Raw genomic sequence first — 230,686 nt, forward strand, 5'->3', positions numbered from 1 at the left:
CAACCGGTGCTCGATGCCAATGACGGCACCATAGTGGGCGTGGAAGCCTTGCTGCGCTGGGCGCACGCCGAGCGCGGCCTGTTACTGCCGGAAGACTTTTTGGAAGCGGCCGAGGCCACCGGCTGCCTGAAGGTATTGGGTGGCTGGGTGTTTCGTGAATCCGCCAAGCAATTTTTACGCTGGCGCAATCAGGGCGTTAAGTTAAGCACTATCAACATCAATATTTCGGTCAGCCAATTCCAGTCGCCTTTACTGGTGGCACAGGCCAAAGAAATTCTCACCGAAACCGGCATAGACCCTGCCAATGTCGTTTTGGAAATTACCGAAGCGGCACTCACCACCGACAACTTTCAGCAGCAACTCACCCAGCTGCGAGCACTCGGCTTGAAACTCGCGCTCGACGATTTCGGCGCAGGCCCCTCAAGCCTGCTAAGCCTGCACACCTTGCCCTTCAGCCAGATCAAACTAAACCGCGCCTTTACCCAGGGGCTGCCAGCGGAAAAGCCACGCAAGCAACTGCAAGGGCTTGCCACCTATTTGCACACGCTGGGTTTTGAAGTGGTACTGACGGGGGTTGAAACACCGGTGCAGCTGGAGGTTGCGCAGCGTATCGACTGCCAGTGTGTGCAGGGCTATTTACTGCGCGAGCCCGCAAGCGCTGCCGATTTAAACTTGAGGCCACCCCATGAACACTAGCTGGCCAACAATCCTGCCAACCAACAACCTACGATGGCCGCAGGCGCTGGTGTTTACCATGGGCTGCCTGATATTGCTGTGGGCAATGGCTGCGAGTGCAGAAGACGTTAGAAAAAATTTGTTGTTTACCATCGACAGTTTTTACGCCCAACCTATTTATGAGCAGCACCCCGCACGCGACCGGATGCGCGTGGCGCTGGCCAACCTTGGCTACACCTACAGCCTGCGCTACATCAAGGGCCCACGCACACTCACCGTGGCCAACAATGGCGAGGCCGATGGCGAGTTTGCCCGCAACCGCGACTATACCGATGAGTTTCCCAATCTGGTTTTTGTGCCGGCGCCTGTAAATGCGGTGCACACCCTGGTGGTAACCCGCGCCGAACTCACCGATGCCAGCCGCGCCTGGCGAGATCTCATGCCGCGCAACCGGGTGGTTATTCCAGGCTCGCGCGTTGGGCGCACTGTGCCCGAACAGTTTGCGGCACTGCCCACAATAACCGCAGATAATTACGAGCAAGCGCTAAAGCTTGTGGCATCGGGCCGGGCCGACATGGTGATTATTCCCGCCAACTTTGACTTTCTCCCCAGCCATCACGGCGGCAGCCAGGCACAACTGGTTGCGCTGCAACCGCAGTTGGAAGAAGAGGCGGCCTACATGCACTTGCATAAGCGCCACCAACATCTGGTTGCGCCTTTAGCCTCTGAGTTGGAAAAGTTAAAATATCAAACCCACTTCCCCGATTAGGCACCCCCACCCATGACACGGCTGCACCGCAATTTGCTGTTCACCCTCGCGTGCCTTGCGGCCATTGCGGCCATTGCGGCCACGGCCACCTACTTGCTGGCACCAAGCGCGCCTGATCCCCAGCCCGCAGCAAGCGCCTCAGCCAATGCTTTGCAGGCAGAGGGAGTGTTTGCAGCAAAAGCGCGTCCGGTGATCACCTTAAGTGCAACGAATTATTTGGGTAAACAAACCTACACCAATCACCCCATTACCCAACGCGTGGCAAACGCGCTTGATACACTTGGCTACGATATTCAAATAATGCACAACCCCGGCCTTAGAAGCTTGGCCATGGCAAATAGTGGCGTGGTGGATGGCGAGCTGATTCGCATCCGCGCAGTGGGTACTGAGTACCCCAACCTATTAGTGGTACCCGTGCCTCTGGTGGTGGCCGGTGTGGGCCTGTATACCCACAAACGGCACCCGCAGGTATCAAAGCGCAGCTGGCACAATTTCAACGCAGAGCGTTTTGCTGCAGTCAAGGGCATGATGCTGCTGGAAAAGTTGCCACCCCAATTTGCCCACACGCCGGTGATCTATGCCCAGGGGTACCAGCAAGCGGTACACCAGGTGATTGCCGGGCGCGCCGATTTAACCCTGCTGCCCACAAGTTATGTAGACAGGTTACTTGATAAGAGCGAGGCCGCAGAACTGGTGCTGTTGCAACCACCACTACCCCCGGCGGAAGGGTTTCTACACCTGCACAAGCGCCATGAGGGGCTGATTCAACCCCTGACGCGCTTGCTACAGGAACAATCTATGCAACAAAACACGAGTAGCATTGCACGCTCCCACGCGCGCTGAGTCAAGGAGATGACATGAGCCGCACCAATAAGCACTTTAGGAAAATTTTGCACTGGGGCCTGTGGTGGTTGCTTGCAACCGCCGCCTCAAGCCATGCTAATGAACAGGCGACCCAGCTTAAAACGCTCACCTTAAGCACCGTGCAGGTGCACGAAAATCAGGATTTAAATCAACACGCCGGCATCGGGCTATTGCGCCAGGCGCTGGCCAATCTGGGCTACAGCTTGCGCATTGTATCGGCGCCCTCCGAGCGCAGCCTGCGCTTGGCGAGCGCCGGGCAGGTGGATGGTGAGCTGCTGCGCATTCGCGACATGACCTTCGAATACCCGCAATTGCGTCTGGTGAACGAGGCAATTGTAACCAGCAAGGTTTTCCTGGTAACCCGAAAACAGTCAGCACCCGCAAACCGGCGCTGGAGGCAACTGGATGCCCAGCAACTAATCACGGTGCAAGATGTATATGTGAGTGAGTTGATGCCCTCAAAATTCAGGCAGTTGCCACTGCTTAATGCCCCCAACTACCGCACGGCCTTAAAAATGCTAAGCGCACACAGAGGCGACGCCCTGCTAATACCCGAGCTCTATCTTCCCTTGGTAGAAGCCATACCAGAAATTGGCTGGCGAGAAAATTTTGTACTACTAAGGCCTGCGGTTTTTGAGCTGTCAGGTTTCGTGCATCTGCATTTTCGCCACCACCAGCTGGTGCTGCCACTGGCGGAGGAAATCAAGCGCCTTAAAGCGCAAGCGCATTAAAAACTAAAGCGCCCGCCGAGCTTAAGGGTTTACATCGCCATCAGGCTTTTCACTGGCAGCCTTTTGAATATTGCTGGCAAGGTGGCTGGCCTGCTCATCACTCACACTACGCTTGGCCACCTTGGCCGCCGCCTGCGCTGCCACTTGTACATGCCGCAAATAACGCCGGCAATGGGTACACATAAACAGGTGAACTTTATAATTGGCACGGGCCCAGCCGGAGAGCTCCCCTTCTATGTAATCGCTTGAGCGCGCAACAATGTCTTTGCACTTTAGCATTGGCCGGTTTCCTGATAATGATCCACCACCGAGAGCAAGCTCACCCGCGCCCGGTGCAACAACACCCGCGCATTAGAGTTGCTGATTTCCAGCATGTTACAGATGTGATCGAGCGATTGTTGCTCCACATCGCGCAGCAAAAAAACCGCCCGCTGGGCATCGGGCAGTTGTGCCAGGTTTTTCTCAAGGCATTGCTTGAGCTGCGCCTCCTCTAAAATGCGATCGGGCGACTCCATGTGCCAGTTGGCCGGGCCCGCCGCCCAGTGGCCATCGCTTTTAAATCGCTCTTCAGACAAATAATTGCCCAGCACCCGCTCGGCGTCGTTCAAAGTGATCTCGCGGTTTTCCTTGCGCAACTTGCCTTTGGCTGCATTACTTACGATTGTGTACATCCAGGTTTTCAGCGTCGAGCGGCCCTCAAACTTGGGCAGTGCTCGGAATATAGACACCCAGGCCTCTTGCACAACTTCCTCTGCCTGCGCTGGCCGCACAATGGCGCGCGCCACCACCAGCAATTGCTCGTGATACTGTTGCACTAACTGCGTGAATGCCCGGTGATCCTGCGCCCGCAATACTGCAAGATCTGGCTCTTCGGTGTGCTTGATGGTCATAGAATGTCCCGTTACCCAGGCGTTGCCTGGCCCATTAAAACACAGGCCTCTCGCCCTGTAACACCGGGCGCGCACCTGCCTCTAAAGACCAAGTTACACGGTTATTGAACGCAAAAAGTTCACTTTTTATAAACTTAATATTGCGGAGCACCCTTTGATCAGCACCCTAGCCAATACTTACGCCCGCCTGGGCAAACTTCTCACCCCCATTGATGGCCTGCCGGCATTGCTGCTGCGGCTGTACCTGGTGCCCGTATTCTGGATGGCGGGCACCAACAAACTGAACAACTTCGAAGCCACCGTGGCCTGGATGGGCAACCCCGACTGGGGCCTGGGGCTACCGTTACCCTGGCTCATGGCAGCCCTGGCCACTGGTGCAGAAGTGCTGGGCGCAATACTGTTACTGCTGGGGTTGGGTACGCGGCTCATCAGCCTGCCGCTGGCCATTACTATGGCGGTAGCGGCACTCACCGTGCACTGGCAAAACGGCTGGCAAGCCATTGCCGATGCAGCTGCGCCCTTTGCCAATGAGGCAGTGCTTGCCGCGCCGGAAAAGCTTGAGCGCGCTCGCGCCATTTTGCAGGAACACGGCCATTACGAGTGGCTCACCAGCAGCGGCAATTTTGTAATTTTAAATAACGGCATTGAATTTGCGGCCACCTACTTTGTGATGTGTCTGGCACTCATGGCTTTGGGCGGTGGCCGCTACGTGAGTGTGGATTACTTCATTGCCAGAAAGCTACGCCCCTAGCCCGTTTACACATTGTGTAGCCCGGCGCGGTAGCGCGCAGGGCTTACACCCATTACCTTTTTAAACAGGCGCGAAAAATAGTAGGCATCTTCATAGCCCAAATTCAGCGCCACCTGCTTGATGGATTGGCGGCTGGTATCTAACAGGTAGCAGGCCTGCTGCATTTTTAATTCAATAAAATAATGAATGGGCGATTGCCCTGTTTGCGCCTTGAACACCTTGGCAAAGTGGTATTTCGAAAGCGCGGCATCCGCGGCCAAGGCATCCAGATCTATATGGTCGTGAATGTGAGCCATCATCACGCCTTTGATGCGGGCAATATCCAACCGCCCGGCCGACTCTGCCGCCCGCCCCAACATCTGCGCAATATGGCTTAATAAAAATTGCAGCTGGTGGCAGGCATGCACCGCGGCGTCCCAATTGGAGCCCTGCTCGCGCAAACTGAACTGCGCATCAAACAACGCCAACAACCGGGCGTTGAGCCCCAGGCGTTTAACCGGTGCCGCGCTGGCGGCCAGCCACTCACTCATGGCCTGGGCCAAAGCGCCGGCAAAGTGCACCCAGTACACAGTCCACGGCCGCTGATGATCCGAGCAATAATGGTGCGCCCGGCCTGCCGGGATGATCACTACATCGCCTGCCGCAATGGCGTAGCGGGCCTCGCCCAAGGTGAGGGTGCCGGCACCCGCCGTGCAATACAGCAGCAGGTGATCATCGTGCAGCTCACGCTGCATTTGGTGGCCCCGCGCCACCGGATAAAACCCCAGCGCGCGCGGGTAGAGCTGGCAGGTTAAGGGCTCTGCGGCCAGCCTCTCCAATAGTGCTTTTGGTAATAAAAACCGCTTTCCGTCAGGGGGTAAGGGCCAATCGGAAGGTTGAGACAAACATAACCCCTTGTTTTTAAATGGTTTTACTTGGCATCACACCCAAGTATGACCAAGCATTCAATCCCAAGATAGTCCATCAAGCTGCCAATATCGTCAATCCCTGCGCTGCGTGGGCTATGTTTTGATGGTGCATTACCCAGTGCAGTGGCAAACCCTGCCATTACCCACACCCGCCCAATGAAAGGCCGCGACTATGAGCAAGCATTTTTCCAACGGACTGCCCAAGCGCATTCCTCTGTTCCTCGAAGGTGAGTGGACCAATAGCGAAACCAGCCAGTGGATTCCGGTCACCAACCCCGCAACCCAGGAAGTGATTACCGAGGCCCCCTGCGCCACCGAAGCCGAAGTAGAGCGCGCCGTTGCCAGCGCCAAGCAAGCCTTTGAAAGCTGGAAAGATGTTGCCGTACCCGTGCGTGCGCGCATCATGCTGCAATACCAGCACCTGCTGAAAGAGCACCACGATGAAATTGCCACCATCCTCGCGCAGGAAACGGGCAAAACCTTCGACGATGCCAAGGGCGACGTATGGCGCGGCATTGAAGTGGTAGAACACGCCTGCAACATTGCCACCCTGATGATGGGCGAAACCGTTGAAAACGTGGCGCGCACCATCGACTGCTACTCCTACACCCAGCCGCTCGGCGTGTGCATGGGCATTACGCCCTTTAACTTCCCGGCCATGATTCCCCTGTGGATGTTCCCGCTCGCCATTGCCGCGGGCAACACGTTCATTTTGAAACCCTCAGAGCAAGACCCGCTCACACCCACGCGTTTGGTGGAATTGTTTGAGCAAGCCGGTGCACCAAAAGGTGTGCTGCAGGTCATTCACGGTGGCAAAGAGCAGGTGAACCAACTGCTGAACCACCCAGAGGTTAAAGCGGTAAGTTTTGTGGGCTCGGTACCCGTAGGCGAGCATGTGTACCGCACCGCCACCCAAAATCTAAAACGCGCCCAGTGCTTTGCCGGTGCCAAAAACCACATGGTAGTAATGCCCGATGCCAACAAGCAGCAGGTGATTAACAACCTGGTTGGCGCAGGTTTTGGCGCTGCCGGCCAGCGCTGTATGGCCATTTCTGTGGCGGTGATGGTGGGCGAATCCAAAGAGTGGGTTGACGATCTAAAAGCCGCCGCCAGCGGCATTCGCCCGGGCGCCTGGGACGACAAAAACGCCGCCTACGGCCCGCAAATTTCCCCGCAAGCGCGCGACCGTGTGTTGGCCTTTATTGAAAAGGGCAAGCAAGAAGGCGCCAATTGCATTTTGGATGGCAGCAATTGTGTGGTTGACGGTTTCCCCGATGGCAACTGGGTAGGCCCCACCATCTTTACCGATGTCACGCCCGATATGGAAATTTACAAAAGCGAAATTTTCGGCCCGGTGTTGTGCATCATGACCGTAGACACACTGGAAGAAGCCATCGCGCTGATCAACAACTGCCCCTTTGGCAACGGCACGTCTATTTTTACTGCCAGCGGCGCCTGCGCACGCAAATACCAGCACGAAATTTTAGTGGGCCAGGTGGGCATTAACGTACCGGTACCCGTGCCACTGCCTTTCTTCAGCTTTACCGGCTGGCGCGGTTCCTTCTTCGGCGATCAGCACGCCTACGGCAAGCAGGCAGTGCGCTTTTACACCGAAACAAAAACGGTCACCGCCCGCTGGTTTGATGAAGACATTCCCGGCGGCCCGAACATGACCATTAATTTGAAGTAAGACGAGTCTGGGCCAGCGAGCGCCACCCAAGCATCCCAGGGGACGCGTAAATACGTCCCTGTAGCGCAGCGCCTTCCCTCCGTCGAAGCCCCTGAGCTGCTTGGCTGGCACTCTTGCAGATATCGCAGAAGAACGGGCCATGAATGCTTTCTTGTTTCACAACTTAATTGCAACGTGCCCAACGTGAAGGCAAAGCTGTAAGGCCTTCTGGGCACTCGCTAGCGACCGCGGCGTGTAGCTACAAGGACGTATTTACGCGGCCCAGAAGGCTTCACAGCTTTGCCGAAACTGACGATGGCACTGTGCTTTGAAAAAGAATTGGCGTAACCAGACTTTAACAACACGCTAAAGATAAACAGATTGGTAACAACCAACCAAAAAAAGACGAGAGCGCAATGAACTTTGATCTAACCGAAGAACAACTCGCCTTTCAACAGGCCGCGCGGGATTTCGCCAATGGCGAAATGAAACCCCATGCCGCGGAGTGGGATGAGCAACAAATCTTTCCCGTTGAGCTGTTTCAAAAAGCCGGGCCTATGGGATTCATGGGAATTTATTCACCGGAAGATTGCGGCGGCATGAATTTATCCCGTGCAGACACCATGGTCATTGTGGAAGATCTCGCGCGCGCCTGCCCCAGCACCGCGGCATTTATAACTATTCACAACATGGCCACCTGGATGCTGTGCAACTGGGGCAATGATGCACTCAAAGCCGAGTGGGCAGAGCGTTTAACCGCCGGCGAAAAACTCGCCTCTTACTGCCTTACCGAAGCCGGCGCCGGCAGCGATGCCGCAAGCCTCAGAACCCGTGCCGAGCGCGATGGCGATCACTATGTGATTAACGGTAGCAAAGCGTTTATTTCAGGCGCGGGCAGTACCGATATTTTAATCGCCATGGTGCGCACCGGAACCCAGGAAGACGGCGCCAAGGGTGTGAGCTGCCTGGCCATTCCCGCACATTTACCGGGCATCAGCTACGGCAAGAAAGAAGTAAAAATGGGTTGGAACAGCCAGCCCACGCGCACCATCACCTTTGAAGACGTACGCGTGCCGGTGGCCAATCGCCTGGGCGCCGAAGGTGAGGGTTTTGCCATCGCCATGAAAGGCCTGGATGGCGGGCGCATTAACATTGCCACCTGCTCGCTGGGTGCAGCCCAAGAGGCCATTACCGTGGCGCAAAATTATTTGCACGAGCGCAAGCAATTCGGCAAACCGCTGGCGGCCTTTCAGGCACTGCAGTTTAAACTGGCAGACATGGCAACACGGCTGGTAGCTGCGCGCAACATGGTGGCACTGGCGGCGTTTAAGCTCGATCAAAACCACCCGGATAAATCCACCTACTGCGCCATGGCCAAGCAATTTGCCACCGACCACTGCTTTGATGTGGTAAACGATGCGCTGCAAATGCACGGCGGCTATGGTTACATACGCGAATACCCGCTGGAGCGCTTTCTGCGCGACTGCCGCGTTCACCAGATTCTGGAAGGCACCAACGAAATCATGCGCGTTATTGTTGCGCGCAAAATGCTAGCCGAACACGCAACGGAGACAATTCGATGAGCACAAGCGAGCTGTTAAAATTCGAAACCCGCGGCCACACCGCCATCATCACCATGAACAACCCACCGGCCAACACCTGGACGCCGGAAAGCCTGAACTACCTGAAAGACATTATTGGCCAATTAAATGCCGACAAAAATAATTATGCTTTGATTCTGGCAAGCGAAAGCGAGAAGTTTTTTTCCGCCGGGGCCGATTTAAACCGCTTTAATCACGATGATAAAGATAAGGCCTTCAGTTTTTGCGCAGCCTTCGGCGAAGCCTTTGAAGCGCTCACCCATTACCGGGGCGTATCTATTGCTGCCATCACAGGCTTTGCCATGGGCGGCGGTTTAGAGGCAGCGCTGTGCTGCGATATCCGCATCTGTGAAACCCAATCGCAAATGGCACTGCCAGAGGCCACCGTGGGCCTGCTGCCCTGTGGCATTGGCACCCAACACCTGCCGTGGCTTGTGGGCGAAGGCTGGGCCAAGCGCATGATCTTGCTAGGCGAACGCATTAAAGCGCCCAAGGCCGAACAGATTGGCCTGGTGCAGGAAGTGGTAGAAACCGGCAAGGCGCTGGAAACGGCCCTGGCCCTGGCAGACAAAGTTGCCGGCCAGTCGCCCACCTCCGTTGCGCGCTGCAAGCAGTTGATCATGGGCGCGCGCACCACGCCAATGAATCACATGATGGCATTAGAGCGTGAACAGTTTGTAAAGCTGTGGGACACCCAAGATCAAAAAGAAGGCGTGGCCGCCTTTTTGGAAAAGCGTAAACCCGAGTGGAAAAACGCCTAGGGCGAGGAGCAGCTGTGAGCGATCAACCCGTAATTTTTGAATACCTGCCTACCGCCTGCGGCAAGCGCATTGGCGTGGCGCGGCTGAATGCTGAAAAATCCCTAAACGCCCTTAACCTTGCCATGATTGATGCGCTGCATGCGCAATTGAAGGCGTGGGAACACGACGGCACCGTGGTTGCCGTGTGGCTTGAGGGCGCGGGCGAGAAAGCCTTTTGCGCCGGTGGCGATGTGGTGGCCCTGCACGCGGGCTCTGCCGCTTACGGAGAGGCCCTGCCCGATAACAGCGCGCAAACATTTTTCGAGCGCGAGTATCGGCTGGATCACTACCTGCACGTTTATACCAAGCCCTTGATTGTGTGGGGCAGCGGCATTGTGATGGGTGGTGGCATGGGCCTGCTGTGCGGCGCACCTGTGCGGCTGGTCACTGAAACCACGCGCATGGCCATGCCGGAAATTACCATCGGCTTATTTCCCGATGTGGGCGGCAGCTATTTCCTAAGCCGCACGCCGGGCCAGGCCGGGCTCTTTTTGGGGCTCACCGGCGCCCAGTTTAACGCAACCGATGCCCTCTACCTGGGCTTTGCCGACGGCTTTGTACCACAGGGCGAAAAATTCGCACTGTTAAACCATTTAAGCGCAGCAAAAAGCTGGGCCAAAGACGATGTGTTCCAACACCTGCTGAGCTTTTGCAACCAATTCAGCGAACAAAAGCCCAAAGCTCAGGTGGAACCGCATCAAGCCCACATAGATACCGTGTGCAAAGGGGACAAGCTGCTCTCCATCATCGAAGCCATTACCGGCTACCAGGGCGAGGATGAATGGCTTACGCGGGCCGCAAAAACACTCGCCCGCGGCTGCCCGGTAACGCCCTTTCTGGTGCAGCAACAATTGCAACGCGCAGCCGGCTTGAGTTTGGCCGAGGTGTTTCGCATGGAATTAATCATGGCGGTAAACAGTGCGCGCTTAGGCCATTTTAAAGAGGGCGTGCGCGCATTGCTGATTGATAAAGACCGCAAGCCCCAGTGGGTGCCAGCCACCTTCGCCGAGGTAGAGGCAGATCACATCAAGGCCTTTTTTGAGGCGCCCTTTGCGCCCGATCAACCCCACCCACTGGCCGACCTCTAGCAGTTTTACGGAGCAAACTATGAGCACAAAAATAACGGATGTCGCATTCATTGGCCTGGGTAACATGGGCGGCGGCATGGCTGCCAACCTCGCCCAAAAAGGCTTTCGCGTGCGCGCCTTCGATTTAATGCAAGCCCATCTGGATAAAGCCCAAGCCGATGGCTGCCGGGTATTTACCAGCGCCACTGAGGCCGTGCGCGAATGCGATGCGGTGGTCTCTATGCTGCCCAATGGCGCCATTGTTGAAAGCGTGTACATCGATCAAGACGCCCTGTTTGATGTTATGCCCAAAGGCACGCTGGTGATTGATTGCTCAACCGTTGCACCGGAAAACTCGCGCCGCATGGCGAAAGTGGGCACTGAAAAGGGCATGCGCGTAATTGACGCGCCTGTCTCCGGTGGCGTGGCGGCGGCGGCCGCGGGCACACTGGCATTCATGTGCGGCGGCACAGAGGCAGATGTTGAAGCCGCGCGCCCGGTACTGGCGGCCATGGGTGCCAACATCTTTCGCGCAGGTGATCACGGCGCAGGCCAGGTAGCCAAAGTGTGCAACAACATGCTGCTGGCGATTCACATGGCCGGCACTGCCGAGGCGCTGCAACTGGGTGTAAACAACGGGCTAGACCCGAAAGTGCTGAGCGAGATCATGCTCAAAAGTTCTGGCTGCAACTGGAGCCTTGAGAAGTACAACCCCTACCCGGGCGTGCAGGAAAATTCAGCCGCCAGCCGCGGCTACACGGGCGGCTTTATGGTGGACTTAATGCTGAAAGACTTGGGGCTTGCCATGCAATCGGCCCAGGCCAGCCAGTCTTCCGTGCCCATGGGGGCGGCTGCGCGCAATTTGTTCAGCCTGCACAAGGGCGGTGGCGAGCAAAATAACGGCGGGCTGGATTTTTCTTCAATCCAGCAGCTGTATCAGCGCTAAGCCAGCAGCCGCTTCATGATCACATCGCAACGGGCATAGTCGGCGTGGCGACACCCTTGCTGGCGCACAAAATTGTATTTTTCATACAGTGCCAGTGCGGTGGTTAACTTCGAGCTGGTTAGCAGGTCAATGTGGGCTGCGCCCTGGCGTGTGGCAAGGCCAATGGCAGCCTCCATTAGCCGGTGGCTCAGGCCTTGGCCCTGTGCCTTTGGCGCCACCGCCATTTTGGCCAGTTCAAAACTCTGGGCACCGTTTTTCAGCAGTGCACAACAGCCTTGCACGTTTCCTTCAACAGCCAGCGTTAAAATAAAGCCCCCCTGCTCTACTATTACTGCCGGGCGATCTAGCACCTTGGCATCTGAGGGCTCCACCTCAAAATAGGCTTCAATCCAGGCGCGATTCAATGCCGCAAAGGCGGGAAAGTCTGCAGATTCATTTACTCGAATATCCAACGCGCGCACCTGCCCCTCCAATATAACCAAAAGCTAAATTTATACGCATATTTTGCGCAATAGGCTATAAAAACTCACAACGGGCAGCTGCGCGCCCATGGCCTATACTCAAGGGAAATCACAAATGACTGACTCATGACGGCAACGCCAGCATCATCACACAGCTTGACGGACGCCCAGCGGATCGAACAGCTGGAGGCTCGCCTGTGCGAGTTGGAATCTGCCAGCCGCACGCAGCAGGCGCTGCTGGACATTGCAGACCTCGCCTTCAAGGCAGGCAGCCTGCAACACCTGTTTGCCAGTAGCCACGCCATCATCCATCAGTTCATGTATGCCCGCAATTTCTACATTGCCCTGGAGCACAAAGACCGCAACACCATCAGCTTTCCCTACTATGTAGACACCCAAGACCCATCCACCAGCGATGACATTGGCGAAATCCCCATAGAAGAAATGAATAGCAGCCTCACGGCCTATCTCATGCGCAAAGATGCCACGGTATTTCTGCAAACCGAGGCCGAATTCGAACAGCTGCTAACAAAAGAGGGCTTGGCCTTGGTGGGCACCAAGCCCAAGTGCCTGATTGGCGTGCCCATCCGGCGCACCGGCGGCCAGCAGGGCGCAATAGTCGTGCAAAGCTATAAAGAAGACGCACTGTTTTCCCTGGCCGACCGCGACATGCTGTCATTTCTTGCAGAGCACATCGCCACCGCCTTTGATCGTTTTGAACAGCGCGAGCTACTGGAATTTGAAGTCAGCGAACGCACGCGCAGCCTGCAACAAAAAAACCTGGAGCTTGAACAAACCCTGCGCGAGCGCGAGGCAGATAAACGCCTGCAATCGGCGCTCTACAAGGTAGCCCAACTGGCACACGGCGAAGACGATGTAAAAAGTATTTTCCCCAAGCTGCACGCCATACTGCGCAAGCTCTTTTACGCCAAAAACTTCTACGTCGCACTCTTGAATGAACAGGGCGATGGCCTGGAGTTCCCCTACTTCTCAGACACCATCGATATCAGCACCGGGCCCCGCAAACTGGGCCATGGGGTTACGGAATTTATTCTGCACGCAGAAACTCCGCGGTTGATTCAAAAGGGTGAACTGCAACAACTGATTGCCTTAGGTGAACTAGACCCGGAAGGCACCCAGGCAGAAAGCTGGATAGGGGCCCCCATATTGGTAGGTGGCCAGGCCTTCGGCGTGATTGCAGCGCAAAGTTATGAGGCCGACATTGTATTTAACGAACGCGATCTTGAGTTGTTGAGCTTCGTGGCCGATCAACTGGCGGAAATGCTTAAACGGCAGCAAGATTCAGACGCCCTGCTGCTGGCCAACATCACCCTTGAAGCCCGGGTAGAGCAGCGTACCTGGGAGCTTTCACAAACAAACACCAGGCTCGAAAGCGAAATAGAAGAACGAAAACGTGCAGAAGAGCTGCAAAAAACCCTGTTCACCATTGATGAGCTAACCCACCGCATTGATGACCTCAGCGACTTCTATGCCGAGGTACACCGCTTGGTGGGCAACTTCATCCATGCAGATCACTTTTTCATTGCCGAATACGACAACGCCAATGGCAAGCTCTACTTCCCTTATTACGTAGACGAAACCCAAGAGCTTAAGGATTTTACCGAGTCTAGCGAATCAGACCCGGTACCCCACATGCCCTTTGAGTTGATACGCCAAACCATGACCGCCTATGTGATACGCACAGGCATGCCGCTGCTGGCAGACGACGCCACACGCAGACGCTTGGAAGATGCAGGGGAAATTGGCCGGGTAGGCATAGACCCGGTTGATTGGATGGGTGTGCCGCTGCGCAAAGACAACCAGGTAGCTGGCGTAATTGTGGTACAAACTTACGATGAGGCCCATCGCTTTGGGTGGATGGAATTTGAGCTGTTGCAGTTTGTGGCGTCTCACATCAGCACGGCATTACATCGTAAGGCCTACCGCGAAGAACTTGAAAACCGTGTAGAGCAGCGCACCCTGGAGCTTGAGAAAACCAATCAAAAGCTCTACCAGGAAATCTCTGTACGCGAGCGCGCAGAAAATTTGCAAACAGCCCTTTTTCGCATTGCAGACCTTACCAACACAGCCCAAGACATGCCCACATTTTACGGGCAAATCCATCAGGCCATTGGCAAACTGATGTATGCAAAATATTTTTTTATTGCCCTGCTCGATCCCGATCAGGACGAAACACTGACCTTCCCTTACTACATTGATATCGAAACCCAACAGCCCGCACCCAGGCCCATGGGCAATCACTTAACCGAGCACGTCATTAGAACGGGTAAATCCCTCTTACTGACCCCTGAAAACAGCAAAGACATTCAAACCGCCATTAAGATACAAGGTAAAGTACCGGTATCCTGGCTGGGCGTACCCTTGATTCTAGAGCAGGAAACTCTGGGCGCCTTGGTTGTGCAAACCTACGACACAGCCTTCGTACTCAGCATTAACGAAGAAGAAATTCTAACCTATGTGTCGCACCACGTAGCCACCGCACTAGATCGCAAGCGCGCCCGCGCCCAACTTGAGCACCGCGTAGAGCAGCGCACCCTGGAGTTGCGCGAAGCCAACCTGTCACTGGAGCGGCAAATTGATAAGCGCCGCCAAATCGAAAAGCAACTGGAGCACGATGCCTTTCACGATGCCCTCACCCAGCTACCCAATCGTATGCTGTTTATGGACAGGCTTAACCAGTTGATCGCCAAGGGCGGGCGCGAGACAAGCTTTCGCTATGCGGTGCTGTTTTTGGATTTAGACAGATTTAAAGTGATTAACGACAGCCTGGGTCACCTGGCGGGGGACAAATTATTACAAAAGGTATCGCAGCGTCTGTGCAAATTGGTGCGCCCACAAGATACGGTGGCGCGCCTAGGAGGCGATGAGTTTTGTGTACTGCTCGACGACATACAAGGCCTTACCATGGCCGAACAGGTTGCCAAACGCATTTGTGATGATTTAACCCGGCCTTTTATCATCATGGATAACGAGGTATTTACCTCCACCAGCATCGGCATTGCCTACAGCGGGCTGAAGTATCACGCCGCCGACGACATGCTACGTGATGCCGATGCCGCCATGTACCAGGCCAAGATGCTTGGCAAGCGTCAGTATTCCGTATTTGATAAAAGTATGCACGCCAAGGCCATGAATACACTCAAGCTCGAAACCGAGCTGCGCAATGCCATACGCGCTGGCGAAATAGACGTGCACTACCAGCCTATTATTCGCCTCTCTGACCGCAGCATTGATGGCTTTGAAGCGCTCGCACGCTGGCAACACCCAAACCAGGGCATGATACACCCCGGCGACTTTATACCGCTGGCAGAAGAAAGCGGGCTGATTACAGAGCTAGACATGGCCATGTGCAAGAAGGCCTGCCTGCAGGCGGCGCTTTGGCAACAAAATGGCAAGCGCTTCACCATTAGTGTAAACCTTTCAAGTAAACATTTCTCCCGCAACGACCTGGTGGAACGCATCGCCAACATTCTGGAAATATCTGCCCTAGACCCAAGCCTGTTGAAACTTGAAATCACAGAAAGCGCGCTGATGGAAAACGTAATCACCGCGCAAAAGCTGTTACGGGCACTAAAAGACTTAGGTGTTACCCTGGCTATGGATGACTTCGGCACAGGCTACTCGTCATTGAGCTACCTGCATCGTTTTCCGTTAGACGTACTGAAAGTTGACCGCTGCTTTGTTGATGAGATTGAGATCAAGAAAGAAAACCGCGCCATTGTCGGCACCATTGTCACACTGGCCAACACCCTGGGCATGACCTCTGTTGCCGAAGGCATAGAGACCCACGCCCAACTCGAAACTGTAGTCGCCCTGGGCTGTGATCTGGGCCAAGGTTATTTGTTTTCCAAACCTCTATCGCATCAAGATGCCGATCGCATGGTGCGCTCCGCGCTGCTAAAGCAGTAGCCCACCGGTTTTAATTGGCTGCAATTACATTGAGTGACAGCCGCCAGAGTAAAAAAGGGACTGCGTTCATGGATTGCCCGCTGCCACCTGAAATTACACCGAGCACAAAGCTTGCTGCCGCGTGCCGGTACATTGTTGAGCAGCGCACGGGGCGCATTGAGCTGGATTTCAAATCTGGCGATAGCTTGCACCTTGAGCCTTTGCATCTATTAAGCATTCTGGTATCGCACCCAAACCTCGCAGAGTGCACCTTAGGCCAGCTATATGCAGAAAATCTGCTAACACAATCTGCAGCCCAATTGCTTGCACAGGCATCCACCAGCAAGGTGTTTTACAGCTGCGACGCTACAGGCACACTGGTGACAGCAAGCAATCACTTTGCTGCACTATTTGGCAAAACACCCCAGCAGCTGATTGGCCAACATTTTTCAGCGATATTGCCCGCCACACAAATAGCACAGTTACAGCAATGGCATGCTCAAACCCTGACAGACAACACACCCAACCTACACAGTGTTGAGCTTGCAACTCAATCTGGCACCCACAGGGTAATACTCAGCTTGCTGCCGGTGGGCCTTCAAGGCCACGGCCATTTGCTGGGCGTCATACATGAAGTTCCCGAGGAGTTCCAAACCAGCGAACAAGATCGGCTGGCTGAGAATGAATTGGAAACCATATTTCAATCGCTGCCCGATCTATTTTTTCGCCTGGCAAGCGACGGCACCATACTGGACTACCGCTCACAAAACGAAACCGAGCTGTACGCGCCGCCGTCATACTTTTTAGGCAAGCGTATGCAAGATGTGTTGCCCGAAGAGGTAGGCGACTTTTTTATTAAACGTATGGCTGAGCAGCGCGCTACCGGCAAGCTTGTGTGTTATGAATACGACCTGCCGTTACCCAATGGTATTGCACGTTTTGAAGGCCGCCTGCGGGATTTGCCCGGCACCGATCAAATGATCGTGATTGTGCGCAATATCACCGAGCAGCATGAGCAACAGCAGGCGCGCAAGCGCGCAGAGCAGCAACTAAAGCTTGCGCTCGATGCCGCCAAGGAAGGCGTGTGGGACTGGAGCATTACCGAGCACTTATGGTCCGCCAATAGCCGGTTGTTTGACATGCTGGGCTACGATGCGGAAGTACCGCCACAGTCACCTGAGGTGTGGAACCAAAAAGTTCACCCAGACGATAGACAACGCCGTGCACTCGCGTATCAAGCGCTGCTGAAAGGTGAAACTGATCGGCTGGATGTGGATTTTCGTGCGCGAAATGCCGCGGGCGATTGGCAATGGATCCGCGCGCGCGGGCAGGTAGTGGAGCGCGATGCCACAGGCCGCGCATTGCGCGCGGTTGGCACCCACGAAGACATTACCGAGCGCAAGATTCTTGATGAGCGCTTAAAGCTTGCCGCCACCGTATTCGAAAATACCGCAGAAGGCGTGATCATTGCTACGCCGCGCGGCCATATTATTGAAGTGAACCAGGGCTTTATTGATGTAACCGGCTTTAGCCGCGAAGAGGTAATCGGCCGCCATGTAAGGCTGTTAAATTCAGGCCGGCAGGCACCAGCCTTTTACCGGACCATTTGGCGCGCCCTACTCAGTGAAGGGAGCTGGAGAGGTGAAGTATGGAACCGTCGCAAAGACGGCCAGATTATTCCCGAATGGCTCAACATTAATGCAGTTTATGACGACAACCGGCAAATCAGCCATTTTGTTGCAGTATTTTCAGATATCTCGGTACTTAAGCGCTCAGAAGAAAAGCTGGACCACATGGCCCATCACGATGCGCTCACGGGGCTACCAAACCGGCTTATGCTGCAAGCACGCTTAAGCCGCGCAATCATTCATGCTGGCCGCAATAAAAGTCATCTGGCGCTGCTATTTCTCGATGTAGACAGGTTTAAAAATATTAACGACAGCCTTGGCCACGTAGTGGGTGATGATTTACTAAAACAGGTCGCCAAGCGGTTAAAAAGCGCCGTGCGCGCAGAAGATACAGTGGCAAGGCTTGGCGGTGATGAATTTGTCGTCATGTTGGAGCAGCTAACTACTGCACAAGCAGCCGCCCATGTGGCCGATAAAATACTGCACGCCATCAGGCTGCCCTTCAACTTACAGGGCAAGGAATTCTTTACCACCACCAGTATAGGCATCAGTGCATTCCCTGAAGATGGACGCACACCTGCAGAGCTTTTACGCAATGCAGATACCGCCATGTACCAGGTTAAAAACAGGGGCCGAGACAGCTACAGCTTCTACACGCAGCAGCTTACCCAGCAGGCACAGCGCAAAGCGGAAATGGAATCTGAGTTACACCGCGCTATTCAACACAACGAGCTGACCCTGCAGTATCAGCCGCAGTTTGATTTACAGCATGAAACCTTGATCGGGCTGGAAGCGCTGGTGCGTTGGTCGCACCCGGTAAAAGGGATGATTGCACCGGACCTGTTTGTGCCCCTGGCAGAGGAATCCAGCTTGATTTCAAAGCTTGGCGAATGGGTAACGCTTGAGGCGTGCAGACAAATCAAGCAATGGCGCAACAATGGCTTTACCGTGCCCCGTGTTGCGGTGAATGTGTCTGGTGCAGAACTTGCCAGTGGCGGATTGCTCCAGAACTTCACCCACGCATTGCAAAGCTATGGATTGTGCGGTGACTGCCTGGAAGCCGAAATTACCGAAAACTTTATGATGCAGGATGTCGATAAAGCCGTGGAGGTGATGCACAGCTTGCGTGAACTGGCCATTACCATTGCGGTAGATGATTTCGGCACCGGCTATTCATCGCTGGCCTACCTGCAAAAACTGCCAATTCATCGCCTGAAAATTGATCGCGCTTTTGTGCGCGACATCCCCAATAACGCCAACGACATGGCCATCGCCCAATCGATCATTGCGCTTGGCGAAAGCTTGGGCCTTGAGATACTTGCAGAGGGCATTGAAACCCGCGAGCAACAGGCATTCCTGCGTGAAAAGGGCTGCCGCTCAGGCCAAGGCTATTTATTTTCCCGCCCGTTAGATCCAAAGGCTGTGGAGTATTGGCTCACCAAAGGCGACGATATATAGCGTGCAGGCAGCGCCTTGGGCGGCGCACAACCCCTCGCTAGATCAGTGCTTGGCCCACTGGTAGATTAATCCGCCATCAATGGGGTAGAGCTTTTTTTGCCAGCTGAAGCCCTGGGCTGTAAGCCAGCTTGCCAGCGCAGTGTGTGCCGATGCTTTTTCCGCGGGCACTGGCGTCTCGGGCAGAACAGCGCACAATGGCGCCTTGATAAAACTTTCATACAAAGGCGACTGCGGCAGCAGCTCTGCATGGCTATGGCTGACTGACAGCTCGCCAATGCCCGTTAAGCGCTCACCAATACCCGCCCAAAATTCGGGCTTACCGGGCACTGCAACATAGATGCCTTCCGGAAACAGTGCGCACGACTGCTCTACAAAGCGCAAGGCAGCATCAAGCAGGCTGGCCTGAACGGCTGCCTGCTCGGTTTCAACTGCTGTATCAATCACGCAAAGTGAGATGCAGCCCTGCCCCAGCAGCGATTGATCCAGGGTCAGTAGCTTTTGCGCATGGCACACAGAGAGGCTATCGGAGCGATGCAAAATGTGGCCAATGCTAAAGCTCAAGGCGCAGAACTGGTAGCCTGCCAGGCTTTGCAATTCAACAAAGCCCGCGAGCTTGCCTGCATGCTCGGCCACTAAAATGATGTTGCCCGCAGACTCACCTTCAGCGTATTGATGTGAAAGTATCGCCTCGGCAACCTGCTGCTCAGCCGCCCATTCGCGCAGCACATAGCGGCCTATTACCGGTGTGCCACTTACCATTAACTGTTTAATAGCCGCCAGGTCTTCTGCGGCAACCGGGCGCACGGCCAAAGGCTGGTTATTTTCGTGTTTCATGGCGCAGGCACCTCACCGACATATCGCAATGCTTGATGCTCTGTACCGAGCAGGTGGCGTTCGGCACTGGCCACGCACATAAAATTTTGTACAGCCAGCGGCGCAAACCAACCTGCGGGCAAGTTTTCATTGTTCGCAGCCGCCAGCACCTGGCTGTTGCGCAAACTGTAGAGGTAGTCGCGCCGGCAGGTAAAGCAGGGGCCGGCATCAAAGATGTCTACGTGGGGGCTCTGTACAAAGCCTTCTGTTTTGGCAACGGCAATCACATCGGCGTCTTCCGGTGCGGCCTTGCCAATCACACTGCGGGCATCGTCGTTAAGCAGTGCCTCATAAATGGGGTAAGGCGGCGCCAGCTCGCCGATAAAGGCTTTGCTTAAGGTGCCACAGTAGTGCTCGGCCTGGTCGTATTCCATATTGAAAAACGCGCGCCCAACGGCGTTCCAAAAAGGCGATTCGGCTTTATGGTTTGTCACGCCCACAAACTCAACAATTACCTCTTCGCAAAAACGCTCGGGAAAACTGGCCATGAATAGAATGCGCGCGCGCGATAGCAATTCGATATTGGCACGGTTGCGGTATTGGGCGTGAATAAAGAATGCACTCAGCACGGTTTTGTCTTGATTATCGGTAACCAGTAGCAACCGCGCTAGCCTGTTCGACTCGCCCGTGGTTTGTGAGTAGGCCAAATAGCGCTCGCGCCGAAAATTAAAATAGGGGTCGCGTACGCCGGATTTGGCCACCAAACCGCTGATCCCCACAAGCTCGCCGCTGGCCTCGTCGATTAGCGCAAACAGGTACTCTTCGTCGCCAGGTGTACTTACATTTTTGGCAAAAGATTGCTCGCTACGCGCCAATCGCTCGGCCAAGCGCCCGCTATCTTCCGGAAGCGAGGTCAGGCCCACGGGGCTGTCGAACGCCAGGCGCTCAACCGCTGCCAAATCGCTCTGTACACATGGCCGCACGAACATTATGGCCGCACCTCTTTGGCCAAGTGCACGGCACCGGGCAATATGGAAAATGTCGCACTGCCAATGGTGTACATATCTTTGGTACCGTCTAGATAGGCCCAGTAACCCTGGCTGCTTTTTTGCTCGCCAAACACATAGCGCAAGGTTTTTACACCGCTTGCGGTTTTAACGTGTGTCCAGCGCTCTACCCTATCGCTATCTGCGTTATCTAACAATTCAAACCCCAGCAGTTCATCCAAACGCTGATTACCTACCGCCATACCACCACCCACAACGACTGCACCGCCAAAGGCCTCATTGCCGCGCGTGGCGTGCTTGCCCGGTGCAGGCGTGAGCTTATTAGAAGTAAGTGTATAGCTGTCGCCACGGCTAAGCAGGCTCAGCTCCAAATCGCGAATGTCGCGCTGGCCTTGCACCCAATTGCAGCGGGCATCGGCGGCATTAAGCACAGTCACGTTGCCGCGCCCGATTGCAGTAAAGGTATTTGTTGAAAGATCCACCCAGGCGCCCGTGTCTTCATCGATACCCACGCCCAACACCTTGGGTACTTCACACATTGCCGCAGCCAGGCGGCCCAGGCGCGCCTTGCGATCGAAATGCTGATCTACCAACACCCCAGGCCAAAAGCCCAGGCCCTTTCGAATGTGCAGGGCACCTTGCTCTTGCGCCTCCATGCCCGGGTAGTCTTGGCTGGCAGGTGCAATTAACGCCGAAACGCTGTCGCCGGCGGCAATCATTTGTGCACTCATCATGGCGGCACCGGCACTGGTACCGCCCACCACACCACCGGCGGCCAACTGCGCCCTGATGTGTGCCAGCAGCGGCGTATCTTTGCCTTGTTCAGTTAACAGGGTTTGGGTAATGCGCGTTTGGTCACCACCTACAAACCAGTAGTGGCGCACGTTTTTTAACGAGGCCACAAGCTTTTGATTGTGCGCATTGCCGGCCCAGGCAGATTCATCAACCGCGGTTGAGGAGTCATCAACCACGGCCAAAGGCACCAGGTGAATGGCGCTTTCATCTACGCCGTAATGCAATAAATCGCGTTTAAATTGGTTGGCATAGTGCATTGGCCGGCCCGAGGCCACGGGCACAATGGCAATGGGCGCGCCTTTGGCATCGTCGATAAGTGCGCGATATACGGCTTCGTTGCTGCTGGTTAAGGCACCACCCACAACCAACAGTTTGCCGCCTGCGGCTGCTTGCACTGAAAGCCCAAAACCCAACAGGGCCACAAGCCATTTATTCATGTGTATCACTCCGGTTCATAAACTGGCTGCGCTCTTCGCGCGGGGTAAGATTGAATCGCTGGCGGTAGGCCGTACTGAAATGCGGGCCGGAAGAAAAACCACAGCGCCCGCTGATTTCCACAATGGACAAATTGCTTTCCAACAACAGGCGCTTGGCAGCATCCAGGCGCAGGTTCAGGTAGTAGCGCGAGGGAACTTCCTGCAGATATTTTTTGAATAAGCGCTCAAGCTGGCGGCGCGAAATGGATAGGTAATCGGCAATTTCGCTGGTGGCCAAGGGCTCTTCAATGTTGGCTTCCATCAACGCCACGCCTTCCAAGAGTTTTGGATCTTGCGCGCCAAGGTGGGTTTGCAATGGCACCTTTTGGCGATCATCGCCACTGCGTATGCGCTCACATTGCAATCGATCGGCCACTTCGCTTGCCAGGCCAACGCCCTGCACCTTGCGCAACCAATGCAACATCAGATGCACGCTGGCCAATTCACCAGCGCAGGTAACGCAGCGCTCGCTCCACTCAAACAGATGGCTGCTGAATTGCACCCGCGGGTAGCGGGCGCGCAGGCCATCGAGCATTTGCCATGGGGTCGCCGCGCGCTGGCCGTCGAGCAAACCGCTGTCAGCCAGAAGCGCCACACCACTGCCCAGTGCCAACAGGCGGCAATGGGCGGATTTCTCAACGAGCGCGGCGGATAAATCCCCGGCCAATAGCGATTGATGCGGCCATTGGTTATCGCCACATAAAATAATATGCGCACCCTGAAAAGCATCGAGTGCCGCCGGCTGATCGCTCAGTTGGTATTGAAACAAAGGCTGTTCGGCACTGCGGTTGGCCTCTTCCATCACTTGTGCCACCAGCGTGCTGCTAAGCCGTGAGGCCCGCGGCAGCTGGTAAACAAGTACGTGGATGGGCCGCTGTGTCATTCGGCAAACAGCCTGCGAAAGGTGAGCTCCTGCTCCCGCATTAACCACTTGCCATTGCTCATTACCGAGCGCACTGCGTGGGTTTCGGCATCCACAAGATTAAAGGTGGCGGCCATGCCCGCCTTCACCCGCCCCGCCTGGCCAAGGCCTAACACCCGCGCGGGGTTAAGGGTGGCCACCGCCAGTGCTTTTTCAGCGGGCAGGCGTGCAAACAGTGAACGCACTTCATCCCACAAGCTGCCAATGGCCGCCACTTCCAGCCCATCCAGCCGGCCTGCCGCATTAAAGTGCGGCAGCGAGCCCTGGGCGTCAGAGGAAAGAGTCATCTGCGCAAGGGGTGCACCCAGCTCAAGGGCGTACATTAGGGCATCGGCTGCGCGGCGCTCGCCCATGGCCAGAATTGCCTCGGTGGTGCTGGTGGTGAAATCCAGGTAGCCGCCGCGCTTGGCGTAGGCCACACCCTTTTCAATGAGCGCATCACTGCGGCCTATGTGGGTGGGGTAAAACTGGTTGATGGGGATGGCGGTGTTATCCACAACATCGTGCAGTAATTGCAGCGCGGTTTCGTCTTCACCCACGTGAATACTCACAACACCCGACTTGCCCGACAACATGCCGGCCACGCGGGCATCCGAGGCCAGCCGCGCCAATTCTTGCCAGCTGGGTTGCGAGCCGCGGTGATCGGCAATGGCCACTTCACCCACGCCCAGCACCGGATCTATCAGCATGATGTCTTGACGGAGATCACCGGTAAGGGTTTTCACCGGCAGCTGGTAGCTGCCGCTGTGCATATAGCAGTTCAGCCCTTGGGCACGCAGCGCCTGGGTTTTGCCGAACAATTCGCCGAGGCTGCGGCAGGTGGCATCGGTACCCAGTACCCCCACCAGTGTGGTTACCCCGGCGCGCACGGCATCTTCGGCGTTCAGCTCCGGTGTGCGGGTGGCATAGCCTCCTTCACCGCCACCACCGGTAATGTGTACGAGCGAGTCTACCAGGCCCGGAATTAGCCATTGGCCACCGGCATCTACGGTTTCCACGGGCAGGCCCGCGGGCGCCAGGTTCGGCTCCATGGCGAGAATCTGCGAACCGGCCACCAGCAGATCCAGCTGGCCGCAATCTTGTGGGGCAAATACCCGAGCATTTTTAATCAGCGTTAACATCAGTTTTCCTTTAGGCCGCGCTTGCGCTAATAGCCTGTCATGCTGGCCGCAATGACCAGCGTACTTGAAAGACAGAACATGACAACAAAATAGCGCCACACAAATTTTACCCACACCAGCCAATCCAGGCGGGCAGCACCCAGGCACCCCATGAGTGCCGCGGAGGTGGGAATCAATATATTGGTGAGGCCGTCGCCCAGCTGAAACGCCAGCACGGCGGTTTGGCGCGACACACCCACCAAATCAGACAGGGGCGCCATCAGCGGCATAGTGAGTGCAGCCTGGCCCGAGCCCGAAGTTACAAAAAAATTAAATACACTTTGAAACACATACATGCCCCAAGCCGCCAGCCAATCGGGCAGGTGCCCCACCACTTGGCTTGCGTTAAAAAGCACGGTGTTCAGTACACTGGGTTGATCTGGCGCGTCGCCACCCAACACCAGCACAATGCCCTTGGCCAAGGCCACAATCATGGCCGCCGGCAACAGCTGCGCGGCACCTTCACGGAAGGCGGCCACGGCGCTGTTGGGCGTCATGTTTGAAAGCTTCAACACACAGCCTATTACCGCCGCCACAAGCCCCAGGGTAAAGAACTGGGTGGCAATTTCCGGCAGGTAGTAATCGCGCTGGGTTACGCCATAAATCACCCATGCCACGCCCGCAAGCAGCGCGAGCAACACCAGCCCATGGCCCCGCTCGAAGCGTTCGGAAACCAGCTGAGCCGATTGATTGCGGAAGGCATCGTCTGAGCGGTGAGCCAGCGAGCGCGCCGGTTGCAACCGGATACGCCGGCCATACCAGGCCACCCAAATACAACCGAGCAAGGTAAACACACACCAGGTGCCAATACGCAGGCCCATGCCAGACATCAACGGCACGCCGGCAATGCCCTGGGCAATGGCCACCCCGAAAGGGTTCATCCAACTGGTGGCAAAGCCCACCTGGGTGGCCACATAAGTGACCAGCAGCGCGCAAATGCTGTCATAACCCATTCGCACCATGAGCGGTGCCAGCATCAGGGTAAAGGGAATAGCCTCTTCGCCCATGCCAAACACGGCGCCACCGGCAGAGAACAGCAAAAACAACACAGGCAGCAACCAATCGCTGCCGGCGGTTTGGCTGGCAATTACACGGCGTAGGCCCTGTTCAACTGCGCCGGTGGCAAAGATCACACCAAAGGCGCCGCCGGTGATGAGAATGAACGCAAACACACCGATGGCCGAGCCCCATTTATCGCCCGCCACCAAGCCTTCAAAGGGCAGGTTGAGCAGGCCCATGGCGCCGCCTTCGGCAAACACTGGCAAACCTTGGGCGTGGGCTGCTTGCACAAAGGTATCCGGGTCCAGGCCTGCATCACCGAGGGTGAACTGGCCGGCCGGCACCCACCAGGTAAGGCCGTAGGCCAGCAGTGCCACCAACCCTAGAATGATCCAGGTATCGGGCATGCGGGTTGGCTGGGTGCTTGGGTGCGTCATTAGCTGGGCATTCTCATGAAAAATTATTGTTGATCATCGTCAGTATAGGGGAGCCACCCCGAGCCATGGCGGCTCGGGGTGGGCCGGATTAAAAGACGTAGTTGTAACGCAAGGTTGCAAAACGTCCCATTACCGAGTGGTTGCTGTAATCCACGTTAGAGCTTGAGCCGAATACATCGGGCGCATCGGTATCAAGCAGGTTGCGCACGCTCAGCTGCAACATGGAATCGTTGGCAAACACGTAGCTCACACTGCCGTTGAGCAAGGTGCGCGACGGGATTTTCACCTCATCGGTTTTCTCAAGGCCGTACTTTTCCAACGTTTCGGTGCGCAGGTAACGCAGGTCATCGCTGTAGCTATGAACATAGTTAGCCGACAAACGGGCACGCCAGCCATCCTGGCGCCAGCTCACAGCAGCGGTACCTTTAAAGCGCGGGTAGCGGAATTCACCAGCCCATTGCTCAACACCACTGGAGGGCGACAGCTCTTCTTCAAAGTTGGCCAGGTAAGTGCCATCCAAGGTCAGGGTGATGCTGCCGAAATCGCCATCAAAGTACTGGGTAATGGCAACGTCTACACCGTCGGTTTTCTGGTAACCGGCATTGCTTAGCTGGAAGTGTGCATCCAGCAGTTCACCGGTGGCAGGGTCAAGCAACAAGCCGGGAGTGCCGGTTGCCAAATCTGCCAGATTATCGCTCAGCAGCACCTGGCCGTCGGTGTTACCCGCCAGGGTTTGGCGCAGGTAGTCTTCTTCATCAAGCTTCACCAAATCTTCGTACTGGATGTTCCAGTAATCGATATTGATTTCGGTATCGGCCGTAGGGCGTAACAAAACACCGGCAGACCAGCTTTCAGCGGTTTCAGGCTTAAGCTTGGCATTGGCCACGGTTTCAGTGTTCAGGCTTGGCGTCTTGTTTTGACCATCACACAAATCCCCTTGAGGCGTGTTAGAAAAATCCGGGTTTTCATCACAGTAGGCGGTGAAGCTTGTCAGCTGGGTACCCTGGCCTGCCTGCGCAAGGCTTGGCGCGCGGAAAGAAGTAGACCAGTTTGCGCGCAGAATGATTTCCTCCATGGGCTGGTAACGCAAGCCCACTTTGGGATTGGTGCTGGAGCCAAAATCATCGTAGTCGTCGTAGCGGGCGGCCAATTGCAGCTCGAAGTTTTCAGCAAGCGGCACAAAAAATTCACCGTAGGCTGCATACATTGAGCGATCGTAGGCTACATCGGTTGCAGAGAAACCCATCACCGGGTCATCGTTTTCGTTGGTGGCCATGGCAATCAGTGACGGCGTATCTTCGGCCGATTCCTCACGATATTCCACACCAAAGGCCGCACTTACATCACCGGCAGGCAGAGTGAACAATACACCCGAAGCCTTGGCATCCCAGCTCAAGAGTTCAGATTCACCCTCGCGCTTGGCGGTGGTGCGCAGGCCATCAATGCCCGCCATTTGTTCGGTTTGGCCGTCAAAGGGGTTGTACCACAAGGTGGTTTTGCCCATGCCTTCACAGCTGCTGTTGCCGGTGTAGGTGTAATCGCGGTTGGCGATATCCACTGCGTATTGATCTGCCAGGCTTCCATCGGTACACAGGTTGCCCAGCAATGCATTGGTTACCAGCTCACGTACGTAAAAACCGTCGGTGGCATTCTGCGTTGACTGGCTGTTGCCGTAGGCGAGCGCCGTCTCCCAGCTCCAATCGTTAATTTCACCACGCAGGCCCGTTACCAAACGGAAGCTTTGGGTATCCACTTCTACCGCGCGGGCATCGGGGAAGGAACCAAACGCCGTCATGAAATCATCGCCGGCTGATAAAATCACATCGGCCACGGTATCGGTTGGGAAAGAGCCAAAGCCGCCGCTGTCGGCTGAATCAATGATGTCTTGTGCAAGCTCTGGGTGGGTATCCCAACCCGGGTGAAATGCACTCACGGGCAAGCGGAAAGATTTGGGCGAAGACACACCGGCTGAGTGGTTGTCTTGCACCATGGCCTCGTTAAACCAGGTGAGGGTGTCGCTGATGTCATAATCGAATTTGGCCGTTACGCCCAGCGCTTCCAGCTCGCCTTCCATGCTGTAGTAGCCATTGCTGTTAAGTGCGCAGTAATCACCGTAAACACCTGTGGCCGGTGTTTCGCAGGCAGTTTCGATGACGTCGCCCGTGCTGCCGTAGTTGGTGTCCATCCAGTAGAAATCGTTAAACGACGGGTGAATGCCATCAAGGCTTGGGCGCTTAGACATCGCGGTTTCTTCGCGGTCACGCTCATAGGTGGCATTGCGCTTGTAGTAATCCACCACCACCAGTGTGTTGCTGCTATCTGTGGTGTGGCCCCACACGGCATTCAGGTTAAAGCGGCCGTCGTCTGTGTTGGCGGTTGAATCACCGTAGTTAACATCCACTTCAAAGCCGTCAAAATCATCGCGCAATATAAAGTTCACAACACCGGCCACTGCATCGGCACCGTAAAGCGCAGAGGCACCGCTAGGCAAAATTTCTACCCGCTCAATGGCGGCCAACGGAATGCTGTTTACATCTACAAAAGATTCGTTGCCCTTGGCAAAGGAGCTGACGCTTACGCGGCGACCATTAATCAACGTAAGCGTTGAGCTGGTACCCAGGCCGCGCAGGGATATACCTGCAGCACCCACCGGGCTTTGGCCAGACTGCGGGCCAGAACCTTCAGTGGTAAAGGTACCGGTGCCACCACCTGTGAGCGCCACCTCATCAAACAAATCGCTTACCGTGTTGGCGCCACTGGCGAGAATTTCGTCGCGATTAATCTGTACAGCCTGCACCGCGCCTTCAAGGTCCAAGCCTTTAATGTTGGTGCCAGTCACAATCACTTCCTCAACGGGGCGATTGGATTCAGTTTGCGCCAGTGCGGGTACGGCCAGTACAGCAGCACCGGTAAAACCGAGCGCGGCACGGATAGATAAGGACAAAAGTGATTTTGTAGCCATAGTAGTCTCGCTATTGTTAGATTTTTAGGTGTGACAGCCCTTGCCAGTGCTGAGGGCGCAGGAAAAAGTCGCCCGCGAAACGGGCGCAGAGGGAATGCTTACTCGTCGAACCACTCACTCAGGCAATAGCGCGCAACAAAGCGTGTGCGAGAGCTTGCCGAGTGCTCGGGCGGTTTCAGAAGAGAGACACGCATAGGATGACACCTGCGATAAACATGGCTTCTTTGTACGGTATATTCCGCGCCCCTGCAAACGCGTGCGAGCGCCATATACACAGGCTGAAAAGCTATAGAAAAAACTTTAAAAACAACCACCTAGCAAGCTTTTGGCAGGTAAATAACGCACTGATCCAGGTGCCGTTTTATACATCTTTGTCGCGATTGTGTACGCGCAATCTTCCACGTATGTACACGCACCACATACGTGCAGCCATGCGCCATCTGCGGTGACAAGTGCGTGCGCCAAACCCACACTGCGCACCATACCGGCACCACCCCAACACAGAGGCAGCCATGCACACCCAACCAGACATTTGCGCAGACCTTCCAGCTCACCCAACAGCCGCAATGATGCCGTCGGCAAATACGGCCGCCAGAACGCGCACGGAGCAAGATTCCCTTGGCAGCCGCACTCTGGAAGACACCCACTACTACGGCATCCAAACCCTGCGTGCGCTGGAAAACTTTTCTGATATCTCTCGCCCCCTGAGCGACTACCCGCAATTGATTGTGGCGCTGGCCGCCATCAAACGCGCCTGCGCTGAAGCCAACGGCACACTGGGGCTTTTGCCCGAGGCTAGCCAAGCTGCCATCGTGCAGGCGTGCAACGAACTCATGGCGGGCCACTGGCACCAGCACTTTCCCGTGAGCCTTGTACAAGGCGGTGCCGGCACCTCCACCAACATGAATGCCAACGAAGTCATTACCAATCGCGCATTGGAAATTTTGGGCAAACCCAAAGGCCGCTACGACCTGCTCAACCCGAACGATCAGGTGAACGCAGGCCAATCCACCAACGATGTCTACCCAAGCGCGCTGCGCATCGCGCTTTACCAAACCGCACAGCCTTTACTTGCCGCCTGCAGCCAGCTTGCAAAGGCATTTACTGCCCGTGCAGAGCTGTACAAAGACGTTGATAAAGTGGCGCGCACACAGCTGCAAGATGCCGTACCCATGGCCGCGGCCGATGAATTACGCGCGTTTGCCCAGAGCCTGCAACAGTGCATGCAGCGCATCGACAGCACGCGTACAGCCCTGCTTACCCTGAACCTGGGCGGCACAGCCGTGGGCTCATGCATCAACAGCAGCGCTGAATTTCGTGAGCTCAGCCTGAAAAACCTGTGTGCCATTACCCAACTGCCGCTTAGACGCGCGGCAGACTTGTATCAGGCCAGCTGGGATACCGGGGATCTGGTGGATTTTTCCAGCACACTCAAGCGCTTGGCCGTTAGCCTTTCGAAAATCGCGAGCGACCTGCGGCTGCTGAGCTCTGGCCCCCAGGCGGGCCTTGCCGAACTCTCGCTGCCCAAACAACAGCCCGGCTCTTCAATTATGCCCGGCAAGGTAAACCCGGTTATCCCCGAGCTGATCAACCAGATTGCTTTCGATGTGTGTGGGCGCGATGCCACCCTGTGCCAGGCCGCTGAGCATGGCCAGCTGCAACTGAATGCCTTTGAGCCAGTGATGGCTGAATGCCTGTTCACAAGCCTTGAACGGCTGCGTACCGGCTGTGAGCTACTGCGCACGAAATGTGTAGAGAATTTGCACGTCAATGGCACCCAGTGCACCACTAACCTGCACCGTTCGCACGCATTGGCCACCCGCTTTAACCAGGTGCTGGGCTACGTAACCACCAGCCGGCTTATCCTGCAGGCTGAGCAGGAAGGGGTGAACTTTATTGAGCTGGTGCGCCGCCAGGCACTGGTCACCGAACAAGACCTGCAGGCGATTATCAGCCGCCGCGATGGCACAAACGTGTAAGCAATGACGCTTTATTTTCAAAATTGCGTCGGCCCAATTGTAACTGGCCCCACCTCGGCCAATGATGAACGGGCAGATGCGTTCACCGGCGCACGCGCAGCACCCGCTATGCATGCACGGTAATCTGCCCAAATAAAACATAACAACGGGCTCGCACTATGAAAACACAACGCTCCCTCATTGCCAGTATTGCACTTGGCAGTGCCCTGTTCTCTTTCGGCGCACAGGCGTGCATCACCACAGAAGCAGAGAACAACAACTCAGACAGCAACGCCAACGGACCGGTTTGCAGTGATCAAGCAGTGCAGGGAGCAATTGGCAACAGGCGCGACGTAGACTGGTTCTACTTCGACGTAGATTCAGCCACCAACGTGAATGTAAGCCTGAGCCACAGTGGTGGCGACGATTTTGACTGGCTGGTGTACCCCGCCAGTGGCGGTGCCCTGGGTGCCGGCGAATCCAGCAACAACCCTGAAACAGGCACTGTTAGCGTGCCCAGTGGCGGGCGCTACTATGTAAAAGTGGTGCGCTATAAAGGCACCGGCAGCTACCAGCTTTCACTCACAGGCTTTGACGGTTCTGGCGGTGGCACCGGTGGCGGCGGCAGTGGCGATTGCGGCTACGGCGACAGGCCCAACAAACCCGGCCCGCTAAGCAGCTACCTTGTGGGCAACGGCGATGACCAGTGTGTATCGCTCAATCAGGGCGACGGCGGCTTACTGCTGATGGGCGGTGGCACCGATGTGGACGCAGCTTTCAGCAATCGGGTAACACCAAAAATTGGTGGCGGCGATATTGTGGTGCTGCGCACCAGCGGCACCGATGCCTACAACACCTACTTGCAGGGTTTAACTGGCGCAGACTCGGTAGAAACACTGATTGTTGATCGCCGCTCACTGGCCGACGACCCCTACGTAATTTGGGCGGTAGAGTCTGCGGAGTTTGTTTGGATTGCCGGTGGCGATCAATCAGACTACCTCAACCAATGGGCGGGCACAGGCCTGCGCGCAGCCATTGATCACGTGTACCAAAAAGGCGGCATCATTGGCGGCACCTCTGCCGGTAACGCTGTGCAATCTGAATTCATTTACGACCCAGACGGCATTTTGGGCGTCTATTCAGATGAAGCGGTAACGGATTTGTGCCACGAGTACATCAACATTTCCAGCGACTTTTTAACCACCCCAATCATGCAAAATGTGATTACAGACACCCACTTTGCCGAGCGCGATCGCATGGGCCGGTTAATGGTGTTCATGGCAAACCTCAGCACCAACACCACCGGTATTGGTGTAGATGAAGCCACCGCCATTTACTTCGGCGCAGATGGCCAAGGTGTAGTAGACGGTGCAGGCAATGTGTATGTGCTGCGTGAAAACAGCAGCACTCAGCGCACGCAAACGCAATGTGGGCAGGCGGTAATTTACGAAAGCCTCCAGCGTTACAAACTGCGCGCCGGCGATACCTTTAACCTGAACAACGGCACCAGCAACGTCAGCCCGAAAGCCATTGGCATTGATGGGCGCAACACCAACTTCTACATTAACCAGCCCTATAACTAGGTAGGGCGCTCTTCCTCCTAATCTGCATCTTTCCCAGATACAGACCTCTCGCGGGCCACACACCATGGCCCGCTTTTTTTATTTCAACAGCCATCGGATTTACCTGGCCGGCAGCTGCCTTCACGCTTAGTGGTTCGCCCCCGGCTTTTACAAGCAGCCAAACCCCAGGCGTTGCGATATCAGCCGCCAAGTGCTCCTTGCGCAAAACACTCCCGCGCAAAGTGCATCCCAATAAACTAGATGCCAGCTTGCCCATAGCGGACAAAGCTTTCGCGCAACCGCGACCTGCAGCGCACCTTGCCTCACAAGATTTCCCATAGTAAATTTCCGTTTCCTTTAGGAAACAACACTTGAATCATGCATTTTGCCTAAATATTCGTCATGAATGGGGTACAATGCGCGCCTTCAAAATTTCACCTCGTCAGGCTATAGCAGGGCTACCCCATGTTTGATAAATCACAAACCATTGCATCCTTCGACCCGGAACTCTGGAGCGCCATTCAACACGAAGAGCGCCGCCAGGAAGAACACATAGAGCTGATTGCCTCTGAAAACTACACAAGCCCCATGGTTATGGTGGCCCAGGGCACCAAGCTCACCAACAAATATGCCGAAGGCTACCCGGGCAAGCGCTACTACGGTGGTTGTGAATACGTGGATACCGCTGAAACCCTGGCCATCGAGCGCGCCAAAGAGCTGTTCGGTGCAGACTACGCCAACGTGCAGCCCCACTCAGGCTCCCAGGCCAATGGCGCGGTATACGCCGCACTGTGTGAGCCGGGCGATGCCGTGCTGGGCATGAGCCTGGCCCACGGCGGCCACCTGACCCACGGCGCCTCGGTAAGCTTTTCTGGCAAGGTGTACAACGCGGTTCAATACGGCATCAACACTGAAACCGGTCTGATCGACTACGACGAAGTTGAGCGCCTGGCCGTTGAGCACAAGCCCAAGATGATTGTGGCGGGCTTCTCTGCCTACTCGCAAATCATGGACTGGCAGCGTTTCCGCGACATCGCAGACAAAGTGGGTGCCTACCTGTTTGTAGACATGGCCCACGTGGCAGGCCTGGTGGCAGCGGGTGTATACCCCAACCCCGTGCAAATTGCCGATGTAACCACCACCACCACCCACAAAACCCTGCGCGGCCCCCGTGGCGGCCTGATTCTGGCGCGCAAAAACGAAGCCATTGAGAAAAAGCTCAACTCCGCGGTATTCCCCGGCGGCCAGGGCGGCCCCTTGATGCACGTGATTGCGGCAAAAGCGGTGAGCTTCAAAGAAGCCATGAGCGATGATTACAAAGCCTACCAGCAGCAGGTAGTGAAAAACGCCAAGGCAATGGCGGCCACCTTCATTGAGCGCGGCATCAAGATAGTTTCAGGCGGCACCGAAAACCACCTGATGCTGGTTGACCTGATTGGCAAGGAATACACCGGCAAAGACGCCGATGCAGCCCTGGGCGCAGCCAACATTACCGTGAACAAAAACGCCGTACCCAACGACCCACGCTCGCCCTTCGTAACCTCGGGCCTGCGCGTTGGCACGCCAGCCATTACTACCCGCGGCTTTAAAGAAGCCGAAACCATCGAGCTGACCCACTGGATGTGCGATGTACTTGAAGCGCTGGAAGCCGGCAACGCAGATTCTAAAATTGAAGAAGTGAAGGCCAAGGTGCTGGAAGTGTGCAAGCGCTTCCCGGTGTATGGCGCCTAAGGGTTAACAGCGTCCACAAAACCCCGCATAAGGCGGGGTTTTTTTACGCCTGCTTTCTATAAAAAAACTGCACCAGGTGGCACCGCCAGCCAGCGAGCTAAACCCTTCCCTTTACCAGCAAAACTCCCTCAGTTAACTACACTCTATAGCGTTGCCAAGGGCGCATAACCACGCCCCGATTGACAACACTGGGTCTACGCGAAACCAAAGTGCCAAACCCTGCGTGCCGAAAGGGGTTACGCATTCGTATGCATAGGGCTGCAACGCTATGAATACGTATGTAAAGCCTTGTGACTACGCAGCTTGCGTCATTAGCATGGATTTCTCATGACCATAATAACTAGGTAATCTGAGGGATACCCTATGAGCAGCCGTTACAACCCCAACCCACGCGCGCGTTTTGCACGCAATTTGCTCTCTGCCGCCGTCATCGCCGGATCGTCATCCGTTGCCTTGGCACAGGTGAGCACAGAAGAGCAGCAAGCCATCGACTCTCTGGAAGAAATCCAGGTGTATGGCATCCGAACTTCAATCCTTGACTCTGTAGGCGCCAAGCGCGACGCCGACACCATTGCCGACATTGTAGATGCCGGTGCACTGTCTTCACTGCCCGACCAGTCTATCGCTGACGCTCTGGGCCGCGTACCCGGTGTGACCACTGTACGCGATTCAGGCCAGTCATCTCAGCTGAACATCCGTGGCATGAACGGCGACTATCTTCAGACCACTCTAAACGGTCGCGAGCAAGCCACCACTTCAGCATTGACCGAAAGCAGCCGCTGGATGTCCTTCGACATGTACCCCGCTGAGCTGATTACCCAAGCCGCCGTATACAAATCACCTAAAGCATCACTGATTGAAGGTGGCGTTGCGGCAACGGTTGATATGAAGACAATCAACCCGCTGGATCAAGAAAAGGAACACAGCGTTAACCTTAATGCTCGCCTTGCCTATAACGATCTGGCCGATGAAACCGGTGCAGATGAGCTCGGCAATCGCTTCACCGCATCTTACAGTGGCAAGTTTGCAGACGACACCATAGGTGTTGCGGTAGGTTACTCACACTTGGAGCAGACCAATACCTTTATTCGCGCCGCTGCAACTGCTGATGGTCAACTGGGCTACAAGCCTACGCCTACAGATGCTGGTACATTGTTAATGCCTGAAGCGTTAACTTGGCAAACCGGTGAGGGAACCGACACCCGTGATACGTTTGTGGGTGTATTAGCCTTTCAACCAACCGACAACCTAACTATAAAGGCAGACTATTTCACCTCTGAGTTCGACCGTGAGGACATTCGTCACTCAGTGATTACCGCGTTGGCAGGTGGCTACGATGCTCAAGATGCGTTCTCTAACGTATCTGCGGCGAACCAATCCTTCGACTACTTAATCGACCAGCCCCATTTCGCACATGGCGATCCCGATGCTATCACCGCATCTGATGGCTGGATTGAAGCCCGTACTGAAGACCAGAGCACCAACGCGCAATCTACCGCTATGGGATTGAACCTCGTTTGGGATATCAACGAAAAGGCTACACTGAGCTTCGACTGGTCGTCCAGCACCGGTGACAAAACCCGTAAAGATCGTATCGCTAGCATGCACGCCTACGACAATTACAACGACGGCGACGCAACCTGGAGCGAACTGCCAAATCAAGGCTTCAGCGTCGCTGGCAACGGTGACGAGATTCCCACCATGGTACTGAACGGTGGCCTTGATCTGGCCAGCACCGATCAAATGCGCCTGAGCCGTTACGAAGAATACCCCCACGAATACACCGATGAGGTAGACAGCTATCGTCTAGATTTGAGATACGAACTGGACACGCCGTTCATTTCCTCCGTAGAGGTTGGTGCCCGCCAATCTGAGCGTACCTTCGTTTCTGACCGTGGCACATTCCAGTGGGGTTCACGCGATGGCCTGTTCAACAATGCCGATGGCTCATGGTGTGAAGGTAACTTTACCGAAGACCCAAGCAACCCAGGCAATGCCGCACCCGGCAAGACCTTCGTAGAATGCTCGCCTCAAGATATCAGCGATTTTGCCAGCGTCGGTTCGATCAAGGGCGCTCCAGACCATTTGGTACTGGACATAAATGGCCTAGCTGATAGCGTTTTTGGCCCCGGGAACTACAACGGTATCAAAACCTGGGGTGACGAGTGGACTTTCCTCGAGTCAAGTAACCTGACAGAGGAAACGACGGCTATTTACCTCATGGCTAACCTGGACTTCCAAGTGGGCTCCATTCCGGTTACCGGTAACATCGGTGTGCGTCAAGTAGAAACTGACGTTTCCTCGCGCGGTATCCAGAACGCCCGCGATGGCTCAGGTGAGCCTATCACCGACGGCCTGGGCGTTGTAAACAACAACTACGTCAACACCGTATCCAAAGCCTCTTACTCTGACACACTGCCGTCACTGAACTTGAACTTCCAGCTAACCGACAACGACTATGTTCGCTTTGCAGCGGCCAAAGTAATGGGCCGTCCGCCCGTGGGACAGATGAAAGGTGGTGCAGGTTCATGGCTGGGTCAGGACTGTAACGACAACTGGCCTGGCCAAGTCTCTGACATTGGCGGCTGTGGCGCTGGCGACACCGTAGAATACAACGTATGGACTAAAGGTACGCCAGCACTGGATCCCTTCCGTGCCGACCAGTTTGACCTGTCTTACGAGCACTACTTCGAAGATGGAGGCATGGTAACTGCAGCTGTATTCTACAAAGATATCAAATCCATTGTGGCCAAGACCTTTGTAGGTGGCGCAGCTGCTGGCCCATTGGCAGAGGCCAACGGCTACAGCCTGCCCGATGTGCCGGATGGCGAACAGTATGAATTCGCTTGGGCGGCTTTTGAATCCTATCTGCCCGCAGATGGAGGTTACATCCAAGGTGTCGAGCTGGCCATTACCAAAACCTTTTCATCACTGCCAGGAGTTTTCTCTGGTCTAGGTGCTACTGCAACCTATTCTTACAACGACAGTGAAATCGACATTGGTGGCACTGGCGGTAGCGGTGATTTCGTAAGTGGCTCTGACTCAATTCCAATTCCAGGATTGTCTGAGAACATTTGGAGCGTGACGGGATTCTGGGACATCGGTAACTTCAGCACCCACCTAAACGTTCGCTACCGGGATGAATACACGCTCAATCGTCCCGTGCCGGGCAATACAGCACCAGTAATCGCCCAGCCGTACACCACCGTTGATTGGCAAGGCTCTTATTCCTTTGATACAGGCATAGATCTGGTATTCCAGGTGAATAACCTCACCGACGAAGCCAACAAGCAAAGCTTTGGCGTGGATGGGCTGCTTGGTGAATACAACACTTACGGACGTCAGTTCTACATGGGCGTTAACTACCGGTACTAACACCGGTAGTTGTAGCCTGTTGCTGATTTAAACAGGCAAAATGGAAGCCGCTCTTAAACGACCGTTTATGAGCGGCTTTTTTATATCTATTGCGTTAATATGCAAATGACTTAAATTTTAATGATAAAAACACGAGCAATTGAATGAGCGATAATATCAAGAGAGTATTGATTTTAGGTGGCGGCACAGCAGGCTGGATGGCGGCCAATCTTATGGCCCATCACTGGAAAGACAAACCTATCGAGATCACGCTTGTTGAATCACCTGACATCGGCATTATCGGTGTCGGGGAAGGCACAACTCCGCCATTTAAAAATTTTCTTGATACCATTGGCCTCAGAGACGAAGACTGGATGGTAAAGTGCAACGCCACCTACAAAAATGGTATTCGCTTTAACGATTGGTCAGTTAAGCCGGGTTTTGAAACCTATTTCCATCCGTTTTATGCAAAAACAGACGATCACACAGTACCAGCATTTTTTCACAACAGCTTTTTAATCCGTAAGGGTGTAGATCTTGAGGGCCATCCGGATCATTTCTTTCTCCAGCCCGTATTAGCCAGAAAGAAACTAGCCCCTCTGCCAGTTGAAAACTTTCCGTTTGAAACCACCTACGGTTTCCACTTTGATTCTGGGCTATTTGGCAAATTTTTAGGCGAGTACGCTCAATCCAAAGGTGTGAAGTACATACAAGCCACAGTGGACGAAGTAATTCTTAATGACAAAGGCTTTGTCTCTCACCTTACTACCAAAGAAGCTGGCAATTTACATGCAGACCTCTTTGTTGACTCATCCGGATTTAACGGAAAAATAATCAAGAAAGCGCTCAATGAGCCTTTCATAGATTTCTCAAAAAGTCTCTTTAATGACTCGGCAGTTGTCATGCCAACACCTCAAGGTGATGACCCCAATTGCCAAACCACATCTACAGCAATGAAATATGGCTGGCGCTGGGACATCCCCCTGACAAATCGAATAGGCAATGGTTACGTTTACAGCGGCCGCTTCTGCGATAAAGACAAGGCCGAAACTGAGCTGCGCGAAGCGCTAGGCATGCTTGATTCCGATGTAGAAGCTCGTCACCTGAAATTCACGGTAGGCCGCGTTCAACGACACTGGGTTAAGAATTGCGTAGCCATCGGGTTGTCACAAGGCTTCGTTGAGCCATTAGAAGCAACGGCACTCGATATGGTCAACGAAACAATTTATCGCTTTATTCAAGCTTACAATGCTGGGGATTATACTGATGAAGGCCAGCGTTTGTTTAACGAACACATAAGCAAGCGTTTTGACGCCATTAAAGACTACATAGTGGCGCACTTTAGGATCGTTTCACGCAGAGATAGTGATTACTGGCAAGAAGTAGGCAACAATGAAAACATTTCTGACTCACTACGTGCCATTTTGATGTCTTGGATGCAGGGACAAAACATAACCCAACTTCTGGAAACACATAGCCTGGATGCTTATTTCCCTAACATTTCCTGGAATTGCTTATTAACAGGTAAAGGTATCTACCCGGACAAACACCAGCTAAGGCCAGGCAATGAGGAGGCGAATAAATACAACATCAATAAAATAGAAGAGTTTATTGATAAGTGCAGTATGAACTTTCCTCGTCACAAAGACAGATTAATGGAACTTCAATTGGCCGCAAAAGGCTAACCAGCATCGGCATTGTAATGGCAATGTGATCGTGCCATTACAATGCTAGTGAAAATACACAAGAAATTTAAAGTAAGGCTATCACAGTGTCTCGCACTATTACGATTCTGGGCGGCGGTACCGCTGGCTGGATGTCTGCCGCAGCAATGGCCAAACGTTGGGTGCCAAAGGGCTTTAGGATTCAGCTCATTGAATCTCCGGACATCGGCATCATAGGTGTGGGCGAAGGCTCAACACCACGCCTGAAGCATTTCTTTGATCAGCTGGGCATCTCTGAATCTGACTGGATGCCAAAATGCAATGCCACGTTTAAAAACGGTATAACCTTTAAGGGGTGGTCTACCAAGCCTGGGTGTGAAAGTTATTTTCACCCCTTTGCATCCTATGTAGACAACAAAACCCAACCGGCATTTTTCTACAATGCGTCGCTCCGCCGCCTGGGCGCGGCCGTCAACGGGCAACCAGACAACTATTACCTTACCAGTATACTTACCCAAAAAAATCTCGCCCCGCTTCCAAATATCAATTTCCCCTTCGAAGTAGAGTACGGCTACCACTTCGACTCTCATCTTTTAGGCGCATACCTTAGGGATTTTGCTGTTAATCTTGGAGCAAACCACATACAAGATGAAATCACCTCGGTCAATCTCTCCGCCAATGGCGATATATCGTCACTAACAGGAAAATCCGGCGCCTGCTACAGCGGCGACATTTTTATCGATTGCACCGGGTTTTCCGGCAAAATCATCCAGCAGGCATTAAATACAAAGTTCGTTAGCTATGCAGACAACTTGTTTAACGATGCTGCGGTAGTCTTTGCCACTCCGGCACAAGATCCCATAGGGTGTGAAACCCTATCGACGGCCCTATCTTCTGGCTGGGCCTGGCAGATTCCACTGCGTAACAGAACAGGAAACGGCTACGTCTATGCGTCGCCCTTCAGCTCAGCGGACCAAGCGGAAACCGAGCTACGCAAGCATTTGGGCCTGCTCGATGCCGATATAGAAGCGCGCCACCTCAAAATGAAAGTTGGCCGCCTGGAACAACACTGGAACAAAAACTGCCTGGCCGTTGGCTTATCCCAGGGTTTTATCGAACCGCTGGAAGCTACGGCACTCAATCTTGTATGCAACACCATAGAAGATTTTATCCACACATTCGAAAGCTCCGGCTTTCAGCGCGACCAACAAAGCGCGTTCAATCAGCGCGTCAACAGCGGCTATGAATCCATTCGCGATTATATTGTCGCGCACTATGTTCTTAACTCCAGGGCAGATTCCGATTATTGGATTGAAAACGGCAAGAACAAAAATCTTTCAGGCACCTTGAACCACATTCTCGACCTATGGTTTACAGGCAAAGACTTAGCCACTGAGCTTGAGAAGGGCGCCATTCGATCTTCCTATCGACCCGTTTCCTGGTATGCACTTTTTGGCGGCTACGGCATTTATCCAAACCTAAAGCCAATCGAACTTAACAATTACCTAAGCCAATACAGTGAAAAGACAATTGCAAAATTTTTAACTCATTGCGCGCTTAACTTCAGAGATCATAATTCTGTACTGGCGGAACAATAACGCTGGCCTGAAACTGAAATTGCCCAAGAATAATTTAGATGGATAAGTCATTTTTAGACATTAGTGATAACGCAAAGGTAACCCGGCTAAAAGTCGGGCAAGAGCAACAACCCTTTCTGCAAATAGATGCATTCATGCACGACGCAGGTATTTTGCGCCAGTTTGCCATAGATAAAAATGCGTTTTCTGTCGTCGATACATTTTACCCAGGCGTGCGCATGCCAATTCCAGGGCACTACGCCAAGGCCCTGGTGCATAACCTTAAAGATATATTAGAAGCTGACTTTGGTTGCACGCGAGACAGGATTAAATCCTGTTTTTCGTCTTACTCAATGGTAACCTTCAGCCCCGATCAATTAACGGTCGACCAGAGAATTCCGCATTTCGATACGCTTTCGACCAAGAGCATCGCTTTCGTCCACTACCTTTGCAACGGCGAAAACACCGGTACATCCCTCTACCGTCATAAGCAGACAGGCTATGAATATGTGGATCAAAGCCGCGTAGCCGAGTTAACGCAGATTTTGCGCAGCCAACTCGGCAATGCCCACGCAACACCCAAGGGATACATTACCAAGGGCACAGATATATTCGATCAGGTGCATACAGTGAACTCTGAATTCAACCGGATCATAGGCTACCGTGGATCCAGCCTGCACTCGGGCAATATTCCAGCTGATGCCAATTTCAGTAAGGATCCTGCCGCTGGCAGATTAACCATTACCACTCTGATCGAGTTTGACTGAGTGGTAATGGTTAACACAACAAGACTTACTGCCTTCTAGAGCCGAACAGCTTCCAATAAGAATTAGACGAAGGTTACATGCGATGAATACGTATGCAAGTGGTGTTACACCGGGCGCGGGTTTCATAGCATGAGGGTTCTGTCACGACCTATTCCATAACAAAGGATGACCACGCGCTAGAATGGCGCCACCCTTTCGCAGGGCGAATTAAATTTCCTGCGAGAGCCCTTGGCCAAGCCCGCAGCGCAATTACAGCCATGTGTAGCTATCAACGATTCCCCAGCCTTTTCAGGCGCGGCCTGGTACTGGCGCTGACGCTAGGCTTTTCGCAGTTTATCCACGCAACCATAGAGCGCGTCGAGCCGCCTTATTGGTGGTCGGGCATGGCACAACCCGAGCTGGAATTAATGGTGTATGGCAAGGCCATCGCCAGCTACCAGCCCAAGGCCACATTTACCTCGGCGTCCGCCGCTGATGGCAAGGCACTGCCGATCACCCACGTTACCCGCACCAACAATGAAGATTACCTGTTCATCACGCTGGATCTGGCGGGCATACAAACCCAAGGCACGGCACTGCTTACCTTTAACCACGCACAACAACCCGCGCTCACCTACAAATACGCCATAAAAAGCCGCAGCAACACCGGGGCGTCTCGCAAAGGGTTTGATGGCAGAGATTTCATTTACCTGATCACCCCAGACAGATTTGCCAACGGCGATCCAACAAACGACACGCTAGCTGCCTACGCCGACAAACCCGATCGCGCCGACCCCTATGGCCGACACGGCGGTGATTTGCAGGGCATCATTAATCAGCTCGACTATCTGCAATCGCTGGGTGTCACGCAGTTGTGGCTGAATCCGGTTACCGAAAATGCCATGCCCAAGAGTTCATACCACGGTTACGCGGCTACGGATCTCTATAAAATTGATCCGCGCTACGGCGATTTGGCGCGCTACCGCGAGCTCGCCGAGCAAGCGCGCGCAAGGGGCATGGGGTTGATTATCGATCTGGTACCCAACCACATAGGCCTGCAACATTGGTGGATGCACGATCTGCCCAGCGACGATTGGATTAACAACGGTGGGCAATTTGTAGCCACCAATCACATGCGCGAAAGCTTACAAGACCCCCATGCCGCTAGAGCGGATCAACGGGCATTCCAAGAGGGTTGGTTTGTGCCCAGCATGCCGGATCTCAATCAACGCAACCCGCAACTGGCCACCTATCTCACGCAAAATGCCATCTGGTGGATTGAAACGGCCGCTCTCAGTGGCATACGTGTTGATACCTGGTCTTACTCTGACAAGGCATTTCTTAAACGTTGGGTAGCAGACATTCTTCACGAATACCCGGGCCTCACACTCGTTGGCGAAGAGTGGAGTACCGACCCTGAGATAATCGCTTATTGGCAAGCGGGCAAATACAACAGCGATGGCTACCAGACACAGCTGCCCAGCCTGTTTGATTTTCCGCTGCAGCTAGACCTCATGGCGGCGCTGACTGAGCCCGAGAGCTGGAATACGGGGCTGGTTAAACTCTACCGCGTGCTGGCCCGCGATGGGCGCTATGCCAATGCCCAAGCGCTTACCATCTTTCTGGATAACCACGACATGAGCCGTGCGTACACACAGCTCGGCCACAACCCTGCGCTCACACGCATGGCGCTCACCCTGCTCGCCACCCTGCGCGGCATACCGCAGATGTTTTACGGCACAGAAATATTGATGGGCAACCCCGGAACCGATTCCCACGGTGTGATCCGCAGCGATTTCCCCGGTGGCTGGCCCGGCGACAACACCAACGGCTTTACCGGGCACCGGCTCTCCGATGATGCCAAGGCCACGCAGGACTATGTGCGGGATCTGTTTCAGTGGCGCAAGACTGCAACGGCCATACACACTGGCAAGCTGCGCCAATACGCACCCAAAAACGGCACCTATGCCTTTTTCAGGTACGACAACCGGTCTCGTTTCCTGATCGCACTCAATAAAAACCCAGCGCGCCACGCTCTCGATCTTACGCCAATGCAACCTGATCTGGCTGGCTTCACCCAAGCAAGGGACGTGCTCGCCGGCAAGGTCTACCCTTTGGATAAAGATCTGCCGCTCGCCGCCACCAGCGCTACGATATTCGAGCTACTACCATGAATGGAATTAACATTAGAAAACATTGCGCACTCAACAAGAGCCCCACTATGCATAAAGAAACAACGCCCCTCTCTCGACAGTGTGCCCGCAGTGTGCGGTATCGACTGCTATCGATGGCCAGCTTGTTGCCAGCCCTGCTGCTAAGCGCATTCAGCCATGCAGACTTTGGCGACTATCAAAGCCATACACTCTCGGAGCGATCTTTGGTTGTATCCACAGATGAAGGGCAGTTGGCAATTAGCCTACGCGCCCCCCAAGCCTTTGAGGTGCATTACCAACCACAGGGCGTCAAACAGCTACCCAGCTTCGCGCTTGGCGGTGAGAGCTTTGCCCAAAGCAAGCTGTCACTCAAAGAACATCCCGATCGCTTAGAGTTGGCCAGCGACGCGCTCACGGCCATCATTCAAAAACGCAACCTCACCATCAGCTACCTGTTTGAAGGCAAGCCCCTGCTAGCGGAAGAGGCTGGCTTATTCGTACAAGACAGCCTGCGCGGATTCCGCTTCGCCTTAAAAGAAAAAGAAAAGCTTTTGGGCGGCGGCCAGCGCGTAATGGGTATGGACAGGCGCGGGCAGCGCATGCCCCTGTACAACAAGGCGCACTACGGCTACGAAACCGAATCACAGCAGATGTACTACAGCCTGCCGGCGGTGTTTTCCAGTGAGAAATACATCCTGGTATTTGACAACAGCGCCAGCGGCTATCTGGACATAGGGGCCACAGAGGCCGACGTGTTGCAATTTGAAGCCGTAGGCGGGCGCACCAGCTACCTGGTAATTGCCGGCAACAGCTACCCCAAGCTCATTGAGAACTACACCCACGCCACCGGCCGCCAACCCTTGCCTCCGCGCTGGGCGTTCGGCAATTTTGCCTCGCGCTTTGGCTACCGCACCGAGCAGGAAGTACGCGACACCGTCGCAAGATTTAAGGCGCAAGATTTCCCGGTAGATGCACTGGTGCTGGATTTATACTGGTTTGGCAAAGACATCAAAGGCCACATGGGCAACCTCACGTGGGACCAACAGGCCTTCCCCACACCAGGCGCCATGATGCGGGATTTAAAAGCGCAAGGCGTGCGCACCGTGCTCATTACCGAACCCTTTATTCTCACAAGTTCCAAGCGCTGGAATGAAGCGGTAGCCGCCGATGTGCTGGCTAAAAACGCCGCAGGCAAACCGAAAACCTTTAACTTCTATTTTGGCAACACCGGGCTTATTGATGTATTTCACCAGCCTGCGCAGGCGTGGTTCTGGTCTATCTATCAGGAACTTATGCTGCAAGGTGTAGACGGCTGGTGGGGTGACCTGGGCGAGCCGGAAGTGCACCCAGACGACACCCTGCACCAGCTGGGTGAGCGCCTAGCCGCGGCCAACGAGGTACACAACGCCTACGGTCACCAATGGGCCAAAATGGTGTATGAAAACCAACGCCGCCGTTTCCCGGACACCCGGCCGCTGGTGATGATGCGCGCAGGTTTTGCAGGTAGCCAACGCTACGGATTCATCCCCTGGACAGGCGACGTTGCGCGCACCTGGGGCGGGCTGAAGCCGCAGGTAGAGCTCGCCCTGCAAATGTCGCTATTGGGCCTGGCCTATACCCATTCCGACCTGGGCGGTTTTGCCGGCGGAGAACAATTTGATCAGGAGCTCTATGTGCGCTGGCTGCAGTACGGCGTCTTCCAACCTGTGTACCGGCCGCACGCGCAAGACAATATTGCACCCGAGCCTGTGTTTCACGATGCCAAAACCCAGGACCTTGTGCGCCCGTTCATGAAACTGCGCTACCAGATGTTGCCCTACAACTACACCCTGGCCTATGAAAACAGCACCCGTGGCATGCCGTTGATGCGCCCGCTATTTTTTGAAGATGAAGCTAACCCCGCACTGATTGCCAATAGCACAAGCTACCTTTGGGGCGATGCGTTTTTGGTCACGCCCGTTACCGAACCCGGTGTAAAAGCGGTAAGCGTTGATTTGCCAAAAGGCGTGTGGATTGATTACTTCACGGGCCAAAGCTACCAAGGGAGCCAGACCATTAGCCAACCCACAAGCCTTGCCACCCTGCCGGTACTGGTGCGCGCCGGCAGTTTCATTCCCATGGTAGATGCGGTGAACACCACCCGCGATTACAGCAGCGAGCAGCTCACCCTCAACTACTACCACGATGCCAGCGTGGAACAAGCGCAAGGCAAAATGTACGAAGACGACGGCAAAAATCCGCGGGCCCTTGAAGCAGGCCAACATGAGCTGATGCACTTTACAGCGAACCGCGAAGGCTCTGGACTCAAGCTCGCGTTAACTCACAGCGGTCACTACCCGGGCCAACCCAACAAACGCCGCGTGGAAATTGTGGTGCACAACCTGGCGCACGCGCCCAAGCAGGTCACCCTTGGCGGCGCACCGGTGAAATTTCACTACGCACCCAAAACCCGACAATTGCATGTGGAAGTAGAGTGGGATCATCAACCCCTTACACTCCTGCTGCCCGCAGCCTATTAAAATAATATGGAATCTGTCATGAACTATTCAGCCCTAGCCAAAGGTCTTGCACTGTGTGCGCTGCTTGCCGGTTGCGAGCGCGCACCCGAGGCCACCACGCCCGCAAAAACCACAAGCGCCCCCAAAAGCGCAGCGGCTGCTTCCACTGCAAGTGATGCAAGTGGGCCGCAAAAAGCGGTGGTTTACCAGGTGTTCACCCGCCTGTACGGCAACACCCAAACAGCTAACGTGCCCTGGGGCACGGCAGAACAAAACGGCGTGGGTAAATTTAGCGATTTTACCGATACCGCACTGGCCGATATAAAATCCCTTGGCACCACCCACGTGTGGTACACGGGTGTGCCGCACCATGCCCTGGCACGCGACTACACGGCCTTCGGCATCAGCAATGATGACCCGGATGTTATTAAAGGCCGCGCGGGCTCACCTTATGCGGTAAAAGATTACTACAGCGTAAATCCCGATTTGGCCGAAGATCCGGCACAGCGCTTGGCTGAATTTGATGCACTTATTGCGCGCACTCACAGCCATGGCATGAAGGTGTTAATTGATATTGTGCCCAATCACGTGGCGCGCAATTATGAAAGCCTTGGCGCGCCGGCAGGCGTTGAAGATTTTGGCGCAAAAGACGACACCAGCAAAACCTACGCGCGCGACAATAATTTTTATTATGTGGTGGGCGAAGCCTTTCAGGTGCCCGAAGCCACCGATGGCTACCAACCCCTGGGCGGTGATGCCCACCCGTTAGTGGACGGTAAGTTTGCAGAAAACCCGGCCAAATGGACGGGTAATGGCTCGCGTGCGGCTCAACCTGACATCAACGACTGGTACGAAACCGTAAAGGTAAATTACGGCGTACGCCCCGATGGCAGCTACGACTTCCCACGCCTGCCGCCACAGTTGCGCGGCGCACATTGGCGCGAGCATGCAGCCTTTTGGGCCGATAAAGACGTGCCCGACAGCTGGCAAAAGTTTCACCACATCACCCAATTCTGGCTTGCCCGTGGCGTAGACGGCTTTCGCTACGACATGGCAGAAATGGTGCCCGTGGAGTTCTGGAGTTACCTCAACTCAGCCATTAAACAAACCAACCCACAGGCGTTCATTCTGGCCGAGGTGTACAACCCGGCGGAGTACCGCAACTACATTCAATTGGGGCTGATGGATTACCTCTACGACAAAGTAGAACTCTACGACACATTAAAAGCCATCATTCAGGGCCGTGAAACACCGGCGGCGATTGTGCCCATTCAGGAACGCATGCAAGACATAGAGCACCACATGCTGCACTTTTTGGAAAACCACGACGAGCAGCGCATTGCCAGCCCTGAGTTTGCCGGCAACCCAATCAAGGCGCTGCCTGCCATGGTGGTGTCTGCCACCTTGAGCAGCAGCCCCACCATGCTTTACTTCGGGCAGGATGTGGGTGAGCCGGGCGCGCAAGATGCAGGTTTCGGCAAGCCCTCACGCACCAGCATTTTCGACTACATAGGTGTGCCCCATCACCAGCGCTGGATGAACAACGGCGCCTTTGACGGCGGCCAATCCCTTGATGCCGAAAAAGCCCTGCGTGCTTATTATCAACGGCTGATGAATTTGAGCGTGAGCGAGCCGGCCTTTACCGGTAACTACCAGGAGCTGCACAGCGAAAACCTTGGCAAGCCAGATTACCCAGAACAGCTATTCAGTTTTGCCCGCTGGACACCGGCCCAGCGCGTGCTTGTGGTAAGCAATTTCTCCAGCAAGCCCCAGGCTGTTGAATTGCTGATTCCGGCAGATCTTACAGAGCAATGGGGCGAGTTGACTTACGCAAAAGATTTGCTCGAAGGCCACAACATCACACTCAAAGGCCATCACCTGGCGTTCAACTTGCCGGCCTACGGCTCAGCCATCATCGAACTGGGCGCCCAGAAATAGCAAAAAGGCGCAGCGCCATAGATAAAAACGCAAGGCTAATACAGGCAAAAAGTGATGCAACCAAACGTAAGATTCACACAGTTATTGCTTGAGCACTGGAAAACCGCGTTGTCCTTTGGCTTGGTATCAGGCGGGTTTTGCACGTTATCGCACAAGCAAATACCTGCGCTGTTAACCGGGTTCGCAGCGCTTTGGGTTTTCGCGCTGCCTCTTCAGGCCCGGCCTGCCAACACAGCAACAAACCTATCTGCAGAAACAGAGGTTAAAGCAACTCCTGTTTCAAGCACTGAGGTTTCGAAAGCAAAGGCATTGGCCGATGTACCAACGGGCCAGGTGATTGTCAGCCAACCCCTTGCGCTGCCCACGCTCGGCACACAGCGCACCTTGCGCATTTATCTACCGCCCGGCTATGGGCAGAGCACGCGCCGCTACCCGGTGCTCTACATGCACGATGGCCAAAACCTGTTTGATGCAGCCACAAGTTTTGCCGACGAATGGGGCGTAGATGAGACGCTGGATCAACTGGCGCAAGAAGGCCACCCGTTTATTGCTGTGGGTATCGACCATGGCAATGAGGCGCGCATTCATGAACTTAAACCCTTCGATCACCCGAAGTACGGCAAAGGTGACGGCAAGGCCTATTTGCACGACATCATCAATACCGTCATGCCCCACATCAACGCCCGTTATCGCACCCTTGCCGGGCCCGCGCACACTTGGATAGCAGGCAGCTCGCTGGGTGGTTTAATGAGCCACTACGCGGCGCTGCACCACTCAAACGTGTTCGGCGCAGCGGTGATTTTTTCACCCGCTTACTGGATTGCCGAACCGCTGTTTGAAGAAACCCGGGCACAATCTTTTGCCGCCGATCAGCGGCTCTATTTTTTAATGGGTGGGGCCGAGGGTGAAGAAATGGTGGCGCAGTTTCAGCGCATGCAAGTGATAGTTCAACCGCAAACAGCAACAAGCCGTTTTGTATTTGTGCCAGATGGCGAACACCGCGAACACTTTTGGCGAGCGCAATTGCCTGCCGCGCTAAGCTGGCTACTAACCACTGGCGAGCGCGCGGATTAAATTTGCCCCTTAACCTGCGCCCTGCAAATGCTTAACCGGGTATTTCAGGTTACTCGTTGAGGTGCATCACCCACAATACAGGCCAATAATTTTGCGTTATCAGGCCCGGTGCGGCTTGCATAAATCAGCTCGACGCGGCTATCCATGCAGTCATCTAGCTCTACTTCCGTTAAACAACCGTCGGCCACGTTGTAGCCAAACACACCCTCTTCAGTAATAAACACGCCCTTGGCGCGCTCTATGCCAACATCGCTTAACCAGCTGAACAAGCGCGTGCGATCAAAAATCACCTCAGGGCCAAACTGCCAGCCCGTACTTTGAAACCCCTCACCGGTATTTTCCCGCACGCGGTAACCGGTTGCGGGCAAGTCCACTGGCTTAACCTCCCGAGCCTTGGGAGCCTCAGGCGCCAGGCTCACGCCGGCTTGCACTGCACGAGTAACTTTGCAGGGGCCCGCCAAATCGGCCAGCAATAATCCGCCGTTACTGGCAAACTTTATGGGAACCTCCGGCCCACAGTGTTCGCGGATATAAGCTGCCAGTAGCGATTGATCGGCCTCTGTGTACAAATCGGTTTTGTGGCCCACAATTAAATCCGCCACCATCAACTGCTGATTAAAGGTGGCGTTATTGCGGTAGCGCTCGTCAGCCAATTTGCGCGCATCCACTAACGTAATGCAGCGCTGCACATCCAAAGTATCGCGATACACGGGATGACCCAGCACTTCCAATACTTCCTGCGGGTGGCCCAACCCCGTAGGTTCGATGATCACGCGGTGCGGTCGCGCCTTGCGCAGCAATTGGTTGAGCGCAATTTGCATGGGCAGGCCAGCGGCGCAACACATACAGCCGCCGGGCACCTCCTTGATAAACACACTGTCTTGAGATGAACCCTGAAGCAGGCTGCCATCCACACCCACCTCACCAAACTCATTTACCAAAACGGCCCAACGCTCGTGGGCGGGCTTGTTGGCCAGCAAATGTAAAATGGCGGTGGTTTTACCCACACCCAGAAATCCCGTCACTATGTTGGTGGGTACTTTTTGAATAATTTCGAAAGCTTGTGCCGTTTTCATCTGTAATACTTTTTTACGGGCGGCCCTTGCGGGCCAGAATTAGCGGATCTGCGTTCAGATTGCGCTGATACACGGCCAGCATCCGGCGCATACCAAAGGCTGCAGGTCATTACGCATCTTGTGTTGTTGGCGCGGGCAGAAAAAGACCAAACGATCACGCCACAGCGCAGCGGCTTGATTATATACCCGGCCTTTTGCCGACTGCGGCAAAGCACAAAGTGACTGGCAAGTCCGTACCATTAAAGCCCACGCAGCAGGTAAAACCAAGCCCATGATTTTATTAGATTTTTTCCATGCTTTTAAAAGGCACCGGCCGGTACAGCCAAGGCCTGTGTAAACAACCCTCAATGACTCGACAGTCACCATTTCCACTTCCAGTATCCATGTGAAAATAAATTTTGGTGAAGTCTCAAGGCCCGCGGTTCCCCTAGGCCCGCTTCACAGGGATGGTTCAATCAATACTCAAGGCAGAGCGGCAATTTTCGGGGGCAGGCCTTTCCACAACTATTTTCAGCTTATTTCTGTAAAAACATAAAAATTAAGAGAGCGTTGAAAATGAAATCAAACTACTTAACCCGGCCCACTACCGGGCGCTTTGCGTGTGCCTTGGCCCTGGGCCTGGCAACCTCTGTTACCGCCCTGGCGCAAGGGTTTAAGCACGTGGCCGTTACACCGGAAGATGCACCCGCCCAACAGCTGCAAGCCGCCGAGCACACCGGCGTTTTCAGCCACGCGGCCATGGTGCCCGTGCACGCTGGCAGCCACACCCCGAGCCAAACCCTGTGGCACGATGGCACAGAGGCCAGCCCCATTGCCTTTGTTGGGCCAGATACCGAGAACTGGCAACTGCAGGTAATAGATCCGGACGGCCAAACGGTGCTGGATGAAACCAAAGGCCATGCGCTGCAGGTGGAGCCCGTACAGTTTGGCCAGCAGGCCTTCCCCGGCAAGCGCTGGCAACTGGCGGCAGAAAAGCCCGGCCGCTGGCAGGTTAATTTGCAGCCGTCAGCAAACAGCAAGAATACCGGGCGCACCAAAGGTGAAGTGGTGGGCTACCTGATGGCCAAAGGCGACCCAGACTACAAACTTTACGCCTACCGCAGCACCCAGATGACAGTGCAAGGCGCGAAAGTAAACCTGGTGGCCTACTTGGTGGATGCCCGCAGCGAGCGGCTCGCCAACAGCCGCAATGTGGGCCAAGGCAACAGCCGGGCCCAATTGCTGCGCCGTGCCCCGCTGGCTGCAGCCATTGAGTCGGCACAGGTAAGCCTCACCACACCCGATAACCGCACAATTGAACTTACCCTTAACGATCAAGGTATCAACGGCGATGCAACCGCAGGCGATGGCCGCTACTCCGTTACCCTGCCCACCGATCAGCTGGGCGTATACACCCAAGCGCTTAGGGTGGAAGGCGTACGCCCCGATGGCCTGCGCTTTAACCGCGCAGCCAACGACCTCTACCCGGTAGTGGCCCAACAATACCGGCTGGCCCAAACGGGCGCGCAATTGCTGATAGACGGGCCTGATGTGCAACTACAACTGCCCATCAACATCGCAACCCAGCGCCCGCAAGCCACGGCCGAACAGGCGGTATTTGCCGCAGCCGAACTCTGGGGCACCAATGCCCGGGGCAAGCCGGAGCTTGCCACCTGGGTGGGTGGGCTGGCAGTGCCAGTAGCCACAGGCGAGGGCAACCACGCCACCCTTAGCCTGCACGCCGATGGCCGCTGGCTCAGCCGCAACAATTTAGGCGCGCCTTTCAGCCTGAGAGCGGTACGCCTGCAAGACAGCCAACACCATGTACCACTGGCACAGGTTGCTGAAATGGCGCTGGCCGCGCCGCGCGATCTGGGCCAGCAACTGGCGCGCGCACCTCTTGCCGCCAATGGGGGTATTGCGCCCGACATGCACGCCAAGCGCGTGGGCCATAGGCACCTGGGGCAAAGCGACACCCAAACAGAGCCCGAAACCCAAACCCAAACCCAAACCCAAACCCAAACCCAAACCGAAATCGAAGCCCAGAGAATGCAAAGCCACAACACCGCAGGCGAAAGCACGCAGGCAATCAGCCCCAGCGCCGCCGGCGGTGTGTTGATGCTGGTGCACGGCTATTGCTCCAGCAGCGCCTGGGACACCAACCACTTCAGCAACGCCGTGGAATTTAAAGACTACAAAGCCAACCGCAGCCACGACGACTTTGCCAAGCGCATCCGCGACTTTGGCGCCAGCTACCCCTCCTTCGGCGTAGTGGCCCACAGCCAAGGAGGCGCAGCCGCACTACATATGTACGCGCGTTACTGGAGCGGGCTGGATAACGCCAGCGGCGGGCGCCTGATTCAATCTGTGGGCACGCCTTACCAGGGCACGGCGCTGGCGGGCAATTTGGCGGTGCTGGGCGACATTTTTGGCGCCGGTTGCGGCAAAAATACCGACCTCACCTACAGCGGTGCGGCCAACTGGCTGGCCACCATCCCCAATTGGGCAAGGGCCGAGGTAGACTACTACACCACCTCCTTTAAAGACCGCTGGTGGGCCTACGACTACTGCCACCTGGCCACCGATTTGTTGCTGGACGACCCGGAAGACGGCACCACAGAGAAATGGGCAGGCCAGCTTGCTGGCGCGGTAAATAAAGGCCACAAAACCGGCTGGTGCCACACCTCGGGCATGCGCGACCCGGCGCAAACCCGCGACACCAGCCGCAACAGCAGCATGAGCTCGCGCGCCGCCCGCTAGCGGTGCTGGTGCAGCGCGATATGCCAAGCGACTCACTGCACCACTGTCTGTATAACCACAGTCAGTTTATATGGACAGAAACATGGAGTCCGGGGTGCAGTGGGTGACACGACGTAAATACCCTACCGGGCCTGCCTACGAGCAAAGCTCTAGGCGTATGACTGCACGCGAAGCATTGCTTCGCAAACGTTTGTCATACCCATGTAGTCTCGGCACCCGCCCTTCGGGGCCAGCCTACAAGCACAGCGTGTAGGCGTTTAAGTGCCCGCAAAGCTTTGCTTTGCCGGCGGGCACTTAAACCCCTGCGGGTGACGGTCACCCACTGCACCCCGGCCCCATGTCTTGCACTGGGTTAGCGCACGTCCACAACCGGTAATGCGCTAGCCAACACCTGTTGATCCTCACGCCTCAATCGATGAAACCTGACGACCAAGAGACGTGACAGCCACACTGCCTGCCTGCTAGGGTCAGCAGCTCATCATTCTTTTCGGGAACGCACACTCCATGGCATTTACCGCTTCTGAAAAAACGCCCCTGTGGTTTTGGCTTATTAGCACTCTGGCACTGGTGTGGAATATTGCGGGCCTGGCGGCATTTATTTTCCACTTGCTGCTCACACCCGACCTGCTGGCAGAGCTGCCACCGGAACATGCGCGCCTGTACACAGAAGCGCCCGAATGGCTGGATGTCGCCTTTGGCATTGCCGTGGTGGGCGGGGTGTTGGCCTCGGTGATGCTGCTGCTTAGAAATATTTTTGCGGTGGTTTTATTCAGCTTGTCTTTGCTGGGCGTGTTGGCCCAAAACAGCTACAGCTTTTTCATGAGCGACACCTTCGCCGTGCTCGGCCAGGATGCCATGATTATGCCGCTGGTTGTGGTTGCGCTTGCGGTACTGTTTTTCTGGTTTGCCTTAATTTGTAAACGCATGGGGCTCTTGCGCTGAGCGCCGGCCCCGCGTTTAAGATTTGCGATTTAAGGATCCGGGCTGAACACCGCCTCAATGGTGCATTCAAAAACCGCCGCCACTTTAAACGCCAGCGATAAACTCGGATCGTACTTTTGCTTTTCAATGGCGTTCACGGTTTGGCGCGAAACCGCCAAACACTCGGCCAATTGCGCCTGCGTCCAGCCGCGTTCGGCGCGCAGTTCCTTGAGGCGATTTTTCACTGGTGCCGCCTCTGGGCTGTAACCATCGCCGCCAATAACACCAACGCCATCAATACCAACAAGTGGTGAGGCCCTGCGGCAAAGCTTACTAACTGGGCGCCTTTTAGCAGCGAATAAGTAAAGCCTGCCACAAAGCCCACACCCAGGGTGATAGCCATAGCTTCCAGTGCGATTTTGCGCTCCAGCTCATCAACAGTGGCCAGGTGCTGCATATTGGCCACCACAACCCCCGCCCCTAACAGCAGGTTCACCACAATCACCGCCACCGTGAAGCCGGGCTGCTCCCAAAACACCTCCGGGCCAAAGGTTGCGAGCGCGAAGCTGGCCAGCCACAAGGCCGTCCAGCCTAGAAGATTCAAAATTTTGTTGCGCCGGCGCGCAGCCCAGCTGATTGCTTCATTGTTCATGAGTGCACTCCTGTGCATGTAAAGGAAGCTTTACATTAGGATCTACTCCGCATCATGTCAAGCACCCTTTACATTTTGGCCCAACTTTCGCCCACGCAATGAACATTCGGCAAATACCGGCAGGGGAATACAACATTTTCTGCGGTACTGCTTACGGAAACCGGTTTATAAATTAATTTTATTCGGTAATTATTGGCTTAAACCTAATCTTAATAACACCAACATCGCCACTGGTAAACTATATGAACAATTTGGAGTTGGATCGCACAGATATCGCAATCCTGCGCGCGCTGCAGAGCAATGGCCGCTTGAGCAATGTAGATCTGGCCGATCAGGTGCACCTATCGCCGCCGGCCACCCTCACCCGGGTGCGCAGGCTGGAGCAGGCGGGCTTCATTGAAGGCTATTGCGCGCTGTTAAGCCGCGAAAAGCTGGGCCACGACAACCTGGCACTCATAGAGATTGCCCTTGAATTGCACCAGCACGAACGCATTGCCGAGGTGCTATCGCAGCTAGTGCAAATGCCGGAGGTCATGGAGTGCTACCACGTTACCGGCGAGTACGACTACATGCTCAAGGTATCGGTGGCCAACACCCGCGCGCTCGACGGTTTTATTTCCAGCCGCCTGATTCCGCTGCCGGGCATTGCGCGCATCCACACCAGCATTGTGCTGAAAGAGCTGAAGGCCACCACCCAGATTCAGCTGCCAGACATAACTTAGGCGGGCGCCACAAGCGCTCGACCTTCACACCCAGAGAGCGTTACCAGCGCTCCGCATTGAACGAGAGACGCGCACCATGTGGAAATCTGAACACATTGAAACCAACACCATTCACGGCGGCAAAACCCGCCAGGGCGAGTTCGGCCCGCTGGCCACGCCCATCTACCAAACCTCCACCTTTGTGTTCGATTCCGTAGAGCAAGGCGCTGAGCGTTTTGCCGGTGAGGCCGCAGGCCACATTTACTCGCGCCTGGGCAACCCCACAGTGGATGAGCTGGAAGCGCGCATGGCGCTGTTGGAAAACACCGAAGCCGCAGCCGCCTTTGGCTCGGGCATGGGCGCGGTATCGGCAGCGGTGCTGGGTTTATTGAAACAAGGCGATCACCTGGTCACCTCGCACCGGTTATACGGCTGCACGTTTGCACTGTTCAACCACCAACTGCCCGCCTTTGGTATTGAGGTGAGCTTTGTAGACCTGGCTGATGCCCAAGCAGTAAAAGCCGCCATTCGCCCGAACACCAAAGTAATTTACGGCGAAACGCCCATCAACCCTTGTTTATCTGTGGCGAATCTTGACGACATTGCCGCCATTGCCAAGGCCCACAAGCTCGTGAGCATTATCGACAACACCTTTATGTCGCCTGTGCTGCAGCAACCGGCCAAGCACGGCATAGATATTGTGCTGCACTCGGCTACCAAATTTTTAAACGGCCACGGCGATGTAGTAGCCGGTATTTTATGCGGCCCGAAGGATTTGATTGACCAAATCAAGATGACCACCCGCAAAGACATGGGCGCGATCATCAGCCCGCACGATGCCTGGCTGATTATCCGGGGCCTGAAAACCTTGCACCTGCGCGTTGCCCGCCACAATGAAAACGCCCAAAAACTGGCAGAGTTTTTAAGCCAGCACCCGATGGTGGCCAAGGTAGACTACCCGGGCCTGCCCGGTCACCCGGGCTTTGCACTCCTAGGCAAACAAATGCACGGGGGTGGCGGTGTGCTGGCGTTTGAGCTGAAAGGCAACTTTGATCAGGCCGTTACATTTATGAACCAGCTGCAAATGTGCAAGCGCGCCGTCAGCCTGGGCGATGCCGAAACATTGATTCAACACCCGGCCTCCATGACCCACTCAACCTACGAGCCGGAAGAACTGGCAGCGGCGGGCATTCCACGCACATTGATTCGCCTGGCCGCAGGCCTTGAGCATCTAGACGACATAGTGGCGGATTTATCACAGGCGCTGCAGGCCGCCGCTGCGCACGAAAAAGCGGCTTAACAACACCTAACTGCCGCGCAACAACGGCGTTGAAAGCACTCAGGGAACCACAGTAATAAGGCACACCCTTAGCCTTATTACTGTGGTTCCCCAGGAGCACAGGTAAACCGGCACGCTTATTTATTCACACTGCAACAGCTATCAACGCCAAGTATGCTTAGTTGGTAATTAATAGCTGCGTTTTAATTACTTTGTAAATTGCAGGTTTAATGCAAGCCCCTGTAAAATTTACACAAGCTTTGCAAAGTTTCCCACACACCGAGTTAAAACCAGCCATTCACACAGCGGCCGTGATGGATTTTTCACACTGCCTGCGCTTTTCCAAAAATAAACTTTCGGCCCACAGGCCAGAGCAGCTGTGTCCTGCGCTATGTTTTCCTAAAATTTTGATAGCGGTTTTTCAGCCCTGAACAAAAATCTGGCACGGCTTTCGCAACTAACCCTGTAACACGTGATACAACGCTGCCCAGCAGCCAATGACATACCTCACGTGCATCAGCCGCTGGCACGCCAGCAATAGGTAAATTTTGACAAGGAGTTAATCATGGCTACTGCAAAAAATATGAACAGCATTTCAAGTCAGGAAAAATTGGCACAGGCTTATCATTTGGCCGGCGAAGCTGCCGCCGATGCTGTAGGTAACGTAAAAGAACAAGCCAAAGCCACGCTCGAAGCCAACAAAGAGCGCGCAACAGAAGTGGCAGACAAAGCCGAATCTGTCATTAAAGAGCGCCCGCTTCTGAGCGTAGGTTGTGCTTTTGTTGCTGGCTGGGCTATTTCAAAACTGCTGAAATAATCTGAAATTATCCTCGCCGGGAGCCTACAATGTCGCACACGGAAGATCATTCCCCGCACACAACTCCCAACCCCGCGGCCAATGGCCGCGCGGGCGAGGAACCCACGCTCGAAGAAACCCTTTCGCAAGGTTTGGCCGAGGCCCAACAGTGGCTCGCTAAGCTCGACGCGCTGGCATCACTGGGCGCGGCTTGGGCTATCAATTTACAGGCCATTGCCCGCTTGGAACTAGAGCGCAACGTGCAGGCGGTGCGTCAGGCACTCATTATTCAGCTGATGCTTATACCCTTTACTGTACTCATGCTGATTAGCCTGTCGGTCGCTGCCGGGTGGTTAACCTTTGAAGCCACACAATCCAGCGCACTGGGCTTTCTCGCGCTGATTGCCACCCAGGTGTTTACCCTGCTTTGTGGTTACTGGCGCCAACGCTATTTGCGTTCACAACTGGGCTTTGCCCAAACGCGCAAACAATTGCAGGAGGCAAAATCCGATGTCGTTTCGGCGTTTAAACAACCGCATTAAAGCACACGCTGCACAAACGCAGCTGCAGCGTCACGCTGCCTGCCAACTGATTAACGCAATGACCACGCCAAGCGATAAAGCAGTTAACACGCGGGCATTGTGCCTGGCGATGCTGGGCGCGCTGGCCACGGGGTTTACCGTTGAGCGCTTGCGCCACAATAGCAAAGTGCAAACCGCAGCCCACGCCCTGCTCACTTGGGCCGTGTTTTCTATGGGCCACGCCCTGCCTCACACCATTAACGTTGCAGCCAGCCGGTGGTTGATGCGCAGGTAACCCTGCGCGAGCTTTTGTCGTATACAGGGATCCGTTATGAACGCACCGCTACCCACCTTGCCACCCGGCCAAGAACTGATTGTGCAACCCGCCAGGCGCCCGCGCAAATGGCTGAAGCCTGTGCAGTTTTATTTGGCGCTGCTCGCCACACTTTATACGTTATATTTCGCCAAGGTAATCTTGCTGCCCATTGTGCTGGCAGCATTTATTGCGTTATTTAGCAGCCCGACGGTAGCAAGGCTTGAGCGTATAGGCGTGCCGCGCATGCTGGGCACAATGGGCGTACTAGTGACGATTGTTTCAGGCATTGCCGGCGCGGCACTGCTATTTACCGACCCCGCGCAGCAGTGGTGGCACAAGCTGCCGGAGGTGATGGAGAATCTTTCCAATGGCGTTATTGAAGCCACCCAAGCCAGCGCCGGCAGCGCCATGCAAGACATCAACAACGCACTCAACGATCAAGCCCAGCAAAGTGAATTCCGCCACACCACTATTTTGTCGCTGCTGCAATCCTTAGCCAGCGCCACTCCCACTGTGCTCACGCAAATATTGGTGACGCTTTTTCTGGCCTATTTTTTTATGGTGTATGGCCAGCAGTTGCTGCTCAATTGGGTGCAAATAAAAAACAGTTTTTCAGATAAGCGCCGTGCCGTTGAATTAATTCACGCTATGCAGGCAGATTTATCCACCTACATTTCAACCATCACGCTCATAAACATCGCGCTGGGTCTAACTGTGGGCTGTGTGTTTTACATGCTCGGTGTTGAAGATCCATTCCTGTGGGGCGCACTTGCCGGCGCACTTAACTTCGCGCCCTATCTAGGGCCCATGTTATCGGCTACGGCCTTTAGCCTGGTGGCTTACCTGCAGTTTCAATCGCTGCAGTTTGCGCTGCTGATTCCGGCGGTGTATTTGTGCATTAATTTACTGGAGAGCCAATTTGTTACGCCAACGCTACTGGGCCGTACACTGGATTTAAATCCGCTGGTGGTTTTTCTGTGGCTGGTGGTATGGGGCTGGCTATGGGGCGGCTTCGGTATGTTAGTGGGCGTGCCACTGCTTGTGTGCGTGAGTATTTATCTGGAACAAACCGGCGCCATAGGGCCCTGGTACCGGCTGCTCAAGCAAGCGCACTAGACACTGGCTTCGGCATCCAGTTGCTCGGCACCGGCATACTGGATATCGGCGCTGCGCACGCAATTGCGGCCGGCTCGCTTGGCACGATACAGGGCTACGTCGGCGCGCTTGAACAACTGCTCCGGCAACTCTGGCCGGTACTTTTCCAACCGCTCGCTGGTGAGCCCAATACTCACGGTAATGTGTGTGGCCTGGCCCCGGTAGCGCACTTCATGTTCGGCCACCCGCGCGCGAATGCGCTCGGCCACTTTTTGTGCGCCGGCTAAATCTGTGCCCGCTAAAATAATGCTGAACTCCTCCCCGCCGTAGCGCGCGCACACATCGGTTGCGCGCGGCAGAGATTCAGTCAACAGGCCACCTAATTGACGCAGGCATTCATCACCGAAGTCGTGACCGTATTGATCGTTTATTTCTTTGAAGTGGTCGCAGTCTACTACCAGTACGGCAAGCTGCACGTGATCGCGCGAGGATAAATGGCACAGCTCATTGAGCTTTTCATCGAAGTAACGGCGATTGCTTAGGGAGGTGAGTGCATCGGTGCGGCTTTGCTTTTCAAGGGTTAATTCGTTTTTGAGTGAGCGCCAGTATTCACGGTGTTGCTGGCGCGCGAGGTTCAGCATGTAAAAGACATAGGTTGCAATTAATGCAGCCTCGCCCCAGGAGTCGAGCGCCCACACACTCACAAAAAATGAAGGCAAAATAAAGGTGAGAATATAACTGTAAGATAAGGCCTTAACCGGCGAAAAACTGTTTGAGCCGCCCGCCACCATGCCGGCACTGGAAAAGGCCATTAAAAATAAAAATTCCGCCTGCCCCATGGTGAGCGAGTATGCAAACAGGCTGCCCCAGATAATACTGTGGGCCAGCACTCCTGCATAAAGCCCCAGCTGCCACCACCGGAAGTTGGCAACAATGGCGCGACCTAAGGCACGAGAATTAACCCAGCGCAGCGCACTGGTGGCCACCAACAGCGCCATCATGGCCCAGGAAAATACCGGACGTGTTGCCATGAGTTGGGTGCTATAGCTGATTACCAGCCACAACATCGGGTAAAGCATAATGCCCGGCCTTGCCCGCTTAACCACATCGCGCCACAGCCGCAAGCGCAGTTGCAGTGAATCGTCTAGCACTGAGGAAAGCGGTTGACTGGACGCCATGGGCTGCCTGATCACCTAGCGGTTATAGCCCACACAGGGCGTGTATGGATGGCTAGAGTTTAGCAGGCATTTGGCAATTGGCAGCGAGGCTGTTTATCGGCGCGCGAGTAAACCGCAGGCCGCATTACGCAGGTTTACATGGCCTCCAGCGCTTCGGCCAGATTCTTCACTGTCACGATTTCCATGCCGGCAATTCCGCCTTTGGGGGCATTGGCTTTGGGAACTATGGCGCGCTTGAAACCGTGCTTGGCGGCCTCGCGCAGGCGCTCCTGGCCTGAGGGCACAGGGCGGATCTCGCCGGAGAGCCCCACCTCGCCAAAGGCAATCAGATCTTGCGGTAAGGGGTTGTCTCTAAAGCTTGAAACAATGGCCAACAGCAGCGCCAAATCCACACTGGTTTCGCCCACCTTTACACCGCCCACCACATTCACGAAGACATCCTGATCGCCCACCATAATGCCCCCGTGGCGGTGCAATACCGCGAGCAACATGGCCAGGCGGTTTTGATCCAGGCCCACGGCCACCCGGCGCGGATTGCCCAGTGAGGAGCCATCCACCAGCGCCTGCACTTCAACCAGTAGCGGGCGCGTGCCCTCCCACACCACCATCACAATGGAGCCCGAGGCCACGTCTTCGGCGCGCTGTAAAAAAATGGCGGAAGGGTTGGTCACCTCGCGCAGGCCCTGTTCGGTCATGGCGAACACCCCCAGCTCGTTCACAGCCCCGAAGCGGTTTTTGTTGCCGCGCAGGGTGCGGTAACGTGAGTCGTGGCTGCCCTCTAATAAAATAGAGCAGTCAATCATGTGCTCCAGCACTTTGGGCCCGGCCAACGAGCCGTCTTTGGTCACGTGGCCCACCAGCAGCAGCACCGTGCCCGTTTGCTTGGCAAAGCGCGTAAGAAATGCCGCGCTTTCCCGCACCTGGGTAACCGAGCCCGGCGCCGATTGCACATCACTCATGTGCATAACCTGAATGGAATCCACCACCATCACCCTCGGGCGCATGGCCTCGGCTTGCGCGGCAATTTGTTCGATACTGGTTTCAGACAACATAGACAGCTTATCGGCCGGCAACTGCAAGCGGCGCGCACGCATGGCCACCTGTTGTAAGGATTCCTCACCGGTGACGTAGAGCGCCGGCATGGTTTCGGCGAGCTTGCACAGGGTTTGCAGCAACAAGGTAGACTTGCCCGCACCCGGGTGGCCACCAATTAACACCACAGAACCGGGCACCAGGCCGCCGCCGAGCACGCGGTCGAACTCTTCCATGCCGCTGCTAAAGCGGGGCAAATCGTCTAGGCTTATATCTGCAAGCTTTTGAACTTTGCCGGTGGTGGCACCGGCAAAGCCACTGAATTGTTCGGCACGTGCAGATGTGGCCGGCGCTAAGCGAATTTCAACAATGGTGTTCCATGCCTGGCACTCACTGCATTGGCCCTGCCACTTGCGATAATCCGCACCGCAGTCATTACACACAAACGCCATTTTTGCCTTGGCCACATCGCCTCCAGAAATCTATCACCCGTGTGCGCGCAGTGTACCCTAAAGCGTTTGTCTGCTGGGCGCGCGGCTCCCAGGCGCCCGTGCACACAGCGGCCCGGCAATCGGGCTTTACCCTGCTGGAGGTGGTGGCGGTTCTGGTGATTGTGGGCATTTTAGCGGCGCTGGCCGTGCCCAAGTTTGCCGATTTCAGCGAGGCCGCGCGCAACAGTAAATTGCAAAATATAGGCGCAAGCTTTAAAGCAGGCGCCGATCAAGTGCATGCCTATTGGTTGGCCAAGGGCTCCCCCGGCCCGCAACTCAACATGATTAAGCTACCGCCCTCGCAGGCCGGTGGCGATTTGAGCGTGAACGCCTTTGGCTGGCCCGCCGACACCCGCGGCGTGAGCCGGACCCTGAACTCCACCAACGATTGCATAGACGTGTGGCGCGCGGTGCTGGCACCGGGTGCACCGAGCGTGTCTAACGGCACCAGTACCGATTTCCGGGCCCAGTACCTCGGCGGCAATAGCTGCCGCTACATCTTCCAGCAGGCGCCCACCAAAAGCCTGGTTTTTAACTCCAACACCGGTGCGCTAGTGGTGAATCTTTAAGGGCTTAAATGGTAAAGTAGCGCCATGACCCACTCACTCATTCCCGAACGCCCCATCTGCATCAGCCCCTCGCTGGCCGCCACCTTGGGATTAGAAGAAGCCACGCTCTTGAGCCTGCTCAACGACGCCCTTAACTTCTACCCCACCCAGGCCAGCAACGGCTACCAATGGTGCCACCTGGACGGCGATCAGGTACGCAAGCTGATGCCCTTTTGGCGCGACCACGATATCGCCCGCATTGCCAAAAGCCTGCGCGATAAAGGCGTGTTGCTGATGTCTACGGCACCCTTTCACGAAAGCCAGAGCCTGCGCTTTGCCATCAACGAGCGCAGCCAACCCACAGAGCGTTCACAGGCTGTGCCCTACCAGAGCCAAAGCCCGCTGATGCGCAACAGCGCGCCCACACCCGGCGCGCACCCCATGGCGCCGAACTGGCAACCGGGCGAAGAGGTGTATGTGCAACTGGCGCAACACAATATTCCCCAGCAGTTCGCCCGCGCCCAGATTCCTGAATTTGTGACCTACTGGCGCGATCAGGGCCAGGCCGCCCACTCCTGGAATGCCAAGTTCATTCAGCAGGTGCTGCGCAAATGGCGCGAACAGGAAACCGAGTTCAGCCGCCGCGAACAGGAAATCCCCATGACCGGCGGCTGGCGCCCCTCGAGCGATGCCATGGATGTGTTAGTGCGCCATGCCGGCATCAACCAGTGCTTTGTGGAAGATGCCATCGCCGAATTTGTGCTTTACTGGCGCGAGCGGGGTGAGTCTTCACGTACCTGGAACAGCAAGTTTATCCAGCACGTACGCCGCCAGTGGGCACGCTACCAAACCACCTTGCAGTACGATACCGAACCGCGCCCGATGGCCGCCAACTGGACGCCCTCAACAGACGTGTATGAAGTCTTGGCGCTGGCCAACATCGACCTGCACTTTGCCAAGCAACAGCTGAAAGAATTTGTTATTTATTGGCGCGACACCCACCAGCTGCACAGCTCGTGGAACACCAAATTTTTGCAACACGTAAAATATCAGTGGGCCAAGCGCCTCAACGGTAGCCGCCCAGCGCAAGGTAACGCACATGCAAGACAGCAAAACACTGCTCAATCAGGCCGAACACGCGATCGCTCAGTCAGCGAACAGCTCACAGACAGAAGCTGGGCGCTCTGACCAAACCAGCAAGCCCGGTGCCGCTCACATAGACGCCATCAACCAGGTGTTTGAGCTGTTTCGCCTGAACTACCACAACCAGTACTTTGCCGCCTTTCCCGATCTGGAATCGCTGAACCTGGCCAAGCGCCTGTGGCTGGAATCGCTCGCCGGTTTTGAGCCAGAGGTGATCTTGCGCGGCGCCAAGCGCGTGATACAGCAATCGGACTACCTGCCCACCGTGCACAAGATGCTGGTTGCCTGCGAGGGTGACAATCGCGCCCACGGGCTGCCCGATGTGCACGCAGCCTACGTTGAGGCCTGCAACGCCCCCTCGCCCAAAGCAGACCAACACTGGAGCCACCCGGCGGTGTATTTGGCGGGCAAGGCCAGCGACTGGTATTTTTTGGCGAACAACCCCGAGCGCACCGCCTTGCCGGTATTCACCGAGCACTACAAAAACTACTGCGATCAGGTGCGCAAAGGCCTGAAACTGGCCCTGCCCGAACGCAAGGCGCTACCTGAAACCATCGAGCGGCCGCTCAGCAAAGATGAAAATCTGGCGCGCCTTGATGCCCTGAAAAAGCAAATCGGCCTCGATTGAGCTAAACACCTACAATTACCTTTTTACTTCCGGAGATTCACTATGGGTCCACTGGGCAGTGGCAATTGGCTTGCCGCGTGTTTTTTGGCGTACTCCCTCACCGTTGTGGCAGTTACCGGCTGGTTGATTGGTCACCCGCTGGAAGAGCGGCGCGAGTTCCTGCGCGAGCCCGGGCTTTCACTCACCGGCGAAGGCGACGAAGAGCGGTTGACCGCACAAACGGTGTTGGCCGCCATGCAGCTGGACCCAGAGGCCACCCGCTTTAAAGATTACGCCGATCAATACCTGAGCCGCCTGAGCCTGGTGGCCAAAGACGGCTCAACCACTGCCGAACTCACCAACAGCTACGACTACCAGACCCTGCCAGACTTCGATGCAATCAGCGATATCCCCACCCGCAAAAAGGCGTTTTTTGACTACCTGCGCCCGGCCATCGAGCGCCAGAACCAGCTGATTCGCGAGCGCCGGCTGCTACTTAAGGGCATTGAAATTCGCCTGGCCCAGGGCCAAACCCTCACCGCTGCCCAGCAGCGCTACATGGCCTTGGTACGCGAGCGCTACCGGGTAGCGGAAGACGTAGACGACAGCGAGGCGGTAGCCACGCTCATGCGCCGCATGGATACCATCCCCACCTCCATGGTGCTGGCCCAGGCTGCCATCGAGTCGGCCTGGGGCCGCTCGCGCTTTGCCCGCGAGGCGAACAACCTGTTCGGCCAGTGGTGTTTCAGCCAGGGTTGTGGCGTGGTGCCCAACGACAGGCCCGAGGGCGAAACCTATGAAGTGGCAAAGTTTGCCAATGTGGAAGAAGCCATTGCCGCCTACTTTCAGAACATCAACGCCTTTCATCGCTACAGCAGCATTCGCGAAATCCGCGAGCGCGCCCGCGCCAATAACCAGCCGCTCAAAGGCTACGATATGGTGGCAGGCCTTGAGGCCTATTCCAGCCGCGGCCAGGCCTACATAGATGAATTGCGCAATTTGATTCGCTACAACAAGCTGGAAGACGCGCCCAGCAGTTAGGGCCTCGAACTGCCGGTAGATCTCAGGCGTCCTGCCCTTTGCAGCATTCGTACTTCCTGTACATCTCGCTGCTCTCGAGCGTCTTGCCCTTTGCAGCATTCGTACTTCTTGTACATCTCGCGGCTCTCGGGCGTCCTGCCCTTTGCAGCATTCGTACTTCCTGTACATCTCGCTGCTCTCGGGCGTCCTGCCCTTTGCAGCATTCGTACTTCCTGTACATCTCGCTGCTCTCGGGCGTCCTGCCCTTTGCAGCATTCGTACTTCCTGTACATCTCGCTGCTCTCGGGCGTCCTGCCCTTTGCAGCATTCGTACTTCCTGTACATCAAAAAAAACCCGGCTTTGGCCGGGTTTTTTCAGAACTCACGCTAGGCTCAGCCGGGCGTTACATTCTCAGCCTGAGGACCTTTCTGGCCCTGAGTGATTTCGAAAGTCACAGATTGACCTTCTACCAGTGTCTTGCGGCCAGTACCGTTGATCGCACGGAAGTGTACAAACACGTCCGGACCAGATTCTTGCTGCAGAAAACCGTAACCTTTTTCGTCGTTAAACCACTTAACAACGCCATTGTGCAAATCAGACATTTAAGACCTCGTCTTACTAATAAACTTTGCCAGTTCCCTTGGCGATTTCCAAACTTATCCATCCAGCAGCGCAGAGCAAGGCAAAATGTCTTTCGGCTGAGCGGCAAAACGGTAAAGCACACACATTCTAGGTGGGTCTTGACGGGAGTACAAGCACGCTGTGCCCCCTAGGGCTCCGCGGGCCAGGCGCCGTTTGACAGGGGGCGCAAGAAGGCATGGGAATACCAGAAGTAGCGCCCGCGCTCACCGCTGGGCGCGGTGCAGTTGTAGCGGCTACGCCCGGCGGGCAGGGGCGTCTTGGCCTGAAACACCCGGGTGCCGGCCTTGGTGGTGCGGCTGTCGCTCACCCCCTGGCCACTCACATAGCAGTTCACCTGGCGGGCCTGGGCCTCGGTATCAAAACCCAGCAGCAACTGCGGGCGGCTTACCGCCTGCGGCAATACGCCATCTGCCAGTGGCTCGCCTTGCTCATCGAGCAGCGCAAGCTGGTTAACCGGCAGTGGCAGCGCCTTGAGCTTCTGGCTGAAGTCTTGTGTTTTTACATAGCGCCCGCCAAAGGGGAAGCGCGGCAGCACCGGTAAATCGCGCCGGGCAGCGGCGCCCGATTGCTGGCCAAAGGCAATCCAGCCGAGCCCGTTTATCGCCGCCACCAACGCCGCATCAAACTCGCCATAGGGAAACGCCAGCACCGGCCAGCTGCGCCCGAGTTCCGCCTTCAACCGCGCATCGGCTGTGCGCAGATCGTCCAGCACCTGGGCATGCCATTGTTCGGGCGCAACCTCCTTTGGGCGGCGCACCAGATGCCCGTGGGTATGGCTGTGGTTGGCGATGGCCACCCCGGCTTCATTCAAGGTGCGCAGCTGATCCCAACTCATCACATGGCGCTGGCTTTGATCTACCGCTTCGGTACTGGCAAACACCACATAGGGCCAGCCGTAGTTTTGCAAAATCGGGTGGGCGTCGGTAAGCACCGAAGTGTAGGCATCGTCGAAGGTAATCAGTGCGGTGCGATCGGGGAAGGGTTCACCACTGTCAATGATAGCCAGCAACTCGGGCAGGCCAATCACCTTAAAACCGCTGGCTTTCAAATGGGCCATGTGTTCGGCAAAGTTGGCCGGCGAAATACTGGTAGAGGCCGGGGTAGATTCGCTCACATGGTGATACTGCAACACCACCAGCGCCTGGGCACGCGCCGCCCAGCCAAGGCAAAACGCCAAACACAGCGCGATCAAGGGTGAACGGCAAAGGGCCTGCAGGCGTGCTTTGGCAGGGTGGGCCTGAATCATGGGTGCTCCTTGAATGACTTGCGGGCTTTGCACGCTGGGTAGCCTGTGCACTTTAGCCCTATAATTGAGCCACATTCTGCCGCCAGGGTACTGCTTGTGTCCAATGTTGCGCACCCCGCTAACAGCCTATCCAATGCCACGCTCACCCCGAGCGCCAAGCGCGTGGCCAAAACCATTCTAAACGGTTTTGATGCCTACTTTGCCGACTTCCAGAATATGACGCTCGGCGCCAAGGCCCGCTTTGAAACCGCCAATTGGGCAGCGGTACAAAACACGCACATTGCGCGCATTGAACTCTATAAACAAAAGGTGCTGCAGGTGTGCCAATTGGTGCAGGGCGTCACCAGCAAAAATGTGATGGATCTTGCCCTTTGGGCGCAGGCCAGGGCGGCCTACGCACTGTTGGTTACCGATCATCGCAACTATGAAATTGCCGAAACCTTTTTTAATTCTGTGTACTGTAATTTGTTTGAGCACCAGCAAATTCACGATCGCTACTTATTTGTAAAGCCCTCCAAAAAACCCGATTTCAAGCAATTGCGCGAGTACGCCATTTACTTCAGCTACAGCGCCGAGTTCGGGCTGGAAAATCTGGTGCACAAAATTTTCGACGATTTTGAATTCTCGGTGCCCTGGGAGGATCGCGCGCGCGATATACAGCGCCTGGTGGCGGCACTTAACGACGCCCTGCAACCCTTGAACGATTTGCCCTTGAGCGAGCTTAGGGTAGATGTGCTGGAATCAATTTTTTATCGCAACAAAGGTGCCTACCTGGTGGCGCGGGCCGTGTTGGGCGATCGCATTACACCTATTCTGATTCCCTTTCAAAACAACGAGCGCGGCGGCATCTATGCCGATACCGTGCTGCTTGAGCGCGACGATGCCAGCCGGGTGTTCAGCTTCACCCGCTCGTATTTCATGGTGGATGCACCTATTCCTTCGCGCTTTGTAAAGTTTTTAAGCTCGATCATGCCGCGCAAGGATGTATCTGAGCTTTATAACGCCATCGGTTTTAACAAGCACGGTAAAACAGAGTTCTACCGCCACGTCATTGACCACATGAAACACAGCGACGATAAATTTGTTATCGCGCCGGGCATTAAAGGCATGGTGATGAGTGTATTCACGCTGCCATCCTATGACGTGGTTTTTAAAATAATTAAAGATCGCTTCGACCCGCCCAAAAAAGTGACCGAGGCCATCGTTAAAGAAAAGTACAAACTGGTATCGCGCTCAGATCGCGCCGGGCGCATGGCCGACACCCAGGAGTACCGCAATTTCATTTTCTACCGCAACCGATTCAGCCAACAACTGCTGGACGAGCTGCAACGCGTGGCGCCCTCAAAGCTCATCATCACCGGCAAGCTCGTGATCATTAAGCACCTCTATACCGAGCGGCGCATGGTGCCACTGAACATCTACCTGGATACCGCAACCCAGGCGCAAATTGACGATGTTATGGACGAATACGGCAACGCCATTAAACAGCTGGCGTGCGCCAATATTTTTACAGGTGATATGCTGCTGAAAAACTTTGGCGTAACCCGCCATGGGCGCGTGGTGTTTTACGATTATGATGAAATTTGTTTAATCACCGAGTGTGTGTTTCGCAAAATTCCAGAGCCGCGCAATGAAATAGACGAGATGTCTGACAGACCCTGGTACACAGTGGGGGAATTCGATATTTTTCCGGAGGAGTTTCGGCTGTTTTTCAGTGGTAACCCCAGCGCTCGCCAGGCATTTGAGCAGCGCCATGCCGATTTGTACGACTACCGTTTCTGGCAAGCCATTCAGGATGAATTAAATGCCGGTAAAATTAACGACACCTTTCCCTACCGCCGCCATCAGCGCTTCCCGCGGCCGGAAACCGGTGACCAATAGCATTAGCTGTTGAACTTCAACCCGATGCCGCCTGGCTCTAAGCGCACTATCACCATGTCTACCACCGGTGCATCCACCAGCATGCCCTGCACCTGGCCACGCACTTCGGTACCCACTGGCGGCAAGCCCTCGGGGTTGGCAACAATAAAAATACCGCCATCGGAAATATCGCGGGTTTCGGCCACCACATCGCCGCAGCTATCGTGCGTAATCAGCACGCGACACCGCACAGGGATGCGGGGGTATCGGCGGTTGTCTGTGCTCATAATCAAGCTCCATTCCAGCCGCCGGATGGGCGGTCAGGGTTCCAGCAGTATGCGATCCAGCCTACTGCGATAGTAAGTAATGGAGAAGCGGTTGGTACCGTCTTTCACTACCTCCAATACCAGTTCCGATTCACCCACGCTGATGAGTTCACCGCGGACTTCCTTGCTGCCGGTAACCACTGTGACGGTAGCGCCTATGTGCTCGCGCGCTTCATCAAAGCTTAACTCAACCGGCCCGCGCTCCGCGCTCTCGGGTTTGCGTTGCACTTGCAGTTGCGGCACCGGGCGCTGTTTGGGCGTCACTTTGTTAAATATAGGCGAAACTGGCGTGCCCGCTAGTTCAAGCTCTAAGCGGTCTACTACCATCTCACCCAGGGTGGCCGGGTCTGGCATGTCTTCAAACTCCAAACCCAGCACCCAGCGCGCGCTCACGCGGGTGGGTTCTGTCAGGTAGGTTTGGTAGGCCGCGCGCGCCTGCTCGGTAAGGCTCAGGCCCTGGTAGTTGAGCCGCTCTTCCATAGCGTTGATGTGGCGGCTTACCACGTCTTCGGGTGCAAGGCTGTGGTGCTCTGCGCAGAAGTTGCGCCAGGCGGCCACACCGCGGATGTCGTTGTAACTCAGGCGCACCATATCGAGAGAGCCTGCACGGCGGAAGTTAGCGGAAACATTACCAAGCCGCACCCGCCCATTCATGGTGTAGGCGCCGGGCAACTCTACATTCATGTCTACGCTGAGTTCGCGGCTGGCGGGCTGGTAGTCGTAACTGAGGGTTATGTTGCTGTCTTGGTTTAAGCCCAGCATCCAGTCTGAGGGTTGACGGGCCGGGTCCATGCAGTCTACTTCGCGCTCCAGGGTTTCCACCAGATTGCCAAGGCTCGCTGTCACACCGGTTATGCGCACGCTCATACGCTCGGGCAGGCCGCCGCCCAAGCGGCGCTGTATCAGCTCGGGCAGTGATTGCATATCCACTTCAATTTGCTGGATAAACGCGCTGAAGCCTTCGTCGTTGGGGCTCCGCAGGCTGATGCGTTTTACCACTACCTTGCCATCAAAGCCCACATCCAGGCGGTCGTAATCTGCATACACCACCGACTGTGCATCGCTGATGGCGGCATCCACGCTGTTGCGCAACTCCCACTGGAGCAACCAGCGGCCACCTATCAGTAGCGCAACCACAACCAGCAGTAACTTAAACAGTGTTTTTCCCATGTGGAACCCCTTCGCATCCTTGTGGGCCGGGCGATTGCCCGGCTACCCATGAATTGGCACAGTCTACCTTATTCGCACGCTGGCCCTGCGCTGGCCAGTTAACACTCTTTAGCTTTGGGCGTTGAGGCTGCGCTATTTACGCACTACCGACACGCTATCGACCTTCTGGAAGCCACGCGGCAGCTTGTTACCACGCCGCCCACGCTCGCCACGGTAGTGCTCTAGATCACCCGCCTTCAGGGTCAGGTGGCGCTTGCCTGAGTAGACGGTCAGCTCGTCGCCTGCGCCCAGTACCGCCAGCGCCAGCAAAAACTCCTCGCGCGCTGCCAGGCGGGCCGAGGGGATATTCATGATCTTGTTGCCCTTGCCGCGCGCAAGCTCCGGCAGTTCCGAGAGCGGGAACACCAGCAGGCGGCCCTCGTTACTCACCGCCGCCAGCAGCGCATTGGCGGCCTCACCCACCGGGCAAGGGGCCATAATCCGCGCACCTTTGGGCAGGGTAACGAGCGCTTTACCGGCGCGGTTTTTAGAGGCCATATCGGCAAGCTTGCCCACAAAGCCGTAACCGGCATCAGAGGCCAGCAGCACCCGCTCGTCATCGGTACCCATGAGCGCGCCTTCAAAGGTGGCACCACTGGGCGGGTTCAGGCTGCCGGTGATGGGTTCGCCTTGGCCGCGCGCCGAGGGCAAGGTGTGGCTAGCCAGCGAATAGGAGCGGCCGGTGGAGTCGAGCAACAACACCGGCTGGTTGCTCTTGCCGCGCACCGCCAGTTTGAATTTATCGCCGGCTTTATAGTTGAGGGCAGCCGGGTCTATGTCGTGGCCTTTGGCGGCGCGAATCCAGCCTTTTTCAGAAATCACAACAGTAATCGGATCGGCAGACATCAGCTCGGTTTCGCTAAAGGCCTTGGCCTCTTCGCGCTGGACTATGGGCGAGCGGCGGGCGTCGCCGTGGGCTTCCATCACGGCCAGCAATTCTTTTTTCACAAGGCTTTTCAGGCGCGTGGCAGAGCCCAGGGTTTTTTCCAAATTGGCGCGCTCTTTTTCCAGCGCTTCCTGCTCTTGCAGGATTTTCATTTCTTCCAGGCGCGCGAGCTTGCGCAACTTGGTTTCCAGAATGTATTCCGCTTGCGCTTCATTAAGGTTAAAGCGCGCCATCAGCACGGGCTTGGGCTCGTCTTCGGTGCGGATGATGTGAATCACTTCATCCACATTCAAAAACACAATCATCAACGCAGCCAAGCGCTCCAGGCTCTCGTTGACCTTTTCCAAACGATGCTGCAAGCGCCGGCGGGTGGTCACCAGGCGGAAGCTCAACCACTCGCTCAACAAGGTGTTGAGCGGCTTCACGGCCGGCCGCCCGTCGATGCCAATCATGTTCATGTTGATGCGGTAGCTGCGCTCGAGATCGGTGGTGGCAAACAGATGCTGCATCATCTGTGCAAGATCCACCCGGTTTGAGCGCGGCACAATCACCAGGCGGGTGGGGTTTTCGTGATCTGATTCATCGCGCAAATCTGCCACCATGGGCAGCTTTTTGGCCACCATTTGCGCAGCAATTTGCTCCAGTAGCTTGGCGCCACTCACCTGATGGGGGAGCGCGGTTACCACCACATCGCCGTCTTCTTCTATCCACACAGCCCGCATGCGCAAACTGCCGCGCCCGGTTTCATACATTTTTACAATGTCTTCGCGCGGCGTGATAATTTCGGCTTCGGTGGGCATATCCGGGCCGTGAATAAATTCACACAGCTCGCGCACATTGGCCTGGGGGTTATCAATTAAATGTACGCACGCACTCACCACCTCGCGCAGGTTGTGCGGCGGGATGTCGGTGGCCATACCCACGGCAATGCCGGTGGTGCCATTGAGCAGCACGTTGGGCACCTGCGCAGGCAATACCGCCGGCTCCTCCAGGGTGCCATCGAAATTGGGCAGCCAATCTACCGTGCCCTGCCCCAGCTCAGAGAGCAGCACTTCGCTGAACTTGGTAAGCCTGGATTCCGTGTAACGCATGGCGGCGAAAGATTTCGGGTCATCGGGCGAGCCCCAGTTGCCCTGGCCATCCACCAGCGGGTAGCGGTAGGAGAAGGGCTGGGCCATGAGCACCATGGCCTCGTAGGCGGCCGAATCACCGTGCGGGTGGAATTTACCAATTACATCACCCACGGTGCGGGCAGATTTCTTGAATTTGGCGCTCGATTTCAGGCCCAGCTCGCTCATGGCATAGACAATGCGGCGCTGCACGGGCTTCAGGCCGTCACCCACGTGCGGTAGGGCGCGATCCAAAATGACGTACATGGAGTAATCCAGGTAGGCCTTTTCAGTGAATTCCTTAAGGGCTATGCGTTCATCCGCCGGCATGGCGGTGATCAGATCAGACATGCTACTTCCTGCTGTTCATTATTCAGCGTCGGGATTCCCGAGCGAGTGCAAGGCTTATACCAAAATCAGCCCCTCACCGCCACTGCCCAAAGCGGCAAAGCCCAGCTAGAATGGAAACCTGAAACAAAAAATAGGGACGGGAATGCACCATCAGAGTTCGGCACTATGGCTAGTGTGCGCCATGCTGTTTGCCACGCACGGACAAGCGCAGAGCACTGCTGAGCCCGACTGGTTTAACACCCAAAGCGTGGATGCCTGGCTTGAGGCACAACAAGCGCGCTGCGAGCTGCCGCCCCCGCCCTCGGCCCACACCATTGAAGAGTGGCCGAGCCTGTACGACTACACCCCGCGCCCGGCCCCCGATAACTACGATATCAATGCGCTTACCATCGACACCCGCTCGCGCGAGCCTGTGCGCCTGAAGGGCATTGAAAACTTCAAGCCCTACCAATCGCCCAAAACCTTTGTGGAAGACCCGGTAGAACATACACGCCTGGCGTTATCAGACCCAAATCTCTGGCCCACGTATGTGGTGCAAGAGCATGAAAAAAACTGGCTGGATAATACCCGCGAATATCTGCACGGCACGGCCCAAGAGCCGGTGGTGTGGTTTGATAACTTTTTTGCCGTTAAACGCGGGCCCAGTAAAGCCAGCCACGATTTGCGCTTAACGCCCAAACTCGATTGCAGCGACCTGCACAATTGCGAGTTTTCCTTTTCTGTGCGCAGCCGGGTGACCATGCCGCACACCGAAGAGCGCCTGAAATTGCTGCTCACCAACGAAGACCCGGACACCCTGTTCGACACCCTCGACCGCCGCTCGGTGACGCCCTCGCAATCCGATGAAGACAATCCGCTGTCGGCGGCACTCAGCTGGGCACTGCGCACCACCGAAAACTACAACATCTCTATTTCATCGGGCTTGCAACTGCGCCGCCCACTGCGGGTATTTGTGCAGGCCAACACCTCCGGGCGCCTGCAGCTTTCCGAGGCGCTGCTGCTCACTGCCGGCCAAAGCGTGTATTACCGCACCGATGAAGGCGCCGGTGCCCGCACCCAGATTGATCTGGACCACTCCATGAGCGAATCGCGCCAGGACCTTTTGCGCTGGCGCCAGCGCTATGATGTGGCCGAAGAATTTGACGGTGTAGATTGGAATACCAGCCTTGAATATTTGCACCAGGTAGACCGCGATCTGGCCTGGGGCGTGGGCATTGGCAGCGGCGGCAATATCCACAAAGCCGCCATTGCCGAGGGCCACCGCGCCTGGATGCGCTACCGCAAACGCTTTTACCGCGAGTGGCTTTTTTGGGAAGTGCAGCCTTACATCCGCTGGGAGCGCGAGTTCGATTTCGAAAACGACCCCGGCATTGAGCTCAGCATTGAAATTTATTTAGACGAAAAACCCTGATCACGGCGCCGGCCGATCGCTCCCCTGTACCTCGGCGTCGCGCGCCAGCACATAATCCAGCATGGGCAGCGAATGCCCCGGGCGCGTAACAAAGCGCACGTGGTCTGCACATAACTGGCGCGGCTCGCTCACACCGCAGGCATGCGCAATCATGCTGAGGCTCTCTGTCATTTGCCGCTGGTATTGCGCCACGCGCAGCGCTTTTTGCGCGGGCACCAAGCCGCGCTGCAGGCGTTTGTTGTGGGTGGTCACACCGGTGGGGCAGGTATTGAGGTTGCACTGCATAGCCTGAATACACCCCAGGGCAAACATAAACCCGCGCGCGCTGTTTACCGCATCGGCACCGGCGCACAAGGCCGTGGCCACGGCCGTTGGGGTAATGAGCTTGCCTGCGGCAATCACGCGAATGCGCGCTTTCAAACCGTGTTTACGCAACAGCGCCACTACCAATGGCAAACTTTCTTTGATGGGCAGGCCCGTGGTGTCCATCAGCGGTTGCGGCGCGGCACCGGAGCCGCCATCGCCGCTATCTAATGTGATGAAATCCGGCGCACTCTGGTGGCCGCGCTCGCTGATTAATAAAAATAATTCCGACAACCAGCGGGTATCGCCCAGCACGAATTTTATGCCCGTGGGCTTGCCCGTTGCCTCGCGCACGCGGGTAATTAAATCCAGCAAATCCCCTACCTGTTTTACCTCTGTGTGGCTATTGGGGCTAATGGATGCCTCACCCACGGGAATAGCGCGAGTGGCGGCAATTTCGGGGGTGACTTTTTCAGCCGGTAAAATGCCCCCCTTGCCGGGTTTTGCGCCCTGGCTCAGTTTGATTTCAAACATTTTTACTTCATCAAGGGCGCTTATGGCTTTTAGCTTTTCCACATCCAGCTCGCCCTTGTCATTGCGCACGCCATATTTGGCGGTGCCAATTTGAAACACCAGATCGCACTTGCCGCTCAAATGGTGTGACGACAAGCCGCCCTCGCCGGTATTCAGCCAACAACCGGCAAGCGCCGCCCCTTGCGAGAGCGCCTGCACCGCCGGCGCCGACAGGGCGCCAAAACTCATGGCGGAGATATTAAACAGCGAGCGGGTGCTATAGGGTTTGGGGCAATCGGGGCCGAAGGTGAGCAGCGCCGGAGGCTCGTGCGCTTCATTGGCAATGGGAATGAGGGCATTGAGAAAAATCGGCGTGCCGGGTTTATCAATATCGCGGGTGGAACCAAAGGCCACATTCAGGCTTTCGTTCTTGGCCGCGCGGTACACCCAGCTGCGATCGGCCCGGTTAAAGGGCAGCTCTTCGCGATCGAGTGCAAAAAAATACTGGCGGAAAAACACCCCCAGGTGCTCAAACCAATAGCGGAACCTGCCAATCACCGGGTAGTTGCGGCGAATGGCGTGCTGGGTTTGGGTGCGATCCACCACATAGGCCACCAGCAGCCAACTAAGCCCCAGCAGCAACACCACTGCCAGCAGATCGCCCAACAGTTCCAATGTCCATAAACCCCAGGCCATGCGCGCACTCCTTGTTTGGTGGAGCCGCCATTGTAAGCCATCGGCCGGCGCCATGGTCTATTCTTGAGTCACACTCACTGATTACACGGAATTTCCTCATGCAAGCGTCTGATCTCATGGTGCAGTGCCTGGTTGAAGAAGGCATCGAATACATTTTTGGTGTGCCCGGCGAAGAGAACGCCGACTTTATGATGTCGCTGGAAAAAACCGACGCCATTCGCTTTATTCTTACCCGTCACGAACAGGGCGCGGCCTTTATGGCGGAAATTTACGGCCGCCTGACGGGCAATCCGGCCGGTTGCCTGGGCACGCTGGGGCCGGGCGCCACCAACCTGATTACCGGCGTTGCCGATTCCAACATGGATCGCGCGCCTATGCTTGTGCTCACAGGCCAAGGGGCCTCTACGCGCCTGCACAAGGAATCGCACCAGGTGATGGATGTGGTGCACATGTTCAAACCGGTTACCAAGTGGGCCACCACCGTCTGGCACCCGGAGAATATTCCGGAGATTATGCGCAAGGCCGTGCGCGTGGCACGCACAGAAAAGCCCGGCGCGGTACACGTGGAGCTACCCGAAGACATTGCCAAGCTGCCCACCGACAAAAAGCCCCTGCCAGTGCGCAAATTTCGCCGCCCGGTACCCGACGATAAAGCCATAAACCGCATTTTCGAACGCATCAAGGCGGCCAAACGGCCCATAATCATCGCCGGTAACGGCTGCATTCGCAGGCGTGCGAGCAAACAGTTGCGACTATTTTGCGAGGCCACAGGCATTGGCGTGCTTTCAACCTTTATGGCCAAGGGCTGCGTAGATATGGATGCCCCCTACTGCCTGTACACCATAGGCCTTGGCACCAAAGACATTCCCGCCTGCGCAGTAGATGCCGCCGACCTTGTGATTTGCCTGGGCTATGACATGGTGGAATACCACCCCAAGCTCTGGAACAACGGCCGCACAAAACCTGTGATTCACATAGATTTTCTGCCCGCCGAAATTGATGAAAACTACCACCCTGAACTTGAGGCCGTGGGCGATTTGGCCCACGCCCTGTGGATGCTCAACGAGCGGGTAAAGGCCACCCCCGGCGAGCTGCAATTTGATTTAAGCCAGCAGCAGGCGGTGCGCCGCGACATGACCGAAGAGCTGGCCAAGCACAAAAACGACACCACAGAAGGCGTGATTCGCCCGCAAAAAGTGCTCTGGGATGTGCGCGAGGTGATGGGCGCACACGACATTCTGCTTTCTGATGTGGGGGCCCACAAAATGTGGATTGCCCGCCACTACCAATGCCACGAGCCCAACACCTGCCTGATACCCAACGGCTTTTGTTCCATGGGCTTTGCATTGCCCGGCGCCATAGCGGCAGCGCTGGTGCACCCCGATCGCAATATCCTCGCCATATGCGGCGATGCAGGTTTCATGATGAACGTGCAGGAAATGGAAACCGCGCGCCGGCTCAACCTCAATATCACCGTGATGGTGTGGGCCGATAACGCCTACGGGCTTATTGCCTGGAAGCAAGACAACGAGTTTGGCCGCCACACAGATCTGGATTTTGGCAACCCCGATTGGCTGAAATTGGCCGAATCCTTCGATTGGCGCGGCCACGTGGTGGAAAACGCCCAGGATGTGCAAACCACACTGGCGCAATGCTTTAGCGAACCAGGCCCGAGTCTGTTGGTCATCCCCATCGACTACCGGGAAAACAACCTGCTCACCAAACGTTTGGGCGAGCTTACCTGCTCTATTTAACGCCCACCTGCACCCCTGCCCGCCAAAGCTTGCGGGCAGTTTGGTTGCCTTGCCCCCACCTTCAAACCCACCCAGATGTGCTATTGCTCGCGAGATTTGTTTAAATGGTGGCCTCATCGTTAGGCACGCTGCCCCCATTAGGCCAATAACAGCCGCACAAGCGACGGCACTATAAAGGTCTGGTTGCGTACTTAATGCATTCACTCGCTGTTAACTCACGGAGCAAACATGCAATTAGGTGAATTTATTTCCCTAGGTCTTTATTTTGTTGTCATGATCGGCATTGGTATTTACGCCTATCGCAAAACGGCTAAGGATGTATCCGGCTATATGCTCGGCGGCCGCCAATTGGGGCCAGGTGTTACCGCGCTCTCTGCCGGCGCCTCAGACATGAGCGGCTGGATCTTGATGGGCCTGCCCGGCGCCATGTATGTTTCAGGTATTTCCAGTAGCTGGATTGCCATCGGCCTGGTAACCGGTGCCTGGCTTAACTACCTGGTGGTTGCACCGCGCCTGCGTGCCTATACCGAGATCGCCGAAGACGCCATCACCATTCCCGATTATTTTGAAAAGCGTTTTGCAGATCACTCGCGCACCCTGCGCATTATTTCATCGCTGGTGATCATTATTTTCTTCACCCTCTACACCTCCTCAGGTGTGGTTGCCGGTGGCAAGCTGTTTGAAACCTCCTTCGGGCTCAGCTACTACGCAGGCCTGTACATCACCGCAGGCGTGGTGGTGGCCTACACATTGTTCGGCGGTTTTCTTGCAGTTTCCATGACGGATTTCGTGCAGGGGTGCATCATGTTTGTGGCCTTGATACTGGTACCCGTAATCGCCTTCAGCCAGTTCGATGGCCTTACAGACTTAAACCAGCATGTTGCCGCGGTTGATCCAAACCTGTTTGGCTTTTTCACAGGCATCTCGGCGCTGGGCATTATTTCCAGCCTGGCCTGGGGCCTGGGTTACTTCGGCCAGCCGCACATTATTGTGCGCTTTATGGCCATCCGCTCACTGGCCGACATCAAAGCCGCCCGCCGCATTGGCATGAGCTGGATGATCGTTACCATTGTGGGCGCACTGGCCATCGGCTTTGTGGGCGTGGGCTTTGTGGCCAAAACCCAAGCCAACTTCACAGACCCTGAAACCATTTTCATATTCTTTGCCAAATTGCTGTTTCATCCGCTGATCAGCGGCTTTTTGCTGGCGGCCATTCTTGCCGCCATCATGAGTACCATTTCTTCACAGCTGCTGGTGTCTTCCAGCTCGCTCACCGAAGATTTCTACAAAGCGTTTTTACGCAAAGATGCCCCGCAAACAGAGCTGCTGGTAGTGGGCCGGGTATCTGTGGTGGTGGTGGCCGCGGTGGCCATTGGTTTGGCCTACGATCGCTCCTCCACTATTCTCACCCTGGTGAGTAACGCCTGGGCAGGCTTTGGTGCAGCCTTCGGGCCACTGGTTATCTTCAGCCTGTTTTGGAAACGCATGACCCGTGAAGGTGCCATCGCCGGCATGATCACCGGTGCCGCAACCGTGCTGATCTGGCTCTATGCGCCTATCACCATCGATGGCCAAAGCCTCAGCAGCCTGATGTATGAAATTGTACCGGGCTTTGTATTGGCCTCACTCGCACTGGTGGGTGTTAGCCTCTGCACCAAAGCGCCCAACGCTGAATTGCAGGCCATGTTCGAGCAAACCGAGGCGCGCGTAAAAGCGCTCTAGCGCAGCCGCCCCTCACAATGCCACAGCCGCCCTTAGCGGCTGTGGCATTTTTTTTGGGCAATAGCTGGCTTTGGTGCAACGCTGCATGCCCAATATCAGGCGCAGTTGCCACGCCAATGGGGCAGCGGGCATCTGAATTGGCTCAATAGCAAACGGATAGTTTGAATACAGCACTGGTGCCGCACTATTGTGCCCGCACATCACACTGGCGTGCACTGGCAGGTTTGTAAGGCCTGGGGTGGTGCCTAGCGAGACTGCAAACGCAGTTGGGTGAAGGGCAGCGGGCCGGATTCCTCTACGCGAATGGCGGGCATAAAGGTGCCCACATCCAGCTTGGCATTCAACTGGTAGGTGAGCTCGCTGGGCGAGCGGCTGGATAAATCGCTGATTAACGCCAACACATTCATCAAACTTGCCGACACTTCAACGGTTACCGGTGTTTCGGCATAGGCCGGTAACACCGGCACCTGGTTTGCCACGCCGGAAAAAATATCGTGCCCGGCAATGCCAATGCGATAACTCATACCCCGCACACTAATGTCGGTGGCGTTGGGGTTGGTTACTGCAAGCCCCACAGCAAAGCGGTGGTGAAAGCCGTCTGAGGTAATGGGCTGCACACTCACAAGCTTTACCTCCGGTGCCTCAAGCCCGGGCTGAATGCCCGCGCAACCGCTTAATACCACAACAAGAATCAGCCATTGCGCGAAGCCTTTCATACCCGAACCTCTCATGAGTTTTACGTGGATTAGCCGCCGTAAGTGTAACTGGACTGAATGCCCAGCGGTAAACCGATAGACCAATAGATCAACAGGAAGGCCGTCCAGCACACCATAAGGGTGAGAGCGTAGGGCAGCATCAGTGAAATCAACGTGCCTATGCCCGTGCCTTTTACATAACGTTGGGCGTACACCACCACCAGCGGGAAGTAAGGCATCAAGGGCGTAATGATGTTGGAGCTGGAATCACCAATGCGATAGGCCGCCTGGGTTAAATCCGGAGAAATACCAAGCTGCATTAGCATGGGCACCAGAATCGGGCCGATTAACGCCCACTTGGCAGAGGCCGAGCCCACAAACAAATTCACAAAGGCTGTGAGCATAATCATGCCCACAACTGTCACCGAGGCGGGCAGTGCCAGTTCGCGCAAAGTGTCGGCACCCTTCACCGCCAGCAACGCGCCAATGTTGGAGGTATTAAACGCACTGATAAACAGCGAGCAGAAAAATGCCATCACGATGTAGTAGCTCATGCCATCCATCGCCTTGCTCATGGCGTTGATCACATCGCGCGAATTGCTAAAGGAGCCAGCCATGTAGCCATACACAACGCCGGGTATCACAAACAATAAAAAAATCAGCGGCACAATAGAGTGCATCAAAGGCGCGGCGAAAGAGGCCAGCTCACCATTGGGCGCACGCAGCGCCGAAGACTCAGACCAAACTGCCGCCACCAGCAGTGCAACACCCACACCCATAGAGAACAGTGCCCAGCGCAGGGCCGATTTTTCTTTATCGGTCACTTCGGCAAATTTTGGAATATCTTCCGGATCGCCATCAACTTCCACCTTGGCAAGGCGCGGCTCGATGATTTTATCGTTCAGGTACCAACCAATAAGAATCACTAAAATGCTGGATGCGCTGGTGAAAAAATAGTTATTCAAGGGGTTGATCTGAATCGCCGGGTCAACAATTTGCGCGGCACTCTGGGTGAAACTTTGCAGCAAGGGGTCAATAGCCGAGGGCACGAAGTTAGCGGCAAAACCGCCCGATACACCGGCAAAGGCCGCGGAAATACCCGCCAGCGGGTGGCGGCCCATGGCGTAGTAAATTACGCCTGCCAGCGGAATCACCAACACGTAGCCTGCATCAGTTGCAGTGTGGCTCACAATGGCCACCAGAATCACGATGGGCGTGAGCAAATACTGGGGCGTGCGATCCAGTACACGCTTGATACCGGTATTGATAAAGCCCGAGTGTTCAGCCACACCCACACCCAGCATGGCCACCAGCACAACACCCAAGGGCGCAAAGCCTGTGAAGGTTTTCACCATATTGGCCAAAAAAGTGGCCAGGGAATCACCGGTTAACTGGTTGTTCACGACAATGGCCGCGCCGGTGCGCGGGTCTATTTCGCTGAAACTCATACTCGAAAGCAGCCAGCTTAACGTCCATACGATTAACAGCGAGAAGAAGAAAATCATGGCGGGATCAGGCAACTTGTTGCCCGTGCGCTCAATCCAGTCCAGTATTTTTTCTAGTTTGGTGTTGGTGCTACCCGAGGTTGTGTCCTGCACGGCATACTCCTAGGTTGTGATTATTTTAATGTTCATCTGATCGCGTGGGCCTGTGCAATTTGTCGCACAGCGCATGCAAGAAGCCTATGGCTTTGGTATCGGCCTTTGGCAACATCTCCAGCGCCCAGCGCGCCAGCTTGCTCTCTGGCCCATAGCGGTGAGCTTGCAACAAGGCTGAAACTTTCTCCCGCAATGCGCGATATTGTTGCGCATCAGACGGTGCTTCAGGCTGTTGCGCTCCTAGCGCCAGGCCCCGCAATTCGTAGGCATAGAGCATAACGGCCTGCGCCAGATTTAGCGACGGGTAAGGCGCCCCCAGGGCGATATTCGACACCAGATCACACTGGATAACATCGTCGTTAGACAGGCCCGAGGCCTCACAGCCAAATACCACTGCCACGCGGCCCAATGTACCCGCCTTATTAGCAAGCACAGGCGCCAGCTCATGGGCGGGCGTGAGGCTTCTGAAGGGGTGGCGGGCTTTGGCCGAGGTGCCGATGCTGAGATCTACATCGGCCAGTGCTGCCTGCAGGCTGTCATAATGCCTGGCACCTTCCAGCACATCGGTTGAGCCATGGGCCAAAATGCGTGCCTGCTTTTGGGCGTGGGCCTCGGTTGCGACCAAGCGCAACTGATGAAAGCCCATTGTCTTTAGCGCCCGGCAACTGGCGCCTACATTTTCGGGCACCGCCGGTGCCACCAGAACAAAAACAACGTCCATAGTATTCACTCTCTCAATGCCCGCTATTCTACTGCGATTAACAAGCCCTGGGGTATTTTGCGCACCTCTGGGCTCTGCTAGGCTGTGGGCACTCCTTGCTCGATGGAACCCAGCATGCGCAAAACAAAAATCATCTGCACCATTGGCCCGGCCACAGAAAGCTTTGACATGCTGGAGAAGCTCGCCCACGCCGGCATGAATGTGGCGCGGCTGAATATGTCCCACGGCGACCACACAAGCCATACCCGGGTGATAAAAGCCATCAAGCGCTTGAACAAGCAGCTCGCACACCCGGTGGCCATTTTGCTAGACACCCAAGGCCCCGAGATTCGCACCGGCGAGCGCGATAACGACCTCAACCTGCAAACCGGCGATGTTATTTCGGTAGTAGCCCGCGGCACCCAGGATGTTGAAGAGCACTCGCTGATGGTCAACTACGCAGATCTCATAGAAGACATGGATGTAGGCGACAAGCTCACCGTAGACAACGGCCTGATCAACCTGGAAATTCTGGAAAAGCACGAGCGCACGATGCGCTGCAAGGTTATAGACGGCGGCATTTTAAAGAGCAAGCGTCACGTGAACCTGCCCGGCATTCGCGTCAACCTGCCGGCCATTACTGAAAAAGACCGCCAGGATATCTTGTTTGGCATAGACATGGATGTAGATTACATCGCCCTGTCTTTTGTGCGCGAGGCGCGCGACATTACCGAGCTCAATACACTGCTGGGCGACAAGGCCGGCAAAATAAAAGTGGTGGCCAAAATTGAAAACCAGGAAGGCGTTGAGAACATCGATGCCATCATTCAAGCCGCCGATGGCATTATGGTGGCGCGGGGTGATCTTGGTTGCGAAGTGGATTTCTGGGAGCTGCCCAACATCCAGCGGCGCATTGTGCGAGCCTGCGCCCAACAGGGCAAGCGCGTAATTGTGGCAACCCACCTGCTTGAAAGCATGATCGAGAACCCCATGCCCACCCGCGCAGAAGTTACCGATGTGGCCAACGCCGTGTATGAAGAGGCCGACGCCATTATGCTCTCTGGCGAAACCACTGTGGGCAAATACCCCGTTAAATGTGTAGAGGCCATGAACAACATCGCGCTCACCATTGAAAAGCACCGGGGTTTGAATTTTACCGCCGAACTCGAAACCCGCGATCACAAACAAAACCTGGCTGCCAGCGCCGTACATCTGGCCGAATCGCTCAAGGCCTGTGCCATTATTGTGATTACCCGGCGTGGGCGCATGGCCAACTATGTCACCAACTGCCACCCGCAGCACTCGCCCATACACGCCTTTACCAACGATGGGCGCACGCGCCGGCAGCTGGCCATGAACCGCAATGTGTTTGCGCACAAGCTGTTGTTTTCCAAAGATCCTGAAAAAACTTTGTGTAAAGCATTCGAGCAACTGCTTGCCGCGGGTTTTGATCGGGCCGATCAGGTAGTGGTTATTTCAGACACCTTAGGCCACTATGACGCAGATTCCGGCCAAGGCATTGAGGCCATTCAGGTACGCAGCCTGGGCCAACCCCTTTGATGTAAAAAATTATTCAGTGCAGGTTATTTTAGGAGCATGTTATGAAGCTGTACGGATCCAACACCTCACCCTATGTCAGGCGCCTTCGCATTTGGCTGGCCGAGCGCGATTACGAATATATCAATATGAATATATTCGCAGGCGAAGACCGCAAGCTGCTTAAGGCAAAAAACCCCACCCTTAAGATTCCCATGATTGAGGACGACGGGCGGATTATTTTCGACTCCAACACTATTTATCGCTACCTGACTGAAAAATATGCCACGCCCGCACTTAACTGGGATCAGGAAAACCAGTTAACACTGGTAAACGCCGCCAGCGATTCATTAATTCAGCTACTACTGTGCGAACGTTCAAACCTGGATACCCACAGCGATGTGATGTTTTTCAAGCTGCAACGCGAGCGGCTGGCGGGGTTATTTGGCGAGCTGGACAAGCAGGTTGCCAAGGGCCAGTTTGATGAATGGAACTATGCCACCATTGGCCTCTATTGCTTGATAGATTGGGTAGAGTTCCGTGCGCTACACGAAATGCAAAGCTTTGGCGCGCTGCTGGAATTCCATAACCACCACGCAGCAACCCCCTTGGTGCAGGCAACCGACCCGCGCGATTAGCACTTTTTTGCAATAACGGGCCTTGGTTTTGCCTGGAATGGCTTGGCGCGGCTTGAATAAGCTTCATCTGCGCCTGTGCAGGCACAGGATGCACAGGCGCAGATATTGATCTTTGCCAACCGGCGCGCCAAAGGCCGGTGCGCAAAGGCTGTACGCTTGGTGTAACAGGCCATCGCCAAGGTTAACCCTGCAGATCACGGGTTTACAGCCGAGCGTGCACACCTTGTAGTACCGGCGCGCAGATAACGCAGTTGAACCCTGCGCGCCAAAGGTCTATCTTCACGGTTACAGCAGCCAGACCATGCCCATGTATACCCAATACTTTGGTTTAAACGATAGCCCCTTTTCTATCTCGCCGAATCCGCACTACTTGTTCATGAGCGACAAGCACCGCGAGGCGCTGGGGCACCTGCTTTACGGCGTGGGCGTAGGCGGCGGCTTTGTGCTGTTAACAGGCGAAGTGGGCACCGGAAAAACCACCATTTGCCGTTGCCTGTTAGAACAACTGCCCGAAAATACCGATGTCGCCTTTGTGCTTAATCCACTGCAGAACGCACGCGAGCTGCTGGAAAACATCAGCGAAGAGCTGGGCATTGAAATCACAGACGATCAACGCACCCTGCGCGGGCTTTCCAACGCGCTCTATCGGTTTTTACTGGCCAATCACGCCCGCGGGCGCAACACAGTGCTGCTGATTGATGAGGCACAAAATCTTGATACCAAAGTGCTTGAGCTTATTCGCCTGCTCACTAATCTGGAAACCAACACCAAAAAGCTTCTGCAAATTATTTTTATCGGCCAGCCTGAACTGCAGGCCATTCTGGAAAAGCCCGAGCTACGCCAACTGGCCCAGCGCATCACCGCGCGCTTTCATATAGAGCCGTTAAACGAGGCAGAAACCCAGGCCTATATTCGCCACCGGCTACAAGTGGCCGGCCTGCCCGCCAGCCAACAATTGTTCCCACCGGCCATTATGCGGCGCATACATCAGCGCTGTGGCGGCATACCGCGCCTGATCAATGTGTTGTGTGATCGCGTGCTCTTGGGCACTTATTCCGAAAACAAAACCCAGGTAGATAGGCACACCTTAACGCGCGCAGCACGCGAGGTACTGGGCACGGGCGCCACCAAACTCCCGCCGCGCTGGGCTTTGGGCACGGCGGCAGCCCTGGTGTTGGGCCTTGGCTTATATGCGCTCTGGCCCGCGCCGCCCGCCATTACTGCGCCAGTATCCACAGCCACACCAGAGGCCAATGCAAGCACCCCAATCTCAAATGCGCCCTTGGCCACTGCCCCCATCCAGCGGCGAGTAGAGCAGCCACCCCCAGACCCGCTTGATGCATTAATAGAGCAAAGCTTTTTACGCCGGGCAGGCGCCTTGAGCGCCCTGTTTACGCATTTACAATTGCCACAGTTAAGCGGGCCCGCGCCCTGCCGCGATACCCGGGGTACAGGCATGAACTGCGCAGCACTCACGCTCGACAACTGGAACGGCTTGCTGCGCTACAACAGGCCTGCGGTAATAGAGCTCAACAGCGGCGACGGGCGCATGCGCTATGTGGCGCTACTGGGCCTACAGGCAGGCAATGCACATTTACTGCACCGCAATGGCACCAGTGAAGTACCACTCCTTTCACTGAGCCCACTGTGGAGTGGCGACGTTATATTTGCCTGGTCTGGCCCGGAAGATTATCAAAAGCCCCTGGCTGAGGGTGACGAAGGCGAGGCAGTGCGCTGGGTAGCAGCGCGGTTTGCAGAATTGGATGCACAACCCAAAGCGCTTACCGATAACCGCTTTAATCGCGCCCTTACCCAGCGCGTCAAATTGTTTCAACAGGCCCAAGGGCTTGAGAGCGATGGCATTGTTGGCTTGAACACATTATTGAAATTGAGCGACGCACTGGCGCTGGACAACACGCTGGTAAAGGTGTTTGTTGAAAAATCAGAGCAAGCGCCATCAACGCCTGTGAGTGAACCCTGATGTCTTACATTTTAGATGCGTTGAATAAGTCGGAACAGGAGCGGCGTGAGCAACAACAGGTGCCCAGCCTGCACGCCATTCACCAACCCGAAAAACGCACCACCGCACGGCCACACACGCTTTGGTTATTATTGGGTGCCATTGCCTTGTGTGCAGCAATCCTAGCCGCTAGTTGGTGGCTGCTGGGCGAGCGGCCTGGTAAACCCGCCAAGCAGCCTGCAAGCCCACAAGTGACACAGGAAAATACACTAGCCGCAGCGATACAGGCCTCAATTACTCAGCCCGAGCAAGCACCTCAACCTTTACAGGCAACGTCAGAGCAAGAAGCTTTACCGGCAGCCTTGCAGTCAACACCGCCCCAAAACACGCGCCCACAGCGGCCAAAAACCGCGCCGGAACTACAGCCACAAGCCAACAGCGATGCAGTGGTATCGCTTTATACCAACCCGCAAGTAGAACCCAAAACATCACCCAAAGCAGAGCCTCGGACCGTTAACAATTTACCACCTGCTGTGGCAAGCCAGGCACAAGCCGCCTTGGCCGTGCAGCAAGTGCTGCCCATATCAGCGCTGCCCATTGCAACGCAGCAGCGCCTGCCAGAGATGTATTATTCGGCTCACATTTATTCCAACGAAGAAGGCAAAGGCTTTGCCATTATCAATGACCGCAGCCGCTACAAGGGTGACGTCATTGGCCCGGGCCTGTTTGTGCAGGAAGTGCGCGAGGAAGGCGTGGTACTTAATTTTGAGGGCCAGGCGTTTTTGTTAAACGCCCTTACCGATTGGCCCTAGGCCGGGTTAAGTGGCATCTTTTGGTGTATCAATAACACAGCAATTTCGCCCGCGATCTTTGGCCTTGTAAAGCGCCTGGTCTGCGCGCGCAAATAGCTGGCTGCCGGTTTCACCGGCGCGCACCTGGGCCAAGCCTGCCGAGAATGTAATAGACAATTGCTGGTCTTTGAATTTGAATTTTGTGCCCGCCACAGCGGTGCGAATGCGATCCATCTTTTTGAGCCCGTCTTCTGCGGTGGTTTCAGGAAATAACACCACAAATTCTTCGCCGCCATAGCGGGCCATAAAATCCACGTCGCGCAGTTGTTTTTGAATGGCGTTACTGACCACTTTCAGCACTCTGTCGCCCACTTGGTGGCTGTAGTCGTCATTAAATTTTTTGAAGTGATCTATGTCGCACACCACCATCGTTAAATCGCGCTGGTAGCGGCGAAAGCGTTCTATTTCGTGGTGCAGCCGCTGGTTGTAGGCATCGCGGTTAGGCAGGCCTGTAAGATTATCTGTACTGGCTTTTTTATGGGCCGCTTCAAGTTCCGCGTTGCGCGCCTCGGCATCTTTTTTAAGTGCCGCTATGGTGGCCTCCATATCTTTTATTTTAGCCAAGGGCCCATCTTCGGCTGCGCGCGCCTTTCTGTGCCGGCTAACCACGGCGGCCAGCGTTTGCACACGCGTTTCAATGGTACGTTTCAGTTCAGCCATATCAGACATAGATTGCAGCGCCTGGTCGAAGGCGCCCACTTCTGCATCCAGATCTATTAGCAACTGCTCTTCGCCTTCGGCAACCGCATTGGCCGCATCTACCGCGGCACCTGCCATGGTGATCATCTGGTTAATTTGCTCGAGCAGGTGTAACAGGTACTGCTGGTAATCTTGCTTGGCGTTCACAATCAGCGCCATCACCAGATCGCGAATGTCTTCGAGCGTAGGCACCAGCTCATACCAGTTAAGGCCGTTGTGAATCCGGTTTTTAGCAGCCTCCGCCTTTTCTGCAACGGCGTCTTCGGGTTCCAGTTGATTCAGCAGATCGCCCAGTACACGGGAGATACGGTCGCTAATTTTGCCAAAGGGCGGCTCGTGCAAGGGCGCGCCACTTGGGTGCTCAATAAGCTCGCCACTGAGCCCCATGGGCGTCGCCTCTTGATGCTCTGGCGCATCATCGGGCGAGGCCTTTGCGGGTGTTTCAGTTGGGAGTGCAGCGCTTGGCTCGGGCTGAACATCTTCAGCACTCGGCTCTGTTGGCTCTTGGGCGAGCTCTGCCTCGGCGATGGTTTCGTCGCGGGCCTCGGAAGCCTGAGCCTTTGGTGCTTCACCTTGCGCTTTGGGCGCGCCAAACAAGCGGGCCAGTAAACCCGGCTGGTCGCTGGCGGCCATACCTTCAGCGGGCTTGAGGTTGCTTAAAGCTTCAAGCACCGGCGCCCATTCGTTGGCGAACGATTGCGATCTAAATAACTTGGTTGCGAGTTTCAGATTTTTTTTGCTGGCGCCATCCAGGGCGAATTCAGACAAACTGTTTTGCAGGTCTGCTATGGCCTGTTGCTCGCGCTCGCGGGTGAGCTTGAGCTGGCGCTGGTAGTCTTCCAGGGTTTGTTCAAGCAGTGCCAACTGGCCAGGCTTACCCCAGCTACCGCGCTTGGCCTGCTGGTAAACGGGGTTTAAACCCTTGGAAAGCTGTTGATCTAGCAATGCGGCTGTACGGGCGAGTTTTTCGATGGCGCGCTGCAGGTCATCGCTGGCGCCCGCGGCACCACGCTCCTGTAATAGCTCTCGGTATTTTTCGCGCCAATAGGCTGCATCTTTAACGGGGGAGTTCACGGGCCTTCCTTCTCACTCGGGTTGCACTAAGCAGTGTAGACACCCGTGAGCAATAGTTGGCCATGAAAAAGGGGGCCTAAGCCCCCTTTAGATCACAAGTAGGTGTGTACTTACTTGGCGCGCTCAGCGCGAATCTTTTCAACCAGGAAGTCGGCCACTTCCAGCATGGCCTGCTGGCTGCCGGCGGCGCTGGCAGAGATGCGGTATTTGCCATCTACCACCAGCTCTGGGGTACCGGTAACGCGGTAGCTGCGCGCGCGGGCATCTGCCTGACGCACTTTGCCGGTTACACCAAAGGAGTTGAACACCTTGGCAAACTTGTCTGCGTCTACGCCATTGGCCACAAACAGCTCGGCAATTTCTGCCTCATTGGCCAGGCGCTGCTTGCGCACGTTCATGGCGTCGAAGATTGGATCGTGCAGGGTTTCCAACACGCCGAGCGCCTTGGCGGTGTAGAAAGCGCGTGCGTGCAGCTCCATGGTTTTGTTCCACATGGCGGGCGAGCGCACAAAGGCCACATCGTCGGCCTGCTTTTCTTTCCACGACTTTACCAGTGGCTCGAAGTGGAAGCAGTGGCCACAGCCGTACCAAAACACTTCGGTCACTTCTATTTTGTTGGGGTTGGCGGTGCGTACCGGGTTATCAAGCACTACGTAGTGTTTGCCCTCTTGGTATTTTGCAGGGCCCTGGCTATCTGCACAGGCCACCAAAGACACCATCAGGCCCAATACGGCCACAAGAATTCGCATAACATCACTCCCGTTAGTAAAGATTTGCCCGAATTATTCGGGTTTCATCGCGCGTGCGCAAGGCCACACCCGACAAACTGATTGCACCATAGGCCAAGCACGCTTAACCCAGGCTGAATCTCAATAAAAAAGGCGACCTGGGTCGCCTTTTAACTCGCTACACGCCGCACATGGCAGCGCCTTGCCTAGGGGTGCAGGCCGGCAATGTAGTTTGCCACTGCACTGATTTCTGCATCGCTCAGTTGAGCGGCGACATCGCGCATGATTTTGTTGTCGCCATCGTTGGTGCGGTTACCGGCGCGGAAGTCTTTCAGCTGCTTCTCGATATAGGCTGCATACTGGCCGCCCAGACGCGGGTAGCCGGCCGGCTCGTTACCGGTGCCGCCAGGTGAGTGGCAACCCATGCACGAGGGCACCTTGGTTTCCAGGTTGCCGGCGCGGTAGAGCTGCTCGCCCAGCGCCAGGCTGCTTACTTTGGCGCCGCTGTTAATCTGCACTTCGGCATCTTTATTAGAGCCTGAAAGCTGCATGGTGCCGGCATCGAAGAAGGCTGCCAAATCGGCAAGATCCTGTGCAGACATGTTATCCAGCTGGCCGGCCATCTCGGGGATAACGCGCTCACCCGCCTGGATGTCTTGCAGCTGCTTAAGCAGGTATTTTTCACCCAAGCCCGCAAGTTTTGGGAAGTTAGGTGCAGGGCTGTTGCCGTCGGCACCGTGGCAGGCTGCGCAGCCGGTAGCCAATGTTTCGCCGTTTTTGGCATCGCCCGCGAAGGCTAACTGAGACATGGCCACCAGGCCCAGCATCGTTACAACCTGCTTAATCAGCTTGTTCATGTGATTAATCCATTATTTGCTAGTAAGTTGAACACTGCGTTAGCCGCGCCGATACTCACGGGCTACAATCGCCGCCCCCAGAACAGCGGGCGGTCACTGGGCGGGCATTATATACTAACCGCCTGATAACACACCAATTTTACGGATTCCCATGGCAGATCAAATCAATTTTAACCTGGCGCGCTACCTGATGAGCGCCCCCTCTTTGGCCGAGTGCCCACCGGAATCCGGTGTAGAGGTCTGCTTTGCGGGCCGCTCGAACGCGGGTAAATCATCGGCTATTAACACGCTTACCAACAACGGCAAGCTGGCGCGCACCAGTAAAACACCGGGCCGCACGCAGATGATTAACTACTTCACCTTGGGCTCGCCCGAGTACCGGTTGGTGGATTTACCCGGCTACGGTTACGCCAAGGTGCCCCTTGCCATGAAGCGCGAGTGGGATAGAAACATGGCCCAGTACCTGCAGGAGCGCGAAACCCTGGCAGGCATGGTGCTGATGATGGATGTGCGCCACCCCTTTCAGGAGTTCGACACCACCATGATCAACTGGGCCGTGGAAGCCGAGATGCCGGTGCATATTCTGCTTACCAAGGCAGACAAGCTGAAAAAGGGCCCGGCCCAGGCCACCCTGCTGGACGTGCGCAAGCATCTGAAGGCCGCCAACGCCGATGATCTTGTGAGCGCGCAGCTGTTTTCTTCATTGAAGAAAACAGGCCTGCCTGAGCTGATTACCGTAGTAAACCGCTGGTTTAGCCAAGGGCCGCAGGAAGAAAGTTAAAGGGCGCTACAAGCGGTGTGTGTATTACCTTAAGAGCGCGGCTCTCTGGACGGGTACACACCAGGCCCAGGCTTTGGGCGCCCTGCGCGCCTGAATACTCATCGCAGCAATTCGCACCACGCCGAATCGATGCGTCGACCCGGCGCCCTCCATGGCTCCTTTCGGCACATTGTCGCGTTTAGGTGATACCTGCCATCCATGGCCGCTGCTCTCGGGCGTCCTGCGCGCCTGAATACTTATCGTAGTAATCCGCACCACGCCGAATCGATGCGTCGACCCGGCGCCCTCCATGGCTCCTTTCGGCACATTGTCGCGTTTACCGTGATACCGGCCATCCATGGCCGCTGCTCTCGGGCGTCCTGCCCTTCGCAGCATTTGTACTTCCATGTACGGCATAAAAAACCCCGGTGCTGTGGGCTACCGGGGTTGCAAGGCTGCACCTTTATTGGGGTTCGGGTGCAGCGATTGGCCAGGGCTTGGGGAACCCTGCCAACACTGTTTGGAGTGCAGCGCCCGCGAAAAGTTGCCAACTTTACGTTTATTTACGACCGAAGGATGCCTCGCGGCGGTGAACGGAAACAACGCGTGGTTCGGGTGTGGCTGAGCACGGAGAGAGGTGCCGGCTGGGCCCCGAGCGCCCTGCGGTTAGCCCTGGTGTCTGCAGGGGGTGCTACCAAGGCTAACTGAACACTGTAATCATTTGGTGAGAATCAGCTTCCCGGCTTTGGTTTGGCGCAGGAAATAATCTTGCCCGCCATGCTCGATCACAATTAAATTCTGCCCGCCCAATAATTCATCACTGCCAACCCGTGCTTTGGCATCTGCTGGCTGACGTACGACTACGGCGCGCACGCCACTTAAACTCGCGTTCATTTGTCACCTCGCTTGCTGATTTACTTCTCAATGAAGCACCCATTATTTATAAATGATAATGATTGTCAACTGCATTTGCGCTTTAAGCAGCTTTGCGTGTGAAGCGCGTTCAACGGCCTCATTTCAAGGATTTGCAAAGGCCCATAAAAAAACCCCGCCAAGTGGCGGGGTTGGGCTTAATTTAAGCAATGGAATCCAAGGGAGAGCAAAACATCACATGTTACTGATTGTTATGACTGGCGCATTTCCCAAAGGTTCAACATATTTTTCAATTAATGGGCTTCATCCCAATTATTGCCCACACCGGCCTCAACCAGGAGCGGTACTTTAAGCTCTGCAGCCTTCGCCATACGCTCGCACAGCGCGGTTTGCAGGCGCTCAACATCGCCACAGGCAACCTCCAGCACCAATTCATCGTGCACTTGCATGATGATGCGGGCATCTGGCGCATCGCTTGTGCCCAGCCAATGGTGCACATCAATCATCGCGCGCTTGATGATATCGGCCGCAGTGCCCTGCATAGGCGCGTTGATCGCCGTGCGCTCGGCGGCCTGTTGGCGCATTTTGTTGCGGTCGTTAATTTCAGGCAAATACAGGCGGCGGCCGAACAAGGTTTCCACATAGCCCTGCTCGTGTGCCAGGCGGCGGGTGTCGTCCATATAGCGGGCCACGCCCGGGTAGCGCTCGAAATAGGTATCAATGTATTGCTGGGCCTCGTTGCGGCCAATGTGCAGCTGCTTGGCCAGGCCAAAGGCCGACATGCCGTAAATCAGGCCGAAGTTAATGGCCTTGGCGCTGCGGCGCATATCCGCCGTTACGCCATCCAATTCAACGCCAAATACTTCCGCTGCCGTGGCCTTGTGCACATCCAGCCCTTGGCTGAAGGCATCCAGCAGGCCTTTATCTTCCGATAAGTGCGCCATGATGCGCAGCTCGATTTGGGAGTAGTCGGCGGCCATCAACTTATAGCCTTCAGGCGCTATAAATGCCTGGCGAATCCGCCGCCCTTCCTCTGTGCGAATAGGGATGTTTTGCAGGTTAGGGTCTGTGGAAGACAAGCGCCCGGTGGCGGTAACCGCCTGATGATAGGAGGTGTGAATGCGCCCGGTACGGGGGTTAATCATTTGCGGCAGCTTATCGGTGTAGGTGCTTTTAAGCTTTGAAAGGCCGCGGTACTCCATCAAAATTTTGGGCAGCGGGTAATCCAGCGCCAGCTCCTGGAGCACTTCTTCGGCCGTGGAAGGCGCGCCCTTGGGGGTTTTCTTCAATACCGGCAGCTCGAGCTTTTCAAACAAAATGGCGCCCAGCTGCTTGGGCGAGGCAAGGTTAAAGGGCTCACCGGCAATATCAAAGGCCTCGCGCTCAAGCTCCACCAGGCGCTTGCCCAGCTCCACGCTCTGCTCGCCCAGGCGCTTGGCGTCCACCAGGGCACCGGTGCGCTCTACAGCTGAAAGCACAGGCACCAAGGGCATCTCGATGGTTTCAAGCACGCGCTGCAAACTTGGGCTGGCGGCCACCTGTGGGGCCAACTGCTGGTGCAGGCGCAAGGTAATGTCGGCATCTTCGGCGGCGTAGGGCGCCGCCTGCTCCAGAGCGATCTGGTTAAAGGTGAGCTGCTTGGCGCCTTTGCCGGCGATTTCCTCGAACTTTACCGTGGTTTCATCCAGGTAGAAGTTGGCCAGGCTGTCCATATCGTGGCGGGTAGCGGTGGAATTCAACACGTAGGATTCAAGCATGGTGTCGAAGGCGATACCGCCCAGGGTAATGTCGTAATTGGCCAATACGCTGGCATCGTATTTGAGGTTTTGGCCCACCTTGGCGGGCTTATCTGCCTCAAGCAGCGGCTTGAGCTGGGCCAGCACCCAATCGCGTGCGAGCTGCGCGGGCGCCTCCATGTAGTCGTGCGCCACGGGCACATAGGCGGCCTTACCTGCCTCCACAGCAAAGGATACGCCCACAATTTCTGCCTGCATGTAATCCAGGCTTGTGGTTTCGGTATCGAATGCAATAAGCCGCGCGGCTTTTAACGCCTGCAGCCAACGGTTGAAATCGGCCTCGGTGAGCAGGGTTTCATACTCGCGCTCAGCGGCTGGGGCGGCCTCGGCCTCAATGGGTGCGGGCGTTGGGGAATCAGTGCCCGCCTCAGACAGCTCATTAACCCAGGTTTTGAACTCCAGCTCCTGAAACAGCGCCAGTAGCTTGGCTTGATCGGGTTCGCCATTGGCAAGCTCGCCCAGAGTTTGCGGCAGCTCAACATCCAGCTTGATGGTGGCCAGCTCGTATGAGAGGTAGGCCTGGTCTTTGTGGGTTTCAAGCTTCGCGGCCATGGTTTTGGCACCGCGAAAGCCCAGATCAGCCACTTTATCCAGCTGGCCATAAATGGCATCCAGCCCGCCGAGGCCCTGCAACAGGGCAAGGGCGGTTTTCTCGCCCACGCCCGGCACGCCGGGTATGTTATCTACCTTGTCGCCCATCAGGGCCAGGTAGTCGATGATAAGCGAAGGCGGCAAGCCGAACTTTTCTTCCACGCCGGCTGGGTCCATCACGGTGTTGGTCATGGTATTGACCAGCGTCACCTGGTCATTCACGAGCTGGGCCATGTCTTTATCGCCGGTAGACACCACCACCTGCAAGCCCGCCGCTTTGGCCTGGGCGCAGTAGGTGCCTATTACGTCGTCGGCCTCAACACCATCAATTACCAACAGCGGCAGGCCCATGGCCGCTACTATGTCGTGAATGGGTTGCACCTGCGGGCGCAGGTCGTCTGGCATGGGCGGGCGCTGGGCTTTGTAGTCGGCATAGATCTCATCGCGAAAGGTTTTACCCTTGGCATCAAACACCACCACGATTGGGCTTGCAGGGTAGTCCTTTTGCAGGCGCCGGATCATGTTGATCACGCCCTTCACAGCCCCGGTGGGGTTGCCCTTGCTGTTGGTGAGCGGTGGCAAGGCGTGAAACGCACGGTAGAGGTAGGAGGATCCGTCGACGAGGACAACCGGGGTAGACATAGCAAATCCGTTGTTAGCGCAAAGGCGCAAAGGATACACCAAATGCCAGGCTCGGGCCCGAACCGGTAACAGCCTCGTACCGCAGCGCAGGTGTTACCTGAGGTGTTACCCGCGCAACTTTGATCAAAAAACAACCACAACTGTAAAATTTAAAGAAAATCTGCAGGTTATCAGCGCTATTTAATGGGTTTTTGTCATATTTCTGAAAAAAACATAGCCTAATCTTTAAACAGTTGTTACCATGCGTAACAATTGAAACACAGCGAATTTTCGCACACAGACTTCCGTGTTATCGGCAGCCAAGGCCGGTAACACATCAACACCCTTAACGGAGGGCCACACAATGAAGAAGCTTGGTTTTCTGTTGTTAGCATTCACTGCAAACGCCGCCCTGGCTGCACCGCAAGCAAACGTTACCGCCGCTGTGGCAGTAGCCGGTGCAGACGCCAGCTGGACGGCCGATGCCGCTGAGAAAAATGCCCATACAACACAATTGAAAGAACTGAACAGCGTTACTGCCAACCTCAGCAACATCATCAACGCAGACCTAGACGAGAAAATCGCCAAGCGTCTGCGTGAACAGGCCGAGGCCAAGTAACCTGCTTGCCCGCTTGGGCACACCCCGCCGGAGGCTCCGGCAACAGCTAGTTTTAGGTAATGGCACAGGCTTGGATGCCTGCAGGTGTTACCGAAGTGAGTTTAGACATCGCTAATGTTGTTGGCCGAGGGGTTCTGCCCCCCGGCCTTTTTTTATGCCTGCGGTTTGATAACGGCAAGGCTTGGGCCCGCTGGGCCTGAGCCTGCCAAGCAACCGGCCAAGGTGCCCGCCAGTTCCGACAACAGTGAACCATAGCGCCATGTTGCCGGGCCAAGGGCTGCACCCATCGGGTCTGCCACCACAAAGGGTAGGCCCAGTTGGGCGGCCAATTGGTGACTTGCCTGGGTATCGTAAAAGGATTCTGTCACCAAGCATTGCACACCGCGGGCCTCGTGCTGTAAATCCATTAAATGGCGGGCACCGGGCTTTTGCTCGGGCGTGAGGGCCACAAAGGCGCGCTGGGTTAAACCAAAGCGGGCATTGAAATGCTCGTAGGCCGGGTGGTAGGCAATGAATGCGCGGCCCGCAAAAGGCGCAAGCCGCTCTTTTAGGCTTTGGGCAAGCTCGGCCAACTGTGCCAGCAAGGCATCGCGCCGGCCGGCAATGGCATCGGCCTGCTCCGGCGCCTGGGCCATGAGCTGTGCCGCCAGCCACCGTACAATCACCGCGCCGTTATCGGGGTTTAGCCACACATGGGGGTCGCGCTCGTGGCTGTGATGGCCTACCTCGGTTTGATGCAGCGGCTCGGGCCATTGCATGTCGGGTAAATCCATCAAGGGCTCGGCTGCTGGGTGCCCCTGTAAGGCTTTCACCAAAAAGGGCTCAAGTATGGGGCCTACCCACAGCACAACATCGGCTGACTGCAGCATGCGCAGGTGCGAGGCGCGCAGGGCAAAGTGGTGCGGCGAGCGGTTGGGCGGCAGCAATACCTCCAGCGAATCGCCCGGGCCCAAGAGCGGCTCGGCAAGCATGGCCAGCGGCTCAATGGATGCAACCACCCGCGCCGATTGGGCAGGCGCAGCCGCCGCGCCCAACAAGGCCACCAGCACAAGCGCCATCAGGCCGCGCGCCGTTAACCGGGCAGGCCTAGTTAACCGGGCAGAGGTAAAGATACAAACAGACAAAGGTGCCTCCAGCGGCAGGCTTTTGGGCTTAAGGGGTTTCGGGGCAGTGCCAGCAAGGCCGCACTGAAAACGTTATATGATAACATATCGGTTTTAGCCCATGTGCCCGCCTCCGCATGAATCACACTGCCCTGCCCTTTCGGCGCCATAACCACCAGCACTGCATCAGCGATGCCCTGGCCCACGCCCGTGCCTTGGCACGCGAGCGCGGCCTGCGGTTAACGGCCCAGCGCGAGCAGGTGCTGCGGCTGATCTGGCAAAACCACAAGCCTGTGGGCGCCTATCAACTCATGGAGCAGCTTGCCGAGCTCACCGGCAAGCGGGTTGCACCGCCCACCGTCTACCGGGCGCTGGAGTTTTTGCTGGAGCACCGGTTGATTCATCGCCTCAACAGCCTCAATGCCTTTATGGGTTGCGACTGCCCCGGCACCGGCCACGCAGGCCAGTTCATTATTTGCAGAGCCTGCGGGGTTGCCCTGGAGTTAAACGAGGCCAGCGTGCGGGCACCCATTCAGGCCCTGGCGCAATCGGTGGGCTTTCAAATTGAGCAGCAAACCCTGGAGCTATCGGGCCTGTGCCCCAATTGCCAGGCCCAAGCCCCGAACGAGGACACCCAGTGACCCGCCTTATTGAAGCCAAACAACTAAGCCTACATCTGGCCGGGCGCGAGATTTTGCAAAGCGTGAGCCTCACGCTCAAGGCCGGTGAAATCACCACCCTCATCGGCCCCAATGGCGCCGGCAAAACCAGCCTCGTGCGCCTGCTGCTGGGCTTGCAACAGCCGAGTGCCGGCGAGCTCTGGCGGCAGCCGGCACTGCGCATTGGCTATATGCCACAAAAACTGCACATAGACCCATCGCTGCCACTCACCGTGATGCGCTTTTTACAGCTTGGCGGTGCCAGCAAGGCTGCCCTGGCAGATGCACTGGCACTTACCGGTATCGGCCATTTGGCCCAAAGCCCTATTCAGGCACTTTCCGGTGGCGAAGTGCAGCGTGTGCTGCTTACCCGCGCACTGGCGCGCGAGCCGCAATTGCTGGTGCTGGATGAGCCGGTACAAGGGGTCGACATCAACGGCCAGGTAGCGCTGTATGAGCTGATCGATAAAATCCGCAGCCAGCGCGGTTGCGGGGTGCTGATGGTGTCGCACGATTTGCACCTGGTGATGGCCCACACAGATGAAGTGATCTGCCTGAACCAGCACGTGTGCTGCCACGGCCACCCGGAAAGCGTCACCAACGATCCCGCCTACCTGGCCCTGTTTGGCAAGAAGGCGGCCAAAAGCCTTGCGGTGTACACCCACCATCACGATCACAAACACACCCTGCACGGCGATGTGGTGTGCAATCACGACCACAGCCTGCCGCCAGCCGAGTGCCCGGCCCCGGATCACAAGGATGCCAACAATGCCTGATTTCATGTTGCACGCCTGGCTTGCGGGCGCAGCCGTGGCATTGGTGGCCGGGCCCTTGGGCAGCTTTGCCGTGTGGCGACGCATGGCCTACTTTGGCGACACCCTGGCCCACTCGGCGCTACTGGGTGTGGTGTTTGGCCTGCTGCTGGATGTGAACATCAACCTGGCCGTTAGCCTGGGCTGCCTGATTCTGGCCGCCCTGCTGGTATTGCTGCAGCAAACCCGGGTGCTGGCCACCGATACCCTGCTCGGCATTTTGTCGCACACCACTCTCGCGTTGGGGCTTGTGTGCATCAGCGTGTTTGGCGATACGCGGGTTGATTTAATGGCCTACCTGTTTGGCGATCTGCTCACGGCAAGCGCCACCGATGTAATCACCATTGCCGCAGTGGCCGCCCTGGTGCTTGGGCTGATTGGCTATTTCTGGCGGCCGCTCATTGCCATCACCGTGCATGAAGAACTGGCGCGGGTTGAGGGGGTTAAGGTGGAGGCAGTGCGCATGCTGCTGATGCTGGCCATGGCACTGGTCATTGCCATTGCCATGAAGGTGGTGGGCGTGCTGTTAATTACCGCCTTGCTGATTATCCCCGCCGCCGCCGCGCGCAGACTCAGCCAAACACCGGAAACCATGGCACTCACCGCCAGTGGCCTGGGGCTGATTGCGGTCACCCTGGGGTTAGTGAGCTCTTACTACTGGGACAGCCCGGCAGGCCCGAGCGTAGTGCTGGGGGCAAGCCTGCTGTTTGCGCTCACGCTGTTAAAGCGCCAGCGCTAACAACGCCGGGCATCAAACCCTAGAGCTTTAAACCCAGCGATTGCAGCAGCGTTTGCAGCGAGGGCGAATCCACGCCCACTTCCACATCTGCCGGCAGCCGCACCAGCTGCCACTCGGTGGTAAACGCCGCCCGCGCACCCGGAGCTATGGTTTGATAGGCGCCTTGGGCTTCCAGCTCCAGGTAGCCCCGATTGCCCACAAACACCTGCAATTCGGCCTCGCCAGGGGCCTGCTGGGCCTCGGCCAAATCATCAAAGCGCTTGATCCAGAGATCGCGCCCCTGCACCCACGCAAGCCAGCCGCGGCCATTGGCATTGAGCTTGCCCCGGCCCACGGGCTTGCGCGCATCCAGCCACACCAAATCGCCAAACTGCTCATAGGCAAGCTCGCCGTGGCTGAGCCACACCGGCGCCTGGGTGGCAAATACCACCAGGCCCGCCTGTGGCACCCGGGTAACCTCCCAGCCGGCGGCCTGCACCGGCGCCTTGCCGGGGTTTTCCAACCCATAGGCCAGCTGCAGGCGATCGCCCCCCAAGAGCGTGATCTGCTTGTGCAATTTAATGCCCGTTTGCGCATCCACCTGGCCCTGTAAACGCAGCTGGTTTGCGCTTTGTTCATAGCTGAAGGGCTGGGCGTCGAAGGCTTTGGGCGGTGGCCAATCCCAAGCCGCCTGCGGGCTCACCCACAAGGTGGAACCCCAATTGCCCTCGGTGCGGGCATCGGCCTGGGTGAGCAGTTCTCGCCCGTAAAAACGCAGCGAGGCAATGCGCCCGCCATCAATGGGCGACACTGTCACCACCAGGTTGCCGCCTGCCAAGGGTGCTAGGGGTTCGGCCGGCTCTTGGCCGCAGGCCACAAGGCCCGCGCCAAAGCCCAGCAACGCCATGAGCAATCGCCGCCGGCCTCGGGCCCGGGCTGGCCCGGCGGTATGCGGCCCTTGCCGCTGTAGAAGGATCATGGCGCCAAGGTACTGCCAGTGTGGCCAAATTGGGATTTGGGCTCGGGCACCGGTAACTCGGGCAGGTCGCTGGCAATCACCTTCAAGCCCTGCTGGTAGTAGCTGGTGCTCAGCTGGTGTTCGCCTAACGCGGCCATTAGGCGGGCAAGTTCTGCGTAGGTTTCCGGCGCGGCACTGAGCTTCAGGCTGGATTCAAAGTACTCCCGCGCCTTGCCCCACAATTGGTTGCGCAGCGACAGGCGCCCCAACGCCAACAGCAAGGTGGCGTTGCGCGGGCGCTCGCGCAGCCAGCCCTCAGCCACCAGCAGCTGCTTGCCCACATCTTCACCCTTCAAGCGGCCATACCAGTCGAGCAGGCGGTCGTCCCAGCTTTTGTGCAGGGCCTTGCGCAACAGCACTTCGGCATCGGCCTCGCCCACGTGCTGCACCAACAGGCGGGTATAGGCGATGAGCATATCGGCATCGCGCTGGGTGCGGGTATCAAAATGCTGCCACACCTTGTGCAGGGCGTTGGCCACGTCGCCGTTCGGCGGGTTTTCTACCGCCTGGGTGAGTTGGTAAATCTGGCAGCGCTGCTCCAGCTCTTTCAAGGTTTGCTCGGGCAATGGCTTGTGCTTTTTCAGCAGCGGCAAGAGCTTTTGCAATGAGGGCCAATCTTCCAGTGCCACGTAAGATTGGCGCAGAATATCGAGCACCACCGGGTGATTGGGCGTTTCTTCACGCACCCGCTCGAGAGCGGCCAGGCACTGCTCGTAGCGCTCGTCCATCAGCTCGATGCGGGCCTGGGCCAGGGCTGTGGCGAGTTTAAATTGCGGCCCCACCTGCTCGGCCTTGGCGAGCAACACCTGGGCTTCATCGCGATCACCCAGCTCGTAGGCGGCGCGCGCCGCCGCCAGGTAGTTGATCACAGGCACTATGGAGCGATCGGCCGACTTCAGCAATTTCTTGCGAGCAAGCTTCCAGTTGCCCTCCATGAAATCCACCAGGCCATCGGCCAGCTGGTTGCGGTTGCGCTCTTCGCTGCCGTGCATCACATAGTGGGTAACACCCAAAAAGCCGCGAATCACCGTAAACAGCGCGCGCAACACAATCCAGGCCATCAGGCCGAAAATCAGCAAGGCCAAAATGGCAAACCAGAGGCTGGTTTCCAGGCTGTAGCCATACACCGAAACCAGCAGGTAGCCGCTGTCTTTGGCCAGCTCGCTGATCAGCAAGCCACCGGCCAAGAGCGCAATGGCAACCAGTAATACCAGTCGCTTCACGGGCGTACCCCCAAGGTCAGTCGGTATTGGCTGATGAACTGGTCAAGGCTTTGCACAGTGCCCGACAAATCCGGCAGTTCACTGTTAACCGAGCGCGCGGCCAGTTCGTCGAGTTGCTCCATCATGTGGTTGCGCTCAAAACTCACAGGGAAGTACTCCTCCAGCCACTGGCGCGCCAGCGCCAGGTTGGCACCGTAGAGTTTGCCATCGGCGCGCAAGAGTGCCAGTTGCGCCACTTGCAGCTTGAGCTTCAGGTTTTCACGCACGCGGATTTCCTGGTCGGGCGAGAGCAGCGGCTCCACGGGCTTTTCCAGCCGCTTGACGCGCACATAGCTGGCCAGCTGGCGGGTAAAGTTGCGCCAGCCAATGGTGATTTCCGCCCACAGGCGATCGGGATTTTTGCGAATAACCGCAGGCTCCACTTCTTCATTGGCGAACTCGCGTGGCGGCTGGCCCAGCGCCAGCTCATCCACTTGCACCAATATGGCATCCAGCGCGAAGAACACACCGGTGTAGTCAACTGCCTGTAAGCGTTTGAGCTGCGCCAAATCTTTGGCCAGCTGGCCACGGGTGGCCATCAAGCCCGCCGGATTGCCAAGCTCGGTTTGCACCTGGGCGAGCAGTTGATCGGCCAGCTCGAACAGCCCCACGGCACTGGTGGCTGCGCGCTCAAGCTGCAACCGCTGGCTGGCCTGGCGCACCAGAAACTGGGCTTCGTTGAGTAAAAACTGGGTGCGGCTGGCGGCGGTCATTTGCGCCAACTGTTGGCTTTGGGCGGCCAGTTGCGCTTCCACGCGATCGGTAAAGTCGTGATACACCCGCTCCGAGGCAGACTGGGCGGCTTCAAACCGGCTCAGGCTTTGGGCCAGCTCTACGCTCAATTGCCGCTGTTCGGCGCGCCACTGCTCGGCCTGCGCGGTAAGCTTGGCCACTTCATCGGCCTGGGCGCCTGCCTGCAGCTGCATCTGGCCCCACAGCCAGTGGCCGCCGGCGGCGCTGGCAGCCAGCACCGCAAGGAGCGCCAGCCACAAGGGCCAAACGGTGGGTTTAGCCTGAGCCTTGGCCTGGGTAGGCGCGGGAATCGGGGTATTGGTTTCAGCCACAATAGTGCCTCGGTCTTGGGAGGGCGGGCTGTCACCCGCTCCGTTGGGTTTGTCGTTATTGTTCACAGCATCAATGCCCAGAGCTTACTCTTGTTCGCCTGCCAGTGCCTGCTGCAGCCGCGCGCACATGGCGCTGTCGGTGGCGTTTTCAGCCACCAGCAGGGTGTCAAACCCTAGCCCACGGGCAAGCTCTGCCACCCGCTCGCCCGGCACCAGCAGCGGCCATTGGCGCCAGGGTTGGCCGCCGCCTGCCGCTATTAAGGCCGCGTGTAAATGGTGCAGCGATTCGCCACTGTGCACACATAGCCACGCGGGGCCGGCACTCAAGGCCTTGGCCACCTGGCTGTTCAGCCCGGCCGGCGCCTGACGCTGGTACAGCTCACAGTAGTCTACCCGTGCGCCGCGCGCGCGCAAGGTATCGCCCAGGTAGGTACGCCCGCCCAGGCCTCTGAAAATAAGGATCTGTTGATCGGCCACGGCCTGCAACTCGGGCAGTGCCAACAGCGCTTCGCTGTTCATGGCGCGGGTTATGGTCAACTCGCTCACCACCGGCAGGCCCGCGTCGTGAAGCGCTTGGGCGGTGGCCTGGCCCACGGCCAAAAACTGGCTGTGCAACGGCAGTTGTGGCCAGTATTCATCCAACCAGGCGGCGCCGTAACGCACGGCATTCTGGCTTACAAAAATGGCCCATTGGTAGCGGTCGAAATCGAGAATGCGGTTGCGCACGGCCTGCTGTTGATCAGCCGTGGCCAGCGGGGCAATCTCCAGCGCCGGCACCAACTGCACCTGAAAGCCCAGGGCGGCGAAGGCGGCGCCAGTGGCTGCGGCCTGATCTGCCGGGCGGGTAAGCCACAGCCGTGGGCTCATGATTGCGCGTAGACTTCCGCCAGAATTTTATCGGCGCCCTGGGCGAGCAACTGCTCGGCAATACGCACCCCCAGCTGCTCAGCCTCAGCTGCCTGCGCCCGGCCCTCGGCACGCAGCACTTGCTTGCCGTCCACGCTGGCCACCAGGCCCCGCAGCCACAACTGGCCTTCCTGATGCACGGCAAAGGCACCAATGGGCACCTGACAGCCCCCTTCAAGGTGGCGATTCATGGCGCGCTCGGCCATTACCTGCTGGGCTGAAAGCTCGTGGTGCAGGGGCGCGATCAGCGCCCGAATGGCCGCATCGTCGGTGCGGCACTCAATGCCCACTGCGCCCTGGCCGCCGGCGGGCAGGGAGTCGTCGGTTAGCAGGTATTCCTTGATGCGGGCTTTTTCACCCAGCCGGATCAAGCCTGCTGCAGCCAGAATAATGCCGTGGTATTCGCCGGCATCCAGCTTGGCCAGGCGAGTGTTCACATTGCCGCGCAAAAAGCGGATGTCCAGATCGGGCCGGCGCGCCAACAGCTGGGCCTGGCGGCGCAGGCTGGAGGTGCCCACAATGCTGCCGGCCGGCAGTTCGGCGAGCGAGTTAAAGTGGTTGGCTACAAACGCGTCGCGCGGGTCTTCGCGCTGGCAAATTACCGCCAGGCCCAAACCCTCCGGGAATTCCATGGGCACGTCTTTCATGGAGTGCACGGCGATGTCGGCCCGGCCTTCCAACATGGCGGTTTCGAGCTCTTTCACAAACAGGCCCTTGCCGCCCACCTTGGCGAGCGGCACGTCCAGAATTTTGTCGCCCTTGCTCACCATGGGCACAAGCTCCACCGCGAGCTCCGGGTGTGCCGCTTCCAGCCGTGCCTTTACGTCATTGGCTTGCCAAAGGGCCAAGGCGGAGGTGCGGGTGGCGATACGCAGTGTGGCGGTCATGGGGTTTCCTTAATGCAGCTAAACGTGGCGAACAAATCAAACGCGCGTTCAAAAGGCGGCCATGATAACACCTCTACAGCTTGGCCAGCAGGTCCTTCAACTGGGGCACATGGCGCCGGCTCACCACGGGTTTGATGTCTAGGTCGGCAAGCCGCAGGCGAAAGTGGCCGTCGCCGGTGCGCTCCATGGCCAGAATATGCTCCAGCGATACCAGCGAGTTGCGGTGCACGCGAATAAAGCGGCCCTGAAACTCGCTCTCGAGATCTTTCAGGGTGTCGTCTATCAGGGTTTCACCGCCCACATGGTGCACGGTGACATACTTTTGATCGGCCAGAAAAAAGCGCACCTCCGACAGGGGTATCAGCTCGACACCGCGGCGGGTTTTGGCACTGATGTGCTGGCGCCCGGCGGGCGCCGCCTGCATGTCGCGCAGGGCATCGAGCTGCAGGCGGTTGAGTTTGGCGGCTTTATCGAGCGCGGCTTTTAGGTCTTCACGCTGCACGGGTTTCAATAAATAGCCCACCGCTTCAGTGCCAAAGGCATCGAGGGCGTATTGATCGTAGGCGGTGCAAAAAATAATGGCCGGCGCGTGATCGAGCTGGGCAATGTGCTTGGCGGTGGCAATGCCATCCTCACCCGGCATGCGCACATCCAGCAGCACTACTGCCGGGTCGTGGGCTTCAATGGCCGCCAGCGCGGCCTCGCCATCGGCGGCCTCGGCCACCACTTCAACGCCCTCTAGCTGCTCCGCCAAACGCCGCAAGCGCGCGCGCGCCAGGGGTTCGTCATCGACAATTAACAAATCCATGGCCGTCTCCTATTGTTCCGTAATGGGGTAGCTGATGCGCACGCAAAAATGCTTGTCTTGCACGCCCACCTCGCAGCGCGCGGCGTGGCCAAAATGCGCCGCCAGGCGATCCCGAATATTGGCCAAGGCAATGCCGTTGCCAGGTGTGGGCGTAGACTGCCCCAGCGGGTTGCGCACCAGCAGGTGCAGGTGATTATTCTCGGCTGCAAGCGCAATCTCAAGCAACCCGCCCTCGCGACGTGCGCCAATACCGTGGTAGAGGGCATTTTCCAGCAGCGGCTGCAGTAGCAGGCTGGGCATCAGCGGCTGGCCCGGCAGCGGCTCGATGCGCCAATCCACCTGCAGGCGATCGCCCAGGCGCGCAGCCTCCATGGCCAGGTAGCGCCGGGCCAATGCCACTTCCTGTTCAACGGGCACCAGCGTCGCCTCTGAGAGGCTCGCGCGAAACAGTGCGCTCAAGTCTTCCACCATGCGCTCGGCGCGCTCGGCGTCTATGGCAATAAGGCTGGCAATGCTATTCATGGCGTTGAATAAAAAGTGTGGCCGTATGCGCGATTGCAGCGCCTGAATACGCGCCTCCAGTTGCGCGCGTTCGCCGCGCTGCAATTGCTGCTGCAGGTAAAAGTATTGCAGGCCAATGCCGGCAAAAATTGCCGCCACAATTAAATCTGCCCCCAGCGCCGACCAATCCAGCGGCTGCGGGCTCCACCAGTAACCCAGAAAAAACCACTGGCCCAGCAGCGTGAATAAAAAGGTGAGCGTGAGTATCAACACATAGCTCAGTAGCACCGCCGCCCACAAAGGCCAGCGGGCCAGCAGCGGGCGCAGCCGGCAAATACAGGCGGCACTGGCCAGGGTGATCCACTGCACCATGAGCGAGGTGAGCGCAAGGTCCACCCAGTTAAAGCCATCCAGCCCCCCGTTGTTAAGCACCAACACCAGCGCCAGCAATTCGGCAATCATCACCAGCCGCAACAGCGCAGGGCCGGTACAGAGGTTGGGTAGGGAATCTTGCTTAGCCGTTGTGGCTTGGGTCACTGCCTGCTCCTTTTGCTTATTATTCGCACTAAGGCGTGAATTGCCGCCAACGGTTGCGCAACAACTATTGCGCAAAGCACGGCGCTTTTGCTGCTGCGCGCACAGCCTGTCACATCAAGGGCCGCCAAAACTTCCGTTTATTGCGCAGCACACCGGTTGCGTGATCGCACTGCTGCGGCCAACTCGCTATAATGCCCGCCATTTTCACAGACTAACCCCGCACAATCTATTCAACAGGCACACTCATGAGTCAAGACAGCAGCATAAAACCCTGGGGCGGACGCTTCAGTGAAGCCACCGACGCCTTCGTAGAGCGCTTTACGGCCTCGGTTAACTTTGACCAACGCCTGTACCACCACGACATCAATGGCTCCATTGCCCACGCCACCATGCTGGCCGAGGTGGGTGTGCTGACCGATGCCGAGCGCGACCAGATCATCGAGGGCCTGGAGGCCATTCGCGCGGAAATCAAAGCGGGCGAATTCGGCTGGTCGGTGCGCCTTGAAGATGTGCACATGAACATTGAAGCCGCGCTCACCGAGCGCATTGGCATCACCGGCAAGAAACTTCATACGGGCCGCTCGCGCAACGATCAAGTGGCCACCGACATCCGCCTGTATTTGCGCGACGAAATCGACGCCATTGCCCGGGAACTCACCCGCCTGCAACAGGGCCTGGTGGGCTTGGCTGCGCGCCACGCCGATACCATCATGCCCGGTTTTACCCACCTGCAAACAGCGCAGCCGGTGACCTTTGGCCACCATTTGATGGCTTGGAACGAAATGCTCCAGCGCGACTACAGCCGCCTGATGGATTGCCGCAAGCGCGTAAATCAATCGCCCCTAGGCGCCGCCGCCCTTGCCGGTACCACCTACCCCATCAACCGCGCACGTACCGCCGAGTTGCTGGGCTTTGAAGCCCCCACGGAAAACTCGCTGGATTCCGTATCCGACCGGGATTTCGCCATTGAATTCTGCGCCTTCAGCGCCCTGCTGATGACGCACCTGTCGCGCGCCAGTGAAGAGCTGGTGCTGTGGACCAGCGCGCAGTTCAACTTCATCAACCTGCCCGATCGCTTTTGCACCGGCAGCTCCATCATGCCGCAAAAGAAAAACCCCGATGTGCCAGAACTTGTGCGCGGTAAAACCGGGCGCGTGAACGGCCACCTGATTTCACTGCTCACGCTTATGAAATCCCAGCCGCTGGCCTACAACAAAGACAACCAGGAAGACAAAGAACCCCTGTTCGACGCCATCGACACCGTAAAGGATTGCCTGCGCGCCTTCGCCGACATGGTGCCCGCCATAGAACCGCGCAAGGCCGAAATGCTGGAAGCCGCCAAGCGCGGGTTTTCCACCGCAACCGATCTTGCCGACTATCTTGTGCGCAAGGGCGTGGCCTTCCGCGACGCCCACGAAATTGTGGGTAAGAGCGTGGCCTACGGCATTGAGCAGGGCAAGGATCTTTCTGAAATGAGCCTGGAAGAGCTGAACCAATTCAGCGATACCATCGGGCAAGATGTGTTCGATGTACTCACCCTCGAGGGCTCGGTGGCCGCGCGCGATCACATTGGCGGCACGGCACCGGCCCAAGTGCGCGCCGCCTGCGAGCGCGCTGGCAAGCTGCTCGCCCAGCGCGGCTAAGTAGGCAGATCCGGGGGCAAGCCTGCGCCCCCCTGCCTATACTTGAGCTGCATTTGCTGCAGCGTGCCGCCATGACAGCCGACAAATCCACTGCCGACCTGCTTGCCACCATCGAGCTCCTGAAGGCTGAAAACCGGGAGCTTGCGGCAGCGCTTGAGCAAAAAAACGCAGCCCTCTCGGGCCTGCGCAATCATGAAAAATTCTTCGAGCACTGGGCCGCGCGCCTTGCACGGCCCGAGGCCAGCGACGAAATTCACCAAGCCATGGCGGCACTGAACCTGCAGCTGGATATCGATTTTCAAACCCTGTTTGACTATCACCCAGGCGAAAAAAGCTTCAGCTACGCCCAGGGCTTTCCCCCCAGAGACCCAACCAACACCGATGCCGGTGCCCCCGGCCTGCGCTACCCCTGGATTTTTCAAAAGGCGCGGCAAAAGCAAACCGTGGTGATTTACCACCGCGATGAACTGCCTCCCGAAGCACGTGAAGACCAAGACACCCTCAAGCGCCACGACATCGAAGCCTTGGTAGTGGTGCCCCATTTCAATGCCCGCGGGCTGATTGGCATTGGCACCTACGGGCTCAGTAAAGCCCGCTACCGGTGGGGGGCTGCACAAATCAAGTTGATGGAAGATTTCACCAAAATCGCCTTCAGCCACTTGGCGCAGCAAACACTGTTAAATTCGCAACTGGTGCACGCCGATGTACTGCAATCGGTGTTGGATTCCGCCCAGGTGGGCTACACAGTGTGGGAGCGCCAAACCGGGCAGATGACCTTCTCTGCCAATTGCGCCGACATGCTGGGCTACCCGCGCGGCACCCAAATAGATGCCTTTGCCCATATACACCCCGAAGATCAAGGCCTGGTAACCCAAAAGGTGAACCACTCAATCCGCACCGGCGAGCCCCACAGCGTGAGCTACCGGGTGCTGGACGCCAAGCAGCAGGTGCACTGGTACCACCAGCGCTCAAGCATCATCCGCACCAATGAGCAGGGCCGGGTAGAACGGCTGGTAAGCTGTTTTGTGAACATCGATGAAGAGCAGAACGCCAAAACCGAGCGTCGGCGCATCCGGCAAATGGAATCGCAATTAGCGCGCCTGGTGGTAGACGTACACGGCGATGCCCACACCCTGAAAGAGAGCTTTAACAACGCCGTGCAATCACTGTGCGAGCTGCTGCAGGCCGAACGTGGCTTCGTGTGTTACCGCCACCCGGATACCAACGCCCTCTACCTGCGCTACCAATGGCACCAAGAGGGTGTTGCCAGCGCCGAGCCGGTGCTCGTCCAGCACCGCCAGCACCCCTTGGCCTACCTCACCGGCGACACCCTGCTGGCCGTTGATCGCGTGGGCGAGGCGCACCGCTCAACCATTCCCGCAGAGGACCGGGCGCAATCGGTGATGATTGTACCGCTGCACGCCATTCGGCAATTCAACGCCTTTTTAGTGATAGAACGCGTTGCCGAGGCCAAGCGCTGGAGCGCCAGCGACAAGCGCTTTGCCACTACCGTGGCCGATGCCATAGGCAGCCGCTATGTGCGCAACAAACTCACCGAGCGCCTGCTGCGCAGCGAACAGCGCTTTCGCGACGCCATGGAAACCACCGAAGACGGCATTTGGGAGTGGGATTTAGACACAGACGAGGTGTACATAAGCCCTGGTCTGTACCGCATGGCAGGCTATGAGCCCGGCGAGCTGCCGAGCACCGGCGCCACCCTGCGCGCCATGGTGCACCCCAGCGATCACGGGCGCATGGCCGCCGAATTCGCCAAACTCAAAGACAACCGCATCCCCTTTGAAGAAGGCCAGCTGCGCTGGCTGCACAAAACAGGTAAAACCCTCTGGGTGTATGGCCGCGCGCGCTGTGTAGAGCGCAGCGCCGAGGGCAAAATAAAACGCATTCTGGCGGTGATCAGCAACCACACCCGCATCGTGAAACAACAAGAAGCGCTCGAAGCTGCGCGCCAGCAAGCCGATGATGCCAACGTGGCCAAAACCGAATTTCTGGCGCGGATGAGCCACGAAATCCGCACCCCTATGAACGCCATCATCGGCATGGCGCACCTGGCCCGGGATACCGAGCTTGATGAAACCCAGCGCAACTACATAGAGCACATAGATCAAGCCTCCAATTCGCTGTTACACATCATCAACGAAGTGCTGGATTTCTCGAAAATCGAAGCCGGCAAACTGAGCCTTGAGAAAACCCCGTTCAGATTTGAAACCCTGTTCGACCAGCAAGACAAACTCCTGAGCCTGCGCGCGGCGGAAAAGGGCATTGAGTTGCTGTTCCAGCCAGACCCGGCCATTCCCGATCTGGTGCTGGGCGATGCCCTGCGGCTGGGCCAGATTCTCACCAACCTCACCAGCAACGCCATCAAGTTTACCCAGCGCGGGCACGTGCTGGTGAGAGCGGCTCTGGCAGACCAGAGTGAAGACCGGCTAACCATAACCCTTGCGGTATCAGACACCGGCATCGGCATCAGCCCCGAACAACAGTCGCAGCTGTTTAACCCCTTTACCCAGGCCGACGGATCCACCACCCGGCGCTTTGGCGGCACGGGCCTTGGGTTATCTATTTCACAGCGGCTGGCCAAGCTCATGGGCGGGCACATTGAAATCACAAGCACGCCGGGTGTGGGTAGCTGTTTTACACTCACCGTCAACCTCGATCGCTGCCAGCAGGCGCAGCCTGATTCAACCCCGCTTGGCGAGCTGTGCACGCTGGTGGTAGACGACAACGCCACCGCCCGCGAAGTGATCAGCGCCACCGCCCGCGCGCTCAAGCTAGACACCCATTGCCTGGCCTCGGGCCAAGAAGCTGTGGCGGCCATCGAAAGCGGGCACACCCGCTACGACCTGGTGCTGATGGATTACGACATGCCCGGCATGGACGGCCTGCAAGCCAGCGCCGCCATTCGCGCACGCGCCGGCGCCAAACTGCCACTGATCATCATGGTAAGCGCCAGCCACAAAGACGAGGTGCTCACGCCAGCAACCGAACAGCTGATAGATGGCTACATCTGCAAGCCTGTTACCCAGTCGCGCCTGCAGCACGTCATTAAAAACATCCTAAAGCCTAACCCGGCCAAGCAAGCGCAAAGTGCGGCCACCGATAGCTGGCCCGAGCTGCACGGCTTGCTGGTATTGCTGGTGGAAGACAACCCGGTTAACCAGAAGGTGGCCCAGGGCCTGCTCAAGCGCCAGCAGGTGCATTGCGACATCGCCAATAACGGCCAGGAAGCCATAGATACCTTGCTGGCCAAGGGCCCCGATCACTACGCAATGGTGCTCATGGATGTGGAAATGCCCTTGGTAGACGGCTACCAGGCCACCCGCTTTATTCGCGCGCGCGCAGAATTCGCCGCCCTGCCCATTGTCGCCATGACCGCCCACGCCATGAAGTCTGACCAAGACAAGTGCCTGCAAGCCGGTATGGATGCCTTTGTACACAAGCCCATCAAGCCCCAAAAGCTCTACCAGGCCCTGGCCGACATGCTCGCCAAACCTGCCGCCAAGCCCACCAATAGTGGTCTAAACTGAACAGTCTGACAGGCCGCTAACCGGTTCAAGAGCATGCACCTGGGCACGCCCTTAAACCCAGGCAAGGTTCACCCAAAGCAACATGGGCGTTGAATTTTAGGTGAACGCGCAGAGCGTAAAATTTAAGGCGAAACAGGTACTGCATGGAAAAGCCACCCAAGCCGCAAGACCCACTCGCGCGCGCCGAGGCCCGCATTGCGGAGCTAGAGGCCAGGCTCGCCGCGCGCCGCGCACCCCCCAACCCCCGCCTTGGCGATCTCGCCGAAGCAGAGGCCTGGCTGCGCCAGGCGGTCACTGAAATATTCAACCACGACGAACCCGAAGCCCTTGAACAATCGCTCGCCAAGCTCGGCGAATTTCTGCATCTCGACGACTGCCTGCTAGCGCGGGTTCAAGGGCAGCAACTGCACTGGCAGCTCATCTGGCAGCGCCACCCCTCAGCGCAAGACACGCGCGTATTCGCCCACTTCAATTTACAGCACATGCCCAACGCCTATAGCCAAATGCGCCAGGGCAAAATCGGCATAGACCACAACCTCAGCGCCACCGGCTACTCCACACTTGAATCGAAAACCATGGCCGAGCAGCTGGATATTCAGGCCTACCTGATGGTGCCTGTATTGCAGCACGGCGAACTGCACAGCTTTCTGGCCCTTACCCAACGCCACCACCCACGCCACTGGAGCGACACAGACATACACGTAGCCGAAACCTTTGGCGCGGTGCTCAGCATGGCGCTCAGCCGACAGCAATCGCTGCACGCCCTAAGCGTGAGCCAGCAGCGCTTTGAAGATGCCATGGCCGCCACGCGCGATGGCATCTGGGAGTGGGATCTCACCACCCATGAAATGTATTTCAGCGATGGCTTCTACCGCATGCTGGGCTACCAGCCGGGCGAGCTCGCTAACCACCGCGATCAGGTAACCCGCCTGCTGCACCCGGATGAACGCCCCTGGTTTGAACACTTCGAACAGGCGGTGCGAAAAACCCGCCACAACCGCGAGCCCTTGCGCGCGCGCGAAGTGCGCTTCTTACACAGAGATGGCCACACCATCTGGTGTTTTGTGCGCGCCAAATTCACCCACTTCGATGAGCAGCAGCAACCCACGCGTCTGGTGGGTGTAAACGCCGACATATCCAAATTCAAAGTGGTGCAAGAAGAACTCACCATTGCCAAAACCCTGGCCGATTCAGCCAGCCAGTCCAAGAGCGAATTTCTTACGCGCATGAGCCATGAAATTCGCACACCGCTCAACGCCATCATTGGCATGGGCCACCTGCTAAAAGATACCGCTCTGTCGCGCGAGCAAAGCGAATTTCTAACCAATATCGATATCGCCGCCAGCGGCCTGCTGAGCCTGATTAACGAAATACTGGATTTTTCAAAAATCGAAACGGGCACCATTGTGTTGGAGCAAAATCATTTCGATTTATACCAGTGCATGAACAAAATTTCGCAGCAATTTTCAGCCAAGGCGGAGCAAAAAGGCCTGGAGTTATTTTTCCACATCGCACCCGAGACGCCGCAATTTTTAAAAGGCGATGCGCTGCGCCTGCAACAAGCGCTCGGCAACTTGATAGACAACGCCATAAAATTTAGCCCGCAAGGTGAGATTTACGTTAACGTAAGCCCCCTTACCCAATGCCCGGAATTTGTTGAATTACAATTTACCGTTAAAGATTCAGGCATCGGCATGAGCAGAGAGCAGCTCGGCGAGCTGTTCACGCCGTTCATGCAAATAGACGGCTCCAGCCGCCGCCGCTTTGGCGGCTCGGGCCTGGGCCTTACGGTAAGCAAGCATTTAATCGAATTAATGCACGGCCAATTAAATGTAAAGAGCACACCCCAAAAAGGTAGCAGCCTGCAGTTTAACGCACGCTTCGGGCCCAGCCAGATTGGTGCCGCTCCGCTGCGCGACCGGGGCAAGCAGTTGCGGGCGCTGCGCACGCTGGTGGTAGACGACAACAAAGCCGCGCGCCAAATCCTCACCAATCTAGCCCTGCATCTGGATTTAAAGGTGTCCGTTGCCAGCAGCGCGCAAGAGGCCTACAACATTCTAAAAGAGGCAGACAGCATAACCGACGGCTACTTCGAACTGGTGCTGATGGATTACAAAATGCCAGAGGAAGACGGGCTAACAGCCACCCATAAAATAAAGAACCAATGCGGCCTTACCCATATTCCGGCGATTATTCTTGTATCGTCCTTTCAGCGCGATGAAGTGCTGCAAGAGCGAAAATGCGAAATAGAAAACTTCATTACCAAACCCGTAAGCCAGTCCCACCTGTTTGACGCCATTGCCGAAGTATTCGGCGAGCAGGCCTTCCGCACGGAAACCAACCCGATTGCCGATGAGCAATTAAAAGAAGCGCTAGACGGCACGCACCTGCTATTAGCAGAAGACAACATCGTTAATCAAAAGGTGGCCATTGGCATACTGAAAAAAATGAACGTAAAGGTAACGGTGGCAAATAATGGCCAGGAAGCCATAGATCTGCTTTACCAACACCCCTCACACACATTCGCCTGTATTTTGATGGACATGGAAATGCCCGAGGTAGACGGCTACGATGCCACCCGCCGCATCCGCGCAGGCCACCACTGCCACGACATCCCCATTGTTGCACTCACCGCCCACGCCATGCGCGGCGACCGCAAACGCTGCCTGGATGCGGGCATGAATGCCTATCTCACCAAACCCATCAAACCGGCGCTGCTGTATCGCACCCTGGCCGGAGTGATCGCACCCGATTTGCAGCAGACGCAATAAATGCTCAATGCGCGCTGAAAAGCTCACCAGCAAACCGCTGCCGCTGGCCGTCGATCGCGACACCATCGCTCAAATACGCGCGCGCTTTTTGGCGTTAAACAGCCACAGATTAAGCCTTGCCAAACAGCAGCTCGGCGAGCGCCAGCAACAAGCACTGGATGCACTGCCACTGTTACTGCACTACAACCACCCGCGCCTGCCCGGGTATCTCTCGAAAATCAGCCCTGCAGGCTTTGCCAACTTCACCCCTACCGCAGGCCAACAGCAACTGTTGCGCCAAATGGCCCGCGGCTTCCGCTCGCAAGCCAACCCCAACCGCAAGATGCCACTGCTGGCTCTCTACGTGATGGGCAGCGTGGGCACTGTGGCCCAAAGCAGCAAAAGCGATATGGATTTCTGGCTTTGTTACAGCGAAGAGCTGACTGGCGAGGCTGTGGAGTTGTTGCAAAAAAAATGCAACGCCATTGCAAGCTGGGCCAAGGGCCTGGGGCTTGAGTGGCACTTTTTTCTCATGCAACCGGACGCCTTTTACGCGGGCGAGCACAGCCGGTTGTCGAGCGAATCCAGCGGCAGTGTGCAGCACTTTTTACTATTGGATGAATTTTACCGCTCGGCCATTTTACTGGTGGGCAGGTTGCCGTTGTGGTGGTTTATTGGCGACACCAAACGCACGGCCTACGAGGCAACCAAGGCAATTATTACCGAGAAAGGATTTTTACGGCCCAGCGAATGGCTGGACTTCGGGCCGGTGGGCGACGTGCCGGCGGCCGAGTTTGTATCAGCCGCTGTGTGGCAGTTGTATAAATCCATTCACTCGCCCTATAAATCGCTACTGAAACTCTTGATGCTGGAAGTGTACCTCAGCCGCTACCCGCAGGTGCTCACCCTGGCCGACAAAATGAAACTGTTGGTGTATGCAGGCATCACCAGCGCGGCCACGCTCGACCCCTACCTGTTACTGCTGGAAGAACTCTCCGATTATTTCAGTCACCGCCGCGAATATGAGCGGCTGGAGCTGATGCGCCAGTGCTTTTACTTTAAAGTGGGCGCAAGTTTCAGTTTGCTTATGGCAAACCAGGCATCAGCCGAAAAAGCCAACCAGCCGTTACTGGAAGCACTGCAATCCTGGCAGTGGGCGGCCTACGATTTTGATCACCTAGACCGCGCAGACAACTGGAACGCACAACAGGTGATGGCCGAACGCAAGCGCTTGGTGAACGAGCTTACGGCAAGCTACCGACAGCTGCTAACCCAGGCGCGCTCAACCCAGCAGGCGCTCGATCTCAACACCCAGGAAATCTCCATACTCGGGCGCAAACTGCACGCAGCCTTTGAGCGCAGCGCCGGAAAAATAGAATTCATCAACCCGGGCATCAGCAAGAATATCCGCGCCGACTTTTTACTGTTTGAGTTCAACCAGGGCCTGTGGTCGCTATTTTTAACCAACAGTTCATGGGAAAAAAGCCGCACCCCCATTGCCAGTAACCGGTTTGTTTCAGCCATCATTTGTTGGTGTTTGGTTAACCGGATTATCGGGCGGGGCACAAGGGTAAGCTTTACACCCACCGGCCACTACCAAGAGGCAGACTACAAACGCCTGGTGACTGTGCTCGAGCGGCTAGACTACGCAAACTGTTTAAGCCCCGATCACAACGACTTCACCCGCCCGCCCACACCGCGCCTGGTATGCATGCTGGTGAATGATCCCGCACAGGCAGCAACAACCAGCAGCGCACACTACGCACTGTTTAGCGTTAACAGTTGGGGCGAAGTGCGGCTGCAGCACTTTGGGGCAAACCTTAAACAAGCCTTGGCGCTTTTTACCCAGCCACTGCCAGAAAATTGCACCGTCAAGGTTGAAGACTTACACGGCCAAACGCCACGGGTATTGCTGCAGCAATTACACCGCTTGATTGAAGCCATTCAGTACGCGCAAACGCACCAGCCGCCGCAACGTCTGCTGGCCCACTTCCAGAGCCAATGGATTTTGGTTCAACAGCAAGCCCAGTGGGCGCTTTCAACATTCGAGAATATTGAGAGCGGCTGGCCAAGCTTGGCGCTGCCGCTGGCCTGCCGGCATCAGTTGCACTGCATGGCACTTGGGCCTGGTGCGCCCTATGAAGAAGTACTCTCGCTCATAGGCAGCACCGGCATGCGGCCTGCCATTAGGGTTTTTTACCGGCTGCATCAGGAAGTGGCGGAAATTTTTCTGATCGACGAGCGCGCAAGCCTCGTGCGCTTTGAGCAGCCATTTTTTTCAGAAGACAGGCTCTTGCGGCCGCTGCACAGGTTCATTCGCGCGAGCCTGCAGCGCAACCCGCAGGTGTGTGACGATTCGCTGTTTGGTATTTTCCCGGTGAATTTTTTCGAGATGCGCCGGCGCCAAAGTGGCCAGTTGTACGCAGAGCAGCGCTTGATCACCAGCGATATGGCCCGCGTGGCCATGCTCAGCCTGCAATTTGCCGTGCTTGAAATGGATTTTGATACACCGGTGAACAGCTGGGCTATGAGCGCCTCACTCAACGGCGAGCCCATTCACGGGCCAGATACCGAGCCCTTGCTCACCACCGTGGCCCGCGCCTTGATGGCCAAGCGGCAATCGGGCCAACGCTACCCCTGCTACCTGACCGATCTCGATTTATCGGCCACCGCAAATACCCTTATGCAATTTAACGGGCTGCAAACCAGCCATTATTTTCGGGTTAAAATTCGCCTGGAGCAGGCCCTGCATGATGCATTGCTTGCGCTATAAACCTTGCGCGCAAGCAGGCGCTACCCGTTATTGAGAGGATGGGTATCCTAACGGTATACTTGCGCCCCACTTTTGAAGGTCTCACCATGAACAAGGCTGTTTTTACGCTGTTAACTGCCCTGCTGCTTGCCAGCTGCGGCCAAACCGGGCCACTGGTATTGCCAGAAGCTGCGCCCGCCGATGAACAGCCCGCCAACGAGCAACCAGGTCAATAATCCATGTCGTACTTTCCCCGCGTAGCCGGCCAGCTGCACGCAGAAGCTGTGCCGCTTGCAGACATCGCACGCCAGTTTGGCACCCCCACTTACGTCTACAGCCGCGCGGCAATTACCGAGGCCTATAGCGCCTATGCCAGCGCCTTGGGTGATCACCCGGGCATGGTGTGCTTTGCGGTAAAGGCCAACTCCAACCTGGGCGTGCTGGGTTTACTGGCAGATTTGGGCGCGGGCTTCGACATAGTGTCTGAAGGGGAGCTGGAGCGGGTGTTACTGGCCGGCGGCAAGCCCGAGCGCATTGTGTTTTCCGGCGTGGGTAAAACCGCCAGCGCCCTGCGCAAGGCATTGGAAGTGGGCGTGCACTGCTTTAACGTGGAATCGGAGGCCGAGCTTGAGCTGTTAAGCCAGGTTGCCGATCAAATGGGCACCACCGCGCACATCTCCCTGCGGGTGAACCCGGATGTAGACGCCCAAACCCACCCCTATATTTCTACCGGCCTGAAAGAAAACAAATTCGGCATTGCCATTGAGCGGGCACCCGCCGTGTATGCGCGCGCCGCCAGCCTGCCGGGCATCACCATAGTTGGGGTAGATTGCCACATCGGCTCGCAGCTCACCCAGTTGCCGCCCTTTCTGGATGCACTTGACCGGCTGCTGCTATTGATAGATGAGCTGGCAGCCCAAGGCATTAAATTACACCACCTCGATATCGGTGGCGGCCTGGGCGTTACCTACAAAGATGAAACCCCGCCCCCGGTGGCAGACCTGGTGCACGCAGTAAAAGAAAAGCTCGGCACGCGCGCGCTGGCGCTCGTGATGGAACCGGGCCGCTCCATTTGCGCCAACGCCGGCGTGCTGTTGAGCGAAGTCCTGTTTTTAAAGCCCACTGAGCACAAAAACTTTGCGGTAATAGATGCCGCCATGAACGACAACATTCGCCCCGCCCTCTACCAGGCCTGGCAAGACGTGCAGCCCATTAGCCTGCGCGAAGAAGCCCCCAAAACCTGGGATCTGGTGGGCCCGGTGTGCGAAACCGGCGACTTTCTTGCCAAAGACCGCGCACTGGCACTTGCAGCCGGCGACCTGATCGCAGTAATGTCCACAGGTGCCTATGGCTTTACCATGAGTTCCAATTACAACAGCCGCCCCCGTGCCGCCGAGATTATTGTTGACGGTGATCGCGCCCACCTGGTGCGCGCACGCGAGAGCCTGGCTGACCTGACCCTTGGTGAAAGCCTGTTACCCACTTGATAGTACGCGCACAAGGCTGCGCGTTTAGGACCCTAGATGCGCCTGCGTTTCAGTAAAATGCACGGCATTGGCAACGACTTCGTCATGATCGATGCCATCAGCCAAAAAGTCAGACTCAATGCCGATAAGGTTCGCAAGATTTCCGATCGCCGCTTTGGCGTGGGTTGCGATCAGGTATTGATTGTTGAAGAGCCCACCAACCCGGACGTAGACTTCCGCTACCGCATTTACAATGCCGATGGCAGCGAAGTAGAAAACTGTGGCAACGGCGCGCGCTGCTTTGCCAACTTTGTGCGCGAGCGCAAGCTCACCGGCAAAAGCATAATCAAAGTGCAAACCGCCAGCGGTATTTTGGAATTGCGCGTTACCCAGGGCGACCAGGTGCAGGTAGACATGGGCGAGCCCGTGCTGGCACCCCAAGAGATTCCCTTTAACGCCCCAAGCCAAGCCACCCACTACCCACTTGTGGTAGACGGCCAAACCTATGACATAGGTGCCGTTAGCATGGGCAACCCGCACGCGGTATTAACAGTACCCAGCACAAACGATGCCCCGGTGGCGAGCCTGGGTCCGAAAATCGAACACCACCCCAACTTCCCCAACCGCGTGAACGTGGGCTTTATGCAAGTGTGCTCGCGCACGGAAATTAATTTGCGCGTGCACGAACGCGGCGCCGGCGAAACGCTCGCCTGCGGCACCGGCGCTTGCGCGGCAGTAGTAGCGGGCCGCTTGCGCGACCTGTTAGACTCGAGGGTAACTGTGAACCTGCCGGGCGGCTCGCTGGTTGTTGAGTGGGCAGGCAATGGCCATCCGGTACTGATGACAGGCCCCACCGCTCACGTCTTTCACGGGCAGGTAAAAATATAATTAGCAAGGATTGTTATTGTGGCTGAGCACACCGTCACCGACGCAGAAGTCGCCGCCTATCTCGCCGAGCACCCGGATTTTTTTGAACAGCACCCGGATTTGCTGGCCGACATGCAGCTACCGCACGACAGCGGCAACGCCATCTCGTTGGTAGAGCGCCAAGTGGCCGTGCTGCGCGAACGCAACATGGACATGCGCCACCGCCTGAGCAAACTGCTCGACAACGCCCGCGATAACGACAAACTGTTTGATAAAACCAAGCGCCTGGTACTGGCCGTGCTTGAAGGCCGCAAGGCCGAAGACACCGTAAACACGCTCTATTACAGCTTCGAAAAAGACTTCCAGATTCACTTCACCCGGCTGGTGCTGTTTCGCCCAATCCCCGGCAAACTGGGCCAGGCGCGCTGTGTAACCCTCACCGATGCCAAAACGCCGCTGGCCAAGTTTCTGAAGTCACAAAAGGCCATGTGCGGCCAGCTGGGCAACGAAGAAAAGGCCTACATTTTTGGCGAGCAGGCCCCGCTTGTGGGCTCGGCGGCGGTGGTTCCACTCATTCACGGCACCTGCTTCGGGCTGCTGGCTGTGGGCAATCGCGACGCCAACTACTACCGCTCCAGTATGGGCACCCTGTTTTTGGGCTACATTGCCGAAATTTTAAACCGCACCCTGCCCTACCAGCTGGAGCGCTGATCGGCCGTGGCCGAGCTGCCCTTTAGCGCCGAGATCGCGCGCTTTTTGGCGTACCTCAAAGGCGAGCGAAACCTTTCGCCACACACCTTGGCCGCCTACGGGCGCGACCTGGCCAAGCTGCAGCACTGGTGTGCAGGCCAGCAGCTCACGCTGCCCCAGCTTAACGTGCACCACCTGCGCCAGGCCCTGGCCCAGCAACACAGGGCGGGCCTTGCGGGCAAGAGCCTCAGGCGCTGGTTATCGGCACTTAGAAGCTTCTTCGATTACGGCGTGCGCAAAGGCTGGCTTGCCAATAATCCGGCCGCAGGCCTTTCCGCCCCCAAGGTTGAAAAACGCCTGCCCCACACCCTGGATGTAGACGAAGTGGGCCAGCTGCTAAGCTTCCCGGACGACACCGAATACAGCCCGCGCGACCGTGCGCTACTGGAACTTACCTACTCCTCGGGCCTGCGCTTGGCAGAACTTGCAGGCCTCAATCTGGCAGACCTGGATTTGGCCGATGCCTCGGTGCGGGTAACGGGCAAGGGCGAGAAAACCCGTGTGCTACCTGTGGGGCGCATGGCCCTGCGAGCGCTGAAACAATGGCTACAAGTACGCGCCGATTTCGCCAAACCCCAAGAACCGGCGCTGTTTGTCAGCCGGCAGGGCACCCGCATCAGCCACCGCCGCATCCAGCAGTTGTTTGCCCACTACAGCACCTACATGGGGCTCGATAAACCCCTGCACCCGCACATGCTGCGCCACTCCTTTGCCAGCCATATGCTTGAATCTTCCAGCGATTTACGGGCCGTGCAGGAGCTTCTGGGGCACGCCAATATCAGCACCACGCAAATTTATACCCACCTGGATTTCCAGCACCTGGCCAAGGTGTACGACCAGGCCCACCCGCGCGCCCAGCAAAAACACAGCAACGCCAAAGACCGCACAGAAAATGCGGATATAGACCCTAGCCAGTCTTAAGTAGGGCGTGTTAGGCTCAGGCCCTACCTGTGCTACCACCTGCGTTCGGCCCCAGGCCCCGCCTCAATAACAACAATCGCACGGGTAGCACATAGGTGTACCGTGACGCACGCAATAAAACTGATCAGCTTCGATTTAGACAACACCCTGTGGGATGTTGAACCCGTCATCCACGCAGCCGAAGCCGCCATGCAGGCCTGGCTGGAAAACTTCTGCCCCAAGCTTGTGGCCCGCTTTAGCCCCGAGCAATTGCGCCAGGCGCGAATGGACTACTGGGCACACCACCCCGAATTCAGACACCTTATTACCCGCGTGCGCCGCGACTGCCTGCGCATGAAGCTCATCGAAGCTGGCTACTGCTTGAATCAGGCCATTGAGCTGGCCGACATGGCCATGGAAGTGTTTATGGATGCGCGCCACCAGGTGAACTACTTTGATCACGCCCTGAGCACGCTGGATCAACTGGCCCCGCACTATACGCTTGCGGCCATCACCAACGGCAATGCCAACACCAAGCGCCTGGGCCTGCACCAATTCAGCTACCACTTAAGCGCCGAAGACGTAGGCACCGCCAAACCCAGCCCCGAGCCCTTTGAATTGGCCATGGCCATGGCCTCGGTTAGCGCAGAAGAAATGCTGCACATTGGCGATTGCCCGAACGACGACATAGCCGCAGCCGCAAGCCTTGGCATCAAAACCATCTGGTTTAACCCCAAGCGCAAAGCCTGGCCCCATACCCACCTGGCGCCCAACGCCATTGTGCACACGCTGAAAGATCTCGCAGGCGCCATTAGCGGGCTCAACGGCGGCTCGCTGCAGGCGCAATCGGCCTAATCATGAGCAGCGCCGGCATCAGCAAAACCCAGTCGAGCTTTTACCGGCGCCTGTACGTGGCGCATTTGATCAGCCAGGGCGTAAATACCGTGCCCGCCATCATCACCCACACCGGCATGCCAAGGCGCACCGCCCAAGACACCATCAACGCGCTGCATGAGCTGGATATCCACTGCCAGTTTGAAGGCCCCAATAAAACCGGCCACTACCGCGTACACAACTGGGGGCCCATAGATGCAAACTGGCTGGCCGCCAACGCCCGCCGCCTGGCCACAAGCCTCGGCTACCCGAACAATTAAGCCCGGCTTCACGCCACCTGGTTTTAACAGGCACAAAAAAGCCCGCGCTTAGCGGGCTTTTTTTCATGCGCTCGCTTACTGCGAGTTGGCTACCATGTGATCTACCGCAGCCTTGATCTCATCATCAGAGCAATCCATACACAGACCCTTGGCCGGCATGCCGTTAATGCCGTTGATGGCATTGGCGTACAGGGTATCAATGCCTTTGCCTATGCGTGGCGCCCACTGGCCGGCATCACCCATTTTTGGCGCACCTGCAGCACCGGTAGCGTGACAGGTTACACACTTGGTGTCGTACACCTGCACACCGGTGCGCGGGCCAGCTGCCACTGCAGCAACGGGTGCTGCTGCACAGTCATCGCCTGCAAGGCAGGTCTTGCCCGCAGGCGCAATGCGATCTGCAATTTCCTGGCTACGATCAGCCAAGGTCACCATGGATACACTCAACCCCAAACCGGCAGCCGCTAGCAGACAGAATACCTTCTTCAACTGGCTCACTGAAAATCCCCTTGTAGTCCAATAGCCAAACCTGGCCGAAAGGCCGCATTATAGCCACAAAGCCTGCCCGGCGGAAACCACAACCCCATAGACGAACGCCAGCCAGATGCGTATCATGCGCCCACTTAACGCCCGCCCGAAACGCCTAGCGCGTAAGGTATAGAGCGAAAGCCGTGAGCGACCCTGTGCGACACAGTATCGCACTAAAAAGTTTAAGCACCCGTAGCTCAGCCGGGCTGCGATCAGCCGGGTGTAGCCGGAACCAGCGAAGCACTGCTTCGCCCGGCGAAACGGCTGGCAGCTATGCTGACAGACCGGCCCCAACACCTGAGTGCTGGGGAGCGCGTAGCGGTCTATCCGTTTAGCTGAGCAGTACAGAATTACAATGTGTGAAATTGTTCCAGGTTCACACCGAAAAAGTTTAAGCACCCGTAGCTCAGCTGGGTGTAGCCGGAATCAGCGAAGCACTGCTTCGCCCGGCGAAACGGCTGGCAGCTATGCTGACAGACCGGCCCCAACACCTGAGTGTTGGGGAGCGCGTAGCGGTCTATCCGTTTAGCTGAGCAGTACAGAATTACAATGTGTGAAATTGTTCCAGGTTCACACCGAAAAAGTTTAAGCACCCGTAGCTCAGCTGGATAGAGCGCTGCCCTCCGGAGGCAGAGGTCTGGGGTTCGAATCCCTTCGGGTGCGCCAATTAAAAAGCCCACACGCCAAAAGCGTGTGGGCTTTTTAATTGGTAATGCCAAAGGCATTTGTTCGAACCCCGGGTTCGACAAATCGTCAGGAACGATTTGGACCGCAACCGCGCCGCGAAGCGGTCAGGGGCAGGACGCCCCTGAGTCAATCCCTTCTGCAATTACGCCCACACCCATTTACCTCAATTAGCATGTGGGCTTTTTAATTGGTAATGCCAAAGGCATTTGTTCGAACCCCGGGTTCGACAAATCGTCAGGAACGATTTGGACCGCAACCGCGCCGCGATGCGGTCAGGGGCAGGACGCCCCTGAGTCAATCCCTTCTGCAATTACGCACCCACGCACTTATCCAAAAAAGTATCCAACCAAGACCCGCAGCCAATAACCTGAACATTTCGGGGGCGCATAAATACATCCCTGTAGCTTGTCGCCGACGTCCTGTCGGCAACACCCCGAAACATCCAGCTTATTGCCTGCTAAGTGCCATACCCAAGCACTTGGCGACAGATATATTTTCGAGCAATGAACTAACTACCCCTCAGGCTTAACAACCCACTCAGGTTCTTCAAATTCACCTATTAACTTTACCGACACAAAGTCTGCGGCAGATTGAATGATGGTTTTCACTTCCGGATTGTTGTCGGCCTCCATGGCATCGCGATCGGTTTTGCTTTGCCAGTGGGCGATGGCGATGAGTTTATTGGGCTCGCCAATTTTCCGGTGCAGTTCTGTGCCCATGGCACCCGGGTAGGTTTGAATCAGCTGGCTTGCACGCACCCAGGCCTGGGCGTAGTCTTCCGGGGTGTGAGTGGGCGCCACGGTTACTTCAAAAATAAATTTCATAATAACTTCCCCTGGATCGTGCGCGGGCCGGCGCTAAACGCCGCGTTCAAGCGCAGGCACACCGTCAGCCGCTGTATTTTTACGTGCAACTAATGAGACTAGCACAAAGCTCAGCAGCATCAGCAAGTACCAGGAGGAGAGCTTGGCCAGGGGCACCATGCGCCAGGAATCTGATTGATTGGGGTATAGCCAGATGTTGGTGAAGGTGGCGATATTTTCTGCGAACCAAATAAAGAGCGCCACCAAAAACCAGCCCAGCAGCAGTGGCATATGGCGGTGCTCATGAATCACTTTGAAATAAATACGGGTGTGGAGAAATAGCCCGCAGGTTGCACCTAAAAGCAACCAACGCATGTCCCAGATAAAATGGTGGGTAAAAAAATTAAGGTAAATGCCCGCCACCAAAATCACCGTAAGGTTGCGCTTCGGGTAGCGGGTGTATTGAAAATCGAAAATTCGCCATACGCGGGCAATGTAACTGCCCACGGCGCTGTACATAAACCCGGTAAACAAGGGCACATTGCCAATGCCGAACACATAGGCTTCAGGGTATTGCCAGGAGCCGATGGCATCTGAGGTTTTAAACAGCTCCATTACTGTTGCCAGCAAGTGAAACACCACAATCACCAGTGCTTCGCGCGCGGTTTCCAGCTTAAAGGCCAGCAGGAAAATCTGAAAGGCAATGGCTGCAAGGAAAATAAAATCGTAGCGGTGCAGGCTTTCGATGGGGTACCAGTAGTGCGTAACAATCATCACCAACAATAAAAAGCCGCCAAACACACAGGCATAGGCTTGTTTCAGGCCAAACCACCAAAGCTCTTTTACGGCTGCCGCCAACTGCTGTGAGGTAAGTTTGGCCACGCGCATTCCTTAGTTGCCGAATAATCGATCGGAGCAAAAGCCCCGGGCACTAATGCCTAAATTACAGCGGCTCGCGATTAACTTCCGACACCTGTTCATTGAGCGTCCAGAGGTCATACAAATAGCCCAATAAAAACAGGCCGCCGGTGAAGAACCAAATGATGCCGGTAATCCACTTGCCCATGTAAAAGCGATGCACGCCAAAAAATCCTAAAAAGGTGAGAAATATCCAGCTGAGCGTGTAGCTTGTGTGGCCTTCGGGGTAGCGGTTATCTGCCTCGGCATCCATGGCGGGTATGAGAAATAAATCGATAATCCAGCCGATGAAAAACAGGCCCAGGGTAAAAAAGTACAGGGTGCCGGTAATGGGTTTGCCGTAGTAAAAACGGTGGGCGCCCATAAAGCCGAATATCCACAGAATATAACCCATAACCTTACTGTGGGAATCTGATGCGATTGGCTGCATTGCGTATCCTTGGTTGCGTTGAAAAAGCCCACGCTAGCAGCCGAAACAGGCGCTCACAAGTGTGCTTTCGGTCAATCTACTTTTTCCTTCGCCCAACGACGATCTTGTGGCGTTGCTTCAAGCCCTGCATCTTCATCGTTTTCCCGGGGGTTGAGCACCAGACGCGTGTAGATGGGAAAGTGATCAGAACCTATGTGGCGCAGCCGCTGTATGTCGCCCAGCGCAAACTCGTGGCTGTGAAAAATATGATCGAGCGGCCAGCGCAAAAAGGGGATTTTGGCATTGTATGTATTGAACATGCCGCGCCCTACCCTTGGGTCTAGCAGGCCGCTGATTTTGCGAAACAACCGCGTAGTGGCAGACCAGGCCACATCATTTAGATCGCCTGTTACGATTACCGGTATGTCGCTGTGCTGCACAATTCTGGCAATGCGCACAAGTTCTGCATCGCGCTCGGTAGATTCGGCGTTTTCTGTGGGGCTGGGCGGCGCCGGGTGCAAAAAGTGCAGCTTCACAGCCTGGCCCTGCAAATTTACGCTGGCCTCCATTGAAGGTACACCCGGCTCAACGCGAAAGTGGATTTCCGGGTTTTCCAACGCGAGGCGTGAATACACGTGCATGCCGTACAGATTATCCAGCGGGCAGGTAATGCAGTGGGGGTAATCGGCTTGCAAAACATTCAGCTGCGTTTGCCACCAGCTGTCTGTTTCCAGGGTCACCAGAATATCGGGCTTGAGCCGCCGCACTTCGGCCAGTAATTTTTCCGCATTGCGATTGGTCATGAGTACGTTAGACGTCATGAGGCTTAGGGCCGGCCCCTCACGGGTTGCGCGCGCAACCTCTGCGGGAAATAACGGCGTGTAGGGCAACACCCACCACCACTGGATTACCACAGCCACCAAACCACAGCCAAGGGCTACGCCATCCAGCCAGGAATTTACGCCCACCCAAAGGCCCTGCACCAAGACAAACACCGAGGCGATAAGCGCCACCTGAAAACGCGGGAAATCCCAACCGCGCACCAGCCAGTGCTCGAAATGCCACAGGGGAAGCAGGCTTGCCAATAAAATTGCAACACCCAACCAGGGCATCAGGTCAGTCCACATTTAGCGGGCTCCGGTGTTGTTATAAAAATCACTTGCACGACAATCGCAACGCTCACACTAAGATTTCACCCGCAATCGATTATTCACATCGCGCGCAGCAAGAATTTGCGCGCGTTCATCGGCAGGTGATGCATTAAACGCTTTAGCCGCACGATCATAAAGCAGCACATTTACAGAGGCAGCCAAATTCATAGAGCCACGGGTGGGCATGTACACAACGGCATCTGCGCTATCTACCAGCTGCTGGCGCAGGCTGCCGTCTTCCGGGCCAAAAACATAGAGCGCACACTCCGGGTGTTCAAAGGCGGGCAATGGCGTTGCGCCCTCTACAAGCTCTACACACACCTTGGCCATGCCAGCGGGCAAGGGGGCGCTGTAAGTTTCTACCTGCAGTAAGGGAATCTGGTGGTTCGCACCTTGGGTGTCGGTATGAAAGCGCGCGGCGCGGGCAAAGCGCTCGCCGGTATAACACACACCCTGGGCGCCGTAGCAGCCGGCCGCGCGCAGCACCGCTCCCACATTGGCAGGGCTCTTGGGGTTAGTTAAGCCGATAGCAACGCGCATACCCGCCAGCAACTCGGCCAGCGGCTCTTGCCCATTGCCAAGTGAGGCGAGCGACGGCGCTGCAGATTGCGGCAGTGGTGGGGTTTTACCGGGTTTATCGCTCACACTGTGGCCTTGTTGAGATGATTAGGTAAAGGGCTATGCCATAGGGGCGATTGTACCGGCCAGAGCACCCAAGGCCCAGCACGGCTCAACTTTGCGGTTTGCCCACCATATTGGCGGGATTTACCCATTCATCAAATTGCCGGGCGCTCACATAGCCAAGGGCCTGGGCTGCAGCCTTCAGGCTTGTGCCCTCGGCATGGGCTTTGTTGGCAATTTCGGCAGCTTTGTAATAGCCAATGTGCACATTCAACGCAGTCACCAGCATCAACGATTGCGACAAGTGCTGTTCAATGCGCGCCTCATCGGCCTCTATGCCCTGCACACAATGGGCATCAAAACTGCGACAGGCATCGGCCAGGAGTTGCACGCTTTCCAACACCGCCGCAGCAATCACGGGCTTGTACACGTTTAACTGAAACTGCCCGTGGCTGCCCGCAATGGATACTGTCACATCATTGCCCATCACCTGGGCGGCCACCATGGTTACGGCTTCCGCCTGGGTGGGATTCACCTTGCCCGGCATGATAGATGAGCCAGGCTCATTGGCCGGCAACTTGATCTCACCAATGCCACAGCGCGGGCCACTGGCAAGCAGCCTTATGTCGTTGGCAATTTTCATCAGCGCCACCGCCAGCCGTTTACAGCTACTGCTGAGCGCTACCATCGCATCGTGGGCGGCCAGTGCTTCAAATTTGTTAATGGCACTCACAAAGGGCAGGCCCGTTTGCGCGGCAATGCGCGCGGCCACCTGCTCGGCAAAACCCGCGGGCGCATTGAGGCCGGTACCCACCGCGGTACCGCCAAGGGCCAGCGCACTCACGCCCTTTAAGGCCTGGGCAATATCTGCCTTGGCCGATTGCAATTGCGCCACATAGGCGCTGAATTCCTGGCCGAGGGTGAGCGGTGTGGCGTCCATCAAGTGGGTGCGGCCAATTTTAACAGTGCCATCAAAGGCCTTTGCTTTGGCGTCAAATGATTTAACCAGGCCACTGATTGCCGGCAACAGCTGTTGCTGCACTTCTGTATAGGCGGCTATATGCATGGCCGTGGGGAAGGTATCGTTACTGCTTTGGCTTTTGTTGACATCATCATTGGGCGACAGAAATTTCTCGGCATCGTCCAGCTGGCCGCCATGCAGAATCTGCGCGCGATTGGCAATCACTTCATTCACGTTCATATTGGTTTGTGTGCCGCTGCCGGTTTGCCAGATGACCAGCGGAAATTCATCGTCGTGCGTGCCCGCCAGAATTTCATCGCACACCCGCCCTATGAGGGCGGCCTTTTCCTGGGGCAGGCCGGCAAGCACCGCGTTTACCGCCGCGGCTGCTTTTTTAATATGCGCATAGGCATAAATAATGGGCATTGGCATAGAGGCAGGCCGCCCAATGGCGAAGTTATGGCGGCTGCGCTCGGTTTGTGCGCCCCAGTAGCGCTGCTTGGGCACAGCCACCTGGCCCTGGGTATCGTGTTCATAGCGCACGGGCTCATCGCCTGCGGGTTCCTCACAATGTGACATTGCTGTGACTCCTGTGTGAACTGATACAATAGTGCCCGCACTCACCAAGGGTAAGCCCCATGGAACCGCTTCTCAGGCCTCGCATTGGCATCTTCGCCGATGTGCAAAACATCTACTACTGCACGCGCGACCGCTACCAGCGGCAGTTCAACTACCGGGCACTGTGGCAACAGCTTAGCGAGCAAGGCGAAATTTGTCAGGCCTTTGCCTATGCCATACACCGCGGCGATGCAGGCCAGCTTAAATTCCAAACAGCGCTTAGAAGCCTGGGGTTTACGGTTAAATTAAAGCCTTTCATTCAACGCAGCGACGGCTCGGCCAAAGGCGACTGGGATGTGGGCATCACCATTGATGTGCTGGAGTACGCGCCCCGGCTGGATAAAATTGTACTGCTCTCGGGCGATGGCGACTTCGACCTGCTGCTGGCGCGCGTGGGCGAGCGCTTCGGCGTGCGCACCGAGGTATACGGCGTGCCGGGGCTCACAGCCCAGAGTTTGATAGACGTAGCAAGCCATTATCACCCTATTGAGGCATCGTTGCTGCGCTAGTTGGGGCGCACGTTCAAAATTGGTTATTATGGCGCTTGTCGCCAAATTTTAGCCGCTGTACCCAGCGCCACCGCGTTGCTGTATCAGGCAGTTGAGGCCTGGCCCAGCCCGAGGACGGCCCTCAAAAGACACGGAGTCACACGTGATTATTCTGCCCACTGAAAAGCGCTTCGATGCGCGCCACACCCCCACAGTGCTCATTGGCATTGTGCTGCTTAATATTTTGGTGTTTTTCTTCTACCAAGGCGACGACAACAACAAAATCTACAGCGCGCTTAGCACCTACGAAGAACAGAATTTTCTGGAAATTGAATGGCCGCTTATTCAAGACTACCTTAAAGCACAAAACGAGCTGGATGCGCTCGATGATTTACTTGATCTACACGATGATAAGCAAACACAGGATTTAATGGTGCACATCCTATTGCGCACCGATTTCTATCAGCATGTGTTTCGCAACCCCTACCAACTCATCGGCTTTCAAAATGCCGATCGCTGGCTGGAGCATCGCGGCAAGATAAACCGCCTGATAGAAAATCTCAGCTTTAACGCCTACGGCCTGAAACCCGCCGAGCTTTCATTCACCACCCTCATCAGCCACCAGTTTTTGCACGGCGATGTGATGCATTTGCTGGGCAATTTATTTTTCCTGGTATTTTGCGGCTTTGCCGTAGAGGCCGCCATTGGCCACCTGCGCTTTTTGGGCTTTTATTTACTATCCGGTGTTGCCGGTGGCCTGGCCCACGCTGCTGTAGATTTTTCAAGCACCACCACCCTGGTGGGCGCCTCTGGCGCAATCTCGGGTGTCATGGCCATGTACCTGGCGATTTTCCGGCTGAAGAAAATCGAGTTCTTCTATTGGTTTTTTGTGGTGGTGGGCTACATGCGCGCACCGGCGCTGGTTATTCTGCCCATTTACATTGGCAAGGAAATTGTAAGCTTTTATACAGACGGCGGCTCCAACGTGGCGTTTATGGCGCACGCGGGCGGTTTTGTAGCCGGCAGTTTGTTGATGCTGGGCAACTACTTCATCAGCCCGAAAACCATTGATAAAGCCTACGTGGAAGAAGATCAAAGCATAGATCCGTTTCAACAAGCCCTGGCCGATATCTACACCCACATAGAGCAATTTCGCTTTGCTGCTGCCATTAAAGCGGTGGACGCCGCCATTGAACGATTTGGCGCGAACTTGCGGCTTGCCCAATTGCGCGTGCAACTTACCCAACTGGATTCCGAACAAGCGCAGCGTCAATCGCAAGCGCTCTTGCTGGGGCTGGTGCCCGAATCACAACGGCAATTACAGCAACAAAGTGAACTGGTAAAAGCCCAGCCACAAGCACTGGCTCTGCTCGATGCCGAGCTGCGCTACCAGCTCACCGTGCGGCTTACCGCACTGCACGATTTAGGCGCCGCCGAAGTGGTGTTTGCGAGCCTCCAGCAAGATGCCAAACCGCACGAATCCCTGGGCGTGCTCGCCAAGAAACTTGCACTGGCATTTAAGGCACTGCATAAACCCACCAAGGCCAAGCGCTATGAAGCGCTAGCGCAGGAATGGGCGGGAATTTAACCATGAAGGATTATTGCCAATATCACCCGTTGAGCGCGGCCACCTTTCACTGCGATCACTGCGCACATTTTTTGTGTGATCACTGTGTAGATCACAGCAAAATGCCGGAGCGCTGCATTCACTGCGGCGGCAAGCTTGAAAGCCTGGGCGCAAGCAACAGCGCCGAGCCATTCTGGCGGCGCTTGCAACAGGCATTTCGCTACCCGCTGGCAAGCCAATCACTTACGCTGATTGTCGTCGTATCGCTGCTTACCTCGGCGCTCTCTGTGCTGCCCTTTGCCATTGCTATTTATTTAATCGCAACCGGCGCGATGATGCGCTACAGCTTTGCCTGCCTGGAAAACACCGCGCAAGGCAAGCTCACAGCGCCAGATATCACCCACGCCTATGAAGGCGGGGTGGTATTGCTATTTCAATTGCTGGCAATAGTCGTAGTGATGACAGCCGTAGTGATTGGCATAGAAATGGCCATCAGCGAGGGCCTGGCCAAGCTTGTGGGTGTGCTGTTTGTGCTGGGTTTCCCCGCCGTTATTATTTTATTTGCCATCAACCAGAGCTGGCTTGAGGCCATTAACCCCGCCAGTATCTTGCGTTTGATTCTGGCCATTGGCCTACCCTACGGGGTGCTCCTGGGGCTAATTTTAGTAATGACCGCATCGGTAAGCGTGCTGCATGAAATCATTGGCACCGTGGATTTTCTGGCGGCGTTTTTACAATCGGCGGTGTCGAATTTTTACACCGTGGTGGTGTTTCACATCATGGGTTATATGATTTTCCAGTATCAGGCCGAGCTGGGTTTTACTGCCCGCGCCGAAGATGGCGAAGCCCTTGAACGCTCTGAAATGGAGCTGCACAACGCCCGCATAGACATCGCCCTGAAAGAGGCACAATACAACAAAGTGGTGGATTTATTTGCAGAGGCAAACAGCAAGTTCCCAGACCAGGCAAGCTACTACCTGCGCTGCTTTGACTACCTCTGCAATGTTAATCTGCCTGAACGGCTAAGCCGCTTTGCCCCGCACTTTTTTGATTTTTTGTTTAAGTCCGAGCGCAAAGAGCAGGTGTACCCCAGCTACAAACGTTTGCTGCGCGCCCTGCCAGGCTACCAGCCAGAGGCGCCCAGGCTACGCCACCTGCTGGCCGAGCAGTGCTACAGCAATGGCGACGCGCGCTCTACACTCAAGCTACTCAATGGCCTGCACAAGCAAGCGCCCGACTACCCGCGCCTGGTGGCTGCCTACGAGCTGATGTGTGAAGCCCTGGCAGACATGCCCAACATGGGCAAGCAGCTCGCGCAGTGCCAGCAACTGGTGGCCAATATTAAACGCCGCGCAGAACAGAAGGCAGAGGCCCGGGCTGCAGAAGTTGCCGCACGTACCGAGGCCGCCAAAGCCGAGCTTGCCAAAACCGTAACCCGAAGGGGCGGCGCACCCAAAGGCGCTAAGTTGATCAAGCCCAAACGCGAAGCCGATGCAGAACAATTAAATGATGAACACTTAACCCATGAGCAGCGGGTGCTCGGCAGCCGCCCCACGCGTATTCCCAGCGGCGTAAAACCGGGGGCGAAAAAAGCCGAGCCTGATTCAACGCAGGCCGCTGAGGCAGAATCAAAACCCTCAACCGATGACAACGACCTCCCGCCCATAGATTTCAAACTTTAGGCGGCAGGCGTTAATCCGGATCCTGTAATTGCTGTACAACCTGCGCGATGATCAACAAGCCCACAGGCAGCAGAAACAAAAATACCGCATCGCCCATCCACACCAACGGGTGGGCAAGTGCTGCAAATACAAGGTAGGTGGTGTAGGCCACATAGCCCAATAAAAACAGGCAACCTTCAAAGCGATCTACCCGGGCGCCGGTAAAGAAAATAGGCAAGCACATGAGCGCCACCAAACACATCACCGGCACATCTACCGCCACAAGGCTCGCGGGTGCGGTAAGACCAACAGGCGCCAGCAGGCTCGATAAACCCAACACGCCCAGCAAGTTAAAAATATTACTACCCACCACATTGCCCACGGCCATATCGCGCTGGCCTTTTATAGCCGCAGCAATAGAGGCCACCACTTCCGGCAGCGAAGTGCCGGCGGCAACCAGGGTGAGGCCAATAACCAAGTCGCTTACACCCAAATAGGTGGCAAAGGCCACTACCGCCTCTAACAACCAGCGCGAACCCAGCACCAGCATGGCAAGGCCAAACAACACGCTTACTGCACTGCGCCAGGCAGGTGCGTGGGCTTGTAACTCCAGGGGTAGGGCCAGGTTTTCATCCTGGCGCGAGCTTTGGTAAAACACATAACCCAGGTAGCCAAGCAGGCCTGCAAACAAGAGTGCGCCATCGGCGTGGGAAAACCGGCCATCGCGGGCAAGCCACCACACCAAAAGGCTTGCGCCAATCATTACCGGTACATCCCGCCGAATCAATTGATGCCCCACCACCAAGGGCACAATGAGCGCCGTTAAACCCAGGATAAACAGCACGTTAAAAATGTTGCTACCCACAACATTGCCAAGGCCCACGGAATCCTGCCCGGCAATGGCCGCTTCAATGCTTACTGCAAACTCCGGCGCACTGGTGCCAAAGGCCACCACCGTAAGGCCGATTACCAACGGCGAAACACCCCAGCGGTTTGCCAGCTGTGCGGCGCCGTTAATAAGCCAGTTGGCACCTGCCACCAGCAACGCAAGGCCTGTAACAAACATCAATACACTGAACATAGGCACCAACCTAAGGGGAGTAGATGTGCGCAATATGAGGCTTTCATTGCCAATAAAACAGGGGTGCCCTGATAAATATTTCGCCCACAAAAAAGCCGGCGATTGCCGGCTTTAATTAACTGTTAACACTGCAGTTACGGGCAGCGGTAAATGCCAAAGGTCATTGAGCCATCACTCTTTAATTCCGACTCGCGCACCAGGCGATTCCCGCCCATGTTGAAGGCGGAATCTTTGGCCAACGCTGCCAGCTCGTCCATTACCTTTTCATCTTTGCGTACAAAAATGCCTACCTTGCTAACGCCCTTGGAGGTGGTTTCACCCAGGCGATCACAATGTTGTACGTCGCTTAACGGCTCTACAGAAATATGAGCCGCCTCTGGCTTGGGTTCTACCCAGGTACAGGCCGCGGCCAAGGCTGACAAACCAACGAGGGGAAGAATTCGCATAGCGCACTCCTTGACTGAGAAAAATTAACTGCGCCCACTTTACCGAAGCGCGCGCAATGCGCAAGGGGCAGTGCGCGCAATTACGAAAAACAGGCAAAAAAAAAGCGCCCTCTCTGGGGCGCTGTTTTCTTGCGCGGATTTAGTCGAACTCAATCCAGGTGGTTTTAAGCTCGGTGTAATCATCAAAGGCGTGCATGGATTTGTCGCGCCCGTTACCCGATTGCTTAAAGCCGCCAAAGGGCACTGTCATGTCGCCACCGAAGTAGTTATTGATGCCCATAGTACCCACGCGCACGGCTTTAGCTACGCGGTGTGCCACGTTGATATCGCGGCTCCATACCGCACCGGCCAGGCCGAAAATGGAATCGTTGGCAATTTCAATGGCCTCTGCTTCTGTATCAAAGGGGATAACGGTCATCACCGGGCCGAAAATTTCCTCCTGGGCAATGCGCATTTTGTTGTTGGCACCGGTGAAAATGGTGGGCTGGTGATAATAACCGCCTTCGGTAACCTCAACACGCTTGCCGCCAAAGGCCAGGGTTGCACCCTCGTCACAGCCAATTTGCACGTATTCGGCCACAGTGTTGTATTGCGCCTCATCCACCATGGGGCCCATGCTGGTTGACGGGTCTAGCGGGTTGCCGGGCGCCCAGCCTTTGGCGTGTTCTATTACCTTGGCCACAAACGCATCGTGAATACTGCGCTCAACCAGCAAGCGCGTGCCCGCCGTGCAGGTTTGGCCGCCGTTATAAAACACGGCAGTTGCGGCCATAGCCGCGGCCTTGTCCAAATTGGCATCGGCAAACACGATGTTCGGGCTCTTGCCACCCAATTCCAGAAATGTGCGTTTGAGATTTGATTGGCCCGCATACTCCATGAGCATTTTGCCCACGGGTGTGGAGCCTGTGAATGTAAGCCCTTCTACATCCATATGCTTGGCCAGGTGGCTGCCCAGGCTACCGCCAGGCCCCGGCAATACCTGCAGCACGCCATCGGGCAGCCCCGCTTCTTTGGCCAGGCCCGCAACCCTTAATGCGGTAAGCGGGGTATTGGAGGCAGGCTTTAACACCACGGAGTTTCCGGTGGCAATGGCCGGCGCAATTTTCCAGGCGGTGGTAGAAAAGGGGAAGTTCCAAGGCACAATGGCCGCCACTACACCCAGCGGCAAGCGTGTAACAAGCGCCAGGGTATCGTGGGGCGTGGGTGCCACTTGATCATAAAATTTATCAATGGCCTCGCCACTCCAGCGCAAGGTGCGCGCCGCTGCCGGCACGTCCACATTCAGGGTATCGCTAATGGGCTTACCCACATCCAGCGATTCCAACAGCGCAAGCTCTTCTTTATTTGCCTCAATCAACTCAGCCCAGCGCACCAGCACTGCTTTGCGCTCAGAGGGCGCCTTGTTTGCCCAGGTGCCGGCTTCAAACACGGCTTTGGCCGAGGCAATGGCGCGATCGGCATCTTCCGGGCCACAGCTGGCAACCTGCGCCAAGGTTTCACCGGTGGCAGGGTTGATGGTTGGGCGGGTATTGCCCGATGCCGCATCAACATAAGCGCCATCAATGAAAGCGCGGCCTTCAATAGATATTGACTCAGCACGTGCGCACCAGTCTTTAAAGGTCAAATCAGCCATAGTGTCTACTCCTCAATAATGGCTCCATTGTAGCGCCTCCAGTCAAAAGCCAAATGACCCAAATTGGTATCCACACACTAAATATCAGCGCTAGCCAATATAAATCTGGGGAATAGGGCTAAGCTGCTAACAGGCTAGGCTTGCGCTTCTGGATGCTATCGCACTCATTAAATGTATCTATTGTCGTTATAGGGCGGGCAAATACTGTAACTTCGCTAATTTACTTGCTTAAAAATTGCACAGAAAACTGGTGCTTTCGTGCAACAAAAAGCCGATTTTTACAATTTCAACGCAAGCGAATACATTTTTTTGTAACCAAACTACAGAATCATTACCTTTATTTATGACATCTATAGGTGGCAGCAGGCTAATAGCCTTAGCTATTATGGCCTACCGCAATTTCCCGGCTGAAGGTTCAGCCGAGGCCAAAGGCTGAAAATACAGCCGGTGTCATACCGACAAAAAAAGGGCGGGTGCTACAGAGGAAGACAACACATGTTAATCGGTATCCCCAGAGAACTGGACGCGGGAGAAACCCGCGTACCCCTGCTACCGGATGGGGTAAAAAAACTGGTAGCGGCCAACGCCACCGTGGTAATTGAAACGGGCTTGGGTGCATCACTGCAAATACCCGATTGTGCCTATACCGAAGTGGGTGCCACCCTGGCCGTAAGCCGCGATGCACTGCTCGGCCAGGCAGACGTGCTTTTGCGGTTGCGTAAACCCCCGCTCGATGAAATAACCAAGCTCAAGCGCGGCGCCATTCACATCTCGTTTCTAGATCCATTCAACGAGCACGCACTTGTAGATGCCTTTGCCAAGCAGGGCGTCACCGCCATCAGCATGGAAATGATTCCGCGCATCACCCGCAGCCAAAAAATGGACGCCCTCTCATCCCAGGCAAACCTGGCGGGCTACGCCATGGTGGTATTGGCTGCAGACAGGCTGGATCGCATTCTGCCCATGATGATGACACCCGCAGGCACCATTACCCCGGCGCGGGTATTTGTGATTGGTGCAGGCGTAGCAGGCCTTCAGGCGATCGCTACCGCCAAGCGCCTGGGCGCACGGGTAGATGCCTTCGATACACGCCCCGTTGTAAAAGAACAGGTGGAATCGCTGGGTGCCAAGTTTTTGGAAATAGACCTGGGTGAAACCGGCCAAACCGCCGGCGGCTACGCCAAACAGCTCACGGCAGAGCAAATTGAAATGCAACGCCAAGGCCAAATGAACGTGATGGCCAATAGCGACATCGTAATCACCACGGCCCAGGTATTTGGCCGCAAGGCACCGCGCATTATCACCAAAGAAATGCTCGCGGTAATGAAACCCGGTGCCATTGTGGTAGACATGGCGGTAGACAGCGGCGGCAACGTTGAAGGCTCAGAGCCAGACCGCGAAGTGGATATCGGCGGCGTAAAAGTGATTGGCTACCGCAACCTGCCGGGGCGGGTGGCACAAAATGCCAGCCAAATGTACTCCAACAATCTCATTAATTTGGTATTTGATTATTGGCAAAAAGAAGACGCCAGCTTCAGCCTGAATTTGGAAGAAGAAATTCTTAAAGGTTGTGTAATCACCCACGGCGGTGAGCTGGTAAATGCCGTGATAAAAAATGCCCGGGCGCAGGCCGCGGCCTAACGCCAACCAAGATTCAGGAGTAAACCCCATGACGCCAGAAATTCAACAACTGGTATACCTCACGTTCATATTGATGCTCGCCATCTTTGTGGGCTTTGAACTCATCGCCAAGGTGCCCGCCACCTTGCACACACCACTCATGAGTGGCTCGAACGCCATCAGTGGTATCACTCTAGTAGGTGCACTGGTTAGCGCCGGTGCCGAACACGCGCAACTGGCTACCTGGTTAGGCGCAGGCGCAGTTACCCTTGCCACCATCAACGTGGTGGGCGGCTACCTGGTGACCGACCGGATGCTCGCCATGTTCAAGAAAAAAGCGCAAGGGGGTGCGAAATGAGCAGCGCACTGATCATTAACTTTGCCTACATTCTTTCGGCACTCGGATTTATTCTGGGCCTGAAAATGCTCGGCTCACCGGCCACTGCACGCCGCGGCAACGCACTTTCTGCTCTCGCCATGCTGGTTGCCATTGCCGTTACCCTGCTCGATAAACAAATCATCAGCTTCAGCTGGATTGTGGGCGCCATGTTGCTCGGCAGCATCATTGGTGTATTGGCCGCCCGCCTGGTCGCCATGACCACCATGCCAGAAATGGTGGCATTGTTTAACGGCTTTGGCGGCGCTGCCAGTTTGCTGGTGGGTTGGGCCGCACTTTACGGCGGCGATGCCACAACCTTTGTGGCCATTACCATTGTGCTTTCGATTCTGATCGGCGGCGTAACACTCTCCGGCTCATTCATCGCCTGGGGCAAACTTTCTGAAAAATTGCCGGGCCGCGCCATCACCTTTACCGGCCAGGCGGTGGTAAACGGGTTGATTGTGCTCACGCTGCTGCTCAACGCCTTCTGGTTTGTTGAATCACCAACCACCGATTCCGTGCACCTGTATGCGGTAATTGGCATAGCACTGATATTCGGCATCATGCTGGTAATTCCCATTGGCGGCGCCGACATGCCCGTGGTGATTTCCCTGTTGAACTCCTACTCGGGCCTTGCCGCCTGCGCCGCCGGTTTTGTGCTTAACAACAACCTGCTAATTGTGTCCGGTGCCTTGGTGGGTGCCAGCGGTATCATTCTTACCAACATCATGTGCAAGGCCATGAACCGCTCGCTGGCAAACGTATTGTTCTCGGGCTTCAAAGCGGTGAAAAAATCCACCACCGTAGTTGAAGGCGAAATCAAACCCATCAACTGCGACGATGCCTACCTGATTCTGGAAGCGGCAACCAATGTGGTATTCGTACCCGGTTACGGTATGGCCGTATCGCAAGCGCAACACGTGGTGCGCGAGCTGGCCGATCACCTGGAAAACAACGGCTGCCAGGTGCGCTACGCCATTCACCCGGTGGCGGGCCGCATGCCGGGCCACATGAACGTACTGCTGGCCGAGGCCAGCGTACCCTACGACCAGCTGATGGAAATGGACGCCATCAACCCGCAAATGGGCAGTGTGGATGTAGCCATCGTGATTGGCGCCAACGATACCGTAAACCCGGCCGCCACCGAAGACCAGGGCAGCCCCATCTACGGCATGCCGGTAATCAACGTGAGCGAAGCGCGCACCGTGTTTGTACTCAAGCGCGGCATGAACGCCGGCTACTCAGGTGTTGAAAACCCGCTGTTTTTCAAAGAGAACGTACGCATGCTGTTTGGCGATGCCAAGGCTTCCATTCAAACTATTGCCGGCGAGTTTGCGGCGTAGCAAAAAGCCTGAACAAAAAACCGCGCTCACAGGCGCGGTTTTTAATTTAAAGCGTTCGATCAATAGGGTCACCCATTGATCCCTGCATTGATCTTTGATCCCATTGATCTATTGATCATTGCCCTCCTATGAACACCTTGTGCTCTTGGATCGTAACCGGGATAGGGCTTCGAAGGTGAATATTCGATTCTGACTCAAACAAACTCGAAAGATATTCCAACATTAAATATAGCTCATCACTTTTTTCAAAAGTCACATATACATCATCAGCAAACTTGAATATCCAATGATTATTCTTTTTTAGCAGACGCCCACTTACGTCAAAACTAAACTCCTTGCTCGGAGACAGTCGAACTTTTTCCGACTGTTCATTTAAACAAAATCTTTCACCTTCTTCTCCTGAGCCATTGCGAAGCAAAAAGCGAATTGAACATAGGCGATTTTTGGGGAGATCGACAACACCATTTTTTAAAGAAGTAATTGTGAAAGTCACTACGAAATCTTCTCCATCCACAATTTCCGTCTTAGAAAATTTTGCGGTAATTTCCGCATCTTCAGACGGAGAGTATCGCTCACATCCAAGCATTAGAAAGCAAAAAATCATACAAATTGATCGAAGACTAAGGCCCATATATCAAACCTCTCGCTGTACCTTTATCTACAGGTGTGAAACGAGTTCTATTCTCTAGTAAATAGCTCATTGACTCGCCAAGGGAAGAACCGGATCTATTGGAGTATAAGGACGGATCAATAGGGTCAGGATCAATAGGGTCAGAGTCATTAATCCTTACCAACCCCTCTGTATTCAGCCGATTTCCTATCACCACCTCGCCCAGATGGCGAGGCTCTGCGCCCGGTCTTGGCTTCTATTTGCGCCTTAAATCGATCATCGCCTAAAACCCAGGCTTTATTGGTGGCCTCACCTATCGCTCTCACGTCGCACTCGGCCATGCGGCCACGGAATAAACCGCGGTACGCCTTTTGGCGATCTGCATTATTTTTGCCCAGCTGGTTATAGAGAGGATGCGCCGTCAGCAACTGGATTGGCTTCCCCAATGCATTGCCCTGATAACTGGACCAAGGGTAATCAGCGGCATGGGCCACCATATTGGCGCGCACGGGGTTTAGTTCAATATAGCGGTACACCGTTAATAAATAATTATTCTCACTCACCAACGTAGATTTGTAACGGCCTTCCCACAAAGTACCCGTACGGTTGTAGGTGAAATTAAAATACTGAACATACTTTCGGCCCAATGCCTGCATCATACGGCTGACGCTTTGCTCGCTGCTAGGGGTTGCCAACAGGTGAACGTGGTTGGTCATTAACACAAACGCATGGATAGCAACATCGTACTTAGCTGCCGCATCCTTAAGAAAAGAGAGATACGCCCTGTAATCTGCTTCATCGTAAAAGCAGGCTTCGCGGTTATTACCGCGCTGGATAACATGTTGGGCACAACCGGGAAGATAGAGACGAGGTAAACGGGCCAAAGGGATTCCTCCATGAATCACACATAGCCCAAGCCTAGGTGGCCTAGGCTATAAAATCAATGACTCTGACCCCATTGATCCAAATACTAATGGCCCGTTCAGAGTTAACTAAGCATGTAATTGGCTATTAAGCTAGAAACCCTTAACTTAGTGCCATTCCACTCTGACCCTATTGATCACCCTTTCTTCTGCCAAGATAGTTATAAATATATTCTGATATAGAAAAACCGACCAATAAATAAAGCAACCACATCATTGGGGTTTGCAACATTGCACCCCAAAAATTCATAGTTTCAGAATTTATCGATAACTGACAAGGCACACCCAAACAAAGAACAAGCACGCCCCCCAATATTCTAAAAAAGATTTCTCTACTCATTTTTCCTAAGGCACCACCACAGAGATCAATAGGGTCACCCATTGATCCTATCTAAAACCTATCAACAACCTCTACAGCCAACCCAGCACTTATACGAATCATTTTTGGAGAAGAGCCATCTAAATAGTAAAGAAAATCATCTTTATCAAAAATTAGTTCACCACCGTGCTCATCATAAATTCTAACTTTAGCGATAGTTTTATTACTTTCAGACACAATTAATCGCTCTCCACTATCAAAATGATAACTCATACCTTTGTCATCTTTATAAAATATTTCGATAGTTAACGATTCACCAGAGTCGTTGAAGAGTACTGGACCGTTTGTTGAGTCCCAACAGCCAACTAGAAAAACAACCAACAATATATAGAATATTCTCATAACTATCTCACGAGAGAGTGATCACCTGCTTCAGTTTCTAATTTTTTGTCCTGAGATGCGACACGATCAATCATTGAAGCCACTCAACAAGATTCCAGCCACCTTCTAGTTTTTTACGAACGATACAGCAGATCAATAGGGTCAGAGTTATTGATATACCAAAGGATAACTTAGCTCGCACCTATTGGCGATCCAAATAAATATTACGGCCCAAAGCCATGAAATAAACAGCTAAAAGATTATGGATGTCACTTGCGGCTTCTGAGCGCCAAGGCCGTTAGCGATTGCTGGGCCTGCATGGTGAAGTGGCCGAAGGCAGCCTGTTGATCTTCGGTGATGGGCTGGCCGATTTTGTCGGCGTAAAACAGTGCCGAGCGGCGGCCTGCGATTTCAATAGGCGCAATAATGCAGGGTACGGTGTTTAGCATGGGTTGCAGTACGCCCGTGTACAGGTGCGACACGCTGATAACACGGGCGCTATCGAAATACTCGGGCTGGGCGTAGTTAAGCGCAACGGAAAAGAAGTTTTGCTCGGTGGATTTCACTACCAGTTGTTCGCGCCAAAGCGGTGCCTGGGGGCCCAGGGCGTAGCGCATCATGAGTTGTTCACGCACCAATAGCACAACGCCCACCCGGTCGAGCCCCACACCTTTGTAGAGGCCCTCCATCACTATCTGGAAGAGGGTGTTTACATCTGTGCCCTGCTGCACGGCGCTGGAAAGATCGCGCAGCACTTTTAGCTGGAAACTCGGGTCTGGCTCGATGGTAACTACTTGTACGGGCTCGCGCCCGGCGATGGGAATCAGGCGCGAAATGCGCTCAGCACCAAAGGCGGTTACCACATCGGCGGCTTGCTCTGCCATGGCTTGGGCATCGGCAAAGGCCTCTTCAGGACTTAGGTTGCGAAAGGCGGCAAGATCTTTTACTACTTTGGCGGTGTCTTCGGTTTCCCAACCGTAGTAGCTCGCCTTGCTTAGGGAGTCACCCAACAATACCGCCTGCGCGAGGGGTGTGTTATTGGCGCGGTTGGTGAGAATTTGGCTGAGCAGCGGGCTCAGGTGCCAGTTTTTCACGAGCTCGCGGGTGAGCTGGTTAAACTGCAGCGACAACACCTGCGCACAGGCTTCGGGCTCCTCAACGCCTGAGGTTATCAGGCTATCAAGCTGATCGGCTTGCGCGCCCCCCTTAGACCACACCGCCATTTCGCCCACGTGATACAAGAGCGCGGCAATAAACACTTCTTCGCGCTCGTCGGCATTGCCGGTGGGTACCAGCGCCTTGGCCTGCAATGCCGCATGAAAAGCGCGAGCCATCACCTGTAGCAGGCGTGCGCGGGGGTTATCGCCCAATAGCTGGTCAACCAGCAGCAGCGAAATGCAGATATTCTTAACGCCTTCAAAGCCCACCTGAATAATGGCGCGGGTAATGGTGTTGATATTGCCACCACCGGGGTTGAAGTGGGTGCTATTGGCGGCGCGCAGCAGCTGGGAGGTGAGGTTGGAATCCTTCAGCACCACCTCACTCAATTGGTTCACGCGGGTGTCGTCGTTGGTGGTGAGTTGATTGAGGGTTTTCACCACCGAGCCCAGCACCGGCAAATCCACTGCATTGAGCTTGCTAACCCAGGCATCTACGCCCTTTACCGCCATGCTTGTCTCCCGCTTTTGCGCCGCCCACCGTATTTTGGCGCGCCGTTCCACTAAGACTAGCACCCCCTGCGGAAAATCAGTGCCTATACTTTTTTTTCACCCCCCGTCATGGAGACAGACAATGCCCCACTGCGCTTTATCACGTACCGCCACTGTGGCACTCACATTAGGCTTTGCCACCAGCAGCCACGCCGGCGCCGGATTCGCCCTGCACGGGCCCGCGGTTACCACCGGCGGCCTGAGTAACGGCCAAAGCCTGCTGTCACTCAGTGCCAACCCCGCCGCCGCGAGTTTTGATCGCACCCGCGCCAAAGACGCGAGCGTTATTGGCGGGGTGTTTATGGGCGCCGGGGTTGAATACGGCGATGTGGAAGAACTGTTTGATCAGTACGACGAGCTGGCAGAAGCCATTGCAGATACCAACGGCGTTATAGAGGGCATCAGCTTTAACGCCTTCGACCCCAACGCACCCGACTTTGCCAGCATTATTGCGGAGGCCGAAGTAGAAGCCATGCGCGTGGTGCGCCTGCTGGATGCGGTATCTGACGAGGGCTACGCCAATGCCGATGCAGGCCTTTACACCACGTTTATTATTAACCACAACATACTGGGCGGCACCCTGGGGTTTGAATTTGACTACAGCGGCTCGGCCTCCGCACTGAGCGTAATAGACCCGTTTAATTTCGACGCCAACGTCGCGCAAACGGAACTGGATTCAGCCTATATGCTGATGCCCGGCGACCCAATCACCACCTTCGATTTAACCGGCGGCATTACGCTCACCATTAACCCCAGCACCGGCGATGTTACCGGCAGCTTCAGTAACGATAGCCTCTTGGCGGTGCGCGCAGCAGAAAAGCGCAGCCTGGGTATGAGTTACAGCTACGCCATTAGCACCGGCAGCAGCCAGCTGCACCTTGGGGTGAAGCCCAAATGGGTACAAATGGGCCTTAGCCGCGTGGTGCCGCGCATTGGCGATATCACCGATTCAGAGGCGCTGTTTGACGACATTCGCGACGCCGAGAAAGAAACCAGCAGCAACTTCAGCCTGGATGTGGGCGCGCTCTGGGTGAGCCAACACCTGAGCCTTGGCGTGAGTGCCGAAGATGTGCTGGAGCCTGAATTCGATTTCAACGAGGTAGACACCAGCAGTTACTCAGCCGAAGTTGCCGCCGTCATTGATGGCTTGAGTAGCTACACCCAAGAAGCAAAAATCAGTGTGGAAGCGAGCCTGTACACTGCCGATCGAAGTTGGGCCTTGAGCGGCTACTACGAGCCCCAGGTGACCACCGATGCACTGGGTGAAGAACACCAGTGGATGCAGCTAAGCGCCGGTTGGCATGGCGACAACTTCTGGGTGCCCAATGTACGGCTGGGCTACCGCACCAATCGCGCCGGCAGTGAAGTGAGTATTTACAGCCTGGGCGTTACCCTGTTTCGCCACCTGAACCTTGATGTATCCAGCTCCACCGATAAGGTGACCATTGAGGGCACCAGCCTGCCGCGGGGCGCCAGCGCAAGTTTGGGCGTGACATTCGCCTTTTAACTTGCCCGCCGCCCACAATCTTGAAGCCAACACCCGTGCTATTTAGCGAAGCCACGGGCATTGGCGCACTGCTTTTGCCCTGCGGCACGGCACCGTAAAAATCAACGGCCAATAATTGCCACAGGCATCTTAAGATTTTGGCATTAATTCCATTAATGCAATTACGGTGGCCTCAACGCCCGTGGTTACCGCGGGCTTGGGTGTGATTTTAAACAGCGGGCTGTGGTGGCTTGGCACCGGCGCGCCGCCTGCCTTTTCGCGTTCAAAATCTGCTTTGGGCGTGCCGCCTACCTGAAAGTAGACACTGGGAATGTAGGGCTCTGTGGTAAAGAACGGGAAGTCTTCGGCACCCATGCCCAGGCGGCGGTAATTCGGGTCGAAAATATCATCGCCCAGCGCCTTGGCCCAGGCGGTTTTTAAGCGCTGGGTAAGTGGAATGTTGTTAACAGTGGGCGGCGTGGGTTCATCGCTAATGATTACCTTGGGCAATTTGTCTTCCGGCAAGCCGGCTGCGCGGCCGGTATTTACCGCTACGCGCTCGATGGCTTTCATTAAATACTCGCGGGTTTCCCAGCTGTCGTTGCGCACTGTGACCTGCAGGCGGGCTTCATCGGAAATAATATTGTGTTTGGTGCCTGCATGAAATGAACCCACGGTAATTACCGAAGGCTCTTTGGGCGCAATTTCACGGCTCACAATGGTTTGCAAGGCCAATACAATTTGCGAGGCAATTACCACCGGGTCTTTACCGCGGTGGGGCGATGCACCGTGCGCGCCAATGCCCGGTACGATGATATCCAGGCTATCCACACCGGAATAGGGTGAACCTTCTACGGCCACTAATTTGCCAGCTTCAATTTCGGAACTCACGTGTAACGCCATGGCGTAATCAGGCTGGCCAAAGCGCTGCCAGATGCCATCTTCCATCATGCCTTTGGCACCGCCCACGCGCTCTTCGGCAGGCTGGCCTACGAGCATCAGGGTGCCCTGCCATTCGCTTTTGCGCGCGGCCATCTGGCGTGCGGTACCCACAAGGCTTGTGATGTGTACATCGTGGCCGCAGGCGTGCATTACCGGCACCAGCTTGCCATCCCAATCTTTTTGGGTATCTTTTGAGGCGTAGGGCAGGCCCGATTTTTCCTGCACTGGCAGGCCGTCCATGTCGGCGCGCATCATCACCAGCGGGCCTTTGCCGTTTTTCATAATGGCCACAACACCGGTTTTGCCCACACCTTCGGTTACTTCAAAACCGGCTGCGCGCAACTCTTTGGCCAAGCGCTTGGCGGTTTTAAATTCCAGGTGCGAAAGCTCCGGGTGCTTATGAAAGTGCTCAAACAGGGGCGACAAATGTTTTTGATAATCGCGCTCTATGTCTGCACGCAAATCCGCCTGTACGTTACTTGCCAGCAAGGCAACACATAATGAAAGGGCGAGCTTTTTCATAATAATTCCTTTGCAATTTATTGTTGTTTAATCAATTAGTGCGCTGCATCTAACTTGGCGGCAATGTCTGCCGCCCAATTTGTATCGGGGCGTTCAATAATGCGCCCTACTTCAACACCATCTTTAAAGACGATGAGTGTGGGTGTGTACTTAAGCTTATAGCGCTCGGTAAACTCGGCGGGCGCGCGCTTTTGCTCGTCTACCGCAATGGCTGTTAGTGCAATGGTTGGGTGCTGGTTTGCCAGTGCTAAGATTTGTGGCACTTCGCGCTGGCTGTCGTGGCACCAACTACCAAATAGCAGCACCCATTCAATGGTGTGTGCGCCCCGTTGGCGCAGTAACGCTTCGTGCGCGGCTGCATCTAATGTGTCTTGCCTGTAGGGGCTAAAGGCCGGGTGGGCCAGTATTTGCTCTGCGCTTACCTCGCCTATCAACAAGGGCCGGGCCGCGGGCTCTGGGTGATCATCTGCGGCAAAGGCTTGTGTACACAGCGCAATGCTGAGCATTAAAACGCCGCAAATATTTGCGCAAATTCTTTGCACATGAATGCTTTTATAATGGCAAAAACCGGGGCTGCCTAACTGCATGGGTAAATTCATTTTCTGTGCTCTGGTTAATGAATAGTTCTGGCAAACGCCATTACTGGTTTATCCGCTTATTAGCCATACTGGCCATCAGCTGGCTGTAGGCTTTGGTGAGTTTATTTACCGCATCGCTGCCACCGGCCAATACGCTGCCGGTGAGCAAAATATCAATGCAGGTAAACCAACGGCCCTGCAAGCCTGCAGGCGGTGCCACCACAAGTTGCTCCAAAATACGCAAACCCACCAGTGCAATTAATAAGCCCATGCACAGGCCCATTTGCTGGGCAATTAAACGCGAGTGGCTGCGGTAGTCTGCGCGGGCCAATTGCAGCGCCTGAAATTCTGCACGGGCTTCAGTATCGAGCTTGTGGATGGCGTCAAAGCTTTGCAGTTGTTGATCAAGCCGGTCGGCACCGCCGCCGCGCAGTGCCGATAAAAACACTTCAATGGCGCGCTCTAAAAACAAACACACAAGCACCACATAGCCAAACACCATGGGCAACACCAACAGCGGATCAGGCCGCCAGGCCAGCGCCTTGGGTGCCACCCCCAGCCCCAACAGGGCCAGCACCATTACCACCAGTAACGTAATTACATAGCGCTGCATAACACTCCCTTTTACCTGTTTACGCCCGTGCGCGCTAACCAAAACGTGCCAGCAGGCCCGTGGGCACAATGCGCAGCACACGGGCCACCAGCGCCCAGGGCCAACGGGGCACAGTGGCGCTGGTTACACGCGCTTCAATCAAGTTAGCCAACAAGCGGCCGCCAAGCTCTACCGAAATTTCAAACGGGCGCGAGCGGGCCGATTGATTGATGGGCGTATCGATATAGCCCGGCCATAAAACCGTGACATCAATGGGGTGGCGGTGCAGCTCTGCGCGCAGCGCCTGCATGTAAGTGGTTACCGCAGCCTTTGAGGCGCTGTAAACGGCCGCACCCGGCAACCCGCGAAAGCCCGCCACACTGCCAATGGCCACAATGTGGCCGCAGCCCTGCTGTTTGAACAGGCGCACGGCGGCATCCACTGTGGCCATCAGGCCCGTGACATTGGTATCTATTGTGGCCTTGGCCAATTCAAAAGCCAGGCGCCCTACACGCTGGCTGTACCCCACGCCGGCATTGGCGATGACCTTATCAAGCCGCCCAAAATGGCTATGGGCTGCTTGAATACTGGCCGATACAGCGGCGGCATCGGTAACATCCAGCTGCCCCACCCACACCTCTACGCCAGTTTCGGCAACCAACTCTGTTTTTAACCTGTGCAAGTTTTCAAGCCGGCGTGCAGTCAGGGCGAGCTTGTGGCCGCGGCGGGCAAACTCGATGGCCATTTGCCGGCCCAGGCCACTGGAGGCGCCGGTGATATAGATAACGTCTGTCATGGTGGTGCCATTATTGTTGTGGTTATTTTCATTGCTGTGGGTAGGCGCTTAGCGAACCTGCGATTGCACCCGCAGCCAGTCGCCCAGCTCACACACCAGTTGGTCGCCGACGGCCAAGGGGCCCACACCGGCAGGCGTGCCCGTTAACAGCACGTCACCGGGGTTTAACTGAAAAAACTGGCTGGCGTAGGCCAGCAACTCTGCCACCGGGGTGATCATCGCGCGGGTATTGCCCTGTTGGCGCAATTGCCCGTTGTGGTACAGGCGCAGATCAACATTTTGCACATCTGGCGGTGGCGGCACAAAGTGCGAGAGCGGCGCACTGCCGGTGAACCCTTTGGCCTTCTCCCAGGGGTGGCCCTGGCTTTTAAATTGCGCCTGTAATTCCCGCAGTGTGAGATCGAATGCCAGGCCCACCGCCGCTATGGCCGAGCGCGCGTCTTCCAGGCTTGCCTCTATTAAGGGCCGATCAATCAACACGCTCATTTCCGTTTCGAAATGGCAGCTGCCCCAGCGGGTGGGCACGCGAAAACCCGCCTCCATGGGGCAGGCGCATATGGCGGTTTTGATAAACAGCATGGGCTCGGGCGCGCGCTTGCTGTTCATTTCAGCAATGTGGTCGGCATAGTTTTGGCCAACGCACAGGATTTTCCCCACCGGCAGTGTGTGCAGGCGTTCAACAAAGGCCTGGGGGCCTGTGAATCTGTGGCGGTAAGCGGTGGGGGTATCGGTCATAGCTATTGGTCCTGATGGTTACACCCAGCCGCTAGCTAAACGCCAGCTGGCAAGATTCACTCTTTGCCGCCGCTGGCACAGCAGTGGCTGCAGCAATGGCAGGGTTTTTCGGCACACTCGCGTAAAAGGCCCAGTGCTTTTAACAACAAGTGGCAGCATTCTTACAAAAAATGGCGGCTATCGCGTATTGATTGCGCGCCGGCCATTGGCCTGCCGGGGAGCTGTGGTATTATGGCGCCCCATTTTCCCCGGCCCCTTATCAGGCGGCCAGCGACAGCAACATTTTAAGGTGGTATCCATGGCGAAGGTGTCTCTGGACAAAAGCAAAATCAAATTCCTTTTGCTCGAAGGGGTGCACCAGTCCGCGGTAGATAAGCTGACTGAAGCAGGTTACACCAACATCGAGTACCACAAAACTGCCCTGCCCGAAGATCAGTTGCTGGAAAGCGCCAAAGACGCCCACTTCATCGGCCTGCGCTCGCGCACCCAGCTTACCCGTGAAGTATTTGAGGCCGCACCCAAACTCATCGCTGTGGGCTGCTTTTGCATAGGCACCAACCAGGTGGATTTGTTGGCCGCCCAAGAGCACGGCGTGGCGGTATTTAACGCGCCCTACTCCAACACCCGTTCGGTAGCCGAGCTGGTAATTGCCGAGGCCATCTTATTGCTGCGCGGTATTCCCGAGAAAAACGCCCTGTGCCACCGGGGTGGCTGGATGAAATCGGCCGAAGGCTCCTTTGAGATTCGCGGCAAAACCCTGGGTATTATCGGCTACGGCTCAATTGGCACCCAGGTGAGCGTACTGGCGGAATCATTGGGCATGAAGGTGCTGTTTGCCGATGTGGTAACCAAGCTGCCACTGGGCAATGCCGAACAGGTGAGCCTGGAAACCCTGCTGGCGCGCGCCGACATCGTAAGCCTGCACGTACCGGAAACCAGCGATACCAAGATGATGATTGGCCCGGAGCAGCTGGCGCTCATGAAGCAGGGTGCCATTTTGCTGAACGCCTCGCGCGGCACGGTGGTAGACATAGACGCACTGGCCGCCACCTTGAAAGACAAAAAACTCTCGGGCGCAGCCATTGATGTATTCCCCGTTGAGCCCAAGGGCCCGCAAGACGAGTTTATTTCGCCGCTGCGCGAGTTCGACAACGTGATTCTTACCCCCCACATCGGCGGCTCCACCGTAGAGGCGCAAGCCAACATCGGCGTGGAAGTGGCAGAGAAGTTGATTAAATTCTCGGATAACGGCACTACCACAAGCTCCGTTAACTTCCCGGAAGTGGCATTGTCTGCGCACGCCAACGTACACCGCTTGCTGCACGTACACCACAATGTGCCGGGCGTGATGTCGGCCATTAACCGCCTGTTTTCCGAAAACAACATCAACATCATTGGCCAACACCTGCAGACCAACGAGAAAGTGGGCTATGTTGTGATTGAAGTAGACGCCGTCAACTCCGAAACCGCACTGGAAAAAGTGCGCGAAGTTGAGGGAACCATTCGCTGCCGCGTCTTGTTCTGATTGGCCCTATTGCCGATTCGCAAAAGGCCGCATTCGCGGCCTTTTTTATTGCTGCCTGAAACGCGCACCCAAGACGCGTGCCCCGCGGCCACAAGCTAGGACACAAGCGTTGGAATTTACCAGAGAGCAAAAGCTGGGCGTAGGCCTGGCAGTGGGTGCGTTTTTTCTATGGGGCCTGTTCCCCATCTTTTTGAAAGCCATCGCCATCATCCCGCCGCTGGAGCTTGTGGCCCACCGCATAGCGTGGTCTTGGCTGTTTGTGTTGCTGGCCATTTTAGTGACCCGGCGGCTGCCGCAGCTGCTTGGTTTCTTTCGCAAACCCAAAATGATGGCGGCACTGCTGGCCTCTACCCTGTTGCTGGGCGGCAACTGGTTTTTGTTTGTGTACGCCGTGAACACCGGCAAAGTGCTGGAGGCAAGCCTTGCCTATTACATCAACCCGCTGCTGAACATGGCCCTGGGCGGCGTTTTTTTAAGTGAGCGGCTGCGCCCGTTGCAGTGGCTGGCCGTGGCACTGGCCTGCACCGGGGTAGCCATTGAGGTTGCCGTGTTTGGCTCTGTGCCCTGGCTTGCGCTCGGCATGGCGGCCTCCTTCGCGCTCTATGGGCTGATTCGCAAACTGGCGCCGATTGATAGCCTCAACGGCATGATGATCGAGTGTACTTACCTGCTGCTACCTGCCTTGGCCTATTTGTGGGTGTATGGCCAGGCCACCTTTGCCCAGCTAACCGACACCCACTGGGCGCTGCTGGCGGTGTTTGGCCCGGTGAGTACCGTGCCGCTGATGATGTTTGCCTCGGCCGCGCGCAAGATTCAATACACCACCATGGGGTTCTTGCAGTACATAGGCCCCACCTTGATGTTCTTCCTGGCGGTGTGGGTGTATGGCGAAGCGTTTGGGGCGGCAAAAACCACCACCTTCAGCTTTATTTGGGCGGGCGTGGCCTGCTTCTGTGCCGATGTGCTCTGGCGGGCACGGCGTAGACCCATCACCCAGCGGCCGCTATGATGGCCCCCAAAAGGCACCCCAAATCAAGGATGTTGCATGCCTCGCCACGCTATTTTTACCCTGGTTCTTTTCACAGGCCTGTGCGCCCAGCCCGCCAGTGCCAATGATTTTGCAGCCGCGGCCAACGCCTTTGATGAGCAGCGCTACCAAGACGCCCTGCCGCTGCTGGAAGCCGGCGACCGCGCCGGTGATTTGCGCGCCGCCTATTTGCTGTGTTTGATGTACGAACAGGGCCTGGGTGTTGAGGCAGATCTGCACCGCTCTTTTAACCTCTGCCACAAAGGCGCAGATCACGGCTTCCCACCGGCACTCAACCACACGGCCGCCAAGTACGCGCTGGGCCTGGGCACCGATCAAAATCTGGATCGCGCCATTACCCTGTATAAAAAATCTGCCGAACTTGGCGATGTGACGGCCATGCTGGCACTGGGTGAAATCTACGGCGGCAGCATTGAGCCCGACCGCTTCAACCCCACCACCATGATGCACTACCTCCGGCGCGCCGCCGAAACCGGCCAGCCCGAAGGGCTGTTTATGTACGGCGTGATTCAGCTCACCCTGGCAGACTCCTTCCCCAACCAGCACTGGAGCGATGTGAAAGATGGCCTGAAGGCCCTCACCCGCGCTGCCAACATGAACTTCGCCGATGCCCAGTTTGCCCTTGGCAACATCTACTTTGATGGCAAGTTTGTGCAAGCAAGCGCCGCCGATGCCCTGTTCTGGTTTACCCTGGCCCAGCGCGCCGGCCACGGCGAGGCCAAAGAGCGGCGCTACGATTTGGAGCTTTCGGCCAATGCCGGCATTCGCAACGCCGTAACGCGCCGCTTGCGCAGCTGGGCACCCCAACCTGTTACCCCATACTGAACACCGCCGTACACCCTTGACTTCTCCCTTCTGCAGCGCTAATTTGATATCAAATTGATATCACAACAACAAAGGAGAATCGCCATGCATAAGGAATATGATGGCAAGAGCGTGTCTGGCTATACCATGCTGGTGGTGTTAATGGTGGCGCAACTGGCGGGTGTGTTTTTCATTTTTGCAGCCCCGGGCCTTGTGAAAGTGCTAGCCGTATTGGGCACGATCATTGTGTTTATCTGCTGGTTTGGCCTGTACATGGTGCACCCGAACCAGGGCCGTGTGCTGCAGTTGTTCGGCAACTATAAAGGCACCGAGCGCCGCCCCGGCCTGCGCTGGAACAACCCGCTGTACAGTAAAAGTGCCGTTAGCCTGCGGGTGCGCAACTTTGAAAGCGGCAGGCTTAAGGTGAACGATGCCAACGGCAACCCCATCGAGATTGCGGCGGTGGTGGTGTGGCGCGTTGTAGATACCTTTGACGCCGTTTTTGAGGTAGACGACTACGAAAACTATGTGTCTATCCAAAGCGAGGCAGCGCTGCGCAACCTGGCCACCAGCTACCCCTACGAGCACGACACAGACGATCACCGCCTCACCCTGCGCGGCCACTCAACTGCCATTGCTGAAAAATTGCGTGAGGAAGTGCAAGAGCGCCTGGGCAAAGCTGGCGTTGAAGTACTGGAGGCCCGGCTTTCGCACCTGGCCTACTCGCCGGAGATTGCCCAAGCCATGCTCCAGCGTCAGCAGGCAAGCGCCGTGTTGGCTGCCCGCAAGATCATTGTGCAGGGCGCTGTGGGCATGGTGAAAGACGCCATCGAACAGCTCGCCAGTGAAGAGGTTGTAGAGCTGGACGACGAGCGCAAAGCCGCCATGGTCAGCAATTTGCTGGTGGTGCTGTGCGGTGAAAATAACGCCCAGCCGGTACTCAATACCGGCTCACTCTACTAGGTTGCCCTGTGGCCAAAAAAGCATACCCGCTACGCATTAACGAATCGGTTCTCGCTGCCATGCAGCGCTGGGCCGACGACGATCTGCGCAGCCTGAACGCCCAAATTGAATATGTGCTGCGCGAGGCGTTGGTAAAAAGTGGCCGGGTAAAACTGGTGCAGAAAGTGGTGACCGAATTACAAGCCACAAAAAACGACGGCAGCGAGAACTAATATCGAGCACTAGCAAAAGGAGAGGCAAAGTATGAAACGCTTTTACTCCAAAAAAGACCCGCTCCTGGCGGGCATCATTGGCCTTGCTGTTTTGGCGGCACCGGCAAGCTTGCTCGCGGTACCGGCAAGTGACACGGGCTTCTGGATTGCCCTGGCCATTTCAACGGCCAGCTGCCTGCTGTGTGCGAGCATGTTTTTGGCAACCTATTACGAGGTAGACGGCAATCAACTGCGGGTGCGCTGCCACTGCTGCCCCATAGTTTAAGTCTCCATGGAAGACAGACATTGATACTACCAATATCGCAGAGTTTCTAAGCGATGTCTGGACATGAAATCTGGGGCGCAGTTTGTGACACGCCGTAAATACATCCATGTAGTCTCGACACCCGCGTCCATGCGGGTGACGGTCACAAACTCCGCCCCAGATTCCATGCCTGTAGATTTGTCGGACGGCAGCGGGTGCGCTGCGGGCCTTTTAGCTGGCACCTGCGCTGTAGCGATATCACCGCCATTACGCCCACCAATACGCCGCTATCGGGCCCGGCACTGTCGTTCGATAAACTGCAGCTCACCTACAACAACGGCAAGTGCTTGCTGATTTCGCCGGCAGATAAAGCCGGATTCCTCGCCGCCATCGGCTGGGCCACAACGCCCTCAGGCTGCCAAAAAGCCGCCAGTTAGCACTGCTAACCGATTGATTTATATAGGTTGGCGTGTAACTGTCGGGTAATCGACGTGGTGCCTGCCATGCCCATTTACGAGACTGGGCACCACAGCTTGGAGGACACCATGATTATCCGGAAGTTACGTTTACAAAAGGGTTGGTCGCAAGAGCAGCTGGCCGAAGTATCAGGCGTATCGGTTCGCACTATCCAGCGCATCGAACGCGGCCAGACCCCCGGGTTAGAAACCATGAAGTCGCTCGCTGCTGTATTTGAAGTTGAACTTTCAACCCTACAGCCAAAGGAAGACACCATGACCCCCGAACAACTCAATACGCTGCGCCACACAATGACCGAAGAAGAGAAAGACGCCCTCGAATACGTGCGCGATCTCAAGGGCTTCTATTCCAACCTCACCAGCTACTGCGTGTTTATTACCTTTTTACTGATCCTGAATTTGCTTACCAACCCCGAGTATTTGTGGGTGGTCTGGCCAGCGCTGGGTTGGGGCATAGGCGTGGCGATTCACGGCCTGAATGTATTTGAAGTCACCAACTTTTTTGGCCAGGACTGGGAGCGCAAGCAGGTGGAAAAACGCCTGGGCAAAAAACTGTAGCCGGCAACAAAACCCCAAAAGGAAGCGCCATGGCCGAACACGAAAAGCTCAACTATGTGGAGTTGCCCGCCCGGGATCTGGCGGCTACCAAGGCATTTTTCACACAGGCCTTTGGCTGGCGCTTTACCGACTACGGGCCAGACTACGCGGCCTTCAACCAGCAGGGCTTAGAGGGCGGGTTCTACCGTGCCGATCTCGCCTCGACAACCGCCACAGGCGCCGCGCTGCTGGTGTTTTACTCAAAGGATTTGGCCGCCACCCAAGCCAAGGTAACGGCCGCGGGCGGCAGCATTTGCAAGGCCCCTTTCAGCTTTCCCGGCGGCCATCGCTTCCACTTCCTGGAACCCAGCGGCAATGAATTTGCCGTTTGGTCTGATCAAGGCATCTAGCAGCATTAAGGTTGGCCCTTAGAGACCGGCTTTCGCACCGACATCCACCCGGATAATACGGTTAGTGCTGCTCTGGTGAATGAGAAGATCACCGGTGCGTGTGGGGCGCATGTGGGCCACGGTGCCCGCGCTTTACCCACACCAACTAAATCTAGTGTGCCGCGGGCTAAACCTGCAACACCACCTTGCCCACGGAGTTGCCACTGCGCAAACAGGCAATAGCCTCGTGCGCCTGATTGAACGCGAAGGTGTGGCCCACGTGCGGGGCCGGCAAATTTAACGCCTCACAACCGCTTAACAATTCATCAAATAACGCCTGCTCTTGCCAGAGCCAAATCAAATTAAACGCCAGCACCGATTTATTTTCTGAAATCATGTTCATTACATCGTAGCGCGGGCGCCGCAAGTAGCGCCAGGCAGCGGTGAACCAATTGGGGCGATTACCGGGCGTAAATTCTGCCGCACCGAACACCACCAAACGGCCCATGGGTGCGAGGCTTGCAAACGAGGCCTTTTGCACTTCGCCGCCTATGCCATCGAGCACCGCGTGCAGTGGTCGGCCCTGTAAATATTCTGCCAGCGCAAGCGCGAAATCACCCGCGCGCACAATCACATCGCTGTAGCCCAAATCTTTTAACCATGCCTGTTTGGCTTGGCTACGCACACTGCCCACAGGCTGTGCGCCCATGGCACGCACCATGGCCATGGCCTGCAAGCCCACGCCACCGGCTGCCGAATGCACCAGCACCCGTTGGCCCGCTTGCACTGCGGCTAAATACTTAAGCGCATAAAAGGCCGTTAAGCTTTGCACAGGAAAGGCCGCGCCCTGCTCAAAGCTCCAATGGGCTGGCAGCAGGCGGCAATGATTGGGGTTTACATCCACCACACTGGTGTAACCACCAAAGCGAATACACCCATACACGCGATCACCGGGCACAAGATTGGTAGCCGCATTGGCGCCCAACGCGCTTACCACGCCGGAAAATTCGAGCCCCGGAATAAAACTGCCCTCAGGCGTGGCTGAATACAAACCGGTAAGCGCAAAGATATCGGCAAAGTTCAGGCCCACGGCCTTCACCTCTACGCGAATATGATCTGCCGCCAATTCGGCCAAAGGCTCATAAGCTAACGCCAAACGGCTAATGGCACCGGCTTTGGGTGTGCGCCACACCTGGCGATTGTGTTTAGTGTTCAATCGATTTCCAATTATTAAAAAAATGCCCATCTACAGACGGGCATTTCAAGTTCAGTGCGAATTAGTACCGACAGTTTAGTACCTACAGTGATGCCAACTCTTCTTTACCCTTGGCTTCGGCCGCAGGTTTCATCACGCGGATGTGGGGCTCGCCGTTGATGACCTGAACACCGTGCATTTCCAGGTCGGTACGTTCGTACACATAGTTGGCAATGGCGCCAAGAATTTCTGCGGTTAATTCCTGGCCGGGCACCACTAAAGGAATGCCCGGCGGGTAGGGCACAATTTCATCGCACACTACCCGGCCCACTAGATCTGACTTTTCAGCATTGCGCGTAAGCGGTACTTTTTCGCCATCGGCAAAATACGCCGTGCGTGGGAGTACGCGAATTTTACTGAGCGCCGGAATAGACTGATGAGCGTATTCCATGGGCGTGCCGGGTGCGGTTTGGGCAATTTTATGGAGCGCTTGTTTCAGGCGCAGCACTTTGCTTTCGGTGGTGCCAATAGTCACCAGCAAGGTGATGGTGTTGTGGGTGTTTTTTTCTACCTGTATGCCGTAGTCGTTAAATAACACCGCCTGCACCTTGGGCGCAGAGAGGCCGGCACAGCCCACATCGATGGTAACTTTGGTGGTGTCCAGGCGAATGCCATCGCCTTTGACTTCTTCATCGCAGAGGTCATCTACACCCAGCGATTTGAAGGGCGTGTTGGCCTCAACGTAATCGCGAATTTCCTGGGCAAAATTGAGTGTGCGATTGAGCACGCTAAAGCCTTCAATGCTCATTTGTTTGCGCGCCACATCCAGGCTTGCAATCATGCCGTACTGGGGGCTGGTTGATGTGTGCATGTTGATGTCTTCGCGAAAGCGCGGGGCATCAAAGTTTTTCACACCGTGGCCCACGTGAATCATTGAGGCCTGCGAAAAGGCCGAGAGCATTTTGTGGGTAGAGTGGGTAACAAAATCGGCACCGGCTTCCAGGGCTGTGGGGCGCAACTGCGGATGGAAGCGCCCGTGTGCATACCAGGCCTCGTCTATCAATACTTGAATGTCGTGGGCGTGGGCATAATCGATAATGGGTTTTAAATCGTAGCGCAGGCCATCGTAGGTGCAAGAGGTCAAAATCAACAAACGCGCCTGCGGGTTTGCATCGATGGCGGCAAAAATTTTCGCCTTGGATACCGGCCCATACACGCCGTAGGTTTGATTAACCGACGACTCCAAATACACAGGCACCGAGCCACTCATGATCATGGCGTGGTGCACAGACTTGTGGCAGTTGCGATCCACAATCACCTTGTCGCCGTGGCGCATGAGGTATTGCAGTACCACTTTATTAGAGGTTGAGGTGCCATTGGTTACGTAATAGGTGTGGCGAGCACCAAAGGTTCTGGCCGCAAGGTTTTGCGCCTGGCGAATTACGGTCATAGGCTCCATGAGCGAATCGAGCATTTTTACGCTCACCGATAAATCGGTGTTAAACAGGTGCTCGCCCATGAAGCGATAGAAATCCACCACCCAGGGGCTGGAGCTTAGGCTGTCGCCACTGGAGTGGCCGGGGGTATGCCAGGAATCTTTGGCGGCGTACACATACTCTTTTAGGGCATCGGCAAAGGGTGTTGCGGTGCGCTCGAAAAGTTCGCGCCGCAAGGTGCGGTATACCACGCCGTAATTGGATTCAGCCCGTGAGATCACACCTTCGAATTCGGCGTCTTCATCGGGCATTTTGCCATCGGTTAGCAAAATACAATCGATCTCGGCGCGGGTATTGCGCACCTGATCAAAACTTGTATCGAGCGACTGGCTGCCCAGGCTCGCTTCATCCAGCGCGACTATCTGGGTTTCGCCGTGCATCAGCTGCTCGCCCAACTGGGCTGCTTTGCAGTGGGAAAAGCGCAAGCGAATGGGCGAGCTGGTATCGGCCTCTGCCACTTGCGTTAACTCACTCACCCAGCGGCTGGCAAAGTTCGCGTCTTCGGTAACCAATACAACCCGGCATTCAGGCATTTCAACACTCCTTAAAACGTTAACCGCCAATTACAACAGGAACTGCTGCAAGTGTAAAAAGCCAGACTGGCCATTTGGCACCGTATGACCCACTTAGGGTAGTATGGACGGCGGATACAAAGGGAGAATCTATGCTCGACGAGGTTTTTACGTCTTGCCCCTACTGCGGCGAAACCATCAGCCTGCTGGTGGATGTGTCTGCCGGCGATGCCCAATATATTGAAGATTGCGAGGTGTGCTGCCGGCCCATTAACGTGCGGGTGTGGGTGCACGAAGGCCAGCCCCAGGTAGATGTGAGCCATGAAAACGAAATCTGAGCGCACAGCCCCATTGCACCACCGGCGTTAACGTGGCACTTTTGCCCCATCTAATGCTTGTGCCTTACCGCCCTGCGGATTTATTTGCCGGAATACACCTTTGAGCACCCGTGCCAGCACCCCTGTAAAAATCGCCACCGCCGCACTGATTTTGGCGCTTGTGGGCGTTGTGTTTTTGCTGCTTGGTAGCGAAGATCACTACGAACTTGAAATTCCGCTGGCCGAGATTCCGGTGGATAAACCGCTTTACCGCGAGTGGCACGGCCAGCAGTTGGTAATCATCCGCCCACGCTCTGAATTGTTGGCCGGCCAGTACGATGGCCGCATCATCAAAGCCAAACCCGTGGTAGACCCGCCCGAACGCACCAGCCGCGAGGCCTACCCCATCAAGGTGTATTCCTTCGATCGCAATCACGGCTACCTGATGTTTGGCTTTCACAAGTGGTACACCGCCATCATTCCCTGTGCCGCTTTTCACTATATAGACCAACCCTTCAAACACAGAAACGATGTAGTGGAGGGCGGCTTTAAGTGTTCGCAAAGCCTGGATGAATTCTGGCAAGACAAGCTGGTATTCAACCTGTTTGGCCGCTCGCAAAGCCCGGAGCTGCCAGACCTCTACATGCCCTACTACCGCATAGTGGAAGACACCCTGATTGTTGGCCTGAAGTAGCCCCGCTGCTAGAGTGGTTAACTGGGGTTTCTATCGGTACTGCCGATAGGCGCCCATTGCCACGCCCACCTGGGTCGGCGCTATGATTGGCGCAAAACGCCGTTAGGTGGGCAATGCTTGAACATAAGTTCAACCATTTACCCATGTACGCGACACAAAACACCCTGTAGCCTTTATCGGTTCAGGGTTTTAACGCCATTCCCTTTGGAACGCTTTCGAGAACAATGTCATGACACAGCTGTTCAGCCAACCGGCCGAGCTGCGCCGCGCCATTCGCGCCGGCGACTTTGCTGCCAATACCTCGGGCCAGGCACCCGGTTTCGTGCAGTGCAATCTGGCCATTCTGCCAAAAGATTGGGCGGCCGAGTTTTTACAGTTCTGCCAGAAAAACCCCAAGCCCTGCCCGCTGATCGCCATGAGCGACGAGCCAGGCAACCCGCTCATGAGCGCCGCCGGTGTGGATGTAGATATTCGCACCGACCTGCCGCGCTACCGCCTTTGGCGCAATGGCGAGCTGGCAGGCGAAGTGGGCGATGTGCGCGAGCACTGGCAAGACGACTTGGTAACCTTCCTTATTGGCTGTTCGTTTTCCTTTGAAGAGGCCCTGCTGGCCGACGGGCTGGACATTCGCAACATCAGCGAGGGTGTTAATGTGCCCATGTTCAATACCAACCTGGCCTGCGCCCCTGCCGGGCGCTTTAGCGGCAACCTGGTGGTGAGCATGCGCCCGTTTGTGCCGGCCGATGCCATCCGCATGATTCAGATTTGCTCGCGCTTTCCCTCGGTTCACGGTGCGCCCATTCATTTTGGCGACCCGGCAGCCATTGGCATTGCCGACCTGCACGCACCAGACTACGGCGACGCCGTAACCATCAAGGCCGGCGAAGTACCCGTATTCACCGCCTGTGGCGTCACCCCGCAGGCAGCCATCATGCAGGCCAAACCGCCCTTCTGTATTACCCACAGCCCGGGCTGCATGCTGGTTACCGATATCCCCAACGCCAAGCTGGCCATTCTGTAAACCAAACCGCCAACAAGTGAGACTGCAATGCCTTTGTTATTGAACTGCGACTTGGGTGAAAGCTTCGGCTCCTGGACCATGGGCATGGATGAACAAGCCATGCCCCACATAGACCAGGCCAACATCGCCTGTGGCTTTCACGCCGGCGACCCGCTCATTATGCGCCGCACCCTTGCCCTGGCCGCCACCCACGGCGTGAGCGTGGGCGCACACCCCAGCTACCCCGATCTTGTAGGCTTTGGCCGCCGCTCCATGAACTGCAGCAGCGATGAAATTCAGGCCCTGATGCTCTACCAAATGGCCGCCCTCGACGGCATGGCCCAGGCCCAGGGGCTACACATTGGCTATGTAAAACCCCACGGCGCCCTCTACAACGACATGATGGCAAAGCCCGACGTGCGCGCCGCCATCATGGCCGCGGTGGCCAGCTACCACCGGCCGGTGAAATTAATGCTGCAGGCCACACCCGAGGCCAGCCAGCACAGCGCAGAGGCCAAGGCATTGGGCATTGAACTGTTGTTTGAAGCCTTTGCCGACCGCTGCTACGACGACGACGGCAAACTGCTCGCGCGCAGCAAACCGGGCGCTGTGCACAACCACGAAAAAATGATGGCCCAAGTTAAGCAACTGGCCGAACAGGGCACCATCACCACCGTGAGCGGCAACACCCTCAACCTTGCGGTAGATACCCTGTGTGTACACGGCGACAACGCAGCAGGTGTGGCCGCCATCGCCGAGATTCGGGCGCTGCTGAGCGGGGCCGCTGCATGAGTGATGATAAGCGCCCGCTACTGGCCATAGAAACCGCCGGTGCCAACGCCATGATTGCCTATTTTGGCGCTCCCGATGCCGGCATAGACGACCAAGCCGCCAGCGCCGTGGCCGCCTGCGCCAGCGCCCTGCGCGCCGCCGCCCCCTGCTGGCTGGTAGACATGGTGCCCTCTTACGGCTCGCTACTGGTCACTTACAACCCTCTCGAAGCAGACCCACTCACCGTGCGCGCCACACTCAAGCGCTGCGCCCAGGGTGAAGCCACCGCCGGGCGCGTAAGCCAGCTTGTGCGCTTGCCCGTGTACTATGCCCCGGAGGCCGGCCCCGATTTGGAAGCACTCGCCGAGCGCGCAAAGCTAAGCGTTGCAGAGGTAGTAAGTATTCACACAGAAACCCTTTACCGGGTGTATGCCATTGGCTTCGCACCGGGCTTTGCCTACCTGGGTGAAGTAGACGAGCGCATAGCCGCGCCCCGGCTGGCCACACCCAGAACCAAAGTGCCCAAGGGTGCGGTGGCCATTGCCGACCGGCAGACAGCCGTGTACCCGGCGCCATCACCGGGTGGCTGGAACCTGATCGGCCGCTGCCCCACGCCCATGTTCGACCCGAAAGCCGAACCCACCATGCCCGTACAAAGCGGCGATCAGGTGCAGTTTTACGCTATTTCGCGCGAAGAGTATTTAGCGCTGGGAGGCAGCCTGTGAGCAGCGATAACACGTCAACGAACACCCAAGCGCACACCCAGCCACACGCCACCCTGGTCAAACCGGGCGTATTGGCGCTATTGATGGATGCCGGCCGCTTTGGCCAGCATGGCCTGGGGCTAACCACCGGCGGGCCACTGGATGCCGAGGCCTTTTTCTGGGCCAACGCACTGGTGGGCAACGCACCCGAGGCCACCGCCATTGAAGTGAGCGTAGGCGGCCTGGAACTGCGCGCCGATACGCCGCTTACCCTGGCAGTCACCGGCGCCCAAATGCCGCTTAGCATAGACGGCAAGCCCCAGCCCCTCTGGCAAAGCCACCGGGTGCCCGCGGGCAGCCTGGTGAAACTGGCCTTTGCCGAATCCGGCGCGCGCGCCTATTTGGCCGTGGCCGGCGGCTTTGCCGTGGCGCCGGAGTTTGGCTCAACGGCGACCGTTGTGCGCGAAAGCATTGGCGGGCTGGATGGCAAAGCACTGGGCGCAGGCACCACACTGCCCTTGAATCCGCCCGCCGACGCACCGGCGCTTGCCCGCCTGCCCGAGCCGTTGCGCCCCGAATACGCCACCACGCCTACCTTGCGGGTGCTGGAAGGCTACCAGGTGGCGCATTTCAGTACGGCCCAGCGGGCGCTGTTTTACAGCAACGAATACAGCCTGAGCCAACAGTGCGATCGCATGGGCTTCAGGCTCAGCGGCCCGGCGCTCAAATGCGCGCTGGGGGGCATTGTGTCTGAGGGCATTTGCCTGGGCGCCATTCAAGTGCCCGCCGATGGCCAGCCTATTATTTTGCTCAACGATCGCCAAACCATTGGTGGCTACCCGAAAATCGGCAGCGTATTCACAGGCGACCTGCACCTGCTTGCCCAGCTGATGCCCGGCGCCAAGGTGCGCTTTGCCCCCATGGATGCCGCCTGCGCCCACGCCGAGTTGCTGCTGGCCGAGCGCCGCCGCCAACAGGCCCTGAAACAATTGGAAACCCCATCATGACAGCCCCAGGCTCTGAACTAACGGCCCTTTCCCACCAGCTTGAAGACATGCTGGTGCGCCGCAACCCGCGCGGCATGAAACAGCTGCAAAGCGCCCTGCGCCCTGGCTACCTGGCGCGCGCGGCCCAGCTGATTAACAAGGCCCAAGGCACTGTGCTTATTGCCACGGGCTTCCCGGTGGTGGGCACCTTTGAAACCGATGGCCCGGTAGGCGCCATAGCACTTTATGAAACCTTAGAGCGCATTGGCTTAAACCCTGTATTGGTGTGCGGCCCGCCGCTTTCAACAGAGCTTGCCAAACGCTACCGGCTACACGAAATCCGCGTGGGCAAGCCAGATTGCCTGGATGAACACGCAGCCGGCGTGCGCGCCGCACTGGCGCAATTAACGCCTTCTTTAATTATTGCCATCGAGCGCCCGGGCCTTGCCAAGAACGGCCACTATCACAACATGCGCGGCGAAGACATTAGCGCCGGCACTGCCCGCTTTGATACCTTCATAGAACTGGCCGACTGTCCCTCCATCGGTATTGGCGATGGCGGCAACGAGATCGGCATGGGCAACGTCTACGAGCATTTGGCCAAGCTCGACATAGTGCCCGCCGCCACCTGCGTTGATGAGCTGGTGATTGCCGATGTGTCCAACTGGGCGGCGCACGGTTTGATTGCCCTGCTTGGCTATATGCGCGGTGAAGATTTACTCGCCAACATCGACATGGTGGCTATGCTTGAGTACCTGTCGGCGGGCAATAGCGTAGACGGCGTAACCCGGCGCAACGAACTCACCGAAGATGGCCTGGAGCCTGAAATTGGCTTGCAGTTAATTGAAGACCTGCGCAAGGCCACGGGGTTTATACCGACATAGTTTTGCCTTATGGCCGGCCGTGCGGAAACCGGCCGTCGCTAAGGTAAACCGGGCGTTTTTTACAGAAGTTCAACACCAGACAATTGAAGTCAAAAATTTGTAGCAATCTAAAAATTTAACAGAGAGTCACTATGTCTATCGCATATTTAAACGGCGAGTTTCTTCCCCTGGATCAGGCCCGCATTTCACCTTTGGATCGCGGCTTTTTATTTGGCGATGGCATTTACGAGGTTATCCCTTCCTATGGCGGTAAGCTTGTGGGCTTTGGCCCGCACATAGATCGCATGCAAGAGGGCCTGGGGCTGATTGAAATCGGCCTGAATTGGAGCCACGAGCAATGGCGCACCTTGTGTGAGCAGCTGTGTGAGAAAAACGGCAACGGCAACCTGGGCGTTTACCTGCACGTTTCCCGCGGCGCAGACACCAAACGCTTTCACGCCTACCCGGAAGGCGTAACCCCCACGGTGTTTGCCTTTACCTTTGAAATTCCCGCAGCGCCCGTGGCCGATAAAAGTAAAGCCCGCGCCTACAAGGTTTCCACCACGGAAGATTTGCGCTGGCGCCGCTGCAATATCAAATCTACCGCTCTGCTTGGCAATGTAATGCACTTCCAGCAAGGCCATGCCGCCGGCAACAACGAAACCATTTTATACAACGCCAGGAAAGAAGTTACCGAGGCCAGTGCGTGTAATGTGTTCATAGTTAAAGGCGGTGAAGTTATTACCCCACCGTTGGACAACCAATTGCTGCCCGGCATTACCCGATTGATTCTGATTGATGTGCTAAAAAAGTATACAAAAATCCCCGTAGTAGAGCGTACCATCACCCTTGATGAACTCTACAATGCCGATGAAGTGTGGATTACCAGCTCATCAAAAGAAATTGCACCAGTCACCTTGGTAGATGGAAAAACCATTGGCACAGGCGACATAGGTGATACATGGCTAGCTGCAGAAACTGCCTTTGCCGAGCACCGCTACGATTACTAGCCTATTAGCCAGACAATAAAAAGGGCGCCCTTGGCGCCCTTTTTTGTGCTTAAAATATTTTAAATTACCGGAACGCTATTTAGCAGCCCTGCGACGTGCAAAGCCCATCAAGCCTAAGGCCAACGCCAGTAGTGCGGCACCCGCAGGCTCGGGCACTGAGCGCACAATGGTGTTCGTATATTGTGTACCGTTGCCATTGATATCTACAAATTGCGGCCCAGAGGAGAATACCGAGGCGGTAAATGCATTAGCACCGGCACTCCAACCTAATAAGTTAATATCCGCCAGTGACAATGTGAACTTGGCAAAGCCCGATACAGAGGCAAAATCTTCGATAAATTGAAAGCCATCCGCCTCAGTCGCCAAGAAGTTAGACCAACTTGCATCAGAGGTTGCTGTAAAAGAGGTGTAATTGAAAGACGTGCCGTTTAATACCAAACCACTGCTAGTGGCAGATGCCAAGCTGCCGTGATAGCTCGACCCAAAAAAGTCGATGGTGCCATCTGCATTTTCGTTCCATGCAAACTCTTGCAAATGCGCCATTGCAGAAACAGAGCAAAAACTTACAAACACTGTGGTTGCTGCAAGCAATATCTTTCGTAAAACACGTAGTTTTATCATTGTTCTAATTCCTTTTTGGTTACAAAATTTACGTGCTTAACCAAAAGCACTCTCCTGCTTATGCAATTATGCAGCCAAGAATAAAACACATATATATCAATAACTTAGAATTCTAAGCCGAACATCATGTAAAACAATTCGACACCGCTCAGGGAAAATGAAGAAAAACACTACCGGTGCCCATGCGTGAGTTGATAAAGGTAGATAGACCGAACGGCAAAGTAGCAGGGGTATGCCAGAATGCACAAATGCGCCCTAGGATCAAAAACGCGGAAAACAGAAATTCGCAACAATCAATAAGGCGCCCAATGCGCCTTATTGATTGTTGCGGGCATCCGTGAATTAACTATTTGATAAAGCGCGTGACTTTATAAATGGCTTCGCCATTTGGCGCAGACTGCTTGGCGGGATAGTGTGATTAACAATTCGGCATGTAGTTGCTAGCGCATTAAAACACCCAGGCAATCAACAACCACAACACCACAAAAAATGAAAAGAACCCGGCCAACATAAACTGCAATTCACCCAAGAGGCCGTCGCCTGCGGTAATGGCGAAAAAGGCCAGTGTGACTACCGTAATAAAAAACGAAATAACCGCCGCCTGCTTCATGCCCACACCCGGCTCTAATTCTGTTTGGATGAATTCTGCAGCCATGGGCACCATTAACAGCAGCGCAGCAGCCACCGCCACTAGCAGTACAATGATGACAATCAATAATTTGCGCGATTCTTTTTTATCTTGAGCGTCTGTGGTCATGAGGGCACCCTGAAAAAATAGGCCTAGGTCAACTCGCGAAAACGGTTGGGCTCTGGAATACCCTCTACTTCAAACTCGGGGTTATCGCCTGCGGTGTAAACCGTAATTTTACCTACGCCGGTAATGCGGTTAATGAAACTTTGGTACACCCGCACCGAGCGGATGCTGGCAATGCCAAGCTCAATACGCTCTTTGCTTAACAGGCCGCGCTCGAGTACCACTTCGTCGGCAATGATTTCAAGCTTGGTAGATTTACACTTCAGGTACCACACCATCAAAATCAGAAAGCCAATAGCCACTGCGCACAACAAAACGTACAGTATGAACGTGAAGGGCCTGGCCTTGAACATGGCAGGGTGGGCAGAGAATTTGGTTCCCGGAGCCGGAGCGTCTGTCATTTGTGCGTCCTTAAAATCTGCAGTTAATCGGGTAAAAGCACTGGCGTCACGTTACTGCCACAGCCTGAAAAAGGCAAATGGCGGTTTGTGGCCCAGAGTCTACCGGCTTTGGGTGAGCTTAACCTCGCGCTGGGGGAAGGGAATTTCTATGGCCGCAGCTTTCAGGCCATCGAATATCGCCTTATTTACCGCAAACTTCGTTTGGAACAGTTTCTCGGTGGCCACCTTGTAGCGGTAGCCCACGTTCACGCTGCTATCGCCAAAGTTTTCAATGCCCACCACCGGCGCGCCTTCGGCCACACCATCGGTGGCGCGAATGGCCTGCTCGATGGTACTGAGTGCGAGAGACATGTCGCAGCCATAGGCAACGCCCACTTGCGCCTCTACCAGGGTGTGCGCGTGGGAGTTGTGAAGAATTTCACCAATGATGTGCTTATTGGGAATGGTAATAGTCACCTTGTCTTCATTAATTAGCCGGGTTTGCCCAAGCCTTACGTCGGTAACCTGGCCGCTAACGCCGCACACGGAAATGGTATCGCCCACAACAAAGGGCCTGCCGATAATAATATTCACGCCGGCACCGTAATTACTCACCAAGCCTTGCGCCGCCAGCGACAAGCCAAAGGTGAGCGCACCCACCGCTGCCACAAAGGGGGTGACGCTGATACCCAGCTGGCCCAGTGCCATAATCGCCACCATTAGCAGCAGTACCATCTTGGCGGTACTGCCAATAAAGCGGCTTAGGGTGACATCTATATCGCGCGCCTCACATAAACGCTGCACCAGCGCTGCCACCTTGCCCGCAACAATCCAACCGGCAATAAAGATAATTAACGCGCCCAACAGCTGAAAGCTATAGGCCACTAGGAACTCAGCAATTAACTGATAAATTTCACTCACTTGCTGCAGATCTGTATTCACGGCATCACTCCCTGGTGGATTTTCGAGTACTGAGAGTATAGGCCGAAACCCTCAACACCAATCATTAATGACCACAGAGTCGCACCAAGCGTGTAAAATGGCTCGCGAATTTTCGGAGGATTTATGACCAAGCCAACAAGTGCACCCGCCTGGGCGGCCCTCGCCCACCATAAAACGCAAGCTGAACAGCTGAAGATGATTGATTTGTTCCAGCAGCAACCCAATCGTGCAGCGCAGTTTAGCGCCTGCGCGGCGGGAATTACCTTGGATTATTCGAAAAATCTGGTTACAGAAGAAACCATTGGCAAGCTGATGACTCTCGCCCAAGAGCGGGGATTGAATGAAAAAATCCACGCCATGTTTTCAGGCCAGCCCATCAATACCACCGAAAAACGCCAGGTACTGCACACCGCGCTGCGCGCGCGCAACAATCACCTGCCCGATCAACTGCGCGAAGTAAACGCCGTGCTGGATAAAATGGAAAAATTTGTGGCCGCCGTGCACAAGGGCGACTGGCGCGGGCACACCGGCAAGCAAATTACCGATGTGGTGAACATCGGGATTGGTGGCTCAGACCTTGGGCCGGTTATGGTCACCCACGCGCTCTCGCCCTACCATGTAGATACGCTTAAGGTGCATTTTGTTTCCAACGTAGATGCCTCTGACCTTACCGAAACGCTGAAAAATCTAGACCCGGAAACCACACTGTTCATTGTGGCTTCAAAAACCTTCACCACTACAGAAACACTCACCAATGCCCGCTCTGCCCGTGCCTGGTTATTAAATACCTTGAAACAAGAGGCCGCAGTGGCGCGCCACTTTGTGGCCGTGAGTGTAAACATTGAAAAGGTGCAGGCCTTCGGTATAGATGCCGAAAACATCTTCCCCATGTGGGATTGGGTGGGCGGGCGCTACTCGCTGTGGTCTGCCATTGGGCTACCCATTGCATTGGCTTGCGGTATGGGTAATTTCCGTGCGCTGCTGGGCGGCGCCGCCGATATGGACGAACATTTCACCAGCGCGCCGCTTGCGGAAAACTTGCCGGTAATTCTGGCCATGCTGGGTGTGTGGTACACCAATTTCTGGCAGGCAGAAACCCACGCCATCTTGCCCTACGATCACTACCTGAACGCCTTCACAAAATATATTCAACAATTGGATATGGAAAGTAACGGCAAGCAAGCCTATCTGGATGGCGGCTATCTTGCGCACGCCAGCGGCCCCATTATCTGGGGCGAGCCAGGCACCAACGGCCAGCACTCTTTTCACCAGTTGTTACACCAGGGCACACGGCTGGTGCCAGTGGATTTTATTGTGTCACTTAAAAGCCACAACCCGCTGGGTGACCACCACTCGCAATTATTTGCCAACTGCATCAGCCAAAGCCGCGCATTGATGCTTGGCAAAAATGAAGCCCAGGCCCAAAGCGAATTTGAGGCCATGGGTTACAGCAGTGATGAAGCAAAGGCCTTGGCACACCACAAAGTAATGCCCGGCAACCGCCCCAGCAATACGCTGCTAATGGAGCAACTCACGCCGCAAACCCTCGGTGCGTTAATTGCGCTGTATGAACACAAGGTGTTTGTGCAATCGGTTATCTGGGGCATAAACGCCTTCGACCAATGGGGTGTAGAGCTTGGCAAGCAATTGTGCAACGACATACACCCGGCACTGGTGGGCGACAAGGTGATTGAGGTAGACGGATCTACAGCGGCGCTAATGACGCGGTTTAAGCAAGCACAAGGTTGATTGGTAGTCTTCTATCAAGAAATGATTGGCGGTGAGAAGGCGCTAATTTCTCGCCGCCAATGGTTCACTGAATATCCTTTGCAGACCACCTGAGCATTCGCAGAAGAATCACTAGTTAATACCCGCCAAGCGGCTTTCTGCTAGCAGTGAAAAGTTTTCAAGGCTGAAATTTTTCGCCAAAATGTCTTGCCCTTTACGCACAATAAATGTGACATCTGTTGCATCAACTGACACAGTGGAATCCAGAATAGAATCTATGCCGCTATCTACCTCAAGGTAACGCTTGCCATCAGGGCTTAACAGCACAAGGGTGATGGCATCTGATGCAGAAAGCTCGCCGTCGCCATTACTGTCTTCATTTATTAGCGATAGATAAACGGCAATTACGGGCTCACGGCTGTTGTATGAGTCATCTGCTTTCAGTTCACAAAAGCAGTTAATCAGATTGGCATGGGTTTCAAATAACCAGCGCGAACTGAGGTCAACATTATTAATGAGTAGAATGTTGCGTATGCTACCGCTGCCATAACCGGATTTAAATCCACGCCCGCCTTGGGCTGTACGCAACTCCAGGTAAGACGAGCTATGGCCCGCTAAAGGTTTCACATTGCCAAGCTGGTATTCCACTTGCTCGCTTGCAGCTTCGGATTCTGCAACCGTCACAGTATTACCACTTCGCGAGCCGCCAGCTACAAACGACACTACCAGCGTAAATATCACAACACCTAAAGCTGCCAACAGTATCAGGACTGAATTAATGCGATTAACGGTGATGAAAAATTTGTTCTGTTCCACTTTGCCTCCTTGGCACTTATTGAGCGTTCGATAAAATTTTGATCACATTACACCTACTGAACCAACATATGCCCCACCACTCCCAAGGTGAAGCCGAGCACGGCGCCCATGGGTGGCGCGCGGTGATTTTCGAGCTTGGCCTTAGGCGCTATGTCGCCAAACACGGAATATAAAATGCCGCCTGCTGCAAACAACATGATGCAGGCCAACAGTGTTTGGAAATCAGACAGCCAGAAATACCCCACCAATGCAGCCAACGGCCCCAATAGCGCCATGGCCGTAAACGCCAGAATGATTTTTGTGGCCGTGGTGTTTGTGGATGCACGCAATTCGCGGTAGGCATTAAAACCTTCAGGCGTATTTTGCAGCGCCATAAGCAGTACCAATAGCCATGCCGCACCGCCGCCGCCAAGTGCAAGCATGGCACCCAAGGCGATAGATTCGGGAATAAAATCCGAAAGCATCGCCACCAGCTGGCTGGCGGAGGTTTTGCGGGCGGCCATCCAGCGATCCAGCGCCATAAAGGCCGCGCCACCCACAAGCAAGCACAGGCTTGCAAGGCCAGGAGGCACCTTTTCAATGCCATCTGGCACCAGTATCAGCGCCACCGCGCTTAACAATGCACCGCCGCCAAAGGCGATAACGGTGTGGCGAAATTCCTGCTCAAGCCAGTTTGGGCGAATATTTTCAAACCGTGCAATGAGCGCACCCACAGGCATGGCCAAACCGGCAATCAAGCCCATGACAATCAGGTTAAGGTAAGTTGGCATTGCGCCCTCACTGGTTGTTAACTCGCGATTGAAAAACGGTAAGCCAAACCCTAACAGAATGTGTTGTACAATCGCACCAGCACATTTCCTTTAGCCGTACTTTTAATTGTACGAGTAGTAGTTTATGCCCGAAAAAAATCCACCCCTGCCACTTGAGGGCATTGCGGCCAGCACCGGCACAATCGAGCCGGATTCAATCGGGTATACGGCCTACCACCGTTTGCGCGCACAGGTGTTACAAAGCTCAACCCGCAGCTACCAGGCCCGCGGCATTCTGGCGGTGCGCTGCACGCGCTGCCAACTGAAAACGAACTACTGCGTGTGCGCGCATTTGCGCCCTATAGCAAGTCCTGTGGAGTTTGTGTTGATCATGCACCGCGATGAGCTGTTTAAACCCACTAACACGGGCAGGCTGATTGCCGATTGCTTTCCTGGCCAAACCCACGCCTTTTGTTGGGACAGGCTGCACCCGCACCCTGCCCTGCTTGCGCTGCTGGCAGACCCCGCGCGTGAATGCTTGGTGATTTTCCCGGGCGATGAAGGCGGCCCGCGGCCGGTACTCACCCAACCGCAAAGCACAAGCAGGTTGCTCACCCTGCTTGTGCTGGATGGCACCTGGAAGCAGGGCCGGCGCATGTACAACCTGAGCCCCTGGTTGCAACAGGTGCCGGCACTGAAATTGAACCCGGCCGCGCGGGGTGAATATGCAACCCGGGTGGCCGCGCACGATGAATACTTATCTACAGCGGAGTCGGCGGCTTTGGCCTTATCGCTTGCCGGTGAAATACCATTGGGCCAGCATTTGTTTGATTACTTTGCGGTGTTTAACAAACACTACGCCGCCATGCGGCGCAACCTTGTGCCGCCTGCAATGTAATTGGTGTTATGCCCGCCAATCAGGAGTATTGGTGGCAACGCAATTCAACGGTGTTGCCATCCGGGTCTTGCAGGTACAGCGAGCGGCCAAAGCCCTGGGCGCCGTAGCGTTCTTCAAAGCCCTCAACAGGCTGACCTTGCGCCTTTAGAAACGCCAGAATATCTGCTTCTGTTTCCGGCTCTATTTGCAGGCACAGGTGATCCAGGTTATTGCCTTGTGGCCCGGGTGCCGGGCCGCCTTGTTTACCTAATTCGCCATCAACGGTAATGAGGTCTATGAGGCCGGTACCGGCACGCAGCTGGTACAAACCAAGTTCTGTGTTTTCACGCTCAAGCCGGCACCCCAGTACATCCATGTAAAACTGCAACATGGCTTCCAGGTTGGCCGTGCGCAATACCAGGTGATCTATGGCCACCACCTGCAGTTGATTAATTCCCATGGGTTCCTCCTTGATTTGCAAATTCTAAAAAATAAAAATCGCTCAGCGCATCGCAAGACTTTTATGCATGCTCAATGAGGCATTAAATCCACACATCGTTTTCTGCCTGCAAGGCACCACCGGCGGCACCGGTGTTTACCACACCGCGCGGCTCTATCAACATTACCTGGCACTCTTCAATAGCCACAGGCTTGTGCTCTACACCCTTGGGCACCACATAGAGTTCACCGGCCGATAGCGCTACCCGACCTGCGCGCAGCTCGATCACCAGCTGCCCGGAAAGCACCAAAAATACTTCGTCGGTATCGGCATGGCTGTGCCAGACGAACTCGCCTTTGAGTTTGACGAGTTTGAACTGGTAGTCGTTCATTTCTGCAATCACTTTGGGGGCCCAGTGATCGCCAAATAGCGCGAGCTTTTGCGCGAGATTTACCACTTCAGTGGGGGCTGCCACTACCACTCGCCCGTGTTGGCCATAGATGCCCAGGGTTCACGGGGCGCGAGTGGCTCGCCTTTTTGCAACAACTCAATGGAGATGCCATCGGGCGAGCGCACAAACGCCATGTAGCCATCGCGCGGTGGTCGGTTGATGGTCACTCCGGCACTTTGTAATTTTTCACACAGTGCGTATATATCATCTACCCGGTAGGCCAAGTGGCCGAAATTGCGCCCGCCAGTGTATTGCTCTTTGTCCCAATTGTAGGTGAGCTCTACCATGGGTGCCTGCTGTTCGCGGGCGCGCGCTTCATCCCCGGGTGCTGCCAGAAACACCAGCGTAAAGCGCCCTTTGTCATTATCTTTGCGGCTGATTTCAATCAGGCCTAATTTATTGCAATAAAAATCAATGGATGCATCAAGATCTTCAACGCGAACCATGGTGTGCAGGTATTGCATGACGGCTCCTTAATTTTGTAGCAAGCCCGGGCCTGCTAGCGAAATAAATAGGGAAATAACTTTTTGCACTCTGCCTGTGTAAGCCCGCGCACTCTGGCAATGTTGTGCTCGGGAATGGCCTCGGGGTTTGGGTAGCTTTCCAACACCTGGGTCAGGCTTGCCTCGCGCAGTAAGTGCAATATTGGGTAAGGCGCGCGATTGGTGAGATTTTCTGCGTCATCGGGTGCTGTGCCTGCAAACTGGTAGTGCGGGTGAAAGGTGGCCAGCTGGTACACGCCTTCATACTCGTGCCGCTCTATCAGCCAATCTGCCAAATTTAAAAAATGATTGAAATCCTCAAAGCTTTGCAGATGGCCAGGCACAATTAACAGTGTGGTTTCCAGTGCGTCTGCCGGCTGCTCATCAAGCAATTGGCATTCGTGCAACAGCTCGGCCATGAGCGTTTCATCATCGGTGGCGCTTGCTACCGCATAGCGTATGGCGCCTTTGCGGGCGGGCTTGCGCGCAAAGGGGCAGAGGTTCAAACCAATCACAACATCGTGCAGCCACTGCTCGGTGGCGGAAATAATTGCGCTCGCGGCGCTTTCGCTGCCCGCCATTACCACATTAAATCATCGGGAATCTGGTAGTCGGCGTAGGGGTCGTCTTCGTTGTCTGGCTCTGACTGTTTGGGCGCCACTACTACCATGTTCGGGTCGCGCTCCTGGATTTTATCAGCAATGACTTTAGGCACCACTTCAAAACGATCTTCCAGGCCCACAATAACCAATCGCCCGGCAATCAGGTGCGCTTGTACCGCTGCAGATACATAGATCTTTTTGATTTTTTTCTCAAAGGTAAAATTATAGGCAATATCGCCATCGCCCTTACTTTGTTTGTTGGTATCTACCATTTGTTTAATTTGGGCGGCAATGGCTTTTTGTTGGGCCACGGCGTCGCGCTCGGCGTTTAAGGCGCGATCGCGGGCGGCCTTTTCGGCACGGGCCTGCTCTACCGCAAGTTTGGTTTCATCCACTTGGGGTTGGGCAGATTTTTTCGCCACCTTTTGTTGTTTGCGTTTGTCTTTGGTGGCTTGCTTGGCGGTTTTTTTGTCAACCAGGCCGGCTTTCAGCAGCTGATCTTGTAGTGAACTCATGAGATGTAATCTTCCAAATTATAAACAACCGGCCACTGGCAGGCGCTAAAGGGCAAGCCCCATTAGGGTTAAGCTTGATAACAGGCCCACGCCCCACACCAGTGAACGGACTTTGTCCCAGTCGTACCAATAAAGTACCAGGTAGCCTATGCGCGCCACCACGAAGGTGACAGACAGCGCGTTAGTCCACAGGCCATCGGCGCCGGCCCAGAGGGCGGCCAACACACCGGCGGCAAACACCGGAAAGGCTTCAATGGTGTTTTGGTGTGCCGCCAGTGCACGGGCGCCAAATCCTTCAAGGCGGGCTTGCTGCGCACGCGGGTTGCGGTTGTCGTAGCGGCCGTCCAATCGGGCCATGGCCACCGCCACCGGCGCTTTTGAAATCACAATCATCAGGGCTGCAAGTAACAGGCAAAAAATTGGGATAGACATAATGGCTTCCAGTGGTGGCGTAAAGCGCAAGGATAGCAAGCCTGCGTCTGGGGGCAAAGCACGGCATCTTGAGCAACACACTGTGTAATAGGCTAGGCCCTGTGATACGGCTCGTCTGCCAGCTGATTCAGATAGTTTGCCAGGCTCATGGTGGCATTGGTGGTGAAATGACGTGCCTCAGTGCTGGCGCTCGCAATGCGATCCAGGCGGAAGTTGCGATAGGCCCCTCGCAGTTCGCACCAGGCCAGCAGCGTCCAGCCATGGCGCCACCCCACCAGCGCCAACGGGCAGACGCTGCGTTCACTCGCCCGGCCCTTGATGTCCTTATAGTTAATTTTTACCCAACGCTGCTGCTCGCAGGCTTTGCGCAACAGCAGATGGGTTGCGCTGTCTTCGGTTTCCTGGCCTTCAATGGGCACGCAATAGGGTAGCTGTTCGGCGCGATGTAAAAGTGATTGCGGCAAGATGGCGCGGATTTTTTCATCCACCTTTTGCGCAGCCCTGGCCAATTCCGGATCGGTAAAAGCGCGCACCATTTCTGCGCCCAGCAACAGCGCCATCATTTCATCGGCATCGAACATGAGCGGTGGCAGCTGGTAATCCTTGCGCAGGTAGTAGCCCACACCTGCTTCACCGAGAATGGGTACGCCCGAACATTGCAGTGCCTGGATATCCCGGTACAAGGTGCGCACCGAGATCTCCAGCATATCGGCCAGGCACTGTGCCGTGATTGCGCGACGACGGCCGCGCAACAAGGTCACAATCTGAAACAGCCGCTCGGCTTTACGCACGCTTAGCTTCCACAGTCGCCCATGGCCATGTGCTGCACCTCACTGTGACTCAGTGATACTGTCTGGCCATCTATCATTGCCATAAAGTCACCGTTACAATGGGTTGCCATAAATGCCTCTGATGCACGCTTGGCGTTGGCCAGGCAATCCCAATAGACAATATCACGCCACTGAAGCTGGTCGCCTCCTTGCTCTGTATCCAGTGACAAGCTGCGGTATCGGAAACCGGGCTGGGTTTGCACCCAGGTGTTGATAGGCTCATCGGCCGCCAGGAAATCAGCGGCGCTAACGCCGGGGTTGGTTTTAAAAATGACAAGTTCAACTGCATCACTCATGGTAGATTCCTTTGGGTAGTTAATTGGCCAGGTGCACGCTGGTGATGCTTAATCTACGCCTGCACTACTGACAGCATTGTGTCAGTAGTGTTTACCCAACTTCGACCAAATACCCAAAAGCGCGACGCCCCGGGTGAATCAACCGGGGGCTACTTTCGGTTGGCCTAGGCAGTATCTTCGTGTGCCAAGTGCCACTGCTTGCGCAACAAAAATATTCCCCAGGCAATGGCAACAGCCATAATCAGTACACCCAGGCCAAAACTGGCCCTGGCGATACCCTGGGTGTACTCGAGCAATCCCCATTGGGTAAGCAGGTTGCCCCAATCGTGACTCTCTTCACCGGCGCCGCCTACCAACGGCAAGATGCGGTATTGGGCATCGGCAATGTAGGGGGCCAAATCAACAAAGCTCTGGCCGCACCACCACAGCCCCACACTGGCGGCGTGGTTATCCTGCTGTTTGAAACTGAACACGCACAACACAATGAGCGGCAACAACACCTGAAACAGGCTGCCGCCCAGAATCATCATCGTGCGCCCAAAGGGCATGAATAACACGTGGCCAAATTCGTGAAACGGCAGATTGATATTGTGCATAAAGGAGCCACCGATCACTTGCCAATCGATCCCGTTTAGCGCAAACCACGCACCCCAAACGGCCAGCACTCCTGTAAGTAATGCGCGGCCCCAAATGCTATCGGCGCGCGAAGGTACAGCAACCCACATAAAGTGCGCTTGCAGCCGGTGCAAAAACGGCTGAGGTAAATCAGACTCCGATTCACGCCCGACATCGCGATGGCCAGGCGCTTGGTCGGCCGCCCCTTGGGCATCCATGCGGGCGCGCCATTTGTTAATGGCGATGCCACAGGCCGGGCAAATACTCGGGTGCACCTGCGCATCTTTCGCCTGGCGCCGGTAGCCGCACTTGGGGCAGAGGCTCATCGCTTGACCACCTTGAAAACCACAAATTTTTTATTGGCCGCCACTTGCGTGAGGTTGCCAAACAATCTTTTCAGGTGCTGGTGGTAGCCAAGGTGGCGGTTGCCCACCACCCATAAAGCGCCGCCCGGCTTCAGTGCGCGTCTGGCATCGTGAAACATCTGATTGGCCACAAAACCACCCACCACATTGTGCTGGTGAAACGGCGGGTTGCAGAAGATGGCGTCGTAAATTTCAGGCTCGGCACTTGCCATGCAGTCGTCGGCGATAAACCGGCATTGATCTACGCGGGTGGGGAAGGCCTCGCCCATGGTGGTGCGCGCCGATGCCAGCGCCATAAAAGATTCATCGTAAAAATCTATTTTCGCCATGGGCATCAGGCCTGCCAGCGCCACCCCCACCAGGCCATTGCCACAGCCTAAATCGGCTAGCCGCAATGCCTCTGTGGAACCGGGCAACTGGGCCAGAAAAAACCGGGTGCCGATATCCAGCGCATCGCGCGAAAACACGTTGGCATGGTTGGTAACCGTGACATTGTAATCTTCAAGCGTGAGCCTTTTGGGGTAAGGGTTGGTGGCAGGCGTTGTGGCCTCGGGCCCGGGTGTACAGAAAATCAGCCGCGCCTTTTTTTCAGCCAGAGAGGTGCGGGTGGGGCCTAGGTATTTTTGGATAAGTGCAAAGGCACCGGCGCTCATGTGCTTAACCATACCCGCGGCAATAACGCGGGTTTTGGCCGAGCACAAGGGCCGGTAGCGCAGCAATTGATCTTCAAGCAGCGATAAACTTTTGGGCAACTTGATGGCCAGCACATCCAGCGGCTCGGTTGGTTGGCCAAGGCTTGTGTGCCATTGAATGTGGCTTTGGGGCTTTTCATTGGCGGCCAGATTTATTTTTGCAGCCTGGGTGCTTAGGTGTGAATCGCTGCAAAAATCGATTTGCCAATCTGCGGGCAGGCTACACACCAGTGCACCAAAGCCATCGTTGGCCAGCAATATGCGCGCGCCCTTGGGCTGCTCAAAACTTGCCAGGTTCGCAAGCAGCAGTTCATCGGCGGCATCCCATGCGCGCAGGTTTTGTTCGGTGCGCGATTGGGTGCGCGAGGCGCGGGTGAGCTGCAGCGCACCAAAGGGGCTGGAAAAGCAGTTATCATCAACCATCTGAAACCTTGTTGGTACTGAGCCTTTAGTACTCCTTTATTCGCGGACAGTATAAATGAATTACCTGCCTCACATTACCGTCGAAACCGGCGCCACACCTACCGCCAGCGTAATTTGGCTGCATGGCCTGGGCGCCAGCGGGCACGATTTTGAACCCGTGGTGCCCCACCTTGGCTTAGGCGATTTAGCGGTGCGGTTTATCTTCCCGCACGCGCCGGAAATTCCGGTCACCATCAACGGCGGCTATGTGATGCCCGCCTGGTACGACATTCTGGCCATGGATTTCGAACGCAAAATTGATGAGGCGCAGATTCAGGCCTCAAGCGATGCCATTGGTGCACTCATTGAACGCGAGCGCGAGCGGGGCGTGCCCGCCGAGCGCATTGTGTTGGCGGGGTTTTCCCAGGGCGGCGCGGTGGCCTACCACACAGGCCTCAGTTACCCGCACCCCTTGGCCGGTATTCTGGCGTTATCTACCTATTTCGCCACCTGGAAATCCATCACCCCAAGCCCCGCCAATGCCCAGGTTCCGGTGTATGTGTTCCACGGCGATCGCGATGAGGTAGTGCCAGAGGCCATGGGCGTTGAGGCGCGCCGGCGCTTGAAAGACATGGGCCTGAACCCGCACTACCAGAGCTACCCCATGGCCCACGAGGTGTGCATGGAGGAAATTCACCACATAGGCCAGGTGCTGCGCAAACTGTTGGCCTAAACCGGTACGAGCGGGTCGCCCAGGCGAATGATGCCGCTCGCAATTACCCGCGCGGTAATGCCGCCATGGCCGCGTACCGCGTTGTAGCCACCGGGGCCGAACACTTCTTCCATGCGCGAACAGGGGTGTGCCAGGCCCGTGCCTTCCAGCAGCGCCCCGCCCAACTGAAAGCGGCGATCTTTCAAGGCCAGCAAATTGATGCCCGCAATGCACAGGTTGCGGCGCAGCGCAGCCGGCGCAAGCGCGTCAAGGCCCAACAGTGCGGCAATCACCGGCAGGTGTTCACTTTGTATTAGCGTCACCTGCCGCTTGCCACCCTTTGCGCGGTAGCGATCACCGGTGAGCCCGCGCCCGGCCACGGCCTCAAGGGCCTCTACCGATTGCATGGGCGCGCGCCGCTCGGGCCTTACGCCAAGCCAGGTTACCCGCCCGGGCTGGCAGTGGCGGGCCATTAATTGCGCCAGATCATCCAAGGCGCGCACCTGGCTGGGGCGTGGTTTCGGTGGTTACCCGTTCGAAGGGCAGCGGCCAGAGGCCCGCGGTTTTGTAGGCGTCTATCACGCGCACGTGAATATCCGAGGCGAAGCGGCGCTCCAACCGCACATCCAGCACATAGGCTTTTACCGTGACCGTCAGCAGCACTTCACCCATGGGGCACTCGGTACCCAGCAATACGGTAACGGGCTTTTTCAGGTAGCAATAAGGCGAGCAGAGTGTGGCCTCGCGGGCCAGCTGCATGGCGCGCTGGTGATCTGCGTGGGCGGGTAAATGCACGGTGATGGCCACAAGTTCATCCAGCGCGCCGCTGTTGGCATTGCTCACGGCAGTTTTCAAAGCCTCGGCGTTGGGCACCATGACGGTGTTGTCGTCGAAGGTGCGCAGCCAGGTAACGCTCCACTCAAGTTTGATTACCTCGCCATAGTGGCCGGCGAGGTTCACCATGTCGCCCACCCGATAGGGCGGGTTAATCATGATAATCAGGCCAGAAACCATGTTCTTGATGGGCTCTTGGGTGGCCAAACCCAAGGCCAAGCCCGCCGAGCCCAACATGGCAAACAGCACGCTCGGGTGCGGTTGGATTATGCCCACCACCGAGTAGAGCACCACGGCACTCCACACCACCACCCGGGTGAGCGGGTAGATACGGTTAATCAGCAAGCGGTGCCGTGGAAACTGCAACGCCAAACGCTGTAGCAAATGCAGCATTACCGTGAGCAACAACCACGCCATGCCCGCCAGCATGGCGATGGCCAGCAGTTTGCCCGGCGAAAACAGCGTAAGCACACTTTCGAAGGCCTCTGTGGGCGTTTCCATCAATTTGGTGGCGGCGTTATCTGGCGCCTCGGTTGACTCTTTCATAAGCGGCTCGCGAGTGTGTGGCCCGTTAATACAGGCGGTTGGCGTTCACCAGATGATTTACTGTGGCCTGCGCCATCAAGGGCGCCAGCCGGTAGGCGGTGTCTTGCCGTTCCAGCAGGCCTTGGTGGCGCAATTGCTCAAGGCGCACCAGGCTTTGATCTGTACCCAGCCGAAACAGGGTTTCGTGCTCTACCTTTTCAAGCCCGCCGTGGGCGTAGATTTCAGCCAGGCTAAACAGCTCTTCTTCCGCGCACTGCTTAAGGCTTGTGATATCAAGCCTGGGGATGTCATCGAGCAGCAAGAGGTTTTGGTGGGTATCGACGGTGAGCGCCTGCAGCAGCAGAAAATAGCCCAGCTGCGGGTGGCCTTCGGCGTGATCGTGCAAAAGCGTGAAGTGCGGGCTTAAGGGGTCGCGGCTGCCCTCTGGCAATTTGGCCCTCAGCGCCCACTGGTAACCCAGCCCGTAGATGCGCGCCTCTACCGCCTGGGTGAGCTCTGCCTGGGTGAAGTAGTCGATATCTACCGCGCGGGTAAACAGCCGCTGGCAATTGTATAAAAAGCACAGCCGCCGCCATGCCTGACGCGCACAGGCCAGCACCCAGCAATGCCGGTTTTGGGTGGCCAGTAACACAGCCCCCAATGTTTGCAGTGCCGCGCCGTTGCCCATTTTGCGCGCCAGCAATCGGTGGCCGTCGTCCAGCAAAATCACCCTGGGTTCAAGCCCGTTGATTTCGCTAATGGCAGCCGAGGTATTGGCAGGTGGCGCCTCCAGTTCAAACACTGCTTGCAACAGGCGCATCACATCGGCCGTGGAGCAAGGCCTGTGGGGCAGGCTTAAATAGGTAACAGGTTCGGGCTGTTCGCGCAGCTGATTCAGCGTGGAGGTAAGCCCGGCACCGGGCGGCCCCACCAGCACCGATAAACTGCCCTGGCCCTTGCGCCAATCTTCCAGGCCCTGGGTGAGGCTCTCCAGCGCGGCTTCGCGGCCCACAAAGCGCGGGTCTGCGGCAGCCAAGGGGGCCTCGGCAAAGGCATCAATAACGGCCCGGGGCAGGCGTTCGGCCTGGGCCTTGCGCAAGGCCGGCAGCCGGGCGGGCGCCAAAAAAGCACCGTTGTCTACAATGGTGGCCGGGCTTTGCCAGCGCTCGTTAAATGCATACCAGCGCGCGCGCAGGGCTTTCAACATAAAACATCCTGTGTGTTGATCACTGGGGCCCATGGCGGGCAATTCATGGCGCCCATCATACGAGTTAATGGCAATGGGCGCACCGGGGCTGGCGGCATGCGGGCGCGCGCATTACAGTGGCGCTCCGCGTAACGTTTTTGCTAAGGCTTACAGTATGGACCCGGTAACCCAGGGCGTGTTGGGCGCCACCCTGCCCCAGAGCACGGCCAAAACCCGCACCCTCTTGGGTGCGACTGTGATTGGCGGCCTGGCCGGCATGGCGCCGGATCTGGACGTGCTCATTCGCTCCAGTACCGACCCGCTGCTATTTTTGGAGTTTCACCGCCAGTTCACCCACTCGCTGCTGTTTATTCCCATAGGCGGGGCTGTGTGCGGGCTGCTGTTGCACTGGCTGTTGGGCCGGCGGCTGCAGTTGAGCCGCCTGCAGTCGGTCGCATTTGCCACCCTGGGTTACGCCACCCACGCGCTGCTGGATGCCTGCACCACTTACGGCACGCAACTGCTGTGGCCGCTGTCTGACCAGCGCTTTGCCTGGAATACGGTGTCTATTATCGACCCGCTGTTTACCCTGCCGCTACTGCTGCTCATTATTGCGGGCGTCATTGCGCGCAAGCCCCGCTACGCCCGCATCGGCATGGTGTGGGCCCTGTGCTATTTAAGCTTGGGCGCCCTGCAACGCGAGCGCGCCGAAGCCCAGGGCCAGTTGCTGGCCGAAAGCCGCGGCCACATGCCCATCCGGCTGGAGGCCAAGCCCACCTTTGCCAACCTGTGGCTGTGGAAACTGGTGTATGAAACCGACACCCATTTCTTTGTGGATGCCGTGCGGGTCACCACCCAGGCCACCCTGTATGAAGGCGACCGGGTGCCCAAGCTCGATATCAAACGCGATTTCCCCTGGCTTTTGGAAGACAGCCAGCAAGCGCGCGACATCGCCCGGTTTTACTGGTTTTCCAACGGCTATGTGGCGGTAGATGACGCCCAGCGGCTGGTGGATGTGCGCTACTCCATGGTGCCCAATGAGATCAAACCCCTGTGGGGCATAGCCCTGAATCCTGCCGCCGGTCCCACTGCCCACGTGCGCTATTTTGTGGAGCGCGAGACGGGCCCGCGCGCGCGCGCCACCTTTTGGGCCATGCTCACCGGCAAGCACCCACCGGCTACACAGCAAAACACCCAGCCCTAAACACCCAGCCCTAAACACCCAACCCTAGGTAGACCAGGCGCCCATCAAGGGCACAATCATCAGGTATAAAATGGCCGCCACCGCCAGCAGTGCGGCCAGGCTCTTCACCGGCTGGCGCAAAAAACGCTGGCCGGGGCTTTCCAGCCCTTGCTTGGCCAGTGCCTCATGGGCCTGTGCGCGGTGGGCGGCCTGGAATTCTTCCAAGAGCTGCTGAGCGCGGGGTTTGTCGGCCTCGTGGGTAAGCCAGATGGCCGCCAGCGATAGCCCCCAATTGCCCGCATGGGTTTCGTAATAGGGGATGTCTGCATCATCCAGCAATTGGCGCACAGCGTCTGCCTCCTGCTCTGGTACATCGTGTAGCTTGAAATACAAACAGCCCATAAAAATTCCGTTAGAGATAACACATAGCAATGAGTTCGGGGGTTTTGCGCTGGTAGGCCTGCCAGCGCCCCACCAGGTGATCCGGCATGTCGATTTTCTGCACCTGCACAAAGCCCGCGGTATTGTACAGGGGCGCAAGCTGGGGCTCACAAAATAAGTAGAGGTAGCGGCGGCTGAAATCGATGCTGGCCTCGGCCAACAGGCGCTTGGCAATGCCGCGGGTGCGAAACTCCGGATCTACCAACACACCGGTCAGCAGGTGATCGCCCGTGGGCAAGGGCCGCAGCCTCAGTGCCGCCACCGTTTGGCCCTGGTGCTGGGCTGTCCATACCACATCGTCGGCGCGCGCCTTCAGGCGTTTGTCTACGCGCTTGTAGAACTGGTTGGCAATGGGCACATCCAGGCCCTGGCGGCGGGAAAATTGCAATTCATTTAGGTTCATAACGCGCCTTTACATCCTCCGGCATAAAACTTTGCATCCGTTCAACCCAGCGCGCCTGTAGTTCATTGAGCGCGCTGAAATCTGTGCCCTCCACACAGTTTAGCCCATAGGCAATGGCCTCCAGGGTAGAAAGCCCTCCGGCGCGGCGGGTTTTGCGCAGCCGGTAATCGCCTGCCGGTGCGGCGTTGAAGTGACACCGCGGCAAGCCCTGCAACCAGGGGTTCAGCGCCAGCATTTTGTAGGCTTTGCGCCAGGTGGCATCAATGAATACCAGCACCTCGGGCACTGGATTAGCGTATTGCTCCAGGGGCTGGCTGTGATCATCCGGGTAGAGCAGGCAGGCGCGGGTGGGCGCCAACCACTTGGCGAGCGCCATAAAATCTTCAGGGGTTTCACCCACCGCAAGGCGCAGTTCGGGCAGGCACAAGCGCGCCAGGCGCAGGGTGTTTTTGGGGTGCTGTGACTCGCTTGGGTGCTGCAATACCACCAGCTGCGTGCGCGGGCTGAGCTGGGGCGCGCTGTCACACAGGCAATGGGTGCGCGGCAATCGGCAGTGGGGGCAAAGGGCTCGCATAGGGCTGGTTCAATTCAGGGGCAACCAGTGTAGCGAGCCTTGGCAATTATTTTAACCGGCCAACGCGCACCAGTTGCGGGGCCTGCACCAGGCACTGGGCCACACTTTGGCCTAACTCCGGTGCCGGCGGGGTGAGCGGCAGTGCCGCGCGGGTGTACACAGCCTCGGCCAGGCTTACGCCACAGGCCTCGGGTTCGAACCACTGGCGCCAGCTGAGCTTGTTGCCCATGCGCGCCAGCAATTCGGTGCTCGCCAACTCCCGTTGGTGGGCACTCATTTTGTTTACGGGGTTGGGCTTGTAGAGTTCAACCTGCCCTGTGTAGGCCTCAAGGCGCGCCGACAGGGGCCGTGCGATGACGCCGCAGGCGGTGTCTTCAAACACCATTACCCGCGCTCCCCAACGCCCCACCAAACCCAGGTGGTCGGCGTCGCCTTCTTTCAGGCGGCGCCACTTGGCTTGCAGGCCTTGGGCGCGGAATAAAATGATATCGCCATCGAGCAATTGCGGCCGCAGCGCCATATAGTTCAAGCAGCCGGTTACCGGATCTTTGGCGTAGGGGTTAATCTTTTTTACCTGCGCGGCGCGGCGCGGTTGGATGCTGCGCGAACGGATTTGGGTAGGCGCCTCGCCCGCCCTCACCGCTGCGCGTGTTACTGCAGCTTGCTGTTCCATTTCCTGAATTCACACTGGCCAATGATGCGCGGATGCTAGCACGGCCATCAGGCCTCAGGCTGTGACGGGCTCGGCCTTTGCCGGGTGCAATGCGCAAACTGTGACGGGCACACCATTCACCGCCGCGGTGCCAGACACGGCATCGAGCAGCAGGTGATCGGTGAGGTCGTTCACGCTCACACCCGCATGGGCCGCCGCCACCTGGGTGCCAATGCCATCGCGATGATGCCCGAAACCGTGGGGCAAGCTCACCACGCCCGGCATGATGTCTGCACAGGCTTGCACGCGGGCGCACACCTCACCCACGCGGCTGGCAATGCGCACCTGGCTGCCCTCGGCAATATTGCGCGCGGCCATATCGGTCGGGTGCATCAAGAGCTGATCGCGGGGTTTGCCTTTAACCAGGCGATGGTAGTTGTGCATCCAGGAGTTGTTTGAGCGAATGTGGCGCCGCCCGATGAGCGCCAATGTGGCCGGGCCTGTGGCTGCCGGGCCCGGGGATTGGGGCAGATGCTCAAGTGCTGCAATAAGCCGCTCGGGGGCCAGCTCTATGGGTGCATCTTTCGAGTAGAGCGCCGCCATTTTGGGCCGCAGTGGGCCCAAATCTATACCCGAGGGCTGATCGCGCAATTGCGCCAGCGACAAGCCGTACTCGCCCGCTTCCAGCATGGGCGCCAACAGCTGATCGGGTGCTATGGCGGGTTTTTCCGGCAGCCCTTTGCGCGCGCGCAAGGCATTGCCAAGGGCCGCGAAGATTTCCCAGTCGTGGCGTGCGCTGGCGGGCTTTTCAAATAAGGCGTCGCTATAGCGGGCGGTGTTGCGCACCGCCAGCGCCAGAAATATCAGGTCGTAGTGCTCGCGCTCAAGGGGCGATGCCGGGGGCAAAATCACATCGGCATGGCGGGTGGTTTCATTGAGGTATAAATCGATGGCCACCATGAATTCAAGCCCGCTCATGGCCGTATCCAGCTGGGCACCGTTAGGCGTAGACAGCACGGGATTGCCGGCAATGGTTAACAGCGCTTTGATCTGGCCTGCACCCGGGGTGAGTATCTCCTCGGCCAAGGCGGCGGCCGGGAATTCACCGGCAAAGGCCGGCAGCCCGCGCACACGCGATTGCACCGGCTCAAATTTTTGCGGGTTGGTGCCCGGTGCCGCCGGGTCTATGGCCGGGTTTGCCAACAGCAAGCCGCCTTCTACATCCAGGTGGCCCGTTAACACATTTAACAACTGAATAGCCCACTGGCACAGGCTGCCATGGGGCTGGGTTGAAACGCCCATGCGCCCGTACACGGCGGCCTTCGGCTCGCGCGCCAGTGCCTCGGCCAGCGATTCAATAGTGCGCGCGCTAATGCCTGTGTGCTGTGCCGCCCGCGCCGGCGTAAAGGGGCGCACAGCTTCTGCTACAGCGTTAACACCGGCCACCAAGGGTTGCAGGTGACCCAAATTAATCAATTGCCGCTCAAACAAATGCTGCAGCATGGCCAGCAGTAAATAGACATCTGTGCCCGGAGTAATCGGTAAGTAGGTATCGGCCTGCTTTGCGGTTTCGGTGCGCCTTGGGTCTACCACCAACAACTTGCCGCCGCGCGCCTGCAAGGCTTTCAGCCGCGCGGGCATGTTGGGTGCGGTCATCACGCTGCCGTTAGAGGCCAGCGGGTTGGCACCCAACATCAACACCCATTGGGTGCGCTCCAAATCCACAATGGGTATGCGCAGCCAATGGCCATACATCAAGCGCCCCACCACATGGTGTGGCAGCTGATCAACAGAGGTTGCCGAAAAGCGATTGCGCGAATTTAACACCCGCGTGGTAAGGCCAGAGTAAAGCCAGGTGCCAATGGAATGAATGGCGGGGTTGCCCGCGTAAATGCCCACGCTGTCGTCGCCGTGTTGGGCTTGAATGGCGCTGAGTTTATCGGCCACTAAATTAATGGCTTCATCCCAACTGGCATCGCGCCAGCCATGTTGGGTTTTTATTTTTGGTGTTCTAAGGCGATCCGGATCTGTGTGAATATCTTGTAGGGCGACAGCCTTGGGGCAAATAAACCCGCCACTTAAGGGGTCGTTCTTATCGCCTTTGATACTGAGAATTTCTGTGCCATCGGTGGTGATTTCTAGCCCGCAAATGGCTTCACAAAGATGGCATGCGCGGCGGTGAGTTTTTATCATTGTGTCCAGACCTCCTGTCAGACACCCATAGTACCCATTATTACTGGCCATACCCATAGGAGCATGGCCATAACGCAACCGAAGCACCGCGATTGAGAAACAATTAGCACTTTTTCCTGAATGAGCGGCGATGTGCGGGCGAAAAACTTAAGCCACTAGTGCCCCCAGCGCGCCGCTTCACCGCGCACATCCACATGCACGAATGGGCCGTGCGCACTGTTGGCGCCATAGCGCCCGACACCACCCACAAGATCTTGCCGGCCGGTATTTTTTACCAACTTATCGGCTCGCTCATACAAATAGGTGGCATCGGCAAGATTCACTTTGCCATCGCCGTTTAAATCATCCATTACGCCATTTTTGGGCAGCACATCCACATACACATCAGCCGCACCGCCATACAGGTGCCGGCTGGCAGACACATTGCCAATTGAACGATTATAAAAAGGCGTGCGGTAACCACTCATGACCACCAGGCCATCGGTTGCGATGCCCTCTTGATTGAGGTCTTGCAACAAAAGCTCCAGCTTTTGCAAAAGCCGCGGGCGCAGCACCAGATACTTGGGATAGCCACTGGCCTGTTTGCACAGAAACTGGCCGAGCGTAAAGTGCGGCGACACAGGTAGCTGCAACATACTGGATTGCACTTCAATGTAACCGGTGGGTGCGGCGTAACTTTTTAAACCGTGACGGGCTGGCGGGTATTCACCAATGCGATAGCCGTTGAGTTTGCCTTGCTTGATGTGAGTGGCAGGCTCCAGCACAAAAATTTGCAGCTGAATGGCGGCCTCGGCTCCGTCGCGCCTAATTATGGCAGGCAAATGGCCGGCCTTTGCGGGTGCAAGCCAAGTGATTTTTCGCGCTTGGCTTTGTATCTCTACAGCACCCACCGTTAAACGGTAGCTGGCGTCATCGTCAAAAGTGAAAGACAGCGCTTGGCCCGGCATGACGGGCTGAAAATCCACGCTGTGATCAATATTGCGCGTATTTACCGCAACTTTGAATGGCGCAAACATCGGGTCGAATGCTGCAGCACTTTTTTCAGCAAGCGACACGCAGGCCGAAAACACAAAAATCAGAAAACCGCGTTTACCCATGTTGGGCACCTCCGGTAAATAATTAAATCGGTGCGTTTAATGCCGCCAAAAGCGGCCTGTCGCGCTTGTAGATATCTGCCCTGAAATGCAGGGTATTGGTGCTGTTTACCCAGGCTGTCCAGTATTCCAGATGTACCGGCATGGGGGATTTAAGGTAAACGGTTTTGGTTTCGCCACTGGCCACCCAGGCGTCTATATCTGCACGGGTGTAGCCTTCGTCACGCAGCAGCAGCTCTGCCAGCAGCATTGGGTCTGCCACGCGAATGCAGCCAGAGCTGAAGGCTCGCTGGTGCTTATCAAATAATTCGCGTGCCGGTGTATCGTGCAAATAAACGGCGTGGCTGTTGGGGAACATAAACTTCACCTGGCCCAGGGCGTTCAGGGGCCCGGGCGATTGCACCAGCCGAAAATTGAAATTCGATTTGTTTACCTTTGCCCAATCTACAGTGGCTGGATCTACCACTTCCGAGCTACCACCGCGATACACGGTAAAACCATACTCGCGCAGGTAATCGGGATTTTTTTGAATTTCCGGTAGCTTGTCGTGAATGGCAAGCTTGGCCGGTACCGTCCAGGTGGGGTTAAATACCAGGTAGCGCACCTTGTCGGAAAACACCGGCGTTTTGCGATAATCGCGCCCCACTATCACGGCCTGTTGCATAACGCGCTCGTCGTTTTCAATCAAGCGCAAATCAAAACCTGCAATATTTACCAATAAAAAGCGCTCACCCAGGTCGGTATCCAGCCAACGCCAGCGCTCAAGGTTTGCCACAATTTGGCCGGCGCGCTCAGCGGGTGTGATGTTCAGCGCTGCAAAGGTTTCCGGGCCAATGTCGCCATCTTGCTGCAAGCCGTGGCGACGTTGGAAATTGCGCACAGCATCGGCCATGGGCGCATCTAACACTTCACCGGCCCAGGCTTCGGGCAAATCACCCAGTAGCATCAAGCGCTCGGCAATCTCTGGCAGCCGTGGGTCTGCGCCATTAAATTTAACGGAGGGGCGTAAACTGAATGCAGGCCAGGGCCTTTCACTGAGCGCGCGCATAGCGCCCAAGGCACTCATCAAGCGCCCATAGCGGGGCTGATTGGGCCTGTGGCTTGCTAGTACATTGGTCACACTCTCGCTTAATAGCGGCGTAAGTAGATCGGGCAGAAGTTCATTTGCCTGCACATTGCGCCATTGCTCTTGCAGAATGCCCGGATCTACCTTGCCATATCGCAAGTGCGAGGCAAGCGTGATAAAGCTGTCGCTCATCAGCAGCTCCAGGTCCACTTGCTCTGCGCGCTCAAGTGACGCTTGGCCTGCAATGCGAGCAAGCATCCCGTGGCGGTAATCCTCTGGCATTAAACCTTCGGCTGCCGTATTGGCAATGGCATTCATGAGTTCATGGGCGCGCGGGCGAAGCTTGCCTTGTGAATCAAACCAGAGCCATGTAAAGCCCTGGCTTTGGTAAAAGGCCTGCAAGGCATCGGCATGGTGCAGGTGCAGGCCCGCGGCACTTGCACTAAAGCCTGCCTGCCAGGCATCCAAGCGTTGCTGCAGCGCATCTTCTGCATAGGCCTGCGCGGGTTGCAGCCACACAGTCAGCAGCAGCGCACAGAAAAAACGGCGAGCACTCATGGCGCTTCCTTTAAACAAATAAGGGATTAAAGTGTAGGCCCTGTTGGCCTGTGAGGTGATGGGCGCAATGTAATATGGCAGCACTGGTTGCGCCAGTGGCTTAGAAAAATAAAAGGCCGGTAAACCGGCCTTTCGTCAACGCAACTAACCTGCCCGTTTAATAGGGCAGGAAGTCGAAGGAGTAATTGAGCGAGGTTTGTGAAACATTGGCTTGCCCGAAGCGAATAAGCTTCAAGCGCGACAATATCTTGCTTTCCAGATCCGGGTCGTTCAGGTCGCTCGAAACGAGTGTCGCTGCACTTACCGAACCGTTGGGCTCAATCACCATTTTCACCACAACCTTGCCTTCCAGCGTTGGATTTTTACGCAGGGCACGGTTGTAGATGGCAAAAATAGCCGCTTTGTTTTTGTCCATTACGCGGCGAATTTCTTCTTCGCTGCGGCCAGACACATCGCGGGTGTTTTTGCTTGCCTTAACCTCGGTGCCACCGGCGGCGAGCTTGGAATCCACCTTGGTGGTTTCACGGCCACTCAATGCCACGCCACCGGTATCACGGCTAACGGCCGCGTTACTGATGCCGCCAGACGTGGTTTTGGCGCCACTGGTGATCATGGAGCGATCCAGTTTTTCAGCCTCTGCCGCGCCACGCGTGATGTTGGCACTGGCCACGTCTGAGGCATCCAAGGCCTCGCGCATGTCCATCAGATCATCCTGGAACTGCAGCAAGCCTGATGTGGCAGCCTTTTCACGGGCTTTGGCCACATCAGGTTTAGGCGGCTCCACTTCCTTGGGCTTTTCTTTGGGCTTGGGCTCTTCCTTGGGTTTTTCCTTAGGCTCTTCCTTGGGCTTTTCCGGCTCTTTGGGTTTAGGTGGTGGTGGTGGCGGCACCTTTTTTTCCAAAATAATTTTGGCCAGCTGCGGCGGCAGTTCTGCGGCCTTTTCGCGGGTAATTTCAGGCACCTTAATCAAAGGAATAATGATGCCGAAAATCAAAAACGCGATACACAGCGCGATCAAAATTTTCTTGTAGCGCTCGTTGTCGTGCTCCAGTGAAGACCAGGGCAAGAGCAAACTGGGCGGTATGATTGCCTGTCGTTTTGCTTGCATAATCCCCGCCTTATGTTTCCGTTTCCGCATCATCTTTACCGGCCTTAGATACAGCCAGTGAGATGTTGCGGTATTCGTTTTCAGCGCAGGTGGCCATCACTTTTTTGAGCAGCGTATAGGGAATGGCCTTGTCGCCCATGATGGTGACAGCGCGCCCTTGTTGTTGCTCCTCAAGGCTCAGCGGGCGAGCGTTGGCGCTCAGGAAATTAAGCTCCTTGGCCAGTGCCGGAATACTGTTGCCCGATTGCGCCATGACCTCAGACACCTTTGCCACGGGGCGCCCGCCCACCAATAGATCGGTGGCGTTTACCCGCACCACTACCGTGGTTTCCGGCATGGTTTCGGCGCTGGAGGTTGGCAGCGTAATGGATTTGTCTGATTGCAGAACCTCTACATCCGAAGAGTTCACCAACAGGAAAAACACCAAAATGGTGAAAATATCCATTAGTGAAACCAGGTTCAACTTAGACTGGTTCTTCAAGCGCTTGTGATGTTTGGCCATGCGCTTGGCGCGTAGCGATTGCTTCATTGTGCAGCCCCCCCGCTTGTTGCAGGCGCACCGTCAAAGGTGATGTTGCCAGGTGCATCGCCCAAGGACACATCGGGGAACAGCTCGGCATCTACCTCGTTGGCGGCAACCACCGCTTTATAGGAGCGCACGGTATCCATTACGGAAACCAGCGTTTGGTATTCAGTATCTTTTTGCGACAGTACCACTATGTCTCGCTTGTCTTTGTCTAGCTCTGCCAGGCGCGCTTTTACGGCCTGCAATATGTCAGACAGCGTCTGGTAATCCTGCTCGCCGGTTTCCAGCTTGGGAATGGCGCGCAGTTTGCGGCCAGCCGGCTGATTAACCACAAAGCCTTCCGGGTGAATTACCACTTCCAGGGTGTACTGGTCGGGTTCATCTTGTGAGGCTGAGGCATCTGCGGCCAGATCGGGCAGTTTTAAATCCAGAACGGTGATGTGCGAAAACACCATGGAGAGCAGCAAAACAGGTACCAGCACAATCATGAGGTTCATGAACGACGTAATGTCGAGCTCGGCCTCCGGCTTGTGTCTGTGTTTGTGTCTCATGTGTAAACCTTTTTGTCAGTGTTCAGTGTTGTGGCTCAGCGGGCTACCGCCAAAGCCGTTACTGAGACGCGTCTTGCGTGCGGGTTTTGGTTAACACAGCCCGCGCACTGGCCATCAGGTTCAAACATTTCACGCCCGCCATTTCCAGGCTGTCTACAATTTCAGTGGTTTTGGTTTGCAGCATGGCGTGCAACAACAACAGCGGAATGGCGGCAATCAAACCGAAGGCTGTGGTGTTCATGGCCACCGAAATAGACTGCGAAAGCAGTGTGGCTTTTTCGGTTGGGTCTGCGTTGGCAACCGCGGTAAAGGCGGCAATCAAACCGATAATGGTACCCAACAGGCCCAAAAGTGTGGCGATGTTGGCCAGAGTGGCCAAATAGGGGGTGCGCTTTTCAAGGCGTGGCACTGCCTCCATCACGCCCTCTTCCATGGCCAGCTCGATGTCGTCACGGCGCTGGGATTCCGCCATGCGCGCAACACCGGCGGCAACCATGCGCGCCACTGGCGCATCGTCCTGGTTGCCCATGGCAACCACTTTTTTGTACTCGCCTTTAGAGAGCAGCGGCAAGATGCGATCAAAGGCGCGGCGGTTACTGATCTTGGCGTGGGTTAAAAACAACCAGCGCTCACAGGCGATGGCCAGGCCCACCACCAACACTAAGGAAATGGGGTACATGAAAGGCCCGCCTTCTTGAAAAAAGCGAACGATGGTGTTGATGAAATCCATAGGTGGTTCCTCGGTTGTGCAGATCAGTGTTCAACAATAGTTGGACTTTGGGTATTGGGTAAAAGTGTTTCGATGGCGTCGATCTCGCGCCGCAGTTCGTTGTGGTCTACGAGCTTGAATACATCGGAAAGTGCTGAATCCATATTGCCTTGCAGGGTTTCACTGCGCTCGGCGTTTTGCCAGGGGATGATATACAACACTTTGGGTTGCTCCTGGTTACCGGTAACGGTGGTACCCAGGCTCACTTCCTGAGCCAGCGCAAAACCGGGCGTCGCAAATGCTAAGGTGGCAGCAACAAAAGCTAACAAGTGGCGCATTATTCACCCTCCTCGGTGGCCGCGGGCTCGGCGGGCGTAGCATCCGCCGGGGCCGGCATGCGGCGTTCCAGATCCACAATCCAGGCGTTTACCAAACGGTCCGGCTCGGGCTGTAGCGCCTGATAGTTGCGGTAATGGCTAAGTGCATCTGCTAAGCGGCCCATATACAAATCGTAAAGTATGCCAAGGTTTTTATGGCTGTTGGCGTGATCCGGCCACACCGCTAGGGCCTGCCGGTAGGCGGTTTCCGCCGCGGCAAAATCGCCCTGCTCGCGCTTAATCAACGCCAAGGCATTGTAGGCGTAAATATTCTTGTCGTTCATGGCCACGGCGTTTTGAAACTGCGCCAGGGCTTCTTCTTTGCGGTTTAGCTCGTAATAAACCCGGCCCAGATTGTAGTAAACACCTGAGTAACCGCCAGATTGCTCGATGGCTTGCAGCAATAAGGGCTCGGCTTTACCCCAGGCTTTTGCCGCCATGGCGGCGTTGGCTTTGTCCAACAGCGCGCGCGTGGCCGGATCGTTTGGCTCGGGCTGGGCGGCATAAGGGTTGGGCACGGGTACGCGCGGGGCATCTGCGGCCGGGTCTAGGGGCTGGTTTAAATCGGGCTCTGGGTCTGCGCGCTCCGGCGCCTCGGGGCTGGTGGCGCAACCGGCCAGTAGCGCCAGCGCAAAGAGCGCGCCCGCGCAGGATTTAATGCAAGACATCGCTGTACTCCAAAACCGCTTCCTGCTTGCGATAGCGTGCCGGCAACAGGCGCGCCAATTCTGCAAAACTGTGTTTTACCCACTCGTCGTAGGTGCCACTCCAGGCGCGCTGGGCGTTGGCTTCAAAAATTTCAATGGCCTGCTCTTCAAAGGGGAAGGCCTGTTCTTCAAGCAGAATTTCATACTGCTCAAGTTCCAGTTCATCCAGCCCCCGCGGGCGCTGTGAATCCATTAAATCGCGGCTCAGCTGGGCGTAGATGGCGCCAATGCGATGGCTGGCCTGGGTGGTGTATTCGGCCACACCGTATTTGAGCAGTGCCTGGTACATATCGAGGGTGTCTTGTAGCGCTTTTTTCTTTTTCGCGAGCGATTGCTTCAGGGGCAGGTTCAACGCGATGCTTTCAAAGGATTTGTAAAAATCATCGGCGCGCACACTGGTGGCCATGGCCGCCAAAGTAATGGAGCGATCGGTGCGTTGATCGCCAGCCGTGCGATCGGTTTCAATGATTTTGCGCAGCCAGTAGTCACGGTTTTGAATATTGCCCTGGGCCAGGTACAACTCGCTTAATTTGTATTGCGCCTCCAGATTTTGGTTAAAGGGCTCCGGGTAGTTGTGCGCATACTCGCGGTAGAAATTGATGGCGTTTTCGGTATTGCCATCGCGCTCGTAGTATTCAGCGGCAATGTAGAGCGACTGTTGCTGCAGTGCCGGGTCTTGGCTGTTGCGCGCCTGCTTTAGCAGCTCCTCTGCTGCGGCCGACCAGTTTTCACTCTGCTCGTAAATCAACACCATTTTGGGCGTGATGCTGGCGGTGAGCGAATGGTTGGGGTAGCGGCTGCGGAAATCCACCAGCAGTTGCTCGGCTTCTTCCCAACGTTTTAATTCAATTAAATAGCTGGCGGCGTCGTACTGTGCGCTGATGGCAATGTCGCTGTCGGGCGCAAGCGACTGCACGCGAATTAACTGCTCCACCGCCAGCGCCATGCTACCGGCGGCAATGAGTTGCTCGGAACGTTTGTATACGCTTGCGGCAATGCGGGTTTTGATGTCTTCACGCATGGGGTCGCGCGCGGGCAAGAAAGTTAACACCTGGTTGTAGGCATACTCGGCCGATTCGTATTGCTCGGTATCGTAATAACTTTGCGCCAAAACCAACCACGCGGTTTTACGTAATTCTGCATCAGGCTCGGGCTGCCATTGGGTAACCTGCACAGCCGCGGCTATGGCATCTTGCGGTTTGCCCTGGGCCAACAGTTCATTGGCCGCTTGGGTGAGCACGGCGGCGGCACGTGTATCGGTTGGGAAACTTTGGGCAAAACGCAGGGAGCTTGCGATTTTCAGGTCTTGCCAGGCGATGCGATCTTGTTCGTTGAGTGTATCGCGCTCGCCAATTTTTGTTGCCGATAAAATCGCACTGTAGCCGGCCTCGGGGCCGCGGGTGGCATCTTTGTATTGGTAGGCCACTTTTTCAAAGGCGGCGAAGGCGGCTTCGAGTTTGTCGGCCTCAAACAGCGCCTCGCCCATCAAGAAGGCCATTTCTGGCGTTTTCGCGTCTTCGGGGAAGGTGCTGATAAATTCCGAGTACCAGAGTGCAGCCTGGGCATAGTGACCAGCGCGTTTGGCTTCCAGTTCCGGCAACGCTTTGGCGCGCTCGGCGGGCTTTAATTTTTCAATATCCGCCTGGGCTTGTTGGGCACTGGCATGCTCGTAACTTGCCAACTCATCCAGAAAGCTGTGCAGGTGTTTGCGAATGGGCTCGCGCTCGGTGTCGGATAAATCTGCCCAGTAGCTACTGGTGAAGCCGTAGTTGCGCACATAGTCTTCTTTGGCCGGCAAAATCAGCGACGGGAAATTGCCCTGCCCGTACACCTCTATCTGGCGCACAGAAAAATTCGGCGAGTGTTCGTCAAGGGGATTGTTTGCCACATAGTGGCCGTAGGTATCTGCGCTGTCGCGGTAGCGCTCTTTTTCCAGATACAACTGCCCAAGCGATTCATAGAGCATGTGGTGATAGTGGCGCTTGCCAATATCCACATAGGTTTGCTCGATGGTATCGGCACCGTCCAGGTAGGAAAAGGTAACGGCCATAATGCGCAGTGAATCGTTTAACAAATTCTGGTTGGAAGATGACAACTCCTGGGCCTTGCTACCGGCCGGCAAAAGCTTATCTAACACAGAGGTGAACGAATCGAGCGATTGCGGATACCAGCCACGTTTGAACATGGCCCAACCGTGCATGTAGGTGGCGTTCAGGTAGTAAGGCGTGGCAGGGCCTGCATCAATTACCGATTGGTAGTGATTGGCAGCGGCCACATAATCGCCGGCACTGAAGGCGGATTCAGCGCGCCGAAATTGCGCCTCTGCCACAAAATCGCCTTCCGGGTGATGCTCGGTCAGCTGGGTGAGCACTGTGTCGGACGCTTCGGTATTGCCCATCAGCGCATGGGCTTTGGCCAACTGGTAGATGGCCTCTTGGCGGGTAGCCGGATCATAGTGTTCATCCATGGGCACTGCCAAGAGCGCCTCATATTGGGTGATCACTTCACGGAAATACGGCGCCGGATCTTCGGTGCCTTCCAGCAATTTTTGTTCGGCGCGCAACATGCTGAGCTCGGCCAGTCGCTCGTAGATGTCGCGCTTAATGCGCTCGTCTTCCGCTACATCCAGGGCGCGCTGGTAGCGTTGCTGCACGGCCAATAACTCGGTATCAGCCACAAGAGGTTTAACCTCAGGCACCCGTGCAGGCTCAAGGGCGGCGAGTTTAGGGCTGTCATCCACCAGGGGATCATCGGCAAAAAAGCTACAACCCGAGAGCGCAATCAGGCTTGTGAAGGTGATGGCTAAGGCCAGTGGCCGCCGTGTTAATCGTTGCGCTGCCATTACTGCTTCAACCGTTCATCGTACAGGCGCGCCACACTTAACCGCGTGCGCGCAAGATAGTTTTTAATGCGAACTTGCTGGGCGTTTAACGCGGCCATCACCTGGTTCTGAAGCGCCCGCTCCTCTTTTAACAGCTGGCTGTCTATGGCCACAATTTCAGCGGCCAGGCGTTGATCGAGCGCCGACATCCGCTCCTGGTAAGGCAGGATTTCCGGCGCCTCGTCGATAGCTTTTTGCAGCGAAACGCCCGCGCGCCCCAGCTCATCAAGCGCGGTTTCAAGTTCGTTTAACGCGGATTTTTGCGCCCACAGATTACTGGAAAATTGCTCTTGGGCATTCCACAAGAGTACGCCTTGGTAAAATTCCAGTTGCTGGCGCTCCCAGTCGGCGGATTCACCGCTGGCCTCTAGTGCCTCAACCGATGCCTTGGCCGATGCCACCCAAGCCATTTGGTCGAGCATGTCTTCATCGGTAACGAGCGCTAAATAGTCGCGGTTTTTTTCCACTTGCATCAGCCAGCCGCGGATAGTGCGCGCCTGTTCACGCAGGCTTGCCTCTAACTGCATTTTGCCTGAGGCCTGCATGGCAGCCACTTTTTCAGCCCGCGCTCGGCCGCGCTGCACCAGCAGATCGGCGTAGACATCCTGCTTTTGTTGCCACTGGGCCAGATTGTTTTGCATGAACAACAAATCGCGCACCGCTTGCACGCGCGATTGAAAATCGTTTTGGGCAAAAATTTCAGATAAATAGGCAAGCTCGGGTTTTAGCGACACGGCAGGGTCCAGCGCAAACCAGCTTTGGTTGCCCTGGGCTGTGCCCTGGCGAATAACGTCTAGCAGGTAGCCGCCTTCAAGCTCTGCCCGCAGTGCCTGAATTTTTTCAAGCTCTTTGGCAAAGATGTGTTCCGCACCTTCGTAGGCATCCAGGGCTGCTACATCGGCGCCGATTTTTTCGTAGGCAAAGGGCACGGCCAATAGGGATTCAAGCACGCTGGTTTGTTGCAGCGAGCCTTCGTTCAGTTTTTGCCAGGGCGCCAGGGCCTGTTCGTATTTATCTTGCGCAGCCCACGCCCAACCCAGGCCCAAGAGTGCTCGGTCTGAATAGGGGCCGGTTAAGCGCACGGCGTTAAAGGCATCTACCGCCTTTTGGTATTCACCTTGCTGAATGTGAATGTAACCGATGGCTGTGTGGGCGCGATCACGCAATGCGCGTTGCACTTTTTGGTGCATGGGGTGTTCGCGCAAGGGCGTTTCGGTGGCGGCTTGCAAGTAGCCCAATGCCTGCACGGCTTCGCCCTGACGCCCGAGCGCCACGCCCAGATTGTAGTTTACAAGCTCGTGCCAGCGGCCCATGTCGGGCAGTTGGCTAAATAATATTTTGGCTTCTTTGTAGTCTTCGTTGCGTAGCAAAATTTGCAGGCGCATGGCCGCCAACTCGCGCGCCAGTCGGCTGTCGATTTCTGCGGAAATGTTGTTAAAACTTTCTCCGGCACCGGCCCAATCGCCCTGCTGGTATTGCAGCTTGCCCAGGTAAAACCAGGCGGTATCGCGCACATTGAGCGGTTTGTTTTCGGTGAGTAATTCACTGAAGGCCGCGCCTGCGCGCTCTTCCATACCGAAGGCCAGGCCAATGGCACCGGCAATAATTTGCGGGTTGTCTTTATGGCCCTGTATACCGCCACGGGCATCGGCCACCATCAACTCACTGAGGGCTGCAAAATAATTTTGTTGGTAGTACTCATACAAGGTAACGCCATAGCGCAAATCCGCCACGGAACTTGGCAGCGCGTCGTCGTCGGCAAAAGCCCAACTGGCACACCCGAAAATTGCCCAGCCACACAACAGCCGGGCAAAGGTTTTAACCCCACCAACCTTCACAATCAGTTATCCCATTCCTTGATATCAAAGTCGGGCTGCATGCGCGCCGTGGAGTCGTTAATGCGAACTTCCAATACTTTTGGATCGTCTTCTTTATCGATGGTGAGCCGCGCACCGCGCTTGTAGTCGCGCCCATCCGGGCCCTGGCCTACGAATACAGCACTCACTTCATGCTCGCCGGTTTTTAAGTTGCCCATGTACAAGCGCTGTACGCCACCGCGATACAGGGCATCGAGCTGTTGCTCTGTGTAGAGATGGCTGGCCACCAATTCGCCGTCAATCAGCAGCTTTACCGAATCCAGGCGGAAGAATTTGCCCACATCCATAGAGAGAAACACACTCACCTGGCTACTGGCCGGGTAGAGTAATTCCTCTTCAAGGATTAACAGGTCGCGGTTGAGTTCTAGCACCCGCTGCTTCAGGGCCTCTACATCACTGGCCTCTTGAGCCGGAGCCTGCATGGCGAAGGTCAAACAGCACAATGCGGTTGCCAGCCAACCCGTCCGATTAAGCATGGAATCTTTCCTTTCTAAATTATTGGCGCGTAAATCATTTTTTGCGTTTTCTGAGCTGGCTGCGGGCGGGATGGGCCTGCACAAATCGCAGAGACAAAAACAAACCACAGTTTAGGGGCAGTTGCGTGCCTTTACTTTGCCGCAGGCCACAAAAGGCCGATTCTACTCACCCAACCCGGTGAAAAGAAGCACGGGCAGCTATTTGCCGTCCGGCGGTTGCAAGCCACTGCTGAAATGCACCTTGCCCGCGGCATCTATCACAATGGCGTCATATTGAGGCAGCCGCTCGATAAGCGCGAGCCCCCGGGCCACGCCCAGCACAAATACGGTAGTAGAAAGCGGGTCGGTATCAAAGCCTTTGGGGCCCATAACCGTCACGCTCATCACACCCTCGCTGGATTCACCGGTGCGTGGGTTGATGATGTGGTGCACGCGCCGGCCCTGCTCGTCGATAAAGTAGCGCTCGTAATCACCCGAGGTGGAAAGGGCCACATCCGCCAGCGGCAGGCGCAGCGCCAGTGCATCCTCTTGGCGGGGGTTTTTTACGCCCACAATCCAGGGCCGGCCGCGCTTGTCGCCCAGCATGCGGCTGTCGCCGCCAGCACTGACACTGGCGTGGGCAATGCCGCGCGCGCGCAGCAGATCAATGGCGCGATCTACCGCGTAGCCCTTGGCGATACCACCCAGGTCTATGCGCAGGTCCGGGTGTTTGAACGCCACGGTACCGGCCTTTTGGTCCAGCGCAATGGATTGGTAATTCACCGCCGGCAACAGGCGCTTGCGCTCTTTTTCATCTGGCTGTATGCCTGCGCGGTAATCGTATTTGAACCCCACAGAGGCAAAGGTGATGTCAAAGGCACCGTCGCTCAATTGGCCGTAGTAGAGGGATTTGGCCAGCAGCTGCATCAGCTCTGGAGTAACCGCCACCGGCGCGCGGGCGGCTTCGGCATTGAGCTTGCTAAGCTCCGAACTTTCAATCCAGGGGCTTAACCACTGATCAATGCGGCGCATTTCGGCCAGCACTTCAAGCGCGGCAAGGCGGGCCTCGGCCGGTTGTTCATGCCAAAGGTAGACGGTGATTTCTGTGCCCATGATGGCCGCGCGCTCGTAGTGCCACTCGGCCTGTGTCAAACAGGGCAGGCACAATATCAACGCCAACCAGCGCACAGCTTTAGCCCGTACCCTCACGGCAGCTTGAGCTCCATTAGAAATTCATCGTTCTGACGCTCGAAGCCCAGCACCGAGAGCCCCGTGCCCCACTGGGCCCGATAGGAGTCAGAGAGCTTCAACCGGGTGGTGAGGTTGGCCTCCAGGCCCGCGCGGCCCAGGTTTAACGCGCCCGATTGGGCGCGCCACTGAATGGCCTGATCTTCGCTGATCACCGAGGCGCTGAAGGGGCCGCCGCCGGCACCCTCAAGCTGTAAATCCATGTTGCCAAATTGCAGCCAGCGGCCGTCCATTTCCACCGCCAATTGATTGATGCGCCCGGAACCCTGCACGGCCTCGATGCGGTTACCCACCAGCTGTAACTCATCAATGGCCAGCATCAGCTGGCCGGTGGCATCCACCGGGGCCACAAGGCTTAGGAAATTGGCGGGCAAATTCACCCGGATATCGTTAAATTCGGTGCCGCCTGTCAGGCCCTGGCACACGCGGCCGGTAATTTGTTGGGCGTTGAGAGACGACTGCAACTGCGCACAGGCGCGCATACCCAAGAGAGCTGAGGGCTTAAGTGACCAATCCAGCTCGCCCAGATCAAACACCAGCTGCCGCCCGCGATAAGGCGCCAATTGCAGGCGGGCAGATTCTGCCGAGCCCGCCCAGAAACTGCCGGTCACGCCTTGCAGCTGCAGGCCGCCGGCGGCGGCAGCATTGGCCATAAGGCTTGCCGGCGCCATTGAAATGATCCACGCCAGCAGCAGGCACAGGCCAGCCAAGCTCCAGCGCCAATAGCTCAGGGGGTGTTTGGGTTCACTACTCATGGGTTATGGGGCCTGCTCCAGACGGGCGGTTAACAGCACCCAGCCTTCTTTATCTGTGGGGTTAATGGTGAGTTCGTTTATGGTGGCGCCGGCCACGGCTTCCATTTCATACAACCAGCGCCACACCGATTGGGTGGGTGCCGCCTCCAGCCGCACAAACATTTCACCCTGCTGGCCCGGCTGAATGCCGCGAATAGACAAGCCGTGCTTGCGCAGGCTGTTGTCGATCAGCTCGGTCATGGTGGTTTTGCCGCGGCTTTGCTGCTGGCTGGCAGCGCCACGCGTTGCCTCAAGCTGGGCCGCCAGCTGGTCTACCTCGGCAAAGGTGGCCTGGGTGCGCGCCAGGGTTTTTACGGCGTCATCGCGCATGCCATTAATGGGGGCGACCACCGCCACCCAAACGAGCATGGCAGCCACGGCCAGGCCACCCACAGCCAGCATGGCCTGTTCGCGCAAGGGCCGCCCATAGAGAAGTTTTGCAAGGGTTTGTTCAATCATTTGCGCGTCACCTTCATGCGCGCCTGATGCACGCCGTTATTCACATTGACCGACAGCACCTCGGCACTGAACCCCTGGGCTTTGAACTGGCTGCTGAGCGATTCGATATCGGCCAGCGCACGCGCCTGAATGGTTAAACGCAACTCCTGGGCGCTGTTGGAAAACTGCAGGTTTTTTACCTCTACGCCCTCTTTGCCGGTGAGTACGGGCACCGCGCGCGCCAACACCTGCAGGGCGTTGCTGCCCTGGGCTGCGCCGCCTGCGCGGTTAACCTGGTTGCGCAATTGTTTGAGCGGGTCGCTGATGGCGCCGCTCGGAACGGCTGCGCGGTAGCGCTCGGTAATGGCGGTTTTGAGCGCGTCTGTGTGGCTGCTGGCGGTATACCATTCGGTGAGCGCCACACTTAAATGCACACACAAGCCCGCAGCCAGCACCAGTGCGGGCACTTTTATCATGCGCAGCCAACGGGTCAGCGGGATGCGCGGCGAGTATTGCTCAACGGCAAGGTTAGGCGCGCCGTAAGCCGCGGCAAGGGGTGCGCCAAGGGTTTGGCCGGGTGCAGCCAGCGCGGCCAGCGATGCGGGCAATGCACTTTTGAGTGTGGCGAGTTCTTGCGCGCCGGTGGCCAGCAGTTGCACGGCCTCGGGCTTGGGTTCGCGGGCGGCCAGGCTTGCCACGAAGGCCGGCAACAACGACGGTTGCACGGCGCCATAGCGGGTGGCCGACAGGCGGAAGTGGGCGCATTCTGGCTCAAGCATCAACGCCCACTGGCCGGCGGCGGGTTCTGGCAGCAAGGCGCTGGCGCTCACCAAGTGCGAAACCGGCAGTTCGCGTTCAAAAAACGGCGCCAGCCATAAATCCAGCAGATCTTTGCGGCAATAGGCCAGATCAACACTCTCTTCACCCAACGGGCCGTACACAAAGTGCAAATCAGACACATCGTCGATGATGTCTTCTTCCAGCTGAAACGGCGCCAGCTTTTTGTAGTAGCGGCGCTCGCTCAACTCAACGGGCAGCGTGCGGGTAACCACCTGATCGGCGGGCAGCACCATCACCACTTGCGCGGGCCAGTGGCTATTGGCTGCCATCAAGGCCGCCAGATCACCGGCCTGAAGCTCGCTCCACTGGCCATCCCGGTAATGGCGCCACTGGTATTGCACGGCCTCTGCAGCCACCAGCTGGGGCTCACCGGCCAGATCGCCTGCTACGCCATCTGCCAAATGCCCGGTCAGCGCCTCTGGCTGTTCATCCAGTGAGGGCGCCTCGGCAGGTGGCGGGCTTTCCGGCACGGTTTGCGGGTAGAGGTAGAGCCCCTCCAGCAAACCCGCCTGGCTTATGGGTGCCGCATCGATTGTTGCCGGCTCGGCCAGCGCATCTGTGGTCATGGATTTCGTCGCTTGTTGTCTGAATTATCGTCGCGCCGGCCATCGCGGCCTCGGCCCTGGTCGCGCTCGTTGTCATCGCGCGCATCGGCATCCTGTTGTGTGCCCAACACCTGTATGGCCGTTTGCTGGCCCGATGCAAAGCGGGCTAAAACCTTAATATCGCCGCCTTTGCGGTGCAACAGCATACGCCGGTTGATCACCTTTTCAGCCAGGCTAACTTCAATATTTAGCCAAAAGAACTCGGTGCTGACACTCAGGCCCGTAGTTTCCATGGCGGCACCGGTTACCAGCGCCTGAAAATCCGCCTGATTAATCAAGTCGTCAACAGTACTAAAGCCTGCATCGCCGCGCCAATCGCCAAAATCCGACAGATCCTGGGCATTGAGCGGCGTCATTTGATCGGCACCGTTGAGGCTTTGCACTATGCGCAGGTCTTGAATGGTGTTGATATTGAGCGGGGCATCCGCCTGGGGCAGCACCGTCACGTGGGGGCGAATGGCCTCAAAAATTTCCGGCGTAATGTGCTGCACCAGTTTTAATTCTTCTACCGATTCCATGGGCCCGTTAGGGGGTACCCAGGTTGCGCCGGTTTGCTGGTATTGCAGCGATTCGGCGCCGCCGTAGCCGGTGGGTTGATCGTCGGCATCCAGCCAATCCACCAGCGCCTCGGTAATCATCACCGCCAGGTTTAAATCAATCACCAGTGGCGGTGGCGCGTCTGGATCTTCAGCCTCTGCCCGCGCATCCTTTTGGCCCAGGCCGTTCTGGTTGCCGTCGAAGGTTTGTAAAAACCGGATGAAGCGGCGCTGGGGTTCAGTGAACCGGCTCGGGTCGTTGGGGTTGGCGTTATTTTGCAAGGCCGTGCCGAGGCTGTTGATGTTGAACACCGCCTGCGCATCGGTGAGCGAGGCCTGCACCATGCCGCCTTCTACCGGGTAGCTGGCGCCACCGGGGAAGGCCCAATCTTCATACAGGTGATCAAGCTGGCTGTTGTCGGCATCTTCTTTCAGCAAACGGGCGGCCATGTCGATCATGGAATCTGCGTAGATTTCCTGCTGGGCGCCATACAGGCGGTTTTCCGCACGGGCTTGCACCAAGGTCATTTGGCTTGCGTAATTCACAGCCAAAGTGGCCACCAGCGCCACAATCAACAGCGCCAGTATCAGCACAGCTCCGCGCTGGCGGACTCTCAATTTTCTATCCCCAAAAGCATGACGCGGCGCACTTCGCCCACGTTTTGTAATTCAATAACCACCTCAACGGCCAAGGGCAGTGCAGTACCTGTGTTGTTGGCATTGCGGCCCGTGGCCGGCGGCCAGGTATCCGCCCAGGCGTTGGCATTGTTGGCGGCACTGCCCGGTGCCAAAAACCGCACTGTGAGGTTATCTACCTGGGTCACCAGGCGGCGCGCCATGGAAATGTCTTCGTAGTAGACGGCATCGGCCGGCGGATTATCGCCAAACACTTCGTTATCAATGGGCCGGAAAAACCGCCAGATGGCGCCCTTGTGCCAGGCATAGGTCACGTGTTGTAAATCGCTGCGCGGGCGCACGCCGAAGTTCACCCAATTGCCGCGCACCAGTTGTAAAAACCGGTGATCCACATCCAGATCTGCCAGCAGGTTGTGGCGCTGTTGCTTGATATCCTGGGTTTCGAAAGCCTCACCATAGCCTAAGAAATCGTCGTCTCCGGTGGCAGTCGCACCGGCCAGGCTCTGGCTTACAGGCTCTGCCTCAAATTTGAAATCGCGGCCGGCACGCACGGTGCGCAAATCCTGTTCGAGCACCAAAAAAAACCGATCCAGTTCACTGAGCTGGTCGCTTAAGCTTTTACCGCGCTCCATGGCGGTGGTGGCAGAGCTTAACGATTGCACCGCAAGCGTTGCGATAATGGCCGCAATAAAAATGGCAATCAGCACTTCCACCAGGGTGAAGCCCTGCTGGCGCGGGCTTTGGCCCACGGGCGAAAACCCTGCCCTATTCACTGAACACCGCCATCACCGAGCTCAAGCTGTCATCGGGCTTCAGGCCCACAAACACTTCCACTTGCCGGGCGCCAATGTCCGGAAATTTGGTAGAGGTAGAGCGCCAATGCCAACGCACGCCCGCCATCTCCACCTCGCCGGTTTCCGATTCGCTCAAGGTGAAGTTGGGTTCGCGCATGCGCAAGCGGTACTCGGCAATTTTATTTTGCGCCACATACAGCGCCAGGGTTTTGTTGCGCAGTGAACCCTGGGCATCACTTTGCGATTGCATCTGCCCAAGCAGCGCAGGCAGCGCCAGGCCCACAATCATCAGCGCCACCAGTACTTCAACCAGGCTAAAGCCGCGCTCAGGGTTCATAGGTATCTGCCTGTACCAAGTCGCCTGTGACATCCACGGTAATTAATCCTATGGGTTGGTCGTTCAGGGCAAAGCGCATTTCAAAATTGGAAATTTCGCCACTGCCGCTGAACACCACCTGCGGGGTTTCGGCTTCTTTGGCCAGATCTACCGGTTGCTCATCAATTAGCAATTCAAATTGCAGATTTTCAGGCATCACATCTTCTACAAAGGGGGCATCGGCCACCACCCAGGCGCCGCCGCGCAGGCGATACCAACGCAGCTCTCTGTCGCCATTGATGGCCGCTTCAATTTGCAGGCCCACCATGTCGCTTTGCAGGGCCGCGCTTTCATCGGCATAGCGCAACAGGCGATAGCTTTGATCGATATACTGGCGCGCCTTGCGCTCTTCATTGCCGCCCAGATTCAAATCCACCATGCCGATGGCCAGGCCAACCAATAACAGCACCACCATCAATTCGATGAGGGTAAATCCGCGCTGATGCCGCACGCTGTGCTTACTCGAAATCGCTCATGGATTGCCAGTTGCCGATATCTGCATTCTGGCCTTCACCACCGGCAACGCCATCGGCACCCAAGGTGTAAATATCCACCGCGCCGTTTTCACCGGGGCTTAAATACAGGTAGGGGTTGCCCCATGGGTCTTTCGGCAGCGAATCCAGGTAGCCGTTGGCCGGGTAGCGCTTCGGGATAGGATCCAGCGAAGGCTTGCTCACCAGCGCATCCAGGCCCTGCTCGCTGCTGGGGTAATTGAAGTTATCAAGGCGGTAGGACTTAAGCGCCGTTTCAATGGCTTTGAAATCGGCAAACACTTTTTGTACCCGCGCGCCATCGGCGCGATCCAGCACGTTGGGCGCCACAATACTGATCAGCAGGCCCAAAATCACCAGCACCACCATAATTTCAATCAAGCTAAAACCGCGCTGGGCGGTTCTGGAATTTGTCATTGCTAAATCCTCGCGTTACACCATCGTGTTCATTTCAAAAATCGGAAGCAAAATGGCCATCACAATACCGGTGACCAAAACGCCCATAATTACCACCACCAAAGGCTCCATAATGCCCAGCGCCGAAGCCAGGCGCCATTCAAGCTCGCGGTCCATATTGCGGGCGGCGTGTTCTAGTTGCTTATCCAAATCACCGGAAGATTCGCCACTGGCGGTCATCTGCACGAGCAGTGGTGGGAACAATTTGGTTTTTTCCATGGCCCGTGAAAGTGACGAGCCCTCTTGTACGTCTATGGCGAGTTTTTCGCTGGCGCGCGCCATCACGGCGTTGGTCATTACCTGGGTGGAAATTTTTATGGCATCCAACAAGGGTACGCCGCTGCCGGTGAGCAGGCTTAAAGTTGAGGCAAAACGGGCCGAGTTAATTTGCGCGCTGATTTCACCAAAAATGGGCATGTTTAAAATCATGTTGTGCCAGGCAAGTTGGCGCGAGGGTTTCTGCAGCCATTTTTGCACGCCCATTATTGCAAGCAGCAAGCCCAGTAGCGTCCACATGCCCCAGTTACTTAAATAGTTGCTGACGTTAATCAACACCACGGTGAGGGTGGGCAGCTCGCGGGCACTGTGGGCAAACACCTGGGTTAACTCGGGCACCACAAAGGTCATCAACATGGCGATCACGCCCACGCTTACCACCAGCAACACCACCGGGTAAATCATGGCCATTTTCACCCGCTGGCGGGTTTCAAAGGTAGATTCCGTGTAGGCGGCCAGGCGATCGAGCACCGGGCCCAAATAGCCCGCGCTTTCACCGGCGCGCACCAAGGCGCGGTACATGCTGTCGAAGGCGTAGGGCGCCTCGGCCAGGGCCTGGGCAAAGCTGTGGCCTTCAAGCACCCGCGAACGCACCTGCAAAATCATTTCTTTTAACGGCTGTTTGCGCTGCTGGTTGGCGGTGCTTTGCAAGGCCTCCACCAGCGGCATGCCGGAATTCAACAGCGAACTTAGCTGGCGGGTGATCACCGTTAAATCCGCATCTTTAATACGGCGGTGAAACTTTGGCATGCTAAAGCTGAAACCTGTGCCGGCAGCTCGGCTTTCGCCGGCTGTGCGGCCTGCGGGTTTCACGTTGATGGGTTTTAAATTGCGCGCGCGCAAATCTGCACGCACGGCGCGCTCAGAGTCGCCCTCAATCACCCCTTTTTGCTGGCGCCCTTGGGCATCTATGGCTTGGTAGGAAAAGGCAGGCATAGTATTGGCCTAGCTCAAGGTGGTTACGCGCAGAACTTCTTCTACGCTGGTGTCGCCTTCAATGATGCGCGCTTTGCCGGCATCCAAAATTGACGGGCTAAAGCGGCGCGCGTAGGCCAACATGGTTTGCTCGCCGGCGCCTTCGTGAATCAGCTGGCGCATTTGCTCATCGATGACGATGTGTTCGTAAATACCCAACCGCCCGCGATAGCCTGTGTGGCCACATTGTTCGCAACCATTGGCGGAAAAAATTTCAACCTCTGGCGCAAATCCCAGTTGCTCGCATTCGGCGGGCGTGGGCTTGTGCGGCTTTTTGCAACCGCACAGGCGGCGCACCAAGCGCTGGGCCATGATCAGATCAAGGCTCGACGACAACAAGAAAGCCTCTACACCCATATCCAGCAAACGGGTTACCGCGCCGATGGCGGTGTTGGTGTGCAAGGTGGATAACACCATGTGGCCGGTGAGCGAAGATTGCACGGCAATGCTTGCGGTTTCGCCGTCGCGGATTTCACCGATCATCACCACATCCGGATCCTGACGCAATATAGCGCGCAGGCCCCGCACGAAGGTCATATTGGCCTTGGTGTTTACCTGGGTTTGCGCAATGCCCGGCAACAAATATTCCACCGGGTCTTCAATGGTCATGATGTTGCGCGAGCGGTCGTTAATTTCGGTGAGGCCCGCATAAAGGCTTGTGGTTTTACCGGAGCCTGTGGGGCCGGTTACCAAAATAATGCCGTGGGGTTTGCGCAGTGCGTTGGCGAAGGCCTGATGGGTTTTCGCGGGCATTTGCAGCTGGTGGAGTTTCAGCGCACCGGCGGCCTGATCGAGAATACGCAACACCGCGCGCTCGCCGTAGGCCGAGGGCAAGGTGCTCACGCGGATATCAATGGTGTGACCTGCCAGGGTAACCGACATACGGCCATCCTGGGGCAAACGTTTTTCGGCAATATCAAGCCGGGCCATTACCTTTATGCGCGAATTAATGAGCGGCGCCAGTTGCGCTTTGGCCTGCAGCACTTCGTTCAACACGCCATCTACCCGAAAGCGCACGGCCACGCGATCTTCACAGGGCTCCAAGTGAATATCCGAAGCTTTGGCTTTTACCGCTTGCGCCAAAATGGCGTTAATCAGGCGGATCACCGGGGCATCGTTATTGCCCGCCAACAGATCGCCTTCCTCGGGAATGTCGTCCACCAGTTGCGACAAATCCATATCGGCTACTGCCTGTTGGGCGGCATCGGAGTCGTCGTGGTAGACATCTTTCAGGCGCTGCTTGAAATCCGCCTCGGGAATTTCCACCAGCGCCAAGGCTTCACCGTGGTAGTGACGCTGCAGCTCGGCAATTACCTGGTAGTTGATGCCGGGCTTGTGCAACAGTTCACCGCCGGCTTTTAACACGCCGTGGGTTTGTGCAAAGCTAAAGGGCAATAACGCGCTCATAGTGGCTACTGATCCTGCTTGGCTTCACGCTGTTGGTCGGCGCCGGGCATAATGAATAAACCCTGCTCGCGGTTTTCCCAAGTTGGCATTTTATTTTGCTTGGTGTCTTGGAAAAACAAATCGCTATCGCTGCCGGATTTCTGCTGCAGATCGTAGATGTATTTGTATTTTTCGGCCGTGGCACCGCGCAGGCTGTCGTCGTCGCGAATGATGGTGGCGCGAATAAAGACCATCAAATTGCTCTTAACCACCTTGGTGGAGTTAGAGCGGAACAAGCGGCCCAAGAGCGGTACATCGCCCAAGAGCGGCACTTTTTGTTCACCGGTTTGCAGATCGTCTTTCATCAAACCGCCCAGCACCACAATTTCGCCATCGGCTGCGAGTATGCGGGTTTCGATGGTGCGCTTGTTGGTGATCAAATCAGAGGCAGAAACCGAGGTATTGCCGGCAATGCTCGACACCTCTTGTTTTATTTCCATTACCACCGAATTGCCTTCGTTAATGTGTGGCGTTACCTCCAGCATAATGCCCACGTTTTCACGCTGAATAGTCTGGAAGGGGTTGGTGCCGCCAGTGCCGCCACCGGAGCCGGGGTTTGAAAAGGAGCCGGTAACGAAGGGCACGTTTTGGCCCACGTTAATAGTGGCTGTGTGGTTGTCTGAGGTGAGCAAGCTCGGCGTTGAAAGAATGTTGGCATCGGTTTGTTTTTGCAGCGCATTAATCAGCACCAGAAAATCGGTACTCCCGCCGGTGCTCAACTGGCCGAGTGTTTGACCTTCCACCAGGCCCGCAAGCCCTGCCAGTGTGCCAATTACCGAACCTTCATCGGGATCCGGGTCTATGGCACCGCCGCCGCTTAACGCGCCGTTTTGCAAAGACGATGTGCCAAAGGTGCCATTGTTAGTGCCGAACAACCACTGAATGCCCAGCTCTTTGGAGTTGTCGTCCAGCATTTCTACAATCACCGCTTCCACCAGCACCTGGGCGCGGCGGATATCCAGCCGTGCAATCACGGCCTTGAGCGATTCCAGCGTGGCCGGGTCTGCGGTGATCAGCAGCGAGTTGGTGTCTTCATCGGCTTCAACGCTGGTTTCGGTTTGCGAACCGCCCTCGCCTTTGTCCATTTTGGAGATGTTTTTTACAACGTTGGTGAGCACCGTGGCCACTTGCTTGGCCTCGGCGTACTCCAGGTAAATCACCTGCACGTTGCCGCTTTGTTGCTGGGGCATATCCAGCCGTTTGATGAGCTGCTTCACGCGCGAGCGGCTCAGGTCATCGCCGGAAATCAAAATGCCGTTGGAGCGTTTGTCGGCCACCAGCATGGGCGCGTTGTCGTTACCGGCCTTGCCCTGCTCCTGGCGCTGCAATTGGGTAAGAATGCGCACCAGATCTTCGGCGCCTGCGTGTTTCAGGTGTATGAGCTCGGTGGTGAACACCGCCGCGCGGTCGATGCGGTCTATGACATCCTGCAGGCGGGCGATGTTGGCTTCGGTATCGGTAATGATGATGGCATTGGAGGGATCATAGGCGGCCATGTGGGCGTGCTGGGGCACCATGGGCCGCAACACCGGCAGCGCCTTGGAGGCAGCCACATTGTTGAGCTGAATCACCTGGGTGATCATGCCGTCGTTGCCACGCTTGGCGGCGTCTTTCACTTCCAGCGGCAGCGAGCGCGCTTCTTTCGAGCTCACAATGCGGGTGACGTTGCCCGATTCAATGGCGGCGTAACCGTGCACATCGAGCACCGCCAAAAATAAATTGTAGAGCTCATCGGCATCCATCTGCTTGGATGAAATCACCTTGATGCGCCCTTTTACCGACGGGTCAACAATAAAGGTTTTGCCGGTGGTATCGGCCACATACTTCACCACCTCCTGGATGTCGGCGTCTTTGAAGTTAACCGTGTAGGTTTGGCCAAGGCTGCTGGCAGGCAGGGCCAAGAGGCTCACCGCCAAGAGGGCGCTGGCCAGAAAATGGGAGGGCTTGTGCACGACTTTTTTCACAATGATCTTCTTATTACCGTTGTTTTCGTGGGCGCCATAGCGCGACGCATCATTCCAATGAAATTCTTAGCTGTGTTTCTTCGCCGCCCCGCAAAATGGTGAGCTGGGCGCTGCGCGAATCGCGCAGGGATTTGGCAACGTTTACCGCCGTGGCGGTATCTGTGAGGCTGGTGCCGTTTACCGCAGTGACAATATCGCCCGACTGCAGGCCCATGGCATCAAACACACCGCGATCACGCCCCGGGCGCACTTCAAAACCCAGAATTTCGGCGCCATCGCGCTTCAGGCTGATCTTCACCACATCGGCCAGCGATTGTGCCGAGAGATCTTTCATATCCACATAGCGCTCGGCTACATCGCGCGAGATCTTTGCGGTGGCGCGCATGGGCTTGGGCGGGCTTACCGGCTGCGGCTTGGCGCGCTCAGTTTCATCGTACAGCCACAACAATTCATAACGCCCATTGTTGGCAATCACAACGCGGTCTGAGAGCACTTTACTCAGCTTTACATTGGCACCACCGGGCAGGGCATCACCCACAGAATAGAGCGCTTGCTGGGAGCCGTTGGCAATAATGGCTTTATCTTGGCTGGAGTCGCCGGTGGCAATCACACCTTGCAGCTGCAGCTGCAGGCGGGTTTCTTGGGCTTCATCTTCAATAGAGGGCGCCTGGATTTCTTCCACTGGCTCATCGGCGGCCTTGCCAAAGGGGTTGAGGGAGGCAAAGGCTTCTATGTCTAGGGCTTGCGCCGGGGCTTCGGAACTTAATAACGGCAGGTTGACAGACTGGCCCTGGGCCACAAAGGTTGCCGGCTGCGCCACTAACAACCACACAAGTTTGGCAAGGCTGTAGGTGAACCAGAGTACCAACAAGGTTAAGCCCAGGCGCTGCCACCAGTGTGCAGGAATGGCGCGCAAGCGGGTTAGCAGTTGGCTAAGGCCCGGCGGCAATTTGGGCCAAGTTCCTGATAAGGCGTTAATGGGTCCGCTCCTTGATGGTGTTATTGGGTTTATCTAGCATCCAAGGCGGGCACATCATAACAGGAGTTGCGGTTGGCAGTTACCTCGTCTTGCGCCCGCGGCTGTGGGTTACTTTGTGGCCACAAACAACAGGGGCTAGCACGCTAGCCCCTGAATATGACAGATGGGTGACACAAGAATCAAACGGGATTGGTATATACGCCATTACAAATGGGTTGGAAGGCCGTTAGCGCATCCAGATTTGTACCCAGGCCGTTTTGCGGGAACTTGTCGGCATTGGCGAAGTTCGCCTGCTCGCCGTGCAATGCCATGTAGTTAAGCACCACCGTTTCCACCAGCAGGTTGACGTTGTTCGCCGCCACGCTAGAGGCGGTTTCTACATCGCCGCTTGGGCGCATCCAACCTATCTGGCGGTGGGTTTCCTGCTCATCCATGGTGGCACCCAGCAATTGCGGCCGCCCGCCCGGGTTGTACACCAGGAAGAACGCCGAGGCGGTTTGCTGGTTGTCGCCCGTCCATACGCCTTTGCCGGCGCCATCTTCAGAATTATCCAGCATGCCGTTGGAGAATACCGAGCCGTCTGAGCAGACGTAAATCATTACCGGCACACCCACTTTGGCGGCGTATTCCAGTACCGCACCAATGCAGCGCCCGGCCCGCAGGTCGCGGCGCTCGCCGGTGGCGCGATCACCTGTGTGGTAATCGTAGCCGCCCATGGTGATGGTGCCCGCGCCCGCATAGCCATTGATAACCATCTTGGCCACCGACGCGGTTTTGCGGAATTCGCCATCAGAGGCAAATTCCGCCGCGCTGAACACGCCATTAGGGCCAACCAGGTCTAAATCCAGCTCGGGGTTCAGGTCTGCGGGGTTACCGAAGGTGTTGGCCAGGTGCGCCGATTTTACATACTGGCAGCGCAGGGTTTCTTCTACAGCCGTTTGTTCATCAGCGGTTAAACCGGTATCGATGCGGGCGATTTTCTTATCGCTCACCCGGTACATGGTTTCCATCACCTTCACGATTTCATCTTTGCTGAGCAGCTCAGTCAGGCTTCCTACATCCACCAAGCCCGTCACATCGGAGGGGCGATCCACCTTGGTGGGGCGCACGGCCGGGTCGATCATGGCCGCTGGCGCCATGGAGTTGCCGCCGGAATCAGACGAGCGCGAGCCCACCAGTGCCACCAGGTTGCCAAAGGCCCCGGCTTTGTTAATGCCGTACATGGGGTTGTGGGGGTTGTTGCCTGTGTCATTTTCAGAACGCGCAGGAATCACGGCACCATTGGTGGCCGGGGCTGCGGTAATGGCCTTTTCCAAAATGCCGCGCAGCATGGCGGAATCTGTATGAAAGCGCAGGCCTAAGGACTCATCAATAAAATTTGCGGTGCTTGAAGAAGGCACCATGTCGCCGGGCAGGCCCTGCTTGCCGTAACCGGCGGTAGAGAGGAAATCCAGCTGGCCGCCGCGGCCGCCAATCAGCACATTGGAGCCCGCAAAGTTGGCGCCACCGGCCAAATCGAAACAGATGAAAGGGATTTTGCCCGAACCATTGAGGGGAATTTCACACTCATCAAGCTTGGTTAATAAATCTGGCGAAAGATCACCGTAGGCATTGGCGCTCAACAGCCCCAACGCCGTGCTGCCCACCACGGCGCCGGCACCCAGCTTGAACCCCTGGGCCAGCATATCGCGGCGCGATACGGGCTTGTGCATGTTAGGCGTAATAAGCGCCTCATCGGGTTGAAAATCTTTCTTGAATTTCTGGCTCATAATTATTCCTCCGGCCGACGCTATTGCAACAGCGTCACAGCACTGCCGGTGGCAGCGGCGCAGACGGCTTTTACGGTGTTTAGGGTGCGCTCGTTAGCCGATTTACAATTGGCAGTGCAAGGCGCAGTCATGTCGGTTATCAGGGCATCCAGCTCGGTTTTCACCTCGCCCAAAAGCGGCTGGTCGCCCAGTACATCGGTGCTGCCGCCGGGCACGGTATCAAAGCTGTGGGCCAGCAGCGCCTGGATGAGCGGGCCTGTCACCTGGTCGCGCTTGGCCTGGTTATCAAAAGCGGTGCTGATGCCCGCGTTGAAATCAAAGCCTGCAAAGTAGCTGGCGCGCTTGCTGGTGTCGTCTACCAGTTCATTACAGTACTGCACCGCCAGCTGGGTAATACCCATTTGGTGGGCGGCCAAAAAGCCCATTGGGTCTTCGGCAGTGGGCAGTTGCTGCTGTACCTGGGTAAAGAGCTGCGCCACGGCGCTGTTGGTGGATTCGATACCTGTAAGCGCAGACAAGCTTGCGTTGATCTCGGCAAAGTGGCGCAAACCGATGAGCGATTGGCCAGTGATGTCGTCAGGCGCGCCCGGCACCGCCGGATCTGCCTCTACGCGCACGAAGGTTTCATCGCCCAGGCGATCGAAGGTGAGGAAGAACTCATCGCTGGTGGGGCCCTTATCCAAAGGCACCACTGTGCCCAAGGGCGAAAGCTGCAAGCCGCCCGCTTGGTAGTTGGCGCTGGAGATGCTTACATCGAGCTTGGCATAGGCCTGGCCCACGCTCGCCTCCTGGCCGTTGACGCCAATGCGCATGCCCTGCAGGGCAATGGCCGAGGCAGGCTGGGCGCTGTCGTCCAGGCTGATGAAAAACGGCGCGTTAAACAGGTAGCTGTAGTTATCGAACTGCTGCACCTCAAACACCACGTAGGCATCGGCCATATCCACCAAATGCGAGACGCTAAACAGCAGGAAGAATTTCTCACCCACGCCGGCGTCGTAATTGGCCTGAATGTCGTCGGCACTCAGGGCGCGGTTATGAATGGCCAACAGGCGCACCGAGCCCAGCCAGGGGTTGGAGTTACCCACCTCTGCACCCAGCGCCAGGGCGAAGCTTTTATCCCAGTTCACCAGGGTGCCACCGGCCAGCGGGTCTGCATTGCTTACCCGGCTGCCGTTCACATAGATGCTGCGCCCGTTTACCGGATCGTAGTTCAGCACCACGTGTTGCAGGGTGGCCTGCAGCACTTCATCGGCATTGGGGGTTGAAAGCAGTGGCATGCCATCGGCATCGTTGCCCACCGAGTGGCGCAGGGCGAAATCGTAGTTGTACAGGGTTTGGCCCAGCGTGAAGTTGCGGCTGTCGTCGCCACCTGAGTAGGTGATGATGCGCGCAGGGCCATCCTGGGTCACGTTTTCAGGGATTACCCAGGCCTCAATGGAGAACTCGCCGGTGGCCGTTAACAGATCGTAGAGCTTTTCACTGCCGGTTGTGGTGGCCTGGGCCTTGCCGCCGTTGAACTTCACGCCCCAGGCGCCCAGCCATTCATAGGCGCCAGACAGGCGCAGATCCATGGCCGGTTGAATACCCGAGGTATCGAAGGCGGTGTTGCCGGCGCCGGTTTTGAATTGGTAGAGCGCAATCACGTTACTTTCCACGCGGCCACCAGATGAGGCCACAATGCCATCGGCCGCCAGGTTCATGGCCTTGGAGATCACCAGCGCCGGGTCTACCGCCACCGGGGTGATGCTGTCTGAAAAGGCGGTGATGGCTGCCTGCATTTCATTGGCGGCGGCCAAACAGTTGCCGCCCCAGCAGTTGTGGGATTCATCGCGCAGGCGCACCACCAAGCGGGAGTTGGCCGGGGTATCCAGGTTAATGCGCGAGCGGGCGGCATCGTAAGACACGGCGATATCGCCCTCGCCAAGGTAGGGCTGCTGCTGGTTGGCAGAGCCGCTGGAATGGCAGCTGCTGCAGTATTCGGTTAGCAGATCATGCACGGGCTCAAACCCGTCTGGTGCGGGCGGGAAGCTTTTGCTGTTGCCCACGTCTTTAATGGCAGGCGCCGTGAGAATAACCGTGTTAGACACAGAGCCCGAGGCCTGGGCCCAGCGGGTAATCAGCACGGTAAGCTCATCGGCACAGGCGCTGGCTTCCGTCTTCCAGCAGTTGTGGCCACCGCCCACTTTGGTTACCAGGCGCGAGGCCGCAGGGTTGGCCAAATCTACCAGGCCATTGGCGATGGAGTAGGCGGCGTTGACGTCGTCGCGGCGCACAAACTGGGGCGACTGGCCGTTTTCAACGTGGCAGGCGCCGCAGCGGTCGTCGGCTACCAGGTTGTCCCACACGTTGATTTTAAAGCTCTGCACGTCTTCGGTTTGGGGCGCAGGGCCCGTGTACACGAAGCCTGTGCTGCCGCCGGCGGCGTTTGGGTTGTTGTTTTCAGTGGTTTTCGCACCCGAGCCACCGCCACAGGCGGTGAGCGCCAGTAAGGCGACGGGCAGCAGGGCGCGACTGAGATTGGCTAGAGAATACATAAGTAGCGCCCCTTAATCGGTCAGGCAGTATTCAGCCGATTCGGCGAATACCTGTTTGAGCTTGTAGTTACTGGCCTTGAAGCTGGCCACCATATTGCTAACGGCGGTGCGATCATCGGCATCGCCCGGTTCGCGCAAGCACACGGTTTTAAACACTTTTTTCACCTGGCACTGGGCAAAGGCCTCTGAGTGGGCAAGCTCCATGCCCATGGTTTTGGCACCACTGCCAGAGCCCGGCAGGCTGTCATCCCAGCCCAACAGCTTGTTCTGGCCCTCGCGCCAGTAGTTTTCCCACTGGTCATCGGGGGTCACAAAACCGTAGGGGAAGGTGGTGGAGTTGATGTGGTACTTGGCCTGCACGCGGGTGCCTGTGTCTGGGTCTAGCTCGCCTGCACTGTTGTACACCAGCTGGCCGTTTTCACCGGTGAGGTCGTTATCGGCATCGTACTGGTAGTTGTAGTAGGCAAAGGCCTGGGCCATTGGGTCCATGCCGCTGTGGCAACCAATGCAGTTGTTATTAAACACGCGGCTGTCGCCACCGGGGCTGCGGCTCACATCCTGGCGGATGCGATCGGGGGTGCGGGTGATGTCGTGCACCTGCTCCAAGTCCATACACAGGTGGTTCATGAGCGTGAAGCGGAACATGGCGCGGTTGGTACCGGCTATGAAGAAGGCCTTGGCGGCGGCGCGGGTGGTCATCAGGCCCGCGGTGGCCTCGTCTTCAAGGCCTGTGACGGCGGTTTGGGTTTTGCGCTCAAGGCCCGTAATCAAATTGGCGCCACTGGCAAACAACTCACGGTAGTGGTTGTTGTTATTGTTGGCGTAGGCCGGCAGGTTCAGCGAATCGGCGCCCACGTAGATCACGTTGTCGTAGAGGGCGGTGCGGAAATCCGCATCGTCGCGCACCAGGCCAATCACCGTGGCCACATAGTCGTTGAAATCCCGGAACACATCGCCATCGCGGTTGGTGGCGGGGGTAAACATGTTTTTCAGGGTTACGGCGTAGAAGCTGTTCTTGCTCATGGCCGTGTAGGCTGCCGCCTGGGCATCGCCTGCCTGAATATCCTCGGCCATGCCAATCAGCTCGGCCTCGGTGGGTGGCACGCCGGCCAGCCTGTCGTGTATGCGCTTGGCCTCTTCACGGGGGCCTGCTTGAACCGCCATCGCAGCCGACAGGGCGACGGTCAAGAGCGCGGTGCTCATTTGGGGGAATTTCATGGGATACTTCCTGGCTCGCCTAGCTCACTGGGTTCATTCTATGCTGTATTTCTACACCGGCGCCTGCGGTTGATGGTGCGCAAACTACCGCTGGTCAGCGGTTGCCGCCAAGTTGTGACGGGGTTCTAATATTTGGTGTAGAACGCTTTGTAAATCTTGGGCAATTGAAACACTGTACCAAGTCGCACAGATAAATTTCCTGCAGGCTGCACAATTTGTGTACGACTTCACAACGCCGGCATAGAGATTGTTTTTAAGTCTGGGCCTGAAGCTGGCTACAATGGCCGTTTGCCCGCGCCAGTTTTAAGCGGCAATTTGGCCGCCCTAATTACAGCGGCCACCCCGGTTAACGCTGCCACATTAGTTACTGTAGAGAACGCACCCCGTTATGTTGTATCGCCCGCTCTCCCTTTTTCCGGCCTTGGCCGCCGTTGCCGCCCTTTTTGTTGGCGGTTGCAGCAGCAAGTCTGAAACCGGCACCCTGGACGACATAGAGCCAGATCCCGTGGTGCTGGATATCCCCATGGCCTACATCAACCGGCCCATTCCCATAGATGAAGCCGGCAACCGGGTAGCAGACGACATTCTCTTGCCGCAGACCTTTAACCCGGGCGCGGTACTCTATTTGAAAGACCGCGCCTCCAGCAGTGCCGCCGAAGTAGACATCACCTCCCAGGCCTGGGACGAAGGTGCCGCTTACGATGTAAAAGACATCAGCACCTCCTACGATGGTGAGCGCTTACTCTTTGCCATGCGCGCGCCAGACATTGAAGGCGCCGATGAGGAAGACCAGCCCAAGTGGAACATTTGGGAGTACGACATTCCCTCGGCCACCCTGCGCCGGGTTATTTCAGACGACATTCAAGCCGAAATCGGCCACGACCTGGCCCCGCGCTACCTGCCAGGTGTAGAGCGGCGCATTGTGTTTGCCTCTTCTCGGCAAACCCGCTCGCGCGCCATCTTGCTGGATGACGGCAAGCCGCAGTTTTCAGCCCTGAATGATGATCGCGACGAACACGCCTTTGTACTGCACGTCATGGACAACGACGGCACTAACATCGAGCAGCTCACCTTTAACCAATCGCACGATTTACAGCCTGCCCTCATGGCCGATGGCCGCGTGCTCTACAGCCGCTGGGACAGAATCCCCGGCAACGACCGCCTGAGCTTTTACTCGGTAGACCCATACGGCATGCGCCAATCGCTGGTGTACGGCTATCACAGCCAGAACACCGGCACCGATGACACAGAGGCCTTTTTCCTGCGCCCGGTACAACTCGCCGATGGCCGGGTGTTCGGCATCCAGCGCGCACGCCAAAGCGTCGAGTATGGCGGTAACCTGGTTGCGGTGGATGTGGAAAATTTCATAGCCGCCAACCAGCCTATCGACGGTGGCAGTGGTACACAGGCCCAAACGGCGCTCTACCCGCTGGCAGTGAGCACTAACGACACCCTGTCGATCAACGGCATATTCCACTCGGCGAGTCCGCTGTTTGATGGCACCGGCCGCTTTATCGTGAGCTGGAGCCGCTGCCGGGTAATCAACCCCGATAACAACCTGCCGGCGGCCTGTAATGAAGACACAGACCCGGCAGCCGAACTTGCCGACCCGCTCTTTGGGGTGTACATCTTCGACCCGGCAGCCGGCACCCAGCAGCCGATATTGCTGCCCCGTGAAGGCCGCATGCTCACCGAGCCCACGCTGCTGATCCCGCGCGAGCAAGACAACCTGATCCCGCCGCCCACGGCCGATATCGACTACGACGCCAACCTGGCCGACCAGGAGCTGGGCAGCCTGCACATTAAAAGCGTGTACGACTTTGATGGCACAGACGCCTTTGGCATAGAAACCCTGCGCAACCCCGCCAATTGGCCCGCCAACCGGGGCCAGGCCCGCTTTTTGCGGCTAGTGAAGGCGGTGTCTATCCCCGATCGCGACGTGCTGAACTTCCCGAACACCGCCTTCGGGCGCTCCGCCAACAACGGCATGCGGGAGATTCTAGGCTATGTGCCCATAGAGCCAGACGGCTCGGTGCTCGCCAAGGTGCCCGCCGATGTGGCCATAAGCTTCGATATAGTGGATGCCCAGGGCCGCCGGGTGAACGGCTTTGGCCGCCACAACAACTGGCTGCAACTGCGCCCGGGCGAGCAGCGCAGCTGTAATGGCTGCCACACCCGCCAGAGCGAGCTGCCCCACGGGCGGCCCGATGCAGAGCCCGAGGCTGCCAATACCGGCGCGCCCACCACAGGCCAACCCTTCGAGAATACCGACCCCGCGCTGTTTACCGACATGGGTGAAACCATGGCCGAAACCTTCGCCCGCATCAACGGTATGCGCACGCCCAGTGCAGACATCGCCTATACCGATGAGTGGACAGACCAGGCCCTGCTCGCGCCCGAGCCAGACATCACTCTAAGCTTTGCAGACCTGCTAACCGAGCAGCCAGCCGGTAGCGGTTGTGATGTGGGCAGCAACAACTGGTCTGCCCAGTGCCGCGTGACCATTCACTACCCGGATCACATTCAACCCCTGTGGGATTTGCCACGCGCCGATGATCCGGATACCCCAACCGAAGACTGGACCTGCGTAAGCTGCCACACAGAGCGCGATGCCATGGGTGCAGCCCAGGTGCCCGCAGGCCAGCTGGATTTACGCGCCCTGGCCTCACCGCAACAGCAAGATCACTTTATTGGCTATCGCGAACTGCTGTTTAACGACAACGAACAAGAGCTGGTAGACGGCGCCTTGGTGGATCGTCTGGTGCAGGCGGTAGACGACGATGGCAACCCCATCTACGAAACCGATGACGAAGGCAACCTGATTCTCGACGACGATGGCAATCCGATCCCCGTGCTGGTGACTGTGCAGGTTACCCCCACCATGCGCGTTAACGGTGCGCGCGCCAGCAGCGCCTTTTTCAACAAGTTTGAACAGGCCCCGGGCCCTGATGACACGGTGGATCACCGCGGTTATTTAACCGAGGCGGAGCTTAAGCTCATTTCAGAATGGCTGGATGTGGGCGCGCAGTACTATAACAATCCGTTTGCGGTGCCTGTAAACTAACCGGCCCATGCGGGGGCCCAAGGGCCCAATCAAATAACACAACAGCTGGCGAATGTGTGGATGTGCTTTAGCGTAACTCAATGGCGAGCGGGGGCCCTTTTGGCCCTACTGCTGTGCGCCCTGCCCCAGGCCCAGGCGCAAGAACCCCAGGCAGCCGGTGCCCAGCCCCAAGACGAGGCCGGTGGCTGGTTTGATTTTTTCGACGAGCCGGCGCCGATGCGGGTTACCGTAAATGATGCCTACCTGGAGCTGCGCACCGGCCCCGGCCGCGGCTACCCGGTGTATCACATTGTTGAGCAGGGCGAGCAGATTACCCTGCTGAAAAAGCGCACCGACTGGGTAAAGATTGAAGCCAAGCGCGGCCAACAGGGCTGGGTTTACCGCAAGTCATTAGCGCTGACGCTGGGGCCCGACCAGCAGCCGGTAACCCTGGTGGCCAGCGGGCGCGAACAGTACGAGCAGCGCACCTGGGATCTGGGCCTGGCGCTGGGCGATTTTGGTGGCGCAGATTCGCTCACCTTCTACACTGGCTACCGGTTTGCTCCCAACGTAACCGCAGGCGTGAGCCTGCAACAGGCCACCAGCCGCGTGGCCGATTCCAAAATCGGCTACCTGCGCATAGCGCACCAGCCCTGGCCACACTGGCGGCTATCGCCGTTTTTTGAATTGGGCGCGGGCATGATTCAATCGAAAAAGCGCTCGGCGCTGGATCAGCCGCTGGATGCCACAGACAACAGCCTGCTGATTGCCACGGGCCTCAACATTTATCTGGGCCGCCGTTTTAACGGCCGCATTGAATACAACAACCACAAAATTCTCACGAGCCGTGACGAAAACGAGGAAGTGAACGAATGGAAAATAGGTTTCAACGTCTTCTTTTAAGCAGCCTGCTGGTGCTCGGCTGCCAGGCGGCCAACGCCCAAGACGAAACCCAGCGCGTGCTCGATAAAATCGTAACGCCCGATATGGAGCGCCGCCACATTGAAGAAGATCAGCTAGACACTGAAGACTTCGAAATTGGCGCCTACTACGGTTACATGAGCATCGAAGATTTCGGCGGCAACTGGGGCTTTGGCGTGCGCGCGGCCTATCACATCAACGAAGATTTTTTCCTTGAGGCCAACTACGGCCAACACACCGCCGGCGAGAGCACCCTGGAAATTGGCGGCGGCCTGCCGGCACTCACCGACGAAGAGCGCGAACTGAGCTATTACGACATCAACCTGGGTTACAACATTTTCCCCGGAGAAGTGTTTATCAGCGACAGCCTCGCCTTTAACTCCACCTTTTATCTGGTGGGCGGTGCCGGCAACACCACCTTTGCCAACACAGAATTTTTTACCTACACCTTCGGTGCCGGTTACAAAATTTATTTAACCGACTATTTCGACCTGAGCCTGGATGTGCGCGATCACGTGTTCGAGCGTGAGCTGTTGGGCTTTAACAAAAAGTGGGTTAACAATTTGTCTACCAATGTAGGCGTGAATTTTTTCTTTTAATCGAGCGAGATTTTGCGAGGTGATGTATGAAAGTTTTTCTCTTATCGGTAGCGCTGGTATTCAGCAGCCTGAGCTTTGCCACCGAGCCGCTCTCGGGCCCGGCACCGGATTTCACCCTGAAAAGCCGCGATGGAAAAAATATTCGCCTGTCTGATTTGCGCGGCCAGGTGGTAATGCTGAACTTCTGGGCCTCCTGGTGCGGCCCCTGCCGCCAGGAAATGCCGCTGCTAGACGAACTTTCCAAGCGCTATTCGCGCGCGGGCTTCACCCTGTTGGGTGTTAACGTAGAGCAAGATACCGCCGCCGGTGAAAAGTACCTGCAAGACACGCCCGTAAACTTCACCATTTTGTGGGATCCAACCTCACAGGTGAGCAAGATGTACAACATAGACGCCATGCCAAGCACCGTGATGATTGATCGCGATGGCAACATGCGCTACCTGCACCGCGGCTACAAACCCGGCTACGAAAACGATTACAAAAAGCAGATCAAAGAGCTGATTCGCGAATGAGAACCGCTGTTTTATTGTTAATGGCGCCACTGTTTGTGGCCTGCTCAAACATAGAGCCCTGGGTAAAACCCTACGAGCGCCAGCGCCTGGCTGATCCGATTATGGCGATGGATCGCGACCCAGTGGCTACCCAATACCTAAACCACGTGTACGAGGCCCGTGAAGCGGCCCGTGGTGCAGAAGGCGGATCGGGAGGCGGCTGTGGCTGTAACTAACGCACGCGGGCCTGCCCATGGCGCGCAGGCTTCGCGCAGCCTATTAGCCAGGCGCCCGGCCTTGTTGGCGGGTGTTTTGGTTTTGGTGTTGCATTCGCTGCTTGGCAGCAACGCCCAAGCCGCCGTGTTACCGGAAGATCGCATAGACATCCTCTACCACGGCTACGATGGCGGCGGCGCCGAAATTGTCGGCCCCTCGGTACTGGTACGCAAACAGTTTGCCGATACCGTGTCTGTGTACGGCAACTACTATGTAGACATGGTAACCAGCGCCTCTATTGATGTGGAAACCACGGCCAGCGCCTATACCGAAGAGCGCACGCAAACCTCGGTGGGTATTGATTACCTCACCGGCAAAACCACCATGAGCCTGGGCGCCACCACCTCCAAAGAAAACGACTACGATGCCACCACCTACGGGTTTGGTATCAGCCAGGATTTTTTTGGCGATTTGAGCACCATTGGGTTATCTGTCTCTTTTGGTGACGACATAGTGCGCCGCAACGGCGATGAGGAGTTTGAAGACGAAGCCAAGCGCACCCGCTACGGCTTGAGTTTTTCGCAGGTAATCACCACAGACATGATTGCCGGGCTCAACATCGAAACAGTGATTGATGAGGGCTTTTTAAACAACCCCTACCGCAGTGTGCGCTATTGCACCCAGGGCGATGCCAGCAATTGCGCAAGCGCCGCCAACGAGAGCGAGCTGTACCCGCGCACCCGCAACAGCGACGCCATTGCACTGCGCGCCAAATACTTTTTGCCCTACCGTGCAGCCCTTAAGTTTGAAGCGCGCGGCTACCAGGATAGCTGGGGCATAGAGGCGCACAACTGGGAATTAAAGTACGTGCACCCCATTGGTGATCAATGGCTGGTGGAGGCGAAATACCGCCAATACAATCAAACAAAAGGCGCCGATTTCTATGCCGATTTGTTTAATTTCAAAGAGGCCACCAATTTCCGTGCGCGCGATAAAGAGCTGAGCCAGTACACCAATACCAATATTGGCCTGGGCGTGACCTATGATCTGCGCACAGGCTTCCTTTCGTGGTTTGACCGCACCACCTTGAATTTCTATTGGGATTACATGCAGCTCGATTACGATAACTTTCTGGATGCGCGCCAATCCGATAACCGCTTCACCGATACGCCCGTGGCACCCGGCCAGGAAGACCCTTACGCACTGGATGCACACGTACTGCGGGTGTTCGTTTCTTTCTGGTATTAGCTTTCTGGTATTAACTTCTGCCATGTGCCCGCACCCTGCGGGCACATGTCCATCCACCAGAGCTCCCGCCGGCACAAGGGGGTATCCTCTGGCAACAAAGGGTTGCTGAGCCAAATAAGTTGGCGTTCATGCAACTTGTAGCGGCTGATTAAATCGCCATATTCTGCCTGAAACATCGCATCGAACTCGCCACTTGCCAGCATCGCCTCAAGCCCCGCCTCTATGTGCTGGGCCAATACGGCATCTTCTTTTTGCACAAAAAAATACATGGCCGCCGGGTATTGCACCAGCACAAACGGATCGAGCATCAGGCCCAGTTCGCGCTTGTGTTCAAGCTCTGCGCCCACTTCTGTCACCGAGCGTAAAAACACATCAAAACGCCCGGCAGCGAGCATGCGAAACAAGGAGTTGTAGCCTGTGCCCGGCACCACGGTGAGGCCATGATGGGTGAGAATTTTGGTATCGCTCCAGGCATAGAGCTGGCCAATGCTGAATTGGCTGAGCTGCTTGAGATTGGTCACCCCGGCCAGAAGCCTGGGCTGGCTCTCGCGGATTAATCCGAGCCGGCTGCCCATCAGCCCTTTGTTCAGAGGGATGCGCACGGCGCGGTAATGTTGTTCGCGCTCGATGCTGGTTTGGCTCCATACCACATCAATGCCGTTGCGACGCAAGAGGTTGTGGAAGTTGCGCGCCTTGGGCTCTACCTTGGCACTGGGCACAAGTGCATAAGGCGCGCCACTCAATGCCAGGGCGCGCGTGAGCACATTTACTGTAAAGGTCGCGCGCCAGGATTCTTCGGCGGCTGGGTAAAAAACCTTGCGCGAGGGCAAGACCCTTGCAGTGGCCTCCGGCAAAGGTGATTGCGCGGTTTCAGCCACTGTGGCCGAGGCTGGCGCCCCGAGCAATAACAGCCAAGGCAGCGCCAAGTTGCGCAACAGCTTGCGACTTGCCTGGCCTTGGCCCATGGTTTACCCCGCTTATCAGTGAAGGCGCGCGAGGCCGGTATCAATGAGTTTCTTGTGTTCCGGCGACAGTTCGCGCATGGCGTGCAGTTGTGATGTCAATGATTGCACAAGCTCGGGCGCCTGCGCGAGCTCTAGGCACTCAAAGCGTAGCAGCCATTCCTTGGGAAAGTTTGCCAGCCGGGCCTGAAATTCCGCGATCCAGCTGTCGGTTACTGAACCCGCTGCGCGTTGATCACGCAGGCTCTGGTACAAAGCAAACACCTGCTGCTCTTCGGGCGTGTAGCTGGGGCGCTGGGTTTGGCTGGCCGATGGCTGCTGATACAGGCGGTAGCGGTCTTTATCGGCCGTGCCCCCGTACACGGATGTGATGTTTTCACCCACGGCCATGTCGTACTGGCCCCAGCTTGGGTCAAACAGCAGATCGCCATTTTCGCCGCTGGCTTTCATAGGGCCCGTTACCCGGCACTGGCTGAACGACATCAAAATGTTTTTGTGGTTGCGCCGCTCTACGTGGTCCAACACGCCTTCCACATGCACCCCCGACACAAAGTCCAGCACCACCCGCTCGCCCACACGAATGCCTGCGCTTTTGAGTTCGTCCATGGTGTAATCAGACAAACAGCGCGGTAGATCCTTGATGTTGCCCACCGGCGAGCCGAAACCTGCCGCGTGGTAATCGGTGCCGTGGCCATGCAGTTCGCGATTGCCCCAGGCCAGCTGCGTGGGGCCTTCGGTGCCGATGTAAATGAGGTTATCCATGGCGTCGGTCAGGCCTTTCACCCATTTGCCACTCACTTGCAGCCCGCTGTTATACACAGCCGTGCTCACGGTTTTACAATTGATGGCTTTGCGTAAAGAGCCAGCGCCACCCTGGCGGAAGGCCATGCCATCGGCAAAGGCTTCAAGCACCTGGGTTAAGTGCTTACAGCTTTTGGTTACAAACAGTTGGGGTTGTTCGCGGGTGATGTCGTAGGCGGTGTTGATGGCATCTACCGTGAGCGGCAGCTTGCGCACGCGCGCGTCATCCAGGCAATTCACACCCTCGCCCAGTGAAGACAGCAAACCCGCACCGTAAATTTTGTAATCATCAAGCTCGCCCACCAAGCCGTACTCTACCGTCCACCAATGCAAGCGCGATAGCAGGCTTGCCTCCGAGGGCGCTTCGGCGGCGTTGGCTTCAAGGGCTGCATTCAAGGCTGCTTCGGCCTTGCTGATGTCGGCCTCGGTTGAGCGGATATTTTCCTTCACGATACTCAGCTCGCGAATGGCCTCGTAGACGGCGTAGTCGCTGGCGGTAGATAGCGCCTTCATGCCGATTTCGCCAAAGCGCTGTAAAAACTCGGCGTAGTCTACATCCACAATAAAGGGCGCGTGGCCGGCAGATTCATGCACGATATCGGGCGCCGGGGTGTACAGCATGTGGTCTACCGCGCGCATGTCCAGCGCAATCACCAGGATTTTACGGGCCTGAAATTCCATAAAAATGGCGGGGGGAATAAAGCCATCCACCACTACCGCCTGCCAGCCGATTTTTTCAAGGCACTGGTTCATTTCATCAATGGAGGGGATGTGATCCAGGCTGATGCCTGTTTTGCGCAGGCCCTCCAAATACACGGGGTGTGCATGCTCGGCCAGGTGATCGGCCAGCGCCAGCAGCAGGAAGCGCCAGACGGCGTGATCGCGGGGCGTGTACATGTTGTAGTCTTGCACTTTCACAAATTGGCGCAAGTGCGACGGAAGGCTCGCGATAATTTCCTGCTGGGTCATAGCTACTCCTGACGGCTCAATCTCGCACACAGTATAGGGCCAAGGCCGCAGGGTTTTGTGCCTTTCCCTGCCCTGAAAAACCCCATGTGCGCAAATATCTGCCGCAATATATTCCCATAGCGCATGAAAACTTCTGTTCTAAGAAAGCGCGTCTTCACCTTCCAACTGCTTGAAAATGTCTTTAAACAAGGCGCCCGAGCGCGGCTTGCTGGCCTCGCTGAACGAAAGCGGCCGGCACAAGGCCATGGCCGTCACCCCAATGCGATAGGTGTAAAGGCCTGCGGAAAACCCCTGCGCCACCCGCCCAGATAGCCGCGTTAACAATGCATGGGACAGGGTTTCACTGGCGAGTTCCGTACCCAGCTCTATGGCACCCAGCGCGGCGATCTGCCGGTACACCTGCACGAGCAATTTGGCCGCCAGAAAGGGGCTGGCGGGCAGCCCATAGGCACCGGCAATGCGACCCACTAGGGTGAGATTACTGGCCAGCACTATGAATACATCAAGTGCCAGAAAGGGGCTTGCCGCCACGGTGATGGCGCTCCGGCGGGTGGCGCGCACTATGGCGCGGTGGGCCACCGGGTCTTGCTGGTGCTGTAGCTGCTTGTCTAAATCTGCCAGGCGCTCGGCGTCGTTGGCGTAGTCCCCAAGGCGCGCAGGCTGGCCTTCAAACACCGGCGCCAGTGCCGGCGCAACCCGGGTCACGCCTTTGGCGTAGTCGCCAAAGCCCGCACCGCCTGCGGCTATTACATCGGCCTTGAGGCGAAGCTTGGCCAGTTCATCCACCCGCCGGCTATTGCGACGGGCGCGCCAGAGCTTTTGCAATAACCAACCGCCGGGCAACCCCACCAATGTGGCGGCCACCACGCCCAGCAGCCAGTGCACAGACCAGGCGCCCCCCACCATCACCGCCGCTTGCAGCGCCACAAAAACCAGCACAAACACGCCCGCCGCCTTGGCAATGCCGGCGTAGGCAAGCGCGCCCGTAGGCGATATTGCAGGCTCCCATTCGGGTGCGGTTTCGGCCTCAACCACCGTGGGTTGCAGGCCCTTTTTTTCAGCCTCCGATAGCGGCGTGATCCAGGGGCTTTGGGTTTGCTCTTGGGTATGTGTTTTGTTGGTGCTCATGGGTTTAACTCCCGCAGCAGGTGCGAAATAAGCGCGCCCATATGAATATTGGGCCAGGCCGTTTGCAATGGGTCGCCCAGGGTTGGCGGGGTCAGCTGTGGTGTAGCCCAGCCGCTTAACTGGGCCCAGTCGGTATCTGTGGGCCAACCCCTGGGCAGTGGCGGATGTGCAAGCCACGCGGGCTCGCCGCCGCGCTCGGTGATGAGCGCCGCCTCGCCATTGCGATTGCCCACCCGCGTACAGCTGATGGCGGCCAACTCCATGTGATCCACGTGGGTAGATTCAAAGCGCGCCAGCTGCACAGATTCCGCAACCAGCGCGCGCATTAAATCCCCCATGTGGGCCCGCTGGGCCGGCAGCACGGCATCGAGTTTGGTGGCAATAAATGTGAGCTGTTCAACCTTGGGCGCGACCAGTTTATCGAGCCAGCCATTTTGCCCATAGGTAAACAGCTGCAACACCCGCGCAAGGGAGCGACGCAACTCATTCAGGCTTTGCCGGCCCTGGCCGAGGCTGCCCAGTAAATCCACCAGCACCAGCTGGTGATCCACCTGCAAAAACACCTGTTCTAAAAAAGGCCGCACAAAGCCCGCCACATAGTGCGCGTAGCGGCGCGACATTTCGCCCCACCAGGAATTTGGCGCGGCATCGTTTTGCGCCTTGCCGTAAGCGCCAAGCAAGGGCACAAAAGCCGGAATTTCAGCGGCATCGGCGCCGGGCAACAAAAAGCGGCCGGGGTTAACAATGTGCAAACCCGAGGCCTTGGCTTGCATTAGAAACTCGCGGTAGCTGTTAAACAAGGCATCAAATTGCAGGGGGTCGAAGGGGCTGGCCGGATCCAGATCCAACAACCTTTGGTACAAATCAGGCGCCAGGGCATTGCGCGGCTCGTTGTTGAAATTGATGTAGCTGTCTGCCACCCAGTCGCCATAGGACATTTTGGCCAGAGGCAAATCCATGAGCCACTCACCCGGGTAATCCCATATCTCCACTTCATGGCTTAGATAGCCGCGCCCGCGTACATCCTGCAGCCTGTGACGCGGTTTAAGGCGCACTTCCAGCAAGCAGCGCGATAGTCCTTCGGTAGATGCAGGCCAGTGGCCTGCGCGCAGCTTGCGCACTTGCTCGATAAAGGGGTAGTGATCGGCACCGCCTGGCGCTTTTAACCGGGCAGACAGCCAGCGCCCTTGCACCTCGGGCCACAGGCCGTGTGCCTGCTGCACCTGATGATTCAAAATCTGGTTGATTAATGAAGTGAGCAAAGTGGACTTGCCAGCGCCACTGAAACCGGTAAGCGCAATGCAGCTACGCTGGCCCAAGGCGCGGCGAACACCGCGATCTGTGCGCTGGGCGAGCTGCTTTAATTCAGCCTGTGAACGGCGTGCGCCCGCTGCCAGCCGTTGCTTCCAATGGTCTTGCGCCATAGTGTGAAATTCGCATCAATAAAAGTGCAGCTAGCCTAGCCTAGATGCGGGGTGACTCCAACCGCGCAACGGCGACAGCCACACTAACCGCGTCCAAAAGGAAACAGCAAATTGCGCTTGGGGGCTTCGGCCGGCTGCCAGCCGGCCAACCAGGATTCAAATTCCGCTTTCGGGCGCGGCGGTAAAAAGTAATAGCCTTGTTGCAGGCGGCAGTTAATGCCTTGCAAGTAGTCAACCTGCGCCTCATTTTCCACACCCTCTGCCACCACATCGAGCTCCAGGCTCACCGCCAGATTCATAATGCCCTCGGTCAGGCGCTGATCTTGCGGGGAGGTCAAAATACCACTGATAAACGATTTATCGAGCTTCACCACATCAAAGGGCAAGGTGCGTAAATAGTTCAACGACGAATAGCCCACACCGAAGTCATCCAGTGATATTTTAATGCCAAGCTCTTTGATTTCACCTACCACTTGTATGGCCAGGTCTGAATCGGAAATCAACACCGCCTCGGTGAGTTCTACTGCCAGATATTCCGCCGGCAATTGGGTTACATCCAGCGCATGTTTTAAGGCCTGTACAACTTTGTGGTCGCGAAAGTGCAGGCCAGATAAATTCACAGACACCACAAGGTTGCGCCCTTCATCCAGCCAGGCCTTTGCCTGGCGACAGGCCTCTTCAATAACGTGATAATCAATCAGGGGAATCAGGCCGGATTCCTCTGCATGGGGAATGAATAAATCCGGCGCCAAAAGGCCGTGCTTGGGGTGGCGCCAGCGCACCAAGACTTCACAGCCGTACACCTCGCGTTTACGTACATCCACCTGCGGCTGGTAGTAGAGCACCAGCTCACCCTGTTTGATGGCCGAGCGCAAATCATTTTGCACCATCAGCCGGTGCTTGGCAGTGGCCTCCATGTCGCTGTGAAATATTTTGTACTGGTTTTTGCCGGCTTCTTTGGCTGCATACATGGCGATGTCGGCCGCGCGCTTAAGGCTGGTTAAACTGTCGCCGTGCATGGGGAATATGGCTGCACCGATGCTCATCTTTACATCCAGCCGCTTGCCTTTAACCATCATGACTTCGCTTACAGAGCTCAAAAGTTTTTCCGCTACCCGGTGCGCGGAATCTGCCTCTTTAAAGCCTTCGGCGAGAATCAAAAACTCATCGCCACCCAAACGGCATACCAGGTCTTCATCACGCAGGGCGGCCAGCAGTCTGGATGAGGTAAGCTTTAACAGCTCGTCACCAAATTCGTGGCCCAGGGTGTCGTTAATGTTTTTGAAGTTATCAAGATCAATTAAAAACAGCCCAAAGGGCTCTTGGGTGCGCTTTGAATGTGCCACCACGCTGCCAAACCGCTCTGCAAGCAGGGCGCGGTTGGGTAGGCCTGTGAGCACATCGTGAAACGCTCGGTGGCGAAATTCATCGGCAAGCTTCTCTAATTCTGCGGTGCGCTGCTGTACGGTTTTCTCCAGCATCAAATCGCGCTGCTCAATTTGCTCCAGCATGCGATTAAAATCTTCAGCCAATGCGCCTATTTCATCGTTACCCAAATAGGGTGCGCGCAGTGAATAATCGCCTTCATCGGTTACCTTGTTAGATAAACCAATCAGTTCGCTGATGGGGCGGGTAATAAACGATTGCAGCCGAAAACTCAGCAGATAAATCAACGCAGAGATAAACAGGAAGATAAACACCGATGTCGTTAGGGTGACCGCGATTTGCGACTGTAAAGACTCGTTGTCTGCATGGGCTTTAAGCAGCCCTATTTGTTCATCATCTACCACAATGGGGTAGATGAAGAGCTCCAGGCTTTCATTGCCCACTATGCGCTCACTGAATTGCGGCTGCAGCACTTCTTCCAAATCAAAGCCATCGCCTGGGGTATCTACTGCAACCTGTACTATGTCTTCATCTACCGCCATGCCGCGCAGCAACTCCCGCGCCGAGGTTTCATCCTGAAACATCACACTGGCAGCAATATTGGTGGAGAGAATTCCAAGCTCTGTACTGATTTGGTGATTGCGCTTTTCCTCCAGCATGGAAATGGCGTGAATCACAAACACCAATGTAAGCAGCAACATGCCCAGCAAAGAGCCCACCATGATCATGGCCAGCAATTTTTGCTTGATATTCTTAAAACCGATGCGCATCACTCACGCACCTCCCTGGCCAAACCCAATAGCTTGGCGCTAATTTCAATGCCCCGGTCTTTGGCTTTGGCCCGGTAGATATCGAAGGCCAGCTTGTTGTTTTCTACCACCAGGTTTATGGCGGCCTCGGGGTGATCTATGCGCTCGTCGGCAACCAACAGCGTGCCCTCAGCCAGGCCCTGCAGGGCGGCATTGGAGTCTGTGATAAAAACTATGTCGCAGCCCTTGGCTGTAAATGGCTCATCGGTTGAAAACCTGAGTGAAATATTGCCGGCAGATTTTTTGGCTACCTTCTCCAGTTCTTCGCGCACTTCATCAGCGCTGCCCAATACGCAAATGGCTCTCACCTTTTGCTCACCCGGCCAATACACAAACTTGGTGAAGTAGTAAATGTAGGCCGCCTTTAACGAAGAGGTACGGCTTTGGGAATAGGCGTGGGCTGCGCTAAAGGCGCAGCCCAGCACCAAGCACGCCAACCATGTGGTCAGCCTTTGCCGCCCTCTTTGCCTTGCAGCGGATGCCTGGCTGCCGGCAATTGCCCTGCAGCTAGCAGGATTGACGTGCTTACGGGAATATTCGGGCATTAATTCAGCTGCCAGTCGAGTTTAATCAAATAGGCAGGCGCCAATTCAAACTCGGATACACTGAATATTTCCCGCTTGTATTCCGAGGTGTCTTTAGCAAACAGGTTGCGGGCACTGGCTG

General features: G+C 56.3%; 211 protein-coding genes and 1 tRNA gene (2 of these 212 only partly in view). 94 read left to right on the plus strand and 118 right to left on the minus strand.

What is annotated here, in order from left to right:
* The 4 genes in view from L1F30_RS16270 to L1F30_RS16285 are tightly spaced (at most 14 nt apart) and all read left to right on the plus strand, a layout consistent with a single transcriptional unit that may run on beyond the window.
* Positions 1-696, plus strand: partial view of a bifunctional diguanylate cyclase/phosphodiesterase gene (locus tag L1F30_RS16270; RefSeq protein WP_253357884.1) — the final stretch only. It extends 954 nt beyond the left edge of the window; only the last 696 of its 1,650 coding nucleotides appear in the window; its start codon lies beyond the left edge, outside the window; it ends in the stop codon at positions 694-696.
* Positions 686-1,444 (plus strand): transporter substrate-binding domain-containing protein, encoded by a 759-nt coding sequence (locus L1F30_RS16275; protein ID WP_253357885.1) that lies wholly within the window; start codon positions 686-688, stop codon positions 1,442-1,444. Before L1F30_RS16270 ends, L1F30_RS16275 begins: the two co-directional genes overlap by 11 nt.
* Positions 1,445-1,456: 12 nt before the next feature.
* On the plus strand, positions 1,457-2,287 hold the full coding sequence (locus L1F30_RS16280; RefSeq protein WP_253357886.1) for a hypothetical protein: 831 nt from the start codon (positions 1,457-1,459) through the stop codon (positions 2,285-2,287).
* A 14-nt stretch (positions 2,288-2,301) separates the two neighbouring features.
* Positions 2,302-3,039: a hypothetical protein gene (locus L1F30_RS16285; protein ID WP_253357887.1), complete on the plus strand. Its 738-nt coding sequence runs from the start codon at positions 2,302-2,304 to the stop codon at positions 3,037-3,039.
* Between the two features lie 21 nt (positions 3,040-3,060).
* Here the strand turns inward: L1F30_RS16285 and L1F30_RS16290 are convergent, their stop codons facing one another.
* Positions 3,061-3,318, minus strand: a complete 258-nt coding sequence (locus L1F30_RS16290; protein WP_253357888.1) for a zf-HC2 domain-containing protein — start codon at positions 3,316-3,318, stop codon at positions 3,061-3,063.
* Positions 3,312-3,929 carry an RNA polymerase sigma factor gene (locus L1F30_RS16295; RefSeq protein ID WP_253357889.1) on the minus strand — a complete coding sequence of 206 codons (618 nt, stop codon included), beginning with the start codon at positions 3,927-3,929 and terminating at the stop codon, positions 3,312-3,314. Before L1F30_RS16295 ends, L1F30_RS16290 begins: the two co-directional genes overlap by 7 nt.
* A gap of 157 nt (positions 3,930-4,086) precedes the next feature.
* Between L1F30_RS16295 and L1F30_RS16300 the strand changes: the two genes are divergently transcribed.
* The gene (locus tag L1F30_RS16300) at positions 4,087-4,680 is read left to right on the plus strand and encodes a DoxX family protein (RefSeq protein ID WP_371922668.1); all 594 of its coding nucleotides are present in this window, start codon (positions 4,087-4,089) and stop codon (positions 4,678-4,680) included.
* Positions 4,681-4,685: 5 nt separating this feature from the next.
* Here the strand turns inward: L1F30_RS16300 and L1F30_RS16305 are convergent, their stop codons facing one another.
* The gene (locus L1F30_RS16305) at positions 4,686-5,498 is read right to left on the minus strand and encodes an AraC family transcriptional regulator (protein ID WP_253357891.1); all 813 of its coding nucleotides are present in this window, start codon (positions 5,496-5,498) and stop codon (positions 4,686-4,688) included.
* A gap of 262 nt (positions 5,499-5,760) precedes the next feature.
* Between L1F30_RS16305 and L1F30_RS16310 the strand changes: the two genes are divergently transcribed.
* From L1F30_RS16310 to mmsB, 5 genes are all read left to right on the plus strand, one after another.
* Positions 5,761-7,278: a CoA-acylating methylmalonate-semialdehyde dehydrogenase gene (locus L1F30_RS16310; RefSeq protein ID WP_253357892.1), complete on the plus strand. Its 1,518-nt coding sequence runs from the start codon at positions 5,761-5,763 to the stop codon at positions 7,276-7,278.
* 395 nt (positions 7,279-7,673) lie between these two features.
* Complete coding sequence (locus L1F30_RS16315) at positions 7,674-8,840, plus strand: acyl-CoA dehydrogenase family protein (protein WP_253357893.1); 1,167 nt, start codon at positions 7,674-7,676, stop codon at positions 8,838-8,840.
* Positions 8,837-9,619, plus strand: a complete 783-nt coding sequence (locus L1F30_RS16320) for an enoyl-CoA hydratase (RefSeq protein ID WP_253357894.1) — start codon at positions 8,837-8,839, stop codon at positions 9,617-9,619. Before L1F30_RS16315 ends, L1F30_RS16320 begins: the two co-directional genes overlap by 4 nt.
* 14 nt (positions 9,620-9,633) lie before the next feature.
* On the plus strand, positions 9,634-10,746 hold the full coding sequence (locus tag L1F30_RS16325) for an enoyl-CoA hydratase/isomerase family protein (protein WP_253357895.1): 1,113 nt from the start codon (positions 9,634-9,636) through the stop codon (positions 10,744-10,746).
* Positions 10,747-10,765: 19 nt separating this feature from the next.
* Positions 10,766-11,671: a 3-hydroxyisobutyrate dehydrogenase gene (mmsB, locus tag L1F30_RS16330; RefSeq protein ID WP_253357896.1), complete on the plus strand. Its 906-nt coding sequence runs from the start codon at positions 10,766-10,768 to the stop codon at positions 11,669-11,671.
* Here the strand turns inward: mmsB and L1F30_RS16335 are convergent.
* Positions 11,668-12,132 carry a GNAT family N-acetyltransferase gene (locus L1F30_RS16335; protein WP_253357897.1) on the minus strand — a complete coding sequence of 155 codons (465 nt, stop codon included), beginning with the start codon at positions 12,130-12,132 and terminating at the stop codon, positions 11,668-11,670. The genes mmsB and L1F30_RS16335 overlap by 4 nt on opposite strands.
* A gap of 126 nt (positions 12,133-12,258) precedes the next feature.
* Between L1F30_RS16335 and L1F30_RS16340 the strand changes: the two genes are divergently transcribed.
* On the plus strand, positions 12,259-16,062 hold the full coding sequence (locus L1F30_RS16340) for an EAL domain-containing protein (RefSeq protein ID WP_253357898.1): 3,804 nt from the start codon (positions 12,259-12,261) through the stop codon (positions 16,060-16,062).
* 68 nt (positions 16,063-16,130) lie between these two features.
* Positions 16,131-19,127 (plus strand): EAL domain-containing protein, encoded by a 2,997-nt coding sequence (locus L1F30_RS16345; RefSeq protein ID WP_253357899.1) that lies wholly within the window; start codon positions 16,131-16,133, stop codon positions 19,125-19,127.
* A gap of 42 nt (positions 19,128-19,169) precedes the next feature.
* On the opposite strand, the gene L1F30_RS16350 is transcribed toward L1F30_RS16345, so the two are convergent.
* The 7 genes from L1F30_RS16350 to L1F30_RS16380 all read right to left on the minus strand — a co-directional run bounded on the left by L1F30_RS16350 (position 19,170) and on the right by L1F30_RS16380 (position 28,698).
* Positions 19,170-19,961, minus strand: coding sequence for an arginine N-succinyltransferase (locus tag L1F30_RS16350; RefSeq protein WP_253357900.1), 792 nt, complete (start codon positions 19,959-19,961; stop codon positions 19,170-19,172).
* Positions 19,958-20,929, minus strand: coding sequence for an arginine N-succinyltransferase (locus tag L1F30_RS16355; protein WP_253357901.1), 972 nt, complete (start codon positions 20,927-20,929; stop codon positions 19,958-19,960). Before L1F30_RS16355 ends, L1F30_RS16350 begins: the two co-directional genes overlap by 4 nt.
* Positions 20,929-22,179 (minus strand): cyanophycinase, encoded by a 1,251-nt coding sequence (locus tag L1F30_RS16360; protein WP_253357902.1) that lies wholly within the window; start codon positions 22,177-22,179, stop codon positions 20,929-20,931. The genes L1F30_RS16355 and L1F30_RS16360 overlap by 1 nt, the downstream gene beginning before the upstream one ends.
* Entirely contained in the window at positions 22,172-23,101 is a 930-nt protein-coding gene (locus L1F30_RS16365) for a GlxA family transcriptional regulator (protein ID WP_253357903.1), read from the minus strand. The genes L1F30_RS16360 and L1F30_RS16365 overlap by 8 nt, the downstream gene beginning before the upstream one ends.
* Positions 23,098-24,261, minus strand: a complete 1,164-nt coding sequence (gene iadA / locus L1F30_RS16370; RefSeq protein WP_253357904.1) for a beta-aspartyl-peptidase — start codon at positions 24,259-24,261, stop codon at positions 23,098-23,100. Before iadA ends, L1F30_RS16365 begins: the two co-directional genes overlap by 4 nt.
* 26 nt (positions 24,262-24,287) lie before the next feature.
* Complete coding sequence (gene yfcC, locus L1F30_RS16375; RefSeq protein ID WP_253357905.1) at positions 24,288-25,736, minus strand: putative basic amino acid antiporter YfcC; 1,449 nt, start codon at positions 25,734-25,736, stop codon at positions 24,288-24,290.
* Positions 25,737-25,824: 88 nt separating this feature from the next.
* Positions 25,825-28,698, minus strand: a complete 2,874-nt coding sequence (locus L1F30_RS16380) for a TonB-dependent receptor domain-containing protein (protein ID WP_253357906.1) — start codon at positions 28,696-28,698, stop codon at positions 25,825-25,827.
* Positions 28,699-29,210: 512 nt separating this feature from the next.
* Here L1F30_RS16380 and L1F30_RS16385 point away from each other — a divergent pair.
* The 11 genes from L1F30_RS16385 (at position 29,211) to L1F30_RS16435 (ending at position 48,953) form a co-directional block, all read left to right on the plus strand.
* Positions 29,211-30,677: an aspartate ammonia-lyase gene (locus L1F30_RS16385; protein ID WP_253357907.1), complete on the plus strand. Its 1,467-nt coding sequence runs from the start codon at positions 29,211-29,213 to the stop codon at positions 30,675-30,677.
* A gap of 158 nt (positions 30,678-30,835) precedes the next feature.
* Positions 30,836-32,239 carry a Type 1 glutamine amidotransferase-like domain-containing protein gene (locus tag L1F30_RS16390; RefSeq protein ID WP_253357908.1) on the plus strand — a complete coding sequence of 468 codons (1,404 nt, stop codon included), beginning with the start codon at positions 30,836-30,838 and terminating at the stop codon, positions 32,237-32,239.
* Between the two features lie 444 nt (positions 32,240-32,683).
* Positions 32,684-33,949, plus strand: a complete 1,266-nt coding sequence (gene glyA / locus L1F30_RS16395; RefSeq protein ID WP_253357909.1) for a serine hydroxymethyltransferase — start codon at positions 32,684-32,686, stop codon at positions 33,947-33,949.
* A gap of 363 nt (positions 33,950-34,312) precedes the next feature.
* Entirely contained in the window at positions 34,313-37,324 is a 3,012-nt protein-coding gene (locus tag L1F30_RS16400; RefSeq protein WP_253357910.1) for a TonB-dependent receptor, read from the plus strand.
* Positions 37,325-37,467: 143 nt separating this feature from the next.
* Positions 37,468-38,988: a tryptophan halogenase family protein gene (locus L1F30_RS16405; RefSeq protein ID WP_253357911.1), complete on the plus strand. Its 1,521-nt coding sequence runs from the start codon at positions 37,468-37,470 to the stop codon at positions 38,986-38,988.
* Positions 38,989-39,074: 86 nt separating this feature from the next.
* Positions 39,075-40,565, plus strand: a complete 1,491-nt coding sequence (locus L1F30_RS16410; RefSeq protein WP_371922639.1) for a tryptophan halogenase family protein — start codon at positions 39,075-39,077, stop codon at positions 40,563-40,565.
* 38 nt (positions 40,566-40,603) lie between these two features.
* Positions 40,604-41,311, plus strand: coding sequence for a DUF6445 family protein (locus L1F30_RS16415; RefSeq protein ID WP_253357912.1), 708 nt, complete (start codon positions 40,604-40,606; stop codon positions 41,309-41,311).
* Between the two features lie 383 nt (positions 41,312-41,694).
* Entirely contained in the window at positions 41,695-43,464 is a 1,770-nt protein-coding gene (locus tag L1F30_RS16420) for an alpha-amylase family glycosyl hydrolase (protein WP_253357913.1), read from the plus strand.
* 47 nt (positions 43,465-43,511) lie between these two features.
* A complete protein-coding gene (locus L1F30_RS16425; protein ID WP_253357914.1) occupies positions 43,512-45,962 on the plus strand; it encodes a TIM-barrel domain-containing protein in 2,451 nt (816 codons plus the stop codon).
* A gap of 18 nt (positions 45,963-45,980) precedes the next feature.
* Complete coding sequence (locus L1F30_RS16430; RefSeq protein ID WP_253357915.1) at positions 45,981-47,879, plus strand: alpha-amylase family glycosyl hydrolase; 1,899 nt, start codon at positions 45,981-45,983, stop codon at positions 47,877-47,879.
* Positions 47,880-48,188: 309 nt separating this feature from the next.
* Entirely contained in the window at positions 48,189-48,953 is a 765-nt protein-coding gene (locus tag L1F30_RS16435) for an alpha/beta hydrolase (RefSeq protein ID WP_253357916.1), read from the plus strand.
* 44 nt (positions 48,954-48,997) lie between these two features.
* On the opposite strand, the gene L1F30_RS16440 is transcribed toward L1F30_RS16435, so the two are convergent.
* Complete coding sequence (locus tag L1F30_RS16440) at positions 48,998-50,029, minus strand: GTP-binding protein (RefSeq protein WP_253357917.1); 1,032 nt, start codon at positions 50,027-50,029, stop codon at positions 48,998-49,000.
* Positions 50,030-50,584: 555 nt separating this feature from the next.
* Between L1F30_RS16440 and L1F30_RS16445 the strand changes: the two genes are divergently transcribed.
* Both L1F30_RS16445 and L1F30_RS16450 read left to right on the plus strand, forming a co-directional pair.
* A complete protein-coding gene (locus tag L1F30_RS16445) occupies positions 50,585-52,768 on the plus strand; it encodes a choice-of-anchor X domain-containing protein (protein WP_253357918.1) in 2,184 nt (727 codons plus the stop codon).
* A gap of 504 nt (positions 52,769-53,272) precedes the next feature.
* A complete protein-coding gene (locus L1F30_RS16450; RefSeq protein ID WP_253357919.1) occupies positions 53,273-53,710 on the plus strand; it encodes a hypothetical protein in 438 nt (145 codons plus the stop codon).
* A gap of 29 nt (positions 53,711-53,739) precedes the next feature.
* On the opposite strand, the gene L1F30_RS16455 is transcribed toward L1F30_RS16450, so the two are convergent.
* Entirely contained in the window at positions 53,740-53,934 is a 195-nt protein-coding gene (locus L1F30_RS16455) for a helix-turn-helix transcriptional regulator (RefSeq protein ID WP_253357920.1), read from the minus strand.
* A complete protein-coding gene (locus tag L1F30_RS16460; protein WP_253357921.1) occupies positions 53,931-54,341 on the minus strand; it encodes a hypothetical protein in 411 nt (136 codons plus the stop codon). Before L1F30_RS16460 ends, L1F30_RS16455 begins: the two co-directional genes overlap by 4 nt.
* A 242-nt stretch (positions 54,342-54,583) precedes the next feature.
* On the opposite strand from L1F30_RS16460, the gene L1F30_RS16465 reads away from it, so the two are divergent.
* From L1F30_RS16465 to L1F30_RS16490, 6 genes are all read left to right on the plus strand, one after another.
* Positions 54,584-55,063: an Lrp/AsnC family transcriptional regulator gene (locus tag L1F30_RS16465; RefSeq protein WP_253357922.1), complete on the plus strand. Its 480-nt coding sequence runs from the start codon at positions 54,584-54,586 to the stop codon at positions 55,061-55,063.
* Positions 55,064-55,139: 76 nt separating this feature from the next.
* Positions 55,140-56,342, plus strand: coding sequence for a PLP-dependent aspartate aminotransferase family protein (locus L1F30_RS16470; RefSeq protein ID WP_253357923.1), 1,203 nt, complete (start codon positions 55,140-55,142; stop codon positions 56,340-56,342).
* A 544-nt stretch (positions 56,343-56,886) separates the two neighbouring features.
* Complete coding sequence (locus L1F30_RS16475) at positions 56,887-57,138, plus strand: hypothetical protein (RefSeq protein WP_253357924.1); 252 nt, start codon at positions 56,887-56,889, stop codon at positions 57,136-57,138.
* Positions 57,139-57,167: 29 nt separating this feature from the next.
* Complete coding sequence (locus L1F30_RS16480) at positions 57,168-57,659, plus strand: hypothetical protein (RefSeq protein ID WP_253357925.1); 492 nt, start codon at positions 57,168-57,170, stop codon at positions 57,657-57,659.
* Positions 57,628-57,933 carry a hypothetical protein gene (locus tag L1F30_RS16485; protein ID WP_253357926.1) on the plus strand — a complete coding sequence of 102 codons (306 nt, stop codon included), beginning with the start codon at positions 57,628-57,630 and terminating at the stop codon, positions 57,931-57,933. Before L1F30_RS16480 ends, L1F30_RS16485 begins: the two co-directional genes overlap by 32 nt.
* 36 nt (positions 57,934-57,969) lie before the next feature.
* On the plus strand, positions 57,970-59,070 hold the full coding sequence (locus L1F30_RS16490; RefSeq protein ID WP_253357927.1) for an AI-2E family transporter: 1,101 nt from the start codon (positions 57,970-57,972) through the stop codon (positions 59,068-59,070).
* On the opposite strand, the gene L1F30_RS16495 is transcribed toward L1F30_RS16490, so the two are convergent.
* On the minus strand, positions 59,067-60,227 hold the full coding sequence (locus L1F30_RS16495; RefSeq protein WP_253357928.1) for a GGDEF domain-containing protein: 1,161 nt from the start codon (positions 60,225-60,227) through the stop codon (positions 59,067-59,069). The genes L1F30_RS16490 and L1F30_RS16495 overlap by 4 nt on opposite strands.
* 134 nt (positions 60,228-60,361) lie before the next feature.
* Positions 60,362-61,726, minus strand: a complete 1,365-nt coding sequence (gene radA, locus L1F30_RS16500) for a DNA repair protein RadA (protein ID WP_253357929.1) — start codon at positions 61,724-61,726, stop codon at positions 60,362-60,364.
* Positions 61,727-61,809: 83 nt separating this feature from the next.
* Between radA and L1F30_RS17585 the strand changes: the two genes are divergently transcribed.
* The 4 genes from L1F30_RS17585 to L1F30_RS16520 are packed head-to-tail and all read left to right on the plus strand — an operon-like array spanning position 61,810 to position 65,089.
* A complete protein-coding gene (locus L1F30_RS17585) occupies positions 61,810-62,319 on the plus strand; it encodes a type II secretion system protein (protein ID WP_305879912.1) in 510 nt (169 codons plus the stop codon).
* Positions 62,320-62,343: 24 nt separating this feature from the next.
* Positions 62,344-63,486 (plus strand): DnaT-like ssDNA-binding domain-containing protein, encoded by a 1,143-nt coding sequence (locus L1F30_RS16510; RefSeq protein ID WP_253357930.1) that lies wholly within the window; start codon positions 62,344-62,346, stop codon positions 63,484-63,486.
* The gene (locus tag L1F30_RS16515) at positions 63,398-64,069 is read left to right on the plus strand and encodes a replication protein P (protein WP_253357931.1); all 672 of its coding nucleotides are present in this window, start codon (positions 63,398-63,400) and stop codon (positions 64,067-64,069) included. The genes L1F30_RS16510 and L1F30_RS16515 overlap by 89 nt, the downstream gene beginning before the upstream one ends.
* Before the next feature lie 42 nt (positions 64,070-64,111).
* A complete protein-coding gene (locus L1F30_RS16520; RefSeq protein ID WP_253357932.1) occupies positions 64,112-65,089 on the plus strand; it encodes a glucosaminidase domain-containing protein in 978 nt (325 codons plus the stop codon).
* Between the two features lie 372 nt (positions 65,090-65,461).
* Here the strand turns inward: L1F30_RS16520 and L1F30_RS16525 are convergent, their stop codons facing one another.
* Both L1F30_RS16525 and L1F30_RS16530 read right to left on the minus strand, forming a co-directional pair.
* Entirely contained in the window at positions 65,462-65,671 is a 210-nt protein-coding gene (locus L1F30_RS16525) for a cold-shock protein (protein WP_305879913.1), read from the minus strand.
* A 167-nt stretch (positions 65,672-65,838) separates the two neighbouring features.
* A complete protein-coding gene (locus tag L1F30_RS16530; RefSeq protein ID WP_253357933.1) occupies positions 65,839-66,957 on the minus strand; it encodes a polysaccharide deacetylase family protein in 1,119 nt (372 codons plus the stop codon).
* Between the two features lie 96 nt (positions 66,958-67,053).
* On the opposite strand from L1F30_RS16530, the gene aceK reads away from it, so the two are divergent.
* Positions 67,054-68,838, plus strand: a complete 1,785-nt coding sequence (gene aceK, locus L1F30_RS16535) for a bifunctional isocitrate dehydrogenase kinase/phosphatase (RefSeq protein ID WP_253357934.1) — start codon at positions 67,054-67,056, stop codon at positions 68,836-68,838.
* 2 nt (positions 68,839-68,840) lie between these two features.
* On the opposite strand, the gene L1F30_RS16540 is transcribed toward aceK, so the two are convergent.
* From L1F30_RS16540 to parC, 3 genes are all read right to left on the minus strand, one after another.
* The gene (locus tag L1F30_RS16540) at positions 68,841-69,104 is read right to left on the minus strand and encodes a PilZ domain-containing protein (protein ID WP_253357935.1); all 264 of its coding nucleotides are present in this window, start codon (positions 69,102-69,104) and stop codon (positions 68,841-68,843) included.
* A gap of 33 nt (positions 69,105-69,137) precedes the next feature.
* Positions 69,138-70,313: a hypothetical protein gene (locus L1F30_RS16545; protein WP_253357936.1), complete on the minus strand. Its 1,176-nt coding sequence runs from the start codon at positions 70,311-70,313 to the stop codon at positions 69,138-69,140.
* 132 nt (positions 70,314-70,445) lie between these two features.
* Complete coding sequence (gene parC, locus L1F30_RS16550) at positions 70,446-72,698, minus strand: DNA topoisomerase IV subunit A (RefSeq protein WP_253357937.1); 2,253 nt, start codon at positions 72,696-72,698, stop codon at positions 70,446-70,448.
* Between the two features lie 142 nt (positions 72,699-72,840).
* On the opposite strand from parC, the gene L1F30_RS16555 reads away from it, so the two are divergent.
* Complete coding sequence (locus L1F30_RS16555) at positions 72,841-74,109, plus strand: hypothetical protein (protein WP_253357938.1); 1,269 nt, start codon at positions 72,841-72,843, stop codon at positions 74,107-74,109.
* On the opposite strand, the gene L1F30_RS16560 is transcribed toward L1F30_RS16555, so the two are convergent.
* Positions 74,110-75,621, minus strand: a complete 1,512-nt coding sequence (locus tag L1F30_RS16560; RefSeq protein WP_253357939.1) for an FMN-binding glutamate synthase family protein — start codon at positions 75,619-75,621, stop codon at positions 74,110-74,112. It abuts the gene before it with no gap.
* Positions 75,622-75,719: 98 nt separating this feature from the next.
* Here L1F30_RS16560 and L1F30_RS16565 point away from each other — a divergent pair, with 98 nt between their 5' ends.
* Together L1F30_RS16565 and putP are read left to right on the plus strand one after the other, a co-directional pair.
* A complete protein-coding gene (locus L1F30_RS16565; protein ID WP_253357940.1) occupies positions 75,720-77,375 on the plus strand; it encodes an acetolactate synthase large subunit in 1,656 nt (551 codons plus the stop codon).
* 228 nt (positions 77,376-77,603) lie between these two features.
* Positions 77,604-79,097, plus strand: coding sequence for a sodium/proline symporter PutP (gene putP, locus L1F30_RS16570; RefSeq protein ID WP_253357941.1), 1,494 nt, complete (start codon positions 77,604-77,606; stop codon positions 79,095-79,097).
* Positions 79,098-79,342: 245 nt separating this feature from the next.
* On the opposite strand, the gene L1F30_RS16575 is transcribed toward putP, so the two are convergent.
* Genes L1F30_RS16575 through L1F30_RS16585 form a run of 3 tightly spaced genes read right to left on the minus strand, consistent with a single transcriptional unit; the run spans position 79,343 to position 82,111 of the window.
* The gene (locus L1F30_RS16575) at positions 79,343-79,813 is read right to left on the minus strand and encodes an LEA type 2 family protein (protein WP_253357942.1); all 471 of its coding nucleotides are present in this window, start codon (positions 79,811-79,813) and stop codon (positions 79,343-79,345) included.
* A gap of 29 nt (positions 79,814-79,842) precedes the next feature.
* Positions 79,843-81,390 carry an AbgT family transporter gene (locus L1F30_RS16580; RefSeq protein WP_253357943.1) on the minus strand — a complete coding sequence of 516 codons (1,548 nt, stop codon included), beginning with the start codon at positions 81,388-81,390 and terminating at the stop codon, positions 79,843-79,845.
* 25 nt (positions 81,391-81,415) lie between these two features.
* Positions 81,416-82,111 carry a tRNA/rRNA methyltransferase gene (locus L1F30_RS16585; RefSeq protein WP_253357944.1) on the minus strand — a complete coding sequence of 232 codons (696 nt, stop codon included), beginning with the start codon at positions 82,109-82,111 and terminating at the stop codon, positions 81,416-81,418.
* Between the two features lie 114 nt (positions 82,112-82,225).
* Between L1F30_RS16585 and pyk the strand changes: the two genes are divergently transcribed.
* The 4 genes from pyk to L1F30_RS16605 all read left to right on the plus strand — a co-directional run bounded on the left by pyk (position 82,226) and on the right by L1F30_RS16605 (position 87,036).
* On the plus strand, positions 82,226-83,650 hold the full coding sequence (gene pyk, locus L1F30_RS16590) for a pyruvate kinase (protein WP_253357945.1): 1,425 nt from the start codon (positions 82,226-82,228) through the stop codon (positions 83,648-83,650).
* 41 nt (positions 83,651-83,691) lie between these two features.
* Positions 83,692-84,264, plus strand: coding sequence for a glutathione S-transferase family protein (locus L1F30_RS16595; RefSeq protein WP_253357946.1), 573 nt, complete (start codon positions 83,692-83,694; stop codon positions 84,262-84,264).
* A 301-nt stretch (positions 84,265-84,565) separates the two neighbouring features.
* Complete coding sequence (locus L1F30_RS16600; RefSeq protein WP_253357947.1) at positions 84,566-86,245, plus strand: ExeA family protein; 1,680 nt, start codon at positions 84,566-84,568, stop codon at positions 86,243-86,245.
* A complete protein-coding gene (locus L1F30_RS16605; protein WP_253357948.1) occupies positions 86,245-87,036 on the plus strand; it encodes a general secretion pathway protein GspB in 792 nt (263 codons plus the stop codon). The genes L1F30_RS16600 and L1F30_RS16605 overlap by 1 nt, the downstream gene beginning before the upstream one ends.
* 6 nt (positions 87,037-87,042) lie before the next feature.
* Here the strand turns inward: L1F30_RS16605 and L1F30_RS16610 are convergent, their stop codons facing one another.
* The 3 genes from L1F30_RS16610 to L1F30_RS16620 form a co-directional block, all read right to left on the minus strand.
* A complete protein-coding gene (locus tag L1F30_RS16610; RefSeq protein ID WP_253357949.1) occupies positions 87,043-88,848 on the minus strand; it encodes a GGDEF domain-containing protein in 1,806 nt (601 codons plus the stop codon).
* Positions 88,849-88,958: 110 nt separating this feature from the next.
* Entirely contained in the window at positions 88,959-89,597 is a 639-nt protein-coding gene (locus L1F30_RS16615) for a thiol:disulfide interchange protein DsbA/DsbL (protein ID WP_253357950.1), read from the minus strand.
* A gap of 185 nt (positions 89,598-89,782) precedes the next feature.
* The gene (locus L1F30_RS16620) at positions 89,783-90,433 is read right to left on the minus strand and encodes a cytochrome c (RefSeq protein ID WP_253357951.1); all 651 of its coding nucleotides are present in this window, start codon (positions 90,431-90,433) and stop codon (positions 89,783-89,785) included.
* 151 nt (positions 90,434-90,584) lie between these two features.
* Here L1F30_RS16620 and yihA point away from each other — a divergent pair, with 151 nt between their 5' ends.
* Positions 90,585-91,214 (plus strand): ribosome biogenesis GTP-binding protein YihA/YsxC, encoded by a 630-nt coding sequence (gene yihA, locus L1F30_RS16625; RefSeq protein ID WP_253357952.1) that lies wholly within the window; start codon positions 90,585-90,587, stop codon positions 91,212-91,214.
* 696 nt (positions 91,215-91,910) lie between these two features.
* Here yihA and hemP read toward each other — a convergent pair.
* Both hemP and polA read right to left on the minus strand, forming a co-directional pair.
* Positions 91,911-92,087 carry a hemin uptake protein HemP gene (gene hemP / locus L1F30_RS16630; RefSeq protein ID WP_253357953.1) on the minus strand — a complete coding sequence of 59 codons (177 nt, stop codon included), beginning with the start codon at positions 92,085-92,087 and terminating at the stop codon, positions 91,911-91,913.
* 272 nt (positions 92,088-92,359) lie between these two features.
* Positions 92,360-95,095, minus strand: a complete 2,736-nt coding sequence (gene polA / locus L1F30_RS16635) for a DNA polymerase I (protein WP_253357954.1) — start codon at positions 95,093-95,095, stop codon at positions 92,360-92,362.
* A 343-nt stretch (positions 95,096-95,438) separates the two neighbouring features.
* On the opposite strand from polA, the gene L1F30_RS16640 reads away from it, so the two are divergent.
* Complete coding sequence (locus tag L1F30_RS16640; RefSeq protein ID WP_253357955.1) at positions 95,439-95,693, plus strand: hypothetical protein; 255 nt, start codon at positions 95,439-95,441, stop codon at positions 95,691-95,693.
* Positions 95,694-95,845: 152 nt separating this feature from the next.
* On the opposite strand, the gene L1F30_RS16645 is transcribed toward L1F30_RS16640, so the two are convergent.
* Positions 95,846-96,817, minus strand: a complete 972-nt coding sequence (locus tag L1F30_RS16645) for a metal ABC transporter substrate-binding protein (RefSeq protein ID WP_253357956.1) — start codon at positions 96,815-96,817, stop codon at positions 95,846-95,848.
* A gap of 116 nt (positions 96,818-96,933) precedes the next feature.
* On the opposite strand from L1F30_RS16645, the gene L1F30_RS16650 reads away from it, so the two are divergent.
* Genes L1F30_RS16650 through znuB form a run of 3 tightly spaced genes read left to right on the plus strand, consistent with a single transcriptional unit; the run spans position 96,934 to position 99,006 of the window.
* Complete coding sequence (locus tag L1F30_RS16650; protein WP_253357957.1) at positions 96,934-97,437, plus strand: Fur family transcriptional regulator; 504 nt, start codon at positions 96,934-96,936, stop codon at positions 97,435-97,437.
* Positions 97,438-97,472: 35 nt separating this feature from the next.
* A complete protein-coding gene (znuC, locus tag L1F30_RS16655) occupies positions 97,473-98,231 on the plus strand; it encodes a zinc ABC transporter ATP-binding protein ZnuC (protein ID WP_371922669.1) in 759 nt (252 codons plus the stop codon).
* On the plus strand, positions 98,224-99,006 hold the full coding sequence (znuB, locus tag L1F30_RS16660) for a zinc ABC transporter permease subunit ZnuB (RefSeq protein WP_253357959.1): 783 nt from the start codon (positions 98,224-98,226) through the stop codon (positions 99,004-99,006). Before znuC ends, znuB begins: the two co-directional genes overlap by 8 nt.
* Before the next feature lie 19 nt (positions 99,007-99,025).
* Here znuB and L1F30_RS16665 read toward each other — a convergent pair whose 3' ends face one another.
* From L1F30_RS16665 to L1F30_RS16695, 7 genes are all read right to left on the minus strand, one after another.
* On the minus strand, positions 99,026-99,892 hold the full coding sequence (locus L1F30_RS16665) for a DUF4380 domain-containing protein (RefSeq protein ID WP_253357960.1): 867 nt from the start codon (positions 99,890-99,892) through the stop codon (positions 99,026-99,028).
* A gap of 68 nt (positions 99,893-99,960) precedes the next feature.
* Positions 99,961-101,226, minus strand: coding sequence for a heme biosynthesis HemY N-terminal domain-containing protein (locus L1F30_RS16670; protein ID WP_253357961.1), 1,266 nt, complete (start codon positions 101,224-101,226; stop codon positions 99,961-99,963).
* The gene (locus tag L1F30_RS16675; protein ID WP_253357962.1) at positions 101,223-102,395 is read right to left on the minus strand and encodes a uroporphyrinogen-III C-methyltransferase; all 1,173 of its coding nucleotides are present in this window, start codon (positions 102,393-102,395) and stop codon (positions 101,223-101,225) included. Before L1F30_RS16675 ends, L1F30_RS16670 begins: the two co-directional genes overlap by 4 nt.
* Before the next feature lie 18 nt (positions 102,396-102,413).
* Entirely contained in the window at positions 102,414-103,196 is a 783-nt protein-coding gene (locus L1F30_RS16680) for a uroporphyrinogen-III synthase (RefSeq protein ID WP_253357963.1), read from the minus strand.
* Positions 103,193-104,122: a hydroxymethylbilane synthase gene (hemC, locus tag L1F30_RS16685; RefSeq protein WP_253357964.1), complete on the minus strand. Its 930-nt coding sequence runs from the start codon at positions 104,120-104,122 to the stop codon at positions 103,193-103,195. Before hemC ends, L1F30_RS16680 begins: the two co-directional genes overlap by 4 nt.
* A 73-nt stretch (positions 104,123-104,195) precedes the next feature.
* Entirely contained in the window at positions 104,196-104,930 is a 735-nt protein-coding gene (locus L1F30_RS16690) for a LytTR family DNA-binding domain-containing protein (protein WP_253357965.1), read from the minus strand.
* Positions 104,931-104,939: 9 nt separating this feature from the next.
* The gene (locus L1F30_RS16695; RefSeq protein WP_253357966.1) at positions 104,940-105,968 is read right to left on the minus strand and encodes a sensor histidine kinase; all 1,029 of its coding nucleotides are present in this window, start codon (positions 105,966-105,968) and stop codon (positions 104,940-104,942) included.
* A gap of 245 nt (positions 105,969-106,213) precedes the next feature.
* Between L1F30_RS16695 and argH the strand changes: the two genes are divergently transcribed.
* The 11 genes from argH to L1F30_RS16750 all read left to right on the plus strand — a co-directional run bounded on the left by argH (position 106,214) and on the right by L1F30_RS16750 (position 121,795).
* Entirely contained in the window at positions 106,214-107,611 is a 1,398-nt protein-coding gene (gene argH, locus L1F30_RS16700; protein WP_253357967.1) for an argininosuccinate lyase, read from the plus strand.
* Positions 107,612-107,682: 71 nt separating this feature from the next.
* Entirely contained in the window at positions 107,683-111,156 is a 3,474-nt protein-coding gene (locus L1F30_RS16705; RefSeq protein ID WP_253357968.1) for a response regulator, read from the plus strand.
* Between the two features lie 143 nt (positions 111,157-111,299).
* Positions 111,300-113,927, plus strand: coding sequence for a response regulator (locus L1F30_RS16710; protein ID WP_253357969.1), 2,628 nt, complete (start codon positions 111,300-111,302; stop codon positions 113,925-113,927).
* A 7-nt stretch (positions 113,928-113,934) separates the two neighbouring features.
* Complete coding sequence (locus tag L1F30_RS16715) at positions 113,935-116,679, plus strand: class I adenylate cyclase (protein ID WP_253357970.1); 2,745 nt, start codon at positions 113,935-113,937, stop codon at positions 116,677-116,679.
* Between the two features lie 86 nt (positions 116,680-116,765).
* Positions 116,766-116,894 (plus strand): lipoprotein, encoded by a 129-nt coding sequence (locus tag L1F30_RS16720; protein ID WP_253357971.1) that lies wholly within the window; start codon positions 116,766-116,768, stop codon positions 116,892-116,894.
* Between the two features lie 3 nt (positions 116,895-116,897).
* On the plus strand, positions 116,898-118,145 hold the full coding sequence (gene lysA, locus L1F30_RS16725) for a diaminopimelate decarboxylase (RefSeq protein WP_253357972.1): 1,248 nt from the start codon (positions 116,898-116,900) through the stop codon (positions 118,143-118,145).
* A gap of 36 nt (positions 118,146-118,181) precedes the next feature.
* Complete coding sequence (dapF, locus tag L1F30_RS16730; protein ID WP_253357973.1) at positions 118,182-119,012, plus strand: diaminopimelate epimerase; 831 nt, start codon at positions 118,182-118,184, stop codon at positions 119,010-119,012.
* Between the two features lie 18 nt (positions 119,013-119,030).
* Positions 119,031-119,702, plus strand: a complete 672-nt coding sequence (locus L1F30_RS16735; RefSeq protein ID WP_253357974.1) for a DUF484 family protein — start codon at positions 119,031-119,033, stop codon at positions 119,700-119,702.
* Positions 119,703-119,708: 6 nt separating this feature from the next.
* Positions 119,709-120,662: a tyrosine recombinase XerC gene (gene xerC / locus L1F30_RS16740; protein WP_253357975.1), complete on the plus strand. Its 954-nt coding sequence runs from the start codon at positions 119,709-119,711 to the stop codon at positions 120,660-120,662.
* A gap of 102 nt (positions 120,663-120,764) precedes the next feature.
* Entirely contained in the window at positions 120,765-121,496 is a 732-nt protein-coding gene (locus L1F30_RS16745) for an HAD family hydrolase (RefSeq protein ID WP_253357976.1), read from the plus strand.
* A gap of 2 nt (positions 121,497-121,498) precedes the next feature.
* A complete protein-coding gene (locus L1F30_RS16750) occupies positions 121,499-121,795 on the plus strand; it encodes a helix-turn-helix domain-containing protein (protein ID WP_253357977.1) in 297 nt (98 codons plus the stop codon).
* A 75-nt stretch (positions 121,796-121,870) separates the two neighbouring features.
* Here the strand turns inward: L1F30_RS16750 and L1F30_RS16755 are convergent, their stop codons facing one another.
* Positions 121,871-122,230, minus strand: a complete 360-nt coding sequence (locus L1F30_RS16755; protein ID WP_305879928.1) for a cytochrome c5 family protein — start codon at positions 122,228-122,230, stop codon at positions 121,871-121,873.
* Between the two features lie 682 nt (positions 122,231-122,912).
* On the opposite strand from L1F30_RS16755, the gene L1F30_RS16760 reads away from it, so the two are divergent.
* Positions 122,913-122,989: transfer RNA gene (locus tag L1F30_RS16760), tRNA-Arg, on the plus strand.
* A 533-nt stretch (positions 122,990-123,522) separates the two neighbouring features.
* On the opposite strand, the gene L1F30_RS16765 is transcribed toward L1F30_RS16760, so the two are convergent.
* From L1F30_RS16765 to fumC, 6 genes are all read right to left on the minus strand, one after another.
* Complete coding sequence (locus L1F30_RS16765) at positions 123,523-123,834, minus strand: antibiotic biosynthesis monooxygenase (protein ID WP_253357979.1); 312 nt, start codon at positions 123,832-123,834, stop codon at positions 123,523-123,525.
* Positions 123,835-123,867: 33 nt separating this feature from the next.
* On the minus strand, positions 123,868-124,695 hold the full coding sequence (locus tag L1F30_RS16770) for a DUF817 domain-containing protein (RefSeq protein ID WP_253357980.1): 828 nt from the start codon (positions 124,693-124,695) through the stop codon (positions 123,868-123,870).
* Between the two features lie 61 nt (positions 124,696-124,756).
* On the minus strand, positions 124,757-125,161 hold the full coding sequence (locus L1F30_RS16775) for a TM2 domain-containing protein (RefSeq protein ID WP_253357981.1): 405 nt from the start codon (positions 125,159-125,161) through the stop codon (positions 124,757-124,759).
* A 71-nt stretch (positions 125,162-125,232) separates the two neighbouring features.
* Positions 125,233-126,267, minus strand: coding sequence for an endonuclease/exonuclease/phosphatase family protein (locus L1F30_RS16780; protein WP_253357982.1), 1,035 nt, complete (start codon positions 126,265-126,267; stop codon positions 125,233-125,235).
* 57 nt (positions 126,268-126,324) lie between these two features.
* Entirely contained in the window at positions 126,325-126,936 is a 612-nt protein-coding gene (locus tag L1F30_RS16785; RefSeq protein ID WP_253357983.1) for an RNA methyltransferase, read from the minus strand.
* A gap of 85 nt (positions 126,937-127,021) precedes the next feature.
* Positions 127,022-128,452 carry a class II fumarate hydratase gene (gene fumC, locus L1F30_RS16790; protein ID WP_253357984.1) on the minus strand — a complete coding sequence of 477 codons (1,431 nt, stop codon included), beginning with the start codon at positions 128,450-128,452 and terminating at the stop codon, positions 127,022-127,024.
* 59 nt (positions 128,453-128,511) lie between these two features.
* Between fumC and L1F30_RS16795 the strand changes: the two genes are divergently transcribed.
* From L1F30_RS16795 to L1F30_RS16805, 3 genes are all read left to right on the plus strand, one after another.
* Positions 128,512-129,000 carry an NYN domain-containing protein gene (locus tag L1F30_RS16795; protein ID WP_253357985.1) on the plus strand — a complete coding sequence of 163 codons (489 nt, stop codon included), beginning with the start codon at positions 128,512-128,514 and terminating at the stop codon, positions 128,998-129,000.
* Positions 129,001-129,142: 142 nt separating this feature from the next.
* Complete coding sequence (locus tag L1F30_RS16800) at positions 129,143-130,567, plus strand: rhomboid family intramembrane serine protease (protein ID WP_253357986.1); 1,425 nt, start codon at positions 129,143-129,145, stop codon at positions 130,565-130,567.
* Between the two features lie 2 nt (positions 130,568-130,569).
* Positions 130,570-132,228, plus strand: coding sequence for a B-box zinc finger protein (locus L1F30_RS16805; protein WP_253357987.1), 1,659 nt, complete (start codon positions 130,570-130,572; stop codon positions 132,226-132,228).
* A 10-nt stretch (positions 132,229-132,238) separates the two neighbouring features.
* Here the strand turns inward: L1F30_RS16805 and L1F30_RS16810 are convergent, their stop codons facing one another.
* The 3 genes from L1F30_RS16810 to L1F30_RS16820 form a co-directional block, all read right to left on the minus strand.
* Positions 132,239-133,288, minus strand: coding sequence for a calcium/sodium antiporter (locus L1F30_RS16810; RefSeq protein ID WP_253357988.1), 1,050 nt, complete (start codon positions 133,286-133,288; stop codon positions 132,239-132,241).
* 134 nt (positions 133,289-133,422) lie between these two features.
* A complete protein-coding gene (locus tag L1F30_RS16815; RefSeq protein WP_253357989.1) occupies positions 133,423-133,734 on the minus strand; it encodes a DUF4156 domain-containing protein in 312 nt (103 codons plus the stop codon).
* A gap of 139 nt (positions 133,735-133,873) precedes the next feature.
* A complete protein-coding gene (locus L1F30_RS16820; protein ID WP_253357990.1) occupies positions 133,874-135,367 on the minus strand; it encodes an aldehyde dehydrogenase in 1,494 nt (497 codons plus the stop codon).
* 495 nt (positions 135,368-135,862) lie between these two features.
* Between L1F30_RS16820 and L1F30_RS16825 the strand changes: the two genes are divergently transcribed.
* From L1F30_RS16825 to L1F30_RS16835, 3 genes are read left to right on the plus strand one after another with little or no spacing between them, the layout of a single operon-like run.
* Positions 135,863-137,008, plus strand: a complete 1,146-nt coding sequence (locus L1F30_RS16825; protein ID WP_253357991.1) for a Re/Si-specific NAD(P)(+) transhydrogenase subunit alpha — start codon at positions 135,863-135,865, stop codon at positions 137,006-137,008.
* A 28-nt stretch (positions 137,009-137,036) separates the two neighbouring features.
* The gene (locus tag L1F30_RS16830) at positions 137,037-137,345 is read left to right on the plus strand and encodes an NAD(P) transhydrogenase subunit alpha (protein ID WP_253357992.1); all 309 of its coding nucleotides are present in this window, start codon (positions 137,037-137,039) and stop codon (positions 137,343-137,345) included.
* Positions 137,342-138,709, plus strand: coding sequence for an NAD(P)(+) transhydrogenase (Re/Si-specific) subunit beta (locus tag L1F30_RS16835; RefSeq protein WP_253357993.1), 1,368 nt, complete (start codon positions 137,342-137,344; stop codon positions 138,707-138,709). Before L1F30_RS16830 ends, L1F30_RS16835 begins: the two co-directional genes overlap by 4 nt.
* Positions 138,710-138,824: 115 nt before the next feature.
* Here L1F30_RS16835 and L1F30_RS16840 read toward each other — a convergent pair whose 3' ends face one another.
* The 5 genes from L1F30_RS16840 to L1F30_RS16860 all read right to left on the minus strand — a co-directional run bounded on the left by L1F30_RS16840 (position 138,825) and on the right by L1F30_RS16860 (position 142,612).
* Positions 138,825-139,340: a hypothetical protein gene (locus L1F30_RS16840; protein WP_253357994.1), complete on the minus strand. Its 516-nt coding sequence runs from the start codon at positions 139,338-139,340 to the stop codon at positions 138,825-138,827.
* Positions 139,341-139,489: 149 nt separating this feature from the next.
* On the minus strand, positions 139,490-140,203 hold the full coding sequence (locus L1F30_RS16845; RefSeq protein ID WP_253357995.1) for a transposase: 714 nt from the start codon (positions 140,201-140,203) through the stop codon (positions 139,490-139,492).
* A 169-nt stretch (positions 140,204-140,372) separates the two neighbouring features.
* Positions 140,373-140,624 (minus strand): hypothetical protein, encoded by a 252-nt coding sequence (locus L1F30_RS16850; RefSeq protein ID WP_253357996.1) that lies wholly within the window; start codon positions 140,622-140,624, stop codon positions 140,373-140,375.
* Positions 140,625-140,633: 9 nt separating this feature from the next.
* Complete coding sequence (locus tag L1F30_RS16855; RefSeq protein WP_253357997.1) at positions 140,634-140,963, minus strand: hypothetical protein; 330 nt, start codon at positions 140,961-140,963, stop codon at positions 140,634-140,636.
* 248 nt (positions 140,964-141,211) lie between these two features.
* Positions 141,212-142,612, minus strand: coding sequence for an HDOD domain-containing protein (locus L1F30_RS16860; RefSeq protein ID WP_253357998.1), 1,401 nt, complete (start codon positions 142,610-142,612; stop codon positions 141,212-141,214).
* A 121-nt stretch (positions 142,613-142,733) separates the two neighbouring features.
* On the opposite strand from L1F30_RS16860, the gene traF reads away from it, so the two are divergent.
* Positions 142,734-144,158, plus strand: a complete 1,425-nt coding sequence (traF, locus tag L1F30_RS16865; protein WP_253357999.1) for a conjugal transfer protein TraF — start codon at positions 142,734-142,736, stop codon at positions 144,156-144,158.
* Between the two features lie 129 nt (positions 144,159-144,287).
* On the opposite strand, the gene L1F30_RS16870 is transcribed toward traF, so the two are convergent.
* From L1F30_RS16870 to L1F30_RS16890, 5 genes are all read right to left on the minus strand, one after another.
* Positions 144,288-145,601, minus strand: a complete 1,314-nt coding sequence (locus L1F30_RS16870) for an amidohydrolase (protein ID WP_253358000.1) — start codon at positions 145,599-145,601, stop codon at positions 144,288-144,290.
* Between the two features lie 35 nt (positions 145,602-145,636).
* Positions 145,637-146,107 carry a thioredoxin family protein gene (locus L1F30_RS16875; RefSeq protein WP_253358001.1) on the minus strand — a complete coding sequence of 157 codons (471 nt, stop codon included), beginning with the start codon at positions 146,105-146,107 and terminating at the stop codon, positions 145,637-145,639.
* Positions 146,108-146,240: 133 nt separating this feature from the next.
* On the minus strand, positions 146,241-146,792 hold the full coding sequence (locus tag L1F30_RS16880; RefSeq protein ID WP_253358002.1) for a hypothetical protein: 552 nt from the start codon (positions 146,790-146,792) through the stop codon (positions 146,241-146,243).
* A 34-nt stretch (positions 146,793-146,826) separates the two neighbouring features.
* On the minus strand, positions 146,827-147,567 hold the full coding sequence (locus L1F30_RS16885) for an SDR family oxidoreductase (RefSeq protein ID WP_253358003.1): 741 nt from the start codon (positions 147,565-147,567) through the stop codon (positions 146,827-146,829).
* 48 nt (positions 147,568-147,615) lie between these two features.
* Entirely contained in the window at positions 147,616-148,302 is a 687-nt protein-coding gene (locus L1F30_RS16890) for a fumarylacetoacetate hydrolase family protein (protein ID WP_253358004.1), read from the minus strand.
* 298 nt (positions 148,303-148,600) lie between these two features.
* On the opposite strand from L1F30_RS16890, the gene serA reads away from it, so the two are divergent.
* The 9 genes from serA to L1F30_RS16935 all read left to right on the plus strand — a co-directional run bounded on the left by serA (position 148,601) and on the right by L1F30_RS16935 (position 154,521).
* Positions 148,601-149,827 carry a phosphoglycerate dehydrogenase gene (serA, locus tag L1F30_RS16895; RefSeq protein WP_253358005.1) on the plus strand — a complete coding sequence of 409 codons (1,227 nt, stop codon included), beginning with the start codon at positions 148,601-148,603 and terminating at the stop codon, positions 149,825-149,827.
* 109 nt (positions 149,828-149,936) lie between these two features.
* Complete coding sequence (rarD, locus tag L1F30_RS16900) at positions 149,937-150,836, plus strand: EamA family transporter RarD (RefSeq protein WP_253358006.1); 900 nt, start codon at positions 149,937-149,939, stop codon at positions 150,834-150,836.
* Between the two features lie 36 nt (positions 150,837-150,872).
* On the plus strand, positions 150,873-151,700 hold the full coding sequence (locus L1F30_RS16905; RefSeq protein ID WP_253358007.1) for a tetratricopeptide repeat protein: 828 nt from the start codon (positions 150,873-150,875) through the stop codon (positions 151,698-151,700).
* 84 nt (positions 151,701-151,784) lie between these two features.
* The gene (locus L1F30_RS16910) at positions 151,785-152,642 is read left to right on the plus strand and encodes an SPFH domain-containing protein (RefSeq protein ID WP_253358008.1); all 858 of its coding nucleotides are present in this window, start codon (positions 151,785-151,787) and stop codon (positions 152,640-152,642) included.
* Between the two features lie 8 nt (positions 152,643-152,650).
* Positions 152,651-152,854: a hypothetical protein gene (locus L1F30_RS16915; protein ID WP_253358009.1), complete on the plus strand. Its 204-nt coding sequence runs from the start codon at positions 152,651-152,653 to the stop codon at positions 152,852-152,854.
* 31 nt (positions 152,855-152,885) lie between these two features.
* A complete protein-coding gene (locus L1F30_RS16920) occupies positions 152,886-153,119 on the plus strand; it encodes a hypothetical protein (RefSeq protein ID WP_253358010.1) in 234 nt (77 codons plus the stop codon).
* A gap of 194 nt (positions 153,120-153,313) precedes the next feature.
* Positions 153,314-153,535 carry a PH domain-containing protein gene (locus L1F30_RS16925; protein WP_253358011.1) on the plus strand — a complete coding sequence of 74 codons (222 nt, stop codon included), beginning with the start codon at positions 153,314-153,316 and terminating at the stop codon, positions 153,533-153,535.
* A 108-nt stretch (positions 153,536-153,643) separates the two neighbouring features.
* A complete protein-coding gene (locus L1F30_RS16930; RefSeq protein ID WP_371922640.1) occupies positions 153,644-154,132 on the plus strand; it encodes a 2TM domain-containing protein in 489 nt (162 codons plus the stop codon).
* 29 nt (positions 154,133-154,161) lie between these two features.
* Positions 154,162-154,521 carry a VOC family protein gene (locus L1F30_RS16935; protein ID WP_253358012.1) on the plus strand — a complete coding sequence of 120 codons (360 nt, stop codon included), beginning with the start codon at positions 154,162-154,164 and terminating at the stop codon, positions 154,519-154,521.
* A gap of 166 nt (positions 154,522-154,687) precedes the next feature.
* On the opposite strand, the gene L1F30_RS16940 is transcribed toward L1F30_RS16935, so the two are convergent.
* Together L1F30_RS16940 and L1F30_RS16945 are read right to left on the minus strand one after the other, a co-directional pair.
* On the minus strand, positions 154,688-155,716 hold the full coding sequence (locus L1F30_RS16940) for a zinc-binding dehydrogenase (protein ID WP_253358013.1): 1,029 nt from the start codon (positions 155,714-155,716) through the stop codon (positions 154,688-154,690).
* Between the two features lie 82 nt (positions 155,717-155,798).
* Positions 155,799-157,724, minus strand: coding sequence for an aminotransferase class I/II-fold pyridoxal phosphate-dependent enzyme (locus tag L1F30_RS16945; protein WP_253358014.1), 1,926 nt, complete (start codon positions 157,722-157,724; stop codon positions 155,799-155,801).
* A 131-nt stretch (positions 157,725-157,855) separates the two neighbouring features.
* Between L1F30_RS16945 and L1F30_RS16950 the strand changes: the two genes are divergently transcribed.
* The 8 genes from L1F30_RS16950 (at position 157,856) to L1F30_RS16985 (ending at position 164,048) form a co-directional block, all read left to right on the plus strand.
* Positions 157,856-158,041: a CPXCG motif-containing cysteine-rich protein gene (locus L1F30_RS16950; protein ID WP_253358015.1), complete on the plus strand. Its 186-nt coding sequence runs from the start codon at positions 157,856-157,858 to the stop codon at positions 158,039-158,041.
* Between the two features lie 100 nt (positions 158,042-158,141).
* Positions 158,142-158,714 carry a hypothetical protein gene (locus tag L1F30_RS16955; protein ID WP_253358016.1) on the plus strand — a complete coding sequence of 191 codons (573 nt, stop codon included), beginning with the start codon at positions 158,142-158,144 and terminating at the stop codon, positions 158,712-158,714.
* A gap of 229 nt (positions 158,715-158,943) precedes the next feature.
* Entirely contained in the window at positions 158,944-159,735 is a 792-nt protein-coding gene (locus L1F30_RS16960) for a putative hydro-lyase (protein WP_253358017.1), read from the plus strand.
* A 27-nt stretch (positions 159,736-159,762) separates the two neighbouring features.
* The gene (locus tag L1F30_RS16965) at positions 159,763-160,506 is read left to right on the plus strand and encodes a 5-oxoprolinase subunit PxpA (RefSeq protein ID WP_253358018.1); all 744 of its coding nucleotides are present in this window, start codon (positions 159,763-159,765) and stop codon (positions 160,504-160,506) included.
* Complete coding sequence (gene pxpB / locus L1F30_RS16970) at positions 160,503-161,210, plus strand: 5-oxoprolinase subunit PxpB (protein WP_253358019.1); 708 nt, start codon at positions 160,503-160,505, stop codon at positions 161,208-161,210. Before L1F30_RS16965 ends, pxpB begins: the two co-directional genes overlap by 4 nt.
* The gene (locus L1F30_RS16975; protein ID WP_253358020.1) at positions 161,207-162,196 is read left to right on the plus strand and encodes a biotin-dependent carboxyltransferase family protein; all 990 of its coding nucleotides are present in this window, start codon (positions 161,207-161,209) and stop codon (positions 162,194-162,196) included. The genes pxpB and L1F30_RS16975 overlap by 4 nt, the downstream gene beginning before the upstream one ends.
* Positions 162,193-163,059 (plus strand): DUF4392 domain-containing protein, encoded by an 867-nt coding sequence (locus L1F30_RS16980; RefSeq protein ID WP_253358021.1) that lies wholly within the window; start codon positions 162,193-162,195, stop codon positions 163,057-163,059. Before L1F30_RS16975 ends, L1F30_RS16980 begins: the two co-directional genes overlap by 4 nt.
* A gap of 131 nt (positions 163,060-163,190) precedes the next feature.
* On the plus strand, positions 163,191-164,048 hold the full coding sequence (locus L1F30_RS16985) for a D-amino acid aminotransferase (RefSeq protein ID WP_253358022.1): 858 nt from the start codon (positions 163,191-163,193) through the stop codon (positions 164,046-164,048).
* Between the two features lie 75 nt (positions 164,049-164,123).
* Here L1F30_RS16985 and L1F30_RS16990 read toward each other — a convergent pair whose 3' ends face one another.
* The 4 genes from L1F30_RS16990 to L1F30_RS17005 all read right to left on the minus strand — a co-directional run bounded on the left by L1F30_RS16990 (position 164,124) and on the right by L1F30_RS17005 (position 166,745).
* Positions 164,124-164,669, minus strand: a complete 546-nt coding sequence (locus L1F30_RS16990) for a PEP-CTERM sorting domain-containing protein (RefSeq protein WP_253358023.1) — start codon at positions 164,667-164,669, stop codon at positions 164,124-164,126.
* Positions 164,670-165,117: 448 nt separating this feature from the next.
* Entirely contained in the window at positions 165,118-165,426 is a 309-nt protein-coding gene (locus tag L1F30_RS16995) for a hypothetical protein (protein ID WP_253358024.1), read from the minus strand.
* A gap of 23 nt (positions 165,427-165,449) precedes the next feature.
* Positions 165,450-165,824: a PH domain-containing protein gene (locus L1F30_RS17000; protein ID WP_253358025.1), complete on the minus strand. Its 375-nt coding sequence runs from the start codon at positions 165,822-165,824 to the stop codon at positions 165,450-165,452.
* 99 nt (positions 165,825-165,923) lie between these two features.
* On the minus strand, positions 165,924-166,745 hold the full coding sequence (locus L1F30_RS17005) for a mechanosensitive ion channel family protein (RefSeq protein WP_253358026.1): 822 nt from the start codon (positions 166,743-166,745) through the stop codon (positions 165,924-165,926).
* A gap of 123 nt (positions 166,746-166,868) precedes the next feature.
* Here L1F30_RS17005 and pgi point away from each other — a divergent pair, with 123 nt between their 5' ends.
* Complete coding sequence (pgi, locus tag L1F30_RS17010; RefSeq protein ID WP_253358027.1) at positions 166,869-168,494, plus strand: glucose-6-phosphate isomerase; 1,626 nt, start codon at positions 166,869-166,871, stop codon at positions 168,492-168,494.
* Between the two features lie 111 nt (positions 168,495-168,605).
* On the opposite strand, the gene L1F30_RS17015 is transcribed toward pgi, so the two are convergent.
* Both L1F30_RS17015 and L1F30_RS17020 read right to left on the minus strand, forming a co-directional pair.
* Positions 168,606-169,289 carry a hypothetical protein gene (locus tag L1F30_RS17015; protein WP_253358028.1) on the minus strand — a complete coding sequence of 228 codons (684 nt, stop codon included), beginning with the start codon at positions 169,287-169,289 and terminating at the stop codon, positions 168,606-168,608.
* A 53-nt stretch (positions 169,290-169,342) separates the two neighbouring features.
* Entirely contained in the window at positions 169,343-170,059 is a 717-nt protein-coding gene (locus L1F30_RS17020) for a ZIP family metal transporter (RefSeq protein WP_253358029.1), read from the minus strand.
* A gap of 124 nt (positions 170,060-170,183) precedes the next feature.
* Between L1F30_RS17020 and L1F30_RS17025 the strand changes: the two genes are divergently transcribed.
* Positions 170,184-170,936 carry a tRNA-uridine aminocarboxypropyltransferase gene (locus tag L1F30_RS17025; protein ID WP_253358030.1) on the plus strand — a complete coding sequence of 251 codons (753 nt, stop codon included), beginning with the start codon at positions 170,184-170,186 and terminating at the stop codon, positions 170,934-170,936.
* 19 nt (positions 170,937-170,955) lie between these two features.
* On the opposite strand, the gene L1F30_RS17030 is transcribed toward L1F30_RS17025, so the two are convergent.
* The 10 genes from L1F30_RS17030 to L1F30_RS17075 form a co-directional block, all read right to left on the minus strand.
* Positions 170,956-171,375, minus strand: a complete 420-nt coding sequence (locus L1F30_RS17030; protein WP_253358031.1) for a VOC family protein — start codon at positions 171,373-171,375, stop codon at positions 170,956-170,958.
* 82 nt (positions 171,376-171,457) lie between these two features.
* A complete protein-coding gene (locus L1F30_RS17035; RefSeq protein WP_253358032.1) occupies positions 171,458-171,829 on the minus strand; it encodes a cupin domain-containing protein in 372 nt (123 codons plus the stop codon).
* On the minus strand, positions 171,829-172,269 hold the full coding sequence (gloA, locus tag L1F30_RS17040; protein WP_253358033.1) for a lactoylglutathione lyase: 441 nt from the start codon (positions 172,267-172,269) through the stop codon (positions 171,829-171,831). The genes L1F30_RS17035 and gloA overlap by 1 nt, the downstream gene beginning before the upstream one ends.
* A gap of 35 nt (positions 172,270-172,304) precedes the next feature.
* A complete protein-coding gene (locus L1F30_RS17045; RefSeq protein WP_253358034.1) occupies positions 172,305-172,868 on the minus strand; it encodes a DUF1415 domain-containing protein in 564 nt (187 codons plus the stop codon).
* Entirely contained in the window at positions 172,868-173,404 is a 537-nt protein-coding gene (locus L1F30_RS17050; protein ID WP_253358035.1) for a DUF2058 domain-containing protein, read from the minus strand. The genes L1F30_RS17045 and L1F30_RS17050 overlap by 1 nt, the downstream gene beginning before the upstream one ends.
* A gap of 45 nt (positions 173,405-173,449) precedes the next feature.
* Positions 173,450-173,836, minus strand: coding sequence for an MAPEG family protein (locus L1F30_RS17055; protein ID WP_253358036.1), 387 nt, complete (start codon positions 173,834-173,836; stop codon positions 173,450-173,452).
* 92 nt (positions 173,837-173,928) lie between these two features.
* Positions 173,929-174,627, minus strand: a complete 699-nt coding sequence (locus L1F30_RS17060; protein ID WP_253358037.1) for a YafY family protein — start codon at positions 174,625-174,627, stop codon at positions 173,929-173,931.
* A gap of 2 nt (positions 174,628-174,629) precedes the next feature.
* Entirely contained in the window at positions 174,630-174,962 is a 333-nt protein-coding gene (locus L1F30_RS17065; protein WP_253358038.1) for a hypothetical protein, read from the minus strand.
* 164 nt (positions 174,963-175,126) lie between these two features.
* Complete coding sequence (locus L1F30_RS17070; RefSeq protein WP_253358039.1) at positions 175,127-175,903, minus strand: hypothetical protein; 777 nt, start codon at positions 175,901-175,903, stop codon at positions 175,127-175,129.
* Positions 175,900-177,057, minus strand: a complete 1,158-nt coding sequence (locus L1F30_RS17075) for a methyltransferase (protein WP_253358040.1) — start codon at positions 177,055-177,057, stop codon at positions 175,900-175,902. The genes L1F30_RS17070 and L1F30_RS17075 overlap by 4 nt, the downstream gene beginning before the upstream one ends.
* 55 nt (positions 177,058-177,112) lie before the next feature.
* Between L1F30_RS17075 and L1F30_RS17080 the strand changes: the two genes are divergently transcribed.
* Entirely contained in the window at positions 177,113-177,769 is a 657-nt protein-coding gene (locus L1F30_RS17080) for an alpha/beta hydrolase (protein WP_253358041.1), read from the plus strand.
* Here L1F30_RS17080 and L1F30_RS17085 read toward each other — a convergent pair.
* The 3 genes from L1F30_RS17085 to L1F30_RS17095 are packed head-to-tail and all read right to left on the minus strand — an operon-like array spanning position 177,766 to position 180,314.
* On the minus strand, positions 177,766-178,242 hold the full coding sequence (locus L1F30_RS17085) for an MOSC domain-containing protein (RefSeq protein WP_253358042.1): 477 nt from the start codon (positions 178,240-178,242) through the stop codon (positions 177,766-177,768). The two genes, L1F30_RS17080 and L1F30_RS17085, sit on opposite strands and share 4 nt — an antisense overlap.
* The gene (locus L1F30_RS17090; RefSeq protein WP_253358043.1) at positions 178,235-179,128 is read right to left on the minus strand and encodes a mechanosensitive ion channel family protein; all 894 of its coding nucleotides are present in this window, start codon (positions 179,126-179,128) and stop codon (positions 178,235-178,237) included. The genes L1F30_RS17085 and L1F30_RS17090 overlap by 8 nt, the downstream gene beginning before the upstream one ends.
* Positions 179,129-179,153: 25 nt before the next feature.
* The gene (locus L1F30_RS17095; protein ID WP_253358044.1) at positions 179,154-180,314 is read right to left on the minus strand and encodes an AAA family ATPase; all 1,161 of its coding nucleotides are present in this window, start codon (positions 180,312-180,314) and stop codon (positions 179,154-179,156) included.
* 154 nt (positions 180,315-180,468) lie between these two features.
* Here L1F30_RS17095 and L1F30_RS17100 point away from each other — a divergent pair, with 154 nt between their 5' ends.
* A complete protein-coding gene (locus L1F30_RS17100) occupies positions 180,469-181,497 on the plus strand; it encodes a metal-dependent hydrolase (RefSeq protein ID WP_253358045.1) in 1,029 nt (342 codons plus the stop codon).
* 24 nt (positions 181,498-181,521) lie between these two features.
* On the opposite strand, the gene L1F30_RS17105 is transcribed toward L1F30_RS17100, so the two are convergent.
* From L1F30_RS17105 to L1F30_RS17260, 32 genes are all read right to left on the minus strand, one after another.
* Positions 181,522-181,878, minus strand: coding sequence for a DUF6164 family protein (locus L1F30_RS17105; protein WP_253358046.1), 357 nt, complete (start codon positions 181,876-181,878; stop codon positions 181,522-181,524).
* Between the two features lie 10 nt (positions 181,879-181,888).
* Positions 181,889-182,320, minus strand: a complete 432-nt coding sequence (locus L1F30_RS17110) for a GNAT family N-acetyltransferase (RefSeq protein ID WP_253358047.1) — start codon at positions 182,318-182,320, stop codon at positions 181,889-181,891.
* Complete coding sequence (locus L1F30_RS17115; RefSeq protein WP_253358048.1) at positions 182,307-182,894, minus strand: tRNA-uridine aminocarboxypropyltransferase; 588 nt, start codon at positions 182,892-182,894, stop codon at positions 182,307-182,309. The genes L1F30_RS17110 and L1F30_RS17115 overlap by 14 nt, the downstream gene beginning before the upstream one ends.
* 46 nt (positions 182,895-182,940) lie before the next feature.
* Complete coding sequence (locus L1F30_RS17120) at positions 182,941-183,567, minus strand: tRNA (adenine(58)-N(1))-methyltransferase non-catalytic subunit TRM6 (protein ID WP_253358049.1); 627 nt, start codon at positions 183,565-183,567, stop codon at positions 182,941-182,943.
* Between the two features lie 54 nt (positions 183,568-183,621).
* Positions 183,622-185,739: a molybdopterin-dependent oxidoreductase gene (locus L1F30_RS17125; RefSeq protein WP_253358050.1), complete on the minus strand. Its 2,118-nt coding sequence runs from the start codon at positions 185,737-185,739 to the stop codon at positions 183,622-183,624.
* Positions 185,740-185,894: 155 nt separating this feature from the next.
* Complete coding sequence (locus L1F30_RS17130; RefSeq protein ID WP_253358051.1) at positions 185,895-186,836, minus strand: D-Ala-D-Ala carboxypeptidase family metallohydrolase; 942 nt, start codon at positions 186,834-186,836, stop codon at positions 185,895-185,897.
* A gap of 22 nt (positions 186,837-186,858) precedes the next feature.
* Entirely contained in the window at positions 186,859-188,457 is a 1,599-nt protein-coding gene (locus L1F30_RS17135; RefSeq protein ID WP_253358052.1) for a murein L,D-transpeptidase, read from the minus strand.
* Between the two features lie 157 nt (positions 188,458-188,614).
* Positions 188,615-189,565, minus strand: coding sequence for an AgmX/PglI C-terminal domain-containing protein (locus L1F30_RS17140; protein WP_253358053.1), 951 nt, complete (start codon positions 189,563-189,565; stop codon positions 188,615-188,617).
* Between the two features lie 10 nt (positions 189,566-189,575).
* Positions 189,576-190,094 carry a biopolymer transporter ExbD gene (locus L1F30_RS17145; RefSeq protein ID WP_253358054.1) on the minus strand — a complete coding sequence of 173 codons (519 nt, stop codon included), beginning with the start codon at positions 190,092-190,094 and terminating at the stop codon, positions 189,576-189,578.
* The gene (locus tag L1F30_RS17150) at positions 190,091-190,642 is read right to left on the minus strand and encodes a biopolymer transporter ExbD (protein ID WP_253358055.1); all 552 of its coding nucleotides are present in this window, start codon (positions 190,640-190,642) and stop codon (positions 190,091-190,093) included. Before L1F30_RS17150 ends, L1F30_RS17145 begins: the two co-directional genes overlap by 4 nt.
* 58 nt (positions 190,643-190,700) lie before the next feature.
* On the minus strand, positions 190,701-191,372 hold the full coding sequence (locus L1F30_RS17155) for a MotA/TolQ/ExbB proton channel family protein (RefSeq protein ID WP_253358056.1): 672 nt from the start codon (positions 191,370-191,372) through the stop codon (positions 190,701-190,703).
* 23 nt (positions 191,373-191,395) lie between these two features.
* Positions 191,396-191,689, minus strand: a complete 294-nt coding sequence (locus L1F30_RS17160; RefSeq protein WP_253358057.1) for a hypothetical protein — start codon at positions 191,687-191,689, stop codon at positions 191,396-191,398.
* Complete coding sequence (locus L1F30_RS17165) at positions 191,689-192,396, minus strand: tetratricopeptide repeat protein (protein ID WP_253358058.1); 708 nt, start codon at positions 192,394-192,396, stop codon at positions 191,689-191,691. The genes L1F30_RS17160 and L1F30_RS17165 overlap by 1 nt, the downstream gene beginning before the upstream one ends.
* Positions 192,383-195,277, minus strand: coding sequence for a tetratricopeptide repeat protein (locus L1F30_RS17170; RefSeq protein ID WP_253358059.1), 2,895 nt, complete (start codon positions 195,275-195,277; stop codon positions 192,383-192,385). Before L1F30_RS17170 ends, L1F30_RS17165 begins: the two co-directional genes overlap by 14 nt.
* A complete protein-coding gene (locus tag L1F30_RS17175) occupies positions 195,277-197,154 on the minus strand; it encodes a lipopolysaccharide assembly protein LapB (protein WP_253358060.1) in 1,878 nt (625 codons plus the stop codon). The genes L1F30_RS17170 and L1F30_RS17175 overlap by 1 nt, the downstream gene beginning before the upstream one ends.
* A 2-nt stretch (positions 197,155-197,156) precedes the next feature.
* Positions 197,157-197,615, minus strand: a complete 459-nt coding sequence (locus L1F30_RS17180; RefSeq protein ID WP_253361857.1) for an AraC family transcriptional regulator — start codon at positions 197,613-197,615, stop codon at positions 197,157-197,159.
* A 252-nt stretch (positions 197,616-197,867) separates the two neighbouring features.
* A complete protein-coding gene (locus L1F30_RS17185; RefSeq protein ID WP_253358061.1) occupies positions 197,868-198,857 on the minus strand; it encodes an FAD:protein FMN transferase in 990 nt (329 codons plus the stop codon).
* Positions 198,854-199,651, minus strand: a complete 798-nt coding sequence (gene gspN, locus L1F30_RS17190; protein ID WP_253358062.1) for a type II secretion system protein N — start codon at positions 199,649-199,651, stop codon at positions 198,854-198,856. Before gspN ends, L1F30_RS17185 begins: the two co-directional genes overlap by 4 nt.
* Positions 199,652-199,654: 3 nt before the next feature.
* Entirely contained in the window at positions 199,655-200,149 is a 495-nt protein-coding gene (locus L1F30_RS17195) for a type II secretion system protein M (RefSeq protein WP_253358063.1), read from the minus strand.
* Entirely contained in the window at positions 200,146-201,534 is a 1,389-nt protein-coding gene (gene gspL / locus L1F30_RS17200; protein ID WP_253358064.1) for a type II secretion system protein GspL, read from the minus strand. Before gspL ends, L1F30_RS17195 begins: the two co-directional genes overlap by 4 nt.
* Positions 201,531-202,727, minus strand: coding sequence for a type II secretion system minor pseudopilin GspK (gspK, locus tag L1F30_RS17205; protein WP_253358065.1), 1,197 nt, complete (start codon positions 202,725-202,727; stop codon positions 201,531-201,533). The genes gspL and gspK overlap by 4 nt, the downstream gene beginning before the upstream one ends.
* Positions 202,724-203,518: a type II secretion system protein GspJ gene (locus tag L1F30_RS17210; protein ID WP_253358066.1), complete on the minus strand. Its 795-nt coding sequence runs from the start codon at positions 203,516-203,518 to the stop codon at positions 202,724-202,726. Before L1F30_RS17210 ends, gspK begins: the two co-directional genes overlap by 4 nt.
* Positions 203,511-203,876 carry a type II secretion system minor pseudopilin GspI gene (gene gspI / locus L1F30_RS17215; RefSeq protein ID WP_253358067.1) on the minus strand — a complete coding sequence of 122 codons (366 nt, stop codon included), beginning with the start codon at positions 203,874-203,876 and terminating at the stop codon, positions 203,511-203,513. Before gspI ends, L1F30_RS17210 begins: the two co-directional genes overlap by 8 nt.
* On the minus strand, positions 203,866-204,366 hold the full coding sequence (locus L1F30_RS17220) for a GspH/FimT family pseudopilin (RefSeq protein WP_253358068.1): 501 nt from the start codon (positions 204,364-204,366) through the stop codon (positions 203,866-203,868). Before L1F30_RS17220 ends, gspI begins: the two co-directional genes overlap by 11 nt.
* A 7-nt stretch (positions 204,367-204,373) precedes the next feature.
* Positions 204,374-204,823 (minus strand): type II secretion system major pseudopilin GspG, encoded by a 450-nt coding sequence (gene gspG, locus L1F30_RS17225; RefSeq protein WP_253358069.1) that lies wholly within the window; start codon positions 204,821-204,823, stop codon positions 204,374-204,376.
* Between the two features lie 15 nt (positions 204,824-204,838).
* Positions 204,839-206,074: a type II secretion system inner membrane protein GspF gene (gene gspF, locus L1F30_RS17230; RefSeq protein ID WP_253358070.1), complete on the minus strand. Its 1,236-nt coding sequence runs from the start codon at positions 206,072-206,074 to the stop codon at positions 204,839-204,841.
* A 9-nt stretch (positions 206,075-206,083) separates the two neighbouring features.
* Positions 206,084-207,520 carry a GspE/PulE family protein gene (locus L1F30_RS17235; RefSeq protein WP_253358071.1) on the minus strand — a complete coding sequence of 479 codons (1,437 nt, stop codon included), beginning with the start codon at positions 207,518-207,520 and terminating at the stop codon, positions 206,084-206,086.
* 5 nt (positions 207,521-207,525) lie between these two features.
* The gene (gene gspD, locus L1F30_RS17240) at positions 207,526-209,523 is read right to left on the minus strand and encodes a type II secretion system secretin GspD (RefSeq protein ID WP_253358072.1); all 1,998 of its coding nucleotides are present in this window, start codon (positions 209,521-209,523) and stop codon (positions 207,526-207,528) included.
* A 49-nt stretch (positions 209,524-209,572) separates the two neighbouring features.
* Complete coding sequence (gspC, locus tag L1F30_RS17245) at positions 209,573-210,472, minus strand: type II secretion system protein GspC (protein ID WP_253358073.1); 900 nt, start codon at positions 210,470-210,472, stop codon at positions 209,573-209,575.
* A gap of 209 nt (positions 210,473-210,681) precedes the next feature.
* Complete coding sequence (locus L1F30_RS17250; protein ID WP_253358074.1) at positions 210,682-212,271, minus strand: general secretion pathway protein GspF; 1,590 nt, start codon at positions 212,269-212,271, stop codon at positions 210,682-210,684.
* Positions 212,272-212,291: 20 nt separating this feature from the next.
* On the minus strand, positions 212,292-214,805 hold the full coding sequence (locus L1F30_RS17255; protein WP_253358075.1) for a LamG domain-containing protein: 2,514 nt from the start codon (positions 214,803-214,805) through the stop codon (positions 212,292-212,294).
* Positions 214,806-214,817: 12 nt separating this feature from the next.
* Positions 214,818-216,023 carry a hypothetical protein gene (locus tag L1F30_RS17260; protein WP_253358076.1) on the minus strand — a complete coding sequence of 402 codons (1,206 nt, stop codon included), beginning with the start codon at positions 216,021-216,023 and terminating at the stop codon, positions 214,818-214,820.
* A gap of 388 nt (positions 216,024-216,411) precedes the next feature.
* On the opposite strand from L1F30_RS17260, the gene L1F30_RS17265 reads away from it, so the two are divergent.
* The 6 genes from L1F30_RS17265 to L1F30_RS17290 all read left to right on the plus strand — a co-directional run bounded on the left by L1F30_RS17265 (position 216,412) and on the right by L1F30_RS17290 (position 222,541).
* Positions 216,412-219,087, plus strand: coding sequence for a hypothetical protein (locus tag L1F30_RS17265; protein ID WP_253358077.1), 2,676 nt, complete (start codon positions 216,412-216,414; stop codon positions 219,085-219,087).
* A 99-nt stretch (positions 219,088-219,186) separates the two neighbouring features.
* Entirely contained in the window at positions 219,187-219,969 is a 783-nt protein-coding gene (locus L1F30_RS17270; protein ID WP_253358078.1) for an SH3 domain-containing protein, read from the plus strand.
* The gene (locus tag L1F30_RS17275) at positions 219,939-220,586 is read left to right on the plus strand and encodes an outer membrane beta-barrel domain-containing protein (RefSeq protein WP_253358079.1); all 648 of its coding nucleotides are present in this window, start codon (positions 219,939-219,941) and stop codon (positions 220,584-220,586) included. The genes L1F30_RS17270 and L1F30_RS17275 overlap by 31 nt, the downstream gene beginning before the upstream one ends.
* Positions 220,587-220,612: 26 nt before the next feature.
* On the plus strand, positions 220,613-221,098 hold the full coding sequence (locus tag L1F30_RS17280) for a TlpA disulfide reductase family protein (protein WP_253358080.1): 486 nt from the start codon (positions 220,613-220,615) through the stop codon (positions 221,096-221,098).
* Positions 221,095-221,313, plus strand: coding sequence for a DUF4266 domain-containing protein (locus L1F30_RS17285; RefSeq protein ID WP_253358081.1), 219 nt, complete (start codon positions 221,095-221,097; stop codon positions 221,311-221,313). Before L1F30_RS17280 ends, L1F30_RS17285 begins: the two co-directional genes overlap by 4 nt.
* A 64-nt stretch (positions 221,314-221,377) precedes the next feature.
* Positions 221,378-222,541, plus strand: a complete 1,164-nt coding sequence (locus L1F30_RS17290; protein WP_371922670.1) for a DUF3570 domain-containing protein — start codon at positions 221,378-221,380, stop codon at positions 222,539-222,541.
* On the opposite strand, the gene L1F30_RS17295 is transcribed toward L1F30_RS17290, so the two are convergent.
* From L1F30_RS17295 to L1F30_RS17325, 7 genes are all read right to left on the minus strand, one after another.
* On the minus strand, positions 222,538-223,506 hold the full coding sequence (locus L1F30_RS17295) for an ABC transporter substrate-binding protein (RefSeq protein WP_253358082.1): 969 nt from the start codon (positions 223,504-223,506) through the stop codon (positions 222,538-222,540). The two genes, L1F30_RS17290 and L1F30_RS17295, sit on opposite strands and share 4 nt — an antisense overlap.
* A gap of 15 nt (positions 223,507-223,521) precedes the next feature.
* On the minus strand, positions 223,522-225,273 hold the full coding sequence (locus tag L1F30_RS17300; protein ID WP_253358083.1) for an aromatic amino acid hydroxylase: 1,752 nt from the start codon (positions 225,271-225,273) through the stop codon (positions 223,522-223,524).
* A 138-nt stretch (positions 225,274-225,411) separates the two neighbouring features.
* Complete coding sequence (locus tag L1F30_RS17305) at positions 225,412-226,401, minus strand: YcjF family protein (RefSeq protein ID WP_253358084.1); 990 nt, start codon at positions 226,399-226,401, stop codon at positions 225,412-225,414.
* Positions 226,398-227,825, minus strand: coding sequence for a YcjX family protein (locus L1F30_RS17310; protein WP_253358085.1), 1,428 nt, complete (start codon positions 227,823-227,825; stop codon positions 226,398-226,400). Before L1F30_RS17310 ends, L1F30_RS17305 begins: the two co-directional genes overlap by 4 nt.
* Before the next feature lie 83 nt (positions 227,826-227,908).
* Positions 227,909-229,981: a bifunctional diguanylate cyclase/phosphodiesterase gene (locus L1F30_RS17315; RefSeq protein WP_253358086.1), complete on the minus strand. Its 2,073-nt coding sequence runs from the start codon at positions 229,979-229,981 to the stop codon at positions 227,909-227,911.
* Entirely contained in the window at positions 229,981-230,457 is a 477-nt protein-coding gene (locus L1F30_RS17320) for a YfiR family protein (protein WP_253358087.1), read from the minus strand. The genes L1F30_RS17315 and L1F30_RS17320 overlap by 1 nt, the downstream gene beginning before the upstream one ends.
* A gap of 107 nt (positions 230,458-230,564) precedes the next feature.
* On the minus strand, positions 230,565-230,686 hold the end of the coding sequence (locus tag L1F30_RS17325) for a TonB-dependent siderophore receptor (protein ID WP_253358088.1). 1,903 nt of this gene lie beyond the right edge of the window; 122 of the gene's 2,025 nt are visible here — the last part of the coding sequence; its start codon lies beyond the right edge, outside the window — the gene reads right to left on this strand; it ends in the stop codon at positions 230,565-230,567.

The sequence above is a fragment of the Simiduia sp. 21SJ11W-1 genome (assembly GCF_024138675.1).
Lineage (GTDB): Bacteria > Pseudomonadota > Gammaproteobacteria > Pseudomonadales > Cellvibrionaceae > Simiduia.

Excerpts from the sequence above, each read along its gene's own strand:
- L1F30_RS16400 (WP_253357910.1), top strand. The coding sequence starts at position 34,313 with ATGAGCAGCCGTTACAACCCCAACCCACGCGCGCGTTTTGCACGCAAT.
- L1F30_RS16965 (WP_253358018.1), top strand. The coding sequence starts at position 159,763 with ATGCCTTTGTTATTGAACTGCGACTTGGGTGAAAGCTTCGGCTCCTGG.
- L1F30_RS16390 (WP_253357908.1), top strand. The coding sequence starts at position 30,836 with ATGAAAACACAACGCTCCCTCATTGCCAGTATTGCACTTGGCAGTGCC.
- L1F30_RS16980 (WP_253358021.1), top strand. The coding sequence starts at position 162,193 with ATGACAGCCCCAGGCTCTGAACTAACGGCCCTTTCCCACCAGCTTGAA.
- L1F30_RS17070 (WP_253358039.1), bottom strand. The coding sequence starts at position 175,903 with ATGAGCCTCTGCCCCAAGTGCGGCTACCGGCGCCAGGCGAAAGATGCG.
- L1F30_RS17255 (WP_253358075.1), bottom strand. The coding sequence starts at position 214,805 with ATGTATTCTCTAGCCAATCTCAGTCGCGCCCTGCTGCCCGTCGCCTTA.
- L1F30_RS16920 (WP_253358010.1), top strand. The coding sequence starts at position 152,886 with ATGAAACGCTTTTACTCCAAAAAAGACCCGCTCCTGGCGGGCATCATT.
- L1F30_RS16715 (WP_253357970.1), top strand. The coding sequence starts at position 113,935 with ATGCGCGCTGAAAAGCTCACCAGCAAACCGCTGCCGCTGGCCGTCGAT.
- L1F30_RS16360 (WP_253357902.1), bottom strand. The coding sequence starts at position 22,179 with ATGAATAAATGGCTTGTGGCCCTGTTGGGTTTTGGGCTTTCAGTGCAA.
- L1F30_RS16690 (WP_253357965.1), bottom strand. The coding sequence starts at position 104,930 with ATGGATTTGTTAATTGTCGATGACGAACCCCTGGCGCGCGCGCGCTTG.
- L1F30_RS17110 (WP_253358047.1), bottom strand. The coding sequence starts at position 182,320 with ATGAACCTAAATGAATTGCAATTTTCCCGCCGCCAGGGCCTGGATGTG.
- L1F30_RS17155 (WP_253358056.1), bottom strand. The coding sequence starts at position 191,372 with ATGGATTTCATCAACACCATCGTTCGCTTTTTTCAAGAAGGCGGGCCT.
- gspF (WP_253358070.1), bottom strand. The coding sequence starts at position 206,074 with ATGCCTGCCTTTTCCTACCAAGCCATAGATGCCCAAGGGCGCCAGCAA.
- L1F30_RS17130 (WP_253358051.1), bottom strand. The coding sequence starts at position 186,836 with ATGGGTAAACGCGGTTTTCTGATTTTTGTGTTTTCGGCCTGCGTGTCG.
- L1F30_RS16350 (WP_253357900.1), bottom strand. The coding sequence starts at position 19,961 with ATGAAACACGAAAATAACCAGCCTTTGGCCGTGCGCCCGGTTGCCGCA.
- lysA (WP_253357972.1), top strand. The coding sequence starts at position 116,898 with ATGTCGTACTTTCCCCGCGTAGCCGGCCAGCTGCACGCAGAAGCTGTG.
- glyA (WP_253357909.1), top strand. The coding sequence starts at position 32,684 with ATGTTTGATAAATCACAAACCATTGCATCCTTCGACCCGGAACTCTGG.
- L1F30_RS16380 (WP_253357906.1), bottom strand. The coding sequence starts at position 28,698 with ATGGCTACAAAATCACTTTTGTCCTTATCTATCCGTGCCGCGCTCGGT.
- L1F30_RS17075 (WP_253358040.1), bottom strand. The coding sequence starts at position 177,057 with ATGGTTGATGATAACTGCTTTTCCAGCCCCTTTGGTGCGCTGCAGCTC.
- L1F30_RS16540 (WP_253357935.1), bottom strand. The coding sequence starts at position 69,104 with ATGAGCACAGACAACCGCCGATACCCCCGCATCCCTGTGCGGTGTCGC.
- L1F30_RS17275 (WP_253358079.1), top strand. The coding sequence starts at position 219,939 with ATGGAAAATAGGTTTCAACGTCTTCTTTTAAGCAGCCTGCTGGTGCTC.
- L1F30_RS16575 (WP_253357942.1), bottom strand. The coding sequence starts at position 79,813 with ATGAAAGGCTTCGCGCAATGGCTGATTCTTGTTGTGGTATTAAGCGGT.
- parC (WP_253357937.1), bottom strand. The coding sequence starts at position 72,698 with ATGTCTGATCTGATCACCGCCATGCCGGCGGATGAACGCATAGCCCTT.
- L1F30_RS16960 (WP_253358017.1), top strand. The coding sequence starts at position 158,944 with ATGACACAGCTGTTCAGCCAACCGGCCGAGCTGCGCCGCGCCATTCGC.
- L1F30_RS16440 (WP_253357917.1), bottom strand. The coding sequence starts at position 50,029 with ATGAAAACGGCACAAGCTTTCGAAATTATTCAAAAAGTACCCACCAAC.
- L1F30_RS17260 (WP_253358076.1), bottom strand. The coding sequence starts at position 216,023 with ATGAAATTCCCCCAAATGAGCACCGCGCTCTTGACCGTCGCCCTGTCG.
- L1F30_RS16445 (WP_253357918.1), top strand. The coding sequence starts at position 50,585 with ATGAAATCAAACTACTTAACCCGGCCCACTACCGGGCGCTTTGCGTGT.
- L1F30_RS16935 (WP_253358012.1), top strand. The coding sequence starts at position 154,162 with ATGGCCGAACACGAAAAGCTCAACTATGTGGAGTTGCCCGCCCGGGAT.
- L1F30_RS17315 (WP_253358086.1), bottom strand. The coding sequence starts at position 229,981 with ATGCGCATCGGTTTTAAGAATATCAAGCAAAAATTGCTGGCCATGATC.
- polA (WP_253357954.1), bottom strand. The coding sequence starts at position 95,095 with ATGTCTACCCCGGTTGTCCTCGTCGACGGATCCTCCTACCTCTACCGT.
- L1F30_RS16365 (WP_253357903.1), bottom strand. The coding sequence starts at position 23,101 with ATGACACAGCGGCCCATCCACGTACTTGTTTACCAGCTGCCGCGGGCC.
- L1F30_RS16805 (WP_253357987.1), top strand. The coding sequence starts at position 130,570 with ATGAAGGATTATTGCCAATATCACCCGTTGAGCGCGGCCACCTTTCAC.
- L1F30_RS16310 (WP_253357892.1), top strand. The coding sequence starts at position 5,761 with ATGAGCAAGCATTTTTCCAACGGACTGCCCAAGCGCATTCCTCTGTTC.
- pgi (WP_253358027.1), top strand. The coding sequence starts at position 166,869 with ATGACCAAGCCAACAAGTGCACCCGCCTGGGCGGCCCTCGCCCACCAT.
- L1F30_RS16285 (WP_253357887.1), top strand. The coding sequence starts at position 2,302 with ATGAGCCGCACCAATAAGCACTTTAGGAAAATTTTGCACTGGGGCCTG.
- L1F30_RS16470 (WP_253357923.1), top strand. The coding sequence starts at position 55,140 with ATGTGGAAATCTGAACACATTGAAACCAACACCATTCACGGCGGCAAA.
- L1F30_RS16640 (WP_253357955.1), top strand. The coding sequence starts at position 95,439 with ATGAAGAAGCTTGGTTTTCTGTTGTTAGCATTCACTGCAAACGCCGCC.
- hemC (WP_253357964.1), bottom strand. The coding sequence starts at position 104,122 with ATGACCGCCACACTGCGTATCGCCACCCGCACCTCCGCCTTGGCCCTT.
- L1F30_RS16990 (WP_253358023.1), bottom strand. The coding sequence starts at position 164,669 with ATGATAAAACTACGTGTTTTACGAAAGATATTGCTTGCAGCAACCACA.
- L1F30_RS17090 (WP_253358043.1), bottom strand. The coding sequence starts at position 179,128 with ATGAAAGAGTCAACCGAGGCGCCAGATAACGCCGCCACCAAATTGATG.
- L1F30_RS16860 (WP_253357998.1), bottom strand. The coding sequence starts at position 142,612 with ATGGCGGTAAAGGGCGTAGATGCCTGGGTTAGCAAGCTCAATGCAGTG.
- L1F30_RS16815 (WP_253357989.1), bottom strand. The coding sequence starts at position 133,734 with ATGCGAATTCTTCCCCTCGTTGGTTTGTCAGCCTTGGCCGCGGCCTGT.
- L1F30_RS16520 (WP_253357932.1), top strand. The coding sequence starts at position 64,112 with ATGGGTCCACTGGGCAGTGGCAATTGGCTTGCCGCGTGTTTTTTGGCG.
- L1F30_RS16720 (WP_253357971.1), top strand. The coding sequence starts at position 116,766 with ATGAACAAGGCTGTTTTTACGCTGTTAACTGCCCTGCTGCTTGCCAGC.
- L1F30_RS16475 (WP_253357924.1), top strand. The coding sequence starts at position 56,887 with ATGGCTACTGCAAAAAATATGAACAGCATTTCAAGTCAGGAAAAATTG.
- L1F30_RS16430 (WP_253357915.1), top strand. The coding sequence starts at position 45,981 with ATGAACTATTCAGCCCTAGCCAAAGGTCTTGCACTGTGTGCGCTGCTT.
- L1F30_RS16385 (WP_253357907.1), top strand. The coding sequence starts at position 29,211 with ATGCACACCCAACCAGACATTTGCGCAGACCTTCCAGCTCACCCAACA.
- L1F30_RS16555 (WP_253357938.1), top strand. The coding sequence starts at position 72,841 with ATGCACCATCAGAGTTCGGCACTATGGCTAGTGTGCGCCATGCTGTTT.
- iadA (WP_253357904.1), bottom strand. The coding sequence starts at position 24,261 with ATGTTAACGCTGATTAAAAATGCTCGGGTATTTGCCCCACAAGATTGC.
- L1F30_RS16710 (WP_253357969.1), top strand. The coding sequence starts at position 111,300 with ATGGAAAAGCCACCCAAGCCGCAAGACCCACTCGCGCGCGCCGAGGCC.
- pxpB (WP_253358019.1), top strand. The coding sequence starts at position 160,503 with ATGAGTGATGATAAGCGCCCGCTACTGGCCATAGAAACCGCCGGTGCC.
- L1F30_RS16605 (WP_253357948.1), top strand. The coding sequence starts at position 86,245 with ATGTCTTACATTTTAGATGCGTTGAATAAGTCGGAACAGGAGCGGCGT.
- argH (WP_253357967.1), top strand. The coding sequence starts at position 106,214 with ATGAGTCAAGACAGCAGCATAAAACCCTGGGGCGGACGCTTCAGTGAA.
- L1F30_RS16665 (WP_253357960.1), bottom strand. The coding sequence starts at position 99,892 with ATGGCGTTGCTGGGCTTTGGCGCGGGCCTTGTGGCCTGCGGCCAAGAG.
- L1F30_RS16320 (WP_253357894.1), top strand. The coding sequence starts at position 8,837 with ATGAGCACAAGCGAGCTGTTAAAATTCGAAACCCGCGGCCACACCGCC.
- L1F30_RS16835 (WP_253357993.1), top strand. The coding sequence starts at position 137,342 with ATGAGCAGCGCACTGATCATTAACTTTGCCTACATTCTTTCGGCACTC.
- L1F30_RS17050 (WP_253358035.1), bottom strand. The coding sequence starts at position 173,404 with ATGAGTTCACTACAAGATCAGCTGCTGAAAGCCGGCCTGGTTGACAAA.
- L1F30_RS17285 (WP_253358081.1), top strand. The coding sequence starts at position 221,095 with ATGAGAACCGCTGTTTTATTGTTAATGGCGCCACTGTTTGTGGCCTGC.
- serA (WP_253358005.1), top strand. The coding sequence starts at position 148,601 with ATGGCGAAGGTGTCTCTGGACAAAAGCAAAATCAAATTCCTTTTGCTC.
- L1F30_RS16820 (WP_253357990.1), bottom strand. The coding sequence starts at position 135,367 with ATGGCTGATTTGACCTTTAAAGACTGGTGCGCACGTGCTGAGTCAATA.
- L1F30_RS16890 (WP_253358004.1), bottom strand. The coding sequence starts at position 148,302 with ATGACCGATACCCCCACCGCTTACCGCCACAGATTCACAGGCCCCCAG.
- L1F30_RS16465 (WP_253357922.1), top strand. The coding sequence starts at position 54,584 with ATGAACAATTTGGAGTTGGATCGCACAGATATCGCAATCCTGCGCGCG.
- L1F30_RS16345 (WP_253357899.1), top strand. The coding sequence starts at position 16,131 with ATGGATTGCCCGCTGCCACCTGAAATTACACCGAGCACAAAGCTTGCT.
- L1F30_RS16930 (WP_371922640.1), top strand. The coding sequence starts at position 153,644 with ATGATTATCCGGAAGTTACGTTTACAAAAGGGTTGGTCGCAAGAGCAG.
- L1F30_RS17115 (WP_253358048.1), bottom strand. The coding sequence starts at position 182,894 with ATGCGAGCCCTTTGCCCCCACTGCCGATTGCCGCGCACCCATTGCCTG.
- L1F30_RS17195 (WP_253358063.1), bottom strand. The coding sequence starts at position 200,149 with ATGATTGAACAAACCCTTGCAAAACTTCTCTATGGGCGGCCCTTGCGC.
- L1F30_RS17100 (WP_253358045.1), top strand. The coding sequence starts at position 180,469 with ATGGACCCGGTAACCCAGGGCGTGTTGGGCGCCACCCTGCCCCAGAGC.
- L1F30_RS17310 (WP_253358085.1), bottom strand. The coding sequence starts at position 227,825 with ATGGCGCAAGACCATTGGAAGCAACGGCTGGCAGCGGGCGCACGCCGT.
- L1F30_RS16830 (WP_253357992.1), top strand. The coding sequence starts at position 137,037 with ATGACGCCAGAAATTCAACAACTGGTATACCTCACGTTCATATTGATG.
- L1F30_RS17280 (WP_253358080.1), top strand. The coding sequence starts at position 220,613 with ATGAAAGTTTTTCTCTTATCGGTAGCGCTGGTATTCAGCAGCCTGAGC.
- hemP (WP_253357953.1), bottom strand. The coding sequence starts at position 92,087 with ATGAACGCGAGTTTAAGTGGCGTGCGCGCCGTAGTCGTACGTCAGCCA.
- traF (WP_253357999.1), top strand. The coding sequence starts at position 142,734 with ATGCCCCACTGCGCTTTATCACGTACCGCCACTGTGGCACTCACATTA.
- L1F30_RS17105 (WP_253358046.1), bottom strand. The coding sequence starts at position 181,878 with ATGGGCTGTTTGTATTTCAAGCTACACGATGTACCAGAGCAGGAGGCA.
- L1F30_RS16875 (WP_253358001.1), bottom strand. The coding sequence starts at position 146,107 with ATGCTCAGCATTGCGCTGTGTACACAAGCCTTTGCCGCAGATGATCAC.
- L1F30_RS16485 (WP_253357926.1), top strand. The coding sequence starts at position 57,628 with ATGTCGTTTCGGCGTTTAAACAACCGCATTAAAGCACACGCTGCACAA.
- fumC (WP_253357984.1), bottom strand. The coding sequence starts at position 128,452 with ATGTCACATTGTGAGGAACCCGCAGGCGATGAGCCCGTGCGCTATGAA.
- L1F30_RS16910 (WP_253358008.1), top strand. The coding sequence starts at position 151,785 with ATGCATAAGGAATATGATGGCAAGAGCGTGTCTGGCTATACCATGCTG.
- L1F30_RS16315 (WP_253357893.1), top strand. The coding sequence starts at position 7,674 with ATGAACTTTGATCTAACCGAAGAACAACTCGCCTTTCAACAGGCCGCG.
- L1F30_RS16855 (WP_253357997.1), bottom strand. The coding sequence starts at position 140,963 with ATGAGAATATTCTATATATTGTTGGTTGTTTTTCTAGTTGGCTGTTGG.
- L1F30_RS16425 (WP_253357914.1), top strand. The coding sequence starts at position 43,512 with ATGCATAAAGAAACAACGCCCCTCTCTCGACAGTGTGCCCGCAGTGTG.
- L1F30_RS17180 (WP_253361857.1), bottom strand. The coding sequence starts at position 197,615 with ATGCAGGCTCCGGCTCAAGAGGCCAGTGATGTAGAGGCCCTGAAGCAG.
- L1F30_RS16420 (WP_253357913.1), top strand. The coding sequence starts at position 41,695 with ATGGCACAACCCGAGCTGGAATTAATGGTGTATGGCAAGGCCATCGCC.
- L1F30_RS16870 (WP_253358000.1), bottom strand. The coding sequence starts at position 145,601 with ATGAAAAAGCTCGCCCTTTCATTATGTGTTGCCTTGCTGGCAAGTAAC.
- L1F30_RS16405 (WP_253357911.1), top strand. The coding sequence starts at position 37,468 with ATGAGCGATAATATCAAGAGAGTATTGATTTTAGGTGGCGGCACAGCA.
- dapF (WP_253357973.1), top strand. The coding sequence starts at position 118,182 with ATGCGCCTGCGTTTCAGTAAAATGCACGGCATTGGCAACGACTTCGTC.
- L1F30_RS17125 (WP_253358050.1), bottom strand. The coding sequence starts at position 185,739 with ATGATAAAAACTCACCGCCGCGCATGCCATCTTTGTGAAGCCATTTGC.
- putP (WP_253357941.1), top strand. The coding sequence starts at position 77,604 with ATGCAATTAGGTGAATTTATTTCCCTAGGTCTTTATTTTGTTGTCATG.
- L1F30_RS17265 (WP_253358077.1), top strand. The coding sequence starts at position 216,412 with ATGTTGTATCGCCCGCTCTCCCTTTTTCCGGCCTTGGCCGCCGTTGCC.
- L1F30_RS16985 (WP_253358022.1), top strand. The coding sequence starts at position 163,191 with ATGTCTATCGCATATTTAAACGGCGAGTTTCTTCCCCTGGATCAGGCC.
- L1F30_RS16885 (WP_253358003.1), bottom strand. The coding sequence starts at position 147,567 with ATGACAGACGTTATCTATATCACCGGCGCCTCCAGTGGCCTGGGCCGG.
- L1F30_RS16290 (WP_253357888.1), bottom strand. The coding sequence starts at position 3,318 with ATGCTAAAGTGCAAAGACATTGTTGCGCGCTCAAGCGATTACATAGAA.
- L1F30_RS16850 (WP_253357996.1), bottom strand. The coding sequence starts at position 140,624 with ATGGGTGACCCTATTGATCTCTGTGGTGGTGCCTTAGGAAAAATGAGT.
- yfcC (WP_253357905.1), bottom strand. The coding sequence starts at position 25,736 with ATGACGCACCCAAGCACCCAGCCAACCCGCATGCCCGATACCTGGATC.
- L1F30_RS16515 (WP_253357931.1), top strand. The coding sequence starts at position 63,398 with ATGCAAGACAGCAAAACACTGCTCAATCAGGCCGAACACGCGATCGCT.
- L1F30_RS16495 (WP_253357928.1), bottom strand. The coding sequence starts at position 60,227 with ATGGCGTCCAGTCAACCGCTTTCCTCAGTGCTAGACGATTCACTGCAA.
- pyk (WP_253357945.1), top strand. The coding sequence starts at position 82,226 with ATGCGCAAAACAAAAATCATCTGCACCATTGGCCCGGCCACAGAAAGC.
- L1F30_RS16680 (WP_253357963.1), bottom strand. The coding sequence starts at position 103,196 with ATGAGCCCACGGCTGTGGCTTACCCGCCCGGCAGATCAGGCCGCAGCC.
- L1F30_RS17250 (WP_253358074.1), bottom strand. The coding sequence starts at position 212,271 with ATGAGCCAGAAATTCAAGAAAGATTTTCAACCCGATGAGGCGCTTATT.
- L1F30_RS16795 (WP_253357985.1), top strand. The coding sequence starts at position 128,512 with ATGGAACCGCTTCTCAGGCCTCGCATTGGCATCTTCGCCGATGTGCAA.
- L1F30_RS17120 (WP_253358049.1), bottom strand. The coding sequence starts at position 183,567 with ATGGAACAGCAAGCTGCAGTAACACGCGCAGCGGTGAGGGCGGGCGAG.
- L1F30_RS16825 (WP_253357991.1), top strand. The coding sequence starts at position 135,863 with ATGTTAATCGGTATCCCCAGAGAACTGGACGCGGGAGAAACCCGCGTA.
- L1F30_RS16545 (WP_253357936.1), bottom strand. The coding sequence starts at position 70,313 with ATGGGAAAAACACTGTTTAAGTTACTGCTGGTTGTGGTTGCGCTACTG.
- L1F30_RS16450 (WP_253357919.1), top strand. The coding sequence starts at position 53,273 with ATGGCATTTACCGCTTCTGAAAAAACGCCCCTGTGGTTTTGGCTTATT.
- mmsB (WP_253357896.1), top strand. The coding sequence starts at position 10,766 with ATGAGCACAAAAATAACGGATGTCGCATTCATTGGCCTGGGTAACATG.
- L1F30_RS17025 (WP_253358030.1), top strand. The coding sequence starts at position 170,184 with ATGCCCGAAAAAAATCCACCCCTGCCACTTGAGGGCATTGCGGCCAGC.
- L1F30_RS16490 (WP_253357927.1), top strand. The coding sequence starts at position 57,970 with ATGAACGCACCGCTACCCACCTTGCCACCCGGCCAAGAACTGATTGTG.
- L1F30_RS16810 (WP_253357988.1), bottom strand. The coding sequence starts at position 133,288 with ATGTTCAGTGTATTGATGTTTGTTACAGGCCTTGCGTTGCTGGTGGCA.
- L1F30_RS17145 (WP_253358054.1), bottom strand. The coding sequence starts at position 190,094 with ATGAAGCAATCGCTACGCGCCAAGCGCATGGCCAAACATCACAAGCGC.
- L1F30_RS16750 (WP_253357977.1), top strand. The coding sequence starts at position 121,499 with ATGAGCAGCGCCGGCATCAGCAAAACCCAGTCGAGCTTTTACCGGCGC.
- L1F30_RS17300 (WP_253358083.1), bottom strand. The coding sequence starts at position 225,273 with ATGACCCAGCAGGAAATTATCGCGAGCCTTCCGTCGCACTTGCGCCAA.
- L1F30_RS16780 (WP_253357982.1), bottom strand. The coding sequence starts at position 126,267 with ATGTGGACTGACCTGATGCCCTGGTTGGGTGTTGCAATTTTATTGGCA.
- L1F30_RS17305 (WP_253358084.1), bottom strand. The coding sequence starts at position 226,401 with ATGAGCACCAACAAAACACATACCCAAGAGCAAACCCAAAGCCCCTGG.
- L1F30_RS16905 (WP_253358007.1), top strand. The coding sequence starts at position 150,873 with ATGCCTCGCCACGCTATTTTTACCCTGGTTCTTTTCACAGGCCTGTGC.
- L1F30_RS16600 (WP_253357947.1), top strand. The coding sequence starts at position 84,566 with ATGCCCATGTATACCCAATACTTTGGTTTAAACGATAGCCCCTTTTCT.
- L1F30_RS16460 (WP_253357921.1), bottom strand. The coding sequence starts at position 54,341 with ATGAACAATGAAGCAATCAGCTGGGCTGCGCGCCGGCGCAACAAAATT.
- L1F30_RS17055 (WP_253358036.1), bottom strand. The coding sequence starts at position 173,836 with ATGTCTATCCCAATTTTTTGCCTGTTACTTGCAGCCCTGATGATTGTG.
- L1F30_RS17140 (WP_253358053.1), bottom strand. The coding sequence starts at position 189,565 with ATGCAAGCAAAACGACAGGCAATCATACCGCCCAGTTTGCTCTTGCCC.
- L1F30_RS16275 (WP_253357885.1), top strand. The coding sequence starts at position 686 with ATGAACACTAGCTGGCCAACAATCCTGCCAACCAACAACCTACGATGG.
- L1F30_RS16480 (WP_253357925.1), top strand. The coding sequence starts at position 57,168 with ATGTCGCACACGGAAGATCATTCCCCGCACACAACTCCCAACCCCGCG.
- L1F30_RS16840 (WP_253357994.1), bottom strand. The coding sequence starts at position 139,340 with ATGGGCCTTAGTCTTCGATCAATTTGTATGATTTTTTGCTTTCTAATG.
- L1F30_RS16945 (WP_253358014.1), bottom strand. The coding sequence starts at position 157,724 with ATGCCTGAATGCCGGGTTGTATTGGTTACCGAAGACGCGAACTTTGCC.
- gspI (WP_253358067.1), bottom strand. The coding sequence starts at position 203,876 with ATGAACCCTGAGCGCGGCTTTAGCCTGGTTGAAGTACTGGTGGCGCTG.
- gspL (WP_253358064.1), bottom strand. The coding sequence starts at position 201,534 with ATGACCACAGATGCGCTGGCCGAGCCGGCAACAATCGATGCGGCACCC.
- L1F30_RS16525 (WP_305879913.1), bottom strand. The coding sequence starts at position 65,671 with ATGTCTGATTTGCACAATGGCGTTGTTAAGTGGTTTAACGACGAAAAA.
- znuB (WP_253357959.1), top strand. The coding sequence starts at position 98,224 with ATGCCTGATTTCATGTTGCACGCCTGGCTTGCGGGCGCAGCCGTGGCA.
- L1F30_RS17160 (WP_253358057.1), bottom strand. The coding sequence starts at position 191,689 with ATGCGCCACTTGTTAGCTTTTGTTGCTGCCACCTTAGCATTTGCGACG.
- L1F30_RS17030 (WP_253358031.1), bottom strand. The coding sequence starts at position 171,375 with ATGGGAATTAATCAACTGCAGGTGGTGGCCATAGATCACCTGGTATTG.
- L1F30_RS16650 (WP_253357957.1), top strand. The coding sequence starts at position 96,934 with ATGAATCACACTGCCCTGCCCTTTCGGCGCCATAACCACCAGCACTGC.
- L1F30_RS16880 (WP_253358002.1), bottom strand. The coding sequence starts at position 146,792 with ATGCAGCGCTATGTAATTACGTTACTGGTGGTAATGGTGCTGGCCCTG.
- L1F30_RS16340 (WP_253357898.1), top strand. The coding sequence starts at position 12,259 with ATGACGGCAACGCCAGCATCATCACACAGCTTGACGGACGCCCAGCGG.
- gspG (WP_253358069.1), bottom strand. The coding sequence starts at position 204,823 with ATGACAAATTCCAGAACCGCCCAGCGCGGTTTTAGCTTGATTGAAATT.
- L1F30_RS16995 (WP_253358024.1), bottom strand. The coding sequence starts at position 165,426 with ATGACCACAGACGCTCAAGATAAAAAAGAATCGCGCAAATTATTGATT.
- L1F30_RS16415 (WP_253357912.1), top strand. The coding sequence starts at position 40,604 with ATGGATAAGTCATTTTTAGACATTAGTGATAACGCAAAGGTAACCCGG.
- L1F30_RS16615 (WP_253357950.1), bottom strand. The coding sequence starts at position 89,597 with ATGCGAATTCTTGTGGCCGTATTGGGCCTGATGGTGTCTTTGGTGGCC.
- gloA (WP_253358033.1), bottom strand. The coding sequence starts at position 172,269 with ATGCAATACCTGCACACCATGGTTCGCGTTGAAGATCTTGATGCATCC.
- L1F30_RS17135 (WP_253358052.1), bottom strand. The coding sequence starts at position 188,457 with ATGAGTGCTCGCCGTTTTTTCTGTGCGCTGCTGCTGACTGTGTGGCTG.
- L1F30_RS17295 (WP_253358082.1), bottom strand. The coding sequence starts at position 223,506 with ATGGGCCAAGGCCAGGCAAGTCGCAAGCTGTTGCGCAACTTGGCGCTG.
- yihA (WP_253357952.1), top strand. The coding sequence starts at position 90,585 with ATGGCAGATCAAATCAATTTTAACCTGGCGCGCTACCTGATGAGCGCC.
- L1F30_RS16775 (WP_253357981.1), bottom strand. The coding sequence starts at position 125,161 with ATGCAGCCAATCGCATCAGATTCCCACAGTAAGGTTATGGGTTATATT.
- L1F30_RS17045 (WP_253358034.1), bottom strand. The coding sequence starts at position 172,868 with ATGGCGGGCAGCGAAAGCGCCGCGAGCGCAATTATTTCCGCCACCGAG.
- L1F30_RS17235 (WP_253358071.1), bottom strand. The coding sequence starts at position 207,520 with ATGAGCGCGTTATTGCCCTTTAGCTTTGCACAAACCCACGGCGTGTTA.
- L1F30_RS17165 (WP_253358058.1), bottom strand. The coding sequence starts at position 192,396 with ATGTCTTGCATTAAATCCTGCGCGGGCGCGCTCTTTGCGCTGGCGCTA.
- L1F30_RS16560 (WP_253357939.1), bottom strand. The coding sequence starts at position 75,621 with ATGGCCTGGGGTTTATGGACATTGGAACTGTTGGGCGATCTGCTGGCA.
- L1F30_RS17065 (WP_253358038.1), bottom strand. The coding sequence starts at position 174,962 with ATGAGTGATGCAGTTGAACTTGTCATTTTTAAAACCAACCCCGGCGTT.
- L1F30_RS17150 (WP_253358055.1), bottom strand. The coding sequence starts at position 190,642 with ATGAGACACAAACACAGACACAAGCCGGAGGCCGAGCTCGACATTACG.
- L1F30_RS17095 (WP_253358044.1), bottom strand. The coding sequence starts at position 180,314 with ATGTTGAAAGCCCTGCGCGCGCGCTGGTATGCATTTAACGAGCGCTGG.
- L1F30_RS16565 (WP_253357940.1), top strand. The coding sequence starts at position 75,720 with ATGCAAGCGTCTGATCTCATGGTGCAGTGCCTGGTTGAAGAAGGCATC.
- L1F30_RS17080 (WP_253358041.1), top strand. The coding sequence starts at position 177,113 with ATGAATTACCTGCCTCACATTACCGTCGAAACCGGCGCCACACCTACC.
- L1F30_RS16765 (WP_253357979.1), bottom strand. The coding sequence starts at position 123,834 with ATGAAATTTATTTTTGAAGTAACCGTGGCGCCCACTCACACCCCGGAA.
- L1F30_RS16530 (WP_253357933.1), bottom strand. The coding sequence starts at position 66,957 with ATGATTCAGGCCCACCCTGCCAAAGCACGCCTGCAGGCCCTTTGCCGT.
- L1F30_RS16705 (WP_253357968.1), top strand. The coding sequence starts at position 107,683 with ATGACAGCCGACAAATCCACTGCCGACCTGCTTGCCACCATCGAGCTC.
- L1F30_RS16595 (WP_253357946.1), top strand. The coding sequence starts at position 83,692 with ATGAAGCTGTACGGATCCAACACCTCACCCTATGTCAGGCGCCTTCGC.
- L1F30_RS16295 (WP_253357889.1), bottom strand. The coding sequence starts at position 3,929 with ATGACCATCAAGCACACCGAAGAGCCAGATCTTGCAGTATTGCGGGCG.
- gspN (WP_253358062.1), bottom strand. The coding sequence starts at position 199,651 with ATGAGTAGTGAACCCAAACACCCCCTGAGCTATTGGCGCTGGAGCTTG.
- L1F30_RS16355 (WP_253357901.1), bottom strand. The coding sequence starts at position 20,929 with ATGTTCGTGCGGCCATGTGTACAGAGCGATTTGGCAGCGGTTGAGCGC.
- L1F30_RS17020 (WP_253358029.1), bottom strand. The coding sequence starts at position 170,059 with ATGCCAACTTACCTTAACCTGATTGTCATGGGCTTGATTGCCGGTTTG.
- L1F30_RS16510 (WP_253357930.1), top strand. The coding sequence starts at position 62,344 with ATGACCCACTCACTCATTCCCGAACGCCCCATCTGCATCAGCCCCTCG.
- L1F30_RS16950 (WP_253358015.1), top strand. The coding sequence starts at position 157,856 with ATGCTCGACGAGGTTTTTACGTCTTGCCCCTACTGCGGCGAAACCATC.
- L1F30_RS16620 (WP_253357951.1), bottom strand. The coding sequence starts at position 90,433 with ATGAACAAGCTGATTAAGCAGGTTGTAACGATGCTGGGCCTGGTGGCC.
- L1F30_RS17000 (WP_253358025.1), bottom strand. The coding sequence starts at position 165,824 with ATGACAGACGCTCCGGCTCCGGGAACCAAATTCTCTGCCCACCCTGCC.
- L1F30_RS16585 (WP_253357944.1), bottom strand. The coding sequence starts at position 82,111 with ATGGACGTTGTTTTTGTTCTGGTGGCACCGGCGGTGCCCGAAAATGTA.
- L1F30_RS16280 (WP_253357886.1), top strand. The coding sequence starts at position 1,457 with ATGACACGGCTGCACCGCAATTTGCTGTTCACCCTCGCGTGCCTTGCG.
- L1F30_RS17170 (WP_253358059.1), bottom strand. The coding sequence starts at position 195,277 with ATGGCAGCGCAACGATTAACACGGCGGCCACTGGCCTTAGCCATCACC.
- L1F30_RS16755 (WP_305879928.1), bottom strand. The coding sequence starts at position 122,230 with ATGGTGACCTTGGCTGATCGTAGCCAGGAAATTGCAGATCGCATTGCG.